182 protein-coding genes and 1 tRNA gene (2 of these 183 running past the window's edge) are annotated in these 230686 nt (G+C 70.0%); 77 read left to right on the top strand and 106 right to left on the bottom strand.

Features of this window, described 5'->3' with window-relative positions:
* Both IPJ17_14260 and IPJ17_14255 read right to left on the bottom strand, forming a co-directional pair.
* On the bottom strand, positions 1–412 hold the 5' portion of the coding sequence (locus IPJ17_14260; protein QQR72660.1) for a hypothetical protein. The gene continues 272 nt to the left of window position 1, outside the view; only the first 412 of its 684 coding nucleotides appear in the window; its start codon is at positions 410–412; its stop codon lies off the left edge, out of view.
* 1 nt (position 413) lies between these two features.
* On the bottom strand, positions 414–2387 hold the full coding sequence (locus IPJ17_14255; GenBank protein QQR72659.1) for a tetratricopeptide repeat protein: 1974 nt from the start codon (positions 2385–2387) through the stop codon (positions 414–416).
* A 58-nt stretch (positions 2388–2445) separates the two neighbouring features.
* Between IPJ17_14255 and IPJ17_14250 the strand changes: the two genes are divergently transcribed.
* The 3 genes from IPJ17_14250 to IPJ17_14240 are packed head-to-tail and all read left to right on the top strand — an operon-like array spanning position 2446 to position 5115.
* Positions 2446–3786, top strand: coding sequence for a hypothetical protein (locus IPJ17_14250; protein ID QQR72658.1), 1341 nt, complete (start codon positions 2446–2448; stop codon positions 3784–3786).
* A 59-nt stretch (positions 3787–3845) separates the two neighbouring features.
* Positions 3846–4112, top strand: a complete 267-nt coding sequence (locus tag IPJ17_14245) for an integration host factor subunit beta (GenBank protein QQR72657.1) — start codon at positions 3846–3848, stop codon at positions 4110–4112.
* 13 nt (positions 4113–4125) lie between these two features.
* Complete coding sequence (locus IPJ17_14240) at positions 4126–5115, top strand: site-2 protease family protein (GenBank protein QQR72656.1); 990 nt, start codon at positions 4126–4128, stop codon at positions 5113–5115.
* Between the two features lie 21 nt (positions 5116–5136).
* Here IPJ17_14240 and IPJ17_14235 read toward each other — a convergent pair whose 3' ends face one another.
* Positions 5137–5586: a D-tyrosyl-tRNA(Tyr) deacylase gene (locus IPJ17_14235; GenBank protein ID QQR72655.1), complete on the bottom strand. Its 450-nt coding sequence runs from the start codon at positions 5584–5586 to the stop codon at positions 5137–5139.
* Between the two features lie 96 nt (positions 5587–5682).
* On the opposite strand from IPJ17_14235, the gene IPJ17_14230 reads away from it, so the two are divergent.
* Complete coding sequence (locus IPJ17_14230; protein QQR76181.1) at positions 5683–6129, top strand: single-stranded DNA-binding protein; 447 nt, start codon at positions 5683–5685, stop codon at positions 6127–6129.
* On the opposite strand, the gene nagZ is transcribed toward IPJ17_14230, so the two are convergent.
* On the bottom strand, positions 6093–7157 hold the full coding sequence (nagZ, locus tag IPJ17_14225; GenBank protein QQR72654.1) for a beta-N-acetylhexosaminidase: 1065 nt from the start codon (positions 7155–7157) through the stop codon (positions 6093–6095). The genes IPJ17_14230 and nagZ overlap by 37 nt on opposite strands.
* On the bottom strand, positions 7154–9799 hold the full coding sequence (mutS, locus tag IPJ17_14220; protein ID QQR72653.1) for a DNA mismatch repair protein MutS: 2646 nt from the start codon (positions 9797–9799) through the stop codon (positions 7154–7156). The genes nagZ and mutS overlap by 4 nt, the downstream gene beginning before the upstream one ends.
* Before the next feature lie 15 nt (positions 9800–9814).
* On the opposite strand from mutS, the gene tsaB reads away from it, so the two are divergent.
* From tsaB to IPJ17_14190, 6 genes are all read left to right on the top strand, one after another.
* The gene (gene tsaB, locus IPJ17_14215) at positions 9815–10498 is read left to right on the top strand and encodes a tRNA (adenosine(37)-N6)-threonylcarbamoyltransferase complex dimerization subunit type 1 TsaB (protein QQR72652.1); all 684 of its coding nucleotides are present in this window, start codon (positions 9815–9817) and stop codon (positions 10496–10498) included.
* Entirely contained in the window at positions 10491–10955 is a 465-nt protein-coding gene (locus tag IPJ17_14210) for a GNAT family N-acetyltransferase (protein QQR72651.1), read from the top strand. Before tsaB ends, IPJ17_14210 begins: the two co-directional genes overlap by 8 nt.
* 124 nt (positions 10956–11079) lie before the next feature.
* Complete coding sequence (locus tag IPJ17_14205) at positions 11080–11313, top strand: DUF465 domain-containing protein (GenBank protein ID QQR72650.1); 234 nt, start codon at positions 11080–11082, stop codon at positions 11311–11313.
* 42 nt (positions 11314–11355) lie between these two features.
* Entirely contained in the window at positions 11356–11994 is a 639-nt protein-coding gene (locus tag IPJ17_14200) for a phosphatidylserine decarboxylase family protein (protein QQR72649.1), read from the top strand.
* The gene (gene pssA / locus IPJ17_14195) at positions 11991–12767 is read left to right on the top strand and encodes a CDP-diacylglycerol--serine O-phosphatidyltransferase (GenBank protein QQR72648.1); all 777 of its coding nucleotides are present in this window, start codon (positions 11991–11993) and stop codon (positions 12765–12767) included. The genes IPJ17_14200 and pssA overlap by 4 nt, the downstream gene beginning before the upstream one ends.
* The gene (locus tag IPJ17_14190) at positions 12764–13732 is read left to right on the top strand and encodes a hypothetical protein (protein QQR72647.1); all 969 of its coding nucleotides are present in this window, start codon (positions 12764–12766) and stop codon (positions 13730–13732) included. Before pssA ends, IPJ17_14190 begins: the two co-directional genes overlap by 4 nt.
* Before the next feature lie 73 nt (positions 13733–13805).
* On the opposite strand, the gene IPJ17_14185 is transcribed toward IPJ17_14190, so the two are convergent.
* Positions 13806–14390, bottom strand: a complete 585-nt coding sequence (locus tag IPJ17_14185; GenBank protein ID QQR76180.1) for a ferritin — start codon at positions 14388–14390, stop codon at positions 13806–13808.
* 151 nt (positions 14391–14541) lie between these two features.
* On the opposite strand from IPJ17_14185, the gene trxB reads away from it, so the two are divergent.
* Positions 14542–15498: a thioredoxin-disulfide reductase gene (trxB, locus tag IPJ17_14180; protein ID QQR76179.1), complete on the top strand. Its 957-nt coding sequence runs from the start codon at positions 14542–14544 to the stop codon at positions 15496–15498.
* Between the two features lie 176 nt (positions 15499–15674).
* On the top strand, positions 15675–16364 hold the full coding sequence (locus tag IPJ17_14175) for a hypothetical protein (GenBank protein QQR72646.1): 690 nt from the start codon (positions 15675–15677) through the stop codon (positions 16362–16364).
* A 30-nt stretch (positions 16365–16394) separates the two neighbouring features.
* On the opposite strand, the gene IPJ17_14170 is transcribed toward IPJ17_14175, so the two are convergent.
* The 8 genes from IPJ17_14170 to IPJ17_14135 form a co-directional block, all read right to left on the bottom strand.
* Positions 16395–17063: an ABC transporter ATP-binding protein gene (locus IPJ17_14170; protein QQR76178.1), complete on the bottom strand. Its 669-nt coding sequence runs from the start codon at positions 17061–17063 to the stop codon at positions 16395–16397.
* Between the two features lie 77 nt (positions 17064–17140).
* Positions 17141–18397: an ABC transporter permease gene (locus IPJ17_14165; protein QQR72645.1), complete on the bottom strand. Its 1257-nt coding sequence runs from the start codon at positions 18395–18397 to the stop codon at positions 17141–17143.
* 2 nt (positions 18398–18399) lie between these two features.
* Positions 18400–19632: an ABC transporter permease gene (locus tag IPJ17_14160; protein QQR72644.1), complete on the bottom strand. Its 1233-nt coding sequence runs from the start codon at positions 19630–19632 to the stop codon at positions 18400–18402.
* Positions 19633–19639: 7 nt separating this feature from the next.
* Entirely contained in the window at positions 19640–20743 is a 1104-nt protein-coding gene (locus IPJ17_14155; protein QQR72643.1) for an efflux RND transporter periplasmic adaptor subunit, read from the bottom strand.
* A 74-nt stretch (positions 20744–20817) separates the two neighbouring features.
* Positions 20818–21960: a tetratricopeptide repeat protein gene (locus IPJ17_14150; GenBank protein QQR72642.1), complete on the bottom strand. Its 1143-nt coding sequence runs from the start codon at positions 21958–21960 to the stop codon at positions 20818–20820.
* Positions 21957–22508 carry a DUF4126 domain-containing protein gene (locus tag IPJ17_14145; protein QQR72641.1) on the bottom strand — a complete coding sequence of 184 codons (552 nt, stop codon included), beginning with the start codon at positions 22506–22508 and terminating at the stop codon, positions 21957–21959. Before IPJ17_14145 ends, IPJ17_14150 begins: the two co-directional genes overlap by 4 nt.
* Positions 22509–22526: 18 nt before the next feature.
* Positions 22527–24206, bottom strand: coding sequence for a murein biosynthesis integral membrane protein MurJ (murJ, locus tag IPJ17_14140; GenBank protein ID QQR72640.1), 1680 nt, complete (start codon positions 24204–24206; stop codon positions 22527–22529).
* A gap of 17 nt (positions 24207–24223) precedes the next feature.
* A complete protein-coding gene (locus tag IPJ17_14135; GenBank protein QQR72639.1) occupies positions 24224–25543 on the bottom strand; it encodes a tetratricopeptide repeat protein in 1320 nt (439 codons plus the stop codon).
* 153 nt (positions 25544–25696) lie between these two features.
* Between IPJ17_14135 and IPJ17_14130 the strand changes: the two genes are divergently transcribed.
* On the top strand, positions 25697–28816 hold the full coding sequence (locus IPJ17_14130; GenBank protein QQR72638.1) for a hypothetical protein: 3120 nt from the start codon (positions 25697–25699) through the stop codon (positions 28814–28816).
* A gap of 40 nt (positions 28817–28856) precedes the next feature.
* Here IPJ17_14130 and IPJ17_14125 read toward each other — a convergent pair whose 3' ends face one another.
* From IPJ17_14125 to IPJ17_14100, 6 genes are all read right to left on the bottom strand, one after another.
* Positions 28857–29789: a cation transporter gene (locus tag IPJ17_14125; GenBank protein ID QQR72637.1), complete on the bottom strand. Its 933-nt coding sequence runs from the start codon at positions 29787–29789 to the stop codon at positions 28857–28859.
* Positions 29786–30289 carry a hypothetical protein gene (locus tag IPJ17_14120; GenBank protein ID QQR72636.1) on the bottom strand — a complete coding sequence of 168 codons (504 nt, stop codon included), beginning with the start codon at positions 30287–30289 and terminating at the stop codon, positions 29786–29788. The genes IPJ17_14125 and IPJ17_14120 overlap by 4 nt, the downstream gene beginning before the upstream one ends.
* A 121-nt stretch (positions 30290–30410) precedes the next feature.
* Positions 30411–30839 carry an OsmC family protein gene (locus IPJ17_14115; protein QQR72635.1) on the bottom strand — a complete coding sequence of 143 codons (429 nt, stop codon included), beginning with the start codon at positions 30837–30839 and terminating at the stop codon, positions 30411–30413.
* Positions 30840–30901: 62 nt separating this feature from the next.
* Positions 30902–32614: a hypothetical protein gene (locus tag IPJ17_14110; GenBank protein QQR72634.1), complete on the bottom strand. Its 1713-nt coding sequence runs from the start codon at positions 32612–32614 to the stop codon at positions 30902–30904.
* Between the two features lie 32 nt (positions 32615–32646).
* Positions 32647–33180, bottom strand: coding sequence for a hypothetical protein (locus IPJ17_14105; protein ID QQR72633.1), 534 nt, complete (start codon positions 33178–33180; stop codon positions 32647–32649).
* 68 nt (positions 33181–33248) lie between these two features.
* On the bottom strand, positions 33249–37670 hold the full coding sequence (locus IPJ17_14100; protein QQR72632.1) for a DEAD/DEAH box helicase: 4422 nt from the start codon (positions 37668–37670) through the stop codon (positions 33249–33251).
* A 139-nt stretch (positions 37671–37809) separates the two neighbouring features.
* Here IPJ17_14100 and IPJ17_14095 point away from each other — a divergent pair, with 139 nt between their 5' ends.
* A complete protein-coding gene (locus IPJ17_14095; GenBank protein ID QQR72631.1) occupies positions 37810–38631 on the top strand; it encodes an NAD(P)-dependent oxidoreductase in 822 nt (273 codons plus the stop codon).
* A gap of 13 nt (positions 38632–38644) precedes the next feature.
* Positions 38645–40660, top strand: a complete 2016-nt coding sequence (locus IPJ17_14090) for a molybdopterin-dependent oxidoreductase (GenBank protein QQR72630.1) — start codon at positions 38645–38647, stop codon at positions 40658–40660.
* A 3-nt stretch (positions 40661–40663) separates the two neighbouring features.
* Here the strand turns inward: IPJ17_14090 and IPJ17_14085 are convergent, their stop codons facing one another.
* The 4 genes from IPJ17_14085 to IPJ17_14070 all read right to left on the bottom strand — a co-directional run bounded on the left by IPJ17_14085 (position 40664) and on the right by IPJ17_14070 (position 45617).
* Positions 40664–41992 carry a carboxypeptidase regulatory-like domain-containing protein gene (locus IPJ17_14085; protein QQR72629.1) on the bottom strand — a complete coding sequence of 443 codons (1329 nt, stop codon included), beginning with the start codon at positions 41990–41992 and terminating at the stop codon, positions 40664–40666.
* 78 nt (positions 41993–42070) lie between these two features.
* A complete protein-coding gene (locus tag IPJ17_14080) occupies positions 42071–43921 on the bottom strand; it encodes an ABC transporter ATP-binding protein (GenBank protein QQR72628.1) in 1851 nt (616 codons plus the stop codon).
* 54 nt (positions 43922–43975) lie between these two features.
* Positions 43976–44836, bottom strand: coding sequence for a rhomboid family intramembrane serine protease (locus IPJ17_14075; GenBank protein ID QQR72627.1), 861 nt, complete (start codon positions 44834–44836; stop codon positions 43976–43978).
* Positions 44837–44840: 4 nt separating this feature from the next.
* The gene (locus IPJ17_14070) at positions 44841–45617 is read right to left on the bottom strand and encodes a hypothetical protein (GenBank protein QQR72626.1); all 777 of its coding nucleotides are present in this window, start codon (positions 45615–45617) and stop codon (positions 44841–44843) included.
* A 77-nt stretch (positions 45618–45694) separates the two neighbouring features.
* Here IPJ17_14070 and IPJ17_14065 point away from each other — a divergent pair, with 77 nt between their 5' ends.
* Positions 45695–46747 carry a saccharopine dehydrogenase NADP-binding domain-containing protein gene (locus IPJ17_14065; protein ID QQR72625.1) on the top strand — a complete coding sequence of 351 codons (1053 nt, stop codon included), beginning with the start codon at positions 45695–45697 and terminating at the stop codon, positions 46745–46747.
* 18 nt (positions 46748–46765) lie between these two features.
* Here the strand turns inward: IPJ17_14065 and IPJ17_14060 are convergent, their stop codons facing one another.
* Positions 46766–47422 (bottom strand): hypothetical protein, encoded by a 657-nt coding sequence (locus tag IPJ17_14060; protein ID QQR72624.1) that lies wholly within the window; start codon positions 47420–47422, stop codon positions 46766–46768.
* A gap of 90 nt (positions 47423–47512) precedes the next feature.
* Between IPJ17_14060 and IPJ17_14055 the strand changes: the two genes are divergently transcribed.
* Positions 47513–49879, top strand: coding sequence for a hypothetical protein (locus IPJ17_14055; GenBank protein ID QQR72623.1), 2367 nt, complete (start codon positions 47513–47515; stop codon positions 49877–49879).
* Positions 49880–49884: 5 nt separating this feature from the next.
* Here IPJ17_14055 and IPJ17_14050 read toward each other — a convergent pair whose 3' ends face one another.
* A complete protein-coding gene (locus tag IPJ17_14050) occupies positions 49885–50085 on the bottom strand; it encodes a hypothetical protein (protein QQR72622.1) in 201 nt (66 codons plus the stop codon).
* Positions 50086–50256: 171 nt separating this feature from the next.
* On the opposite strand from IPJ17_14050, the gene speA reads away from it, so the two are divergent.
* Both speA and malQ read left to right on the top strand, forming a co-directional pair.
* Positions 50257–52173 (top strand): biosynthetic arginine decarboxylase, encoded by a 1917-nt coding sequence (speA, locus tag IPJ17_14045; GenBank protein ID QQR72621.1) that lies wholly within the window; start codon positions 50257–50259, stop codon positions 52171–52173.
* 25 nt (positions 52174–52198) lie between these two features.
* Positions 52199–53758, top strand: coding sequence for a 4-alpha-glucanotransferase (gene malQ / locus IPJ17_14040; GenBank protein ID QQR76177.1), 1560 nt, complete (start codon positions 52199–52201; stop codon positions 53756–53758).
* Here malQ and IPJ17_14035 read toward each other — a convergent pair.
* Positions 53679–54557 (bottom strand): transcriptional regulator, encoded by an 879-nt coding sequence (locus IPJ17_14035; GenBank protein QQR72620.1) that lies wholly within the window; start codon positions 54555–54557, stop codon positions 53679–53681. The two genes, malQ and IPJ17_14035, sit on opposite strands and share 80 nt — an antisense overlap.
* An 87-nt stretch (positions 54558–54644) precedes the next feature.
* On the opposite strand from IPJ17_14035, the gene IPJ17_14030 reads away from it, so the two are divergent.
* Positions 54645–56360, top strand: coding sequence for an alpha-amylase (locus tag IPJ17_14030; GenBank protein QQR72619.1), 1716 nt, complete (start codon positions 54645–54647; stop codon positions 56358–56360).
* Here the strand turns inward: IPJ17_14030 and IPJ17_14025 are convergent.
* The 9 genes from IPJ17_14025 to IPJ17_13985 form a co-directional block, all read right to left on the bottom strand.
* Complete coding sequence (locus tag IPJ17_14025) at positions 56357–57340, bottom strand: hypothetical protein (protein ID QQR72618.1); 984 nt, start codon at positions 57338–57340, stop codon at positions 56357–56359. The genes IPJ17_14030 and IPJ17_14025 overlap by 4 nt on opposite strands.
* A 77-nt stretch (positions 57341–57417) precedes the next feature.
* Positions 57418–59625 (bottom strand): hypothetical protein, encoded by a 2208-nt coding sequence (locus IPJ17_14020; GenBank protein ID QQR72617.1) that lies wholly within the window; start codon positions 59623–59625, stop codon positions 57418–57420.
* 37 nt (positions 59626–59662) lie between these two features.
* Positions 59663–60448, bottom strand: coding sequence for a hypothetical protein (locus tag IPJ17_14015; protein ID QQR76176.1), 786 nt, complete (start codon positions 60446–60448; stop codon positions 59663–59665).
* A gap of 53 nt (positions 60449–60501) precedes the next feature.
* Positions 60502–61386, bottom strand: a complete 885-nt coding sequence (locus tag IPJ17_14010) for a sugar ABC transporter permease (protein ID QQR72616.1) — start codon at positions 61384–61386, stop codon at positions 60502–60504.
* On the bottom strand, positions 61383–62729 hold the full coding sequence (locus IPJ17_14005; protein QQR76175.1) for a sugar ABC transporter permease: 1347 nt from the start codon (positions 62727–62729) through the stop codon (positions 61383–61385). The genes IPJ17_14010 and IPJ17_14005 overlap by 4 nt, the downstream gene beginning before the upstream one ends.
* 613 nt (positions 62730–63342) lie before the next feature.
* Positions 63343–64563, bottom strand: a complete 1221-nt coding sequence (locus tag IPJ17_14000; protein QQR72615.1) for an extracellular solute-binding protein — start codon at positions 64561–64563, stop codon at positions 63343–63345.
* Between the two features lie 21 nt (positions 64564–64584).
* On the bottom strand, positions 64585–65679 hold the full coding sequence (gene ugpC / locus IPJ17_13995; protein QQR72614.1) for a sn-glycerol-3-phosphate ABC transporter ATP-binding protein UgpC: 1095 nt from the start codon (positions 65677–65679) through the stop codon (positions 64585–64587).
* A gap of 22 nt (positions 65680–65701) precedes the next feature.
* Positions 65702–67306 (bottom strand): DUF3459 domain-containing protein, encoded by a 1605-nt coding sequence (locus IPJ17_13990; protein QQR72613.1) that lies wholly within the window; start codon positions 67304–67306, stop codon positions 65702–65704.
* 214 nt (positions 67307–67520) lie between these two features.
* Positions 67521–67946, bottom strand: a complete 426-nt coding sequence (locus IPJ17_13985) for a hypothetical protein (protein ID QQR72612.1) — start codon at positions 67944–67946, stop codon at positions 67521–67523.
* Between the two features lie 130 nt (positions 67947–68076).
* Here IPJ17_13985 and IPJ17_13980 point away from each other — a divergent pair, with 130 nt between their 5' ends.
* Genes IPJ17_13980 through IPJ17_13965 form a run of 4 tightly spaced genes read left to right on the top strand, consistent with a single transcriptional unit; the run spans position 68077 to position 77389 of the window.
* Complete coding sequence (locus IPJ17_13980) at positions 68077–69861, top strand: hypothetical protein (GenBank protein ID QQR72611.1); 1785 nt, start codon at positions 68077–68079, stop codon at positions 69859–69861.
* Between the two features lie 9 nt (positions 69862–69870).
* Positions 69871–70497 carry a methyltransferase domain-containing protein gene (locus tag IPJ17_13975; GenBank protein ID QQR72610.1) on the top strand — a complete coding sequence of 209 codons (627 nt, stop codon included), beginning with the start codon at positions 69871–69873 and terminating at the stop codon, positions 70495–70497.
* On the top strand, positions 70494–73787 hold the full coding sequence (locus IPJ17_13970; GenBank protein ID QQR72609.1) for a PD-(D/E)XK nuclease family protein: 3294 nt from the start codon (positions 70494–70496) through the stop codon (positions 73785–73787). The genes IPJ17_13975 and IPJ17_13970 overlap by 4 nt, the downstream gene beginning before the upstream one ends.
* Positions 73784–77389: a UvrD-helicase domain-containing protein gene (locus IPJ17_13965; protein QQR72608.1), complete on the top strand. Its 3606-nt coding sequence runs from the start codon at positions 73784–73786 to the stop codon at positions 77387–77389. Before IPJ17_13970 ends, IPJ17_13965 begins: the two co-directional genes overlap by 4 nt.
* A 29-nt stretch (positions 77390–77418) precedes the next feature.
* Here IPJ17_13965 and IPJ17_13960 read toward each other — a convergent pair whose 3' ends face one another.
* The gene (locus tag IPJ17_13960; protein ID QQR72607.1) at positions 77419–78195 is read right to left on the bottom strand and encodes a TPM domain-containing protein; all 777 of its coding nucleotides are present in this window, start codon (positions 78193–78195) and stop codon (positions 77419–77421) included.
* 8 nt (positions 78196–78203) lie between these two features.
* Positions 78204–78815 (bottom strand): LemA family protein, encoded by a 612-nt coding sequence (locus IPJ17_13955; protein ID QQR72606.1) that lies wholly within the window; start codon positions 78813–78815, stop codon positions 78204–78206.
* 160 nt (positions 78816–78975) lie between these two features.
* On the opposite strand from IPJ17_13955, the gene IPJ17_13950 reads away from it, so the two are divergent.
* The 11 genes from IPJ17_13950 (at position 78976) to IPJ17_13900 (ending at position 91937) form a co-directional block, all read left to right on the top strand.
* A complete protein-coding gene (locus tag IPJ17_13950) occupies positions 78976–80571 on the top strand; it encodes an FAD-dependent thymidylate synthase (protein QQR72605.1) in 1596 nt (531 codons plus the stop codon).
* Positions 80572–80623: 52 nt separating this feature from the next.
* Positions 80624–82144, top strand: coding sequence for a YifB family Mg chelatase-like AAA ATPase (locus IPJ17_13945; protein ID QQR72604.1), 1521 nt, complete (start codon positions 80624–80626; stop codon positions 82142–82144).
* Positions 82145–82278: 134 nt separating this feature from the next.
* Positions 82279–83163, top strand: a complete 885-nt coding sequence (locus tag IPJ17_13940; protein ID QQR72603.1) for a M23 family metallopeptidase — start codon at positions 82279–82281, stop codon at positions 83161–83163.
* 107 nt (positions 83164–83270) lie between these two features.
* Positions 83271–85961 carry a preprotein translocase subunit SecA gene (gene secA / locus IPJ17_13935; GenBank protein QQR72602.1) on the top strand — a complete coding sequence of 897 codons (2691 nt, stop codon included), beginning with the start codon at positions 83271–83273 and terminating at the stop codon, positions 85959–85961.
* 103 nt (positions 85962–86064) lie between these two features.
* Entirely contained in the window at positions 86065–87837 is a 1773-nt protein-coding gene (locus IPJ17_13930; protein QQR72601.1) for a PAS domain-containing sensor histidine kinase, read from the top strand.
* A gap of 4 nt (positions 87838–87841) precedes the next feature.
* Positions 87842–88825 (top strand): response regulator, encoded by a 984-nt coding sequence (locus IPJ17_13925; protein ID QQR72600.1) that lies wholly within the window; start codon positions 87842–87844, stop codon positions 88823–88825.
* Positions 88826–88827: 2 nt separating this feature from the next.
* Positions 88828–89634, top strand: a complete 807-nt coding sequence (locus tag IPJ17_13920) for a ParA family protein (protein QQR72599.1) — start codon at positions 88828–88830, stop codon at positions 89632–89634.
* 256 nt (positions 89635–89890) lie between these two features.
* Positions 89891–90247: a hypothetical protein gene (locus IPJ17_13915; protein QQR72598.1), complete on the top strand. Its 357-nt coding sequence runs from the start codon at positions 89891–89893 to the stop codon at positions 90245–90247.
* Positions 90248–90283: 36 nt separating this feature from the next.
* Positions 90284–90646 (top strand): roadblock/LC7 domain-containing protein, encoded by a 363-nt coding sequence (locus IPJ17_13910; protein ID QQR72597.1) that lies wholly within the window; start codon positions 90284–90286, stop codon positions 90644–90646.
* A 31-nt stretch (positions 90647–90677) separates the two neighbouring features.
* Positions 90678–91184: a PAS domain-containing protein gene (locus IPJ17_13905; GenBank protein QQR72596.1), complete on the top strand. Its 507-nt coding sequence runs from the start codon at positions 90678–90680 to the stop codon at positions 91182–91184.
* 3 nt (positions 91185–91187) lie between these two features.
* The gene (locus IPJ17_13900) at positions 91188–91937 is read left to right on the top strand and encodes a PhnD/SsuA/transferrin family substrate-binding protein (GenBank protein ID QQR72595.1); all 750 of its coding nucleotides are present in this window, start codon (positions 91188–91190) and stop codon (positions 91935–91937) included.
* 13 nt (positions 91938–91950) lie between these two features.
* Here IPJ17_13900 and IPJ17_13895 read toward each other — a convergent pair whose 3' ends face one another.
* Positions 91951–92583, bottom strand: a complete 633-nt coding sequence (locus IPJ17_13895; GenBank protein ID QQR72594.1) for a DUF1579 domain-containing protein — start codon at positions 92581–92583, stop codon at positions 91951–91953.
* Between the two features lie 133 nt (positions 92584–92716).
* Between IPJ17_13895 and guaB the strand changes: the two genes are divergently transcribed.
* Entirely contained in the window at positions 92717–94192 is a 1476-nt protein-coding gene (gene guaB / locus IPJ17_13890) for an IMP dehydrogenase (GenBank protein QQR72593.1), read from the top strand.
* 69 nt (positions 94193–94261) lie between these two features.
* Here guaB and IPJ17_13885 read toward each other — a convergent pair whose 3' ends face one another.
* Both IPJ17_13885 and IPJ17_13880 read right to left on the bottom strand, forming a co-directional pair.
* Complete coding sequence (locus tag IPJ17_13885; GenBank protein QQR72592.1) at positions 94262–95896, bottom strand: NAD-binding protein; 1635 nt, start codon at positions 95894–95896, stop codon at positions 94262–94264.
* 19 nt (positions 95897–95915) lie between these two features.
* Entirely contained in the window at positions 95916–98360 is a 2445-nt protein-coding gene (locus tag IPJ17_13880; protein ID QQR72591.1) for an ATP-binding protein, read from the bottom strand.
* 140 nt (positions 98361–98500) lie between these two features.
* On the opposite strand from IPJ17_13880, the gene IPJ17_13875 reads away from it, so the two are divergent.
* Together IPJ17_13875 and IPJ17_13870 are read left to right on the top strand one after the other, a co-directional pair.
* Positions 98501–99385 (top strand): RnfABCDGE type electron transport complex subunit D, encoded by an 885-nt coding sequence (locus IPJ17_13875; protein QQR72590.1) that lies wholly within the window; start codon positions 98501–98503, stop codon positions 99383–99385.
* Between the two features lie 22 nt (positions 99386–99407).
* Positions 99408–100781 (top strand): DUF2330 domain-containing protein, encoded by a 1374-nt coding sequence (locus tag IPJ17_13870; GenBank protein ID QQR72589.1) that lies wholly within the window; start codon positions 99408–99410, stop codon positions 100779–100781.
* 70 nt (positions 100782–100851) lie between these two features.
* Here IPJ17_13870 and IPJ17_13865 read toward each other — a convergent pair whose 3' ends face one another.
* From IPJ17_13865 to mutL, 10 genes are all read right to left on the bottom strand, one after another.
* A complete protein-coding gene (locus IPJ17_13865; protein ID QQR72588.1) occupies positions 100852–101655 on the bottom strand; it encodes a tetratricopeptide repeat protein in 804 nt (267 codons plus the stop codon).
* Between the two features lie 32 nt (positions 101656–101687).
* Positions 101688–102938, bottom strand: a complete 1251-nt coding sequence (locus IPJ17_13860) for an aminopeptidase P family protein (protein ID QQR72587.1) — start codon at positions 102936–102938, stop codon at positions 101688–101690.
* A gap of 10 nt (positions 102939–102948) precedes the next feature.
* On the bottom strand, positions 102949–103281 hold the full coding sequence (gene trxA / locus IPJ17_13855; protein QQR72586.1) for a thioredoxin: 333 nt from the start codon (positions 103279–103281) through the stop codon (positions 102949–102951).
* A gap of 60 nt (positions 103282–103341) precedes the next feature.
* A complete protein-coding gene (locus IPJ17_13850; protein QQR72585.1) occupies positions 103342–104319 on the bottom strand; it encodes a bifunctional riboflavin kinase/FAD synthetase in 978 nt (325 codons plus the stop codon).
* On the bottom strand, positions 104310–105728 hold the full coding sequence (gene rimO / locus IPJ17_13845) for a 30S ribosomal protein S12 methylthiotransferase RimO (protein ID QQR72584.1): 1419 nt from the start codon (positions 105726–105728) through the stop codon (positions 104310–104312). Before rimO ends, IPJ17_13850 begins: the two co-directional genes overlap by 10 nt.
* Before the next feature lie 96 nt (positions 105729–105824).
* The gene (locus IPJ17_13840) at positions 105825–107111 is read right to left on the bottom strand and encodes a P-loop NTPase (protein QQR72583.1); all 1287 of its coding nucleotides are present in this window, start codon (positions 107109–107111) and stop codon (positions 105825–105827) included.
* Between the two features lie 52 nt (positions 107112–107163).
* Complete coding sequence (locus tag IPJ17_13835; GenBank protein QQR72582.1) at positions 107164–108147, bottom strand: NAD(P)H-quinone oxidoreductase; 984 nt, start codon at positions 108145–108147, stop codon at positions 107164–107166.
* 516 nt (positions 108148–108663) lie between these two features.
* Positions 108664–109971, bottom strand: coding sequence for an asparagine--tRNA ligase (gene asnS, locus IPJ17_13830; GenBank protein QQR72581.1), 1308 nt, complete (start codon positions 109969–109971; stop codon positions 108664–108666).
* Positions 109972–110089: 118 nt separating this feature from the next.
* Complete coding sequence (gene rnc, locus IPJ17_13825) at positions 110090–110845, bottom strand: ribonuclease III (GenBank protein QQR72580.1); 756 nt, start codon at positions 110843–110845, stop codon at positions 110090–110092.
* Positions 110842–112704, bottom strand: a complete 1863-nt coding sequence (gene mutL, locus IPJ17_13820) for a DNA mismatch repair endonuclease MutL (GenBank protein QQR72579.1) — start codon at positions 112702–112704, stop codon at positions 110842–110844. The genes rnc and mutL overlap by 4 nt, the downstream gene beginning before the upstream one ends.
* 438 nt (positions 112705–113142) lie before the next feature.
* Here mutL and IPJ17_13815 point away from each other — a divergent pair, with 438 nt between their 5' ends.
* Together IPJ17_13815 and IPJ17_13810 are read left to right on the top strand one after the other, a co-directional pair.
* On the top strand, positions 113143–113769 hold the full coding sequence (locus IPJ17_13815) for a sigma-70 family RNA polymerase sigma factor (protein ID QQR72578.1): 627 nt from the start codon (positions 113143–113145) through the stop codon (positions 113767–113769).
* A complete protein-coding gene (locus IPJ17_13810; protein ID QQR72577.1) occupies positions 113766–116720 on the top strand; it encodes a serine/threonine protein kinase in 2955 nt (984 codons plus the stop codon). Before IPJ17_13815 ends, IPJ17_13810 begins: the two co-directional genes overlap by 4 nt.
* A gap of 254 nt (positions 116721–116974) precedes the next feature.
* Here IPJ17_13810 and IPJ17_13805 read toward each other — a convergent pair whose 3' ends face one another.
* Entirely contained in the window at positions 116975–118021 is a 1047-nt protein-coding gene (locus tag IPJ17_13805; GenBank protein ID QQR72576.1) for a fatty acid desaturase, read from the bottom strand.
* 109 nt (positions 118022–118130) lie between these two features.
* Here IPJ17_13805 and IPJ17_13800 point away from each other — a divergent pair, with 109 nt between their 5' ends.
* Both IPJ17_13800 and IPJ17_13795 read left to right on the top strand, forming a co-directional pair.
* Positions 118131–119042 (top strand): hypothetical protein, encoded by a 912-nt coding sequence (locus tag IPJ17_13800; GenBank protein ID QQR72575.1) that lies wholly within the window; start codon positions 118131–118133, stop codon positions 119040–119042.
* Complete coding sequence (locus IPJ17_13795) at positions 119039–119767, top strand: response regulator transcription factor (protein ID QQR72574.1); 729 nt, start codon at positions 119039–119041, stop codon at positions 119765–119767. The genes IPJ17_13800 and IPJ17_13795 overlap by 4 nt, the downstream gene beginning before the upstream one ends.
* Here IPJ17_13795 and IPJ17_13790 read toward each other — a convergent pair.
* Complete coding sequence (locus tag IPJ17_13790) at positions 119749–120261, bottom strand: dCMP deaminase family protein (protein QQR76174.1); 513 nt, start codon at positions 120259–120261, stop codon at positions 119749–119751. The two genes, IPJ17_13795 and IPJ17_13790, sit on opposite strands and share 19 nt — an antisense overlap.
* A 503-nt stretch (positions 120262–120764) precedes the next feature.
* Here IPJ17_13790 and IPJ17_13785 point away from each other — a divergent pair.
* A complete protein-coding gene (locus IPJ17_13785; GenBank protein QQR72573.1) occupies positions 120765–121331 on the top strand; it encodes a zinc ribbon domain-containing protein in 567 nt (188 codons plus the stop codon).
* Between the two features lie 270 nt (positions 121332–121601).
* On the opposite strand, the gene IPJ17_13780 is transcribed toward IPJ17_13785, so the two are convergent.
* On the bottom strand, positions 121602–122615 hold the full coding sequence (locus IPJ17_13780) for a DUF3494 domain-containing protein (protein QQR72572.1): 1014 nt from the start codon (positions 122613–122615) through the stop codon (positions 121602–121604).
* Between the two features lie 756 nt (positions 122616–123371).
* Between IPJ17_13780 and IPJ17_13775 the strand changes: the two genes are divergently transcribed.
* Positions 123372–124967, top strand: coding sequence for a hypothetical protein (locus IPJ17_13775; GenBank protein QQR72571.1), 1596 nt, complete (start codon positions 123372–123374; stop codon positions 124965–124967).
* Between the two features lie 134 nt (positions 124968–125101).
* Here the strand turns inward: IPJ17_13775 and IPJ17_13770 are convergent, their stop codons facing one another.
* Positions 125102–127816, bottom strand: coding sequence for a pyruvate, phosphate dikinase (locus IPJ17_13770; GenBank protein ID QQR72570.1), 2715 nt, complete (start codon positions 127814–127816; stop codon positions 125102–125104).
* A gap of 358 nt (positions 127817–128174) precedes the next feature.
* Between IPJ17_13770 and IPJ17_13765 the strand changes: the two genes are divergently transcribed.
* Together IPJ17_13765 and IPJ17_13760 are read left to right on the top strand one after the other, a co-directional pair.
* Positions 128175–129074 carry a DUF2202 domain-containing protein gene (locus IPJ17_13765; protein ID QQR72569.1) on the top strand — a complete coding sequence of 300 codons (900 nt, stop codon included), beginning with the start codon at positions 128175–128177 and terminating at the stop codon, positions 129072–129074.
* A gap of 110 nt (positions 129075–129184) precedes the next feature.
* A complete protein-coding gene (locus IPJ17_13760; protein ID QQR72568.1) occupies positions 129185–129802 on the top strand; it encodes a hypothetical protein in 618 nt (205 codons plus the stop codon).
* A 96-nt stretch (positions 129803–129898) separates the two neighbouring features.
* Here IPJ17_13760 and IPJ17_13755 read toward each other — a convergent pair whose 3' ends face one another.
* Positions 129899–132139, bottom strand: coding sequence for an FdhF/YdeP family oxidoreductase (locus tag IPJ17_13755; protein QQR72567.1), 2241 nt, complete (start codon positions 132137–132139; stop codon positions 129899–129901).
* Positions 132140–132508: 369 nt separating this feature from the next.
* Between IPJ17_13755 and IPJ17_13750 the strand changes: the two genes are divergently transcribed.
* The 6 genes from IPJ17_13750 to IPJ17_13725 all read left to right on the top strand — a co-directional run bounded on the left by IPJ17_13750 (position 132509) and on the right by IPJ17_13725 (position 143345).
* Entirely contained in the window at positions 132509–135049 is a 2541-nt protein-coding gene (locus tag IPJ17_13750; GenBank protein ID QQR72566.1) for a VWA domain-containing protein, read from the top strand.
* Between the two features lie 143 nt (positions 135050–135192).
* On the top strand, positions 135193–137625 hold the full coding sequence (locus tag IPJ17_13745) for a VWA domain-containing protein (GenBank protein ID QQR72565.1): 2433 nt from the start codon (positions 135193–135195) through the stop codon (positions 137623–137625).
* Between the two features lie 157 nt (positions 137626–137782).
* Positions 137783–138337, top strand: a complete 555-nt coding sequence (locus tag IPJ17_13740; GenBank protein QQR72564.1) for a sigma-70 family RNA polymerase sigma factor — start codon at positions 137783–137785, stop codon at positions 138335–138337.
* On the top strand, positions 138321–139058 hold the full coding sequence (locus IPJ17_13735) for a hypothetical protein (GenBank protein ID QQR72563.1): 738 nt from the start codon (positions 138321–138323) through the stop codon (positions 139056–139058). Before IPJ17_13740 ends, IPJ17_13735 begins: the two co-directional genes overlap by 17 nt.
* A gap of 29 nt (positions 139059–139087) precedes the next feature.
* Positions 139088–141364, top strand: a complete 2277-nt coding sequence (locus tag IPJ17_13730; GenBank protein ID QQR72562.1) for a CHAT domain-containing protein — start codon at positions 139088–139090, stop codon at positions 141362–141364.
* Positions 141365–141518: 154 nt separating this feature from the next.
* Positions 141519–143345, top strand: coding sequence for a hypothetical protein (locus IPJ17_13725; protein QQR72561.1), 1827 nt, complete (start codon positions 141519–141521; stop codon positions 143343–143345).
* Positions 143346–143370: 25 nt separating this feature from the next.
* On the opposite strand, the gene IPJ17_13720 is transcribed toward IPJ17_13725, so the two are convergent.
* Genes IPJ17_13720 through IPJ17_13665 form a run of 12 tightly spaced genes read right to left on the bottom strand, consistent with a single transcriptional unit; the run spans position 143371 to position 155837 of the window.
* The gene (locus tag IPJ17_13720) at positions 143371–145464 is read right to left on the bottom strand and encodes a glycine--tRNA ligase subunit beta (protein QQR72560.1); all 2094 of its coding nucleotides are present in this window, start codon (positions 145462–145464) and stop codon (positions 143371–143373) included.
* Positions 145451–146389, bottom strand: coding sequence for a glycine--tRNA ligase subunit alpha (locus IPJ17_13715; GenBank protein ID QQR72559.1), 939 nt, complete (start codon positions 146387–146389; stop codon positions 145451–145453). Before IPJ17_13715 ends, IPJ17_13720 begins: the two co-directional genes overlap by 14 nt.
* Positions 146390–146402: 13 nt before the next feature.
* Positions 146403–147158: a DNA repair protein RecO gene (recO, locus tag IPJ17_13710; protein QQR72558.1), complete on the bottom strand. Its 756-nt coding sequence runs from the start codon at positions 147156–147158 to the stop codon at positions 146403–146405.
* 18 nt (positions 147159–147176) lie between these two features.
* Positions 147177–148565 carry a magnesium transporter gene (gene mgtE / locus IPJ17_13705; protein QQR72557.1) on the bottom strand — a complete coding sequence of 463 codons (1389 nt, stop codon included), beginning with the start codon at positions 148563–148565 and terminating at the stop codon, positions 147177–147179.
* A gap of 43 nt (positions 148566–148608) precedes the next feature.
* Positions 148609–149508 (bottom strand): GTPase Era, encoded by a 900-nt coding sequence (era, locus tag IPJ17_13700; protein QQR72556.1) that lies wholly within the window; start codon positions 149506–149508, stop codon positions 148609–148611.
* Positions 149501–150772, bottom strand: a complete 1272-nt coding sequence (locus tag IPJ17_13695; protein ID QQR72555.1) for an HlyC/CorC family transporter — start codon at positions 150770–150772, stop codon at positions 149501–149503. The genes era and IPJ17_13695 overlap by 8 nt, the downstream gene beginning before the upstream one ends.
* Entirely contained in the window at positions 150769–151218 is a 450-nt protein-coding gene (gene ybeY / locus IPJ17_13690) for an rRNA maturation RNase YbeY (GenBank protein ID QQR72554.1), read from the bottom strand. Before ybeY ends, IPJ17_13695 begins: the two co-directional genes overlap by 4 nt.
* Before the next feature lie 12 nt (positions 151219–151230).
* Positions 151231–152223 (bottom strand): PhoH family protein, encoded by a 993-nt coding sequence (locus IPJ17_13685; protein QQR76173.1) that lies wholly within the window; start codon positions 152221–152223, stop codon positions 151231–151233.
* 37 nt (positions 152224–152260) lie between these two features.
* The gene (locus IPJ17_13680; protein ID QQR72553.1) at positions 152261–153115 is read right to left on the bottom strand and encodes a 3-hydroxybutyryl-CoA dehydrogenase; all 855 of its coding nucleotides are present in this window, start codon (positions 153113–153115) and stop codon (positions 152261–152263) included.
* 12 nt (positions 153116–153127) lie between these two features.
* On the bottom strand, positions 153128–153586 hold the full coding sequence (gene tsaE, locus IPJ17_13675) for a tRNA (adenosine(37)-N6)-threonylcarbamoyltransferase complex ATPase subunit type 1 TsaE (GenBank protein ID QQR72552.1): 459 nt from the start codon (positions 153584–153586) through the stop codon (positions 153128–153130).
* The gene (locus tag IPJ17_13670) at positions 153583–155133 is read right to left on the bottom strand and encodes an NAD(P)H-hydrate dehydratase (protein ID QQR72551.1); all 1551 of its coding nucleotides are present in this window, start codon (positions 155131–155133) and stop codon (positions 153583–153585) included. The genes tsaE and IPJ17_13670 overlap by 4 nt, the downstream gene beginning before the upstream one ends.
* Before the next feature lie 2 nt (positions 155134–155135).
* Positions 155136–155837 (bottom strand): TIGR04282 family arsenosugar biosynthesis glycosyltransferase, encoded by a 702-nt coding sequence (locus IPJ17_13665; protein QQR72550.1) that lies wholly within the window; start codon positions 155835–155837, stop codon positions 155136–155138.
* 20 nt (positions 155838–155857) lie between these two features.
* Here IPJ17_13665 and IPJ17_13660 point away from each other — a divergent pair, with 20 nt between their 5' ends.
* Both IPJ17_13660 and IPJ17_13655 read left to right on the top strand, forming a co-directional pair.
* The gene (locus IPJ17_13660; GenBank protein ID QQR72549.1) at positions 155858–156634 is read left to right on the top strand and encodes an SAM-dependent chlorinase/fluorinase; all 777 of its coding nucleotides are present in this window, start codon (positions 155858–155860) and stop codon (positions 156632–156634) included.
* Between the two features lie 45 nt (positions 156635–156679).
* Positions 156680–156868, top strand: coding sequence for a DUF4177 domain-containing protein (locus IPJ17_13655; protein ID QQR72548.1), 189 nt, complete (start codon positions 156680–156682; stop codon positions 156866–156868).
* Here IPJ17_13655 and IPJ17_13650 read toward each other — a convergent pair.
* The 6 genes from IPJ17_13650 to IPJ17_13625 form a co-directional block, all read right to left on the bottom strand.
* The gene (locus IPJ17_13650; protein QQR72547.1) at positions 156846–157043 is read right to left on the bottom strand and encodes a hypothetical protein; all 198 of its coding nucleotides are present in this window, start codon (positions 157041–157043) and stop codon (positions 156846–156848) included. The two genes, IPJ17_13655 and IPJ17_13650, sit on opposite strands and share 23 nt — an antisense overlap.
* Positions 157040–157483 carry a phage holin family protein gene (locus IPJ17_13645; GenBank protein QQR72546.1) on the bottom strand — a complete coding sequence of 148 codons (444 nt, stop codon included), beginning with the start codon at positions 157481–157483 and terminating at the stop codon, positions 157040–157042. The genes IPJ17_13650 and IPJ17_13645 overlap by 4 nt, the downstream gene beginning before the upstream one ends.
* 13 nt (positions 157484–157496) lie before the next feature.
* On the bottom strand, positions 157497–159233 hold the full coding sequence (locus IPJ17_13640) for a VWA domain-containing protein (protein ID QQR72545.1): 1737 nt from the start codon (positions 159231–159233) through the stop codon (positions 157497–157499).
* A 99-nt stretch (positions 159234–159332) separates the two neighbouring features.
* Positions 159333–161006, bottom strand: coding sequence for a VWA domain-containing protein (locus IPJ17_13635; protein QQR72544.1), 1674 nt, complete (start codon positions 161004–161006; stop codon positions 159333–159335).
* Positions 161007–161065: 59 nt separating this feature from the next.
* Positions 161066–162076 (bottom strand): NAD(P)-binding domain-containing protein, encoded by a 1011-nt coding sequence (locus IPJ17_13630; protein QQR72543.1) that lies wholly within the window; start codon positions 162074–162076, stop codon positions 161066–161068.
* Positions 162076–162873, bottom strand: a complete 798-nt coding sequence (locus IPJ17_13625) for a prolipoprotein diacylglyceryl transferase (GenBank protein QQR72542.1) — start codon at positions 162871–162873, stop codon at positions 162076–162078. Before IPJ17_13625 ends, IPJ17_13630 begins: the two co-directional genes overlap by 1 nt.
* A 31-nt stretch (positions 162874–162904) precedes the next feature.
* On the opposite strand from IPJ17_13625, the gene mgtE (IPJ17_13620) reads away from it, so the two are divergent.
* A complete protein-coding gene (gene mgtE / locus IPJ17_13620) occupies positions 162905–164320 on the top strand; it encodes a magnesium transporter (protein ID QQR72541.1) in 1416 nt (471 codons plus the stop codon).
* Positions 164317–165747: an FAD-binding protein gene (locus IPJ17_13615; protein ID QQR72540.1), complete on the top strand. Its 1431-nt coding sequence runs from the start codon at positions 164317–164319 to the stop codon at positions 165745–165747. Before mgtE (IPJ17_13620) ends, IPJ17_13615 begins: the two co-directional genes overlap by 4 nt.
* 24 nt (positions 165748–165771) lie before the next feature.
* On the opposite strand, the gene IPJ17_13610 is transcribed toward IPJ17_13615, so the two are convergent.
* The 4 genes from IPJ17_13610 to IPJ17_13595 all read right to left on the bottom strand — a co-directional run bounded on the left by IPJ17_13610 (position 165772) and on the right by IPJ17_13595 (position 171184).
* Positions 165772–167367, bottom strand: coding sequence for an FAD-dependent oxidoreductase (locus tag IPJ17_13610; protein QQR72539.1), 1596 nt, complete (start codon positions 167365–167367; stop codon positions 165772–165774).
* Between the two features lie 117 nt (positions 167368–167484).
* Positions 167485–168663, bottom strand: a complete 1179-nt coding sequence (locus tag IPJ17_13605) for an ATP-grasp domain-containing protein (GenBank protein ID QQR76172.1) — start codon at positions 168661–168663, stop codon at positions 167485–167487.
* Between the two features lie 77 nt (positions 168664–168740).
* Entirely contained in the window at positions 168741–169961 is a 1221-nt protein-coding gene (locus IPJ17_13600; protein QQR72538.1) for an ATP-grasp domain-containing protein, read from the bottom strand.
* A gap of 5 nt (positions 169962–169966) precedes the next feature.
* Entirely contained in the window at positions 169967–171184 is a 1218-nt protein-coding gene (locus tag IPJ17_13595; protein QQR72537.1) for an ATP-grasp domain-containing protein, read from the bottom strand.
* Between the two features lie 104 nt (positions 171185–171288).
* Here IPJ17_13595 and IPJ17_13590 point away from each other — a divergent pair, with 104 nt between their 5' ends.
* The 3 genes from IPJ17_13590 to IPJ17_13580 all read left to right on the top strand — a co-directional run bounded on the left by IPJ17_13590 (position 171289) and on the right by IPJ17_13580 (position 175633).
* Positions 171289–172386: a DHH family phosphoesterase gene (locus IPJ17_13590; GenBank protein ID QQR72536.1), complete on the top strand. Its 1098-nt coding sequence runs from the start codon at positions 171289–171291 to the stop codon at positions 172384–172386.
* A gap of 92 nt (positions 172387–172478) precedes the next feature.
* A complete protein-coding gene (glgP, locus tag IPJ17_13585) occupies positions 172479–174635 on the top strand; it encodes an alpha-glucan family phosphorylase (GenBank protein QQR72535.1) in 2157 nt (718 codons plus the stop codon).
* Between the two features lie 20 nt (positions 174636–174655).
* Positions 174656–175633, top strand: coding sequence for a B-box zinc finger protein (locus IPJ17_13580; protein ID QQR72534.1), 978 nt, complete (start codon positions 174656–174658; stop codon positions 175631–175633).
* A 66-nt stretch (positions 175634–175699) separates the two neighbouring features.
* Here IPJ17_13580 and IPJ17_13575 read toward each other — a convergent pair whose 3' ends face one another.
* A complete protein-coding gene (locus IPJ17_13575; protein ID QQR72533.1) occupies positions 175700–177754 on the bottom strand; it encodes a S9 family peptidase in 2055 nt (684 codons plus the stop codon).
* A gap of 170 nt (positions 177755–177924) precedes the next feature.
* Here IPJ17_13575 and IPJ17_13570 point away from each other — a divergent pair, with 170 nt between their 5' ends.
* The 3 genes from IPJ17_13570 to cax are packed head-to-tail and all read left to right on the top strand — an operon-like array spanning position 177925 to position 180721.
* Positions 177925–178602, top strand: a complete 678-nt coding sequence (locus IPJ17_13570; GenBank protein QQR72532.1) for a PilZ domain-containing protein — start codon at positions 177925–177927, stop codon at positions 178600–178602.
* Between the two features lie 44 nt (positions 178603–178646).
* Positions 178647–179597: a pyridoxal-phosphate dependent enzyme gene (locus IPJ17_13565; GenBank protein QQR72531.1), complete on the top strand. Its 951-nt coding sequence runs from the start codon at positions 178647–178649 to the stop codon at positions 179595–179597.
* A complete protein-coding gene (gene cax, locus IPJ17_13560) occupies positions 179594–180721 on the top strand; it encodes a calcium/proton exchanger (GenBank protein ID QQR72530.1) in 1128 nt (375 codons plus the stop codon). The genes IPJ17_13565 and cax overlap by 4 nt, the downstream gene beginning before the upstream one ends.
* A gap of 42 nt (positions 180722–180763) precedes the next feature.
* Here the strand turns inward: cax and IPJ17_13555 are convergent, their stop codons facing one another.
* Positions 180764–181237 carry a hypothetical protein gene (locus tag IPJ17_13555; GenBank protein ID QQR72529.1) on the bottom strand — a complete coding sequence of 158 codons (474 nt, stop codon included), beginning with the start codon at positions 181235–181237 and terminating at the stop codon, positions 180764–180766.
* A 37-nt stretch (positions 181238–181274) separates the two neighbouring features.
* On the bottom strand, positions 181275–181622 hold the full coding sequence (locus IPJ17_13550) for a hypothetical protein (GenBank protein QQR72528.1): 348 nt from the start codon (positions 181620–181622) through the stop codon (positions 181275–181277).
* Positions 181623–181736: 114 nt separating this feature from the next.
* Here IPJ17_13550 and IPJ17_13545 point away from each other — a divergent pair, with 114 nt between their 5' ends.
* On the top strand, positions 181737–184064 hold the full coding sequence (locus IPJ17_13545; protein QQR72527.1) for a M28 family peptidase: 2328 nt from the start codon (positions 181737–181739) through the stop codon (positions 184062–184064).
* Complete coding sequence (locus IPJ17_13540; protein QQR72526.1) at positions 184061–184960, top strand: DMT family transporter; 900 nt, start codon at positions 184061–184063, stop codon at positions 184958–184960. Before IPJ17_13545 ends, IPJ17_13540 begins: the two co-directional genes overlap by 4 nt.
* A 26-nt stretch (positions 184961–184986) precedes the next feature.
* Here IPJ17_13540 and IPJ17_13535 read toward each other — a convergent pair whose 3' ends face one another.
* The 15 genes from IPJ17_13535 to pyrR form a co-directional block, all read right to left on the bottom strand.
* On the bottom strand, positions 184987–186018 hold the full coding sequence (locus IPJ17_13535) for a hypothetical protein (GenBank protein QQR72525.1): 1032 nt from the start codon (positions 186016–186018) through the stop codon (positions 184987–184989).
* Between the two features lie 14 nt (positions 186019–186032).
* Entirely contained in the window at positions 186033–188084 is a 2052-nt protein-coding gene (locus tag IPJ17_13530) for a M1 family metallopeptidase (GenBank protein QQR72524.1), read from the bottom strand.
* A gap of 83 nt (positions 188085–188167) precedes the next feature.
* Positions 188168–189898 (bottom strand): thiamine pyrophosphate-binding protein, encoded by a 1731-nt coding sequence (locus IPJ17_13525; protein QQR72523.1) that lies wholly within the window; start codon positions 189896–189898, stop codon positions 188168–188170.
* A 106-nt stretch (positions 189899–190004) separates the two neighbouring features.
* A complete protein-coding gene (locus IPJ17_13520; GenBank protein QQR72522.1) occupies positions 190005–192233 on the bottom strand; it encodes a TonB-dependent receptor in 2229 nt (742 codons plus the stop codon).
* Between the two features lie 112 nt (positions 192234–192345).
* On the bottom strand, positions 192346–193044 hold the full coding sequence (locus IPJ17_13515) for a hypothetical protein (protein ID QQR72521.1): 699 nt from the start codon (positions 193042–193044) through the stop codon (positions 192346–192348).
* A gap of 126 nt (positions 193045–193170) precedes the next feature.
* Positions 193171–194802 carry an L-glutamate gamma-semialdehyde dehydrogenase gene (pruA, locus tag IPJ17_13510; GenBank protein ID QQR72520.1) on the bottom strand — a complete coding sequence of 544 codons (1632 nt, stop codon included), beginning with the start codon at positions 194800–194802 and terminating at the stop codon, positions 193171–193173.
* A 58-nt stretch (positions 194803–194860) separates the two neighbouring features.
* Positions 194861–195226, bottom strand: coding sequence for a DUF423 domain-containing protein (locus IPJ17_13505; protein QQR72519.1), 366 nt, complete (start codon positions 195224–195226; stop codon positions 194861–194863).
* Between the two features lie 22 nt (positions 195227–195248).
* Complete coding sequence (locus IPJ17_13500; protein QQR72518.1) at positions 195249–195560, bottom strand: hypothetical protein; 312 nt, start codon at positions 195558–195560, stop codon at positions 195249–195251.
* Complete coding sequence (locus tag IPJ17_13495) at positions 195553–195984, bottom strand: BrxA/BrxB family bacilliredoxin (GenBank protein ID QQR72517.1); 432 nt, start codon at positions 195982–195984, stop codon at positions 195553–195555. Before IPJ17_13495 ends, IPJ17_13500 begins: the two co-directional genes overlap by 8 nt.
* Positions 195985–196094: 110 nt before the next feature.
* Positions 196095–196826, bottom strand: a complete 732-nt coding sequence (locus IPJ17_13490; GenBank protein ID QQR72516.1) for a PilZ domain-containing protein — start codon at positions 196824–196826, stop codon at positions 196095–196097.
* Positions 196827–196902: 76 nt separating this feature from the next.
* Positions 196903–197955, bottom strand: a complete 1053-nt coding sequence (locus IPJ17_13485) for a M23 family metallopeptidase (GenBank protein ID QQR72515.1) — start codon at positions 197953–197955, stop codon at positions 196903–196905.
* A gap of 60 nt (positions 197956–198015) precedes the next feature.
* Complete coding sequence (locus IPJ17_13480; GenBank protein QQR72514.1) at positions 198016–198843, bottom strand: inositol monophosphatase; 828 nt, start codon at positions 198841–198843, stop codon at positions 198016–198018.
* A 27-nt stretch (positions 198844–198870) separates the two neighbouring features.
* Positions 198871–200154: a dihydroorotase gene (locus IPJ17_13475; GenBank protein QQR72513.1), complete on the bottom strand. Its 1284-nt coding sequence runs from the start codon at positions 200152–200154 to the stop codon at positions 198871–198873.
* The gene (locus IPJ17_13470) at positions 200151–201092 is read right to left on the bottom strand and encodes an aspartate carbamoyltransferase catalytic subunit (protein QQR72512.1); all 942 of its coding nucleotides are present in this window, start codon (positions 201090–201092) and stop codon (positions 200151–200153) included. Before IPJ17_13470 ends, IPJ17_13475 begins: the two co-directional genes overlap by 4 nt.
* Positions 201089–201643, bottom strand: a complete 555-nt coding sequence (gene pyrR / locus IPJ17_13465) for a bifunctional pyr operon transcriptional regulator/uracil phosphoribosyltransferase PyrR (GenBank protein QQR72511.1) — start codon at positions 201641–201643, stop codon at positions 201089–201091. Before pyrR ends, IPJ17_13470 begins: the two co-directional genes overlap by 4 nt.
* A 128-nt stretch (positions 201644–201771) precedes the next feature.
* Here pyrR and xrtH point away from each other — a divergent pair, with 128 nt between their 5' ends.
* From xrtH to IPJ17_13440, 5 genes are all read left to right on the top strand, one after another.
* Positions 201772–202311 carry an exosortase H gene (gene xrtH / locus IPJ17_13460; protein QQR72510.1) on the top strand — a complete coding sequence of 180 codons (540 nt, stop codon included), beginning with the start codon at positions 201772–201774 and terminating at the stop codon, positions 202309–202311.
* Between the two features lie 8 nt (positions 202312–202319).
* Positions 202320–202931, top strand: a complete 612-nt coding sequence (locus tag IPJ17_13455; GenBank protein ID QQR72509.1) for a hypothetical protein — start codon at positions 202320–202322, stop codon at positions 202929–202931.
* 95 nt (positions 202932–203026) lie between these two features.
* Positions 203027–206572, top strand: coding sequence for a chromosome segregation protein SMC (gene smc, locus IPJ17_13450; GenBank protein ID QQR72508.1), 3546 nt, complete (start codon positions 203027–203029; stop codon positions 206570–206572).
* A gap of 71 nt (positions 206573–206643) precedes the next feature.
* Positions 206644–206718, top strand: a tRNA-Thr gene (locus IPJ17_13445).
* Positions 206719–206925: 207 nt separating this feature from the next.
* Complete coding sequence (locus tag IPJ17_13440; protein ID QQR72507.1) at positions 206926–208761, top strand: hypothetical protein; 1836 nt, start codon at positions 206926–206928, stop codon at positions 208759–208761.
* A gap of 250 nt (positions 208762–209011) precedes the next feature.
* On the opposite strand, the gene IPJ17_13435 is transcribed toward IPJ17_13440, so the two are convergent.
* The 4 genes from IPJ17_13435 to lhgO all read right to left on the bottom strand — a co-directional run bounded on the left by IPJ17_13435 (position 209012) and on the right by lhgO (position 213844).
* Positions 209012–209674: a hypothetical protein gene (locus tag IPJ17_13435; GenBank protein QQR72506.1), complete on the bottom strand. Its 663-nt coding sequence runs from the start codon at positions 209672–209674 to the stop codon at positions 209012–209014.
* Positions 209675–209817: 143 nt separating this feature from the next.
* Positions 209818–210717, bottom strand: a complete 900-nt coding sequence (locus tag IPJ17_13430; GenBank protein QQR72505.1) for a patatin-like phospholipase family protein — start codon at positions 210715–210717, stop codon at positions 209818–209820.
* Positions 210718–210851: 134 nt separating this feature from the next.
* Positions 210852–212579 carry an amidase gene (locus tag IPJ17_13425; protein ID QQR72504.1) on the bottom strand — a complete coding sequence of 576 codons (1728 nt, stop codon included), beginning with the start codon at positions 212577–212579 and terminating at the stop codon, positions 210852–210854.
* A 41-nt stretch (positions 212580–212620) separates the two neighbouring features.
* Positions 212621–213844 carry an L-2-hydroxyglutarate oxidase gene (gene lhgO / locus IPJ17_13420; protein QQR72503.1) on the bottom strand — a complete coding sequence of 408 codons (1224 nt, stop codon included), beginning with the start codon at positions 213842–213844 and terminating at the stop codon, positions 212621–212623.
* A 145-nt stretch (positions 213845–213989) separates the two neighbouring features.
* Between lhgO and IPJ17_13415 the strand changes: the two genes are divergently transcribed.
* From IPJ17_13415 to IPJ17_13400, 4 genes are all read left to right on the top strand, one after another.
* The gene (locus IPJ17_13415) at positions 213990–215294 is read left to right on the top strand and encodes a PAS domain-containing protein (protein ID QQR72502.1); all 1305 of its coding nucleotides are present in this window, start codon (positions 213990–213992) and stop codon (positions 215292–215294) included.
* A 150-nt stretch (positions 215295–215444) separates the two neighbouring features.
* Positions 215445–216341 carry a hypothetical protein gene (locus tag IPJ17_13410; GenBank protein QQR72501.1) on the top strand — a complete coding sequence of 299 codons (897 nt, stop codon included), beginning with the start codon at positions 215445–215447 and terminating at the stop codon, positions 216339–216341.
* Between the two features lie 11 nt (positions 216342–216352).
* Positions 216353–217888 (top strand): DNA polymerase Y family protein, encoded by a 1536-nt coding sequence (locus IPJ17_13405; GenBank protein QQR72500.1) that lies wholly within the window; start codon positions 216353–216355, stop codon positions 217886–217888.
* A gap of 83 nt (positions 217889–217971) precedes the next feature.
* Positions 217972–219597: a phospholipase D family protein gene (locus IPJ17_13400; GenBank protein ID QQR72499.1), complete on the top strand. Its 1626-nt coding sequence runs from the start codon at positions 217972–217974 to the stop codon at positions 219595–219597.
* 97 nt (positions 219598–219694) lie between these two features.
* On the opposite strand, the gene IPJ17_13395 is transcribed toward IPJ17_13400, so the two are convergent.
* Genes IPJ17_13395 through IPJ17_13385 form a run of 3 tightly spaced genes read right to left on the bottom strand, consistent with a single transcriptional unit; the run spans position 219695 to position 222980 of the window.
* A complete protein-coding gene (locus IPJ17_13395; GenBank protein ID QQR72498.1) occupies positions 219695–220642 on the bottom strand; it encodes a glycosyltransferase family 2 protein in 948 nt (315 codons plus the stop codon).
* A 12-nt stretch (positions 220643–220654) separates the two neighbouring features.
* Positions 220655–221821 (bottom strand): acyl-CoA dehydrogenase family protein, encoded by a 1167-nt coding sequence (locus tag IPJ17_13390; protein QQR72497.1) that lies wholly within the window; start codon positions 221819–221821, stop codon positions 220655–220657.
* A 13-nt stretch (positions 221822–221834) separates the two neighbouring features.
* Positions 221835–222980, bottom strand: coding sequence for an acyl-CoA dehydrogenase (locus IPJ17_13385; GenBank protein ID QQR72496.1), 1146 nt, complete (start codon positions 222978–222980; stop codon positions 221835–221837).
* 133 nt (positions 222981–223113) lie between these two features.
* On the opposite strand from IPJ17_13385, the gene IPJ17_13380 reads away from it, so the two are divergent.
* Positions 223114–223356 carry a hypothetical protein gene (locus IPJ17_13380; protein QQR72495.1) on the top strand — a complete coding sequence of 81 codons (243 nt, stop codon included), beginning with the start codon at positions 223114–223116 and terminating at the stop codon, positions 223354–223356.
* On the opposite strand, the gene IPJ17_13375 is transcribed toward IPJ17_13380, so the two are convergent.
* From IPJ17_13375 to IPJ17_13365, 3 genes are all read right to left on the bottom strand, one after another.
* Entirely contained in the window at positions 223335–223934 is a 600-nt protein-coding gene (locus IPJ17_13375) for an orotate phosphoribosyltransferase (protein QQR76171.1), read from the bottom strand. The two genes, IPJ17_13380 and IPJ17_13375, sit on opposite strands and share 22 nt — an antisense overlap.
* Positions 223918–225294: a sigma-54-dependent Fis family transcriptional regulator gene (locus IPJ17_13370; protein ID QQR72494.1), complete on the bottom strand. Its 1377-nt coding sequence runs from the start codon at positions 225292–225294 to the stop codon at positions 223918–223920. Before IPJ17_13370 ends, IPJ17_13375 begins: the two co-directional genes overlap by 17 nt.
* Before the next feature lie 75 nt (positions 225295–225369).
* Complete coding sequence (locus IPJ17_13365; GenBank protein ID QQR72493.1) at positions 225370–226896, bottom strand: Do family serine endopeptidase; 1527 nt, start codon at positions 226894–226896, stop codon at positions 225370–225372.
* A 269-nt stretch (positions 226897–227165) separates the two neighbouring features.
* Between IPJ17_13365 and IPJ17_13360 the strand changes: the two genes are divergently transcribed.
* The 3 genes in view from IPJ17_13360 to infB are tightly spaced (at most 54 nt apart) and all read left to right on the top strand, a layout consistent with a single transcriptional unit that may run on beyond the window.
* Positions 227166–227636, top strand: coding sequence for a ribosome maturation factor RimP (locus IPJ17_13360; GenBank protein ID QQR72492.1), 471 nt, complete (start codon positions 227166–227168; stop codon positions 227634–227636).
* Positions 227637–227659: 23 nt separating this feature from the next.
* Positions 227660–229189: a transcription termination factor NusA gene (gene nusA, locus IPJ17_13355; protein QQR72491.1), complete on the top strand. Its 1530-nt coding sequence runs from the start codon at positions 227660–227662 to the stop codon at positions 229187–229189.
* A 54-nt stretch (positions 229190–229243) separates the two neighbouring features.
* Positions 229244–230686, top strand: partial view of a translation initiation factor IF-2 gene (infB, locus tag IPJ17_13350; GenBank protein QQR72490.1) — the start only. It continues 1602 nt past the right edge of the window; only the first 1443 of its 3045 coding nucleotides appear in the window; it begins with the start codon at positions 229244–229246; its stop codon lies off the right edge, out of view.

Raw genomic sequence — 230686 nt, 5'->3', positions numbered from 1 at the left:
GCCCGTCGGTTCCCTTGGCCGCCTCGGCAGGAATCGCGATCGGGAGAGCGCCCAAGAGGATCTGGGGGACGGCCCCCGGCGAGAGCTCGAGTTGCAGGAGCGGGAGTGCCAGGGCTTCGCTGGCCTCCCCGCGACAGACCTTGCGCTGCCGATGGTCGGCCCAGAGGAAGTGGTCTCCGGCCACGGCGAAGGTCCAGACCGTTCTGCCCACCAGGTCCGCCGCGCCGATCTGGAAACGGCGTTCACCGGCGAAACGCAGCACGACCCGCAGGTGGGCTTCTCGCTCCTGGCTTCGCGCTTCGACACGGAAAAGATACTGCCCCGGGCCGACTCGCGGCGCCTTGGCCGGCAGACTGGAACAGGCCAGGGCCAGGAGGAGCCAGGGCGCCAGAAGCGCGGAGAAAGCTCGCACCTCAGGAACCGTTCCGGCTCGCGAGCGCCTTGCGCTTCAGCTCGACCGCCGCCCGGTTCTCCGGGCCGATCGCCAGAGACTTGTCGAACGACCGAAGTGCGCCTTCGCGGTCCCCGAGTGCCGCCAGCACGTCCCCGAGATGCTCGAACAGGGTTGCGTCGTCGCCGACCAGGCGGACCGCCCTCTCGATCAGCACCTTGGCCGTCGCGAGGTCGCCCTGGCGATAGCGGATCCAACCCAACGTATCGACGTAGGCGCCACTTTCCGGCGAAATGCCCAGGGCCTTCTCCGCCATCGCCGCGGCGTCCTCGAGCCGCACGCCCGCCTCCGCCAGCAGATAGGCGAGGTAGTTGAGGGCGGCAGCGAACTGCGGCGCCTTCTCCACCGCTCGCGAGAGCTCGGCGATCGCGTCCTGGATTCGACCGGTTCTTTCGAGCGAAACGCCGAGCTGGAAGGCGAGACGCGGCGATTCCGGTTCGAGCACGCGAGCCTTCTCCAGAATGGGCAGAGCCTCGGCATGCCGATTCACCCGCTGCAGCGCTTCGGCGGCGGCCGTAAGCGACGCGGCGTCCGCCGCCTGGACCAGGCGGGCCACGACCTCCCCGGCTTCGCGTTCCCGATGGGCTCGGAAGAGGAGCTCCGCGCGCAGACCGCTCTTCCCCGGCTCGGGCAGATCGGAGGCCGTCGCCAGCTCCAGCGCCTCGTCCCAGCGCTCGAGGCGGGCGAGGATCTCCGTGCGCGCCTGCCCCAGTGCTCGACGCGATTCGACGTCAGCCCCGGCCCCGACGGACGGAGGGGCAGTGAGGGCCAGAGCGTCGTCGAGGCGGCCGTGGCGGGAGAGCAGGTCGGCTCGTTCGAGTCGGATCTCCAGCGCTTCGGCCGTCTGTTTCTGCTCAGTCAGGTGCTCTTCGAGCGTCGCGAGGATCTCCGCCGCGCGGTCCGTCGCTCCCGACCGGTCGAAGGCGCGGGCGGTGACCGCGGCCAACTCCGGATTCTTCGGATCGGCCTGGCGAAGCGTGTCGAGCTCGACCGCGGCCTCCTCGGCCCGGCCCTCCGCCAGCAGCACCATTCCCTTGAGATAGTGGCCGCCGCCGAAGTCCGGACGCTCGGCGAGGAGGAGATCGAGGGCGCGCATGGCGCCCGGCAGGTCTCCAGCCTGATAGCTCGCGAGCGCCAGACGGCGGGTGACCTCGGCGGTCGCCACCTGGGACGGAGGAGCCGCCGACAACAGCACGACGGCATCGCGTGCCGCTCCCCGCTCGATCAGGAGGTCCGCGAGCTCCACCCGGGCTTCGAGCCTGTCCGGAGCAAGTCCGACGAGGCTGGTCAACGCCAGCTCCGCTCCTGCCGAGTCCTTCGCCGCACGACTGGCATCGGCGAGCATCGCCAAGACCATCGGATGCTGCGGGTAGAACGAGAGCGCCTCCTTCAGAACCTCGACGGCACGGGCCGGATCCCCCGAACCGAGGAAGATCTGACCGAGAGAGATCAACGCCTCGAGGTCGCCTGGACGCGACGCCCGCAGCGTTTCGAACGCGCTCCGGGCCTTGGCCAACGCGGTCGGCTCGCGTTCGACCTGGGTCATGAAAACCTGGCCCGCGATGCGCAGCACATCAGGGGAGGAAGGGGCGCACCGGAGGGCTTCGTCCGCCTGCTGTGCGGCGGCGCCGAGCTGGCCCATGCGCATCAGGAACCGCGCGGCTTCGGCGTGCACGTACGCGTCGTCGGGGGAGGCCGCCAACGCCCGATCCAGCTCACTTCTGGCGTCGACCAGGCGGCCCTCGTCGGCGAGCGCATGAAAGAGGACGAACGCCTCCGCTCCGGCGCTTGCCGGCAGCGGGGCCTGCGCCGAGGCGGCGGCCGCGATGGCCAGGATGCTCGCGAAAAACCCGATCGACGTGCGGCGGCGTAAGCCCATGTCCGCAAGATATCCAGCGACGGCTTCCTTTACAACCCGAGGGGTGCGCGCTATCATCCCCCGACGCGTCTAAGTCCAGCCATATGATGGGCTTACTCCAAGATTCTCCTTCTCGATGAAGCGCCTTGGCCAGATACTCCTCGAGCAGGGCTGGGTCAGCCCTGAGCACCTGCTGAGGGCACTCAATCACCAGAAGCTCGTCGGCGGGAGACTCGGGACCTGTCTGCTCGAGATGGAGGCGGTCGAGGAGAAACTGTTGATGCGCGCTCTCTCTCAGCAACTCGGCGTTCCCGCCGCCGAGGTCGAGGACCTGCGCGGGGTCCCGGACGAGGTCACGGCGCTTCTTCCCGCCAAGGTCGCCCGCCGCTGCCAGGCGATTCCGTTCCGTCTCCTGGGCGGCCAGCTCTCGGTCGCCCTGCTCGGCGTGCGGGACCTGGCGATTCAGGACGAGCTGGGGTTCGTCAGCGGCAAGCGGCTTCGGATCCACATCGCCAACGAGGCCCGGATCTTCGAGGCGCTCGAAAAGTACTACGGCGAGGAGTGTCCCCAGCGCTTCTCGCAGCTCCTCGACCGGGTCAACCGCGCCAAGTACCTCTGGGAACGGAAACCTCACGGCGAGGCGCAAAAGCCGGAGGCGCCTCTCGGGGGCAGCCCGTGGGAGCTCCCCCCCCCGCGGCCCTTGCCGCCGAGAATCGCGCCTCCGGTTGCCGCGACCCGGCCAAACGAACCAGCGATGCCAGCGCGACCCCAGGACGGTGGCGGTTCACCTGCGGCCGGCGCTCGAGCGTCGTTGGCCACAGCGCCAGCCTCCCCACGGAACAGCGCCGGGCCGGGTGGAGAGGCGTCGCCCTCCGCCTCGATCCCAGAGCAGCTGCCTGCGAGGAACCCGGCAGACGCCGTGGAGATCGAGGTGGCGATTCCGGACGGCGGTTCGAGCGCCGTCGGACCTCCTCTTCCCGAGACGATCTCGGTGAACGAGGTCGAAATGCGAATGGGTCGAGCCCTGGAGCGTGACGGCATCGGCGGGCTGGTTCTCGACTTCCTCGCGTCGCGATTCGAGCGGGCGATCCTTCTCTCATTGCGAAAGGACGAGGTCGCAGGGTGGATGGGCCGAGGATCGAGCGTCGACGAAGATCGCCTGCGGAAGCTGCGGATCTCGCTCGCCGCCCCGTCGATCTTCGCCACCCTGCGAGACGGCGCTCCGACCTTCCGGGGACCGCTGCCCCCGCTGCCGGCACACCGGCAACTTGCCGAGATCTGGGGCGGCGCGCTGCCGGCCGACTCGATCCTGGCGGCGATCGGCGTCCGGGGGCGGCCCGTCGCCATGGTCTACGCCGATCGCTCGCCGAAGCCCGTTCTTCCCGCCGATCTCGACGAGCTGCGGCGATTGACCTTCGCCGCTGGCAACGCCTTCGAGCTCTGCATCCGCCGGCAGAAGGCGGCGGCAGGCGCCTGACCCCCGACGTTGACGCTCCGCGCACCGTTCACTAGAGTCTCTCCCTCTCGAATCCAGCCATGATCAAGGCAGACATCGTCAATCAGGTCTCCGAGCGCTCGTCGGTTTCGCGGGTCAAGTCGGCCGTCGCGGTCGACACCATCATGGAAGCGATGAAGGACGCTCTCGTCGGCGGGCGTCGGATCGAGCTCCGCGGCTTCGGCGTCTTCCAGGTGCGCGACCGGAAAAAGGGCGTGGGCCGCAACCCAAAGACCGGGATCGAGGTGGCCATCACCCCCGGCAAGACGGTCCGCTTCAAGCCCGGCAAAGACCTCAAGGGGCTCTGAGCCCCGGCGCCACTTGGCCGAACCTCTTCTCCCGGGCGACCCTCCGCCGGCCGCTCCGCTCGGCCATTCGTGGCCTGCACTCCGGCCGAACTACCTGCTCGCCGGAGGTCTGCTCGTGCTCACCTTCTTCACCACCACGGTGCTGGGTACCAGCTACTACCTCGGGAGCCGCACCGACGTCATCTCGTACATTCCGCTCTGGCTCGCGCCCGAGACCGTCCGCACGGTCCTCGCCGAACCCGAGCTGCTGGCCATCGGTCTCCGCTTTTCGCTCGCTTCCCTCTTCATTCTTCTCTGCCACGAGCTCGGGCACTACCTGGCCTGTCGGTACTACCGTCTCCCGGCCACCCTCCCCTACTTCCTGCCCGCCCCGATCGGCATCGGCACCTTCGGCGCCTTCATCCGGATCCGCGGTCCACTGCGCACCAAGCGGGAGCTCTTCGATGTCGGGGTCGCCGGACCGCTCGCCGGGTTCATCGCTCTTCTCCCCTTTCTACTGATCGGCATCGCGCGGTCGACGCCGGTGGTCGTCCAGGTGGCGGCCGATCCGTCCCGCTCGTCGATGAGCCTCTTCCTGCCGGGGCATGGCCTGCTGCAGCTCGCGCTGATCCGACTCCTCCACGGTCCCCTGCCTCCCGGGACCATTCTCGATCCAGATCCTCTCGCTCTCGCCGCTTGGGTCGGGCTCTTCGCCACGATGCTGAATCTGTTGCCCCTCGGCCAACTGGACGGAGGACACATCCTCTATGCGGTCGCCGGGCGGTTGCAGCGCCGCCTCGCCTGGCCCCTCTGGGGAGCCCTGCTCGCCGTCGGGACCTTCTTCTGGAAGGGCTGGTTCTTCTGGTGTGCGGTGACGCTGATTCTGGGACTGCGCCACCCGCCGGTCGTCGACGAAGCCCAGCCGCTCGACCGGCGCCGTCGCCTGGTCGCGTGGATCGTCCTCGCAGTGTTCGCGATCTGCTTCATGCCGGTCCCTCTCGCGGAGCTCGCGCTCGCGAATTGACACCGGCTCCCTCCGGGCTCCTCAGCTCTCGGGCGGCAGGTCGAGCACGAAGGTCACGGGGCCGTCGTTGACCAGCGACACGCGCATGTGGGTGCGGAACCTCCCCGTGGCGACCGTGAAGCCGCGCGCTCGCAACCCCTCGACCACGGCGTCCACTAGCGGCTCCGCCTCCTCGGCGGGCGCAGCGCGATCGAAGGAGGGGCGCCTGCCGCGCTCGAGCGAGGCGAGCAGCGTGAACTGCGAGACGACGAGGAAGCTGCCGCCGATCTCGAGGGTGCTCCGGTTCATCCGGCCGGAATCGTCCTCGAAGAGACGGAGCCCGGCGAGCTTGTCGACCGCCCGCCGAACGACCTGGCTGTCGTCGCCCCGTTCGCACCCCACGAGGACCAGAACGCCGCGATCGATGCGGCCGACCGGCTCGCCGTCGACGTCGACCTGGGCCGAGGCGACCCGCTGCAAGATGAGACGCATCGAATTCCGTCCTTGCTGAGCACAGCGCCATCGAGCGCTGCCGTGGCCGAGCGGTATGATACCGTCCCGCGTTTCGAGAAGGAGGCTCTGCAGATCATGGTCAACAAGGTCATTCTCGTCGGCAACTTGGGCAAGGATCCGGAGGTCCGTTCGACGCCGAGCGGTCAGCCCGTCGCCACCTTCTCGCTCGCCACGAACCGGCAGTGGCGCGACAAGAACGGTGAGAAGCAGGAAAAGACCGAGTGGCACAACATCAAGGTCTGGGGCAAGCAAGCGGAGATTGCCGGTCGCTACCTGACGCGCGGCAAGACCATCTATCTCGAAGGCCGGATCGAGACCCGCTCCTACGACGACAAGAAGACCGGAGAGAAGCGCTACTTCACCGAGATCGTCTGCGAGAACTTCCAGATGATCGGCGGAGCCCGTAGCGCGGAGGGGGGACGAGCGCCCGCGCCTGCCACCGGCGAGAGCCACGGTCCCGCCGAGGGTGGGTACGACGATCCGGGTCACTTCCCGCCGGGCGACGACGACATTCCGTTCTGAGGGACGGAGGTCGCGAGCCGCGCCAAGCGGAGCCTTACCGTTTCGAGCGACAGGGGCTTCCGCCCTTCGACGCGCTTTCGGCGCGCCGAGAGGGCGGCGCGCAGGCGCTCCCAGCGTGCCGCAGCTTCGAGGCGCCGGGATTCGATTCGGGCCGCCTCGAGCCGTTCGGCGATGCCCGGCGTTTCCTCCAGGCGCCGACATACGAGAAGACCGTCGCAACCGGCGATCAGGGCGGCCTCGGCGCGTTCGGCAATCTCCTCCCAACCACCGAGCGCCTGCATTTCCAGATCGTCGGTGAAGGCGATCCCGTCGAAACCCAGGCGTCGCCGCAACAGGTCGGTGGCGATCGCCGGCGAGAGTGTGGCCGGTTGCCTCGATGGGTCCCAGCCCGGATAGCTGGCATGCGAGACCATGATCGCGTCGGCCACGGGCGCCAGCCGGGTGAACGGCGAGAGGTCCCGCTCGAGCTCCGTCGCCGGCAGGTCGATCGCCGAGCCCGCGTGGTGGGTGTCTTGAGCGGCCCCGCCCAATCCGGGAAAGTGCTTCAAGCAGGTGAGGATCCCTGCCTCGCTCAGCCCCTCGAGGAAGGCCCCGGCGCGCGCCACGACGCTTCGCGGGTCGCGGCCGAAGCAGCGCCGGTCGAGAGCGTTGTCGACCCGACCGTGGTCGAGGTCCAGAACGGGTGCGAAATCCAGGTCGAAGCCGAAATGACGGAGGGCCTCGCCGACGGTTCGGCCGGTCCGAAGAGATCGGCTCACTCGACACCCCGCGAGGTCGGCCGGCGCCGGAGCAGGACCGACGAGGCGCCGTAGCCGGTCGACCCGCCCCCCTTCCTGGTCGACGCAAAGGATCGCCTCGGGCAACAGCCGGCGCAACGCGCCCACGAGCGCCCTCGTCTCGTCGACCTCCTGGAGGTTCCGGGCGAACAGGACCAGTCCCCCAGGCCGGACACGCTCGAGCACACGCCGCTCCTCCGGGGTGAGAGCCGTCCCCTCGAAACCGACGACGAGAAGCGCCCCGCCGTTCATCCGAGTCGGGAACGCAGGCTTTGCAGCACGTTGAGTGCGGCGAGCGGCGTGAGCCGGTCGATGTCGAGGTCGCGGAGGAGTTGTGCCACGAGTTGCTCCGGTGGGGTGAAGAGCGGGAGCTGTTCCGGTCGCTGCGAGCTGGGAACGTGGCCCCGAGCCAGGCGGGGCCGACCGCTCGGATCATATTCGGCCGCTTCGAGGTTGTGCAGGACCTCCGCGGCACGGCTCAGCACGTCCGGAGGCAGCCCGGCGAGTCGAGCCACGTGCAGGCCGTACGACTTGTCGGCAGCCCCGGGAACGACCCGTCGCAGGAAAAGGATCTTCTCCTCCCACTCCTTGACCGCCATGGTGCGATTCACCACGCGCGGCAGGAGGTCGGCGAGCTCGGTCAGCTCGTGGTAGTGCGTGGCAAAGAGGGTCAAGGGCCGGCGCACTTCGTGGAGATGCTCGACGATCGCCCAGGCGAGCGACAACCCGTCGAAGGTCGCCGTCCCGCGCCCGACCTCGTCGAGGATGACCAGGCTGCGCGGTCCGGCGTGTCGGAGGATGTTCGCCGTCTCGATCATCTCGACCATGAACGTCGACTCGCCGCGCGCCAGGTCGTCGCTCGCCCCCACACGGGTGAAGATCCGATCGAGCAGTCCGATCTCGGCCTCGCGAGCCGGGACGAATGATCCCGCCTGGGCCATGAGGACGATCAGCGCCACCTGCCGGAGGTAGGTCGACTTTCCGCCCATGTTCGGGCCCGTCAGCAACACGACTTGCGACCGCTCGGGGTCGAGCTCGCAGTCGTTCGGGACGAACGGCTCACGCAACGCCCGTTCGACGACCGGGTGCCGGCCGTCGACGATGCGGATTCCGCTCCCGGCACCCCCGAGCCGCGGGCGGACATAGCCGTGGCGGGAGGCGGAATCGGCGAAGGCCGCCAGGGCGTCGATCCGGGAGAAGGCACGCCCGAGCGCGCTCATCCGCTCGACCTCGAGGGCGATCGCCTGCCGAAGCGCGTCGAAGTGAGCGGTTTCGAGGCTCACCCGTCGCTCGTCGGCGGTGAGGATCTGCTCCTCGAGCTCCTTGATCTCCGGGGTGACGTAGCGCTCGGCGTTCACCAGCGTCTGCCGCCGCTGGTAGTCGGCCGGGACCAGGTGCTGATTGGCCCGCGTGATCTCGATGTAGTAGCCGAAAACCCGGTTGTAGCGGATCTTCAGCGAAGGGATACCCGACCGCTCGCGCTCCCTGGCCTCGAGCGCCAGGATGTGCCGCTTGCTGTCGTGAGCGAGCGATCGCACCCGGTCCAGCTCGGCGTCGACCCCTTCGGCGATGACCGGTCCGTCCTCGGGAGACGTGGCTGGCGACTCGGCCAGGTCGCGGCGTAGACGTTCGAGAAGGCCCTCGATTGGATCGGCAGAAGTCAGTGACGACAACACCGGGGAGGCGACCTCGCCGACCCGGGCGAAGACCTCGGGCGCTTGACCCAGCGTGTCCCGCAGTGCCGCCGATTCTCGCGGCGTGATCGCTCCGAGCGCCGCGCGACTGGCGAGCCGTTCGAGGTCGGCGACTTTCGACAGGGCGGCGCGCAAGGCCTCGCGTGTCGCGGGCCTCCCCACCAGCCGCTCGACCGATTCGAGCCGAGCCTCGATGCTCTCGGCATCGCGCAGCGGTCGACGCAGCCAGTCGCGCAGGAGCCTCCCACCGCCGGCGCTCACTGTCGTGTCGAGGACGCCGAGCAGGGACGTGCTTCGTCCCACGTCGCGCTGGGGTCGGAGAACCTCGAGGTTGGCCAGGGTCGTCGCGTCGAGAATGAGCGCGTCCCCGGCCTCGCGCGACTCGAGACCACGCAGATGACCGAGGTCGGCGCGACGCATCCGGCGGGCGTAGGCCAAGGCCGCCGCGGCGGCACGCGTGGCCGGCTCGTCGGTCGAAAGCCCGAACCCGCGCAGGGTGCCGACGGCGAACTGCCGCAGCAGTAGATCCTCGGCATCTCGGGGGTCGGGCCACTCCTCGGCGGCGAGCTGGGTCAGGCAGACGCCCTCGCGTCGGCTCCAGTCGACCAGGGCCTCGGGGAGACCGCGCGGGGCGAGGAGCAGCTCTCGAGGTCGGACGGTCTCCAGTTCCGAGATCGCCTCATCGAGACCATGCCAGCGGCGGATCCAGAACTCCCCGGTCGAGACCTCGAGAAAGGCTCCGGCCCCGCTGCTCCCCTCCCAGGCGACGACCGCGAGCAGGCTCCTTTCCTTGCCTTCGAGCAGGCCGGGTTCGGTGACCGTGCCCGGAGTCAGGATGCGGGTGATCTCGCGCCGCACGAGCCCCTTCGCCTTGGCCGGGTCCTCCATCTGGTCGCAGATCGCCGCCTTCCGACCGAGCCGCAGGACCTTCGCCAGGTAGCCGTCGACCGCGTGGTGCGGCACGCCGCACATCGGCGTCTCGTTCTCCGTCCCGCGATGGCGCGCGGTCAACGTGAGGTCGAGAAGCCCCGCCGCATCGATGGCGTCTTCGTAGAAGAGCTCGAAGAAGTCTCCCATCCGGTAGAAGAGCAGGGCATCCGGATTCTGGGATTTCAGCTCCAGATAGTGCCGGAGCATCGGGGTGAGCTCGGCGGTCGCCGCCATGGGGTCGGCAGTATAGCCCTGGCTGCGCGGGTCCACCCATATACTCGCCGCGTGGCGACGAACCCAGGCCCCCTGCTGGCGATCGACGCCGCCTCGCCCCGGTCGAGCGTGGCGGTCGGCCTGGACGGCCGTCTCCTCGCGGCGGTCGACGCGCCGGGCGGGCCCGGTGCCCGCCCGCTCCTCGCCCTCGTCGACGAAGCGATGCGTCTTGCCGCGCTCTCGCCGCGCGACCTCGCCCACCTGGTCGCCGTGCGCGGTCCCGGCAGCTTCACCGGGGTCCGACTCGCCCTGGCAACCGCCTGGGCCTTGCACGAGGCTCTCGAATGCCCGGCGAGCTCGATCACCACGTTCGAAGCTCTCGCCTGGCAAGGAGTCGGCGGTCCGGAGCGGATTCTGGCCCTGGTCGACGCCCTTCGCGGCGAGTGGTACTGCCAGCTGCTCGCGGTGGACCGTCCGCCGATGGCGATCAGCGAAGCGCGGATCCTCTCCGGCGAAGAGCTCCGTCGTCTTCCTCCCGGATCGGCCATCGGATTCGGGGTTTCGGCCTTGGCGCGGGAGCTTCCCGACCAGCAGCTCCTGGAGGCACAGCCGCTCGCCGGCCCCTTGGCGATCGCACTTTCCCTCGCGCCGCCCACCCCCGATCCGGGCCGGCTGCTCACGCCGCTCTACCTGCGCGCTCCGACACCCGAGGTCCGCCTGGCGAAAGGTCCCTCCCCAGGTCCGCCCGGTGCCTGACCCGGGCGCCGTCCGCCGAGCCACCGAGGCCGACCTGCGAAGCCTGGTCGCCCTCGAGCAGGTCTGCTTCCCCCTTCCGTGGAGCGAGGTCCAGATCTCCTCCTCGCTCACCTCGGAGCTCGCCGAGATCCTGCTGCTCGGTGGGAGCGGCCTGGAGCCGTCGGCCTATGCCGTCTTCCAGTTCGTCGCCGACGAGGCCGAGCTGCTGCGGATCGGGGTGTGCCCGGATCGCCGCGGACGAGGAGAGGCTCGCCGGCTCCTCACCCAAGGCCTCGAACGGCTCCGCATGCGGGGACTCCGCACCTGCCACCTCGAGGTTGCCGTGCACAACGAGGCCGCGCGGGCTCTCTACCGAGCCCTGGGGTTCGAGCCGGTCGGTTTCCGCCGCGGCTACTACTCCGACGGGAGCGATGCCGTGCTGTACTCCCTCGATCTCTCGACACCCCGCCGTTCTTGAAGGGGCGACAGGCGGGTGCTATTCTGAAAACCGCCGATCGAGGAGCGCGCTCACGAGGCGCCCTGGTTTCGCGAAGGGCTCGCGAACGCCTCCTTCCGACGATGACCCAAGGAGATCCGAGATCATGCCGACCCTGGATGCCCTGAGACAGGAGCTCATGGAAAGCAGTGAGGCGTTTCAGCAGCTCGTCGCCGAGCACCAGCAGTGCGAGCAGCAGCTGACAGCGCTCTACCAGAAGACTCTCCTGTCGCAGGACGACGAGATCCAGGAGAAGCAGATCAAGGTCCACAAGCTCGCGCTCAAGGACCGCATGGAGCAGATGCTCCGCGAGCACCGCGACAGCCGCGTCTCGGCCTGAGCGCTCTCGCCCGACGCACGGCGTCGGGAACAGGCGACCTCCATGACCTTTGCTCGAGAATCCTGGCCGTTCGTGTGTCCGTTCCCGGTCGCCGCGGCGATCGCCGGCGCCCTCGGACATCCGGGCTGGGCGGCGGGGCTTGCGCTCTTCGGCCTGGCCGTCCTGCTCTTCTTTCGCGACCCCCGCCGGAGCTACGCGGGATCGCCCTCCACGGTCATCGCCGCTGCCGACGGTCTCGTCACGCGAATCGACGAGGTCGAGGACCTAGCCGTCGGCCCGGGTCGGCGCCAGCTCGTCGTCACGTTCCTGTCGGTCTTCGACGTCCACATCCAGCGGATGCCGGTCGACGGCGAGGTCGTCTCCTCCTCGCTCAAGCCCGGCAAGAAGGTCGCCGCCTTCCGACACGACGCCGGGGAGATCAACGAGGGCCAGCTCTCGGTGATCCGGCGGGAAGACGGGGATGTGATCGGCGTGCGCCAGATCGCCGGCCTGTTCGCTCGTCGCGTCGTCTGCTACCTGCGTCCCGGAGAGCGTCGCGCCCGGGGCGAGCGCATGGGGTTGATCAAGTTCGGTTCGCGGGTCGACCTGATTCTCCCGGCCGACTACCGGATCCTGGTCAAGGTGGGCGACCGGGTCCGCAATGGCGAGACGCCGATGGCCGAACCCGGCAGGTCCGCATGATGGGCGCGCGGCGGGTCCCGGCCCGGCTCCGGCGCGGCGCCTACCTGCTGCCTTCGCTGTTCACGGTCGGCAACATGTTCCTCGGGTTCCTCGCGCTGATGCGCGGGCTGACGGCCGAGTTCACCGACGCGGCGCTGCTGATCTACGCGGCGGCGGTGCTCGACAGCCTCGACGGCCGCATCGCCCGCCGGATGGGAACCGAGAGCGAGTTCGGCAAGGAGCTCGACTCGCTTGCCGACGTGCTGACCTTCGGGATGGTCCCGGCGCTCCTGGCCTACCACTGGGGCCTCGCCCACCTCGGCCGTGCCGGATGGCTGGTCCCCTTCTTCTACCTCGTCTGCGCCGCAACGCGCCTGGCGCGTTTCAACGTCCAGACGAAGCTCTCGGACGGACGCTCCTTCGTCGGACTGCCTTCGCCGGCCGCCGCCGGCGGCATCGCCGCGGTTCTCTTCTTCGCGCCGGATTCCGAGTGGCGGGGTTACCTGACGGGGCTGATGGTCGTGGCCCTGGCCGGCCTCGGCTCGCTCATGGTCTCGACTTTCCGCTATCCGAGCTTCAAGAAGCTCGATCCCGGGGCGCGTTTGAGCTTCCGGGTCCTCGTCCCGGTGGCTGCCGTCCTGCTGGTGGCCGCTCTCGAACCGCGGGCCTTCTTCCTCGTCGCGGCGTCGGTCTATACCTTCTCGGGTCCGCTGGCCTGGGTGTGGAGCAAGATCGGACCGAAACGTCCCGCTGCGGCCCCTCCGCGAGACAGCGTCGACGAGGGGCCACGGTGAGTCGGATCGCCGTCGTCCACCCGACGACACTCCTGGGCAAGGAGTTGTGCGAGGGGCTCGGCCGGATCGCCGGCAGCCGCTCCCTCGACGTCCGTCTCTACTCTGCCAGCGAGGACGAAATCGGCTCGGTCACCGAGGTCGGGGGCATGGCGACGATCGTCGGCCGCTACGCCGCCCTCGAGCTCGACGGAGCCGCCGTCGCCTTCTTCTGCGGGGAGATCGCCCAGGATCGTCCGCTCCTGGCCGACATTCCGGCCGGAACCCAGGCGATCGTCCTCGGAGCGGGTGCGGGCGTCGAGGACGGAGCGGTCGCCGTGGCCGGAACCGGAAGAAGCGCGGCACCGACCGGCGCCCGCGTCTGGATCAGCCCTCATCCGGCGGTGGTCGGCCTGGCGCGCCTTCTCACCGCCGTCGCGCCGCTCGGGCTTCGCGAAGCGAGCGCGACCGTCGTCCAGCCGGCCTCGATTCGGGGGCAGGCCGGGATCGACGAGCTCTTCGAGGAAACCCGAGCCATCCTCATGTTCACCGGGCAGCCGAAGCCGGCCGTCTTCGGTCGCCAGCTGGCCTTCAACCTCCTGCCTTCGCGCGACGATGCCGAGCGCATCGAGGCCTCCCTTCGCGCCGTCTTCGACGGTGAGGCTCCGGAGATCCGGGTCCAGGCAATCCAGGGAGGCATGTTCCACGGAACGGCTCTGGGTGTCGACCTGCGCTTCGACGGCCACGTGACAGCCCGGGAGATCGCGCGCGCATTGGCAGTCGATCCGGGGATCGAGTCGACGAAACACGCTGGCCACCTCGGGCCGATCGACGGCTCGGGCGCCGAGAAGATCCAGGTCGGGGAGATTCGAGTCGGTCGGGGTGGGGACGGCAGCGGCCAGGCGTGGATCTGGGCGGTTCTCGACAACCTGACGGTCGGCGGAGCGCTCAACGCGCTCGCGCTCGCTGCGCCCTGGCTCGGGCCCTGACCCGCCCCAACGGGCCGAGGATCGAAGCAGCGGGACCCGATCGCGGCCCCGCTGCCGGAATCCCTCAGCGCAGCTACTCCGCTTCCGCCGCGCCCTCGCCTGCCGGCTTGGCGGCGAGGACCCCGCCTTTCCGGGCCAGGTGTTCTTCGACGTAGAACAGATTGCCGCTGGCTCGGCGGACCAGCGCGAGCAGCGTCCCCATCGACGTCAGCTCCTCGAGTTGCTCGGTGACGAACCAATCGAGGAAGCGCAAGGCGATGTAGTTGCGGTCGCCGCGTGCGATCTCCACGAGGTCGTAGATCTGCTGCGTCACCGTCTGCTCCCAGTCGAGCGAGAGGCTCACAGCCTCCTCGGCCGAACCGATCGCCGACTGCGGCGCGGGCATCGCCGGGATCTCGACGCGTGCGCCGGCGTCCACCAGGAAGTGGACGAACTTCATCGCATGCGCGCGCTCCTCCTCCGCCTGCCGGTAGAAGAACGCCGCCAGCTCCGGAAGCGCCTCGGCGTCGAAGTACGTGGCGATCGCGACGTACTGAAGCGAAGCGAGCATCTCGTGGCCGATCTGAGCATTCATTGCGGCGGCGAGCTCGGCGCTGGCAAGACTCAGCCCAGCAACGCTCTCCCGGGACTTCTTCCGTTCGCTGTCCTTCTTTCCCATGTGTCCTCCTAGTGGAACCGCTTCGTCTTGGATCGGGCGGTTCGTCGCAGGGGCCAAGTCTACGAGGTTCGACTCCGAGATGGGCGCATCGGCGTTGGTATACTTCGCCTCCCGCGGACCCGTCGATCCCCGCCCGCGCAGGAGCCACGCCATGACCGACCCTCGTTCGCTCGATCCGCTCGAACTCCATCGCGTGGCGATCATCGGCTCGGGCCCCGCCGGGCTCACGGCCGCCCTCTACGCTGCCCGTGCCAGCCTGCGGCCCCTCGTGCTCGAGGGTTCGCAACCCGGCGGCCAGCTCACGATCACCACCGAAGTCGAGAACTTCCCCGGCTTTCCCGAAGGGATCCTGGGCCCGGAGTTGGTGGACCGGATGCGCGAGCAAGCACGCCGCTTCGGCGCCGAGGTGAAGTTCGAGACCGTCGCCGCGGTCGATCTCTCGCGCCGCCCGTTTCGCCTCGACACCGAGGCCGGCGTCTACCGCGCCGAAACGCTGATCGTCGCCACCGGAGCCAGCGCCAAGCTGATCGGCCTGCCGAGCGAACAGGAACTCATGGGCTACGGCGTGTCGGCCTGCGCCACCTGTGACGGCTTCTTCTTCCGCGGCAAGGAGGTGGCGATCGTCGGTGGAGGCGACACCGCGATCGAGGAGGCGCTGTACCTGACGCGGTTCGCCTCGAAGGTCACCGTGGTGCATCGTCGCGACGAGCTCCGGGCCTCGAAGATCATGCGCGAGCGGGCGCTCGCCAACCCGAAGATCGCCTTCGCCTGGAATCGCGAGGTCGTGGAGGTTCTCGGCTCGCGCGATGCCGGCGTTCACGCTCTGCGGTTGCGCGACCCGCGCGACGGTGAGCTCTCCGAGCTGGCGGTCCAGGGGCTGTTCGTCGCCATCGGTCACCAGCCGAATACCGCCCTCTTTCGAGGGCTCCTCGACATGGATGACGTGGGCTATCTGCGGGTCCTCGAGCCGACCAGCGCGACGAAGGTCCCCGGGGTCTTCGCCTGCGGCGATGTCGTCGACCCACGCTATCGCCAGGCGATCACCGCGGCCGGAAGCGGCTGCAAGGCGGCGATCGACGCCGAACGCTTCCTCGAAGCGCAGGAGTGACCGCCGGGGCGACGACTCTGGCGTCGCGATTCCCTCGGCGCCCGCGCTGCGGAGGGTGAAGCGGTTCACGAAACGATCCCCCGCCCTCCGTCGTAAGCTCGGACAGACCCGCTCGGTTCGCCAGCCGACGATGGGCTGCGGCGACCGCCGACGGCCAGATCCAGGAGGTCCTTGCCATGTCCTCGCACCACGGTGTCCGTTTCCGCCCCACCGCTCTCGCGACCGCCTTCGCCCTGATCGTTCTTGCCAGCGCGGGGTGCGTGGCTGCTCCCGCGTCGGCCGCGTCGACTCCCGAGCCGCGGCGGCTCAGCCAGGAGCTTCCCCTCGGCGATGCCCGCTGGGTGACCCTCGACTTCCCCGTCGGTGAGCTTCGCCTCGAGGCCACCGAAGAGCGCGTCGTCCGGGTCGAGCTGCAGATCGCGTGCGATTCCGAGCCGGCCGAATGCGACAAGCTCGCCAACAAGATGAAGATCGACTCGCGCCGGCGCGGCGAGAAGCTGGCCGTCGAGATCCGCGGCCCACGGGGCACTTCCAGCAAGGGCGTCAAGCTGAAGGGCGTCATCTCGGCGCCGCGGGACTTCCCTCTCTCGGTCGACATGGGCGTCGGCGATCTTGAGGTCCGGGGTTTCCGACACGACCTCTACGTCGATCTCGGCGTGGGGAACGTCCAGGTTCGCCTGCCGGAGACCTCGGTGCGCAGCGTCAGCTTGAAGTCCGGCGTCGGGGACACGTCGCTCGCCCTGCCGAGCGGGCGCATCGACGGTACCGGCTTCGTCGGCAAGGGGCTCCGTTGGACGAGCGGCAAGGGGAGCTCGCTCGTCGAGGTCGAGTGCGGCGTCGGCAACGTCGAGATCACTCTCGACTGAGCGTGTTACACGACCGGTCGCCGCGAGGAATCAGGCGACCGGTCGGTCTTCCGTGATGCGGCCGTCGGCGATCCGCACGAGTCGCCGGGTTCGCTGGGCGACGGCCATGTCGTGGGTGATGACCAGCATCGTTCGCCCCTGCTCCCCCAGCTCCTCGAAGAGATGCAGCACGTCCTTGCCCGAGGACGAATCGAGGTTGCCGGTCGGCTCGTCGGCCAGAATCAGGGTTGGATCACAGGCCAGCGCCCGTGCGATCGCGACCCGCTGCGTCTGCCCCCCCGAGAGCTCGGTCGGCCGGTGGTGCATCCGGTCGGCAAGACCGACCTGCTCGAAGAGGTGCTCGACTCGCTCTCGGCGCTCCCGCGCTCCGGTCCCCTTGAAGAGCAACGGCAGCTCGACGTTCTCGAAGGCGCTGATCTGCGGCAGCAGGTTGAAGCTCTGAAAGACGAAGCCGATGCGACGATTGCGGATGTCGGCCAGCTCGTCGGCGCCGAGCCGCTCGACCTCCTCTCCCTGAAGCCGGTAGGTCCCGCTGCTCGGCGTGTCGAGGCACCCGACCAGATTGAGCAGCGTCGACTTGCCAGAGCCGGACGGACCGACGATGGCGACGAACTCCCCGCCTGCGACCGAGAGGTCGATCGCCTGGAGCGCCTGGACCCGCACGGCGCCCGTGTCGTAGGTCTTGCCGATCCCTCGCATGTCGATCACCGGCGAGGCGGGACCGCTCGTCTTCGCCTGACCGTTGCGCCCGTGGAAGAGAGTCATGCTCGCTACCCCTACTCGTAACGCAGCGCGACCGCCGGCTGAATGGCGACCGCCCGTCGCGATGGAAAGTACCCGGCGAGGAATCCGATCGTCCCGAGCAGCACGACGACGGTCAGCGCCACGCCAGGGGAGAAGGTCGGCGCCCCCATGAACTTCAGCGCCTCGCTGTCGAGCCTCGACTGGACGAAAGCGAGCAGGTGGACGATGCCGGCTCCGAGCGTGACGCCGATGGCTCCGCCCATCGCGGTCAAGGCGAGCGACTCGACAACCAGTGGGCCCAGGACGTAGACACGGCGCGCCCCGAGCGCCATCTGCACGCCGATCTCACGCGTCCGGTTCTTCACCGTGGCGTACATGATGTTCGCCACGCCGACCCCGCCGATCAGCAGCGTCAACCCGCCGATCACCCCGAGGAAGAGCTCGATGCCCACCGAGATGTTCTGGGTCACCTTCTGCGTCTCGAGGGTGTCCCACATCTGGAGCGCCCGCTCGTCCTTCGGGTCGAAGCGGTACCGGGCTCCCAGGACCTGGAAGAGCCGCTGCTTCATCGCCGCCGTCTGGGCCGGAGCCTTCGCTCGCACGACGAAGTCCGACAAGTTGCGCCGCCCGTAGAGGGCGCGGAAGGTCGAGAGCGGCACGACGACGTTGTTCGCATCTGGCCCGCCGTAGGTCCCCATCTGGATCTTCTTCTGCATCACACCGATCACGGTGAACGGGATCTGGTTGACGAAGATCGTCTTGCCGACCGGAGGTGTGTCGCCGAAGAGCTCGCCGGCCAGGTCGTTGCCGAGGAACGCCACCCGCCGCTTGAGACTCTCGTCACGCTCGTTGAGGAATCGTCCGCCCGGCTGGGCGATCTGATTCCGCAACTCGCCGTACTCGGGCTCGACGCCGACGACCGGTTTGGTCAACGACTTGCGCCCGAAGACCACGTTGTTGCCCCACCGCCGCATCTCCGCCGAGGCCAGGCCGATCTCGTCGACGACGGTCCGCAGCAACTCGACGTCCTCCTCGAGGAAGCGCAGGTTCCGACCCTGCGGGAAGCCGGCGTAGGAGATCGAGGTCGATCCCGGCCAGACGACGACGATCCCCTCGCCGAGGCCGCGGCTACCGCGGGAGAAGCCTCGCTTGAGCCCTTCGCCGAACGAGAGGAGCAGGACGATCGACAGCGTTCCCCAGGCGATCGCCGCCACGGTCATTGCCATCTTCTTGCGCTGCACGTGGGCCGTGCGACGGAACAGCGTCCAGACGAGTCCGGGGCGCATCATGGCTACATCCGCAGCGCTTCGATGGGCTTAAGGTTGGCGGCAGTACGCGCCGGGAAGTAGCCGGCGAGCAGGCCGATCGAGCCGAGGATCGCCGTCGTGATCGCCGCCACCTGGAGCGAGATCACCGGCGTCCCGACGTAGGTCTCGAGGTCGCCGAGGCGCGGAAAGACCTCGCAGATCCCCCAGGAGACGAGGAAGCCGGCGATGCCGCCGGCCAGAGTGATCGCCAGCGTCTCGAAGATGAACTGCCCGAGGACGTAGCGTCGCTTCGCGCCGAGGGCCATCTTGATGCCGATCTCCTTCGTCCGCTCCTCGACGACGACGTTCATGATGTTGGACACCCCGATTCCGCCGACCACCAGCGTCAGCGCGCCGACGATTCCGAGGAAGGCACGGAAGGTGACGAAGAAGGTGTCGAGGAACTTCACCCCTTCCGTGGTGTCCCACATCTGGATCGCCTCCTCGTCCGCCGGATCGAAGCGATACTTGTGCGCGGCGACGGCAAGCACCTTCTTCTTCGCCTGCGGGACCCGCGACGCGTCCTTCACCTGGAAGACGAAGTTCTCGACCTCGCGTGTGCCGTAGATCGCGGCGAACGTCGTCGACGGGATGGTCGCCTTGTCCTTGTCGCGGCTGCTGTAGGACGAATCCTGGTCCTTCTCCCGCATCACGCCGACGACGAGGAACGGCACCCCGTCGATCCTCAAGCTTCGCCCGACCGCCTCTGCTGATCCGAAGAGATCTTTCTTCAATTGGTCGCCCAGGAACACGACTCGACGACGTTCGTCGAGGTCGCGATTGTTGAAGTAGCGACCCGTCTCGGGCACCAGGTTGCGCATGTCGCCGAAATCGACGTTGGCGGCCGCCACCTCGGCCGACACGGCCTTCGTCCCCTGAACCAGCCGGGCCTCGTCCCGACGGTACTCCTCGCTGATGCGGTCGATCTCCTCCACCTCACGCCGAAGCATCGCGATGTCCTCGGCGGTCAGGTTGATCCCTCGCCCGCGCGGCAATCCCTCCCAGGGACGGCTGGTCCGCGCCGGCCAGGCGATGACGATGGCGTCACCCAGCCCCTTCTGGCTCACCATGACCCGGCGATGGAGCCCTTCGCCGAAGGCGAGCAGGAGCGTCACTGCGGCGGTACCCCAGACGATGCCGAACACGGTGAGGAAGAGCCGCAGCTTCTGCGCCCGCATATCGCGGAGGAACTGCTTCAGATAGTTGCGCAGGACCATGGCGCCCTCACTTGATCTCCTTGGGCGGGCGCTGGATCACCTTCTCACCTTCGGTCAGGCCGGCCAGGATCTCCATGTTCAGACCGTCGGAGAGCCCGACCTGGATCTCCCGCTTCTCCGGCTCGCCCTTCGCCACCGCGGTCGGGACCTCGACCGTCGCCTTGCCGTCGGTGAGGGTAATCAGCCGTTCGGGGAGGAGGAGGACGCCGGCCTTCTCCTGGATCACCACGTCGGCGTTGGCCGAGTAGCCGGCCCGCAGAGTCACTTGCGAGGCTCCGCGGTCGATCGACGCCTCGACGTCGAACACCGTGGCACCCTCCTTGACGCGCGCCTTCGGGGCGATTCGTGTCAGGTGAGCGGGAACCGTCGAGCCGGGCAGCGCACCGACCTGGATCCGGACCGGCATCCCTTCGTGCAACTTGCCGACGTCGATCTCGTCCACCGTGCCGCGGAACTCGAGCGTCTTCATGTCGGCGAGGGTCATCATCACCGTCCCCTCCTGGAACGAGGTGAGGGGAACGACCGGATCGCCGGGATTGACCTTTCTCTCGAGCACGGTGCCGGAAGCCGAGGCGCGGATGATCGAATCCACGCCCCCCTTCTTCCTTTCGATTCGCCCTTCCTTCAGCAGGGCGAGCTTGTCCCGCTCCTGTTCGAGGGTGATTCGCGCGTGATCGAAGTCCTTCTGGCGGCTGTCGAACTGGTCTCGCGCCAGAATCCCTCCAGACCAGAGGCTTCGCGTACGAGCGAGATCGGTCTCGGCCTTCTCGTAGGAGACCTGTGCCAGCTCCACTCGCCGTTCCGCCTCGGCCAGTTCGAGCGGCGTCGGATCGGGGCTGATGACGAGCAACGGCTGCCCGATCTCGACGCGGTCACCCACTTCGACGAAGCACTCCTTGACGATGCCGGAGATCTGCGACTTGACCTGGATCTCCTGGTCCGGGACGATCTGGCCGACCGCCAACGCCTTGTCGACGATCGTTCCCCGGCTGACGCTGACCGTCGTCAGACCGTCGCTCTTCGCCGCGGCGCGCTGAGAAAGAAAGAAGGCGCCCGCCCCGACGATGCCGACGGCGAACGACCCGATGACGATCCTCATGGAACGGCTCATGGAAGCCTCCTCCCGCATCGATCCTCGCCATTTCCTACGAGGGCCGATGAGGGAGGTTTCAGCGGTGCGGCGAGTCAGCGGGTCGAGCTGCCGTTCGGGGTGGACGGCAGGGACTCACCCAGCCGTTCGGCCAGTCGACGTGTCCGCTCGTTGGCCGGATCGAGCTTCGCCGCCTGGCGGAAGAAGCGATGAGCGTCGCGCGAGCGCCCCTTCGTCGCCGCCCACTCGCCGAGAGCCGCGTACGACTCCGCCTGCTGGGGGTCGAGACGCAAAGCCCTTCGATAGAAGCGCTCGGCATCGTCGAGACGACCCTCTTGGAGATTCAGGTCCCCCAGCGCGATGTAGCTGAACGGATTCCGGCTCTTGACCTGCTCGAGCAGGGCCAGCAGCTCCTTGGCTTCTCGACTCCGTCCTCTCAGGTCGACCAGCGCGGCGAGGTTCTGGTAGGCGGCAGCCTGCTGCGGATCGGCCTCCAAGGCTCGCCGGTAGGCCTCTTCCGCCCCGTCGAGATCGCCGAGACGCCGTCTCACCACCCCGAGATTGACCCAACCGTCGGGCAGGTCGGGATCGAGTCGAACCGCCACCTCGAGCCACCGTCGCGACTCGGCGAGCTTGCCTTCGCGGAGAATCTCGGCACCGCGATTGGAATGGAAGAGGGCGACCGCCGTGAGGTCCGAGATCGGTCGGAGCGTGTGATACGGGCCGACCGGTTGTTCGGTGAAGTCCAGAACCTTGCGCTGTCCGGGACTGCCATAGCCGGCCGTAATGTGACCGGAGGCGACGATCAGGTCGCCCGCCTTGAAGTAGCTGTTCACCTCGTCGACGCGCATGTAATAGGCGTCGATTCCCACCTCGCGCGCGAAGCCGACGAAGGTATGAGTGAAGGCGAGGCAGTTCGCTCGCCCCGAGGCGAAGACTTCGGCCGCCGTCCCGGTGAACCCGCTCTCGTAGACCAGGCGCACTCCGCCGTCGGTCGACAAAAGCGCCCGCAGCAGCATGTCGAGCTTGAGGTCCGCACCGCCCACGGCGGGAACGTGTTCGTGCGCCCACTTGCGCATCTCGGGCGTCAACGAGAACGGCACCGTCACCTGGTCGAGCGGCAGGCCCCGCTCGTGCACCTGCGCGACGAGTCGCTGCTCCATCGACATCTCGAGGATGCTGCGGCTGACGCAGCCCACCCCGAGCAGAGCGAGCACCAGCACCATCGGCTTCTTCATGCCGTCGCCTCCACCCGTCGCCCGAGGCGCCATCCTGCCACGGCGAGCACCAGCACGATCACCGCGAGCGGGAGGAGGATCGCCAACGCGACGGCGCAAAGTGCCAGGATCATCTCGGCCGTCGCGATGAGAAAATTGCCCAAGCCGAGGGTCAGCAGCGAGGAGGCGTGGCGGGCCAGGACCGTCGTGCCCTGGAAGAGCCCGGCGACGCTCCCGCCGGCCACCACGGCAACCGTCCAGCGCAACGCCGGCGGCAGATCGACCAGCACGGCCGCACTCGCCAACACCCCTGCGACGACCGCGGTCGGCGTCGCCAGCAGGTCGAGGAGATGGTCAACCCACGGCAGGTAGTACGCCGCAATCTCGGCCACGCACGCGACCGAAAGGATGAGCAGCGCTTCGCGGCTGGCCAGCCATCCGAAGCCGGGAGACAGGCTGACGATCCCGAGTCGAGACGCCCCGCTGAGCAGGGCAAGCGGCAGGAAGACCCGGAAGCCGCAGGCCGCCGCCATCCCGATTCCCAGTCCCACCTGCGTGAAGGTCTCCATTCCTGAGCCTTGTACGGATCATCCGCGCCGAAGATGCAGTCGCCGGCGAATCGGTTCGACCTCCGGCAGACCGAGCGCCATCGCGCCGCCCAGATACGCTATCCCGAACGCCGCCAGAACGCTGCCGGCCACCACGGCTCTCGGCATCCCGGACGGTACCGCCCAGCCGAGAACCCAGGCTCCCCCCGCGGCCACGATCGCCAGCCCGAGGTTCCTCGCGACCTCCCGCCAAGGCAGACGCAGGGTCGGGTGCAACCCCCGCAGGCGCCGCCACAACGAGAAGAACTCGATCCAGGAGCCGATGGCCGAGCCCGCCGCCAGACCGACCGCCCCGAGGTGCAGCGGTGCGGTCGCCCCTCCCCCGACAGAATACCGATCCAACCAGACCATCGCCGGGATGGCAATCGCCGTGCTGGCGACCACTCTCGCCGCAGCGATGAGGGCCGGCCGGCGCGTGTCGCCGTGAGCGTAGAAACCGCTCTGCAACGGCCGGGCGGCGCCGGCCGCGGGGAGCCCGAGGGAATAGGCGCCGAGTATCGCGCCGACGAGCAGCACCTCCGGGTCGCCGAAGCTGCCGGTGCGGAAGAGCCCGGCGACGATCAGCCGTCCGAAGACCAGGTATCCGACCATCGACGGGATGACGAAGAAGCTGACTTGCCGGACATTGCGAAGCAACCGGTCGGCCCATTCGGTTCCGCCGGATGCGGTCCCTTCCGAGAGCTCCGGAAGGCTCGCGGCGGCGAGAGACATCGCAAAGAGGCTGATCGGCAGCAGGTAGAGCTGCTGACTGTAGCCCAGAGCGGCCAGCGCCCCGGGGGCGAACATCGAGGCAAGCTGCTGGTCGAGCCACGACGAGAGTTGCAGTACCCCTCGCCCCCCGACGGCAGGGCCGAATCCGGACAGGGCGGCGCGCACGCGGCTGTCGCGCCAGCCGAAGCTCAGGTGAAATCCCCGCACTTCGTGGACGACGCCGGGAACCTGGACGAGAAACTGCAGCGCGCCCCCGAGCAGCGCGCCGCAACAGGCCGAGATCAGGAGGCGGTCGAGCCCACTCCGCCCTTCTCCCGCCGCAATTCCCTGTCCCACCCAGACTACCGCCGCGATGATGCTGGCGTTCCAGACGACCGGAGCGAGGTAGGAGAGCAGGAACCGCCGGTGGCTGTTGAGAACGCCGAGAGCCCAGGCCGAGAGGACCAGCAGCCCGGTCATCGGGAACATCCACCGCACCGCAGCCACCGCCAGCGGAAAGCGGTCGACCGCCAGCTCTCCTCGAGCCACTTTCGCGGCGTCGAGCAGGAACCCGGTGGCGAAGAGCGCGACGATCGGCCGGGCGAAGAGGAACCCGACGAGCGAGATCGCCGCGACGACGGCGAGCAGGAGCCCGAAGATCGCGCCGGCAAATCGCCCAGCCTCTTCGCGCTTCCCTTCCTTCAACAGCCGCGAGTAGATCGGGATGAACGAGGCGGAGAGCGCCTGCTCCCCGAGCAGGTTCTGCACCAGGTTCGGTCCCTTGAGCGCCGATCGGAAAACGTCCTGATGCGGTCCCAGACCGAAATAGTGGGCCAGCGCTCGATCGCGGATCAGCCCGGCGACCCGGCTGGCGAGGATTCCAGTGGCGACGAGCGTTGCCCCTCCACTCGACCTCGTCGCGGCCGGGGCCGGGGTCGCGCGGGGGGTTGAATTCGTTTCGAGCGGCACGACGGCGAGGTCACCGGTCAGTTCTTCGCCGGGTTCTTCGCCAGCCAGGCTACCGCCAGCGGTCGGACGATCACAGTCTCCGGATCGAGTCCGGTGGCGGACGCCAGCGCCTTCTCGTACCAGAGTCTGGCCGCGTCCCGATCACGCTTGCGGGAGTACGCCTCGGCCATCAAGAACTGCAGATACGGGCGGTCCATCTCTTTCGCCGGTACGGCCTGCAGGTTGGCGATTGCGGCATCCGGATCGCGACGCGACAACTCGACGTACGCCTTGAGGTAGGGGTAGATCCAGGCGTAGTGCTCAGCGTTCCGGCTGTCCTGGTCCATCAGTCCCTTGGCCTGGGCGACGAGCGAGTCCGCACGATTGAAGTCGCGACGTGCCGCCGCGGCGCGTGCGGTGCCGTGCAGCATCCGCACCTGCCAGAGCGTCCGCTCCTCGGCGGCCGTCTTCGAGTCGAGCACGAGGTTCCACCCGGCCTGATACCAGCTCTCGCCTCCATCCGGGTCGCCGGTCTCGAGGAAGATCCTCCCCGCGGCGTTGCAGGCCGCCACGGCCATGTCGGTGCGCCCGAGCTCCTGCCACATCGCCACCGCCTGCTCGACCCGCGAGGTGCCGTCGGCAACCTTCCGCTCGTAGGCCCGGAGAAAGAACATCCCCATCAGCGAACGGTAGCGATCCATTCCGGGCGCCGAAATCTTGATCGCCAACTCGAGGTCGCTCGCTGCACCTTCCATGTCACCGATCAACATGCGGGACGCGGCCCGACCGAGGAGCGCCGAGACCGGCCGCCCGTCGGGTGTCGTCGCGTGGTTGTAGGCGTTGTAGGCGCCGCCGAAGTCGCCCGCCTGGCGCAAGGCATCTCCCAGCGCGACCAGTGCCACCCCGAACGCTCGATCGAGGTTGGTCGCTTCGCGCAGGGCCACGATCGCGCCGGGAAGATCGTCGGCGCGCTGGCGCGCGACGCCGAGAAAGTACTGCACTCGTTTGTCGCGCGGCTCTCGCGTCGCCAGCGCCCCGTACAGGGCGGCCGCTTCGGCGTTCTTCCCTTCCGCCAGCAGTTGCATCCCCTGGACCCGCTGCCGGAGTCCCTCGGCGTCTGCCGGCACCAGCTCGGCGGCCCGCGCCAGAGTGGACTTCTGCGCGTCGCCGCGCTGGCTCTCCGCGAGGGCGAGCAACGCTTCGACGGCAGCCCGGGAGAAGGTCCCCTGGGCGGCCTCCCCGTCACCGCGATCGAGAGCCTCGAAGGCCTTCGGCACTTCGCTCAGTTGTGCGTGCACGGAGCCGGACAACGTCACGGCCAGAACGACTCCGGCGAGCACCTTGGTCTTCGACGGCATCGCGTCCTCCTTCCGGTCTCGGTGCCATTCGCCCCGGTCCCGCTCCCTCCCAGACGGTGCGCCCTGCGCCGTCCGCGAACGCGCGAGATGCCCCGACGGGTCCTTGGGGAATTGCATGAGCGAGTCTATCATCCGGCTTCGCCTCACTCTGGCATGAACGCCCCCACTCGCCGTCGCCCCACGCTCTACGTCGTCGCGGTTTCGCACCTCGACAGCCAGTGGCGATGGACCCTTCGCCGGACCGTTGCTCAGTTCCTGCCGCGCACGATCGCCGAGAACCGGCGCGCCTTCGCGCGCTTTCCCTCCTACGTCCTCAGCTTCGAAGGTGCGCACCGCTACAGCCTGCTGCGCGAGCACGATCCGGCCGCTTTCGACGAGCTCCGCGGTTGGGTCGCGGCGGGACGGTGGGCACCCGCGGGAGCCGCCTGGGAAGCCATGGACTGCGTCCTGCCCTCCCCCGAGTCGTTGATCCGCCAGATCCACCTCGGCCAGCGGTTCTTCGAGCGCCATCTCGCCGCGCGTTGCCAGGATCTCTTCCTGCCCGACTGTTTCGGCTTCCCGGCCGCGCTGCCGACGATCGCCGCCCATGCCGGCGTCGTCGGCTTCTCCACCCAGAAACTGCGGCTCGGCGCACAACTGCGGGCCGCCGCACCGATCCCGTTCGCCTTCGGAGCCTGGGAGGGACCCGACGGCCAGGAGTTGCTCGCCGCCCTCGACCCCGGCGGCTACGGCGAACCGGTGGTGGCCAACTTGGCGCACGACGAGTCGTGGGCCAGGCAGTTCACGGAACTGGTCGAGGCAGGTCGTCCACCGATCGCCCTTCGCTACACCGGGATCGGGGACAAGGGCGGGGCGCTTCCCGACGCGACGCTCGCCAGGCTCGAGGAGGCCGTCGCGGCGCTCGGCCCGATCGAAGTGGTCCCCTGTGCCTCGGCCCAGCCGTTTCTCGAGATCGGCAGCGACGAGCGCGTGGCGCTTCCTCGATACCGCGGCGAGCTGCTCCTCGCGGTCCACGCGACCGGGGGATACAGCTCCCAGGCCGCCATCAAGCGCGGCAACCGCGAGGGCGAGCGCTCCGCGGCCCTGGCCGAGAGCGCGGCGGCGCTCGCCTCGACGCTCGGCGCTTTCGACTATCCGGCAGCGACCCTTCGCTGGGCGTGGAAACGCCTCCTGGCGCACCAGATGCACGACACGCTCTGCGGCACTTGCATCCCGGAGGCCAACGCTCTCGCCTGGAACGATCAGGCACTCGCGCGAGCCCGCTTCGACCAGGTCCTCGAGCACGCCCTCGCGGCGATGGCTCGTCAGCTCGATACGCGCACCGCGGGGGCGCCGATCGCCGTCTTCAATCCACTGGCTGTTGCGGTCGAGGAGGTTGTCGAGGTTGAGTTTTCTCCCGAGGCCGCCGTCCCGCCGTGTGCGGTCGTCCGGGATCCCCGCGGATTCGCTTCCCCGGTGCAGTGGATCGACTCTCCCGACGGTGGACGGCGCGCGCTCTTCCTGGCGAAGCTCGCCCCTCTCTCCCTCACGGTCTACTCGCTCGAGGCAGTTCAGGGCACCCACCCCGCCGGCGATCTGACCGCGACAGGTCGCGGACTCGCGAACCGCCATTGGAGCCTCCACTTCGACGACGCCGGAGACCTCGTCAGCTTGCGTCGTCCAGGCGATCCCCGGGAGCGGCTCGGCTCACCCTTCCGCTTCGAGCTTCTGCGAGACGTCTCCGAGCGCTTCCCCGCCTGGGAGGTGCAGCACCGCGATCTGGCGGAACCCGCCGCCGAGCGCTTCGCCGGGCCCTGCCGATTCGAGGTGCTCGAAGCCGGTCCGGTGCGTGTCGCCCTGGCGATCGAACGGCGCTCTGGCCGCTCGACACTGACGACCCGCGTGCGGCTTGCCGCGGGAGATGCCGGGCGGCGCATCGAGCTCGAGCTCGACCTCGACTGGCGCAGCCGCGGGCGCCTGCTCAAGGCGAGGCTCGAGACACCCGGCGGCACGGCTCGGGCGCTCTACGACGGAGGCGTCGGCGTGGTCGAGCGCGGCGTTTCGACGCCGCGGCTCTACGAGGTCCCCGCCCAGGCCTGGGCGGCACTCGAAATGGAGGAAGGCAACGGCATTGCCATCCTCACCCCGCACACCAGCGGCTTCGATCACCCGGCGCCTTCGGTTCTCCGGGCCACGCTGGTGAGGACCCCTCGGCTCGGCCACCGCTTCACCTACCAACGCGACCAGGACCTTGGACGGCATCGCACCGAGCTCGCCCTTCTGCCCTATTCCGGAAGCTGGGTGGACGGCGGGGTCGTCGAGCACGCGGAACGGCTCCGCCTGCGTCCGGTCGGTTTCGTGGTGAACGCTCACCCCGGCCGTCTCGGGCGGACCGCGACCCTCGGTGAGCTCGTCGGGGACGGCGTCTGGCTGAATGCCGTCAAGGGACTCGAAGACGCTTCCGGCATCCTCCTGCGCCTGCGAGAGACACGCGGCCGGCAGACCCGCGTCACCTTCCGTCCGACCGTTGCGCCGGAGCGAGCCTCGCTCGCCGACGGATGCGAACGGCCGCTCGTGCCGCTCGCCGGCTCCGGAGGCCGCGTCGAGGTCGAGATGACAGCCTGGAGCCTCGCCTCGCTGCGGCTCGAGCTCCCCGGCGTTCCTCCTGGTCGGGGAGCCGATGCGTTCGCCCAGCCGTGGCCGGCGGATCGACCGGTGTCAAGCCGGGACGGCGAACGCGGCGGCGGCGGTTTCGACGGTCGCGGTCGGCACGTTCCCACCGAGCTCCTGCCCGCCTCGTTCGTCGTCGACGGGGTGACGTTCGAGCCGAGCCGAGACACGGCGGGGCGCCTGCTCGCCGCCAGGGCGGGTGGCCAGAAGCTGCAGATCGATGGCGGCGAGGGCGACCTCTATGTTCTGGGGTCTTCGGCGCGTGGCGATCGTCGTGTCCGTTTCGTCGTCGACGGGGATCCGCTTGACCTCGTCGTCCACGACTGGCGTCGTCCCCTCGCGGCCTGGGATCGCACCTGGCGACTGGGCAGGTTGCCGCTGACCCTCCGTCGCCCTGGATTCGTGCGCCGGGCTCACGTCGGATGGGTCGCCACGCACCTCCACGATCGCCGGGGACGCAACCTCCCCGTCGTCCAGGGAACGCTCTTCCGCTACCGGATTCCGCTACCCGCGAGTTGCTGCCGCGTGGAGTTTCCCGACGACCCCCACCTCGTCGTCGTGGCCCTGAGCCTGGGACCGCGCTGGCTCGCCGACGCGCCGCATCGGGATCGTCGAACGATCTGACCCTGCCGCGGGGCGTCGCAAGGCCGGTCGACCGCGCGACTCAGCGCTCGTAGCCGAGATGTCGAGCTTCGCCTTCCGGCTCGACGTGAATCGAGATGTGCGCTCCGCCAAATCGCTCGCTGAGCGCCCGTTCGATCTCGTCGCAGACGCCGTGCGCCTCGGCCACCGGCAGCGCGCCGGGAACCACCAGGTGGAACTCGACAAAGGTCGTCGGCCCGGCTTGCCGAGTGCGCAGATCGTGGAATTCGAGCGCCTGCCCCATCGATCCCTGGATCGTCGCGGCGATCTCCGCAATCGTCGCGGCAGGCAGCGCCTCGTCCATCAGTCCGCCCATCGATCCCCAGACCGTCTTCGCCCCGATCCAGAGGATCTGCAGGGCGACGAGGATCGCCACGATCGGGTCGAGAATCCACCAGCCGGTCGCCCAGGCCAGTCCGATCCCAATGAGCACGCCGAAGGACGAGATCACGTCGCTCTGCACGTGTCGGCCATCTGCGACCAGCGCCGGCGATCGATGGCGCGTTCCGGTGCGAATCAGCAGCAGCGCCAGCGCGAGATTCGCCAAGCTGGCAACCACCGAGAAGGCCAGGCCGAGACCGAGCTGATTCGGCGGCTCGGGATGCGATAGCTTCGCCACGGCCTCGTAGAAGATCGTGCCGGCGGCCACGAGGATGAGCGCCCCCTCGAGACCGGCGGAGAAGTACTCGGCCTTGTGGTGGCCGAAAGGATGAGTCTCGTCGGCCGGCCGGAGCGCGACCCGGATCGCGATCATGGCGGCCACGGCGGCGACCACGTTGACGATCGACTCGAGAGCATCCGAGAGCAGCGCCACCGACCCGGTGAGCGTGAAGGCGACGAACTTCAGTCCCATCACGGCCAGTCCGACGACGAGGCTGGCGAAGGTGGCGCGGCGCAGGATCTCTCCCGGTGCCCGGTCGGAGCCTGCCGCTACCGCTGATTCGGTGGTGGTCATGGAACGAGCCTCCCTGGCGAGCCCACCTCGAGGAGCTCGACCTCCTGGATCCACCACTCCCCGTCGTTGCGCACCCAGGCGATGCGAAACCGGTACGACTCGTGGCTCGGCCCACCCTCGCCCCGGCTGATCGAGTCGAGGGTGAGGAGCATCTGGGCCGTGCCGCGCGTCGCGTCGAGCTCGAGCGTGCGATGACGGACGACGAAGTGCAGATCCGAGACGGTCGAACGATACGAGGCGACGACGCCAGCCAACTGCTGAGCGTCGCTGATCGAGCCTTCGTAAGCCCCGCCGAGCACGACGAATCCCGGCGCGAACAGCCCGACGAGTCGCCGCATCTTCCCGAAGGTCGTGAGCTGGTCTTCCGGCCCCTCCTTGCTCACCTGCTCGATCGCCTCGTTCAAACGCGACGCGAGGCGACGTCGATCGCTCCGCCACCAGACGAAGGTGGCGACGAGCACGACAGCGAGAAGCAGGAGGACGACGAGGCGACGGTTCATGACGAGGCGGGGATCAAGGGTCGGGTCGGGGGGCGCATGCTACGCCCCGCCGACCCGATCGACGCCCCCCCTCAGGGTAGGAGGGCCGACCTGACGAGCGGACCGCGTCCGCCTGCCGGCCTCAGGCCGTCAGCTTGGCGTGCAGCTCGATCTCGATCGCCGCGAGGGCCTTGGAGACCGGGCAGCCGACCTTGGCGGCGCCGGCGAGCTCCTGGAACTTCGCCTCGTCGATCCCCGGGACCTTCGCCTCGCAGTGGAGCTCGATCTTGGTGATGGCGAATCCGGCCTCCTGCTTGACCAGGTGAACCCGAGCCTCGGTCGCCACCCGCTCCGGCGCGAAGCCGTTGCGTCCGAGGGTCGCCGACAGCGCCATCGAGAAACAGCCGGCGTGCGCCGCGCCGATCAGCTCTTCCGGATTCGTTCCCGGCGCCTCTTCGAAGCGGGTCTTGAACGAGTACTCGCCCTGCCACGCGCCGCTGCCGAGCGCCACGCTGCCCTTGCCGTCCGTCAACCCGCCGTTCCAAACGGCGGAAGCCTTGCGTACAGCCATCGCCAAGTCTCCTTGTCGCAGGTTTCGTTTCGAGACGGGGCCGGCGGCCCCGTGACGGGATTCTAGCTCGGCGGGAGCGGGGCCAGCGCGACGATCGAGGTCGACCGGGGTGGAAGCGTCCAGGTCAACCGACCTTCGCTGTCGGTGTGCGCCGGGGCAGCGCCGACGATCGGTGGGAGCTCGCGGTTCCCCGGCAGCAGTGCGGTCGCCTCCAACACGACCTCGCGCCCGGCCTCGCCGAGATTCACCCCGACGAGCAGCGTCTCGGCGCCATCCTTTTTCGCCACCACCAGGACCCGATCCTCGACCAGGAGCGGCAGCCGGACCCCCGACGAGAGGGCGGGGTGAGCGATCCGCGCCTGGAGGATCGCCGAAGTCTGCCCCACGAGCTCGCGATCGAGTGTGCTCCACGGCATCGGCAGTCGTCCGCTGTCCGTGAAGCCCTCCTTCGCATCGCCCCCTCCGAGACCGGTCTCGGTTCCGTAGAACAGCACCACAGGGCCGTCGAGCGACACGAGATACCCGAGAGCGGCGAGCAGATGGGCCCGATCTCCGCCCCGGTCGGCGAATCTCGCCAGGTCGTGATTGTCCAGGAAGTAGGTCGGCAAGGCCCCCGGTCCGTAGGTCGCCGCCGTCCGTTGCAGCCAGGCTTCCGTGTCGGCGAGCGATCCCTGGCCGGCGAAGGTGTCGTTGAGCACCGACTGCAGCGGGAAATCGAGCAGCGAGTCGAACTGCGGGCCAAGGCCCTCCACTTCGGCGTAATACGAGGCGATCTCCTTGGCGTTCGCCTCCGGGCCGGCCGCATCGTCCCAGCACTCGCCGACGAGGAACGCCCCCTTCTTCGCCTCCTTGGCCACCCGGTACAGATCGGCCCAGAAGTCGTGTGGCACACCGCGGACGTAGTCGAGGCGCAGACCATCGACCTTCTCGTCGCGCAGCCAGTAGAGCGCCGCCTGCTTGAGAAACTCCCGCGTCGCCGCGTGGTCGAAGTTCCAGTACTGGTAGCTGGCGCCCCAGCTCTCCCAGGTCTTCTCGGCCGGCTGCTTGGCACCGGTCGCCTTCGGGTGCAAGACGAGCGGATCGCCGTGCTCGCGATCGTAGACGCGGCTGGCGTGGTTGAGCGGGATGTCGAGAATGATGCGGATGCCGCGCGCCGCGAGCTCGTCGCGCAACCGGCGGAAGAGCGCCAGGGAGGCGTCTGGATTTTCCGGCACTCCCACCGCGTCGCCGATGCGATAGTAGTTCTGGACGTCATAGCCGTGCGACGTCTGCGACTGGAAGACCGGGCTCAGCCAGACGGCGGTGACCCCCAGGTCGCGCAGGTAGTCGGCGCGATCGAGAACCCCCTGCAAGTCGCCGCCGGCGTATCTCGGATGCCGCCAGCCCCGGATCTGTCCGTCGTTGCCGGCGTCGCCGTTGGCGAACATCTCGAGCATGACCTGGTAGATCGTCCAGCTCGCCATGGCGGAATGCGTCTCGTCGAGGGGCTCGAGATCGAGCGCGGCGACCCGCTGGCCTCGCACTCGCAGCTCGAGCCGCCTCGCCCCTTCCGGCGGAGCAGGCATCCGCCGTCGCGACTCACTCGCGACCTTCTCGCTGCCGACCTCCACCCTCGTCCCATCGACCCAGAGCTCCGCTGTCGGCGCGGACCAGGAGTCGAGCCCCCCGAACGTGATCTGCCAGCTGCCGTCGGGAAGCGGGAGAACCGTGCGGAAATACGGCGTCTCGGCCCCAGCGGGCACGGCGAGGAGCGTCAGGAGGGCGGCGAGAAGCATCCCCCGCCGCCCGAGCGGGGAACGCCTTGGTTTCACAGAGCGATCCTCAGCACGGCACCGAAGGTCAGGGTTCCGGTGTCGACGTTCTCGAGCTCGCTCCACGCGTCGAAGCGGTAGTTCGCGTTGAGGTCGAGGTCCATCCGGGGCAGCAGCGGCCACTCGATCCCGGCCTTCGCGGCATAGTAGGGATCGGACCAGGAACTGTCGAAGGCCTTCGAGTAGGTGGCGCCGACGCCGACGCCGGCGTAGATCCCGCGACCGACCAGCAGGAAGACCTGGGGCGAATAGGCGGCCTCCGTCGCTCCGCCGAAGCCGTCCTTGAAATGCTCGACGTCCACCTCGATCTTGAGCATCCCGCGCGGAATGTACTGGTAGCTGAACAGTTCCGACAGCCCGCTTTCGTCGATGTCGCTCGCGTTCGAGACGCCCTGGTCCTTCAACTGATCGAGCGTCTTCCAGTAGTGGAACCCGAAGCCCAGCCGGTGCTCGCCGGCCTGGGCCGGTCCGGCGGTGACGGTCAGCGCCAGCGCGAAGGCGACGAGCAGGGCGATTCGCACGATTCTCATGGTCCGATCCTCCGTTCGGGGGCACGCCCCGGCCACGCCGGGCAGAATAGCAGCGGTCGACCCGCTCGCTAGTAACTCTTCCGCAGGCGAATGGCGTCGCCCTCCCGCGTCAGGCTGAAGACTCGCGCCAGGCGGTCGGCGAACGCCGACCGGGCCGCGGGCTCGTCGTTGATGCGTTCGATGTCGATCGCCCGCTCCGGCTCGGCATGGCGAGCGAGGCGCACCGAAAAGGGCGCCCAGAGCTCGTCGAGACGCGGATGATCCGGCGCCAGGCGTACCGTCAGCTCGCGTCCGCTGCGACGTGAGATCAGAACGAGGTCACGACCGAGAAAGACCAGGTGACTTCCCCGCTCGCGACGCGGCAGGGTCTCCTTGAGACCGGCGATTTCGAGGCCGCAGAGCGACGCCGGGTCGGTGGCCGCGAGCCAGTAGACCGTGTCGCTGACGAATTCCTCGCGAAGGCGGCGGAAGGCCTCGCGGGAGGCGAACTGCAGCCCAGGGACGCCGAGGAAAAACTGTCCGGCCAGGATCTCGCCGCCAAGCTCCATGAGACGCAACGCCCGCGAAATCCGCCGCCACTCGAACGCCGGAAGCTCCTGCGCCAGCAGCTCGCGGAAGACGACACCGTATCGATGCAGCAGCAGACGTGCCCGCTCACGGTCGAGGGCGTCTGCGGCGATCGGGTCCTCCCCGAGCTCGTCGGGCCACGGGACCCGGAGCCAGTGACCCGGGAACGGTCGCGCGGCCGAGCGGAAGCGCCCGGCCGCCGCACGCGACGCCGACAGGCGACCGCGATCGAGCTCGCGCGGCGGCTCGAAGTCGCTCGCCAGTCCGCGCCGCACCGCGAGGTAGGTGTCGTTGGCCACCGCGCCCTGCCACGCGAGCTCCCACAGCGCCGCGGCAGCCGACGCCACGTCGGTCCCCGCCCGCCGGGCGATCTCGGCGGTGTCTGCGCGAGCCCCCGGAGGCGGAAGAAGCGGCGACTCGACATCCTCTCGCCGGCGCTCGCCCCGGTGCAGAAGGCGGAGGTCCTCGGGAAAGGCGAAAGCGAGACGCGAACGCTCGCATCCCACCCAAAGGAGGTCGCTCTGTTGCATCGCGCTGTCGAGCCAGGAAGGGAAGTAGGGCGACAGCCTGGCCGGCAGGATCTCGGTCTCCCACGCCGCGGCGGGCGCCGGGAAGCCGAGCAACTGCTCGATCCGTCGTTCGAGCCCGTCCATCCCTTCCCCCCTGCCGACGAGGCCCTGATGAAGGGCGAGGAAGGGCGGCAGATCGGCCGCGGGCCGAGCCTCGAGACTCGAGCGCGATTCGGCTCGCTTCCATCGCAGGAGGATCTCGAGCCGATCAGGGTGACAGACCTCGTCGCAATCGGTGTTCTCGCGGAAGGCACCCTGGACGAGCCGGCTCGCTGCCAGCAGCTCGTCGATCGCCTCGTCCAAGCGTTCGGAGCGACCTCCGAAGAGCTCTGCCAGCCGCTCGCGAGAGACGGGTCCCACTGGCCGCAACCACTCTTCGAGCAGCTCAGCGAGTGCAACGCCCGATCCCTCGGGCGTCGGCGCGATTCGCCCGGCTCCGTTCAGGAGCTCGACTCGCAGCTCGTCGCGATCCTCCACCGCCATCGTGACGCGGCTCAGGCGTTCGAGCGCCACCACGCTGCGGATGGAGGCTCCCGGCAACCGAACGCACAGCAGTCGCCCGCCAAGGGCGACGAGCCACGGCGCCACCGGCTCGCCGGCATCTCGCTCGATTGCTGCGAGCAGCTCGTCCCACTCGTCGAGCGGCACCATCAGCCGCTCCTGGACCCAGAAGTGAAGCTCTTCCGCGCTCGTCGGGGCATAGCCCGGCGCGAGGCGGAGGCTCTTCGCTCGGACCTCGCCGAGCAACGCCTCGGACAGCCGGGGTCGGGCTGCCGGCGAGAACACCACCTCACGCAGCAGGTTGGCGGAGATCGAGCGTCCGCCGGAGCCCGGCAAGGGCACGTCGTCCTCGTACATCAACTCGTTCGTCTGTCGCCAGAGAAGGCCCGAAGCGAAGGGTGAGGGCTTGGCCGTCCGCGTCTCGACGACGGCGAGACGACCCGCCGCAAAGTCGCCGAGCAGAAGCTGCAACGACTCGAGGTCGAACTCCTCTTCGAGGCAGGTGCGCCAGGTTTCGAGGACGAGCGGAAAGTCGCCGAAGCGCGACACGGCGGCAAGGAGCTGCTTCGCACGCTGGCGCGACAGCCAGAGCGGCGTGCGCGATCCGTAGCCAGCGCGCGGCAGGAGGAGTGCCCGGCCGGCGCACTCGCGAAACCGCGCCCCGAAGAAACCGCTCCGGTCGAGCGCCTGCCGCAGGAGCTCTTCGATCCGCTCGGGCGCGAGCCGGGAGAGGAGCCGTACCACGTCCGCGCCCGCCGGCACCGTCAGCAGCACGCAATCGTCGTCGAGCGCGACCTCGAGCGGCCCCGATTCGACCTCGCCCCACAAGGCCTCCAGAGCCAGCGCGAACGGCCGATTGACCCGCCCTCCCCATCCAGTGTGCAGAAACACCCGCTCGCGCGCCTCGGCCGAGCGCCCGGCGACGTCGTCGCAGCGCTCGATCACCAGACGTCGACGGTGCGGCAGCTCGCCGGTGGCAGCCCGCTGCAGTCGCAGCGTGCGGATCAGCGCCGCGGCGGCGGACGGCGTCAGCGCGCGCTCGCGCTGCAATTGCTCCGGCCAGGACGGATCGTCGAGGCGCCCTGCCGCCTCGGCGAGCAGCTCGAGGCGCGCCTCGCTGAAGGTGAAGTCGCGGTCGCGCGCGTCGGCTCGCCAGAACGGCGCGATCGCCGCGGCCGAGCGTGGCGCCGGCGTGACCAGCACGTCGTTGTGGGTGATCTGGCGGATCCTCCAGGCCTGCGCCCCGAGGACGAAGCAGTCGCCGACCTTCCGTTCCCAGACGAACTCCTCGTCGAGCTCGCCGAGGCGGGCCAACGAGCCGTCGACCCGCAGCGTGAAGTAGCCCCGGTCCGGAATCGTCCCGCCGGCCTGCGCCACCAATCGCGCCGCTCCCGGACGAGCGGCCGCCCGACCGGTCAGGGCATCGACGACGATGCGCGGCGCCAGCTCGGCGATCCGGGCATCGGCGAAGCGGCCGGCAAGCATCTCGATCACCCGGTCGAAGGTGCGGCGGGCGAGATCCCGGTAGGGTGCCGCGGTGCGGATCTGGGCGTAGAGCTCGGCGAGCTCCCAGCTCTCGACGGCGAGCATCGAGAGCAGGACCTGGGCCAGGACGTCGAGGGGAGCGTTGACCGGCACCAGCGGCTCGACGCGCTGGTCGAGCACGGCGCGCGTCGCCACCGCCGCCTCGAGCAGGTCGCGGCCGTGCAGCGGGTAGAAGATCCCGCGGCTGGGAGCGCCGACCCCGTGGCCGGCCCGGCCGATCCGCTGGATCGCCGAAGCCAGGGAGCGCGGCGTCTGGACCAGGACCACCGCCTCGAGGTCGCCGACGTCGATCCCCAGCTCGAGCGAGCTCGTCGCCACGAGCGCCGGGAGCCTCCCCTCCTTCAAACGACGCTCGACCTCGCTGCGGATCTCGCGCGACAGCGAGCCGTGGTGGGACGTCGCCAGCTCGGCTCCTGCCGCTTCGTTGATCGCCCGTGTCAGGCGCTCCGCATGCCGCCGGCTGTTGGTGAAGAGGAGCGTCGACCGATGCCGACCGACCTCGAGCCGCAGGTCCTCGGCCAGTCGCGGCCAGAGGCTCTCGAGGTCGGGCTCTTCGTCCCCGAAAAGTGAACGCACCTCGAGCTCGTAGCGCTTCTCGCCCCCGACCTCGAGGATCCGCACCTCCCGACGGCGGTAGACCGACGATTCGCCCTCCCCGGCGCGTTCGAATCCGCCGACGAGCTCCGCCACTCGTCGGAGCGGGCGAACGGTCGCCGAGAGTGCCAGGCGCTGAAACTCGCCGGCGAGCGGCACCAGGCGCTCGATCGCCGTCGCGAGGTGGGTCCCGCGGCGGCTTCCGGCGACGGCGTGGATCTCGTCGAGGATGACCGTCGCCAGCGACGGGAAGATCGCCCGTCCCCCTCTCGACCCGAGGAGCAGGTTGAGGCTCTCCGGTGTGGTGATGAGGATCTCCGGGGGATGACGCACCAGCCTCTGGCGCTCCGCAGCGGGCGTGTCGCCGGTCCGGACGGCGACACGCAGGCCGGGCCACGGCCTACCAGCGGCGCGGAACCGCGCTTCGAGCTCGACGAGCGGGCGCGTCAGGTTCCGTTCGACGTCGTGGTTGAGCGCCTTGAGCGGCGAGACGTAGAGCACCCGCAACCGACCCGGCTCCCAGGCGCCGGTGGCCAGCCGGTCGATCGCCCAGAGCGTCGCCGCGAGCGTCTTGCCGGTGCCGGTCGGGGCGGTGATCAGCAGGTGACGACCGGCGGCGATCTCAGGCCAGGCTAGCCGCTGCACCTCGGTCGGATCGCCGAGTCGCTCGCGAAACCAGTCGCGGACGAGAGGATCGAAGAGCTGAAGACTCACGAAGGCACCGGTCGCTGGGAGGGAGCGCCGCGAATCAATCTATCGCTTTCGCTCCTCCCCCGCCTCGTCCCGGGGGCCGGCGACGACGCTAAGATGCGCCGAACGCGCCGGTTGCGACACGAGATGGAGGGCGGAGGCGATGACCACGCTGGCGGGCAAGGTGATGGTAGTGACCGGAGGCAGCCGCGGGATCGGGCTTGCGATCGCGCTCCGGGCAGCGCGCGATGGCGCCCGGGTGGCGCTGCTGGCCAAGACGGCCGAGCCCGATCCTCGACTTCCCGGCACCGTCTACAGTGCGGCCGCGGAGGTCGAAGCGGCCGGCGGGCGCGCCCTGCCGATCCCCACCGACGTCCGCGACGAGGGACAGGTCCGATCGGCTGTCGAACGCACGGTCGAGGCTTTCGGCGACATCGACATCGTCGTCAACAACGCCAGTGCGATCTTCCTTGCCGGGACGCTCGAGACGCCGATGAAGCGCTTCGATCTGATGTTCGGGGTCAACGTCCGTGCGACCTATCTGACGACCCAGAGCTGCCTGCCGCACCTGTTGAAGGCGGGCAACCCGCACGTTCTCAACCTGTCGCCACCGCTTTCGATGCGGCCGCGCTGGTTCAAGAATCACGTGGCCTACACGATGGCCAAGTACGGCATGTCGATGTGCGTGCTCGGGATGGCGGAGGAGCTGCGCGAGCAAGGCGTCGCGGTCAACGCCCTGTGGCCGCGCACCGCGATCGCCACCGCCGCCCTGGCCATGCTCGGCGGCGGGGTGCGACTCGAGCAGTGCCGCAAGCCGGAGATCGTCGCCGACGCCGCCCACGCGATCCTGGTCCGGCCAAGCCGGGAGTGCACCGGGAACTTCTTCCTCGACGAGGAGGTGCTGCGCGACGAAGGCGTGGTCGACCTTTCCGGCTATGCCGTCGCTCCGGGGCAACCGCTCTACCCGGACTTCTTCGTCGACTGACCCGCGGGGCCCGATGCCGATGCGCCAGATCGCCACCGCCTGTCCGCTCGACTGCCCCGATGCCTGCAGCCTGATCGCGACGGTCGACAACGACCGGCTCGTCGCCGTCGCGGGCTCCGAGCGCAACCCCTACACCGCCGGGTTCATCTGCTCGAAGGTCAAGCGCTACGCCGATCACGTCCACTCGGTCGAGCGCCTGCATCGCCCGCTGCGGCGTTGCGGCCCGAAGGGCCGTGCGGCATTCGAGCCGATCGGTTGGGACGAGGCGCTCGACCTCGTCGCCACGACCCTCGCTCGCACGCGCGACCGTTCGGGCGGCGAGGCGATCCTCCCCTACTCCTACGGAGGATCCAACGGCTACCTGACCCAGAACACGCTCGACGCGCGACTCTTCCGCCGCCTTGGAGCCTCCCGCCTTGCCCGGACGGTCTGCGCCGCAGGTACCGCCGCGGCGGCCGACGGGCTCTACGGCAAGATGCCCGGTGTCGCCCTGACCGACGTACCCCACGCGCGGCTGATCGTCGTCTGGGGCACGAACCCGCATGCCGCGGGCATCCACCTGGTGCCGCAGATCGCAGCGGCGCGTCGCAATGGAGCCCAACTGGTCGTCCTCGACCCCCGGCGAACGCCGCTCGCCGCCCAAGCCGATCTCCACCTCGCCCTCTGGCCAGGCACCGACCTGCCGGTGGCGCTCTCGATCCTCGACTGGCTCTTCGTGAACGGCCGAGCCGATCGCGACTTCCTCGAACGGCATACTTCCGGCTGGGAGCTCTTGCGGGAGCGGGCAAGCGCCTGGCCGCTCGAACGTGCTGCCGAGGTTGCCCGAGTGCCGGCTGAGACCCTCGCGCGCTTCGCACGCCTCTTCGCCGAGGTCCAGCCGACGCTGATCCGCTGCGGCTGGGGCCCGGAGCGCAATCGGAACGGGGCCTCGGCCATCGCGGCGATCCTCGCTCTGCCAGCCGTCGGCGGAAAGTTCGGCGTGCGCGGCGGCGGCTACACGATGAGCAACTCGGGTGCCTGGAGCCTCGACGTCGACGCGGCGATCGCCGAGCCCCCGTCCGCGACCCGTGTCGTCAACATGAATCTCCTCGGGCAGGCGCTCGAGGAGTGGACCGATCCACCCATCGAGCTTCTCTTCGTCTACAACTCGAACGCGCTCGCCACCAGCCCGAACCAGGAGCGGATGCGCCGCGGCCTCGGGCGCGAAGACCTCTTCACTGTCGTTTTCGACCAGGTGCTCACCGACACGGCCCGGTGGGCCGACGTGGTGCTCCCGGCGACCACCTTCGTGGAGCACGAAGAGCTCTCGCGCGGCTACGGCGCCTATGCGCTGCAACACAGTGCGCCGATCCTCCCGCCGGTCGGCGAGGCGCGGTCGAATGCCTCCGTGTTTCTCGCCCTGCTCGAACGCCTCGATCTCGTGCGACCGGGAGACCCGACGAGCGAGGCGGAGGTCGTGGCCTCGCTGCTCGGCGGCCAGGACGGTGACCGGATCGCCCGCGAGATCGCGGCGACCGGTCTCGCGCTGCCATCGAGCGGTGCCGCACTGGTCCAATTCGTCGACGTCTTCCCACGCACACCGGACCGACGCATTCACCTCGTTCCGGAGTCCATGGACCGGGAAGCGCCGTCGGGGCTCTACGGCTACCAGCCGGATCCCGCGACGCCCACCGCCCCGCTGGCCCTGATCTCGCCGGCCTCGGGGCGGCGGATCAGCTCGTCGCTCGGCTACCTGACCTCGGGGCTCGCGCCGCTCGAGCTCGCGCCCGACGACGCGAAAGCCCGAGCGATCGCCGACGGCGACCTGGTTCGCGCCTTCAATCGGCTCGGCGAGGTGGTCACGGTGGCGAAGGTGAACGTGGCGCTCCGTCCCGGCGTGGCGCTTCTCGAGAAGGGCCTCTGGTCACGCCACACGCGCAACGGCGCGACGGCGAATGCCCTCGCGCCGGACACCCTCGCCGATGTCGGCGGCGGCGCCTGCTTCAACGACGCGCGGATCGAGGTCGAGCGCTGGACGGGCGACGTCTGAGCCTCAGCGCTTCCCTTCCTTGAAGTAGGCGGTGAAACGCGCCCGCCGCGGCCGCTCGGCACGATTGCCGAAGAGGGCGGCGAGCCGAGTGCCCGCCGCTCCCCGCACCACCATCGGATCACCGGCCCACGAGCAGGAGAGGCCGGGACAGTCGCGGCCAGCCGGGCAGTCCTGGTAGCGGCCCTCGGCCGCCGCTTCGTAGCGGTAGCCGGTGAAGCGCGATCCCGACGGCAGGTCGAGCAGCAGCGCCGCACAGGGGCGAGGAAGCTCCTCGGCACCCGTCGCCCAATGGTCGGGAGCGACCGCCGCGAAGCGCGAGACGGCCTCCGGCGGACAACCCTCCGCGGTGCCCGCCCCGTCGACCACCACCTCGACCGAGAGCGAGGCCTCACCCGGTGGACACTCCGGACAGGTGCGGTCGGCGTTCCGCCGCAGGAGGGGTGGCTCGAGCGGACGAGAGGGCGAATGGGCCCCTGAAGGAGCTGCCTCGGCGCCCTTCGCTGCAGGTGCCGGGGCAGCCGGGACCGGCGTCGGTACGACCGCGGGTGCGGGCACGCCCCCCGGCGCCACCGGCGGTGCGCTCGCCGGAGGTGGTTCTGCCGGCAACGCACGCGACGGAGCGGGCGTCGCGACCGGGGGCAACTTCGATTCGAGAGCCGGAGCCGGAGGGACCGGGGGCGAGGGCGGTTCGGGCGGACGGGCGACCGTCGTTTTCGCCGGCGTGTCGGTCGCTCCCGGTGGTGCGGCGGCGGCGGTCCCCGCGACGTCGCGAGGGGTCGGGGACGGCGCCGGCGACGCGCTGGGCGACGTCGTCGGAACCGCCAGCGGCGCGGCCGTTGGCGGATTCGCGGGTCGGATCGGCGCCGGCGTCGGCCGTCGTTCGGGCTCCGCTTGCGCTCGCGTCGCCATCGCGGGCGACGACCCGAGTTGGACGGGTCCCTTGGTCAGGCGAAGTCGCATCGGCGCGATCGCTCCGCGCACGTTCTCGTGCCGAGCGGTGACGATCTGCGGCTTCTCGGCGGTGACCACGATCTCGGCGACGTAGGTCATCTGCCCGTCGCGCCGGGCAACCAGCTCCCATCGCCCGGGCGCTAGGCCGGCGAGGCGCGCCCGGCCGTCGGCGCCGGTGCGCACCGCCGGCGGGCCACCGTGCGAACCGTCGAGCCAGGCAAGCGTGATCTCGGCGCCATCGAGGTCGCGGCCGCGGTGATCCTCGACTCGGACCTCGATGCTGAACGGACCCATCCAGTCGGTGGCGCCTGGGCTCTGCGCCGCGACCTTCCCCAGGCCGACGGCGAGGCAAACGAAGACGACGAAGAATCGCATCCGCATGACGCTCCCTCCTGAGGACGACCTCGTGCTCGCGTCCCGACGAGCCCTGCGATCGGTGCCCGGGGCCGACACCCCGTTTCAGTCTCGCGGCACGCCGGCCGAGACGCGCCGCGCTGCTTCGACCTTCTCCGGCGAAGGAGTGAAATCCTCCCCCGGGTTGACGAACTGATCGCTCTCGAACTGGTACTGCCGGTCGTGGAGCTGACGATAGCGCCCCCCGAGCTCCATCAGCTCACGATGGGTTCCGCGCTCGACGATCTCCCCCTGCTCGAGCACCAGGATCTGGTCGGCGCTGCGGATCGTCGACAGGCGGTGGGCGATGACGAAGGTGGTCCGCCCCTTGCGCAGTCGCGCCAGCCCGTCCTGGATCAACGCCTCGCTTTCGCTGTCGAGGCTCGAGGTGGCTTCGTCGAGGATGAGGATCGCCGGGTCGGCGAGGATCGCCCGGGCGATGGCCACCCGCTGACGCTGGCCGCCGGAGAGCTTGACGCCGCGCTCGCCGACGACCGTGTCGTACCCCTTCTCGAACCCGGCGACGAACTCGTCGCAGTGGGCCACCGCGGCAGCCGCCTCGATCTCCGCGCGCGAGGCTCGCGGATCGCCGTAGGCGATGTTCTCGGCGATCGTCCCGTCGAAAAGGAAGTTGTCCTGGAAAACGACTCCGAGCCGGGAGCGAAAATCGGCGAGGCGAACCTCGGCGAGGTCCCGCCCGTCGACGAGGATCCGGCCGGCGGTCGGCCGATCGAACGCCATGGCCAGGCGGATGAGGGTGCTCTTTCCCGAGCCGCTCGGGCCGACGAGCGCCGTGGTGCTTCCCGCCGGGGCGCGGAACGAGACCTCGCGCAGCACCGGCTGCCCCTCCTTGTACGAGAACGAGACCCCGGCAAACTCCACGTCGCCGTGCAGCGTGGAGAGCGGCGCCAGCTTCTCGTCGTCGCGGTTCTCCGGCTCCTGCGAGAGCAGCTCGCGCATCCGGTCGAGCCCGGCGAACGCTTCCGAGAGCTGGGTCGAGATCGCCGCCACCTGAACCAGCGGAGCCGCCAGGAGTCCGGTGAAGAAGACGTACATCACCAGGTCCCCGAGCGTCATCTCGCCGCGCAGGATCGAGTGCCCACCGACGATGAGCAGCAGCACGCCGACCACTCCGATCAGGACGCCAGTCAGCGAGCTGACGCCGGAAACGGCGGTCATCGTGCTGGCCACATTGCGGAACACCGCGTGGACCCCTTCGGTGAACCGCCGCTCCTCCCGCTTCTCCGCGGTGTAGGCCTTGACGACCCGGATGCCGCCGACGCTCTCGGCCAGCCGACCCGAGAGGTCGGCGAGGAGCTTGCCGCGTTCGCGGAAGATCGGCCGCAGGCGCGTGAAGGCCCAGAACATCAGTCCGGCGAACGCGCCCAGGGCGCCGAGCACGTACAAGGTCAACCGCCAGTTCAACCAGAGCAGCACGCCGAACGCCAGGGCCGCCGTCAGCAGGCCGCCGACCAGTTGGACGATGCCCGTGCCCACGAGGTTGCGAATCCCTTCGGCGTCGTTCAGCACGCGCGACAGGAGCTCGCCGCTCTTCGACTCGTCGAAGGCGCGCACCGGAAGCCGCAGGAGATGGCGATCGAGGCGGCGCCGCGCCTCGGTGATCGAGCGCTGTGCCGCCACGCCGAGCAGCATCGCCAACGCAAAGGAGCTCGCGGCCTCGAGGAGCGTCGCTGCCCCGGCGGCCAGGGCGATGGGGACGAGCAGATCCGAGCGCCCCTTTCCAATCACCTCGTCGATCAGGAGCTTCGAGCTCCCGGGCAGCACGAGCCCGGCGAGACGCCCGACGAGCAACAGGAGGAGGCCGAGCCCGAGGCGCCCCCGCCGTTCCCAGACGAGCGCGCGAGCCTCGCCCCAGGCGGCCTTCAGATCGAGCTTGCGCTTGCCTTCCGGGGCCAAGGGGATCTCCGTGCCTCGACGCGTGACCGCCGCTGAGTGCGCTTCCGGCCGTCCTCAGCGGACGAACGAGAATCCGTGGACGATCGACACCGCCACCGCCGCCACGGTCGCCAGCAGGCATCCGATGGCCGCGAGGACATGGGCCGGACGCTCCGGCGTCAGGGGATCGAGAAGACGGGAGACGAGCCACCCGCCGACGAATCCGCCGGCGTGGGCGTAGTTGTCGACGCCCGGCGAGAGGAAGCCGAAGACGAACATCACCAGCGCCCACGACCAGACCTGCTGTCCCATCGCACTCGATCCGGTCCGCCGGCTGTACCAGACGAGCGAGCCAAGGAGGCCGAAGATCGCCGCCGAGGCGCCGACGGTGAAACCGGCGCCCTGGAGGAAACCTGGCATGAACGGCAGGAAGAACCCGCCGGCGGAGCTGGCGAGAAAACCCGTCACCGACGCCACGGTGTAGATGATGACCATCCGTCCGGCGCCGTAGAGCTCGGCCGCCGCCGGCGCGAGCTGTCTCACCCAAAGCATGTTGAACAGGATGTGGAGCAGGCCTCCGTGCAGCCATCCCGCCGAGAGGAGGGTCCACCAGCGTCCGTATTGGAAGACCGGGACGGCGCCGCTCGCCCCGAGCAGGAACTGGCTCGGAACGCTCGGCGCGAGGAACGTGAACGGGCTTCCGCCGAGCCGCACTCCGGCGGGATCGAGGAGCAGCGCGGCGAGGTACAAAGCCGCCGAGCCGCCGATCAGCAGCTTGACGAAGCCGAGATCGTTGCCCAACCGGCGCAACGCCGGCGCGAATCCCCAGAGCGCCGGGTTGCGCTGTCCGCAATTGAAGCAGGCCTCGTCGCGCACGCCGACGAGGCGTCCACACGAAGGGCAGACGACCGAGCCGCTGGACTGTCGGCGAAACACGGGACTACGGATTCTCCGAGTAGACGACTTGAACGGCGGTCCGTCCGTTCTCGCTGCCCACACTCACCGAGAGGGTCCGCTTCTCCGAGGTGCCGTTGAGCATCGTGCCTTGAGCATTGGACATGTCCATGCTCAGGCTCTGCACCTGGAGACCAAGTCCCGACATCTTGTCCTTGTAGAAGCTCACCAGATCGGCGGCGGCCGCGTCGCTGCGCAGCGTGAAGGTCCCGTGACGAGCACCGTTGAGCTCCATGCTCCCCTGCCCTTCGAACGTCGCTCCCGGATAGAGAGGGATCCAGTCCGGCACCTTCGCGGCGTCTTCCCCGGCGCCGAAGGTCGCGGTGCCCTTCCCCGTCTCGACCTTCATCGTCCCGCCATGCTCGCCTCCGGACACGTCGATCCCGACCTTCTCGCCGTCGCCGGTGGTGATCGAGAACTTGCCCTCGGAGATGTCCTTGAAACCGAGCGTCGTCTCCTTGCCGGTCTTCTTCTCGCGCACGGTCATCGTGCCTGCCGCCTCGTCGGTCGACACCAGCTCGACCTCGGGGTTCATCTTCACGGCCCACTCGGCGGCCTTGCGCACGGCGTAGTTCGGGTCCTTCTGGGCTTGCTCGGCGAAGTTCTTGATCTTGTTCGCCGCCCACCAGGTGGTGGCGACGAAGCCGATGCCGAGCAGGAGAAGGATCGAGATGCAGCCGATCGCCACCCAGGCGAGCGGATGGAGACCCTTCCTCGGCGGGGCAGCCGGGGGAGGGGGAGGCGGTTGCATGGGCATGCTCATGGAAGCGCTCCTTGCACGGTCGTTGAAGTGACGAGCCGTCAGCCTACCATGTGCCTCCGCGCTCTATGATCGGCGGCATGACCGGCTCCTGGATGATCTACGGTGCGAACGGCTACACGGGCGAGCTCATCGCCCAGGAGGCGCGACGGCGGGGGCTCACTCCCCTGCTCGCGGGGCGGAACCGCGGTCCGATCGAGAACTTGGCGCGCGAGCTCGGGCTCGAGGCACGAGTCTTCGCTCTCGACGACGAGAAGACGACGACCGCGGCCTTGCAGGGCGTGGGCACGGTGCTCCACTGCGCCGGCCCGTTTCGCTCGACCTACCGTCCGATGGTCGAGGCGTGCCTCGCCCGCGGCGTGCACTACCTCGACATCACCGGCGAGATCGCCGTCTTCGAGGCGATCGCCGCGCGAGATGCGGCCGCGCGCCGCGCCGGTGTCACGCTGCTGCCGGGAGCCGGGTTCGATGTCGTGCCGTCCGACTGTCTCGCCGGGCACCTTCGCCGGAGACTGCCCGAGGCTGACCACCTCGCTCTGGCCTTCGCCAGCAGCGGCGGCGTGTCGCGCGGCACCCTGCGCACCTCCCTCGGCCAGGCGGACCGGACCGGACTCGTGCGTCGGCAGGGGGTTCTCGAACCGATCCGGTTCGGATCGCTCCGGCGCGAGATCGACTTCGGCTCCGGTCCCAGGCCCGCCATCGCGATCCCCTGGGGGGATCTCTCCACCGCTTGGCGGTCGACTGGGATCCCCAACCTCGAGACCTACATGGCCCTGCCGCGCGGAGCCCAGACGATGCTCGCCCTGCTCGCGCTCCTGCGCCCACTCACCCGCACCGGGGTCGGGCGATCCGCCCTCGAGAGCTGGATCGCTCGCCGCCCGGCTGGACCCGACGCCGACGCGAGGGCCCGGGGACGCAGCCGGTTGTGGGGTGAAGCTCGGGGCAGAGCCGGTCAGCGGGTGGTCAGCCGCCTGGTCGGCCCGGAGGGCTACGCCCTCACCGTGCAGACCGCGCTGCGGCTCGTCGAGCGCGTGGCGAACGGCGAGGCGCCGGTCGGTTTCCAGACTCCGGCGACCGCCTTCGGACCCGATCTCATCCTGGAGATCCCGGGAGTCCAGCGCCTCGACGAATGAGCGCCTTGAAGGACGAGGTCAGGACTCGGTGACCCGAACGCCGTCGGCCAACTCGTTGACGTCGTCCCCTCGCGTCGCCGGGCGGCGCTCCCGCAGTAACTCCCCACACCGTTCGATGGCACGCAACAGGGCGGGGACGGCACGCCCGGCACCGATGCCCGATGCCAGCTCGTGGGCGATCCCGTCCCACTCCTCCTGGGTGACGACTTCGTGAATCCCGCGGTCGGCGAGGATCACGACACGGCGCTCGAACAGCGAGAGGAAGATCAAGATGCCGGTCCGGTCGCGGGTCCGAAAGACCTCTTCGGCAAGGAACGCCTCGACGGCTCGCTGACGGACCTCGCGCTCGAGGAGATCCTCGCCGGCGAGAGCTCGTCGCCAAGCGGGAATCACCCGAACGAGCCAGAGCCCGAGGAGCGCACCGAGCGCGGCCGGCAGGGCGATCCAGACGGCGGGTACCCCCCACGATCCGGAGCCGTACCAGAGCGCCGCAGCCAACAAGGAGGCACTCACGCCACCGATCGTCGCCCCCCGCCAACTTGCGGCCTCGTAGGCGTCGCTCGCCCCGGCGGCGAACGGCACGATCTCTCCGGCGTGGCCCGCCTCGGCAGCCTCGACAGCGGCGGTGAGTGCCGCCCGGTCCGCGTCGCTGAGCTCGAGATTCGTCTTTGCCATCTGCTCGCCTCCGTCGCCCGCCTCGCGCTGCCCTTTGACCCCGCCCCGGAGCCCCGCCTATCATAGCGGCCCGCCTTGACCCGCAATCCCATGTCCGCTTCCAGGCTCCGATCCACCGCCCCGCTGCTCGCCGTCGTTCTGGCGCAGATGCTCGCATCTGCCGCCCTGGCGACGGATACCCCCATCATCGCCTTCGGCGACAGCATCACCGAGGGATTCGGCGACGACCCGGAGAGCACCCATCCCGGGTACCCCCCCCGCCTCGAGCGGCTGCTGAGTGACGCGGGGTTCCCAGTCTCGATCGCCAACTGGGGTGTCGGCGGCGAAACCACCTCCGAGGGACTGTCGCGTATCGACGAGGCCCTGGACGATGGTGGCGAGATTCTCCTGTTGATGGAGGGGACGAACGACATCAACCGGCAGATCTCCGGCGAGACGATCCGGTACAACCTCAACGCCATGGCCGCCAAGGCCGAGGCGAGGGGAATGCGCGTCGTCCACGCGACGGTCATCCCGCATCGCCCGGACGGGACGGGCGACATCGAGAACTTCGCGACGAGGGATGTCCAGGCCGACATTCTCAACCTCGCCGAGAGTCAGGGCCGAGCGGTGGTCGATGCCTTCTCCGCCTTCTGGGACGAAGCGGACTTCTTCAGCCGCTTCTACCTCGACGACCTGCCGGAGGAGGATCCGGTCGGCCATCCGAACCCCGCCGGCTACGACCTCCTGGCCGACGCGTTCTTTCCCGTGGTCCGCAGCGTGCTTGCCAGCGGCAGCGGCAGCGGCCAGATTCAGGTGCTCACGCAGCCGATCCTCGCCGGCCAGATCGCGTCGTTCGGTGTGGACCTGCGCGGATCGTTCCATTCGGTCATCTGGAGGTTCGGCAGCGACGGCTGGGCGGATGGGCAGCCCGGTGACGGCTACTCGGCCGACTTCGTCTTCGACCGCCCCGGCACCTTCCGCGTCACTGTGGAGGCGACCGACGCCGCCGGACGGGTGATCTCGAATCACCTCGACGTCGTCGTCCAGGGTTCGATTCCGACGTGGCGTACCTCGCGCAGCCTGGTGGCGCTCGCCCGGAGGACTCACCCGGCCCCTGGAGGAAGCCGTCGCACGACCGAGCTTCGCCTGACGAATCTCGGCGCCACGTCGGTGCGCACCGAGGTCGAGATGCTGGCACCGACGTTCTCGCCGCGGGACCTCGAGGTGCGAGCGGCGAGCACGCCGATCGCCGTCGGCCTGCGACCCGGACAGACCGCCCTGCTCGGCGATGTGCTCGCAGCCCTCGGCGTGGGCGAGGGATCGGCGGCGCTCCGGGTCACGGCTCGCGCCGCCAGCGGCTCGGTGGCGCCGCAGGTCGAAGCCGCAGCGCGGCTCCTCACGATCGACGCTGCCGGGGAGCGCTCGGAGATCATTCTCGGGATTCCCGAATCGGCCTGGTCGACCGGTGCCCGTTTCGTCGGCGGGATCGATGGGGCGTTCGGCACCGCGGGTGCACTGGTCCTCGCCAATCCGGAAAGTCAGGCGGCGACCGTCGATCTTCAGCTCTTCGACCCTGCGGGTCTCCCGGTGGCCTCGGGAACACTGAGCGTTCCGGCGAGCTCGACGCTTCAGCGCTCCCTGTCGCTCCTCTTCCCGACGGCGCTCGGCGCTCCTGGGCCGTTCGGCCTCCGCGTCAACGCCGACAGGAAAGTCGTCGTAGGCCTCGAGGGCGCAGGGTCGACCGATGCCGAACGCTCCTTCGTTCCGGTACCGGTGCAGGGCACGCTCACCGACACCTTCTACCTCCCGACCATGGGCAACGGCGGCGACGGCTTCAACCGCCGCCTCGCCGTCTTCAACCCAGGCGTCGCCCCGCTGCAGCTCCGTTTCGCGCTGCTTCGCCTCGGCGCCGTCAACACCTCCCCCCCGGTAGCCGACCGAACCGTCCCGGCCGGAGGCTCCCTGGTGCTCGAGAATCTGCGCACGCAACTCTTCGGCCAGAGCGCCGATGGCGTAGGAATGATCCGGGTGACCTGGTCCGGTGCCGGGAACGTCGCGCCCGTGCTCTTCGGCAGCGCCGCCAGTTCGCCCGGCGCTGCCGGCGTGCTCGGCTACGCGGTCCGCGCGAGCCCTACGGACGGGGTCTTCTACGACGCGGCGCTCCTGGCCTTGCCGTCTCCGTCGTCCTCGTGGGCGCCGGTGATCGGTCTGATGGAGCTCGAGAGCTCGTCGGTGACGGTCCGGGTCGAGTTGCTCGACATGCTCGGCGAGACGCTCGCCATTCGGAACGTCCAGCTTCTGCGTAGGGAGCTCGACGAGCCGACCCTCGCCGGTCTCTTCCCGAACCTCCTCGGTACCGGATGGAGTGTGCGCCTCACCCTGCCGGACGGCGGCGCCGTCATCGCCTACCTTGCGTCGCGGAGCCCCGCCGGAGACCTCGAGGTCACCGCGGCGACGATTCTCGCCACGCCCTGACCCGCTCAGCCCCGACGGGGGCCCGCCAACAGCCGTCCCGGTAGCGTGATCACCCCGCGCAACAACGCGAAGGCGCCATCGACTGCCACTCCAAGCAGGCGGAACGGCAAGAGACACGACCAGACGAGCGGATAGAGGACGAGCGCGAGCAACGCCAACGGCCAGCAGACGACGAAGAGCAACAGCCAGAGCAGGAACGCGGCCATGGGACCTCTTCTCACGGCGACCGTCGGGTCGCGACGGAGAAGATACGAGCGACCGCGGTCGAGAGTTCTCCCCGGCCGAGGCGGCGAAAGGTGCTACAGTTTTCCGCCGCTGTCAGGCGGTCCCTTCGGGGATTCCGACCGGAGCGAGCGCGAGGAGGCGACGAGACGAGCATGGCGGGCAACGGAATTCCACGGCGCTGGACGGTCGAAGATTCGCTCGACCTTTACAACATCCGCCTCTGGGGCAACAACTACTTCTCGGCCAACGAGCGCGGCGACGTCCAGATGCACCCGTCCGGCCCCGGCACGCCGGCGATCAACCTCCGCGAGCTCGTCGAAGAGGTCAAGCAGCGCGGCATCGGCCTGCCTCTGCTCATCCGCTTCTCCGAGATCCTCGGCGCCCGCGTGCGGGAGCTCAACGAGGCGTTCCTCTCGGCCATCCAGGAGTACGGCTACCAGGGAACGTATCGGGGCGTCTACCCGATCAAGGTCAATCAAGAGCGCTACGTCGTCGACCGCCTCCTCGAGGCCGGCCGCCCGTACCACTTCGGGCTCGAAGCCGGCTCGAAACCCGAGCTCATCGCCGTGATGGCGATGCTCGAGGACGAGGAGGCGCTGCTCGTCTGCAACGGCTACAAGGACGAGGAGTACGTCGAGACCGCGCTCCTCGCCTCGAAGCTCGGCCGCAAGGTCATCATGGTGATCGAGAAGCCGTCCGAGCTGCCGCTGATCGCCAGCGTCGCCGAGCGGATGGGAATCCTGCCGGTCATCGGGCTGCGCGCACGACTGACCAGCAAGGGCTCGGGGCACTGGGAGGCCTCGGGCGGGGACCGCTCGAAGTTCGGCCTCGGTGCCCGCGATCTCTACGAAGCGATCGAGTTTCTGCGAGAGAAGGGACTGCTCGCCTCGCTGCAGCTGATGCACTTCCACCTCGGCAGCCAGATCTCGTCGATCCGTGCGGTCAAGGACGCCTTGCGCGAGGCCGGACGGATCTTCGTCGAGCTCTACAAGCTCGGCGCACCGCTCGCCTACCTCGATGTCGGCGGCGGCCTCGGCGTCGATTACGACGGATCGCAGACGAACTTCCCGTCGTCGATGAACTACACGATGCAGGAGTATGCCAACGACATCGTCTTCGGCATGCTCGAGCTCTGCGAGCCGGAAGGGATTCCGCACCCGACGCTGGTCTCCGAATCGGGGCGCGCCCTGGTGGCCCACCACGCCGTGCTGATCGTCGACGTCCTCGGGGTCGGCGAGTTCCGGGTCGGGGCCCTCCCCGAGCAGCTCCCGCCGGAGGCGCCGCTACCGCTGCGCCACCTTTTCGACACCCACCGCGAGGTCTCGCGCAAGAACGTCCTCGAGTCGTACCACGACGCCCTCGAGTACCGCGACGAGTGCCTCAGCCTCTTCCTGCTTAACCACCTCTCGCTCGCCCAGCGCGTGCTCGCCGAGGACATCTTCTGGGCGCTGGTGACCAAGATCCTCCGCATCACCCGGGAGCTTCCCGAAGTTCCGGAGGAGCTCGAGGGTCTCGAACGCGCGCTTGCCGACACCTATTTCTGCAACTTCTCGGTCTTCCAATCGCTCCCCGACGCCTGGGCGATCGACCAGCTCTTCCCGGTGATTCCGATTCATCGGCTGGCCGAGGAGCCGACCCGCCGGGCGGTGATCGCCGACATCACCTGCGACTCCGACGGCAAGATCGAGCACTTCATCGACCGGCGCGACGTCAAGCCGGTGCTCGAGCTCCACCCGCTGACCGGCGACGACTACCATCTCGGCATCTTCCTCGCCGGCGCCTACCAGGAGATCCTCGGCGACCTCCACAACCTGTTCGGCGACACCAACACGCTCCACGTCTCGCTCGGCGAGGACGGTGCCTACGTGATCGAGCACGTGCTCACCGGCGACACCGTGAGCGACGCGCTCAAGTACGTCAGCTACGACCCGCACGAGCTGCTCGCCCGAGTGCGGCGCGCCGTCGAGGTGGCGCTGCGCGCCAAGCGCATCGGGCTCGAGGATTCGCGGGTGCTGCTGCGCACCTACGAGCAGGGCCTCGCCGGCTACACCTACCTCGAGCGGGAATGAAGGCCTCGCCGTGAGCGACTCACGCGTGCGCGACGGCGGACCACGTCGGGCCGGGCTGCTTCTCCACCCGACCTCGCTTCCCGGACGATACGGAATCGGCGATCTCGGACCGACCGCTTCGGCGTTCCTCGCCTGGGCGGCCGACGCCGGGCAGGCGATCTGGCAGGTCCTGCCACTCGGGCCGACGGGCATGGGCGATTCGCCGTATGGCTGCCTCTCGGCCTTTGCCGGCAATCCGCTGCTCATCTCTCCGGAGCGACTGGCCGAGGAGGGCCTTCTCCCGCGCGAGGCGCTGACTCTCGGAGAAGAGCCACCCGGCGACCGGGTGGCGTTCGAAGCGGTCCGCGCCGGTCGTGAACAGATCCTGCGCGCCTCCTTCGCCCACTTCCGCGCCGCACCTCCCGCCGGAATCCGCGAAGCCTTCGAGGCCTTCGTCGATGCGTCGGAGCAACGCTCCTGGCTCGAGGATTGGACCCTCTTCTCCGCCCTCAAAGCCGCTCACGACGGACGCGAGTGGACCGCCTGGGACGAGGCGCTGCGAGATCGCGAGCCGGGCGCGCTCGAGTCCGCCGCCCGGCGCCTCGGCGACGAGACGTCCTACCACCGCTACTGCCAGTTCCTGTTCTTCCGCCAGTGGGCGGCGCTGCGGGCCGAAGCCCATCGCCGCGGCATCTCGATTCTCGGCGACGTGCCGATCTACCTGGCGTTCGACAGCGCCGAAGTCTGGGCGAGCCGGGGCCATTTCGAGCTCGACGACACCGGACGGCCGCTGCGTGTCGCCGGCGTTCCGCCGGACTACTTCAGCCGGACGGGGCAGCTCTGGGGCAACCCGCTCTATCGCTGGGAGCGCTTCGCGGCCGAGGGATTCGCCTGGTGGATCGAGCGCCTGCGGGCCAATCTGCGCCTGGCCGACGTCGTTCGACTCGATCACTTCCGGGGCTTCGCCGCCTATTGGGCCGTGCCGGCAGGCGACTCGACCGCAGTGGGCGGCGAGTGGGTCGAGGGGCCCGGCCACGCGCTCTTCGCTGCGCTGCGTCAAGCCCTCGGCGACCTGCCGCTGGTCGCCGAAGACCTCGGCGTCATCACGCCGGACGTCGAGTCGCTCCGCGACGCCTTCGGCCTACCCGGCATGAAGGTCCTGCAGTTCGGCTTCTCGCGCGGCAGCGGACATTCGCCGCACGACGTGCCACGACACGCGGTCGTCTACACGGGCACCCACGACAACGACACCGCCCGGGGCTGGTTCGAGAATCTGCGGCCGGCCGCACAGCAGCGCGTGCTCGCCTATGTCGGCGGCGCGCCCGAGTCGATCGGCTGGGGCCTGTTGCAGGCCGCCTACAACTCGCCCGCGGCGACGGCCATCGCTCCGCTCCAGGACGTTCTCGGCCTCGGCAGCGACGCCCGGATGAACCTCCCCGGCCGACCCGACGGGAACTGGTCGTGGCGCGTTCGTGCGGATCAGGTCTCGGCGGCGCACCGCCAGCAGCTCGCCCGGCTGGTAGACGTCAGCGAGCGGGTGGCTCCGGACCCGGCGGCCTACCCCGTCGTCCGGCAAGCCGACGCTGACGCCTCGCTCGCCGGCTGAGGTCGGCCACCGCGCGCTCCGCATTCGCTCCGGCGACCCCGAAGCGCTCGCGGAGCAGATGCAGGCGATCCATCACGAACAGATAGAGGTCAGCCTCCGTCCTGCCGGGAAAGTCCGCCAACAGGCCACTGCGCCGGATCGCTTCCACGCCGGGGACGAAGACCGTCGCATACCAGGAGCGCACCGCTTCGGGCCAGGAGACCGGCTGCCCCGTTTCGATGCCGCGGAAATAGCGGTGCACGCTGATGTGATCGAGCAGCCGCTGATAGCCCCCGCCTTCGCTCATCCGAAAGAGCTCGGCCCCCTCGCCTCCCAGTCCGGTCGTCTCCAGGAAGTCGGCGAGCCCGCTCTGCAGCAGCACCGACTCGAGCGAGCTGTCGGCGCTCAGCGGAACCGGCGACTCGAATTCGCGCACCCAGGCCTCGATCGTCGGCGCTCCGAAGGAACGGGCGACCGAGACCCGGTGGTGCCCGTCGACCACGAAGTAGGCGTCACCCACCTGGTAGACCTCCACCGGCGGAAACCCCGTCGGACTGAGGGCGAGCAGGCGCACCTCCTCCCAACGGTCCCGCAACGCCTCGTCCCGCGGCAGGAAGGCCCGGTTGAACTCGCGAATCCGTCCGATCGAACCGACGATCGCGGCCAGAGGAATCTCGCGAATGCCGCGGTCGACGAAGTGGCGAAGCCGCAACCCCTCCCGGACGACGTCGAACGGGAGAAGATCGGTCGGCCGCCCTTGCAGGCCCTGCCAGAGATCGTGCAGGAGAGCGCGCCAGCGCGCCTCGTCGAAGCGTGCCATCGCTCAGCCCCACCCCCCACGACGCGGGCGATCGGGACTAGGATGAGCGGAGTCGATCCCCGCGACCGAGCGGAAAAGGAGACGCCCATGAGTCATCGGACTGGACCGGCGATGGCCGTGCTGGCAGCATTCGCCCTGGCCGGCGCCGCCTGCGCGACGAGTCCCCGCAGCGTTTCGCCCGCGGCTGCGAACCCGAGCGATTCCCCCTCGCGCGTCGCGGCTCAGCCGCCGACCGCGATCGTCGATCCCCTGCCGAGCTGGCGTCTCGACTGGGCTCGCGGCGCCGTCTTCTACCAGGTCTTCGTCCGCAGCTTCGCCGATTCCGACGGCGACGGGATCGGCGACTTGCGGGGCCTGATCTCGCGGCTCGACTACCTCAACGATGGCGATCCGGCGACACGCAACGATCTCGGCGTCGACGCCCTCTGGCTCATGCCGGTCTTCGTTTCGCCGAGCTATCACGGGTACGACACCGTCGACTACGAGCATATCAACCCCCCCTACGGCACCGATGCCGACTTCGCCACGCTGCTGCGCGAAGCCCATCGGCGCGGCATGCGGGTCATCGTCGATCTGGTGCTCAACCACTCGAGCGCCCAGCATCCCTGGTTCGTCGAAGCCAGCTCGTCCCCGACGGCGGCGCGCCGCAACTGGTACGTCTGGCGTGCCGACGATCCCGGTTGGACACAGCCGTGGGGCGGCTCGTATCGCGTCTGGCACACGAGCGGCGACCAGTTCTTCTACGGCGTCTTCTGGAGCGGCATGCCGGACCTCAACTGGCGCAATCCCGACCTGCGCGCCGAGCTCTACCGCATCGCCGAACGCTGGCTCACCCTCGGCGTCGACGGCTTCCGTCTCGACGCGACACGCCACCTCGTCGAAAACGGACCCGATCAGCAGCAGGTCGACCAGCCCGAGACGCACGCCGCCCTGCGGGAGCTCGCCCGTGCCGTGCGGCAGCGACACCCGGAGGCCCTGCTGGTCGGCGAGAACTGGACGGAGACGCCACTCATCGCGGCCTACTTCGGATCCGACCGCGAGGTCCCCGGCGGCGACGAGTTGCCGGCGAGCTTCAACTTCCCGCTCGCTGCGGCGATCGTCGGCGCAGCGCGAGACGGAGATGGAGATGCCGTCCGCTCGGTTCTCGCGGAAATGGCGGCGGCCTACCCCAGGCGAGCGCTCGACGCTCCCTTCCTCGCCAACCACGACATGGCGCGACTCACCACCCAGCTGGGAGGTGATGTCGCGGCCCAGCGCCGGGCCGCGGCGCTGCTTCTCACCCTTCCGGGCGCGCCCTTCCTCTACTACGGCGAGGAGATCGGCCTGGAGAACGGGTCGGCACGCGGCGACGAAGCCAAACGGACACCGATGCCCTGGTCGGGCCAGGCACCCGGATACGGCTTCACTGCGGCAACCGCGCCGTGGCATCCGTTCTCCGGCGATCCACAGGCGCGCAACGTCGCCACCGAGCTCTCCGACGAGGGTTCGCTGCTCGCCCATTACCGGCGCTGGATCGCGGCGCGGCGAGCTTCACCGGCGCTGCGCGACGGCGACCTGTTCCTGCTCGATAGCGGCCGGGAAACGGGAGTCGTCGCCTTCCTGCGGCGCACCGACGGCGAGCGGGCGCTCGTCGTCCACAACCTCGCGAGGTCCGGGGCGACATTCGCCGCACCGATGTCGTGCGATCGGCTCGCCGTCCGGCTCAGCGACGGCGACGTCCGACTCGCAGATCTGCCGAAACACGGCTGCCTGCTCGATCTCCCCCCCCAGAGTGCCTGGCTGGGAACCGTGCGCTCGGACTAGGGCAGGTCGGCCGGGACGACGGCGGGAACGACCGCCGGCCGAGCCGCGGTCGCGTCGTAGTCGCCGAGCACACGCTCCTGGGTCAGCGGACCCGGAGGCACGAGGATGTCGACGAGCGGCGGCTGAAGGTCGTCGTCTTCGCGTCCACCGCCGAAGCTGTCGGTCGGCCGTCCGACGCCGAGCGGCAGGATCATCAGGCCGCTGCGGCGCACCGCGGCGACCGAGAGGGCGTTGGACAGGTCGAAGCGCTGATCGATGTCGGTCCCGGTGACCACGACGGTGTAGGCCCAGTCGGGTCGGGCGATGCCGCCCAGCGCCTCGGCCGGCACCCAGAACGTGATCTTCGGTCCGCGCACGCGGATCTTCGTCGGGAAGAAGACGTGGGACTCGACGTCGGCGGGGATCTGCAGCTTGATCGCTTCGGCGGTCTTCGCGTCGAGAGACTTCGGGTCCGCCTTCAACGTGTCGCGCAGATCACGCAGGAGGATCCGCTTCAGCGTCGACCGGGCGTCGAACGGCCGCGGCGTCAGCGCGATCGCCCGTTCCCAGGCAAAGCGCGGATCGAGCTGCGCCTTCCGCCCGGGGAGCATCTGGACGCCACCCGAGCCTTCCTGGCGATCCGTGTCGACGTAGATGTCGAGATTCGTCGTATAGAAACCGAAGCGGGCCATCGAGTCGAGCGAGGTCCCGCCGATGTCGATGGTGCGTCGACCCGTCGGCCGCACGCGGCTGGCGAACGTCGCTTCGAAGCGGGTTCCATCCGCCTCGGCATAGGCGGCGAGCGAGACGAGGTCGAGATCGCCAGGCTGCAGGTCGTAGTAGCTCAACGGGTACTTCATCGTCCCGTCGCCGTGATCGTCGCCGCGCGGATCGGTGAGCACGAAGATCGGCCGATCGGCGGCACGGGCCGACGCGGCAAGAGCCGGAGCGACGGCGAGGACGGAGAGCGCGACAGCGACGAGACGCGGGCAGCTGGGCATGGCGATCGAACCTCGAGAGGACAGGCCCGGGACCCGGCCGAAACCGGGTCCCGGGCAATGGGCGACAACGCCCCGGACTAGAACTGGACCTTCAGGAACGCCTTCAGACGCTGCTGGTTGAAGTCGCGCTTCTCCAGGCTGTTCCAGCCGCCGAAGCGGCCGGCGAACCCTCGCGACCCGACCTTGACGCCGACATTCGCAGCCGTCGCTGCGTCGGCGTACTGGACGACGAAACCACCGCCGAAGTCCGGATCGAAGGAGCCGGTGGCGTACTCGTAGTTCAGACCGATCTCCGCGCCGGCCAGGATGTACTTGGCCTGCAGGATCAGCTTGTCCTTCTTGTGGGTACCAGACGCCATCTCGTGCAGCTGATAGGCCTGGAACGCGGTGTTGCCGTCCTTCAGGTCGACGTCGTAGTGCTCGAGCGTCGCCGACGCGTACAGGTCGTCGGTCAGCTGGTAGCCGGCGCCGAGCTGGAACATCTTCGAGCTGAAGTCGCGATCGTCGTCCGACAGGCTGTCGAACGGCTTCCACTGATACCCGGTGATGCCGTTGACGGTGATCACCGGGGGATTGCCGTACAGGTCGGCCGTCGAGTTGCCGGCCCCGTTGTAGGCACGGGTGTGGTTGCTGCAGGCCGCGCCGCCACCCGGGCAATCGCCCGCGAGGTACGGCAGGTAGCGGGCATCCGTCATCCGCTTGTCGGTCTCGTCGATCATCTTGAACTTGCCGAAGAGATCGATCCCCTTGCCCGCGTCGATGAGGTACTTGAACTTGATCACGCCGATCGTCGTCTCCTTGTCCTGGAACGGCGCATAGGCGTTGCGGAAGGAGCCGAGACCGCTGTCCGACTCGTTGTTCGGGTAGATCGAGCTGAGGATCGGCCGGCTCGGGTCATCCCATGCCTGCCAGTTCGTGTTGTAGTCGACGAAGGTCAGCTCGCCCGAGAGATCCAGCGAGCCCGTCGAGAAGGACGGCACCACGGTGAAGCCCTTCCACCCGATGACGCTCTCGGCCAGCGGCTCGTCGAAGTCGGTGAACTCGTTGTCGACGTTGATCGTCGCGACCTGCTGCGCATTGCCCTGCCAGCCGCCGTAGCCGATCTTCGACTCGTTGCCGCCGAAGACGCCGAAGGAGGCGTTGTTCGGGCCCGGGTAGGCGAAGGTCGCATCCGAGCCTTCGGTGAGCAGCACGTCGGACTCGCGCCGCGCCGCCATCATCGCCACGTATTCCGCACCGATGTCGAAGGCCTCGAAGTTGAACGACAGGCCGACCCCGAACGGATCGTTCAGGTCGACGTTGAGCTTCCAGGCCGTGTCGTCGTGCTTGCCGGCCGGCACCGGGCCGAAGCCCGAGATGCCGAAGAAGTCGGCGGGAGCACCGTACGCCGGATTGGAGTCGGCCGACGACGAGTAGACCGCGCCGCGCACGTCGAGCTTCGATCCCGGGTGAATCCCGAAGCGCGCGCCGATGACCGTGTTCTTGAAGCGGTTCCGCGTGCTCCGGCCGTTGTCCGGCAGGAGATCCTTGGCATCCACCTCGATGTCGTTGACGTACTGGCCGATCAGCGCGAGATCGAACGCCGACGACAGGTTGAACTTCGTCTGCACGCCGTAGGCGGCGTCCTGCACCGGATAGCTGCCGGTGGCGTAGCCCGGGCCGGCCCAGAGCCGCGGCAGGGAGATGCGCGCCGCGTCCCAGGTGAACTTCCGGTTGGCCGCCGAGCCCTGGAAGAGCAGGCCGGCGCCGTTGTCACGGTCGATGTAGCGGATGCGGCCGATGACGAACGGGTCGAACATGCCCCAGTCGTTGGCACCGATCGTCGCCGAGTCGATCCAGTCGTAGCCCGGCGTCAGCGTGACGGCCACACCGCGGAGCTTGACGTACTGATTCGAGCGCGAGTCGAACTCGCCGCAGTCGCCACCGACGCACGGTCCGGGGTTGCCGTCACCGTCCGGATCGAAGCTGCCGCCGAAACCGCCGAAGTTGGTCCACTGGTTCTGGCTGAACCGGCTGTGCAGCCGGGCCGACACGGCGACCTCTTTCGAGAGGCGGGCGCTCAACAGCAGCTCGACCTCCGAGCCCTGTCCGTTGTCGCCCCAGCCTTCGCCAGGGACGCTCGTGAAGTTGTACAGCGAGCCGTCGAAGCGCTGGTTGCCCCAGAGCCACTTCGTGTAGGTCGTCCCACCGATCTTGAGCTTGGAGTCCTGAGCGGTGGCGGCGCCCGGCAAGAGCAGGGCGAGCGCCAACGCGCCGACCGCAAGCCACACGGTTGTACGCTTCATAGTTCCTCCTGAGCCTCCAGAGAACGGACCGATCCGCTTACTTGCGGACCATCTGAAGGACGGCCAGCTGCTTGGCCGAACCGTCCGGATTGCACTCGTACTTCAACATCGCCTTCTGCGCCTCGATCTCGGAAGCGTCGCCGGTCCCCTTGCCAGCCAGCAAGTCCATCACCGCCGGGTCGCAGTTGCCGTCGTTGCCGCCGCCGAAGCGGTGCTGACCCTCGTACTCGTTGACCCGGCGCGTGAGCACCTCGGCCCCGTCCGGGAAACCCTCGTTCGACTGCACGACCACCTGGTAGCCCCAGGTCGCCGGGTCGCCCTCACCGAGGTCCTTGAGGTCGATCGAGCCCGAGATCGTGCGGTTGTTGCCCTTGGTGCGTCCAGGGACGACCACGGCGTCCTTCATCGCGGCCGCCTTCGTCTCCACCTCGGTCCGCACACGCGAGGCACTCTGCGGCGACAGGATGACGACCTTGTCCCAGGCATCGGCCGGCGCGAACTTGACGTTGAGCCCGGGGATGCCGTCGGTGAACCCGCTCCCCTCCTTGTGGTCGGTGTCGATGAAGACGAAGATCATCTGCACCGCGAAACCGGTCTTCATGCCCCACGGGTCCTCGAGCGACGCGTTGACGCTCGCTTCGACGTTGACCTTCTTGCCGGAGACGGCGAGCTTGAACTCGGTGAGGTCGAACGAGCCGGGCTTGTAGACGACGTCGGTCGGATAGGTGTAGTTGCCCGGACCGAAATCGTCGCCCGTCGGGTCCTTGAAGACGACCTCCTGGGCCATGGCCACGGCGCCGAGCGCCGCCGTGGCGAGGAACATGGCCATTGCGATCTTCCAGGTCTTTCGCATCTTGATCCTCCTGTCGGGTGGAATCATCCCTTGACCGCTCCGGCGGTCAGGCCGGAGACCAGATAGCGCTGCAGGAACATGAAGAGCACGACGACCGGAATCGCCGTGATGATCGATCCTGCGGCGAAGTATCCCCACTGCTGCTGGAACCCGCCGACGAAGAAGCGCAGGCCGACCGGTCCCGTGTACATCGTTTCCTTGTCCATGAAGGTCGCCGCCTGGATGAACTCGTTCCATGCGGTCATGAAGGAGAAGAGCGCCGTCACCGCCACCGCCGGCTTGGCCAGCGGCAGGACGATGCGGAAGAAGATCGTCGCCGGCGACGCGCCGTCCATCATCGCCGACTCTTCCAGCTCCCGCGGAATGGTGTCGAAGTAGCCCTTGAGCATCCAGACGCAGAACGGGATCGAGGTGAGCGAATAGACCAGAATGAGCCCCATCCAGGTCGACCCGAGCCCCAGCCACTTGACGACGATCAGGTAGAGCGGCACGAGGGTCAGCGTGCCCGGGAACATCTGCGAGACGAGGAAGGCCATGAGTCCGGCGCGCCGGCCGGGGAAGCGGAAGCGCGAGAACGCATACCCGGCGGTGCAGGCGAGAAACACCCCGAGAACGGTCGTGGCGAGCGCGATGACGGTGCTGTTGAAGAGCCAGCGGCCGAACGGCTGCTCGGTCATCACCGAAACGAAGTTCTGCACCGACCAGGCCGCCGGCCAGGGTGCCACGGCCCGCAGCCGGTCGCTGATCGCCGGGTTGGCAGGCACGTCGGCGATCGACAACGCCTGCTGGCCGGAGAACGCCACGGCGATCACCCAGAGGATCGGATAGATCGCGAGGAGAGTGAATAGCACCAGGAAAAGATGCAGGGGCCAGTGTGCGACCTGATCGCTCGCCCGCTTGCGGCTCATATCCCCTCCGTGGCGCGGGTCACGCGATTCTGCCAGGTCCCGTAGGCGAACAGGATGAAGAAGATCACCGTCGAGTAAGCCGCCGCGTAACCGTAGCGGTACTGCTCGAACGCCAGCTTGTAGGCCTGCGTGATCAGGATTTCGGTCGAGCCTGCCGGTTCACCCTGGGACACCAGGTAGATGATGTTGAACATGTTGAACGTCCAGATCACCGAGAGAATAACGGCCGGGACGAGCGCGGGTTTCAGGGACGGCAGGGTGATCGAGCGGAACTGCTGCCAGCGCGACGCCCCGTCGACTCGGGCGGCCTCGTAGAGATCCGCCGGGATCGATTGCAGCGCCCCCAAGGCGATCACCATCATGAAGGGGAACGAGAGCCAGCCATTCGTCGCGAGGACGGTGACGAACGAGGTGACCGGCTTCTCGAACCACGAGACCGGCGCCCCGCCGAAGATCTGGATCACCTGGTTCACCACCCCGAACTGCTGATGGAACATCCCCTTCCAGATCAGCGCGGTGATGTAGTTCGGGACCGCCCACGGCAGAACCAGCAGCACGCGATAGAGCGGTTTGAGCCGCAGGCCCTTGGTGTTGAGGATGAGCGCGAGCAGCAAACCCAGCGAGACACCCAGGCCGACGTTGGCCACCGTCCAGATCACGGTGAACCCGAGGGTGTAGTAGAAGTTCTTGTAGTTGAGCCCGCCGGCGCCACCGTCCTCGGTCGTCCTCATGATCGCGAAGTCGGAGAGGATGTCGCGGAAGTTGTCGAGGCCGGTCCAGATCTCGCTGATCGGCTTGTCGCTGTTGTAGATGTTCGAATTGGTGAACGACAGCGTGATGCCATAGACGAAGGGGAAGAAGACGAGCAGCAGCATGCCGACCATGGCCGGCGTGACGTAGGCGTAGGCCACCCGATAGCGCACCAGGGTCTGCCAACCGCGGGCAGCCGTCCCCAGCGCGACGAACGCCAACAGCCCCAGGCCGACGAGCCCGAAGGCGGCGTGCACGAGCGCCCCTCGCCGGGCGACCCCACGCGCTGACTCGGCCAAGCGGTCCGCTGCGACCCCTCCCTCGGCAAGGACCACGCCGCGCGGCGTCCCGTTGCGATCGGCGTCCCAGCGCGCAGGATCGAGCGCCTCGCCGTCGAGTGAGAAGCCGCTCGCCTGCGCCACGGCGGCGAACCGCTCGGCCTGCCCCGCCAGATCCGCGGCGAGTCGCTGCTCGTGGGCCAGTCGGTCGGAGGAAAGCTCGCCGGCAAAGCGCCAAGCCTGCCAACCGACCACGCCGGCGAGCAGGACACCTCCGACGACGGTCAGGAGCGCGCGGCGCTGTCCGATCGCCATCCCCAGAAGGAGCAGGAGGGCCGCCGGCGCCAGGGCCACGGCCAAGGCCGTGCCGCCGCGGTGGTCGGGACGGCCGGTCTCCCGCGGCTGGATCTGGGCCTGGACCGCACCGGTCACCCTCCCCTCGAGCAGGATCGGCGCCCAGACGAGGCGGCGAGCCTGGTCGAGACGCTCGAGCTTGACCGACTCCTTGCGCGGCCCGTCGGCGGCCTGGTTGTTCTCGGCCCCGCGCCGCAGCTCGTCGGCCGCATCGAACAGCGGCTTCTCCTCCCGGCGGAGCTTGCGCGGCGTGACGCCTCCCGTCTGGTCTTCTCGAACCGTCGACGCCGCGAGCAGGCGATCCTCGAGCGACACCACGCGGACGAGCTCGAGCTCCGGGCTGCGTGCCGCCCACTGCCCGACGACGGTCGCCGGGCTCGCTCCGCTCGCCACTGCGCGCTCCAGGAGCTCGGCAAGCGCACGGACCTCGCAGAGCGCGCGCTGATCCGCCGCCCGGTCCGACTCGGCTCGGCGAGCGAGGAGCAGCCAGCCCCAGGCCGCACCCAGCGCGACCGCAGAGCCGAGCAGCAGGCCGGCAACGGCGCGCCGGCGATGATTGGCCGGGCGTTCCACCCTACTTCCTCAGGTTCTTGATGCGCTCCTCGACGTCCTTCTGTGCGACATCGAGCGCCGCCTTCACCCCGAGCGACTTCTTGACGATGGTGTTCATCGCCGTCGTGGCGGGAGACCACACCATGGTCATCTCGGCGAGGTTCGGCATCGGAACCGCAGCGTCGACCTGCGCACGGAACGCCTTGAGGACTGTGTCGGAGGCCACCTGGGGATCCTCGTAGACCTTGCGGTTCGACGGCGTCTGCCGACCTTCGAGGGCCAGGATTTTCGCCTGGGGTGCGTCGGTGAGATACGAAATGAAGTCGAACGCCGCTTCCTTGTTCTTCGACGGAGCGGCGATGTAGGCCCCTTCGACCGTCATCCACGGCCGCATCGGCTTGCCACCGGCCTCGTCGATCGACGGCAAGGGGGCAAGGCCGAAATCGACGCCCTTCGCGATCTCGCCGAGGAACCAGGGACCGGAGAAGACCATCGCCGCCTTCCCTTCGTTGAACAGCGAGGTGATCAACGCCGTCGAGGGCTCGGCCGGAAGGAACTTGTCCTGCTCCACCCACTTCATCAGCAGCTCGAGCGACTTCACGTTGGCCGCAGTATTGAGCGTCGGCTTCCGGCCTTCGGCGAAGACCCCGCCGCCGAACGCGTTCATCAGGGCGGCGTGGTAGTAGAAGTCGGAGTAGGCATAAGCGAGGCCGAAATGGCCCGTGGCGGCGTCGGTCAGCTTCTTGCCGAGAGCGACCAACTCACCCGAGGTCTTGGGAGGCGACGTCACCAGCTTCTTGTTGTAGATCAGCGTGATGACCTTGTAATTCAGCGGCAGGCCATACACCGTGTTCTGGTAGTTCATCGCCTGCATGGTCGAAGGAAGGAAACGATCGGTGATGCTCTTGTCGAGGAAGAAGTCGATCGGTTCGATCGTGTTGCCCGCTTCGATCCACCCGCCGAGCCGGTCCTGGGCGTAGATGAAGACGTCCGGGCCCTTACCGCGCGGCACGGCGGCGGTGATCTTGTCGGCGAAAGCGTCGTACGGCACGGCGAGCGTGGTGATCTTGATCCCCGCCGCCGCCTTCGCGGCGTTGTAGTTCGCCACGACCTTCTCGAAGGCGGCCTTCTCCTCGCCGCGATAGGCATGCCAGACCACCACCTCGGCAGCGAAAGCCGGACCGGCGATGGCCACGGCGACGAGCAGTGCCGCGATCTTCCCTGCGAATCGAAGTTGGCGCATGGATCCTCCTGCGCAGAACAGTCAGTTGGAAAGGCGTCGTTCGTTGTCGGCGTCGAAGATGTGGAGGTAGTCGAGCTCGAGAGCGAGGCGCAGGGGCGTGCCGGTCGGGGGAACCCGGTGGGAGTCCACCTTGGCGACGAGCAGGTCCTCCCCCGCGCGGGCGTGGACGATCGCCTCGTGACCGAGCGGCTCGACGATCTCGACGACGCCGAGAATGGGAGCCGTCGGCCCTCGGGTCGCCCGGCCCTCCTCGATCAGGTTCTCCGGACGCATCCCCAGCACCACCCGCTTGCCGTCCTTGCCCGCGCTGGCTGCACGCCAATGCTCCGGCACCGGAATCTCGAAGTGCGAAGCGGCGAGCACACTGCCGCCGCGGTCGATGCGGGCCGCCGCGAAGTTCATCGGCGGCGTACCGATGAAGTTGGCGACGAAGAGGTTGTCCGGCCGCTCGTACACCTCGAGCGGCGTGCCGACCTGCTGCAACGCTCCGTCCTTCATCACCGCGATCCGGTGCCCCATGGTCATCGCCTCGACCTGATCGTGGGTGACGTAGATCGTCGTCGTCTGCAGGCGCGACTGGAGCTTCGAGATCTCGGCCCGCATCTGGACGCGGAGCTTCGCGTCGAGGTTGGACAGCGGCTCGTCGAAGAGGAAGACGGACGGCTGGCGGACGATCGCCCGGCCGACGGCGACACGCTGCCGCTGCCCGCCGGAGAGCTGTTTCGGCTTGCGATCGAGCAGGTGGGCGATGTCGAGGATCTGCGACGCCTCGCCGATGAGCCGGTCGATCTCCTCCCGCGGCGTCTTGCGGATCCGCAGTCCGAACTCCATGTTCTCCCGCACCGTCATGTGCGGATAGAGCGCATAGCTCTGGAAGACCATGGCGATGTCGCGGTCTTTCGGCGCGAGGTCGTTGACGACGCGATCGCCGATCAGGATTTTGCCGTCGGAGATCTCCTCCAGGCCGGCGAGCATCCGCAAGGCGGTCGACTTCCCGCATCCGGACGGACCGACGAGCACCATGAACTCCCGGTCCCGGATCTCGAGGTCGAGCCCCTCGATGACCGAGACCTTGCCGTATCGCTTGGCAACCTGCCGGAAACTGACGCTAGCCATTCGTTCGACTACCTCTTCTTCGTCACGGATGGGAATTCGGATGAGCGGAAGAAGCGTCGTCGCGGACGAGAACGCCGCCTGAACGTCCGGCGAGCGACACCCTCGCGACCTCTCCCGTCGGGTCGAGCACCACCGGTCGCTCGCCCCAGACGTCGTGGAGCTGCGCGCCCCGCCAGTCGGCCGGCAGAGGGATCGTCACCTCGGCTTCGCCGGCCCCTCGATTGACCGCGACCACGACCCGCGAACCAGTCGCCGGATCGTGACGACCGAAGACCAGCAGGTCCCCGTCCGCCACCAGGCTCTCGTGCGCTCCCGTCGCCAATTCCGGATAGCGGGCCCGCAGCGCGATGAGCCGCCGGTAGTCGCTCCGCAGCTGCTCGTCGCGCGGCTGACCGGCTCCCGGCGCGATCCCCAGAGCGCCCCAGGGCATGTCGCTGCGGTTGTCCGGCCAATCCCCTCCTCGTCTCCCGACCTCCTCTCCGTAATAGACGACCGGAATGCCGGAAACGGTCATCTGGAGGAAGGCGGCGAGGCGGAAGAGCGCCAAGTCTCCGTCGAGCTGGTAGAGGGCCCCGGGCACGTCGTGGGACGACAGAAAGTGGGCAAGCAGATAGCCGGGGCGCACCCGCTCTCGCGATTTGAGGTAGCGATCGAACGCCACGGCACGGCCGCGACCGCGGACGAACGCCAGAGCGCTACCCTGGAAGCCGAAATCGAACCCGGCGTCGAGCTCGTCCCCGGCAAACCAGGGGTCGAGCACCCCGGCGTCGCCGCCCCACACCTCGCCGAGCAGAAAGAACCCCGCGCCAAGCTCCTGGCGTGTTCGTGTGCGGTGCAATTTCCAAAAGTCGTGCTCGACGTGCTTGACCGTGTCGAGGCGGAAACCGTCGAGGCCCACGCGCTTGGCGAGTCCGAGGTGCGCCGAGAGGAGGTACTCGCGGACCTCGGGCAGGTCGGTGCGAAAGTCCGGGAGGCCGGCGACGCACTGCGTCAGATCGTCCTCACCGCAACTGCCCTTCTCCGCGCTGCGCAACCAGGATGCCGTCCTCGGGTCGGTGAGGTAGTGCGAGCCGTAACCGGCGTGGTTGTACACCACGTCGAGCAGCACGCGGATGCCGCGTCGGTGCGCCTCCGCGACCAGGTGACGCAGCTCCGCTTCGGTGCCGAAGCGCGGGTCGACCTGTTCGAAGTCGTCAGCCCAATAGCCGTGGTAACCCCAGTCCGGGAAGCCGGCCCCGGTCACGAAGCCGTCGATGTTCCTGACGGTCGGAGTGAGCCAAAGGGTATTGATGCCGAGCTCGGCCAGGTCGTCGAGCCGCGAGGCAAGACCCGCGAGGTCGCCGCCGTGAAAGGTGCCCTTGCCGGCGCGGTCGACGCCACGGTTGTTCTTCGGATCGCCGTCGGCAAACCGGTCGACGATGGCGAAGTAAACCACCGCCCGGCTCCATTCCGCAGCGCTCCAGGCAGGAAGCCGGTTCGCTACCTCGACGCTCCCGCTGCCCGCACCGGGCGCCGGAGCGTGCGAGCGCTCGGCGCAACCCGTGGCGAGAAGCACGAAAAACAGGACGACGAGGGCTCGAGCCCCCCCCGGAATTCTCCCCTCCTGCAGCTTCGCCACGAGAGTCACCAGCCGTCGAATACTGCAGCGAGTCTACCAGAGGCAGCGGAACGTGGCGGGCGAGGCAGGCCGGTGCAGGTCGCCCGGGGCCGACCGGTCCGGCCCACACGGACTCCGGAGGCGACGCAACGGGGAACCCGTCTTGTCAGAAGCGTGCGCGATCGAGCGACCGGTCACGCCGCGCTCTCCGCGGCCCCGGTGCGGCGCCACCCCCTCAGCGATCTCAGATCTTGAACAGGGCGTCGAACGCCGCCCGCGGATCGTCCTTCGGCATCCGCCGCTCTTCCTGCGCGAACTCCTGGGCGATGCGCGGGGCGAATTCGGCGCAGTCGTTGCGTTCGCTCTTGCGGGCCACCCGCACGGCCATTTCGAGTCGGCACTGCTTCGGAGCCGAGCTGTCGAATTGAACGCAGTGCGTGCAGGTGTGCAGCGGAGCGGCGCAGTGCGGACAGCGTGCGTCGAAGGTCGTCACGCCTCCGTCGACCTTCCGCCCGCAGGCGGCGCATCGAAAGACGCTGGCGGTCGGGGCACCGAAGCCGCGGCCGCGGGGTGCGAGAGACGGATCGGGTCGCGGAGCGTCCTGGCGCGAAGCCGACTCGGGCCGCCCGTTATCCTGGTAGCCGCGCTGACGGTACTTGCGATCGGACATGGCGCGAGTATAGGCCAGGGAGCGATACGATCGTTTCGTGAGGCAAGACTCGGCTCGACTCGCACTCGTCGCCGCCCTCGGCATCCTTCTCGTCGGATGCGATCCGCCGCGATCTCCCGCTCCGCCACCGATGCCCCCGAGGGCCGTTCCCCTCGACGAGTTCCTGGGCGGCGGCGAGCTGCGCGGAGCGGCGATCCGTCCCGACGGCCGCGAGATCCTCATGGTGCTTCGCGGACCCGACGGCTGGTCGCTCGCCACCCTGCCGAGCGAGGGAGGCGAGTCTCGTCGGCTGCCGAGCGACCCGCCGCTCGCCGGCGAACGCCTGCTCGCGCTCTCGCCGCGGGGCGACACCGTGCTCTTCCGTCGTCCCCTCGCTCGCCAGGGCGAAGCCGCGATGCTGGCACTCCGGCAGGGATCGGGCCGGATCGTCGACCTCACGATCCCGGGCAGCGGTCGAGCCCGCCTGCTCGGCTGGAGTAGCGGCGGCTCGGGAGTCCTGCTCGAAAGCGACGAGGTCCAAGCGGGCCGACGAGATGTCGTCGAGGTGCGCCTCGATGACCTGTCCCACGCTCTGCGCTTCAGCAACGATCTCGACCTGCGGCTCGGACCGCTCTCTCCCGATGGCCGATCGCTCGCCGTCGCGGCCACCGACCCCGCCCTCGGGCCGGGGATCGGAATCTTCGATCTGGCGAGTGGATCCATCCGCGAGGCAGGAGTCGCCGACGAGAGCCGCGGATGGCTGATCCCCCAGGCGTTCACCGCCGACGGGAGAGCGCTCGTCGCCTTCGACGCGCGAGCTCGCCCGTATCGAACGGTCCGGGTACTCCTCGAGAATGGACGCCGCGGCCCGGTCGAGACGCCCTGCGACGATCCGCTCGAATTCCAGATCTCGCCGACAGGACGATTCGCGCTCTGGACCTGCCGCTCCGCCGAACAGACCGGCCTCGTCCTCACCGATCTCGCCACCGGCGCCCGGCACGCTCCACCCCTCCCTCAGGGGATCGCCCCGCGCGAGATCCGCTTCTCCTCTGACGACCGGACGCTGCTGATCGAGGCCGGAGGTCCGACCCACGGCGACGATCTCTTCCTTTGGCTGCCCGATCTTCCGACCGATCGTCAGCTGACCTACCTGGTCGATCCGCGCCTCGAAGCCGACGACCTCGTCGTCCCGGTGCCGTTCGCTCTGCCCGGCGGTGGGTCCGCCCGGGTCACCGCAACGGAGCTCCGCCCTCGCCGCGACGCGTCGGCAGCGAGGCCGGCGATCCTCCTGCTCGAAGATGCCGACGAGGAAGAGCGCGTCGGTCCCCCGGTCTTCCAGCCCCTGGCCCAGTACTTCGCCAACCACGGCCACCGCGTCCTTCACCTGGACTGGCGAGCGCCGGGACCCCAGCGGCCTCCCGCCTCGGACGCTCCCACGGGGTCGGCCGACGAGGCGGAGAAGGAGAGCGTGCTCGCCGTGCTGTCGTCGCTCGGCCGCACCTCGACCGGTGCGGTGCTCGTCGGCCACGGGCGCCGGTCGGCCGGCCTCGCGCTCGTCGCGGCGGCGCGCCCGAACGCCGACTGGGCCGCGGTCGGCGCCGTGCTTCCGGGTCGTGCGACCTTCGCCTCGCCGATCGGCGACGGTCGCGTCGCCTTGGCCGCGATGGGCGATCGACGACCGCCCCCCGACTGGATCGACGCGCTCCCCGAGCCGCGACCGGGGACGCGGCTCCTCGTCGTCTCCTGCGACGCCGACGCCCTTCTCCCGCAGCTCGACCGCGATCGGCTCCTTGCCAAGCTGACGCGAGCGGGCGTGCCGCCGATCCTCGAGCTCGAGCGAGGGGACGCAGCCTGCCTCGAACGACCGGAGGCGCGCGAATCCGCCTGGTCGGCCGTGGCTCGCTTCGCCCGCGCCGCCGGGGCACCCGCCCCCTGAGATTCCGTGATGGCGACTCGCGACCGAGGTCTCACGCTCAATCGAGCCCGCTACTCGTTCTGGTCGCCGTTCTATGACCATTTCGCCGGCTTCTCCGGACCCCGACGCGACGCCATCGAGCGGCTCGCCCTGCGCGCTGGAGAGCGCGTCCTGCTCGTCGGTGTGGGCACCGGCCTCGACCTGCCGCTCTTGCCCCCGGGGGTTGACGTCACCGGGATCGACCTGACCCCCGCCATGCTCGCCCGTGCCGCTCGCCGCGCCGCCCCGGGCACCAAGCTTGCGGTCATGGACGCCCAGGCGCTCGACTTCGCCGACCATTCTTTCGACGCCGTGATCCTCCACCTCATCCTGGCGGTGGTCCCGGACGGCGCGCGCTGCCTCGCCGAAGCCGCACGAGTCCTGGCACCCGAGGGCCGGATGTCGGTCTTCGACAAGTTTCTGAGCGACGGCGCGGCGCCCTCACTCGCGAGACGGATCGCCAACATCCCCGTCCGCCTCCTCGCCACCGATCTCAACCGGTCGTTCGGCGATCTGCTGCATCGCTCCGCCGCACCCCTGGAGATCGAGGAGAACCTCGCGGCGTCCTGGGGCGGCTTCTTCCGCCGCATCCTCCTGCGACGCCGAGGAGCCTCGTGAGCGCGCAGCTGCCCGCGGGACCGAGGCTCGTCGGCGGTCACGGCCCGCGAGCGGTGGAGGCCGCCCTGCTCGCCGACCTCGACCGACTCCTGCCGCACAGCCTCGAAGCGCTGCGCGACGATCCGCGACCCATCCTCCTGGTCGTTCCCTCGCGCAGCCTGCGTCTCGCCCTGCTCGCCCGCGTCGCTCAGACCTCCGGAGGTGCGGTGGGCCTCGAGATCGCGACGCTGCGGCGGACGGCCCGCGCGATCCTGGAGCAGGGCGGACTGCCCGAGCCGCGCGGCGAGGCCCTCTTCGATCTGCTCCTCCATCGCGCCGCAGCCGCGGAGGCGTCACTGCAGCGTACGCTCGGCGATCTCGTCGACGGGATCGACTCCGCGGTCGCCTCGATGCGCGATCTCGTCGACGCGGGATTCGAGCCCGAGCTCGCTCCGGCCCTCGACGAGGCTCTGGCGGTCGAAGCGCCCCGCGACGAGGCCAGCGCACGCGCGCGCGCGCTCGTCCGGGCGACCGCCGCGGCGATTCGCGCCGCTCGCCGCCTCGGCATCGGCGGCACGGCCGACCTCTATCGCTCGGCACGGGAGCTCCTCCTCGAGCACGGCCCGGCGGCCCTGCCCGCTCGAGCCGTTCTCGTGTACGGCTTCGCCGATGCCACGGGTGTGGCGACGGACTTCGTCACCGCCCTCGTTTCGGGCGCCGAAGCGCGGGTCTACCTCGATCTCGCCGGCACGACGGCACCGTCGCCGGGCTCGATGGGACGCGGTTTTGGTCGCAGCTTTCGCGAGCGGCTTCTCGGTGTCGCACCGCTCGATCCGAATCCGGTGACGGGAGATCCTTCATCATCCACCCTGCTGACGCTCGAGAATCCCCGGCGCGAAGTTCGCGAGGTCGGTCGGCGCGCGCTCGCCCTGATCGCTCGCGGGGTTGCGCCGGAGCGCATCGGGGTCGTCGCCCGCGATCTTTCCCCGTACGTCTCGCTGCTGCGAACCGAATGGGACCGTCTCGGGATCCCGTTCTCGGGGGAGGCCTCTTGGGAGATCGGGGGGCCGGAGGCGCGACGGCTCGATCCGCTTCTCGACCTCGTCGAGCGACGCGAGGGGGCGCCGATCGAGCGCTGGCTCGGCTGGCGCAGCGTCGACGGCGTGGTCCCGTTCGACCTGCGCACAGCCCTCCGCCTACTCGGCGTCGTCCGCCTCGAGCAGATCGCCGCGATCGATGCGGCCCGGGATCTGCCGCCGGGCGACTTCCCGCTGCCGATCCGGCAGGGTCTCGAGGCGGGCGACCTCGAGGGCGGGCCGTCGGCCCCGCGACGACGCCTATCGCGCACCGCGCTGGTGGGCGCCTTGACCGCGGGACGCTCTCTGCTCCGACGGCTTCGCGAATGGCCAGGTCGCACGAGCCTCTCGTCCCACCTGCGCGCGCTCGAGCGCCTTCGTTCGACCCTGGGGCCACTCGCCCGTGCTGCCCCAGGTGAGTCGTCGCTCAATGCGGCCCGTGCCGCGCTGCTGGCCGAGACCCCGGCCGAGCTGGAGCTCGACCAGAGCGAGTTCGCGCGGCTCCTGCGTCGCGCCCTGCTCGCCGCGCTGGGGACACCGCTCGGGGGTCGTGGGGGTGGCGTCCAGGTTCTCAGCGTGACCGAAGCCCGCGGGCGAACCTTCGCGCACCTCTTCCTTCTCGGACTGAATACCGGCAACTTCCCCCGCACGGTGAGCGAGGACCCGGTGCTGCCCGATCGCATCCGCACGTTTCTCGCCCCCCTGCTGCCGGACCTCCCGCGCAAGCTCGAGGGACGAGACGAGGAGCGGGTCCTTTTCGGCCAGCTCCTGCTCGCTTCGCCCGAAACCACGCTCTTGCATGCGCGCTTCGATGCTCACCGTCGGCCGCTCACACCGTCGCCGCTGCTCGGCGGATTCGCGTCGCCGGCGCTCTCGACGACAGGAGAGCACTCCGGCGCGGCGTCGCCGGAGGAGCCAACGTCCCACGCGCTCGACGAGCTGCCGCCGGAGGATGCCGTCCTCGTTGCGGCGCTGGCGGGACCGCGCCCGGCGCTCGAGCCGTTCCTCGCGGCCGCGCTGCCCGAGCACGGTGAGGCCGGACAGAGCCGACCGACGCGTCTGGCGCTCGCCTCGGCCCACCTGGCACTCCTCGACGAGATCGATCCGGATCTCTCGACCGAGAGCGGCCGGGAGCGACGACATCACCTCGGACCGTTCTTCGGCTTCGTCGGCGCGGTGACCCTCGACGCCGATCCGCGTCGCCGGCAGCTCGCGGTCACCTCCCTCGAAGCCCTCTGTGCTTGCCCTTGGCGCCACTTCGTCGAGCGTCTGCTGCGCCTCGACCTCCCTCCGGACGAAGCCGAGGAGCTTCCCCGCCTCGACGCGGCGCGGCTCGGCAGGATCGTCCACGCCGTCCTCGAACGTCTCTTTCCGGCGGAGGCGGGCTCTCCCGCCTTGGATCTCACGACGGCGCCCACGCGTCCGGCGACCCCTGTCGTCTGGCCGGACGACCTCACGCTGTCGGAGATCGCGCGACAGGAAGCCGAGCGGCTACTCGCCGAGGATGGGTTGGCACGGTGGCCGCTGAGTCGAGCAGAGGCCGCGCGCGCCCTCCCTTACCTGCGGGCGGCCCGCGATGTCGACCGGGGACGATTCGAGGCGCTCGCGACGGAGGCACAGGCGGAGATGACCCTGCCAATCGACGGCGTCCCGCGCCGGCTCGGCTTCCGCGTCGATCGCCTCGAGAGGCTCGACGGGCGACTGGTTCTCACCGACTTCAAGACCGGCAAGCCCGAGCTCACCCGCGGCAGCGACACCGCCCGGCGAAAGGCGATGCTCCAGTCGATCGCCAACGGCAGAAGGCTGCAGGCGGCCCTCTACGCGCGGGCGTCGGCCGACGATCGGCACGAAGCAGGCCCTTCGGCGAGCGCGCTCGGCCGCTACGTCTACCTCGGGCCGGGCCTCGAGGTCGCCGAGCGCCAGGTCGACGTCGCCGCCGACGACGCGGAGGCGGCAGCGGCGCTCGAACGCGCCGTGGCCGCCGGGATGGACGCCCGCGATCGTGGAGCTTTTTTCCCGCGCCTCCTCGATCCCCGTCTCGAGAAGTCCGCCGACGTCTGCTCCTTCTGTCGCGTCGCGGCGAGCTGCTTGCAACACGATTCCGGGGCGCGGTTGCGCCTGGCCGAGCGCCTCACCCGCCTGCGCGGTGGCGAGGTCCCGGTGGACGGACCGGCCGAGGCATCGCTCGCGATGTTGTACGACCTCGGCCAGGGAATCGACCGGGAGCGCCGATGAGCCGCGACGAGACCCGCCTGCGGCAGGAGGACGCCGAAGCGCGTCGTCGTGCCTGCTTGATCTTCGATCGGCCCTTCGTGCTCGAGGCGGGCGCGGGCACCGGCAAGACCGCGGTTCTGGTGGCGCGCTGCCTCGCCTGGCTGCTCGGCCCCGGCTGGGAGCAAGCGTCGGCAGGCGACGATGCCGCAGCTCCTCCCGAGTCGATCGCGGCACGGGCGCTCGACGGCCTGGTCGCCATCACCTTCACCGAGGCGGCTGCGGCGGAGATGGCCGAACGGGTCGGCACCGCATTGGCCGAGGTGGCGCACGGAGGCGCGCCGCTGGGCCTCGCTCGCTCGGACCTGCCGGAGACCTCTTCCGAGCGAGCGACCCGGTTGCTGGCCGCGTTCGATCACCTGCGGGTGCAGACGATTCACGGCTTCTGCCGTTCGCTGCTCGCCTCCCATCCTCTCGAGGCGAGGATCCATCCCCGCTTCGCCATTGACCCCGACGGCACGGCGGGAGCCGACGTCGTTCGCGACCTGCTCGACGAACGGCTGCGAGAGGGCTACGCCGCCGGAGCAGCCGACCTGATGGCGCTCGCGTCGGAGGGCTTCGGACCGGCCGAGATCGCCGAGGCGCTGCATTCCTTCTGCGACGTCGGCGGCCGCGCGGCCGATCTCGCCGCCGACCCGCTCGGCGGGTCACGGATCCAGGATCTGTTCACCCGCGTCGAACGAACCTTCGGCGGCCTCGGCGAGGCTGCGGCCTCTCGCCTCGCCACCGTCTCGCGCACCGACAAGGGGCGGGCGGTCGCCGCCGCCCTCAGCGCTTGCGCCCGGACCGTGGCGGACCTCCGCCCGGGAATCGACGGCCTCGAAACGCTCCGTCAGCTCGCCGAAGGGTTGCGCGACGTCTGCGACCTGCGACTCGGCGCCTGGCGAAAGGGTGACTTCACCCAGGCCGAGAGCGCCGCCTTTGCCGAAACCGTCGACCAGATCGCCAACGAGAGCGCGACGGCTCGGGACCTCCTCGCTCACCTCACCCGACTCGCACCCCGACGCCTCGAAGCCGGCCGAGCCGTGCTCGCGCCGCTGCTCGCCGAGGCCGAAGCGAGGCGACGCACTCAGGGCATCGTCTCGTTCGACGACCTGCTGCGCCTTGCCGTCGACCTGCTGAACAACGAGCCCGCGGTCTGCCGTCGTGTTCGCCGCAGCCTGCGCCAGGTCCTCGTCGACGAATTCCAGGATACCGATCCGCTGCAGTGCGATCTCCTCGGCCTGCTCGCCCTCCAGGGCCCCGTCGAGGAGCGACCCGGTCTCTTCCTCGTCGGGGACCCGAAGCAGTCGATCTACGGCTGGCGACGCGCCGACCTCTCCGCCTACGAGCAGTTCGTCGGACGCGCCCTGGCCTCGGCGCCCGGGGGAGAGCGTGCCACGCTCTCGGTCAACTTTCGCTCGTTGCCGAGCGTGCTCGCCGAGGTCGAGCGCACGGTCGGCCCCTGTTTCGCCGCCGAGTCCGGAGTTCAACCGCCGTTCGCGCCGCTGCTCGCCAGCGCATCGAACGCCGCTCGCGAAGCGCCATTCGGCGCGGGCCGAGCCTCGGTCGAGCACTGGATCTCCTGGGCCGCCGAGGGCATGCCGGCGAGCCCCAGGAAGACGCGCGTCCGGGAGGCCGACGAGATCGAGGCGAAGGCGATCGCTGCCGACCTCGCCGACCTTCAGTCCCAGGCCGCGGCCAGCCCCGAGGCTCCCTGGCGCTGGTCTGACGTGGCGCTGATCTTCCGCGTGTCGACCGCTCAGGAGCCGTATCTCGAAGCCCTGCGAGGTCGCGGCATCCCGTTCCAGGTCGAGAGCGACCGGGTCTTCTACCAGCGGCGTGAGGTGCTCGACGCGACCTCCTGGATTCGGACGGTGCTCGATCCCGGCGACACCCTGGCCCTCCTGTCCACGTTGCGATCTCCCTGGGTCGGGGTCCCGGATGCGGCTCTGCTGCCGCTCTGGGCGGAGGGCTTCCCGGCCAAGATCGCCGACCTCGAACGACCCGACCCCGCAGCGCTCGACGAGCTCCGCGCCCTCGTCGAACGCGCCGCCGGGAAGACGCCGACGGTCCCCGGAATCGAACGGGTCGCCGGCTGGCCGCAGCTTCTCGATGCCGCGTGCATGGCCATCGCCACCCTTCGCGATGCCTATCGCACTCAGCCGGCCGATCGCTTCGTCGCCGAGCTGCGACGCCAGCTCCCCTTCGAAGCGATCTCCGCGGCGCGCTGGCTCGGGCGTTTCCGCCTGGCCAATCTCACTCGCTGGCTCGATCGCCTGACCGAGGCGCTGATCGCCTCACGCGGCGATGTCGATGCCGTGCTGCGCCGCCTCCGCCGAGCGGTTGCCGAGGGTGAGGAGGATGCCTCCGGCGCCCCCTCCAGCGGGACCGACGCCGTCCGCGTCCTGACGATCCACAAGGCGAAAGGGCTCGACTTCGACCATGTCTACCTGCCGCAGCTGCATCACGGGAGCGCCGCGCGGCGGGGCTCCGAACGGCCCTTCTTCCAGGGGGGATCTCGTCCCGAGTACACCCTCTTCGGCGCCCCGACACTCGGCGCCGACGGGGTCGCAACCCGGCAGAGCCGGATCGCCGAAGCGGAACGCGTCCGCCTGCTCTACGTCGCCGCCACTCGGGCTCGACGGCGCGTCGTCCTGCTCGGAGCGGACGCGGAGAACGGCCCCGGGGATGGGCAGGGCTCGCTCCTCGCCCTGATCGACGAGGAGCGACAACGGCGTGCTTCGCCCCGCCCAGCCCACGACGCCGACTGGCACGACGCCGATGGCGTGCGCTGGCGAATCCTCGGTCTCGCTCCGGCCACCCCGGTGCCGCGCTCCGAGGCGTCCAGCCCGGCGACGCCGGCCACCGATCCCGAAACCATCCGTCGAGTCTTTGCCGCCCGGCGGCTCGCCGCCACCGAGCGCAGCCGGAGACCCCTCGTCAGCGGGGTCACCGCGATGCAGGAAGTGGAATCCGCAGCTTCCGAAGACGGTCCGGGAGCAGTCGCCTCGGCAGTCGCACGCGCTGCGGGCTCGGCCGTCCATCGCTTTCTCGAACGGCTCGACCCGGGTGCGGATCCCGCCGACGAGCGGCGGCGCCTCGCTCCGGAGATCGAACGCACGCTCGCCGGAGAGCTGGAGGGTCGGGCTGTGGACGATGCCCGATCCCGTGCTGACGAGCTCCTCGACCGCTTCCTGGCCGGCGGATCGCTCCTCTCCTGCCTGCGTGCGATCGCGCCGTCGATCGTCGCCCGCGAGCTCCCCTTGGTTGTCGGCGCGCCGCCCGACTCTTGCGCCGGGCCGGTCGCCGCGGCGGTGGGAACGCTCGACCTGCTCTACCGAGATCCAGAGGACGGTCGTGCCGTGGTCGTCGACTTCAAGACCGACCGCGTCGTCACGGATGGCGCCGCCGGCGAACGCATCGCCCATCACGCGCCGCAGCTCCGCGCCTACGGTCGAGCTGTCGCCCGGGCGCTCGCCCTGGATCGCCTGCCCCGTCTCGAGCTCTGGCTGCTGGAAATCGATGCGCGATTCGAGGTCCCCTGGGAGGAGGAAGAAGGGGCCTGGTCGGCGCCGTCCCGCTGAGCCGGACGGCACGAGAGGGTTCGCACGACCTACCAGCGACCCGAGGCGCCCCCGCCCCCGAACGAGCCGCCACCGCCCGAGAATCCGCCGCCGGAGAAGCCACCGCCACCGGACCAGCCGCCACCGATCGAGCCACCCCCGCCCCAACCGCCGCCGCCCCATCGCCCGCCGCTGCGCCCGCCTCCGGACGACCCCCGGCGCGAGATCTCGACCAGGAGCACCAGCACGATCAGCGCGAGCAGCAGAACGGGCAGCCGCGGTCGATGTCGCTCGTCGGCGGCCGGTTCCCCTCCGGTTCCGGGGGTGTACTCGCCCTCGACCGCCGCGACGATCCCTTGGGCCGCGTCGCGGATCGCTCCGTCCCGGTCCCCCGCCCGCAAGCGCGGCAACAGGGCCTTCTGCAGGATCCGTGACGCCTCGAGGTCGGTCAGGGCCCCTTCGAGCCCGCGCCCGACCTCGATGCGCAGCGCACGATCCTCGACGAAGACGAAGAGCACGACGCCGTCGTCCTGGCGCGCCCGACCGACTCGCCAGCTCTCGGCGACACGAACGGTCCAGTCCTCCAGGACCTCGCCGGGCGGAAGGCGCTGGAAGATCGCCACCACCACCTGCGTCCCCTGGCGCTTCTCGAACGCTTCGAGGGACGAGTCGATCTCGGTTGCCGCGCCGGGCGAAAGGAATCCGGCCTCGTCGACGACCCAGCGCACCGGCGCCGGCGGCAGCGCCGAAGCGGCAGCCGACGCCGCCTGGGGCAACAGGACGGCGACGAAGCCGAGTCCGACGAGGACCGAGGCGAGACGACGCAAGTCGCCCCCTAGAACTGGACCTTCGGGGCCGTCTCGGCGCCGGGCTGCGACTGGAAGTAGGCCTTCTCCTTGAAGTCCCAGCCGAGGAGGCGGACGACGAATCCGGTCGGGAAGCGCTTGACGCGCGTGTTGAACCCTTGGGCCGCTTCGTTGTACCGATTGCGCTCGACGTTGATGCGATTCTCGGTCCCTTCGAGCTGGACCATCAGGTCACCGAAGGCCTGGGTGCTCTTGAGCTCCGGATAGCGCTCGACGACGACCATCAGGCGCGACAGCGCCGACGAGAGGCCGTCCTGGGCTGCCTGGAACTGGGCGAGCTTCTGCGGGTCGTCGATCACCCCCTGCAGGGCTCCGGCCGTCACCTGGCCGACCCGGCTTCGCGCCTCGACGACTTTCTGCAGTGTCTCCTGCTCGAACTGCGCGGAGCCCTTCACCGTCGCGACAAGGTTCGGAATCAGGTCCGCGCGGCGCTGATAGGCGCCCTCGACCTGCGCCCAGGCGCGGCTGACGCTCTCGTTCTCGCCGACGAGTCCGTTATAGAGGCCGGAAAGCCAGACGCCGGCGGCGATGCCGACGAGCAACAACCCCACGAGACAACCGATGCCGATGGTCTTTCCCATTGCTCCTCCAGGGCGCGCCGACTGGCCCGCCGGTTCGGTCGCCAGCCGGGTCGCCTTCCCCGGACCGGCGGACTGATCTTAGCCGGTACCGCCTCCTCGCGGTGATCCGTGCCCCTCGCACGCGATTCCCCTCCCCAGGCTAGACTCGGCCGACCTTCCCATGAGCTCCCGCGTCTCTTCTTTCCTCTCCCCAGCTCCCGAGGTCCGCCTGGTCAATCGCTTCGACCGCGGCTTCGACAACGCCGTTGCCACCGCCAGGACCTGCTACTCGGCCCGCGGCATCGTCACGCCGGAGGAGGTCGCGGGAATCGGTGAGAGCCCGGAGGTGACCCAGCGGCGGCGCGACCGGCGCGACGCTCTCGCTCGCGACATCTATCTTGCCGGGCATCACACCACCTTCCAACACGCCCACTTTCAGTTTTCGCTCTCCAACGTCAGTCGGCAGTTCCTCTGGTCGTTCCTGCACAGTCATCCGTTCTACAACTCCGAGCAGGTCAGCCAGCGCTACGTCCCGGTCCGGGAGAACAGCTTCGCCGTGCCGCCACTCGCCGGAGAGGCGCTCGCCGTCTACCGGACCACGGCCGAACGGATGCAATCCGACTATCGCGCCCTCGGCGAACGCCTCCTGCCGCTCGCCCGAGCGGAGTTCTTCCGTCGCTTCCCCGCGCGGCGGCACGACCCGCCCCGCTGGGAGAAGGAGATCCAGAAGAAGTCGCAGGAGATCGCGCGCTACGTCCTGCCCGTGGCCACCTTCGCCTACCTCTACCACACGATTTCCGCCCTCACCCTATTCCGCTACTGGCGGCTGGCCGAGCAGTTCGACGCCCCGCTGGAGCAGCGGATGGTCGTCGGGAGGATGGTCGAAGAGGTGCTGCGGGCGGATCCGGATTACGCGACGATCCTCGAGGCTCCGCTCGCTCTAGAGGAGACACCGGAGTTCCAGGCGCTCGCTCGGCTGGATCGCGCGGACGGCCCGGCCGCCGGGTTCCGCGACGAGTTCGACCGGAGCCTCGAAGCGCGCACCAGCCGGCTCGTCGACTGGCCAGTGCACGGAGAATCGACGCTCGCCAATTCGGTTCGCGAGGTGCTGGGAGCCAGCTCGGGCGAGCTCGACGACGATCGGGCGATCGACCTCGTGCTCGACCCGGCGAGCAACCGAACCTTCGGCGAGGCCTTGCGGCTGTCGACCCACTCGAAGCTCACCCGCTGCCTCGCTCACGTTCACTACGGCTTCCGCAAGCGCCTCTCACATGCCGCCGACAGCCAGGATCAGCGCCATCGCATGACTCCGGCCTCCCGGCCGATCCTCTCCGCCCAGGTCGACTCGGACCCGGACGTGCTGATCCCCGCCCTGGTCCGCGAGGATCCGGCGGCGGAGCGCTTCTTCCTCGACTCCTGCGAACGGGCCTGGGATGGGATGCGGCAGCTCACCCGGCTCGGTGCGCCGCGTGAGCACGTTCTCTATCTACTGCCCAACGCCGTGGCGGTTCGCTTCACCGAGTCGGCGGATCTTCTCCACCTCCATCACAAGCTCACCCTCCGCCTCTGCTACAACGCCCAGGAGGAGATCTGGCGTGCCAGCGTCGACGAGGCCGCCCAGATCCGCCAGGTCCATCCTCGCGTGGGGCGTTGGCTTCAGCCCCCCTGCGGACTGCGCGATCGTTCCGGCGCGAGGCCGATCTGCCCGGAGGGGGCCCGCTACTGTGGCGTTCCGGTCTGGAGGCTGGATCTCGAGCAGTACCGCCGGGTGATCTGAACGCACGAGCGGCAAGTGTGAGATCCGGCGCCCCGTTGTCGTCTTAGGGGACATGCTGGCACGAGCCACCGCCGCCACCCCTTGGGGGATCGAGGCGAGACCGGTCCAGGTCGAGGTCGACCTGCAGAACGGACTGCCCCAGGTCCAGATCGTCGGGTTGCCCGACGCCGCCGTGCGCGAAAGCCGGGAGAGAGTCCGGGCCGCGCTGAAGAACTGCGGCTTCGATCTCCCGCCGCGTTCCGTCACCGTCAATCTGGCGCCCGCCGACCTGCGCAAGGAGGGCAATCACCTCGATCTCGCCATCGCCTTGGCGCTGCTTGCCGCGCACGGCCATCTCCCACAGGAGGCGCTCGAGGGGCGGCTCTTCTGCGGCGAGCTCGGGCTCGACGGGACGGTGCGCTCGGTGCGCGGCGGGCTGGCGATCGCCGATCTGGCGCGTCGCATCCAGGCGCGCGAGCTCCTTCTCCCGGCCGCCAACGCCGGCGAGGCGGCGGCGCTCGGCGCCCTGCCGGTCATCCCGGTCGACGGACTCGCCCGCGGTATCGACCACGTCCTCGGCCTGGCCCATCTTCCCCCGGCCTCACCCCGTCCGTCCGCCGCGCCGGGAGGTCCCGCCGAAGGCGATCTCGCCGAGGTTCGGGGCCAGGATTCTGCCAAGCGAGCCCTCGAGGTCGCCGCCGCCGGTGGGCACAATCTCCTCTTTCTCGGTCCTCCGGGCTCCGGCAAGACGATGCTCGCCCGCTGTGCCCCGGGCCTCCTGCCGCCGCTCGGCCTCGCCGAAGCGATCGAAGTCACCAAGATCCACTCCCTGGTCGCCGACGAGCCACCCGCCGGGCTCCTCGCCCATCGCCCGTTCCGCAGCCCACACCCGGGCATCAGCGCGGCCGGCCTCGTCGGCGGCGGCAGCGTGCCGCGCCCGGGCGAGGTGAGCCTCGCCCACGCCGGGGTGCTCTTTCTCGACGAGCTTGCCGAGTTCCACCGCGACGCGCTCGAGGCACTCCGGCAACCGCTCGAGGACGGCTTCGTGATCGTGGCCCGGGCCAGGGCCCGCCACGCCTTCCCGGCGCGTTTCACCCTGCTCGGGGCGATGAACCCGTGCCCCTGCGGCCACCTGGGCGACTCCCGCCACGACTGCCGCTGCCCCGCTCCGCTGGTCGAGCGGTATCGCTCCCGGGTCTCCGGCCCGCTGCTCGACCGGATCGATCTTCACGTCGAGGTCCCGGCCGTACGCCTGGTCGACCTCGCCGCTCCCCGAGGCGAGAGCAGCGCCGCGGTGGCCGAACGGGTGGCCCTGGCTCGCGACCGACAGCGGCGCCGCTTCGATTCCCGGCATCCCACACCGTTCAACGCGGCCCTGACCGCCGCCCAGCTGCGGGATGTCTGTCCGCTCGACGGGGCGGCCCGATCGCTCGTCGACACCGCCTTCGAGCGACTCGGCCTCTCGGCCCGTGCGCTCTCCCGCATCCTCAAGGTGGCACGCACCATCGCCGATCTCGCGGGGCGCGACGACCTCGCTCCGTCCCACGTTGCGGAGGCCATCCAGTATCGGACCCTCGACCGGCGGATGCGCTAGACGCCCGGCATCACAGACCGTACCGACCGGCGGTTCCCTTGACACCATGCGGCGTGAGCCTTTAACCTTCCCGACGGTTCGCGAAATTTCGCTCCTTTTCCATTGCCGTCTTATTCAAGGGTGAAAAGATCGGGATGAGCTCGAAGCACCACACTGTCATTTTCGTGCCGCACGAGCGGGCTCAGTTCCGCAAGTGGCGGGTGACGAATCGGCAGCTGGGCGTGGTCCTCGGGCTGGCGTTGTTTCTCGTCGTGGGCGGCCTCGCCTCCCTCGCGCTCTTTCTCTCCTCGTCCGTGAGCCGCGCCGAGATGTCGCGGCTGGCGTCGGAGAACGAGCGCCTGCGCCAGCTCAATCAGACCTTCGAGACCCGGCTGGACGATTTGCGCGGACGCCTCGGCGAGTTCGAGGAGAGGACTCGCAAGCTGGCCATTGTCGCCGGCCTGCAGTCGCTGGGATCGACGGGAGAGGGCGGAGTCGGCGGATCGGTGGCGGCGATGCCGGAAAGCGCACCGCCAGCCGACCTCGAATCGGTCGAGCAGCGGGCCGACAGCCTCGACAGCCAGCTCGCTCTCGTCTCCGGACAGCTCGAAAAGAACCTCGGCCTGATCTCCTCCACCCCAGCGATCTCGCCGGTCCGCGGCCTCATCACCAGCACCTTCGGCCATCGCCGAGACCCGATCACCGGCCAACCCGCCTACCATAGCGGCATCGACATCTCGGCCCCTCCGGGCAAGCCGGTCAAGGTCACGGCCGCCGGTGTCGTGACTCAGATCCAGCAGTTCGGACCGCTCGGTCGCGCCGTCTTCGTCGCCCACGGCTTCGGGATCACCACCGTCTACGGACACCTCTCCCGCACCAGCGTCACCCCCGGTCAACGCGTCGAACGCGGCAGCGTCGTCGGCCTGGTCGGCAACACCGGGCGTTCGACCGGTTACCACCTGCACTACGAAGTGCAGGTGAACGGCAAGTCGGTCGACCCCACGGCGTACATCCTCGATTCGGGCTCCTCTCCCTTCTGACCCCGAAGTCGAGCACCCCGGCGCTCGAGCGCCTGGAGACCGTCTGCTAGAATCATCCGATCGGGCCGCGCCATGGGCGCGGCCCTTCTAGCCTTGCGAGAACCCACATGCTGGCACCTTTCCTGACGAAACTCTTCGGCAGCAAGCACGAGCGCGACGTCAAGCGCCTGCTCCCTCTCGTCGCGGCGATCAACGACCTCGAGCCCTCCATCCGTCCGCTCTCTGACGAGGAGCTGCGCGGCAAGACCGTCGAGTTCCGCGAGAAGCTCGACCAGGGGATGCCGCTCGACGACCTGCTTCCGGCGGCTTTCGCCGTCGTCCGCGAGGCCGGACGCCGCACCCTGGCGATGCGCCACTTCGACGTCCAGTTGATCGGCGGCATGGTCCTCCACCAGGGCAAGATCGCCGAGATGCGGACCGGTGAAGGCAAGACGCTGGTCGCCACCCTGCCGATCTACCTCAATGCCCTTCCCGGCAAGGGTGTGCACGCGGTCACCGTCAACGACTACCTGGCACGGCGCGATGCCGAGTGGATGGGGCAGATCTACCGCTTCCTCGGCCTGACGGTCGGCGTCATCCAGCACGACATCCCCGATGCCGAGCGCAAGCGGGCCTACGCCGCCGACATCACCTACGGGACCAACAACGAGTTCGGCTTCGACTACCTGCGCGACAACATGAAGTTCGAGCTCGCGGCCATGGTGCAGCGCGGGCACCATTTCGCGGTGGTCGACGAGGTCGACTCGATCCTCATCGACGAGGCGCGGACCCCGCTCATCATCTCCGGTCCATCCGAGGAGTCGGTCGACAAGTACTACCGGATCGACCGGATCATCCCGAAGCTGCAGCAGGGCGAGGAGAAGCAGGAGAAGGACGGCACGAAGTACACCACCGGCGACTTCGTCGTCGACGAGAAGGCCCACAGCGTGGCGCTCACCGAAGAGGGTGTGGTCAAGGCCGAGAAGCTGCTCGGCATCGACAACCTCTACGACGTCGAGAACATGGACCTCCTGCACGGCATCAATCAGGCCCTGCGGGCGCATCACCTCTACCAGCGCGACGTCGACTACCTCATCAAGGACGCCCAGGTGGTGATCGTCGACGAGTTCACCGGGCGGATGATGCCGGGACGCCGCTGGTCGGACGGACTGCACCAGGCGGTCGAGGCGAAGGAAGGGGTGAAGATCGAGCGCGAGAACCAGACGCTCGCCACCATCACCTTCCAGAACTACTTCCGCATGTATTCCAAGCTCGCCGGCATGACCGGCACCGCCGCCACCGAGGCGGCGGAGTTCGAGCACATCTACAAGCTCGACGTCGTCAGCATTCCCACCAACAAGCCGATGATCCGCGACGACCGCCAGGACGTGGTCTTCCGCACCGCGGACGAGAAGTGGGACGCCGTGGTCGAGGAGATCGAGGACTGCCACCGTCGCGGACAGCCGACCCTCGTCGGCACGCTGTCGATCGAGAAGAGCGAAATGCTCGCCGGCAAGCTGAAGCGTCGCGGCATTCCGCACGTCGTGCTCAACGCCAAGTTCCACGATCGCGAGGCCTCGATCGTCGCCCAGGCCGGTCGCAAAGGCTCGGTGACCATCGCCACCAACATGGCCGGCCGCGGCACCGACATCCTCCTCGGCGGCAACCCCGAGGGCCTGGCCCGCGGCGAGGCCGACCCGATCACCGAGGCCGAGGCCTTCGGCGCGGCACTCGAACGCTGGCGCGAGACCTGCGCCCGCGAGCATGGCGAGGTGATCGGCATCGGCGGGCTGCACATGATCGGCACGGAACGTCACGAGTCGCGGCGTATCGACAACCAGTTGCGCGGCCGCGCCGGCCGCCAGGGCGATCCCGGCTCGTCGCGGTTCTTCCTGTCGCTCGAGGACGACCTGATGCGGATCTTCGGGTCGGACCGCATCCAGGGTCTGATGGGCCGGCTCGGCATGCAACCGGGCGAGGCGATCGAACACGGGATGGTGTCGCGGGCCATCGAGCGGGCGCAGAAGCAGGTCGAAGGACGCAACTTCGAGACCCGCAAACACCTGCTCGAGTACGACGACGTGATGAACAAGCAGCGCGAGGTCATCTACGCGCTGCGCCGCGACATTCTCGACGGCAAGGAGGGTCGCGACTACGTCCTCGGCGTGGCTCACGACATCCTCGACGACAAGATCTCCGCCCACTGCCCGGAGAAGACCGACCCGAGCGAGTGGACGCTCGCCGACCTCGCCAAGGACGTCCTCGCCTACTTCGACATCGAGGTTCACGAGCTGCCGTTCCAGCTCGAGGGGCTCGGCGAGAACGACCTGCGCGAGCGCTTGTGGGAGGTCGTCGAAGCCAAGTACGACGAGAAGGAGAGGAGCTTCACGCCCGAGCTCCTGCGGCTGCTCGAACGCGACGTGCTGCTGCGCTACGTCGACCTCACGTGGAAGGACCACCTGCTGGCCCTCGACCACCTCAAGGAGGGGATCGGGCTGCGCGGCTACGGACAGCGCGATCCTCTGAACGAGTACAAGCGCGAGAGCTACGAGCTCTTCTCCGAGCTCAAGGAACGGGTCGAAGACACGGTGATCAAGACCCTCTTCCGCCTCGAGCCGGTTTCCGAAGAGCGCATGGCCGAGCAGCGCGAGCGTCGCCAGACTCCCGCACCGCAGCTCGTCTTCTCGGCTCCGCAGATGCCGGCCGGCGGCAAGACGACCGTGAACAAGGAGGTCAAGGTCGGGCGCAACGATCCTTGCCCCTGCGGTTCCGGCAAGAAGTACAAGAAGTGCCACGGCGCGAACGCCGGCGGAGCCTGAGACCGAGGCAACCGGCCGCTCCGGGCCTCACCCGCGACCTACCCCATCGGACTGTTTCTCCGGGCGGGGACGCAGGCATAATCGCCGCGGGGGAGGGGGGGCGATGCGAGCGATCGGCTGGCGAGTTGTCCGGCGCGACTGGCCATTTCGGGGGATTCTCCGCTCGGCTGCGGAGCGGTGGCTCGCCTCTCGCGCCGACGCCGGCCCGCTCGCCCACCCGACGCCCGAAGAGCTCCCGCTTGCCGACCTGACCGCGACACAGTCTGACGAAGAGGCCGCGGCCCATCGGTGGACCGATGGTGCCGGCCGCGAATGGGACATCGTCCTGTTGCGCTCCGGCCCCAGTCTCTTCGTGATGACCAGTCCCGCGCAAGGGCCGAACCGGCGGCTGGCAGAGCTCGCCCTCGTCTACTCGACGCTGGCCCGCAGCCGGGACGCCGTGGTCTTCACCGACGTCTCGGGAACGCTGCTCGGTGCCAGCCCTCGCTGGCGGAGGATCTACGGCTACGAGCCCGGCGAGATCCTCGGCGGCAACCCTCGCCTGATCAACTCCCGACTGCACTCCCGGAACTTCTTCCAGGAGCTCTGGCAGGACCTGACGCGGCGCGATCTCGGCACCTGGAGCGGCGAGCTCGCCAACCGCAAGAAGAACGGCGAATTGGTGAGCGTCTGGCAGACGATCACCGCCTACCGGGGGCCTGACGAACCGATCATCGGCTACCTCGGCATCGCCCGCGACCTGACCTCCTACCGTGAAGTCCAGGACCGGCTGCTGCGCGGCACCCAGGAGCTCGAGCGCCAGAGCCGCATGAAGGACGAACAGCTCACCAGCGTCGTTCACGACCTCAAAGCGCCGCTACAAGGAATCATCGGCCATCTCGACCTCGCGATCGAGAGGGCGGAGGCGGGACATCGCGGACGACTCAGCGCCCACCTGACGAGCGCTCGCGGCGCCGCCATGCGGCTCGACACGCTCGTCCGGAGCCTGCTCGATCTGCGTCAGGCCGAAGGGGGCCGGCTGCGGTTGCAGATCGGACGCGTGTCGATCCACACCCTGCTGCGCACCTCCGTCGACCTCCAGGCCGCCTGGGCCTCCCGCAAGGGGATCACGCTCGAGCTTACCGAATCCGGTCCGAGTCGTCCGGCGTTCGTCGACGAGCTGCGCATCGAGGAGGTCGTGGCGAATCTCCTGTCGAACGCCGTCCGCCACTCCCCCGAAGGCGGGCGGATCCACATCGAGCTGGCGGTTGGAGACGACGGACGGTACCGCATCCGCTTCGACGACGAGGGCCCGGGCATCCCGGAGGCGGAGCGCGAGCGGGTCTTCGAGGCCTACCGCCAGCTGTCCGACGACGGCGCCCCGCGGCGCGATCCGTCGGCGATCGGCTGGGGTCTCGCGATCTCCCGGACGATTCTCGCGTTGCATGGCGGCACGATCCGGGCCGATCGCTCGCCGCAGGGCGGCTGTCGAATGGAGATCTCCTTCCCGTCGAACTGGGGCGCCTTGCGCGACCGCCTCTGGGCAGCCGCCGTCTTCGATCCGGCCGAGCGCATCTGGCCCGAGATCTCGCGGCGTCTGCGCAACCACGGCATCCCCTGCTTCGTCGCCGCAAGCGAGAACGATCTCCTGCGTCTCGTCGACCACGAGCTGCCCAATCTGTTTCTCGCCGATGCTCGTGCACCCCGCTGCGGGATCGATCTCCGCATTCAGAAACTCGGCGATCTGATCGAGCCACCGCTCGAGATCGCCGTCGACGCGGCGCCGGAGGACCCGGCGACCCTCCGAGCGTGCGGAGTCTCAGGATTCCAGCCGCTGTTGCCGGCGGTCCTGGAGATCTTCCCCGACCTCGCATCCCCCTCAGGGGTTGGGCGGTGACCTGATGGCGCGCTATCGCGTCGCCGTCATCGACGACGACCCCGACGCCCTGAGCCTCCTCGGCGAGTACCTGGAGCTCTCGGGCTTCGAGGTCGTGACCTGCGGCTCGTCGATGACGGCCCTCGCCCGCCTCGAGCCGCGCCCGCCGGACCTGATCCTGCTCGACATCCAGATGCCGGGGAAGGACGGATTTCAACTCCTCGCCGAGCTGCGTGCCCACCTGCGTTTCGAGGAGATCCCGGTCATCTTCGTCTCCAGCCTCGATCGGCCGAACCTCAAAGTGAAGGGCCTCGAGCTCGGCGCCGACGACTTCGTCGTCAAGCCGTTCAACCGAGCCGAGCTGATCGCCCGCGTGCGGGCCGCGCTGCGACGGAGCGCGCGGTTCCGGCGACTCGCTGGCTGCCTCGGGGGCGATCTGGCCGACGTGCCGCTACCGACGCTCCTGCAAACCCTCGGGCTGGCTGGCAAGACGGCAACGGTCCGGCTCCCTCTCGAGACCGGTGACGCGGCCCGGACCGCGATCGGCGACGACCCCACCGAGGACCGCCCGTTCACCGCGACGATCGCCCTGCGTCGCGGCATGTTCCTCGGTGCCCGTTTCGGCGGGACCACGGGTCGGGACGCCCTCACTCGCCTCTGCCTGCTCGAGGCCGGGCGATTCGAGACCGACTTCGACCGGGTCGACAGCGAGCTCGAGGGCCCACCACAGCCGATCGAATCGATCTTGCTCGACGCCGTCGTGGAGATCGACGAGGTCGCCGCGGTTCTTGCGGCAATCGGCGGCCTGGACGTACTGTTGACTCGCTCGACGCCGGCGGCCGGGGCCGTGAACCGGCATGCCGACGCGCGCTTCACGCTTCGAGGCCCGACGACGCCGCGGAGGCTCTTGCTCGCGAGTGACGGAACCCTGACCGAGTCGGCCGCCCGGATTCTGGCGGCAGTGCAGGACGATGAGCTCACGGCGGCCAGCGAGCCGCGAGGAGGATGACCTTGCGCCGCATCCTGACCGTGGCCAGTCAGAAGGGGGGCGTCGGCAAGACGACGACGGCGCTCAACCTCGCCTACTCCTTGGGTCGTCTCGGCGCGAGCGTCCTGCTCTTCGACCTCGACCCGCAGAGCGGTCTCGCCCTCGCCACCAACCTGCGTCGACGGACCGAGCTCGGCCTCGTCGACTTCCTCAAGCGGCAGGCAGGCGCCGACGAGATTCGCGTCAGTACCCGTGACGGCGTCTTCTCGATGATCGGCCTCGGACAGCTCACCGCGGCCGACATGCAGCCGTTCGAACGCGCGGCCTGGGATGGCACGCTCGGACGCGCGATCGAAGCGCTCTCGCGCGGCTTCCAGGTCGTTCTCGTCGATGCGCCGGCCGGAGTCGGTGGCGTCGTCCGGGCGCTGCTCGCCGCGAGCGACGGCGTCCTGTTGGTGGTCAATCCTCGGACCCTGGCGGTCAAATCGCTGCCACCGTTCCTGGCATTGGTCGAGGACGTCGCCCAGGCGAGCAACCCTCGCCTGCAAATCGAAGGGGTCCTCGTCTCGATGATCAACGAGGGCAGCCTGGCCGAGGCTCAGGTTCTCGAGCAACTCGGCGGCGTGCTGCCGGAGGGCGTCGCCTTCCGCACCCAGATCCCGGCCGACGACATGTTCGAGCAGGCGAGCCTGCGGAGCCTGCCCCTGGCCCTCCTGCCGGGCGGCGAGACCTTCGCGCGCCTTTACATGGACCTCGCCGCCGAGCTGCGCGAACGAGAGCTCGCGGCCACTCGGGAGGCCTCCGCCGATGACGAACCCGGCCTCTTCTGAGCTCTCCCGTTCCGCGGCCCTCTTCGCCTCGCTGGCGCGCGCGGGCAAGCTGCGGGTCGGCCGTACCGCCGCCCAGGCTCCCCTCCCTCCAGCGACCAGGCCGGCCCCCGTTCCCACCGCCCCTCCGCTCGAGCCCGCGGACCGAGGGTCGATCCGACAGCCTCCCCCCCTCCGCGAGACGGCCGCACTCCGCAATCCGACACCTCCTCGCGAGCGACCGAGCCGCCCCGCCAACGGTGTCTATCGCAGCGACCAGATGGGCGACATCCTCCGCAACATGTGCAAACGCGGCGGCTTCTCCGGAGCCGTGGTCGCCGACCGCGGCGGGCTGCCGGTCGCCGACTTCAACAGCCCGGTGGAGCTCGACGTGATGGCGGCCCTCGGCTCGGTGCTCGGCGGCTCGCTCGAACAGGCGGCCGACCTCTTGCAGCGCCCCGAAGCCAACAACCTGTCGGTCGACATCAACTACGTCGACAAGATCGTTCTCCGGACCTTCCGGTTCGAAAACCTCCCGTACCACCTCCTCGTGATCTGCCCCCAGGCGATCGACGAGCGCAGCGAGGTGGAGCTATCCATCGAACAGATCCAGGGCGTGCTGTCGCACGAGATGTGAACCGAGCCGCGCCCGGCGCGGTGCCAGGAGGGGAAAATGAGATCGGAACGGCTGAGCGAGATCCTGCGCAACCTCAACAGCTCCTCCGCCGAGGTCGAGGCCTCGGCCATCATCTCGGTCGATGGCCTGGCCATCGCGTCGGCCCTCTCCGAAGGGATCGACGAAGACCGCGTCGGAGCGATGACCGCGGCGATGCTGTCGCTCGGGAATCGCACGGCGACGGAGCTGCGCCGCGGCAAGCTCGACCAGGTCATGGTCAAGGGCGAGCGCGGTTACGTGCTGCTCTGCCAGGCCGGAACCGACGCCGTCCTGGTGGTCGTCGCCCAGGAAAACGCCAAGCTCGGCCTCATCTTCCTCGACGCCAAGCGAGCGGCGGCGCGGATCGCCGACGCACTCTGATCGACCTCCGGTGCCCGGCAAGGAGAGGCGGATGCTGCGCGACATGACCCCCGAGGATGCTGGCGGACCCGCCTGCGAGCATCTCCTGACCTACTACGACGGCACCAGGCGTCGCGTCTTCGTCACCGAGGTCGAGACGCCCTTCCCCGCCGGCGAGCTGATCGTCTCGCAGACCGATCCGGCGGGGATCATCACCATGTGCAACGAGGCGTTCATTCTCATGTCGGGCTACTCGCGCGAAGAGCTGATGGGGGCGCCCCACTACATCCTGCGACACCCGGACATGCCCGCCATCGCTTTCAAGGGGCTCTGGGACACGCTCGCCGAAGGGAAGAAATGGCACGGCTACGTGAAGAACCTGCGAAAGAACGGCGGGTTCTACTGGGTCTATGCCACGGTGGTGGCCAACATCCGCGAGGGCCGGCTCACCGGCTACACCTCGGTGCGACGCGAACCGCCGCGCAACAAGGTCGAGGAATGCGGAACGCTCTATCGGCAGTTGCTCGAGGAGGAGCGCCGCAGCGCCGGCGCGAGGTGATCCATGGCCTTCCAGTTCGCCGTCAGCCCTGACTTCGCCGCCGACCGGATCGGCCAGTGGTTTCTCTTCAACACCTGGCTGCAGCGCCAGATCGGCGCGAACGTCCACCTCGGCATCCCCGCGGACTTCGCCGAGCTGCGCTCCAGCCTGCGCGGCGACCGCCTCGATCTGCTCTACGCCAACCCGTTCGACCTCGCCGTCGCGGTCCGCGAGCTCGGTTTCACGCCGATCGCCGCCCCGGTCGCCCGGGCCGACGAGGCCGCCGTCGTCGTCCGCGCCGACAGCGAGATCCACTCGGTCAAGGATCTGCGCACCCCGCCGCGCGTCGTCTGCACCGACGCCCCGGACGTCGAATTCATCGGCCGCATCCTCCTCGAGCCGTCAGGGCTCGAGCGCAACACGATCACGGTGCGCCAACGGCCGAGCTACGTCGTGGTCGCCAAGGAGCTCCTCGGCGGGACCGCCGATGTCGGGTTCTTCCTGCGTCGCAGCTTCGACGAGCTCTCCGAGCTCACGCGCGCGAACCTGCGGGTCATCGGCACCAGCCACATCTACGTCGTCCGGCACGCCCTCCTCGCCGGGCCGCGACTCGCGGAGCGGCGCGGCGACATCCTCGCGGCCCTGCTCGGCATGGCGGAGAGCGACAAGGGTCGGGGCGTCCTCGACGAGCTCGGCCTCGTCGAGGGATGGAAGGAGATGACCCCCGACGAGGCCGAGTTCCTGATCGACCTGATGGAAACGCTGATCGACTGAGATCGATCCGACCTCAGCGCTTGCGACTGTAGGTGAGCTCCATCGTCAGGTGCTCCTTGCCGTCCGGACCGATCTCGTAGCTGCGTGCGACCTCCTCGTCCGGCGAGATCTGCTGCAGCTCCATCCGGTTCGACTTGACCTTGCCGCTCATCGGATCCGAGTAGCTCCCTTCGAAGCGGCAGAGCTTCGCCGCCCGGTCGCAGCTCCCGGTCGACGTCATCACCCCGGTCGACATGTTGTCGTTCCAGGTCGACCAGTATCGTCCGGTGACGTTGTCGTAGCCGGTCAGGCCCATCCCTTCGAAGGGCATTCCCATCACCTCGCTCACCACCTTTTCCATCGCCACGCGGCCACCGAGCAGCATCGACCGCTCCGCCGTCCCCGTCGACTCGGTCGGCGGCGCTCCGGAGCCGTCCCAGAACTTGCCCTTGAACGTCCAGTGCCCGGCACCGGAGGCCAGCCACTCGTGCTCCGGCCCTGGGGTCATCGCCTTGACGTAGGCCTGCATCGCCGCCTGTTGCTCGGCGCTCATCGGCGGTGGGGTCGCGGCAGTGCCCGCCGGAGGTTGCTCCGCCCGCGCGGCGGGCACGAGGCTCGCCAGGACGAGGCCGGCGAAGACGACGAGAGCTCGGATCGAGATCCTCATGACGATTCCTCCTCGGTTGCGTGTGCCGGCTCATCCTAGCAAGTGAAAGCTCTCCCCTTCACTCGCTTTGATATCGTTCCGGGGAACCGGCGAACGCCCCACCCCTTCCCGCCGGCCGGAAGTGAGCCCCCGAATGTCCGAGTCGCGCCTCGAGCCCCGTCTCGCCCTCACCTTCGACGACGTGCTGATCGTTCCCGGGCTGTCCGAGGTCCACCCGGCGTCGGTCGATCTCGCCACCCGCCTGGGGCGCGACATCGTGCTGAACATCCCGGTGATCTCGGCGGCGATGGACACCGTCACCGAGTCGCGGTTGGCGATCGCTCTCGCCCAGGAGGGCGGGCTCGGCGTGGTGCACAAGAACCTGCCGATCGACCTGCAGGCGCAGGAGGTCGACAAGGTCAAGCGCAGCGAGGCCGGGATGATCGTCGATCCCATCACCATGCGACCGGAGCAGAAGATCCGCGAAGCGCTGTCGATGATGGCGCAGTACAAGATCTCCGGGGTACCGGTGACCGACTCGAACGGCCATCTCGTGGGCATCCTCACCAATCGCGACCTGCGGTTCGAAGCCGACCCCGACAAGACGATCGGCGAGTTGATGACCCGCGAGGAGCTCGTCACCGTGCCGGAAGGGACGACGCTCGAGGAGGCCAAGGAGCTTCTCCACCGCCACAAGATCGAGAAGCTCCTGGTGGTCGACCGGGACGGGAACCTGAAGGGCCTGATCACGGTCAAGGACATCCAGAAAATGATCGAGTACCCCAACGCCTGCAAGGACCGGCTCGGCCGCCTGCGGGTCGGGGGCGCGGTCGGAGCCGCGGGCGACTTCCTCGATCGCGCCGCCGCGCTCGTTGCCGCGAAGGTCGACCTCCTTGTGCTCGATTCCTCGCACGCCCACAGCCGCGGTGTTCTCGACGCGACCGAGAAGCTGCGCCAGCGCTTCCCCGAAGTCGCCCTGATGGTCGGCAACGTCGCGACGGCCGAAGGTGCCAGGGACCTGGCCGAACGCGGGGTGGACGTAATCAAGGTGGGCATCGGACCCGGCTCGATCTGCACCACCCGGATCGTCACGGGCGCCGGGGTGCCGCAGATCACCGCCATTCGCGACTGTGTCGCGGCGGCGGCGGAGCGCGGCGTCGCCGTGGTCGCCGACGGCGGCATCAAGTTCTCGGGCGACATCAGCAAGGCGATCGCGGCCGGCGCTCACGCCGTGATGATCGGCTCGCTCTTCGCCGGCACCGAGGAGAGCCCGGGCGAGACGATCCTCTACCAGGGTCGCACCTACAAGGCCTATCGCGGCATGGGCTCCCTCTCCGCGATGACTCGCGGCAGCGCCGACCGCTACTTCCAGGACGGCGGCGCGGCGCTCTCGAAGCTCGTCCCCGAGGGGATCGAGGGGATGGTGCCGCACAAGGGGAGCGTCCACCAGATGCTGCCGCAGCTCACCGGCGGATTGCGTTCCGGAATGGGGCTCGCCGGTGCGGCGACGATCGACGAGCTGCGCACCAAGGCGCGCTTCGTCCAGGTCACCGCGGCCGGCTTGAAGGAAAGCCACGCCCACGACGTGATCATCACCAAGGAATCGCCGAACTACTGGATCGAACGGTAGGGCGGCCCCGCCACCGGCAAGAGGAGGCAGTCGTCCCGGCGACGGCCCGTCGGCGGGACGCGCCGTGCCTCAGGAGCCTTGAGGCAGCATGGTCTGCAACCGGCGGATCGCCTCGCGATTGCCACAGAAGTAGACGCGGTCGCCGGGTGCGAAGCGAAACTCCCGTCCGACCTCGACCGTCAACTCGCCGCTCCGTTCCACGCCGACGATCGAACAGCCGGTCCGCGCCCGGGTACCCGCCTCGCGCGGCGTCCGGCCGTCGAGCAGCGACGAGACCACGCCGGCCACCTGCAGACGAGGTTCGATCTCCACGGCGTCGCTACCGAGCAGTCGGTGCGCCAGGATGCGCCCCGAGACCTGCGAGACCGAGAGGGCAAAATCGGCTCCGGCAAGGTGGATGCGCTCGATGTTGTCGACCTGATTGACCCGCGCGATGATCGTCGCATCCGGGGTCTTGTCGCGCACCAGGACGGTGACGAAGAGCGTCGAGGCGTCGCTGTCGAGCGCCAGGACGACCGATCGCGCCTGATCGAGCCGACAGGCCTCGAGCACCGCGCCGTCGAGAAAGTCGCCCACCCGGTCGACGCCCGGTCGCGCCACCCGATCGACCACCAGGACCTCCTCACCGACGCTTCGCAGGAGGTCGACCACGGTCCTTCCCACTTCGCCGCACCCGGCGACGACGATCGGTCCACTGTGCGAGCGCGAGGAACCCGGACAAAGCAGCAGGGCCAGCCGATCCAGCCCCCCCTCCGACCCGGCGGCCACCACCACCTCGCCGGCGGCAAGGCGGCTCTCCGCGCCGAGCGGGGACTCGAGCCGTCCACCGCACCAGCGGCCGACCAGCACGGCTCCCGTCTGGGAGCCGACACGCGCCTCGCCGAGCGTGCGACCGTCGAGCGCGCTGCCGCGTTCGACGCGCAATTCGCGCACGCGAAGCTGCGGGCCGATCGACTCGAGGCCTGCCACGGTCGGGCTGATCTTGTCGCTCGCCCGCGCGGCCAGGGCGGCGCCGAGCACATGGCGGGGGGTGAAGACGTGCGTCGCCCCCGAGAGCGCCATGGGACGGCGATGGGCCGGCTCCTCCACCAGGGCGAGGATGTCGCCGGTGAACCCCGACTGGCGTGCGGCGAGGATCGCGACGACGTTGTCGTGATCGCTGCCGTTGACGATCAACGCCCGGGCCCGGTCGAGGTGGGCACGCTGCAGGACGTTCTCCGCCATCTTTCCCCAGACCACGCGTTGCCCCGACTCGGCGAGACGGCGCGCCGCGTCCTCGTCCTCTTCCGCGATGACCAGCGGCAAGCCGACGCGGTTGACCTGCTCGACCAGCGTTTCGACCGCCGAGCCATGGCGATAGAGAACGAGGTGCCCGCCAAGCTCGGGCGTCTCACGCGGAGCGCGCCTCTGGAAGCGCTCCTCGAGAAAGGGAATGAGGTAGATCGGCACGACGAGGAAGACGAGGAACACGCCGACGAACTGAACGGCGACGACGAGCAGAACCATCGCCGGGTGGTTCCAGGTCGCGTCGGCGCCGAATCCCGTGGTCGAAAGGGTCTCGGCCGCCCACTCGAGGCTTTGCCAGAAGCCGCGCGGCTTCCCCTCCAGCCGCTCCATTCCGGCGCTGTAGAGCCAGGCCAGGAGGACGAGAAGGACCGGCAACCCGACCAGCAGGCCGAGCAGCCGGTTCCGCGAGCGGCTCATCGCGCGACCGCCCTCCGACTCAGCGCCAAGCCGGCGCCGGAGCCCCGGCCGGTCCCGGGGAGCTCGGCGCCCAAGCCAGCGCGACCCGCAGGATCTCGACGTCCGCCTTCTTCGCGCGAACCGCCACCGTCTCCAGGGTGACGGCCGAGAGGTCGTTCGCCTGTCCGATGGCAGCGACCTCCGCGCTCACCTCCGCCTCGAGCTCCGCCCGCTGCTGCTCGAGCCGAGCCAGGTTCTCGCGAGCGTTCTCGACGTCCTGCGACTCCTTCTGCGAGCGACTGAATCCGCGCGCCGCGCTCGAGGCCTTGCTGAGCGTCGAGGAGGAGAGCGCCTTGCGACCGAAGAGGCCCGACAAGAGGGTCGCCCCGACCGAGATCGCCGCTTGCATCTTCTGGCTCGAGGCCTGCGCCGCCTCTCGCTCGACCGCCTGCTGCGCCCGGGCGATCCGCTCGGCGAGCGCGCTCGCCTTCGGCGCCATCTTCCGTCGCAGGGCATCGACCTGACGGTCGCGCTCGGAACGCAAGGCGTCGAGGAGGCGGATGCGGAAGTCGCGCTCGCTCTCGCCCGGGCTCGACAAGGTCCCGCTCGGCTTGTGCAACCAGAGGTCGAGGCGCTCCTCGCGGGCCAAGGTGTCCTGGAGGGTCGTCGCCCAGCGTTTGAGCGACGCCGCCTTGAGGGCACCCACCGGGACGTCGCCGAAGGTCGCACCGTCCCGCGGCGCGGGCAGCAGATCGGGCATGCCATCCCCCAGCCGTTCGGCGTTCAGCCAGTCGACCGCGGCGGCACCGTCGGGGAGCTCGGCGAGGAGGGTCGACTCGCGGCGCACCGCGTCGGCGAGCTTGACGTGGCGGAAGCTCACCCGGACCTGACCGAGCAGGTAGGGGAGGTAGGTGATCTCGTCGACCGCCGACCGCGCGGCCAGGAAGACCTCCGGCACATCTGCCGGGACGACGGGCCGTGCGGAAGCACGCCGCGTCGTCGCCTGCCCGGCCGCCGGCGTGCGGTCGCCCACCACCGCGCCGGTCTGGGTCGGCGAGGCCGTCGCTGCCTGCTGAGCCCGGGCTCCTTCGATCCGCTTGATCTGCTCGCGCGACATCGGTCCGGCGAGGTACGACATCACCCAGCGGCTCTCGAACAGGGTCGGCGCCTCGTCGTGCACGTTGTGCATGAGGAAGACGCGGCTGCCGACTTGCGAGAGACCCTGCTCGACGACCGACCGCGGCGAGCCGGGCTCGGCCGCCTGCCCGCCGAAGAGCCCTTCGAGCACTCGTGAGCGATCCTGGTCGGTCTGCAGCCTGCCGAGGAACCAGGTGCCGATGTTGGCCAGCGCCTTGTAGTCGAGATCGACCGGGTTCTGCGTCGCCAGCACGACGCCGAGTCCGAAGGCACGCGCCTGCTTGAGCAGGGTGAGCATCGGCTTCTTCGACGGCGGTGCGGCGACCGGCGGCAGGAAACCGAAGATCTCGTCCATGTAGAAGAGCGCGCGCAGGCTCGTCGAGCCCGGGCGGGTGCGCATCCACCCGAGGGTCTGGTTGAGCAGCAGCGAGACGAAGAACATCCGCTCGGCATCGGAGAGATGCGCGATCGAGAAGATGGCATGCCGCGGCTTGCCCGCGTCGGTATAGAGCAATCGGTCGATCGCCAGCGGGTCGCCCTGAAGCCAGGAGGAGAAGCTCGGCGCGGCGATGACGTTGTTGAGCGCCAGGGCGAGCTGGAAGCGCTCGCCGGCCGGGTAGAACGTCTCCAGATCGAGCACGCCGACCTGCGCGATCGGCGGCTTCTGCACGTCGCGGATGAGCCCTGCGATGTCGATGTCGCGTCCGGCCCGCCATGCCGTGTCGAAAAGCGTCGAGAGCAGGATGTGCTCGCGCGAGCGCAGCGGATCGGCGGAGATCCCCACGAGGCCGAGCAGGCTCGTGGCGGCCGTGGCGATCCGGTCCCGGTAGAGGTCTCCGTCGGCCAGGACCTCGGCCGGCGGTGCCGCGAAGGAGGCCAGCACCGAGACCGGGCGACCCGCGTCGCTGCCCGGGGTGTAGATGGCGAACTCCGCCGCCTCCCTTAGCCGCCGGATCCGATCCCCATCCTGATCCCAACTCGCCAGCCCCTGCCGCCACTTCGCCGCCGTCTCGGCGGCCAGGGCCTCGGGGGTGAGACCCTTGCGGGCCGCATCGTCGGGGTCGACCCAGGGCTGGAAGTCCTCCGCCCGCAAGTCCGGGAAAGTCAGGAGGAGGTTCCCGAGATCACCCTTCGGGTCGACGATGATCGCCGGAATGCCGTCGATCGCGGCCTCTTCGAGCAATCCGAGACAGAGGCCGGTCTTGCCGCTGCCGGTCATTCCGACGCAGACCGCGTGGGTCGTCAGGTCGCGCGCATCGTAGAGCAACGGCGTGGCCGTCGTCTGGCGGGTCGCCGCGTCGCGCGTCCGTCCCAGGTAGAAGACCCCGAGTTTCTCGTAGGATTCCATCCGCTCTCCCCTTGTCCTGGCCCCGCGGGCGGTGACGGAGCGCTGCGAGGAAGGTAGCGCAACCTCCACGCCAAGGCAACGCGTGGCGAGTTGCGCCGACGCGGCCGCGAACGTCGAATCGGGGAGACGAGACCTCGACCATGCCTCCTGCACGCCAGCCGGCCGTTCGCTTCCCCGCCCTCTTCCGTTGGATGCCCGCCGACGCGCGGACCTACCAGACCCTCGTCCTCGGCTCCCTGCTGGCCTTCGGGCTCGCGGTGCTGAAGTTCCCGGTCGGCGGCGCGCAGATCGTCGCCACGCTCGCTGGCGGCCTGGGGTCTCAGTACCTCGGCGACCGCCTCGTGGCACACCGCGCGTTCGAGCCGCGCAGCGCTCTGATCGCCTCTCTCTCGCTCTGCCTGCTGCTGCGGACGGGCTCGCCGTGGATCGCCGCGGGGACCGCGGCCTTCGCCATGGCGACGAAGTTCCTGATTCGCGTCCGCGGCAAGCACGTCTTCAATCCATCGAACATCGCGCTCGTCGCCGCCATGGGCCTTGCCGGAGCGTGGGTCTCCCCCGGCCAGTGGGGACACCTGACGGTCTTCGCCTTCGCCCTGGCGTCCGCCGGTGCCTTCGTCATCTACCGCGCTGCCCGCGCCGAGATCACTGCGGCTTTTCTCGTCTCCTGGAGCGCGCTGCTCGCCGGCCGCTCGCTCTGGCTCGGCGAACCGCTCGCCATTCCGCTTCATCGGCTTCAGGATGGCGCTCTGGTGCTCTTCGCCTTCTTCATGATCTCCGACCCGCGTACCACGCCGGATTCGCGCGCTGGCCGGGTGCTCTTCGCGGCGCTGGTCGCCGCCGGGGCCTACGTGGTGCAGTTCAAGCTCTTCCGCACCAACCCGCTGCTCTGGTCGCTCGCCGCGCTCTCGCCCCTGGTGCCGGTCATCGACCGGCTGCTGCCCGGAGGTCGATTCGAGTGGGCCGAATCGGCGAACCGACCCGAGTCGAAGACCGTCACGCTGCCCTGTCCGCCGACCCTCGCCTGAGCGTCCATCCAGGAGACTTGCCATGCCACGAGCCTTCCCGCCCCCCCGCCTGGCCACGGCCGCCGTGGCACTCGCCCTCCTCGCCGCCACGCCGGTGCCGGTCGCTGCTTTCTGCGGCTTCTACGTCGCCCGGGCCGACACCCAGCTGTTCAACCATGCCTCCCAGGTCGTGCTGGTGAGAGACGGCGACCGCACCGTGCTCACGATGGCCAACGACTTCCGCGGGGAGCCGAAGGAGTTCGCCCTCGTCGTGCCGGTGCCGACCTTCCTCGAACGCGGCCAGATCCACGTCGGCGACAAGGCGGTGATCGACCACCTCGACGCCTACACCGCACCACGGCTGGTCGAGTACTTCGACGACGATCCCTGCCGCCGGATGGTCTACGACATGGCCGTGCCCGCGCCGGCCGCCGCCGGAGCCACTGGGGGGCAGGCTCGGGCCCGCGCGCTCGGGGTGACCGTCGAGGCCACCTACACGGTCGGCGAATACGACATCCTGATTCTCTCCGCCCGCGAGAGCTCGGGGCTCGAGACCTGGCTCACCGAGAACGGCTACCGCGTGCCGGCCGGGGCCTCGCGGGTGCTCGGGAGTTACATCAAACAGAACCTGCGTTTCTTCGTCGCCAAGGTGAATCTCGCCGAACAGGCCAAGCTCGGATTCACCTACCTGCGTCCGCTGCAGATCGCCTACGAGTCGCCGCGCTTCATGCTGCCGATCCGTCTCGGCATGGCCAACGCCGATGGCCCGCAGGAGCTCTTCGTCTACGCCCTGTCGCGCAAGGGCCGCGTCGAGACCACCAACTACCGGACCGTCCGCCTGCCGAGCGACGCCGAGGTGCCGCTCTTCGTCAAGGACGAGTTCGCCGCCTTTTACAAGGCGATGTTCGACCGCGCGGTGGACCGAGAGGAGCGCCGCGCCGTGTTCCTCGAATACGCCTGGGACATGGGTTGGTGCGATCCCTGCGCCGCCGACCCCCTCAGCCCGAAGGAGCTTCGCGACCTCGGGGTCTTCTGGCTCGACGCACCGGCCGAACCCGGGCCTCGCTTCCTGGCTCCGGCGCAGCGGCCGACACGCGCTGTCGACGTCTTCGTCTCGCGGCTCCACGTGCGCTACGACAACGAGCACTTCCCCGAGGATCTGGTCTTCCAGGAGACCGGAGACCGGACCAACTTCCAGGGCCGCTTCATCCTTCGCCACCCGTGGACCGGGAAGCCCGACTGCGACGAGGGTCGCCGCTACCTCGCCGACCTCTCCCTCCGTCTCGACCAGGAGGCGCAGACGCTGGCGAACCTGACCGGATGGGAGATCGCTACCATCCGCCGCAAGATGAAGCTCGACAGCCCGCCGGGCCGAGAGTCGCGCTGGTGGGAGAAGCTCTGGGGGGACGGGCGGTAGAGGCCGTCGACGCCATCCTCTGGCGCGAATCGAAGGGCGGAACGACCGCTCGGTCGCTCCGCCACCGGCGTCAGGGCTTGACGGCCTCGAGAACCGCCTTCTTGAGCTCCGGGTTGACCTTGACGCCCTGCGCTTCGGCCTGCTCGATCACCTCGAGCGCCAGCTTCGGCACCTTGGCGGCGAAGTAGAGGGCGGCGAGGTTGTTCGCCGCGTCCGGGTAGTTCGGCTTGACCTTGAGCGCCTCGCGATACTGCGCCACGGCGTCGTCGACCCGCTGCAGCCGCAGCAGGACGTTGCCGTGGAAGAAGTGGTACTCGGCAGGGACGCCGCCCGGGATCGTCGGCGGCTGGAAGATCTGCCGGTCGAGCTCGTCGCGGGCCTGCTCGGCCTGGGACAGCGACGCCATGAGCAGGCGGCGCTCCTCGTCCGAGACCGGCCGCGACAGCGACATGTTGATCTCCCGGATCTGCTCGTCCTGCGCTCGGCGACGACGCTGCAGCTCGGTGCGCCGACTCTCCTCCCGCACCTGGGCCTGAGCCTGCCCGGCATCGAAGGTCGACTTGGCAAGCTCGACTTCGGTGAGCGCCGCGGCGTAGTCCTTGACGGCGTAGAGCGTCTTGGCGAGGAGCAGGTGCGCATCGCTGTTGTTCGGCTGGTGACTCAGGCAGATCCCCAGCTCTTTGCGTGCCTTCTCGTAGTCCTTGCCGTTGAACGCCTTGACGGCCTTGTCGAAGCTCGCGAGAGCGGCACGTGCCGCCTGGGGCGACTCGACATTGCCCGCATGCGTCTCTTCCGCCTGCGCACGCAGGGGCGGGGTGACGACGAGGGCGACGGCAAGAGCCGCCGAGGCGACGACGAGCATCGCTGGACGCATGGATGGAATCCTCCGTGGAGCTGCTGCCCCGCCTAGCCGACCCACGCCCGCGGGTCGAGGTCGTAGGGAAGGGGCGTGAGATTTTCGTTGGCCTCCGCACCGATCCGTACGTGATCTTCCAGACGGATCGCCCAGCCGTACTCCGAATCCGGTTCTCCCGGCTCGTACAGGCCCGGTTCGAGAGTGAGCAGGTCGCCCTCGGCCAGCACGCCTTCCGGCCCGGCCTGCTTGCTCATCGCCGGGTACTCGTGGAGCTCGAAGCCGACACCGTGTCCGAGGCCGTGCACGTAGCCTCGCAGCGTCCCCGGCGTCGAGATCGGCGTGGGATAGCCCCGCGCGGAGAAGTGATCGCAAACCGCCTGCTGCAGGTCCCACCCGCGCTGCCCGGGCCTCGCCTGGCGATGGGCCAGAGCCAGCGCTTCGCGCACCGCGACGAAGCCCTCCGCCACCGCCGGCGGAGCACCGCCGACGCAGAAGGTGCGTGTGCAGTCGGCAAACAACAGGCTCTTCGGGAAGAGGTCGACGATCAGCGTCTCGCCCGGGCGGAGCACCCGGCTCGGCGTCCCGGTGTTGTGGGGCACGGCGCCCTCTTCCCCGGGAGCGACGAGATTCCCTTCCGGCTGCTCGAGGCCGTGACGCGCGAGCTCGACAGCGATCGCCTGCTTCAATCGCGCGATCGTCAGTCGCTCACCTTGGAACCAGAGCTCTCCGACCCGCGGCACCGAGCCGACGAGCATCGCCGCCACATGACGCATCGCCGCGCAGGTGCCCGCCGTGGCGCGGCGAGCCTCCGCGACCTCCCAGTCGAGCTTGCGCTGGCGAATCCGGCGCAACAGCGGATTGCCAGCCGCGAAGCTCCATCCCTTCGCTGCGAGCAACTGGAGCGCCTCCACCGCCTCGCCGACGGCCGGATGGCCGGCGAGCGCGATCCGTCCCGGCTCCAGGCCGGTTTCGGCGAAGGCCCGCTCGACGACAGCAGCAAGGAGCTGCCCCGGATCGGGCCGCTCGACCGCGAACCTCGCGATCTCGAGTCGCTCGGGAGTGAGCTGGGCGAGGCCGGTTCGCGCGGCCTCTTCGCGCTCCATCGGCGTGAACGTCCCCAGCCATGGCTCGCCGCCGGCGGGGACGAGGACGAAGCTCTTTCCGAGGTGGGATCCACGGGCGAAACGCGCCAAGTCCGGATCGGCCGCCGAACGCGCCAGCACCAGGAGAGCGACACAACCCTGCTCGGCGAGCAGCTCGTCGAGTCCCGGGAGGATCGCCGTCCGCTCGAGCTCGCTCATCTCGTCGGGCTCAGGAGATGTTGCGCTCGAGGAACGCTTCGAACTGCGCCTTCGGCATCGCTCCCAGCATCCGGTCGGCGACCTGCCCGTTCTTGAACAGGATGAACGACGGAATGCTCGAGATGCGGAACTGCACCGCCAGCCCCTGGCTGTCGTCGACGTTCACCTTGGCGATACGCACTTTCCCGGCGAGCTCCTCGGCGAGCTCGTCGAGAACCGGCGCTACCGTCCGACACGGCCCGCACCAGGGCGCCCAGAAGTCCACCAGGACCGGGACATCGGACGCCAGGACGTCCTGGCTGAAGTTGGTCTCGTTGACGCTGACGATTTTGTCGCTGGCCATCGCTCTCGACTCCTCGTTCTCGATTCCTCGCTCGCCGGCACCACCGCGCCGACGCCCGAGCTAGCCCAGCTCCGCCGGGGCCGCTTTCTCTTCTTCCGCACGCCGTCGCGCCGCGAAGTACTGACGGGTGGCGTCGACGTCTCGCCGGATCTGCTGCGACAGGTCCATGACCGACGGGAAGATGCGCTCCTCACGCAGGCGACGGTGGAAGGCGAGCTCCACCCGCTCGCCATAGACGTCGCTCGAGAAGTCGAGAATATGCCCCTCGACGACGCGCTGGAAGTTCTCGTATACCGTCGGCCGACTGCCGATGTTCGTCGCGCAGTCGAAGGTTGCCGGGAAGCTCGGGAAGTGGACGCGCGTGCAGTAGACCCCGTCGGCCGGCAGCAGCTCGTGGTCGGCCGCGACATTGACCGTCGGCCAGCCCAGCCGCTTGCCCATCCGGTCGCCGCGCACGATCACGCCGGTGATCGCATAGGGTCGACCGAGCATTGCGGCCGCATCCTCGACACGCCCTTCGCCGATCGCGCGGCGGATTCGCGTCGCCGAGACGGCCTCGCCGCGCTGGGTCAGCTCTTCGACCCCTACGGCCGTGAACCCGAGCTCGGCTCCCATCCGGGTGAGCAGGGCGAGATCTCCCTCCCGGCCGCGGCCGAATCCGAATCGCGAGCCGACGTAGACCTCCCGGGCGGCGAGCCGCCCGACGAGGAACCCGCGCACGAACTCCTCGGCCGAAAGGGCCGCGAAATCCCGGGTGAAACGGATCGTCAGCACCACATCGACGCCGATTTCGTCGAGCAACCGCTCGCGCTGCGCGGCCGTGGTCAGCGCCGGCGGCGCCTCGTCCGGCCGCAGGATCGCCACCGGATGCGGTTGGAAGCTCACCACCACCGCCGGCACCCCGAGGGTCCGCGCCCGCGCGACGACGCGCTCGAGAACCTGCCGCTGCCCGAGGTGGATGCCGTCGTAGTTCCCGATGGTGACCACGCCGCCGTGCGGGAGGTCGGTAGCGCGGAACGCGTCGAGGACTACCTGCATGGCAGGGTCTCCACGATCGGCGTCGCCGCCTCGCTCACGCTGCGACGCCCCTCGGCCGGCGCCATCGAGACGACCCGCGCCACCAGATCGGACGGGTAGGCGTCGGTGACCTCGACCTCGACGAACCTCCCGGCTCCCGTGCCGTCGAGGCCGTCGAAACCGTCGTTGATCAAGATCCGTCCGTCGATCTCGGGAGCCATGCCATGGTGACGCGCCTGGAGCAGGTGCTCGCTCTCCTCGCAAACGCCCTCCAGCAGGACGCGCAGCCGCTGCCCGACGAGCGCCTGCCGCCGGCCAAGGGAGATCGGCCGCTGCGCTTCGAGAAGCTGCCGGTGCCGGCGCCGCGCGACATGCCGCGGCACCCGCGCCGCGAGCTCGGCAGAGGGAGTCCCCTCTTCCGGACTGTAGGCGAACGCTCCCACGTGGTCGAGCTGAGCTCGCCGCACGAAGTCGAGCAGGTGCGAGAAATGCTCTTCGCGTTCGCCCGGGAACCCGACGATGAACGTCGAGCGCAGGAAGACGTCCGGCACCAGCTCGCGAGCGCGATCGAGCAGCCGCTGATAGCGCTCCGCGCTGCCGCCCCGGCGCATCGCCGAGAGCATCTCGGGATGACTGTGTTGCAACGGCATGTCGACGTAGGAGCAGAAGCGCTCCTCCTGCCCCATCAGCCGCAGCAAGTCCTCGTCCAGCGTCGTCGGGTAGGCATAGAGGAAGCGGATCCAGGGGATCGACGTCCCGGCGAGCAGGGCCTCGACGAGGCGCAGCAGGCCGTGCCGTCCCATCCCCAGATCTTCACCGTAGCGCGTCGTGTCCTGCGCGATGAGGCAGAGCTCGGCGATCCCCTGCTCTTCGAGCTGACGCGCTTCGGCGACCAGGCTCTCGACCGTGCGCGAGCGGAAGCGTCCACGCCAGAGCGGAATCGCACAGAACGTGCACGGGTTGTCGCAGCCTTCGGCCACCTTGAGGTAGGCATGACCACGAGTCGTCAGAACGCGAGGAGCCGTGTGGTCGAAGACCAGATGCGACGGTGACGGCGGTGGCGGCCCGCCGCCGAGCTGGACGACCGAGCCCACCTCGCGGAGCTGGTCGAGGCCGACGAAGCCGTCGATCTCGGGGATCTCCCGCGCGAGGTCCTGCCCGTAACGGTTGACCATGCATCCGGCGACGAGCAGGCGTCCCACCCCCTGCCCCTTGCGGCCTGCGACCTCGAGGATCGTGTCGATGGACTCCCGCTTGGCGTCCTCGACGAAGGCGCAAGTATTGACGATCACCGTCTCGGCGTCGGCGAGGTCCGCGACGATCTCGTGACCCTGGCGGCGCAGCTCGCCGAGCATGATCTCGCTGTCGACGAGGTTCTTGGCGCAACCCAGGCTGATCAAGCCGACGCGCGGCTTGGGAAGGTTCGACATACCTGTAAAGCCTATCAGAACAAGAGGTTCGGCAGCATCGCCAGGACGCGATCGGGGCCCGCAGGCGCGCCTTCCGGCCAACGCGTCACGACGTCCTCAAACGGCCTGACGGCGCATGAACCAGCGCTGGATCTGCTCCGGCTGGGCCACCGCGGTCTGACCGAACTCGCTGGGCGCACGCGGCGGCGCGATCAGGTTGAGCGCTCGGAAGACGAGATAGGAGAAGTTCTCGCGTACCGTGTCGTTCGAACGGTCCGAGTACATCGCCTTGAGCGAGGCGAGCTGCGCGTCGAGCAGCTCGGTCGGGTCCAGCCGCTCGGGGGCCACCGGTGTCGGCACCGAGGCCGGGAGAGCCGGCGCCCGTCGCGGGCGGCGCGAGATCCCCAGCATCGACGAGGCCAGCGCCTCGAGCTCGGCCATCACCGGGTCGGCCTCGGCTGCCGGTCGCTTCCTGATCTGGCGACGGTCGAGCAGGATCGGCCGGCCGCTGCAGTTGGCCTGATGGATCCGCTCGTCCTCGACGACCCAGCCGAGTTGCGTCAGCGTCGGACGGGCCGAGACGTTGCGGGCGACGTTCTCGACGAACGGCTTGAGCGTTCGCTCGTAGCCCTCCTGGACGCCGTTGAACATGTTCAGCACGTAGTGCACGCGGAAGTCCTCGAGCACGTCGGTGATCACGTCGAGCAGCGGCTGCGGGCCGAAGACGTCGCGCATGTCCTTGATCAGCGCGTCGAGATTGGGGATCGATTCGTCGTAGACGTCTTCCGTGACCTCGAGGAGCTCCTTGATGAGGTCGTGAGAATCCGCCATCCCCGGAAGCGAGAAGACCGCCGACCCGGGGGCGAAGATCAGTCGCAGCGTCCGGAAGAGGATCGCCTTGACGATGTCGGAGGCGGCGAGCGTCGCCGTCGGGTGGTGCGGCGTGAAGACCAGCACCCCCGAGTTCGTGTAGGGCAGGAAATCGAGCACGTTCTCGTCGAGCCCGGCCCGCAGGTCGACCACCACGTAATCAGCCGGCAGGGTGTTGATCTCGGCGGCGACACGCCGGCGGAAGGTGGCGTCGGGCTGGGCCAGGTCGGCGATGAAATGCAGCGGGCCGGCAACGAAACCGAAGTTGCGGAACTCGCCGTCGCCGTCGAGTCCGCCGTCGAGCGGCGTGATGCAGTCGGAGAGCGGCGTCCCCTTGCGGTGGAAGTGATACAGGTCGCGGCGGACCGGCGTGCTCAGCGTGGTGCGCACCGACGAGGTGCCGGTGTCGAGATCCACCAGCACGGTCGGCGCACGGCGCGAGAGAGCCAGGGCGAAATTGATCGCGAAGGTCGTCTTGCCGACGCCGCCCTTGCCCGAGGCGACCGGGATGATCCGCTTAGGCACAGCGAACAAGCTTACTCCCCGCGACGCCGCGCGGCAACGCGGCGAGGAGCGCCGAACCGACTCAGGCCAGGTCGAGGACGACCTTTCCCAGGACCGGTCCCCGTTCGAGACGTCCGTAAGCTTCCGCCACGTTCGCCCAGGGGTAGACCGAGTCGACCACCGCTCGCAGGCGACCGTCGTCGAGGCGCCCGGAGGCGAATCGCACGAAGGTCTCGACGAGCTCGGCCTTCTCCGCCCGGCTCCGCGGCCGCAGGACGGAACCGATGAGCTTCACTCGCTGCTGCAGAAGGAGTCCGAGGTCGAGCGTCGCCGATCGTCCGGCCATCAACCCGACCAACACCCATCGGCCGCCGGGCGCGATCCCGGCGAGCGCCGACGCGACGTGTCCGCCGCCGACGAGGTCCAAGACGAGATGAACGCCTCTCCCGCCCGTCACCCGCCGCAGCTGCTCTCCGAGGTCGGGCCTCAACTCGAGTAGCTCGTCGGCCCCGAGCTCGCGCAGGGCTGCAAGCCGCTCGAGCGAACGACCGGCGACGAGGACCCTGGCCCCGACCTCCCGGGCGAGCTGGACCGCGAACGTGCCGACACCCGAGGCCGCGCCGACGATCAGGACGGTCTCTCCGGCTTCGAGGTGCCCCTCACTGACCAGGTTGGTCCACGCGGTGATCGCCGCCTCGGGAAGCGCCGCCGCCTCGATCAGCGAGAGGCCGCGCGGAAGCCGCATCAGCTGCCCGTGGGGGATCGCCACGAGCTCCGCCTGCCCTCCCCCGGCAAGCAGCGCGAGAACGCGATCTCCGGCCTGCCAGCGGCTGCCGACCGCCGAACCGGCTGCGACGACCTCTCCCGCGCACTCGAGCCCTGGGATCTCGCTCTCTCCCGGAGGCGGGGGGTAGAGCCCACGCATCTGCAGGAGATCGGCGCGATTGAGCCCGGCCGCGGCGACCCGCACCAGGACCTCGTCGACGCCAGGGACCGGGTCCGGCCACTCTCCGAGCGCCGGTTTCCCGGCCGCGCTTCCTCGACCGGGAGGCAAGACGGCTCGCATCGCGTGATTCTGACCCTCTCGGCAGGAAGCTGCCAGCGGACGGCCGACAAAAAGGAACGAGGCGGACGAAAAAAGGGCGAGGGCGGAGAGCCGCCCTCGCCCCGCACAGCGTGGCGATCGCCGGTCAGCGAATCGCGAAGGAACGTCGCTCCCGGCCCCGGGACGCGGGGGAGGTCGCCCGGGGACGCGAGGTGTCGACGATCCGGAACGCTGTGCTCGAACCGATCCGCATTCCGAGACGATCTGCTTTTGACATCCTTGACGGCACATCTCCGGCCGCGACGGCGCACCGCCCCGGAGGCGGCTCGACGGTCGGCTGGACGTGGGCTCTCATCGGATGGCTTGGCAGCGTCGCGGTCCGCGGCATCGGGATCGGATTACCGCAATGCGGCAAGATGATACCGCATCGCGGCATTCGCGTCCAATGGCCGCGAGCCGTTCGTCTGCCCCCGGGAGGGCGCGCCCATTTTCCTCCATCGACCGAGGCGTCGCAGCGCTTCGCGTCGCTCGACGGCCTCAGGGGTAGATCTTGTAGAGCAGACGCGGATACGGGATGGTCTCGCGCACGTGCTCGAGCTTCCCCATCCAGGCGACGAACCGCTCGAGCCCCATCCCGAAGCCGGAGTGCGGGAAGCTTCCGTACTTGCGCACGTCGAGGTACCACTGGAACGCCTCGATCGGGAGGTTGTGCGCCTGGATCCGGCCGAGCAGCAGGTCGTGGTCGTGGATGCGCTGGCTGCCGCCGATGATCTCGCCGTAGCCTTCCGGCGCCAGAATGTCGAGGCCGAGCACCACCCGCTCGTCCTGCGGATCCGGCTGCATGTAGAACGCCTTGAACGCCGCCGGGAAGCGGGTCACCATCACCGGTCGATCGAAATCCTCGGCCACCAGCGTCTCTTCGTCGGCGCCGAAGTCGTCACCCCAGACGATCGGGTTCCCCTTCGCGTTGAGCCGGGTGATCGCCTCGGTGTAGGTGATCCGGGGGAACGGCCCGCGGACCCGTTCGAGCGCCGAGGTGTCGCGCTCGAGCACCTTGAGGTCCTCGGCGCAACGATCGAGCACCCGCGCCACGAGCTCGCTGACGAACGACTCGGCGAGCCCGCAGAGCCCCTCGAACTCGAGGAACGCCACCTCGGGCTCGACCATCCAGAACTCCATCAGGTGGCGCCGGGTCTTCGACTTCTCCGCCCGGAAGGTCGGGCCGAAGCAATAGACCTTGCCGAACGCCGCCGCCGCCGGCTCGAGGTAGAGCTGACCGGACTGCGAGAGATAGGCCTTCTCGCCGAAGTAGTCGGTCTCGAAGAGGTTCGAGGTCCCCTCGCAGGCGGCCGGCGTCAGGATCGGCGAGTCGATCTTGACGAAATCGCGGCAATGGAAGAAATCGTGGATCCCCTGCTCCACCTCGCTGCGGATCCGCAGCGCCGCACGCTGGCGGCTCGACCGCAGCCAGAGGTGGCGGTTCTCCATCAAGAACGCGACCCCGTGCTCCTTCGGGGTGATCGGGAAATCCTCGGTCAGACTGTCGACGCGGAAGTCGCTGAGCAGCAGCTCGTGCCCCCCGGGGGCGCGCGCGTCGGCGCGCACGACGCCGACCGCCGTGACCGTCGACTCCTGCGTCACCCGCTCGGCGTCGGCCCAGGCCGCTTCCGGAATCTCCTTGCGGCTGGCCACCGCCTGCACGATCGCGCTGCCGTCGCGAATCTGCAGGAAAGCGATCTTGCCGCTCGATCGCTTCTGGGTGAGCCAGCCACGCACCGTGACGGTCTCACCAACATGCTGGTTGAAGCGCGACACGGCGACGACGGGAAACGGCGAAGTGGTCATGGCCGTCGGATCATAGAGGCGGCCTTTCGCGAGGGTCAAGGCGCCGCAACGCGGCGCGCCCCCCCCGGAAGACCGCGGGCGGCAGCGCCGAGCCGAGCACCGCGACGACCCCGGCCGTTCACGGAGTCGCCAGGACCTCGAGGGCGGCAGCAGCAGCGGCCTGCTCGGCCGCCTTCTTCGTGCGCCCGACGCCGCGACCCAACACGCGTCCGTCCACCACACAAGCAATGGTGAAGGTCTTCTCGTGGTCAGGGCCCTGCTCCTCGACGATCTCGTAGGCCGGCAGCGCCCACCCCCGCGCCTGGCTGACTTCCTGGAGAGCGGTCTTCGGGTCGCGTTCGACGGCCGGTCGCGTCCAGGCCGCGGAGGCTTCGAGCAGGCGCCACGCAAGCAGTCGCGCCGGACCGAGACCGCCGTCGAGGTAGATCGCTCCGAGCAGCGCCTCGACGACATCGGCGAGGATCGACTCCTTGCCGCGACCGCCCGACCGTTCTTCGCCGACCCCCAGCCGCAGCCAACGTCCGAGTCGCATCCCGTCGGCATGCCGCGCCAACGCCAGCTCGCTGATGAAGTAGGCCTTCTCCTTCGAGAGCTCTCCTTCCGGGCGCTCGGGATAGCGCAGGAAGAGCCACTCGGCCGCCACCAAGCCGAGCACCGAATCACCCAGGAACTCCAGCCGCTCGTAGTGCTCGCCGCTCTCGCGCTCATTGGCGTAGGAACGGTGCGTCAGCGCCGTCTCGAGCAGTCGCCGATCGCGGAACGGCCAACCGAGGAGCGTCTCGAGCTCTTCCAGCTCGTGCGAGTGCGCGTCCACCCCGAGCCAGCCAAACAGCCGCTCCGGCAGCGATCCTCCGGGACCGAGTTTCTCGCTCATCGCCGTCCGAACCTCCTCTCGAGATCGGCGTCCGACAGCACCATGACGATCGGCCGACCGTGGGGACACGCGAAGGGCTGCTCGCAAGTGAAGAGCTCGCCGATCAGCCGCTCGAGCTCGACCGGCCCGAGCGGCTCGTGCATCTTGACCGCCGCTTTGCAGGCCAGACTGGCCGCGAACGCCTCGAGCAGGCGATCGCGCACACCGGTCTGCCCTTCGCCACGCGCCGCCGCCAGCTCGTGCAGGAGCGCCGCAGCCTGCTCGGCCCGCAGCGACGTCGGAACGGCCACCACCCCGAGGCGCCCACCCGCGATCTCGCGGAGCTCGACCCCGGCCGAGGCGAGCTCGTCGGCCAGCTCGAGCAGCCGCAAGGACTCGCTGCGCGAGACCTCCAGAATCAGCGGCTCGAGAAGCGTCTGGGTGGACGGGATGCCCTTCGCCGCGAAATCACGCCGCAAACGCTCGAAGAGAATCCTCTCGTGCGCCACGTGCTGGTCGACGACATACAGGCCATCCGGCCCTTCCAGAAGCACCAGCGAGCCTTTGTACTGCCCCACGAGTCGGAATGGTCTTGGCTGGCCATCGCGCCCCGACAACGGTACCGGCGCCCGCTCCAGCGGCGCGTACACCGCTTCCGCGATCCGCGCCCCTTCACCCAGGGGAAACGACTCGCCGACTCCAGGAAGGGACGGAACGCCTGTCTTCCCTACCCAGCCGTCTTGTCTCTCGAAGCCCCCCCAGGAGGTCCCTTCCGCGACGACCGATCCACCGGCCAGCGGCCGGCTCCATCCGCCGAGTCCTTCACCGACAAACGGCGCCGGCCCGACTCCGTGCGGCGTGCGCAGCGGTGCGTCGACCTCGCCGCGCGCCGCGCCGAGCGCCGGCCGCAGCCGCTCGATGACCCGGTCGAGCAACCCGGGATCGCGAAAGAGCACCTCAGCCTTCTGCGGATGAACGTTGACGTCCACCTCCTCCGGCGGCAGGGTCAGGAAGAGGATCAGCGCCGGCGCTTCGTCGCTTCGCCACTCCTCGCGCACCGCGCGGTAGAAGGCGGCGTTGAGCAGGCGGTCGCGCACCAGCCGCCGGTTCACCCAGGTGAAGAGTCGCCGCGCCGAGGAGGCGCCCGGCTGTCCGACGAAGCCGCGGCACCAGTCGAGGTCCGGGGCGAGCGGCGCGCCAGGGATCTCGACCAGCCGCTCGGCGAGCTCGCGCCCGAGGACCTCGGCGACTCTCTCGCGCAAGGCCGTCGCCGGATCGACCCGCCCGGCTTCGAGCAGCGTCCGGCCTTCGTGGATCACCGTGAAACGCACCTCGGGCCAGGCCAGTGCGTAGCCTTCGACGACCTCGAGGCAGCGTCGCAGCTCGGTTCCCGTCGACTTGAGGAACTTGCGGCGTGCCGGGACGTTGAAGAAGAGCGAGCGAACCTCGATCGTCGTGCCTTGCGCCAGCGCCACCGGCTCGACCGAGAGGATCCGCCCACCCTCGATCCGCACGCGAGTTCCGGCCCCCGGGGCCTCGGCGGTCCGCAACTCGACGCGCGCCACCGCGGCGACGGTGGCAAGCGCCTCGCCGCGGAAGCCAAGCGTGGCGACCTGCTCGAGGTCGTGGAAGCTCTCGATCTTGCTCGTCGCGTGCCGGTCGAAGGCCAGCAGGGCGTCGTCCGAGCTCATCCCGGAGCCGTCGTCCGCGACAAGGATGCGCGCCTTGCCCCCGGTGTCGAGCTCGATGCGCACCGCACCGGCACCCGCGTCCAGGGCGTTCTCCAGCAGCTCCTTCACCACCGAAGCCGGACGCTCCACCACCTCGCCGGCGGCAATCTGGCTGACCAGATGGTCGGGGAGGAGGTGGATCCGGCTCACCAGCGGATCCTAGCCGCAAACCGCACCCCCTCCCGCGGGAAGGACCGGCGGAGGGGGAGGAAGAAGTCGGGATCCTGGCACCGAGCTCGTCGGCTCGGGGAGCGACTCCCGGCAGCGCGAAGGCCACCACCGCAGGAGCGGCCCGGCGGGAGAAGCTCCAGGCGCCGCCGAACGACGCTCGCGGAGCGCGGGGAAGACCCCTGGCACCTTCCCAGCACCGTCCCAGAACAAGCCCCGGAAAGACCCCTGGCACCTTTCCAGACCCCTGGCACCTTTCCAGACCCCTGGCACCTTTCCAGACCCCTGGCACCTTTCCAGCACCTTCTCCGGAACCTTCCCGGGAGCGGCGGTGGGTTCCCAACCGGTCCGGGCCGATCCACGCGGCGAGGGCGAGCTCTTGTAAACTCCCGCCACCCTTCGTCGCCGGGAAGATCCACGATGTCGAGCTCACCGAGTTTCGTCGAGCTGTTGCAGGATGCGCGCTCTGGGGCCCCCGAGGCCGACCAGCGCCTCTACGAGGACATCTACGCCGAGCTGCGCCGAGTCGCCCGCCGGCAGCGACTTCGCTGGGGAGCCTCGCCGACGCTCAATACGACGGCCGTGGTGCACGAGAGCTACCTCCGGCTCTGTCGCGGTACCGATCTCCAGGCCGAGGATCGCCAGCATTTCCTGAACCTGGCAGCGAGGGCGATGCGCAGCGTCCTGATCGACGCGGCACGCCGCCGAGCTACGGCAAAGCGAGGTGGCGATCCCGAGCTCACGCCACTCGACGAGGCCGACGAGCTACCCGAGATCGCGCTCGAGCGCGCTCCCGAAGACCTGCTCGCGCTCGACGCTGCCCTCGTTCGGCTCGAACGAGCCGAAGCGCGGCTCGCGCGTGTCGTCGAGCTGCGGTTCTTCTGCGGCCTCTCCGAGCCCGAGGCCGCGGCCGCGCTCGGAGTCGCCGACCGGACCGTCCGCCGGGACTGGAGGAAGGCGCGCGCCTTCCTCCTCGCCGAGCTCGGTGGCGTCGTCGACCTGCAACCTGCCGCCCCGGAGGCGGCCCGGCCCTCCACGCTCTCGTGAGCCGCCCGAGCGACGATCCGGCGGTCGATCGCCGAGCGCTGGAGCTCTTCGACGAGCTCGTCGAGATGCCGCCGGCGGAGCGCCAGGCGACACTCGCCCTCGTGCGCGCTGGCGATCCAGAGCTCGCCGAGCGCGTGTCGGCTCTCCTCTCCGCCGATGCCACGGGCTCCCCGCTGCTTGGCGCGCGAGAGGTCCCTCGCTCCGGCACCGTTCCCCGCGGCGAGCAGGGAATGCCTGGCACGCTGCTGGGCCCGTGGCGTCTCCTGCGGCGGATCGGACAGGGGGGGATGGGCGAGGTCTGGGAGGCCGAGCGCACGGAAGGCGACTTTGCGCAGCGTGTCGCCGTCAAGATCGTGTCGCGGGAGCTCACAAGCCCGAGCTTGCGAGCACGATTCGCTCGCGAGCGCCGGATCCTCGCTCGGCTCGACCATCCCTCGATCGCGCGACTCGTCGACGGCGGGGTCGCGAACGACGGCACGCCCTGGCTCGCCATGGAGCTCGTCGAGGGTCTCCCGCTCACCGAGCACTGCCGCTCCCTGGCCCTTCCTCTCGAGGCGGCCTGCCGCCTGCTGCTTGCCGTCGCCGAGGCCGTCGACCATGCCCACCGGGCGCTCGTCATCCATCGCGACCTCAAGCCCTCGAACGTGCTCGTCGATCGCGCGGGCCGCGTTCGCCTCCTCGACTTCGGCATCGCCAAGCTGATCGAGGACGGAGAGACCGGGACGGAGAGCAGCGACTTCGCTGCCGCCCCGGCAACCGCCTTGACCCGGCTCGAAGAGCGGCTCCTGACGCCGTCCTACGCCTCTCCCGAACAGGTTCGCGGCGAACCGGTCTCGATGGCAACCGATGTGTGGGCGCTCGGCGTCCTGCTCTTCGAGCTGCTCGCGGGGCGTCGACCCTTCGACCGTCCGGGAGCCAGCCGCGTCGAAATCGAGCATGCCGTGCTCGAACGCGAACCCGGGAGTCCGTGGGCGGGGAACGCGGGGCGATTCCGGCCAGGCCGCCGGCTGCGCCGAGACCTCGAAGCGATCACCGCCCGCGCCCTGGCGAAGGTGCCCGCCCAGCGCTATCCATCGGTCGACCGGTTCGCCGCCGACCTCGCGTCCGCGCTCGCCGCGCACCCGATCGCCGCGCGCCGGATGGGATTCGGGACGCGCAGCCTGCGCTTCCTGCGCCGCCACCGGATCCCCGCCGCGCTCGTCGCGCTCACGCTGTGCTCCATGGCAGTCGGCGCCGGAGTCAGCCTTCGCCAGGCGCGCGCGCGAGCCCTCGAGGCCCGCCATGCCAGTGAGCTCGGTGCATTTCTCTCGCGCCTCTTCGAGGTCGCGAGCCCCGAGGTCTCCGGCGGAGCGACGGTCACCGCACGCGATCTGCTCGACGAGGGCGCCCGTCGTCTCGACGGCGAACTGGCCAGCGACCCGAAGACGCGCGCCGCCTTCGCGCGCACGCTCGCCCGGCTCTACCAGGAGCTCGGTGAAGGCCAGCGCGCGATCGCCCTGGCGCGAACGGCGCGCGACCTCACGGTGGCCGCCGAGGGAGTCGGCTCGAGCCCGGCCGCCGAGGCCCGCGCGCTAGTGACGCACGTGCTCTCGGACGGCGACGATCTCGATGCCGCCGAGCGTGAGCTCCTCGCGGCCGAATCCGCCGGCACCGAGCACGGGACGCCAGGCGCCCGTGCCCTCCTCGAAGCCCGCGCCGCCCTGCTCCAGCGCCGTGGCAAGCCACTCGAGGCGGTAGAGATCCAGAAGCAGCTGGTGGCCGCTCTCGTGGCCGACCCCGACCCTTCCGCCGCGCTCGCGGCGCGGGCGAAGCTCGCCGAATACCTGACCGCGGCCGAACGCTCGGGCGAGGCGATCGAGATCCTGCGTGACGTCGTCGTCGCGGCCACCGAGCGCTTCGGGCCCGAGCATCCCGCGACGGCCCGCGCCCGCGCCAACCTGGGCATCGCGCTGAGTCAGGCTGACCACACCAGCGAAGGAGTTGCCGAGCTGCGCGCCGCCCTCGCGATCCACCGTCGCGCCCAAGGCGCGGCTCACCGCGAGACCGTTTCCTCCGCCAAAGAGCTGGCCGCCGCCCTGCGGCTCGACCATCAGATCGACGAAGCCTCCGAGGTGCTGGAGACTGCGGCTCGCGCCCTGGCCGAGACCGGTGCCGAACGCTCCTACCTGTACGGCAACGTGCTGAACGAACGCGCCATCCTGCTGCACCGGGTCGGCAAGTATCGCCAAGCAGCCGACGTGCTCGAACGCGTCGTCGCGATCTGGAGCGCGCTGCTGGGCCCCGATCATCCGAGCACTCTGCAGGCACGTTCCAATCGTGTGGCCTGCTTCGTCGACGAAGGGCGATTTGCGGAGGCGGAACCTTTGGCCCGCGACGTGCTCACCCGCCAGCGCAAGGTGGCGACTCCCGTCGCCCTCACCGCGCCGCTGAACACTCTCGGCATTCTGCTCGTCGACCTCGATCGGCCGGCCGAAGCCGAGCCGCTCTTCCGCGAATCGCTCGCTATCAACCTGGCCGCCAACGGCGAGTCTCACGACTTCACGATCTACAGCCGCACGCTGGTGGCCACGGCAGCACTCGCTCGCGGCGCGTTGGCGGCGGCGAGCGAACAGCTCGACCATGCGCTCGCCACGATCGACGGCAACGAATCGCTGCGCGCGCGGCCCTGGGCGGCCCTCTGGACCACGCACGCCGTGCTCCTCTGCCGCACCGGTCAGTTCCGGAATGCCGTCGAGACCGCACGCCGCGCCCTTCGTACCCGCCTGGAGAGCCTGCCGGTCGACAACTGGCGGGTTGCCGAGTCGCGCCTGGCTCTCGCCGAGGCACTCGCCGGCAGCGGAGAGAGGAGCGCGGCCCGCAGTGAAGCGCAACAGGCCCTGGCCGTGCTGGAACGCAGCCGCGGCGAACTCCACCCGCTGACGCGCCGGGCACGCGCCCTGCTCGCCTCCTAGAGCGAGCTACGGGCGCCCACCCGGCACACGGGAGGTCGAGTCGAAGCCGCATCCGAAGGCGAGGGCCTCTGCGGCCGGGATCACCATCGATCGCCTTCCATGGTCGGGATCTCGGGCACTGCCAAGGCGACCGGCACTCCGCCTGCGGCGAGGGGGGAGGCGCTGGCGACCCGGGCGGTCCATCCACCCCACCGCCGGGTCACATCCAACCCGCGACCTCGACCGCACGGCCGAGGTCGCCTCGGCGGGGCGGATCAGCTCTGCATCGGCTGGGCGGCGGGCACAGCCGCTGGCGCGGTCCGGCGGGCCAACCCGGCAAAGCTCACCATCGTGCGCTTCTCTTCGTCCCACAGCTTGAGGCGCGCACACTTCAGGCTCTGCCGGATCGTCAGGCGCGTGACGCGCTGCATCGAGGGGTTTTCGCGAAACGCCTCGGCCAGCCGGTAGTTGGGAATCTGACTCGCCAGGTGGTGGATGTGGTGGTAGCCGATGTTGCCGGTCAGCCAGTGGAGAACCGGCGGCAGGTCGTAGAAGGAACTGCCGTGCGCGCCGGCACGGTAGTAGTCCCAGGCGTCGGCGTGCTCCCAGTAGGTCTCTTCGAACTGGTGCTGGACGTAGAAGAGCCAGACGCCGAGCGCGCCGGCCACCAGGACGATCGGCACATGGACGAGGAGCGCCGCCTTCCAGCCGACCGCCAGGCCGAGCGATCCGAACACCGCCACCAGGGCGACGTTCGTCCCGAGAACACTCCGCCACTCGCGCTTCCAGGCGAACGGAATGTCCCACGGGAAACGATGCTTGACCAGGAACTGGTAGGCCGGTCCGATGCCGAAGAGCACCACCGGGTGACGGTAGAGGCGGTAGAGAAAACGGCGGACCGGCGACAGCGCGAGGTACTCGGCCACGGTCAGCGTGCTGATGTCGCCGAACTCGCGCTCGTCGAGATTCCCGTTGCTCGCGTGATGGATGGCGTGCGTCCGCTTCCAGTAGCCGTAGGGAAAAAGCGTCACCACGCCGAGCACCGCGCCGAGGGCGTTGTTGGCGGTGTGGGAGGGGAAGAACGCCCCATGTCCGCAGTCGTGCTGAATGATGAACAGGCGGACGAAGAAGAACGCCGTCGGCACGGCGAGCAGCAGAGTCCATCCGTAGGAGCCGCCGAGGCTCCACAGCATGAGCACCCAGAGCGCCAGGAAAGGCAGCGCCGTGTCGGCGAGCTGCAACAGCGCGCGGCTCCAGCTCGCCTTCTTGTACGGCGCGAGCAGCTCACGCCAGGCCTTCTCGTTCTGCGGGTCGATGGTCATGGTCGAGAGTATGGCCGTCCACAGGGTCAGGCGCGGTCAGCGCTCTGTCACGAAACTGTCCGCCGCCCCCGCCCTCCCGCCCGGCGGCCGGTTCGATAGCATGGGGCCGATGCATTCCCGTCGTTCGGCCCGGCTGATCACCATGTACGTCCTGTCGCTCGCCGCGACGCTGTCCCTGCTGGTCGTCTGGGTGGTCTACGTGGTGCGCTCCGGCGCCGCCGAGCGGCTCGACTGGTCGCTGCTCTCGATCGGCTCGACGCTCCTCTTCTTCCTCATCGTCGGCCTGACCTACCAGCTCGCCCAGGCGCTCGCCGCGCGCCGCTACGCTCTCAAGCAGGAGGAGTTCATCTCGAACATCACCCACGAGATGAAGTCGCCGCTGGCGGCGATCAAGCTGCACGCGCAGACGCTCCAGCAGTCCGACGAGCTCGACGCCGTCGTCCGCCGTCGCTTTCTCTTCACCATCGAGCAGCAGGCCGACCGCATGGCGGCGCTCGTCGACGCGGTGCTCGAGAGCAGCCGGCTGCTGGCCCGCAAGCGCCTCCTCGACCTCCACCCGGTCGACCTCGGTTCGTTCGTCCGCGGCTACCTCGAGGCCGCCCGAGCGCAGGCCGAGAGTCGCGGCGTGGCGCTGCGCGCCGAAGTCGAGACCTCCTCGCGGGTTCTCGGCTCCGAGGAGGCGCTCCGCCAGGTCCTCGACAACCTGATCGACAACGCCGTGCGCTTCTCCGAACGCGGCGGCGAGGTACGACTGCGGGTGTTCAGCGAGGACAGCGTCGCCCACCTCGAGGTCGAGGACGACGGCGTCGGCATTCCGAAGAAGGAGCTGGCGAGCATCTTCGACCGCTTCTACCAGGCCGGGCGACAGGGTGTGCCGCACCGCAAGGGTGCCGGGCTCGGCCTCTCGATCGTCAGTGGTCTCGTTCGCGAAATGCGCGGTACAGTCCGTGCGTACTCTCAGGAGGACCGCCCGGGCGCCCGACTGGTCGTCCGCCTGCCCGTGCTCGAGGAGATCCCATGACCGCGCCGCCAGCCGCACCGCGCGTGCTCGTCGTCGAAGACGACGATGCGATCGCCCAAGGGCTCGTCTTCAACCTCGAGCGCAAGGGCTATTGCGTCGAAGCTTCGAGCGACGGCCTCGACGCGCTCGCCCGCATCCAGGCGACGACCTTCGACCTCGTCCTGCTCGACGTGCGCCTGCCCGGAATCGACGGTTTCGAGGTCTGCCAGCGCCTTCGCCAGGCGGGGGTGCTCACGCCGATCCTCATGCTGACCGCCCGCGGCCAACCCGACGACGTGATCTTCGGGCTGAAGATGGGCGCCGACGACTACGTCGTCAAGCCGTTCGATCTCGCCGAGCTCCTGGCGCGGGTCGAAGGCATGCTGCGGCGTCTCGCCTGGTCACGGCAGTCGAGCGTCGCCGGAAGCGGCCCGACCGAAGGCAGCCAGCGGCGAGAGTTCGGCGACTTCTGGGTCGACTTCGACAGCTACGAAGCGAAGACGCGTCGCGGGGTCGTCCAGCTCTCGCAGAAGGAGATCGCGGTCATGCGCGTCTTCCTCTCGCGGCCGCAGCAGGTGGTGACGCGTCGCGAGCTCCTCACCGAGGTCTGGCAGCTCCCCCACCATCCGAACGAGCGCGTGGTCGACAACGTGATCGTCGCGCTGCGCCAGCACTTCGAAGAGAACTCGGCACGCCCGCGCCACATCCTCAGCGTGCGCGGCGTCGGCTACCGCTTCGTGCCCTGAAGCGGCGACGCCGGACCGGGCGGCTCCGGGACCGTCCGTAGCACGATGCCGGACTCGGCCACGAGGCGCTGATAGAGCGCCTCGAGCTCGCCCTCGTAGGCGAACGGCTCGGCGAAGACGATCGAACGGATCCCCGCCTGGATCGACTCCTTGAGGCAACCGAAGCAGGGCCGCAGCGTCGTGTAGAGCGTCCCGCCCTGGGTCGCGTTGCCGTGTCGCGCCGCGAACACGATGGCGTTCTGCTCGGCGTGCACGCAGATGCAGGAGTCGTAGCCAGCCCCGACCGGTGCGTCGGAGGCGCAACGGGGGCAACCGCCGTCGATGCAGTTGCGGACGCCGACCGGCGTGCCGTTGTAACCCGTCGCGATGATCGCGTTGTCGACGACCACGAGCGCCCCGACCTGCCGCCGCACGCAGTTCGACCGCGCCGCGACCGCTCGCGCGATCGCCAGGTAGTACTCGTCCCAGCCCGGGCGCACCCGCACCGTTTGCATCTGCTCCGCTCGGTCCGTCATGTCGCACTCCCGATCGCCAAGATCGCGCCGCCGGCCGAGGAAAGATCGCCGGAGCCGCCTGGGCCCAGAACCCGCCGGTGACGGACGCCGAGCGCCGTCAACCACGGCGCGCGGCCGCGGTCCTTCTCCCCGGGCGACCTCGCACCGCTCTTCCGCCGGGGTCGCGGCAGGCTCCGGTGCAACCTCCGGCATCGCGCCGAATGATCCCCCCGCCTCGACGGCTGCACGGCCACCCTGCTGGTTGCGGCGAAATGTACCACTCCCGGAATTCTCGTCCGCGCTGAAACCCACCGCAAGCGAACGGGGAGTACACTTGCACGAGAAACTCCTTCCCCGGTTCCTTGCCACGCCGAGCGCACCGCTTGGTTTGCCCCGGGTCGGCTCGTTCGAGGATGACGTCTCGCGCGCCAGGCGTCGCGCCGTGGGACGCGAGCCGTGCGTGAGGTCCGGTTGACGATTCGCTTCGACGGGGGAACGCCGCCATGCCGACCTGCCCGAAGTGCTCCTTCGAGCTGCTACCCGACGCCGTGGATTGCCCGGCCTGCGGCATCGTGCTCGCCAAGTACCGCCCTCCAGGGTCGACCGAGCCGCCGCGAGAGGCAGTTCCGCCGGCGCCGCCGCCGCTGCCGCTCGACACCCTGGTGGCCCATCCGCCCCTCTCCCCATCGACCTTCGACGCACTCCGCCGGGTTCGCTCCTGGATCCGCTTCCTGGCGATCTACGGCATCGTCGTTCTCGCCATCATGGTCCTCGCCGGCGTGGCCGTGCTGCTCCGCGGGCTGACCGAGCCGAGGCTCCTCCCGATCGGGGCGGTCTACCTCTTCTACGGCGCCATCGGCTTCGCGATCGTCCTGCCGCTCCTGCGTTCGGCGCAGGCGCTGCGCGACATGCCGCAACTCGGGGCGATCTTCGCCGTCGAGCACTTCATCACGCATCAGGTCGTCTTCTGGCGGCGAGCGGGCATCCTCACCGCGACGATGCTGCTGATCGCCGCCGGCCTTCTCGCGCTCGCCGCCGTGTTCGGCGGCTTGGCCGCGCTGCTGCGCTAGGCGGCAGAAGGCCAGCGAGGCGATCGCCGAGCCCTTCAGTTGCCGCTCGGAACCGGTCGCCGTCGGCCTTCACGACCCGAGCCCGGCATCGGGCCAGTCGGCCTCGGCAACGTCCCTGGCACCCGGCAAGGTTGGGGCATCAGTCCGGCGGCGATCCACCTCCTGCCATGCCGTGGCGGATCGCCGAGCGAAAGACGAAACGCCCGTGCCGACGGCGGTAGGGGCGTGTGGATCTGCACGCGGCGGAGAACAGACGGCGGCAGACGGTGCCTAGGTCGTCCGCTTTCGCATCAGGGCAAGTCCGACCAGAGCCAAGAGGGCCGCGACCAGGACCATGACGGAGCTGGAGAGCACCGGAATCGCCACCGCCGAGACCTGGGTATTCGTGATCGTGCAACTCCCACCCAGGGGCACACTCAGGCAGTTGGTCGCGTCCGCCAGATACCCCGGCACCAAGGTCTCCGAGGCCGTGCAGATCGCTGCAGCGGTGGCTCCGTTGACGACGAACACGCCCGGCACCGACTCCGAGACGCTCAGGGGTGTGTTCGTGACCGTGCCCGATGAGCAGACCAGGTCCACTTCGACCGTCGCAAGGTTGTTCGGAATGAAGTCCTTGCTGACGGTAATGGTCGCCGGCGGCGCTTCGCAACCGGCGAAGGTCATCGGCGCCGCGTCGGTTACCACGATGTCGGTGGCCGCCAGAGCTCGCCCGAGGTAGTCGCCACGCGTCAGCGAGATGGCGGTGCCCGCGAGGATCGTGCCGACGAAGTTCGAATCGGTCATCGTCGCCGCCTCGGCAGTCCACCAGTAGACATTGCAGGGCAGTGCTGAACCGGCCATGACCACCTGGAAGCTGTTCCCGGTAAGCGCTCCCACTCCGGACGTTCCGACCCTGAAGATCCAGACGTCCGACGCGCCCCCATCGAGGGTGAAGATGACCCCAGCACCCAGACTCACGCCCGCTGCTGAACAGTAGACTCCCGGGGGAATCGTCGTGCTCGTGGTGGGGATCGTGCCGTCGCAGCTCGGATTGAGGCTGGGGAGCGCGGCGTAAGCATTGCCGAAGTCCGTGACGACCGCACCCGCGACCGGGGCGTCGATCGTCCCGTTGATCGTGCAACCCGTGTTGGTGATCGAGGTGAAGGTCGTGCCGATGTTGCCATCGAGTGAGACGCCTGGACCGGTGTCGGTGCAGGTGACCGTGCCCGGGGTGGGGTTCGGGTTGGTGGCGAGAACCATGTAGTTTCCCGCCGTGCCGAGGGGCGGCGAGACTCCCTCGGCCACGACCGGCTCGGCTTGCGCCAATGCAACGAGAGCGATCCACGCGACACCTGCGAACCCTAGCTTCTGCCTGTGGTCCATGCACATCTCCTGGAGTCTGGGCTGGCGACTCGGGGGAGCGTGGAACACCGGCTGCCCTCGGGAGGCTCGGCCGCGTTGCCATCGACATCTGCCGGTAGCCCATCGTAGTTGTCGGAAGCGTCACGAGGAACCGTACTTTCCACCCAGACCCACGACGGTTCCCTGCGTGTGAACTACCTAGCGGTCCCGCCGGTGAAGGCCACAGCGGCGGCTCCGCTCGGGCTCGGGTCAGCGCCGGTCTGCGTTCGTTGGCGTTGGCTGAAGGCGCGTCCGCAAGGGACTCTCGAAGTGCGGGCACAGACCGGCGCCCGGGCCCGAGAGTCTGCTGGAGGCGGCGATGAGACACCCCTGGCGACGCCCGCTTCACCTCAGGACGAGCCCGGTTCGAGTCTTCAACCTCGCGTGAAACGAAACGGCCGGAAGGGTCCGGAAAGACCCCTGGCACCTGTTCGCACCTGTTCGGCGCACCTGTTCGGCGGAGCCCTTCTCTGTCGGCGTGGTTCTTCGGCCTCTCGGCCGACGGCCGGGTCGCCTGGCTTTCGCGGAGCCGACGCCTGCTTCGGACGCCAGGTGGCGGCGATGACGCGCGCGCGGTTCGCCCATGCGGTGGACGGGACGATCAGGAGGCTCGTAAGAAGGTCGTGCCGCGAAAGCGCGCCGTCCACCCAGAGGGCCTTCATGGGCATTAGGAACGCCGTCGATCAGCACCAGACCCTTCTCTCCGCTCTGCTCGTCTTGGGTCTCGCCCTTGCCACCTCGCCCGCACCGGCAGCGACCCTGGTCGCCTCAGGCGGCAGTGCCAGCAACCCGGTGGTCGCCGCTCTTCCCGATGGCGGCTGGGCGATCGCCTGGGAAGCGATGATTCCGAGCGGCTTCACGCAAATCCGGGTGCGGTTCCTCGAGTCGTCCGGAACACCGCGCGGTTGGGAGTGGAGCTACCCGTGGGGGGGTTTCTTCGCCGGGAGGCCTCGCCTGGCGGTCGGCGAGAACGGCCAGGTGCTGGTCGTCTTCTGGGGCGGGCGCTACGGCGTCTCCAGCCTGTTCGGTCAGCTCTTCACGCCTTCCGGAGCGCCGCTCGGCGACTCAAGAAACCTGCTCGGGCAGGTCCCGGCGTGGACTCTCGGGAGCTACGACGCGGTGTCACGTCCCGGGGCCGGTTGGTTCGTCGCCTGGACCGAGGTGCAGGGCGACCCGTCCTCGCCCGCGGCGATTCGCGCGCTCGCCCTCGACGTCGAAGGCGCCCCTGCAGGCAGTCCCCGGACGCTCTCTCCGCCGGATGGCGCGAGCCACGCGGACCCCACGCTCGCACGCCGACCCGACGGCATCGTGGCTGCCTGGTTGCGGACTCTCGCCGAGCCGACGGAGGAGGGCTCTTCGCTCACCTCTTCCGTGGTCGCTCGGCGCCTCGAGGCCGAAGGGGAACCGCTGGACGCGGTCGTCCCGATTCGGATCCAAGATGGGAGCTCGCAGCGCGACCAGGCCCCTGCGCTCTCCTCTGCCGGAGGTTCTGAAGGTCGCGCGGCCTGGTTCGCCGTCGCGGACGCGACCCACGTGCCGACTCTGCGCACCCGTCGCCTGCTGGAGGGCACACCGGCTGGCAACATGCTCGAGCTGGCGGCGCTCGCATCCGGGGCGGAGGTTGCTCGGCCGGTGCTCGCCGCCGACCTGCGCGGCCGCTTCCTCGCCTCCTGGACCGAACCGGACCCAGACCACCCCAACCCATCCTCTGCTCATCGACTGGTCGTCCAGCAGTTCGGACCCGACGCCGCACCTCTCGGCGCCAAGCGGATCGTCGCGTCCTCTCGGAGCTCCTCACCCGGAGTGGCCATCCAGGGCGACAGCAAGTGGGCCCTGGCCTGGGCCGAGACGGCAGGGGGAGAGTCCCAGATCTGGGCCGAGGTCGGCGCCTTCGCCAACGGCTGCGAGCCTACCGGGACCAGCCTCTGCCTGAGCGGTGGCCGCTTCCGCGTCGAGGCGGAATGGCAGGACCATGGCGGTGGACAGGGCGCCGGTCACACCCGGCCGCTCGCCGCCGATTCCGGCGCCTTCTGGTTCTTCGGTCCGGAGAATGTAGAGTTGGTTGTCAAGGTGCTCGACGCCTGCACGTTGCCGGCCTTCCACAGCTATTGGGTGTTCGCTGCGGGGCTCACGGACGTGGGTGTCGAGCTCACCGTCACCGACACCGCGACCGGTGAGGCCTGGACGTATCACAACCCGCGCGGCCGGGCGTTCCCTCCGGTGCAGGACACCGCGGCGCTCCGCGTCTGCCCCTGACGCCTCCGTGAGAACGGGCGCGACGCCCGCCTCGCCGCCCGTGACTCCCGGCGAGGGTCATCACCCCCAGAATGAACGAAACGGCCGGAAGGGTCGCCCCTTCCGGCCGTGGGTGGTGCAGGTGGGACGAGGAGCTACTTCGCCGTCACGCCCTTCTCGCGCAGCGCCGCCTGGGCGGCGGCGAGGCGGGCGATGGGGACGCGGAACGGCGAGCAGGAGACGTAGTTGAGGCCGATGCGGTGGCAGAGGTCGATCGACTTGGGGTCGCCGCCGTGCTCGCCGCAGATGCCGATCTCCATGCCCGGGCGGGTCTTGCGGCCGAGCTCGACGCCCATCGCCATCAGCTTGCCGACGCCGTCCTCGTCGATCGAGGCGAACGGGTTCTCCTTGAGGATCCCCTTCTCGAGGTACTCCATGAGGAACCCCTTCTCGGCGTCGTCGCGCGAGATGGCGTAGGTCGTCTGCGTCAGGTCGTTCGTGCCGTAGGAGAAGAACTGCGCGAAGCGCGCGAGCTGATCGGCGGTCAGCGCGGCACGCGGGATCTCGATCATCGTGCCGAACTTGTAGTTGACGCGACGGCCGCGCTCGGTCATCACCTTCTCCGCTTCGGCCTCGAGCGCCTGCTGCTGCACCTCGAGCTCGCGCCAGTGGCCGGCGAGCGGGATCATCACTTCGGGGTGGACGTCGATGCCGTCGGCCGCGCACTGGCAGGCGGCTTCGAACACCGCCCGCACCTGCATGCGCGTCAGCGCCGCCATGTGGATGCCGAGCCGCACGCCGCGCAGCCCCAGCATTGGATTCGCCTCGTGCAGCTTCTCCACGGAGGCGAGAATCTTCTTCTTCTCGGCGAGCTTGGCGGCGTCGCCGCCCGTCCGCTCGAGGGCGTCGACCTCCATCGCCAGCTCGAGATGCCCGGGGAGGAACTCGTGCAGCGGCGGGTCGATCAGCCGGATGATCACCGGCAGGCCGTCCATGGCGCGGAAGAGTCCGTCGAAGTCGGCGCGCTGATGCGGCAGGAGCGCCTCGAGACACTCGGCGACGATCTGCGGGTTCTCCTTGTTGAGGATCATCCGCTGCACGTGCGGCAACCGGTGGGTCTCGAAGAACATGTGCTCGGTGCGGCAGAGGCCGATCCCCTGAGCGCCGTAGCCGCGGGCGCGCTGGGCGTCGACCGGGTAGTCGGAGTTCGCCCAGACCTGCAGACGGCGGACGCCGTCGGCCCAGCCGAGCAGCTTCATCAGGTACGGGTCGTTGAAGTCCGGCACCACCGTCTCGAGCTTGGTGGCGTAGACCTCGCCCGTCGTGCCGTCGACGGAGACCCAGTCCCCCTCCTTCAGCGTGCGGCTGCCGACACGGATCTCGCGCGCTTCGAGGTCGACGTCGAGCGTCGCCACGCCGACCACCGCCGGCTTGCCGAACTGCCGCGCGACGAGAGCCGCGTGGCTGGTTCGGCCGCCGCGGCTGGTCAGAATGCCGCGCGCGGCGAGCATGCCGTGCACGTCGTCCGGCTTGGTCTCGGGACGGACCATGATGACCTGCTTGCCGTCCTGCTTGGCCCAGCGCTCGGCGGTGTCGGCGTCGAGAGCGATCTGCCCGACCGCCGCGCCCGGCGAGACGTTCAGGCCGGTCGCCAGACGGTCGCCCGCCTCGATCGCCTTCTTCACCATCGCCTTGTCGAACTGCGGGTGGAGGAAGAAGTCGACGTGGTCGGGGGTGACGCGCATCACCGCCTGCTCCTTGGTGATCAGCCCCTCCTCCACCATGTCGACGGCGATGCGCACGGCGGCCTGCGCGGTGCGCTTGGCGTCGCGCGTCTGCAGCATCCAGAGCTTGCCGCGCTCGATGGTGAACTCGACGTCCTGCATCTCCTTGTAGTGCAGCTCGAGCTTGCGGCAGATCTCGGCGAAGTCGGCATAGGAGGCCGGCATCTCGACCTTGAGCTGTTCGATCGGCTTGGTGTGGCGGATGCCGGCGACGACGTCCTCGCCCTGCGCGTTGGTCAGGTAGTCGCCTTCGATCTGGTTCTCGCCGGTGGCGCCGGAGCGGGTCATCGCCACGCCGGTGGCCGAGTCGTTGCCGAGGTTGCCGAACACCATCGTGCAGATGTTGACCGCCGTGCCGAGGTCGTGGGCGATCTTCGCGGCGTTGCGGTAGTCGATGGCGCGCTTGCCGTTCCAGCTCTTGAACACCGCCTCGGTGGCGAGACGGATCTGCTCGATCGGATCCTGCGGGAAGTCGCGGCCGGTCTTCGCCGCGAAGATCTTCTTGAACTCGCCGGTCACGCGCTTCCAGTCCTCGGCGCCCAGATCGGAGTCGTTCTCGACGCCGGCGTGCTTGCGCGCCTCGGTGAGGACTTCCTCGAAGGGCTCGTCGTCGATCCCCATCACCACCGAGCCGAACATCTGCACCAGGCGGCGGAAGCTGTCGTAGGCGAAGCGCGGGTCACCGGTGAGCTTGGCCATCCCCTCGGCGACGGCGTCGTTCATGCCGATGTTGAGAACGGTGTCCATCATCCCGGGCATCGAGAACTTCGCGCCGGAGCGGCAAGAGACGAGCAACGGATTGCCGGCGTCGCCGAACTTCTTGCCGGTCTGCTGCTCGAGACGGGTGAGCGCGGCCGCCTCTTCCTCCCACAGGCCCGGCGGGAACGTCTCGCCTGCCGCGAGGTAGGCGTTGCACGCCTCGGTGGTGACGGTGAACCCGGGAGGCACCGGCACGCCGATGCGCGTCATGTCGGCAAGGTTCGCGCCCTTGCCGCCGAGTAGCCCGCGCGCCGCATCCCAACTGCCACCCACCGCCGCCTCGGCGGCCGCTAGCTCGTCGAACCCGTACACCCACTTCTTGCTCATGGACCGACCTCCTCAGACCGGCGCTTGGCACCGGGAGTGAAATCTGCTGTTCCGCCGGGTGCGCACCCGTCGAGTCGAGGCGCGACCGCGCAGGCGAAACCCGGCCGCCACGCGGCGATCGCCGGCGTTTCGCTCCGGATTCTACGCTGCGAGCGAAACTCGCTCCCTACCCCGAGGGAGAGGAGGAACCGGCAAGAACTGCAGTCCTCCCGCAACCCGTGCCGACAACGGCCCGCCTCCGCCGCGCCGAAGGCATGCAAACACGGGCTTTCGGCGTGTGGCACCCCGCTTGCCCCGGATGACGAGGCGACGGCGGCCGAGCGATCAAGCTCCGAATCGCCGAACCAGGAGACACCTGATGGCCCAGCGCCGCACTCTCGCTCTCGCCCTCCCTCTGAGCCTCGCCATCGCGACCGCGACGTTCGCCGGCCAGGGACCCGGCAACGGACCGGGACCAGCCCCCGGCAACGGATCGTGCTCGGACCCCGCCACCTGTGTTCCCGTGGGAGACGGACCCTTCGGCCCACCGACGGGCGCCGCCGACCCGGGAAACGGTACCCCTTCCGGCCCCGGCTCCTCCAACCCGGGCGCCGGGGGCCCAGGTCCAGGGCTCGGATCCGGTGGTGATGGACAGGTCCCGGGACAGCCCCTCCTCGCCGACCTCACCTCCCTGCCGGCCGGCGACCTCACCGAGGCCCAGGCGGCGCGGATCGCCTTCGTCCGCGAGGAAGAGAAGCTCTCTCGTGACCTCTACCGGCAATTCGCCGCGACCTGGCGCATCCAGGCCTTCTCCAAGGTCGCCGATGCCGAGCAGCGTCACTTCGACCTGATGGGTTGGCTGATCTCCCGTTGCTCGCTCGACGATCCCGCGTTCGGGCAGGTGCCGGGCCGCTTCACCAATTCCTCGCTGCAGGCGCTCTACGACGAATTGCTCGCCATCGGGCAGGAGTCCGCGACCTCCGCATTGACGGTGGGCGGAATCGTCGAGGAGACCGATCTCGTCGACGTTGAAGGGCTCGAGGAGCTCGCGCCGGCCGACGACCTCGCCACGGTGGCCGAGAACCTGGCCCGCGGTTCGCGCAACCACCTCCGGGGCTTCGTCCAGGCCCTCGCGGCGCAGGGTGCCACCGACGAGCCGCCCCTCTTCGACGCCGAGACCTACGCCGCGATCGTCGATTCCGCGATCGAGCGCGGTGCGGTCGAAGCCGACGGCGAGCCGATCCCCGGAGCCGGAAGCTGCTCTCCGGCGGCGAATTGAGACACGCCAGGCGGGACCGGGTCTGCGCCACCTTCGGCCCTCGCTGCCCGGTCCCGTGAGAACCTTCGGGGGAGACGTTGCGTAGTAGCCTCCATCCCCGGAGGCTCTCGATGCGCTCGACTCGTGCTGCCCTGCTTCTCGCCGCCCTTCTCTCGTCGGCCGGTCTCGCCGCCGACTCCGCGCCGACGGTGGTGATCGACCGCACGGCGCTCCCGCAGGCGGTCACCGACCTCCCCGGCTTCGAGCGCCGGATCTTCCAGGACGGGCGCGTCTACATCGCCGGCCAGCCGAACGAGGAGGCGCTCAAGAAGCTCAAAGAGCGCGGCGTGACCCTGATCGTGAACTTCCGCACCCTCGCCGAGGTCAACGACCGCACCGAGGTCCTGTACGACGAGCCGGCGGCCGTCGCTGCGCTGGGCATGGAGTACCTGAGCCTGCCGATCGGCGGCGAAACGCCGTTCCGGCCCGAGGTGCTTCAGAAGGTGCACGAGGCCCTGCTGCGTCACCGAGGGCCGGTGCTTCTCCACTGCACCGTCGCCTGGCGCGCTTCGTACGTCTGGGCCGCCTACGGCGCGCAGTATCTCGGGCTCGACCTCGACGCCGCGCTGGCCCGCGGTCGTGCCATCGGGATCAGCGAGGACCCACTCTCGTTGCTGCTCGGCCGCAAGCTCAAGCTCGTCGACGCGGAACCGAGGCCTCCTCAGCCCACACCGGCGCCGCTTCGGTAGGTCGCGGTTCGCCACCGGCGACAGCGAAGGGCGAGCCCGCTCGCCCTCCAGGTCGAGGACCGGACGTCCCCACCGGCGCCAGGGGAGCTCCGTCTCCTACGCGGACCTCTGCCCGTCCGCGCCCCGAATCGACGCCTCCAGCGTCGACCCGATCGACCCGACGGGACGCAAGCGGACGGCCACCGACTTGAAGGCCGGAGTCATCGATCGCGGATCGAGGCGCCGGGGAACGAGGACGTTCGCCTCCGGGTAGTACATCGCGACGTTCCCGGCGGGGAGCTCGGCGAATGCGACGCTCGCCTCCAGCGCCCCGCAGGAGCTCTCGACGACCACCCGCTCGCCTTCGGCGAGACCACGCGCTGCAGCGTCGTCCGCGGAGATCATCACGACGTCGCGGCGCGCATTGCCGCGATACAGGTCCTCGATCTCGTAGACCACCGTGTTGAACTGCCCTTCGGAGCGGATCGTCGCCAGACGGAGCTCGCCCGGACCGAGATGGAAGTCCGGCAGCGGGGTGACGTGAAAGTGGGCCCGACCGTCGGCGGTGGCGAAGCGCGGCTCGTGGAGCCGGCGCCCGCCGACGACGAACTCGGAGCGCGTCGACTCGACCTCGGCGATCGGCTCGTAGCCCGGCACCGCCTGCGCAATCGCCTCGCGCAGAGCGGCGTGCGAGCGAAGCGCTGCCCAGTCGAAGCGCCCCGCGGGCAGAATCCGCCCGGCGAGCGCGGCGAGGATCTCGACCTCGGAGCGCATCTCCCCGTCGATCGCCGGTTCGCCGCCCGCCGAGCACCGCACGAAACTGAACATCGACTCCTGCGTCGTCATCTGCGCCTCTTCGTCGCGCGCCAACGCCGGCACGATGAGCGTCTCGCGCCCACGCGCATGGACGTGCCCCTCGTTGAGGTGCGTGGTGATGGCGAAGGTGGTGTCGATGCGCCGCAGCGCCGCGGCGGCCCAGGTACGATCGGGGTTCGAGGCGAACAGATTGCCGCCGAGCAGCACCGCCGCCCGCACCCGCCCCTCGCTCGCCGCGACCATCGAGCCGTAGGTGTCCTGTCCGGTCTCCCGCGGCACCTGGATGCCGTAGAGCGATTCGAGTCGGGTCGCGAACGCCTCGCGGATCCGCGGCGCGACACCCATCGAGCCGACCCCCTGCACGTTCGAATGGCCGCGGATCGGAAGCAGTCCGGCGCCGGGGCGCCCGAGCCAGCCGCGAGCGAGGGCGAGGTTGGCGACGGCCAGCACGTTCTCGGTGCCGTGAACATGGTGGGTCAGCCCCATCGCCCAGGCCAGGATGCCGCGCCGGGCGCCGCAGAGCATGCCGACGGCCCGGTCGATCTCCTGTCGCGCAACCCCGCTCGCCGCCACGAGGGTCTCCCACGCGGTCGTTGCCAGGTCCGCCTCGACGGCCGCCCACCCGCTCGTGTGCTCACCGACGAAGGCCGCGTCGACGCCGCCTCGCTCGAGGACGCCCTTGAGCAGCGCCTTGAAGAGCGCCACGTCCCCACCGACGTTCGGTTGCAGGTAGAGGTCGGAGACTGTCGAGCCGAAGAGCAGGCTCGCCGGATCGGAAGGGATGCGGAACCGGGTCAGGCCGAGCTCACGCAGCGGGTTGACGACGATGACCCGGCCGCCGCGGCGTCGCAGCGCCACGAGCTGGGTGATCAGCCGCGGATGATTGCTCGCCGGGTTCGCACCGGCGACGAGCACCAGGTCGGCCTGGCCGAGATCCTCGAGAGCGACCGACCCGGTGCCCGAGCCGTAGACCTCCGTGAGCCCGACCCCCGAGGCGCTATGGCAGTAGTAGGAGCAGTTGTGCAGGTTCGAGGTGCCGTAGGCACGCGCCACGAGTTGCAGGAGGAAGGCGGCTTCGTTGCTCGAGCGGCCCGAGGCGTAAAAGAAGGTCTCGTCGGGCGACGCGGCGGCGAGCGCCCGCCCGGCGCGGTCGAGCGCTTCGTCCCACGAGAGGCGGCGGAAGCGCTCGTCGTGCGGTCCGGCGACGAGCGGAAAGGCGAGCCGCCCGAGATGCTGCAGCTCGAACGAGCTCATCCGTTCGAGCTCGGAGAGGCTCGTCTCGCGGAAGAACGACTCGGGGATCGCTCCGGCCATGTCGCCCGCCTGGGCCTGCATCGACTTCTTGCAGACTTCGGGGAAGTGGCCGACCTCGTTGACCATCCCGCCCTGCTGCCCCCCCATGCCGAGCGCGCAGGTCTTGCAGGCGTTGCGCGAGCGCAGACGCCGGTAGAGCCCGGCGAGCCCTCCCGCTTCGCGCCCCTTCTCGAACACGTAGGCCAGGGCGGCCAGGCCGCCCGCCGCGTCCACTCTCGGCTTGGGCATCGCGCCGGAGGCTAAGCGACTCGGAGCGCCACCGCAAGTCGCGTCCGAAGGGGAAAGCGGCTCCGGAACCCGTCTCCCGCGACGAGCCACTCCCGGAAGCCGTCACTCGGGAATGACGATCGCGCCCTCACTTTGCGACGCCCGTCCCGCCTGCCGTCGGTTCTCTCGCCCCGGCGGAAGATCGGCCTTCGCATCGAGCAGGTAGGCTCTGCGGGCGAGGGCACCCGCTTCCAGCTCGCTGGGCTCGAGAAGGCCGTTCGACTCCGAGCTGGCGTCACTCTTGCACCGCTTCACGAATGAGGGCGATTCTCGGTTCATTCCGTTGCAGGTGATGGCTTCCGCCGCTTCGGCGGTGCGTGAGGAAGATCGATGCGAATCGCGACGAAGGCCCGGCTCGGCTCGACGCTCGCTCTCGTCCTGGCGATGGTTCCTCCGGCTCACGGGCAGGAGCCGCCGACCGCCGGCTTCGCGGCCGGCATCGAGGTGGTCGCTCGCAGCCTCTACTTCGATCTGCTCGACACGGACGGCAAGGCGGTCGACGACGTGCCGGCCGACTCGCTCGAGCTCACCGAGAACGGCGTGGCGCGGACGATCCTCGAGGTTCGACGGCGCCCTCCGGCGTCGACCGAAAAGGTCGCTCGCCTTGCCAAGACGGCGGGTGAGGACGCAAGCACCGCCCTCGCCGCCCCACCGCAGCGCTTCGTGCTCCTGGCCCTCGACCCGTCGACGCTCGGGCGCTCGGCCTGGGAGCACGCCATTCGCCAGATGAGCTCTTCCGCCGATGCCTTCACGCGGATCGGCCCGGTCGACGTCACGGTGCTGACCGCGCCGCCCCTCCGCCTGGCGAGCGGCGCGACCGACCCCGAAACGGTGCGCCGAGCGCTCGCCCGCGCGCTCCGCGAAGTGAAGCCGCTCGACGAGTTCTACCGGGGACGCAGCCGCTTCATTCGGGAGCTCCAGCGGATCTTCGATCTCGTGCTGCTTCCGATACCGAGCACGAGCCCGGACGGCGTCGCCGCACGACGGCGCGACGTGGACGCTGAACGCATCCTGCAAGCCGAGTTCGCCTCGCGCGAGCTGGTCGTCGAGGAGCAGAGACTCCTCGACCTGTCCGTCGGCCGTCTGCGAACGGAGACGAACCGGCTCGGCCGCCCGCTGATCGCCGTTTGGGCGGCCCAGGGCGATCCCGATACGGCCGGCTTCGTCGTCTCCCTCCTTCCCGAGTGGGTCGGCCCCGACGATCGCATCCGCTTCCAGGGGAGGCCGCTCGGCACGTCCTCGTCCTTCGAGGCACGATGGAGAGAGCTCGCCGACGACGGCGTCATCCTCCTCTGCTGGTCGCGCGTCCCCGACGCGCTCCTCGAGGTCTCGAGCAGCTCGCTTCGCCACTCGACTCGCTCGCGACCGAACCTGACGCTCGGCGCCGAGTCGCTGACACTTTTCGAGATCGCTGCCGAACGCACCGGCGGCGCCCTCGTGCAGTCCGAGGAGGAGATCCGCCAGGCGGTCGAGGTCGTCGGGGGCCGACACCAACTCGTCTACCAGAGCGACAACGCATCGGAGGGTTGGCGCGAAATCCAGTTGCGCACGACGCGACCGGGATGGACCGTTCGTGTGTCGCCGCGCGTCTATGTTCAGACCCGGCGACAGCGACCGGTGGCGAAAGCCGAGACCGAGGCTCCAGCGTTGCGGACCGAGCTGGCCGCCACGGTGGGAGCGGGAGCGAACCCCGGAAGACAGATCGTCACGCTCTCGCTTCTCGTCGATCTGGCGCCCTTGCGGAAACAACCCGGCGTCGGGGTTCCCCTGCGCTTTCGTCTCCTCGTCCGCGCGACGACGCCGGACGGCAAGGCGATGGGGCGCGAGTCCGAGCTGGCAGTCCCGGCGCTGCCGCCCGAGGGCGATCTTCGCTACCAGATCAGCCTCGACGTTCCGCTCGGCACGCAGGGCTTCACGATCGAGGTGCGCGAAGAAGCGAGCCGCGCCGCAGGGAGCGCGGGACCGACCGACGCCTTCTCGGGAACGCCGGAAGTCGAACCGGCCGAGGCCGCCTCCACCCTGCCGAGCTTCTCCGACGCGACGGACGTCCGCCTCGGCGAAGCGCGCTTCCTCTTCCCCGGGAGCGAAGCGCCGCGGCCCGACGGCCTCCGCGTGAATTGGAAACGCCGCGAACAGAAGCTGCTCCGCCTCGCCGGTGGCCCCGGGAGCCCCCTCGAAATCGGCGTCGTGCTCGACGCCTCGGACAGCGTCCGTCCCGAGCGAGAGGCCTTCGCCCGTGCGGCCGCGGAGGCCTCCCAGCGCCTGCTCGGGCCCACCGACCGGGTCTTCCGCGTCGACTTCGCGAGCACGCCGCGGTTCCTCGGCGCCGCCCGGGGCGGACCCGCCGCGCTCTTCGCCCGAATCCCGCCAAGGTTGCCAGAGAAGACCGCCATCTTCGACGGCCTGCGCTTCGCTCTCGACCGCTTCGAAGGGCGCTCGGATCGCGCCGCGCTGATCGTCTTCACCGACGGTTGCGAGACCACCGGTCACACCTCCGCCGAGTCCGTGCTCCAAATCGCCCGCCAGCGCGCGATCCCCCTGCTCGTCGTGCTCGCCGACGCGAAGCCCTGCCGGGCTCGTGTGACGACCATCGTTCGCCGTCCCCTGCAACCTGACATCCTGACCCGCGCCGACTTCAATGAGGGTCCGGCGAATACCTCCCGAGTCGCCCTCCGCCGACTCGCCCAGCAGTCGGGCGGTCGAGTCCTGACTCTGGACAAGGCCGAAGAGGCTGGTGCGATCTGGAAGGAGTTCGAGGATGCCCTCGCGCACCTCTGGGTCGCCTTGTACGAGCCCTCCGGCCCCGAGGTCGACTCGCACGAGGCGGAAGTGCGCAGCGCGACGGGGGAGGTCCTACGTCCCGCCGACTGATCGCGCACCACGCGACCGCTCACTCCTTGCCTCGGCTAGCGATCGCCAGCCGAACCGGCTTGGCGCTTTTGCTCTGGCTCGGCTGGCCGGTGCGAGCAGCCGATCCGACCCCGCCGGCGACCTACGGTCTATCGATCGATGTCGTGACGCGTTCCCTCGAGCTCGACCTGATCGACCCATGCGGTGACCGGGCCGAGAGGCTTCCGGCTGGCCGGGTCAGGGTGATCGAGAACGGCGTCGAGCGCCCCGTGCTCGAGCTCCGTCAACGTACCCATCAGGACCGACGCGAGGAGGCGCGGGGACACATCCTCTCCCGGCGAGCCGGCACCACGATGCCGACACCGGCTCGCCGTTTCGTCCTGATTGCCCTCGATGCCGAGTCCCTCGACCACGTGGCGTGGGAGGAGGTCATCGAGCAGCTCAGCGGCTCCGCGGAGGAGCTGGCGCATCTCGGACCGGTGGAACTGACGATCCTCGACACGACTCCCCACGACCTCGGAACCGCTCTCGACGAACCGGAGGCCATCCGCCGGGCTCTCGCTCGAGCACGTGACGAAGGGCGACCCCTCGGCCGCTTCTATGCGCGCCGCGCCCAGGTCGCACGCGAGGTCCTCGAAGGATCCGAAGCCGGGGCCCCTTTTCAACCGAGCGAGCTTCGGCCGCCCGCCTCCCAGCTCGCCGAGCGCATCCTGCCGATCGCTCGCCAGCTGGCGACCGACGAGGCGCACCAGATGGACGTCGCCGTCGATCGCCTCGTGCATCGATTGGCGGCGGCTCCTCGGCCACTGGTGGTGATCTGGGCGGCCCAGGCCGACACGGACCTCGCAGGTTTCGTCGCCTCACTGGTGCCGGGCGAGGCCTCCGCGGACGAGCTCGCTGGCCTGGCCTCCCTTCGACCTGGCAAGGCCTTCCAGTATTCATCCGCCTGGCGCGAGCTGGCCGGTAGCGGGGTTTCCCTCATCTCGTGGACGCGGCCGCCCGACACCGTTCTCTTGACTCGTCGCCCCGGAGCCGGGCCCGCAGACGAGGCTCCGTGGCGGTTGCGGCTCGGGTTGCAGCCGACCCCACTGTTTCGCTTGGCCGCTCAAACCACCGGCGGAGCTCTCGTCCGCTCGGCCTCTCAACTCGCCGACGCGCTCTCCTCCGTCGGCGGCCACTTCGAGGTCGTCTACCAGAGCGACGATGCCTCCGCGGGCTGGCGGCAAGTCCGAGTCGACTTCGACCGTCCAGGATGGAGCGTCCGCACAGCCCCCCGAGTCTTTGTTCCAGCATTCGATGCCACGGGAACCCGCGCTCCCGCGCCACCGGTCCTCCGGGTCGGAATCGACGCTCGCGCCGGCCCCGACCCCCAGGGGGGACGAATGCTCGTTACGCTGCGGGTCGGAGTCGACCTCTTGCCTTTCAGATCGCCGCATTTGGCCGGGCCCGCCCCGAGATTCCGCCTCACGCTCCAGGCCTCGCTGCCGGACGGACGCCCGCTCGCTCGGCAGATCGAGCTCGCCCTGCCCACGCTGCCCGAGCAAGGGGAGCTCACCTATCAGGCCGATCTGGCGGTCCCCATCGGCACACAGGCCTTTGCCGTCGACGTCCTCGAGATGCGAACCGGCGCCCGCGGCGGCGCGGGCCCGACCGACCTTCCCGCAGGGACCCTGGAGTTCCCGCTGACAGCTTCCACGCCGGCTCCGTCCACGAATAGCGACACGACCTATTCGGAAACACTGGACGTGCGCCTCGCCGAGGCCCGGTTCGTTCAGCCGGACGAGCGGATGCCAATGACGGACGAGATCCGCGTACGCTGGAAGGGCATCGACCAACAGCTCGTCCGCATCGCTGGCGGCCCACGCAGCTCGCTCGAGCTCGGCCTCGTCCTCGACGCTTCCGAGAGTGTCTGCCGTGAACGAGTGGCCTTCGCCCGATCGGCCACTGCGGCAGCTCGGCGCCTCCTCGGAGACGGAGATCGTCTCTTCCGCGTGGATTTCGGCGAGACCGCACGGTTTCTTGGCGCCTCGCGCAGCGGCCCCAGCACACTGCTCGCCAGCGTCCCGGCACTTCCACGGGAACGGTCGGCCATCTTCGATGCCATCGGTTTCGCGCTGGATCGCTTCGAGGAGCGCTCGGATCGTGCGGCGCTCATCGTCTTCACCGACGGTTGCGAGACCGCTGGGAGCGGCGACTGGCGCTCCGTCCTCGCGCGAGCCCGCAACCGTGCCGTCCCAGTCCTTGTCGCGTTGGCCGACGGACGACCCTGCAGGCGACTCCTGGTGACCTCGCGGAGCGGCAGCTCGGTCGGCGTCCCTTCGCGCTCCGCGAGTCGGCTCGACAGCGACTCCGCAGCGAATCTGGTCGACGAGGTTCACAGCGTGTCGCGAGCCGCCCTGACCGAGCTGGCAGAGCGTTCGGGTGGGCGAGTGCTTCATCTCGGCGAGGATCGAGAGGCGGACGAGCTCTGGGCCGAGGCCGAGCGCGATCTCGATCGACTGTGGGTCGCCGTCTTCGCACCCTCGGACCCCACACTGCAACCGCGCGAAGTCGACGTGCAGCAGGTCGACGGGCGGCTTCTCCGCCGTCGGGAATGACTTCATCTCGGAGGCCTTCCCGCGTGCGTTGACGCCCCCGGCAACGGCGGACGAGCCGTGGTCCTCCACTCCCGCCTCCGAACACCAGCCGGCCGGCGCTATAGTTCGGCGCCCGAGAGCCTGCTGCGTGTCGCCGAGCCGAATGGACGACCAGCCGATGTCACCGACCGCCGAGCGCGAGCTCGAGGAGCTGCTCACTCGCTTCTCCGGGCTGCTGCGCGCCACGGTGGCGAGCCGGTGTCCGCCCGCCCTGGGGATCGCGGTCGAGGACGTCGAGCAGGAGGCGCGGATCCGGGTCTGGCGGGCGCTGCGCTCCGCAACGGGAATTGCGCACCCTGCGTCTTACGTCTATCGGGCTGCGGCGAGCGCCGCGCTCGACGCGATCCGGCGGGCGACGGCCCGGCGACAAGATCGGCGGGTCGAGGTCTCCGACGAGAACCTCGCCCCGGCGGCTCTCGCGGTCGCCGCCGCAGCCGAGCCGGAGGCCCAGCTCGACCAGCGGCGCCTCGTCGCGCGGGCGCGCCAGGAGCTCGGCGGGCTCGAGCCGGAGCGGCGGCGAGCCGTCGGGCTTCACCTGCGCGGCTTCAGCCCGGCCGAGATCGGCGAGCTCGCGGGCTGGAGCGAGGCGAAGTCGCGCAGCCTCGTCTACCGCGGCCTGGCCGAGCTGCGGCAACGGATGCACCCGGGAGGTGGCGATGAGCGACGAGAGTAGGGATCCCATCCCGGAGCTCGAGCAGGTGTGGGCGAAGACGGAGCTCGCGGGAGACGGCGACCGTTCGGGCTGCCCCGCGCCGGAGCGGCTGACCGCGCTCGCCGCCGGTGACCTTCCGGCCGCCGAGAGGCTCGCCCTCGTTGACCACCTCGTCGGTTGCGCCGACTGCGCCGCCGAGCTTCGCCTGCTGCGCGAGCTCGAACCCTGGGCCGCAGACGCCGGCGAGACGATCGCCGCTCCCTCGCCGAGCACCGAGAGCGCGCGCGGCGGGCGTCGCTCGACCGCCCCTTGGATCGCCGCGGCCGCCGCGGCTTCGATCGCCGTCGTCTGTGCGATCGGATGGGAACGCGCCGCCCACCGCGGTGCGGAGCGGGCGCAGAGCAACGTGCCGGTCGTCGACCTGCTCGCCGAGGGGACGCTGCGCGCCGCGCAGCCACCCGCCCGCGTCGCCATTCCGGTGCCGCCAGACGGCGCGCCGCTGGTCCTCGTGCTGGCTGCCGACCAACTCGGCGCCGGCCCCTTCCGTGTCGACGTCCTGCGCGACGGCCGGGCGCTCACCCACCTCGACCGCCTCACGCCGACCTCCTACGGCAACCTCACCCTGATGCTGCCCGCGGCGACACTCGCTCCCGGCGAATACGAGCTCCGCCTGCGGACCGCCGGATCGCCGGCCGGGTCGGTGATCGGGACCTTCGCCTTCTCGCTGCAAGGCGACCACTGACCCTTCCGTCTCCACCGACCTGCGACGGCATGCCGCGTCTCGCTGCGATCGCGCTCGTTGCTGCGCTCGTGACGGCCGGGGCCGCTGCCGGCGACGAACGCGCCGGGCGCGTCGCACAGGTGCGGCGCGAAACGGACGCGGCGATCGCGGCACTCTCCGTTTCGAGCCATGCCGAGCATCGGCGCACCGTCGGGCGCCTCGAAGCGGTTGTGGCGGCTTGGCGCCGACTCGACGAGCCCGGCGAGCTGGCTCGCGCGCTGGTGGCGTTGATCCACGCCGCGGAGGCGACCGGCAACCCCGATCGCGCCCTCGCCGCCGGGCGCGAAGCCCGCGACATCGCCGTGACTCGCGGAGACCGCCGCACCGAAGGGGAGGCCGAGTCCGGGGTCGGCCACGTCCTCTGGCTCCTCGGGCGTCCCGCCGAGGCGCTCGAGCATCAGCAGCGCGCCCTGGCGCTCTTCACCGCGCTGGACGACCGGCAGGAGCAGCGCGACGCGCGCCTCAAGATCGGGCTCGCGCTCCAATCGCTCGGGCGACGCCAGGAGGCCGCCACCGCATTCGAGCGACTCGCCGCCGAGCTGCGTGCCGACCCGGAGGCGCCGGCGCGACAAGCGGCGCTGGTCCTCTACTCCCTCGGCACCGCGCGACGGGACGAGGGCGACATCGCCGCCGCTCACGCCGCATTCGCCGAGTCGGCCCGGCGGGCGGAGGCAGCCGGGCATCTCGCTCATCAAGCCCGCTCGCTCGCCGCTCGAGGCGAGATGGAGGCCCTGCTCGACCGGAGGACCGAGGCTCGAGCGACCCTCGAGGGGGCGGTCGGTCTCTGGCGCCGCCATGGCGACCCGGAAGGAACCGCCCTCGCCCTGGCCCAACTCTCCCTTCTCGAGCAGCAGGATGGTGCCCTCGCCGCCGCCGAGCGAAACCTCGACGAGTCGCTGGCGATCCTCGAGACGGCACGGCGCGGCGTCGCCGACACCGACCTGCGCACCTCCTACTTCGGCCTGCGCCAGATCTTCTTTGCCCGCCACGTCGACCTGCTGGTCGAACGCCACCGCGTCGAGCCCGGAGCCGGACACGACCGGCGTGCCTTCCGCGCCAGCGAACAGGCACGAGCCCGGGCGCTCCTCGATCTGCTCACGACCGCACGCGGGGACGTCCGAGCCGCCGGCGTCGACCGGCTGACGTCCGTCGACGAGTTGCAGGCGCGAGCGCTCGACGATCGGACGCTCCTGCTGAGCTTCTTCCTCGGCGTCGAGCGCGCCTACCTCTTTCTCGTCTGGCGCGACGGGTTCCGGCTGGTCCCCCTGCCGGCGCCACGAGAGGAGCTGGAGCGACGCGTTCGCGCCATCGCCGAGCTCCTGGCCCACAGCGACAACCGCCTGGCGCGCGTTCCGGCCGCGACGGCGACGAGCGAATTGAGCACCGCGCTGCTCGGGGAGGCGCCCGAGATCGCCCGCTTCCCTCGCCTCGTGTTCGTTCCGGACGGCGAGCTCACCCGCCTCCCCTTCGCCGCGCTCGACGAGCCGGCAGCGCCCGACGCCGAACCGCTCGTCGCCCGACACGAGATCGCCCTGCTCCCCTCGGCTTCGACGCTCGTCGCTCTCCTGGCGCGACCTCGCGTCGAGGGGAGCGCACGACACGGCGTCGCGGTCTTCGCCGACCCGGTCTTCGGCCCCGGCGATCCACGACTCGACGCGAGCGGCCCCGCGCCTGCCGGCGAGCCTCCCCTCGCCCGACTTCCCGGGACCCGCAGCGAAGCCGATGCCATCCTCCGCCTCGCGGCGGATCGGCGACCGCTCGCCGCGATCGGCTTCGACGCCGAGCGGGAGCTTGCCCTCGCCCCGGCGGTCGCCGAGTCGGCGATCCTGCACTTCGCCACGCACGCGGTCGTCGACGAGGAGCGACCCGAGCGCACCGCGTTGGTGCTCAGCCGCCGCGACCGCAACGGCCGGCCGATCGACGGCCTGTTGCGACTTCCCGATCTGGCGCACGCCCGCCTGCGCGCCGATCTCGTCGTGTTGTCGGGTTGCAGCACCCGGCGCGGCTTCCTGATGCCGGGGGAGGGGCTCCTCGGCCTGGTCCGGGGCTTCCTCGACGCCGGCGCATCCCGCGTCGTGGCAAGCCTCTGGCCGGTACGCGACGAGGCCACGGCGCGGTTCTTCGAGACGTTCTACGCCGACCTGTTGCGCGACGGCACGAGCCCGGCGGCAGCGCTTCGCGCAGCGCAGCAGGCGATGCGGAGCGACCCGCGCTACGGCGCCCCGCACTTCTGGGCCGGCTTCGTGCTCGAGGGCGATCCGCGCTGACCGCCGCCCGGCGTCGCCGTCCGGCCGTCCGACGGCCGCTCCCGCTCCCACCCGCGATCGCGCAACCGAGGCTCGCCGGCGACTCCGGGGCGACCCTCCGACGGCCGCAACGGATCGCCGCGCTCCTGCGTCTCACCGCCGGAGGGACGACCCCATGCGCCCGAGCCCGACTCGCACCTTCGCGCCGCTCGCACTCCTCGCGACTCTGCTGGCGCCCTCACCGACCGCCGCGCAGGCGACGCCGCCGTCGCCCTCGCCACTCGGAACGAACCTCTCGATGCTCCGCGAGTGGAGCGGCGAGTGGCCGTTCGTCGACGCCTTCAAGCTCTCGCGCCCCTGGCTCGCCGGCGAGCGCTTTGGCTGCTGGGACTGCGCCGGGACGCTCGACCTCGACGCGCACGGCTGGGTCCGCTCGCTCGACACGACGCGGCCGAACGGGGGCCAGGTGGCCAACACCCTCGTCTTCAACGACGCGATCGGCCGTTACGCTTCCGGCCCCTATCTCGTGCTCTACGACGGCCACGGCACGCTCGAGTACGGCGGTTCGGCGAGCAAGAACGTCGGGGCGTCGGCGCCGGGTCGAGACGTCGTCGACGTCGACTCGCGGCTCGGCAACTTCGTCCTCCGTCTGGTTGCCACCGATCCGAACGATCCGCTGCGCAACATCCGTGTCCTGCCACCGGGTGGAGCCTGCGCCAACGAGCGGACGCTCGCCTGCCGGAGCGACGCCGACTGCTCGGCCAGCACCTGCGTTCCGTTCGAGCAGACCTACACGAGCGAGATCTTCCATCCCACCTTTCTCGCCAACCTGCGGCCGTATCGGCTGATCCGCTTCATGGACTGGATGGGAGTCAACGCCTCGACGATCGTCGACTTCGCCGATCACGCCCAGCTCGACGACGCACGCTGGTGGACGGTGCCACCCGAGGTCATCGCCGAGCTCGCCAACCGGCTCCACGTCGATGCCTGGATCTCCTTCCCGATTCGCGCCAGCGACGCCTTCGTCGACGAGGTGGCGACGCGAATCCAGGGCCGGCTCGAGGCCGGTCGGCGCGTCTACGTCGAGTACGGCAACGAGGTGTGGAACGGCACCTATCCCTATTCGATGGGAGTGCAGTGGACCGCCCAACGCGGTTGCGAGCGCTACCCCGAGCTCGCCGCCGGTTGCGACCAGGACGCCACACCGGGCAACGGCGTCTACTGCGAGGACTATCCCTGGCCCACCCCGAGCTCGACCTGCCTGCTCGCCACCCGTCGCTATTTCAGCGCCCGCACGGTCGAGATCTGGCGGCTCGTCGAGCGCGCTCTCGGCAGTCGCGCCCGGGTCGTGCGGGTCATGGCATCGCAGTCCGGCAACCTCGGCCATCACCAGGAGATCCTCTCCTGGCAGAACGCCGCGGCGGAGACGGACGTGCTCGCCGTGGCCCCCTACTTCGGCTTCCGCTACGGCCTCGACGCTACCGTCGGAAGCTGGACTCTCGACCAGCTCTTCGCCGACCTGGTGACGAGCACGACCCGTGGCCTGCCAGCCGCCTACACCGCAATGTCCACCGACCTCACCTGGCTCGCCTCCCACTACCCGGCCATCGGCCTCGTCACGTACGAAGGCGGCCAGCACCTCGAGGGTGTCGGCACCAACGCCAGCGACCCGGCGATGAACGCGCTCTTCGACGCCGCCAATCGCGATCCGCGCATGGGCGAGCTGCTGCTCGACTACCTGCAGGAGTGGAAGGCCCGCGGCGGCGGGCTCTTCGTGCACTTCAAGAACGTCTCGCAGTGGCGACCCGGCCGCGCGGGCGCCCTCGAGTACCAGGACCAGCCGCACGGCGAGTCGTTCAAGTACCAGGCGCTCGAGCAGTTCGTCGCGAGCCAGCCCTGCTGGTGGAACGGTTGCGCCACCCTGCCCGCGGAGATCTTCAACGAGCCCTTCGAGACCGGCGGCCTCGCCCGCTGGAGCCATCGCCGCGGCGCGGGAGAGTGACTCTCGCGCGCCGCGGCTCGGCGTCTCAGCGCTCCTTGAGCTCGCTCTTGTCCACCACCATCTCGGTGAGAGCGGCGACGCGGCCGAGTTGGGCGCCGACGTCGCGCAGCAGGGCGAGACGGTTGGCGCGCACCGCCGGGTCCGGGTCCATCACCAGGATGTCGACGAAGAAGCGGTCGAGGACGCCGGCAAGGTCGGCGATGCGCGAGAGCGACGGCTCGTAGTCGCCCCGCCCGAGGTCGGCGTCGAGCCCGGCGGCGAGCTCCGCCGAGGCGACGTACAGATCGCGCTCGGCGCCTTCGGCCAGCCGCTCGGGCGAGAGCGCCGTGCTCTCCGTTCCCTTGACGATGTTGGCGATCCGCTTGGCCGCCAGCACCACCTGGACGAACCCCGGCCGCTCGCGCGACGCATGGAGCGCCGCGACGCGCCGCCGCAGGTCCGGCAGGCTGCGCCACCCCGCCTTGAGCCCCGCCTCGATCTCGTCGTAGGCGAAGCCCTCGAGGCCGAGCAGATAGCGCACGCGCTCCTCGAGGAAGGCGATGAGCGTCGGAATCCGCTCGGCGGCCTGCGCGGGGAGCGTCTCGCCGTACTGGCGCAGGGCGAGCTCGCAGGCGGCGCGCAGGTCGAGGTCGATCCCACCCTCGAGCAGCGTGCGAACCACCCCCTGCGCCGCCCGTCGCAGGCCGAACGGATCGCGGCTGCCCGAAGGGATCAGCCCGAGGCCGAACATGCCGAGGAGGGTATCGAGACGGTCGGCGAGGCCGGCGAGCTGGCCGGCGCGACCGCGGGGGATCGCATCGTCCGCCGCGGCCGGCAGGTACTGGTCGTAGATCGCCTGCCAGACCGCCTCGCGCCGCCCCTCGAGGCGGGCGTAGATGCCGCCCATCACTCCCTGCAGCGAGGTGAACTCCTTGACCATCTCGCTCGCCAGGTCGGCTTTGACCAACCCCGCCGCCTCGACGGCGTCGGCCCGCTCCGCGCTCCAGCCGAGCGCCTCAGCCAGCGCGCCGGCGAGGCGCTCGAGACGCTCGCTCTTGGCAAGATAGCTGCCGAGCTTCTCCTGGAAGGTGAGGTGCGCCAGCGCCTCTCGCCGGGCGGCGAGCGGTGTCGCCCGATCCTTCTGGAAGAAGAACTCGGCGTCGGCGAGGCGTGCGGCGACGACCCACTCGTTGCCGCCGCGCACGCGACCGATCGGGTCGTCGGCGCGGTCCATCACGGTGAGGAAGAGCGGCAGCAGCTCGCCCTCGCGCTCGACGGTGAAGGCGCTCTGGTGGTCGCGCAGGCTGGTGATCAGCACTTCGCGCGGCAGCGCCAGCAGGCGCGGGTCGAAGCTCCCCTCGAGCACCCCGGGCGCCTCGCAGATCGCCGAGAGCTTGTCGAGCAGGCCCGGATCCTCGACCAGCACGCCGCCGGCCGCCGCCGCGCGGGCGCGCATCCCGGCGAGGAGCCGTTCGGCGCGCTCGGCGTGCCGCACGACGACGCCGCGGCGTTCGAGCTTGCCGAGGTAGTCGCGCACGCTGCGCACGCGGAACGGCCGTGGCGAGAGGATCGCATGGCCGATCGTGGTGTCTCCGGCGGCCACGCCGAAGAGCTCGAACGGCACGACCTCTCCGTGCAGGACCGAGACGATGCCGTGCACCGGCCGCACCCACGGGCCGGTGCCCGTGCCCCACTTCATCGTCTTGGCCCACGAGATCGCGGCGAGCGCCTTCGGCACCAGCTCGGCCAGCAGCTCACGCACCGAAACCCCGGCGATCTCGCGCACCGCGACGACGTACTCACCCTTCTCGGTGGCTCGCCGCTCGAGCGCCTCGGGCGCGACGCCACAGCGCTTGGCGAAGCCGAGCCCGGCCGGCGTCGGGGCGCCGTCGGCGCCGAAGGCGACGCTCGCCGGCGGCCCCTGGACCTCGTCGCGGCGATCCGGCTCGCGTTCCGGCAATCCGTGAAGAAAGAGCACCAGCCGGCGCGGCGTGAAGGTCGCCTCGACCTCCTTCGGCGGCACGCGCCGCGCCATCAGGTCCTCGAACAGCCGCGTCGTCAGCTCCTTGATCGCCGGCGGCAGCATGCGCGCCGGGATCTCCTCGGCGCGGACTTCCAGCAGATACTCACCGCGCGCCATCGCGCACCTCCTCTCCGGCCGCCACGGCCGGAGTCGCCGCCATCGGCCGAGCCGGGGCGAGCAGCGGGAAGCCGAGGCGCTCCCGGCTCGCCAGGTACTCCTGGGCGCAGGTCACCGCGAGGTCGCGGACCCGCTTCATCAAGCCGACCCGCTGCGTGACCGAAACGGCGCCGCGCGCGTCGAGCACGTTGAAGAGATGCGAGCACTTGAGCGCGCACTCGTAGGCCGGCAGGACCAGACCGGCCTCGAGGCAGCGCCTCGCCTCACGCTCCTGGCCGTCGAACTGCTGTTGCAGGAAGGCCACGTCGGCGATCTCGAAGTAGTAGGTCGACATCTCGAGCTCGTCCTGGTGGCGAACCTGCCGGTAGGTCGGTCCGTCCGGCACCCAGGCGATGTCGTAGATGCTCTTCTCGAGCGAGAGGAACATCGTGATCCGTTCGAGCCCGTAGGTGATCTCGCAGGAGATCGGCGCGAGATCGAGCCCGCCCGCTTGCTGGAAGTAGGTGAACTGGGTGATCTCCATGCCGTCGAGCATGACCTGCCAGCCGACGCCCCAGGCGCCGAGCGTCGGCGCCTCCCAGTTGTCCTCCTCGAATCGCAGGTCGTGCACCGCGAGATCGATCCCCATCGCCTCGAGGCTGCGCACGTAGAGCGCTTGCACGTCGGCGGGGGACGGCTTGAGGATGACCTGGAACTGGTTGTGCTTGTAGAGGCGGAACGGGTTGTCGCCGTAGCGGCCGTCCGCCGGACGCCGCGACGGCTGGACGTAGGCCACGCGCCAGGGCTCGGGGCCGAGCACGCGCAGGAAGGTATCGGGTGCCATGGTGCCGGCACCGACCTCGAGGTCGTATGGCTGCTGCAGCACGCAGCCGGCATCCGCCCAGAACTTCGACAGGGCGAGGATCAGCTCCTGGAATGTCTTCATCCCTCTCTCTCCTTCAGTCCTCGCCCAAGGTCCGCTCGAGGACGAGAACGCTCTTCAACTCGTGCTGCAGGAACCCGCGTCGCACCGCTCCGGCCACCCGGCCGACCTCGGCGAGAGCCTCTGCCGTCGGCGGTTCGGCACCCATCCGCCGCAACGGCTCGTGGCCGATCCGGCGGAGGAACTCGAGGGCCGCCGCCCCGACCCGCCTGCTGCCCGCCTCGGCGCGACCGCAGTCGCCGCAGAGCAACGACTCGCCGCCGCCCGAGAGCATGGCGAGCTCGACGATCTCGCGGCCGCAGGACGGACAGCGCTCCGGCGCCGGGAAGATCCCCGAGAGCCGCAGCACCCAGCTCTCGAAATAGCGCAGGGCGAGCCAGCGGTCGACCCCACCGAGCAGCGCCTCGATCGTCGAGTCGAGCAGCCGGTAGACGAGCTCGCTCGACTCGTCCTCGGGCGAGAAGACGCCGGCGCTCTCTGCCAGCACGCTCGCCACCAGGATCCCTTCGAGATCGCCGAAGAGCCGGTCGGCGGGACGGATCAGCTCGACTCGCGTCAGCCGGGCGAGCTCGCGCCCCTCCTTCTCGAGCCACTGGACATCCGCCTTGGAGAGGAGCTGCAACTGGCCGGCATGGCGACTGTACCGGCGGCGCGCCCCCCGTGCAACCCCTCGCTTGCGCCCGCGGTCGCGGGTCAGGAAGGTCACCACCCGATCGGCGTCGCCGAGCGACGCGACGTCGAGCAACAGCGCCTCGGCCTGGTGGAAGCGCATCGCCGGCGGCCCGAGAGCCTACCCTCCGAGCCGCAGCAGCAGCCAGGCGGCGAGACCGTAGTAGATCAGGATCCCGGTGATGTCGGTGACGGTCGACAGCAGCGGGCCGGAGGCCACCGCCGGGTCGATCCCCAGCTTCTGGAAGGACAACGGCACGACCGCGCCGGCGATCGCCGCCACGACAAGGGCGACGAAGACCGCCCCGCCCACCGTCAGGCCGGCGGCGACGTTCGCCGTCATCGCTCCGGCCGCGACGCCGACGAGCGCGGCGCAGGCGGCACCGAGGATCGCCCCCACCCGCAGCTGCTGGCCGAGGAAGGTGCGGATCGGGCGGTCGTCGCGGCCGATCCGCCCGGAGGCGAGCCCGCGTACGGTCACCGTCGAGGCCTGGCCACCGATCGAGCCGCCGAGCCCCATGACCACCGGGACGAAGGCGAGGAGGAAGAGCGCCTTCCCCATCTCCGCCTGGAAGTTCTGCAGCAGCAGCCCGGTGACGAGCAGCCCGACCATCGAGACGAGCACCGAGGGCAGGCGCAGGCGCGCGATGCGCAGCGATCGCCGCTCGTAGAGCAGCTCTTCTTCCGAGGTCCCCGCCATCTTCAGCAGATCCTCGGTGGCCTCCTCCTTGACCACGTCGACGATGTCGTCGACGGTGACGATGCCCACCAGGTGGTTGCCGTCATCGGTGACCGGGATGGCGAGCAGGTCGTAGCGCGCCGCGAGCTGGGCGACCTCCTCCTGGTCGGTGTCGGTGTGCACCTTGATCGTCGCCCGCGTCATGAACGACGAGAGGGTGCGATCGGGCGAGGAGAGCAGGAGCTGCCGCAGCGAGGTCACGCCGACGAGGTGACCCTCGCCGTCGACGACGTAGAGATAGAAGATCATCTCGGCGTCGCTCTGCTCCTGGATCGCGGCGATCGCCTCGCGCGCCGTCGCCGTCTCGGGCAGCGCGAAGTACTCGAGCGACATGATGCGCCCGGCGGTGTCGTCGCGATAGGCGAGGTGGGTCTGGACGTCCGTCAGGTTGCGCAGGTCGACGAGCGACAGGACCTTGACGTGGAGCTCCTCGGGCAGCGACTCGACGAGGAAGACGGCGTCGTCGACCGCCAGCCGCTCGAGCACCGCGGCGATCTCTTCGGCCTCCAACCGTTCGAGCAGCGCCAGCCGCTGCGGCGGCTCCATCTCGGTGAGCGCTTCGCCGGCCCCTTCCGGGAAGTCGTGCGTGAGGATGCGGAAGACCTCGAGCTGCTCGTCGCGCCCGAGCGAGCGCAGCAGCCCGGCGACGTCGGCGGGTCGGATCCGCCCGAGGAGCTTCGAGATGTTCGCCCGCGCGTCGCGCTGCAGGAACTTGCGCAGCGTCTCGACGAGGACCTCGGAGCGGCGTTCGTTGAGACGGGGCCCGTCCATGGCGCCGGGGATGGTAGCACGCAGGCGCGAGCGCGCCGGCGCTTCAGCGCAGCTCGCCGTCGCGCGAGAGCTCGGCGAGCAGGCTCTCGTCCTCCCGCCAGTCCGGCTCGTGCCGGACGTTCAGCGCCAGGTAGACCCGCCGCTCGAGGAACTCCTCGAGGTCGAGACGCGCCGCCGTGCCGATCGCCTTGACCGTCGCGCCGCCCTTGCCGACGAGGATGCCCTTCTGACTGTCGCGCTCGACCAGCACGGAGACGTGCAGGCGCAGCAGTCCCGGCGCCGGCTCGACCTCCTCCCACTTCTCGAGCAACACGGCGGTGGTGAACGGCAGCTCGTCGCGCGTCGCCTCGAGCACCTTCTCGCGAATCCGCTCGATGACCAGGAATCGCTCGGGGTGAAGGGTCAGCAGCTCGGGGTCGTGGAGCGGCTCGCCCTCCGGGAGGTGGCGGAACAGCGCGGCGAGCAGCGGCTCGCAGCCGTCACCCGTCTTGCCGGAGACCGGCACGATCTCGGTGAAGCGCCCACCGATCCCGTAGCGGCCCATCATCGGCAGCAGCTTCGGTTTGGCCACGAGATCGATCTTGTTGAGCAGGAGCAGCCGCGGGGCCGTCGCCCGGCCGACGAGGTCGAGCATGAAGGCGTCGCCCTTGCCGAACGGCAGGCTGGCGTCGACGAGCAGGCAGAGCACGTCGCATTCGGCGAGCGCCGCCTCGGCCTCGCGCACCATGAGCCGGTTCATGCGGTGCAGCGGCCGGTGCACGCCCGGGGTATCGAGGAAGACGATCTGCCCGCGCTCCTCCGACAGCAACCCGACGATGCGCTGGCGGGTCGTCTGCGGCTTGTCCGAGACGATCGCCAGCTTCTCGCCGAGGAGCCGGTTCATCAGGGTCGACTTGCCGGCATTCGGCCGGCCGACGAGCGCCACCCGGCCGCACCTAGGCATCGTCCACCTCGCTCGCATCCGGAGCACGCTGGACGCGCACGGCGAGGACCCGTCGGTCGTCGGCGCGTTCGACCGTCAGCAGCAACCCGTGCGTCGTCACCGACTCCCCCGCCTGCGGCAGGTAGCCGAGCGCGCTCGACACCAGCCCGCCGACCGTCTCGAAGGCCGGATCCTCGAAGCGCACGTCGAACTCCTCCTCGAGGCGCTCGATGTGCGCTCGCCCGTCGAGCAGGAGGCTCCCGTCGGGCAACGCCCGGTTCTCCGGCTCCTCGACGTCGTGCTCGTCGGCGATCTCCCCGACGATCTCCTCGATCAGGTCCTCGACGGTGACCAGCCCCGCGGTACCGCCGAACTCGTCGACGACGATGGCCATCTGCTGCCGGCGTGCCTGTAGCTCGCGCAGCAGCTCGTCGAGCCGCTTCGTCTCGGGCACGAAGAGGGGCGCCTGCGCCAGCGCCAGCGGGTCGCCGGGGGGCTTCGTCGACAGCCCGGCGAGCACGTCGCGGATGTGCAGGATGCCGACGATCGTGTCGATCGAGTCGCGGTAGATCGGAATGCGCGAGTGGGAGGACTCGACGAAGCGGGTGGCCAGCGTCTCGAGCGTCTCGCCAGCCGGGGCGCAGACCATGTCGATGCGCGGCGTCATCACGCTGCGCACCTGCGTCTCGCCGAAATCGACGACCCCCCAGACGAGCTCGCGCTCCTCCGGGTCGAGAATCCCCTCGCGGGTGCCGACGTCGATGAACGCCTCGATCTCTTCCTCCGAGGCGGCGTCCTCCGCCTCGTCCGTTTCGACCTCCAGCTGTCGCCGCGCCATCACCGGCGCCAGGACGGGCACCAGCGGCGAGAACAGCAGCCGGAAGAAACGATAGAGCCAGGTCAGGCGACGCAGCGCCTCCTCCGGCCCGCGCAGCAACAGCGAGCGGCTGCCGAGCTCGGTGGCGGCCAGCATGGCGGCGACGACACCGAGCGCCCAGAGCCAGCCGCGACTCGCCCCCAGACCGCGCGCCAGGGTCTCGACCGCCACGAAGAGACCGATCGGCAGGACCTTGGCGACGAGGTTCAAGAGGTAGCGGAACGCCTCGAATCGCGGGCCGCTCTCGTAGAGTCGGCGCAGCTCGCCGCCGGCGCCTTCGACCCAATGACGCAGGCGGATCGGCCCCGACCGCTCGACGAGCGCCGAGAGCACGAAGAGCAACGGCAGGAGCGGCAGGAGCAGCGCTGCCGCCCAGGCAGCCGGTCCGAGCACGCCGAGGTCGCTCATCGGTCGAGCCACCGTCGGCGCAACCGCCGCTCGAGACGGTCCATCGTGCCGTCGTCGGTTTCGTGGTCGTATCCGAGACAGTGCAGCAGTCCGTGGAGGCAGAGGATCCGCAACTCCTGCTCCACCGGATGCCCGAGCTCGGCGGCCTGGCGCCGGGCCGTCTCGACCGAGATCACCACGTCGCCGAGATGGCGCCCGTCCGGCCCGGCCTCGCCGGGAAACGAGAGGACGTCCGTCGGCCGGTCCTTGCCGCGGAAGTCGCGGTTCATCCGTCGCAGCGTGCGATCCCCGGAGAAGCGTACGGCGAACGACCCGCCGTCCGGAGCGAGCTCGGCGAGCAGCGCGCCGAGCCACGGTCGCAAGGCGGCGCCCTTCACCTCGGGGAATCGCGACGGGGCGAGGACGGACAGCTCGTGGGGCGCCGCAGCGGTCGGCGGAGCGGACATCGGCAATCGCCCTCAGCCGGCCTCGCCGTTGGCCTTCGCCTCGATCGACCGGTCGCGGCGGTCGTAGGCGAGGATGATCTTCTGCACCAGCGGGTGACGCACCACGTCGCGGTCGTCGAAGTGGATGAACTTGATCCCGTCGACGCCGGAGAGCACCTCCTGCGCCTCGCGCAGACCGGAGGTCGTGGCGCGCGGCAGGTCGACCTGCGTGACGTCGCCGTTGATCACCGCCTTCGAGTTGAAACCGATGCGGGTCAGGAACATCTTCATCTGCTCGGTCGTGGTGTTCTGCGCCTCGTCGAGGATGATGAAGCTGTCGTTGAGCGTCCGGCCGCGCATGAAGGCGAGCGGCGCGACCTCGATCGCCCCGCGCTCGAGCATGCGCCCGACCTTCTCGAAGCCGACGATGTCGTAGAGCGCGTCGTAGAGCGGACGCAGGTAGGGGTTCACCTTCTCGGCGAGGTCGCCGGGCAGGAAACCGAGCCGCTCGCCCGCCTCGACGGCCGGACGAGTGAGGATGAGGCGCCGGATCTTCTTCTCGGCGAGCGCCGCCGCCGCGACGGCGACGGCGAGGTAGGTCTTGCCGGTTCCCGCCGGACCGATCGAGATGACCATGTCGTGGTCGAGCATGGCCTTGACGTAGAGCTGCTGCTTGAGCGTCCGCGGCTGCACCAGCCGGCGCACCGAGGCCATCAGCCCCTCGGCGACGAAGAAGTCGACGAGCGAGGCTTCCGGATCGCTGGCGAGCACCCGCACGGCCGTGGCGACGTCCTCGGCGCGCAACCGGTAGCCCCGGCCGACCAGCAGCCCGAGCTGCTCGACCAGACTGGTGACCGTCTGTCTCCCGCGTTCGTCGCCTTCGACGAGCAGCTGCTCGCCGCGGGCGGCGACACGCACGCCGAAGGCCGTCTCGAGCCGGCGCAGGTTCTCGTCGCGGACACCGAAGAGCGCCTCCAGCCCCTCGACGGCGAGGCTCAGCGTCGTCCGGTCGCCTTCCGCCGCCAGGAGCGACGGGATCTCGGTCGGTTCGCTCAAGGTCGCGTCACTTCGCGTAGTTGTAGAAACCGCGACCGCTCTTGCGGCCCAGCCGCCCGGCCTGCACCATCTGCTTGAGCAGCGGCGGCGGCGCGAAGCGTCGCTCGCGATACTCCTCGAACATGATGTTGGCGATGAAGTAGGTCGTGTCCAGTCCGACGAAGTCGAGCAGGGTGAACGGCCCCATCGGATAGCCGCAGCCGAGCTTCATCCCCTCGTCGATGTCTTCGATCGTCCCCACGCCCTCCTCGAGGGCGCGGATCGCGTCGAGCAGGTAGGGCACCAGCAGCCGGTTGACGATGAAGCCCGAGTTGTCCTTGCACTGCACCGGCGTCTTGCCGAGGCCGCGGGCGAAGGCGTTGACATCGGCGAGGACGCCCTCGTCGGAGAGCAGCGTGCGGACCACTTCGACCAGCTTCATCACCGGCACCGGGTTGAAGAAGTGCAGGCCGACGAAGCGCTCCGGACGGCGCGTCGACATGGCGATCTGGGTGATGGTCAGCGACGAGGTGTTGCTGGCGAAGATCGCCTCCCCCTTCACGGCGGCGTCGAGCGCAGCGAAGGTCCGCTTCTTCTCGTCGAGGCTCTCGACGATCGCTTCGATGACCAGATCGCAGTCGGCAAGGGCCGCGACCTCGGTCGTGCCGGCGATCCTCCCGAGGACGGCGTCACGTTCCGCCGCGTCGAGCTTGCCCTTCTCCACCGCCTTGGCGAGCGAGCCGCGGATCCGGCCGAGCCCCTTCTCCAGCAGGCCCGTCTCCACCTCTCGCACCACCGTCGACAGCCCCGCCTTGGCGCACACCTCGGCGATCCCCGAACCCATCAGGCCACAGCCGAGGACTCCGACCTTCTTGATCTCCATCGCGCTCCTCCGTCAACTCGTCGTGCCCTGGGGCACCGATGTCCGTGCCGGCTCGGCCGTCCGCTCGCGGATCGTCCGCCCGGCCTCCCCCGCTTCCGCCGCAAGCTCGAGCCGCAGCGCACGCGGCACGGGAAACGGCAGACGTTCGGCCCACTCGACCGCCTTCACTCCGGGACCGGCCAGCAGCTCCTCGAAACCCTCGGCGACGACCTCGTCCGGGCTCAGCCGATAGAGGTCGAAGTGCAGCAGGCGTCCGCCCGGTCCCTCGTGCACTCGTACCAGCGTGTAGGTGGGCGACTGCACCTCGGCCGGGTCGAATCCCAATCCCGCGGCGAGCCCCTGCACCAACACGGTCTTTCCCGCCCCGAGCGGCCCCTTGAGGAGCAGGCAGCCGTCGGGAGCGAGCTCGGAGGAAAGCCGCCGTCCGATCTCGCGCGTCTCCGCCGCCGAGCGGCTTTGCCAGATCCTCATTCGAGAGTGGTCAGGCGGGTCATGGCGGCCGGCAACCGCTCGGCGAGCTCGGCGGCCGGAACCGCGACGCCGCCAAGCTCCGCTGCAGCCAGATCCCCAGCGAGCCCGTGCAAGTGTACCGCGAGATCGGCCGCCGTCGCGGCCTCCAGCCCCTGGGCGAGCAGCGCCCCGGTCAGGCCGGTCAGGACGTCGCCACTGCCGCCGCTCGCCATCGCGGGATTGCCGGTGGTGTTCAGATGCTGCTCCCCGTCCGGCGTCGCGACCACCGTCTGGTGCCCCTTGAGCACCACCACCGCCTGGGTGAGCTCGGCGGCTCGCCGCGCAGCGGCGAGGCGATCGGCGGCGACCTCGGCGGTCGGACAGCCGAGCAGCCGAGCAAGCTCTCCCGGATGCGGCGTCAGCACGGTGGGCGCACGCCGGCCGACCAGATCTCGCGGCCGGCCAGCCCAGGCGTTCAAGCCGTCGGCATCGAGGACCAGCGGGCGATCGATGGCGAGCACCGCACGGCGCACCGCCTCGAAGGTCTCGGCGTCGTCACCCAGGCCGGGGCCGAGCGCCACGGCCGTGCGGCGATGGGCCGCGTCGACGAGTTCGTCGACGGCAGCCAGCGAGAGGCCACCCGCCGAGGTGACGGGCAGCGCGAGAGTCATCGACTCGAGCGATCCGAGGTCGACCAGCGGCGCGATCGGCGCCGGACAGGCGACCGTCACCAGGCCCGCGCCCCCACGAACGGCGGCGCGCGCCGCGAGGATCGCCGCGCCGGCCTTGCCCGGCGAGCCGGCAACGATCAGCAGGTGCCCGTAGCTTCCCTTGTGACTGTCGGCCTCGCGCACCGGCAGCCAGCCGGCCAGCTCCTCGCCGAGCAGCAGCCCGAGCCCGCCGGGCGCCTCGTCGATCAGCCAAGCGGGGATTCCCAGCTCGGCGACCGCCAACTCGCCGACGAGGCGGGAGGCCGGCGCGAGGACGTGCGCCACCTTCGGCGCCGCCAGCGCCACCGTCACGTCGGCCCGGAGCGTCGGCCCGACCCGATCTCCGCGATCCCCGTCGAGGCCGCTCGGCAGATCGACCGCCAGACGGGGAACGCGCAAGGCGTCGAGCGCCTCGACGAGCGCCGCCGCCTCGCCGGCAAGCGGTCGCGACAGGCCGGTGCCGAACAGGGCGTCGACCAGCAGGTCGCATCCGGCGACGATCGTCACCGTCTCGCGGATCCCCACGTCGCCAGCGGCTCGCTCGAGCGCGATGCCCATCTTCTCCACCACGGCGAGCTGGACTGCGGCGTCGGCCGTGAGCGGGCGGCCGAAGTCGTGCAGCCGCACGATCGGCTCGTAGCCGCGACAGGCGAGATGACGCGCGATCGCCAGACCGTCGCCGCCGTTGTTGCCCGGCCCGCAGACGATCGCCACGCGCTCGGCGCGCGGGAAACGCTCGGCGAGCGCCTCGACGACCCCGAGCGCGGCGTTCTCCATCAGCACGAGCGACGGAACCCCGAGCTCTTCGATCGCCCGTCGATCGACCTCGCGCATCGCCGCCGCGGTGAGCACTCGCATCGTCAACTCTCCTCTCCTGTCGGAACCGGAAGCGCGAGCCGGGCGAGCGCTCGCCTCGTCCGGGGGCAGAACGTCGGGTCGTGCCGCGAGCTCGCGGCGAGGCGAGCGGCAAGCGGCGGGAGATCCTCCGGCCGGTCGACGTCGGCAGCCTCGGCGAGACAGACGAGCCGCAAGTCGAGCGAGCGTGCGTTGGCCACGGTGCGAGAAAGCACCTCGTCGCCGCCCCACGCCACGCCCGCGAAGAGCTCGGGGCGTCGGGCCGCGGCGCCCAAGCCGACGAGGTAGAAGCCGCCGTCGCTCGCCGGACCGAGGACGAGGTCGGCTCCGCTCTCGAGCTCGACGAAGGCCTGGGAGACGAGCTCGGACGAGAGGTCGGGCAGGTCGGCCCCGACGATGACCGGGAGCGCCCCCTCCCCCGCCATTCGGATTGCGGCCGCGAGCAGGCGGAGGCCGAGATCCTCGCCCTCCTGCAGGAAGGCTTCGCAGGGCGCCGAAGGCACGCCCTGCCCGGGAGCGAGAGCCCAGGCGAGCCGCAGGTCGACCCCGGCGGGCGGAAGCTCTCGTCCCAACCGTTCGAGCAGGTCGTCGAGGAACGCCGCGGCGAGCTCGGCGGCGGCCGCGGGGCTAAGATCGCCGATCAGCCGTGTCTTCACCTGGCCGGCCAAGGGCGGCTTGGCGAAAACGGCGAGAGCACGGCCGGACACGCTGGAGGATTGTAGCGCCGATGCCCGTGGTGACTCTGCTGACCGACTTCGGTCTCGACGACTACTACGTCGGCGCGGTGAAGGGCACGCTGCTCGACCTCGCGCCGTCACTGATCCTCGTCGACCTCTCGCACACCGTCCCGCCCGGCGACGTCGAGCGTGCGAGCTTCCTGCTCGCCGCGGCGGCGCCGTCCTTCCCGCCCGGGACGATCCACCTCGCCGTCGTCGATCCCGGCGTGGGGTCGACGCGTCGCCGCCTGGCGCTCGCGGCTGCCGGTCACTTCTTCGTCGCACCGGACAACGGCCTGCTGACCCCCTGGCTGGCGAGCGCCAGGCCACGAAACGTCGTCTCCCTGCCGCTCGACCGGCCCGCCCCCGGCGCGACCTTTCATGGCCGTGATCGCTTCGCCCCCCTCGCGGCGGCGATCGCCAACGGAGTCGCGTTCGACACCCTCGGCGACGAGGTCGACGACGCCGTGCGCATCGACCGGGTGCGACCCTGGCGCGGCGACGGCGAGCTCCATGGCCAGGTCGTCCACGTCGATCGCTTCGGCAATCTGGTGAGCGATCTGCCGAGTGCGTGGCTCCCCTTCGCCTCGACCTTCGTCGCCGAGATCGCGAGCGATCCGCCCCTCCGGATCGAGCACCTGGCGGCCTGCTACGCCGATCTCGCGCCCGACACGGCAGGTGCCATCCCGGGCTCGCTCGGCACGCTGGAGTTCTCGCTGCGCGACGCGCCGCTTTCGGGGCGGACCACTCGGGTGCGCGGCGCCGCCGTCGTCGTGCGCATTCGCTAGAATCGCGCCAAAACCGGCAGTCGCGTCGAACCCGGAGGTGGGGCGATGGGCAAGTGGGAGTACAGGATCATCAACATCCGGAGCGAGAACTACCGGTTGGATCCCAATGCCGCCAAGGAGCTCAACGTCCTCGGAGACGAGGGCTGGGAGCTCGTGTCGATCACCTCGGTCAACTTCAAGACCGGCGCGACCGACAACATCGCGATGGTGTTCAAGCGCCCGAAGGCCGAGTGAGCCGGCGCCGGCGTCGCCGACGCAAGGCGAGCGCGAACCCGGCAGCTGCGGCGGCGAGCGGGACGAACCAGAGCGCGAGGCGCGGCGCGCCGCCGAATTCCGCCGACACCGACTGCCGGGCCTCGACGAGCTGGCGCTCGAACTCCGCGCGCGCCCGGCCGACCGCTTCGCTCATCGTCGCTCCCCCTCGAGTCGCGCTGCCGGCGTCGCCGGCTCCTCGTCGGTGAGGTCGGCTCCGGAACGATCGAACACCCGCTCCTGCCACCAGCGCAGGTGCTCGTCGAGGTGGCGGCTGGCCGTGGCAAGCGGCGGCTCGATCGAGCGCACGCGGCGCACCCCCCAGAAGCCGAGAGCCGCGGCGAGCAGCGCGAAGACGCCGCACAGCGTCGCCGCCGCTCCCCAGCGCGGCAACTCGCGAGCGAGCAGCTCGAAGGCGAGCAGAGCGAGGGCCCCGACGGCCCAGAAGGCGAAGCCGGCGGCGAAGCCGAAGATCACCATCGCCCCGGTGAATCGCGCCGCTGCCCGGCGGTACTCCTCACGCAGCGCCTCGACCTCGGCGCGCATCACCCCGAGCAGAGCTTCGCCGAGCGCTCTCGCCTTCTCCACGGCTCGCATCACGACTCTCCCTTCAGCGTCCGCCGACGGTCAGGTAGCTCAGGACGAACGAGCCGTTCGAGGCCAGCTCGTCGCGCACGCCGATCGCCAGCTTCTGCGGACCCGGTCGCATGATCACCGGCACGGAGTAGGCGAAGTGCTTCTCCAGCGCCGACGGCAGGTCCTTGGCCTCGACGGCGATCGGCACCGGCAGCTGCTGGACGTCGGACATCCGCCCCTCCTCGTCCATCGCCGAGACGAAGACCCGCACTCGTGCGACCTGGCGCCCGGTCTCCCCTTCCGGCATCAGCACCAGCTTGCCGATCGGGATCCGCACCACCGCCACGACGGTGTAGTTGCCGTCGTCACGCCGGTTCTGCTCGTCGGTCGACACGGTGACCTGCAACGGATTGAGCGCCGTGTCGAAGTAGAGCGCCGACCGCACGCCGTCGCTCATCCGCGCCTCGGCGGTCTTGTCGCGGTAGCCCTCGCGATGGCGGACGGAGAGGCCCTTGCGCTTCACCTTCACGGTGATGTCGTGGTACCGCCCCGTGCCGCTGGTCGCCGGCGTGTAGCCGAGCGAGTAGTAGGTGCGGAAGTCGTCGGCCACCTGAACGAGCTGCAAGGTCGGGTCGTTCGAATTCAGGATGGCGCGACCGCCGGTCTCGGTGGCGAGCATCTGCAACGGCGCCTGCAGATTGGCGAAGTAGACGCCGTCGACCACGCCGCTGGTGCTCGGATCGCGCTCCTCGGCCGAGATCGCCGTCGGCGCGCGGAGGCCCGCGGCGTCGAGCGTGTAGAAGGTCACCCGGTTCGTGTTGGCCTGGTTGACGATCTCCTTGAAACGGCGCGAGGCATCGTAGTTGCGCGCCTCGAGCAGCGAGCTGCCGGCCTGCTGGAACTTCTGGTCGATGGCGTGGAACATCTCCTCGCCGGCGACCATCGGAATGCCGTCGGAGATGTAGAGGACCGCCTTGCGCCCGGCAAGCCCGGCAAGGGCGGCCACCACTTCCTTGAGCGCCTCGATCGAGAAGCTCACGTCGTTCGACAGTGCCTCGGCGTACTGCCGGGCTCGTCCGACGGCGTAGTTGGCGTCCTCGGAGTCCTTGATCTCCTGGAGCGCGTCGCGGCGGTCGTTGTCGGCCTGCCCGCCCCAGGCGTTGAGGTTCTCGAGCTCGAAGAGCGCCGAGGCGATCAGCAGCGGATCGCTGGTGAAAGAGCGGCGGACGTGCAACGAGCGATCGTAGGACACGAGCATCACGCGGTCGCCGGGCCGCAGTTGGCGGGTGAGGAACTCGCGGATGGCGCGGAAGACGCGATTGCGGTTCTGCGGCCGGATGTTGAAGTTGTCGACGTAGACGACGAGATGGAGCCGCTGGTCCTCGGGCGTCGAGTCCTCGAACCCTTCCACCGGCGTCGGCGCCACCTGGGCGGCAGCGGCCGGCGCACCGGGGGTCGCGGCCGGAAGCGGCGCGATCAGGTCGGGCGACTCCTCCACCGTCTTGCCTCCCTCGACGGCGAAGAAGTTGGTGATCTTGACCGGCCGACGGTCTTCGTAGATCTCGAAGTCGTCCTTCTTCAGCCCGGTGATGCGGTTGCCCTTCTTGTCGGTCACGAAGACTTCGACGTTGACGACGTTGACTTCGATCGACTCGCCGAACCCGGGAGTCGGCGGCGGCGGTTCCGGGGCCTTCGGTGCGGCAGCGAAGGCGGGAGAGCAGATTCCGGCGAGCAGGAGCGTCGGGAGCCAGACAAACGGACGTCGAAGCATCGTGTGGGGTCCTCGAAGGCAGAGTCTACAGGAGCACGGGCAGGGCGAGCGCCCGGAACGGCAGGCGCGGCGGCCGAGGCCGCCGCGCCCAGAGGAGGCTCAGGGCTTGAGCTCGCGAACGGCGGTGAACATCCGGCCGGAGAGCGGGTCGAAGAGCGAGAAGAGGACGCGCTGCTTGCCCCGTCGGAGCTCGACGCTGTTCTGGAAGGTGACCTTCTCCCCCGGCTGAGCGGCACGCCGGGCGCGGATCGAAATCGGAATCACCGGGATCTCGGACCGGTCGCCGCGGTCGTCGATCGCCGCCACCCGCAGCTCGAGCTGCGCGACCAGGCTCCCCGCCTCCGGAACGAAGGTGAGCTGATCGCCCGGCACCGACACGGTGAACGGCAGGGTCATCCGCCCGCGCTTGCCCGACTGGGTCTCGCCGAGCTCCAGGCCGAGAAGATCGGTACTCGGCGGCGCGCCGAAGAGCAGCCCGCTCTCGACCGCCATCGAGACCTCGCGCTGACGCGAGATGTCCACGTAGTCGTCGCGCGTGCGCAGCCGCAGGCCAGGCCGCAGCACCGACAACTTGACCCGGTGACGGCTGTCATCCCCCTTCCAGGTCGGCGAGAACCCGAGCCAGTAGTAGGAGCGCGTGTCGCTCTGCGCCACGACGAACGCGTCGAGCCGCTGGGAGTTGAGCAGAGCGCGGCCGCCGGTCTGGCGCGCGATCTGGGTAAGCGTCTGCTGGATGTTCGCCTTGCGCTCGAAGTGCACACCGCCGTTGATCTGCGCCTCGCCCTGGGTCCGCACCTCGGCGTCGACGGCCGGCGAAGCGAGACCGGGAACGTCGACCGAATAGACGGTGTAGCCAAGCTGGTTGGCGGTGTCGGCGAGCGGCGCATAGAGCTCGGTGCCCCGAGACAGGGTCGACTCGGGCGTGTAGCGCGGGAAGTCGTCGCCGGCGGCGTACTCGCCGACCTCGTACGGCCAGCCGCCGGAGAGCAGCAGCATCACCTTCCGTCCGGGCGGCGCGGCGAAGCCGCGCAGGGTGGCCGCGGCCGCCGCGATGGCACCCTGCAGCTGGCGTTCGAGACGATGCGCGAAGTCGAGCTCGAACGGTTCGAGACGCCCCTCGACCGAGCTCTCGAAGTCCATCCCGAGACGCACGAAGTCGCGTCGCTCGTTTTCCAGCGTGCGCAGCTCGGTGACCCGCTGGATCCCGAGGGCCGGCCGGCCGAGCGCGGTGCGGAAGGCGCGCTCGAGCGCCGAGGGCGAGCCCGACCAGCTCGACAGCAGCGTCAGACCCTTGCCGTCGAAGGCGACCAGCGCCATCCGGTCCTCCGGCCCCAGGCGAGGCAGGTCGTCGACCATGCGACGCAAGACCTGGTCGCGGTCACGGGCGACCGAGAAGTACTCGTCGATGAAGACGAGATAGCTCGTGCCGACCGGCGTGCCGGGGGCCAGGCTCGGCATTCCGGGGAGCGAGGCGGCACCGGCCGCCGGCGCCTGCGGGACCACGGCATCGCCCCCGCGCACCTCGGTGAAGTAGCCGATCGGCACCTCGCGGCCGTCGATCTCGAGCTTGAAGTCGCCCGGCTCGAGCCCGGTGATCGGCAGTCCGTCCTTGTCGGTGACCACCGCCTCGAGGTTCACCACGCGGACGTCGACGGTCTCGCCGAACGACCGGACGGGCGGCGCGCTCTGGGCACCGGCGACGCTGGCCCAGACGAGGAGCGCCAGGGCAGCGAGCGGAAGAAGGGGGCGGCGCGGTCTCTGGAGGTCGCTCATCTCGTGACTCCTAGGATGGCGGAGGTCGCCCTCCGGTTCACCTGTGGGCTTAGCAAGTCTCAGGCCAGATCCCGACGGGACCGGGGGCCGAGTCGGGAGGCGAGGTGCTGGACGAGCCGCGGGCCGTGCTCCCGCGAGCTCTCGATGAAGATCGAGTGGGTCGCGAAGCCCGCCTGGAGCGTGCCGACGATGAAGATCCCCGGAACATCGCTCTCGCAGGTCGTCGGATCGAAGCGCGGCACGCCGGTCGTCGGGTCGATCGTCACCCCGGCGGCGCGGACGAGCGCGAAGTCCGGCTCGTAGCCCGCCAGGACGTACGCCGCGTCGACCTCGATGCGCTCCTCCCCGGCCGGGCCTTCCAGCCGGACGGCGCCGTCCTCGAAGGCGGTCACCCGCGTGCTGAACCGAGCCTCGATCGACCCTTCGGCGATCCGATTCTCGACATCCGGGCGGAGCCAGTACTTGACCGTCGCCTTGAGTGCCGGACCGCGATGCACCAGCAGCACGCGGGCACCGGAGCGCCAGAGGTCGAGCGCCGCCTCGGCTGCCGAGTTGCCGCCCCCGACCATCAACACCCGCTCGCCGAAGTGCGCGTAGGGCTCGACGTAGCGATGGCGGACCCAGGAGGCCGCTTCCCCGGGCACGCCGAGTCGACGCGGCGTGTCGAAATAGCCGACCGCGAGAGCGACGGCGCGCGCCCGCCGCTGCGTCTCACCCCCGCGGCGCCGCCCGCGAACGACGAGCTCGGCGCCGTCCCGTTCGATCCCCACCACCTCCTCGTGCAAGGCCAGGGGGATGCCGAGCGACGAGGCGACCGCCCGGTAGTAGGCAAGAACCTGGCGTCGTGTCGGCTTCTCTTCCGGAATGGCGAACGGCACCCCGGCGATCGCCAGCCGCTCGCGCGTGCTGAAAAAGACGACGTCGGTCGGGAAGCGCTGGATCGAGTCGGTGATCGCCCCGCGATCGACCACCCGCACCGAGAGCCCGGCGGCGAGCGCCGCAGCGGCTGTCGAGAGGCCGGTCGGGCCGGCGCCCACCACCAGCAGATCGAGCGGCTCGTCGGCGCCCATCACGCTCCGACCGCGCGTCGCCGGCTGCGGATCAGCAGCAGGCTCGCCACGAAGATCGTCGCGGCAATCGCCTGGGCGAGCGTGAACGGACCGAGGAAGCGATCGTCCTTGGCACGCACCAGCTCGACGCCGAAACGCTCTACGGCCAGCAGCGAGAGCACGACGAGCGCGGTGACGCCTGAAGGGAGCCCACGGGCGAGGAGGCGACGGCCGATCCACCAGATGAGCAGTCCGGCCGCGGTCTCGTAGAGCTGCGTCGGGTGCACCGCGAGCAACTGCGAGTCCGGGATCGAGGCCGGCAACGGGACGCCGAACTCCGAGCGGAGGTATCCGGCCTCGGTCGGCGGCAGGCCGTTGGCGAACTTGATCCCCCACGGCAGATCGGTCGGTCGGCCGTAGTCGTCGCCGACGAGGAAGCAGCCGATGCGGCCGACGCCGTAACCGAGCGCCAATCCCGGCGCGGCGGCGTCCGCGAGACGCCAGCCGGGGAGACGGCGACGAAACGCCACCCAGAGGACCGCCGCCGTTCCCAGCGCGAAGCCGCCGTACCAGACGAGGCCGGAGCGCGAGAAGAGCAGGTGCCAGTCGGCGTAGAGCGCCGCGTAGTAGACCTTGGCGCCGACGATGCCGCCGATCCCGGCAGCGAAGAGGATCGCGCTGGCGTCCTCTTCGTCGCCGAGGCGCGCCTGGCGGAGATTGCGCAGCAACTCCCAGTAGGCGACGAGAAACGCCGCCACCATGAGAACGCCGAAGGGGCTGATGACGAGAGGGCCGAGGCGAAAGAGCTCTTGAATCATCGTGTAATCAATTCATCCTATCATCTTGCCGATGCCGCCCTCCGCCTCGCCGCTCGCCACCATGCGGACGCTGCGCACCTTGCGCTCCGAGCCGCTAGCTCGCGGACAGCGGCAGCGTCTGCTCCTGCGTCTGCTGCGAGAACCGGCGTACGCCAAGCAGGCCAAACGACTGCTGCTGCGCCTGCATCCGGCCGACATCGCGCAGCTCTTCGCGCAGCTCCCGCCGGGCGAGCAGGAGCGGCTTCTCGAGGCCCTCCTCGAGCTCAACCTGGCCGCACGGACACTGCGCGAGCTCGATGAGGAGACGCAGCGGCTCGTCCTCTCCTCCGCCTCCGACGAGCTCGTCGACGGTCTGCTGTCGCGCCTCCCACCCTCGGACGTGGTCGACCTCCTGCAGATCCTCCCCGACGAACGCCGCGAGACGTTGCTCGAGCGCTTCGAGCCGGCCTTCGCCACCCGGGTGGGGAACCTCCTTCGCTACGGGCCGCAGACCGCCGGCGGGCTGATGAGCCCCGACCTGCCGCCCTTCCCCGCCGACCTGTCGGTCGCCGAGGCGGTCGAGCGCCTGCGCCGCCTCGCCGAGGAGCGCCGGCTGTTCTATCTCTACGTCACCGACGAACGCCGCCACCTGCTCGGGATCGTCAACCTCTGGCATCTGGTCACCGCCGAGCCGCACCGACCGCTCCGCGAGATCATGAACCGCGAGGTGGTGACGGTCCGCGTCGACACGCCGGAAGACGAGGTCGCCCGGGTCTTCTCGCGTTACGACCTGCTGCTGGTGCCGGTCATCGACGAGGACGGACGACTCGTCGGCTCGATCTCCGTCGACGACGTGCTCGACGTGGTGGAAGAGGCCGCGACCAAAGACCTCTACCACCTGGCCAACCTCGACACCCAGGAGAGCCTGGCCACCGCGCCGGCGCGCTCGGTGCGCCTGCGCCTGCCCTGGCTGCTGGTCAACCTCGCGACGGCCTTCATGGCGGCGAGCGTCGTCGGCCTCTTCCTCGGCACGATCGAGAAGTACGCGGTGCTCGCGATGTTCATGCCGATCGTCGCCGGCATGGGCGGCAACGCCGGGACGCAGACCCTCACCGTGATGGTCCGCGGGCTCGCCCTCGGCGAGATGGACCTGCGACGCACCATGCGCGTCGTCGGCCGACAGACCGCCGTCGGCCTGATGAACGGGCTCGCCACCGGCCTCGTGCTTGGCTCCGTGGCCTGGCTCTGGGAAGGGAACGTCGTACTCGGCGCCATCCTGCTGCTCGCCGAGACGGTAAACCTCACCGTTGCCGGCCTCTTCGGCGCCTCGGTGCCGCTGCTGCTCCGCCGACTCCAGCTCGACCCCGCCCTCGGCAGCTCGATCTTCGTCACCACCGCCACCGACGTCGGAGGCTTCATGTCCTTCCTCGGCACCGCCACCCTGCTGCTCCGCTATCTCCAGCCATGAGCGGCCGCCCCCCCCTCGACCCGACCGCCCTCGGGCTGGTCGTGCCGCAAGCCACGCACCTCGAGCGTCTGACCGAGATCCTCGGACCGGATGGCCTGCGCTGCGACGAGGTCAGCCGCGACCGCTACGGGCGCGACGAAACCGAGAGCCTCTGTTTCCTTCCGGCCGCAGCGGCGCTGCCAGTCGACGTCGCCCAGGTGCAGGCCGTGCTCGCGCTGGCGCACGCCGAGCGGCTGCCGATCGTCCCGCGCGGCGCCGGCACCGGCCTGTCCGGTGGCGCCCTGCCGGCGGCCGGGGGGATCGTGCTGTCGCTCGAACGCCTCACCCGCGTGCGCGCCATCGACCGCGAGAACCTCACCGTCGACGCCGAGACCGGGGTCGTGGTCGCCGACCTCCAGACGCGCGTCGAGGAGCTCGGCCTCTTCTACCCGCCGGACCCGGCGAGCCGCGAGAGTTGCCTGCTCGGCGGCAATCTCGCCGAGGACTCGGCCGGACCGCGTTCGTGCAAGTACGGCACGACCCGCAAGTGGGTCCTCGGGCTCGAGGCGGTGCTCGCCGACGGCACGCTCCTGGCGACCGGCGGGAGGAATCGCAAGGACGTCGCCGGCTACGACCTGACGCAACTGCTGATCGGCTCGGAAGGTACGCTCGCGGTGCTCACCGCGGCCACGCTGCGGCTGATCGGCAAGCCGCGCGCCTCGCTGACCATGATCCTGCCCTTCGCCGAGCTCGAGGGCGCGGCCGGAGCGGTCGCCGCGATCTTCCGCGCAGGCTTCTCTCCGGCCGCCTGCGAGCTGGTCGAGGAGGGAGCGTTGCAGGCGGTCTCGGAGCTCACGCCCTTGCCGGGGAGCCTCGTCGGCCAGGCGGCGATGTTGCTCGTCGAGCTCGACGGCGATGACGACGAGGCGCTGCTCGTCGAAGCGGCGGGCATCGAGGAGCTGGCGATCTCGCTCGGCGGACGCGACGCCCTGGTGGCCCAGGACAGCGCCGACCAGCATCGGCTCTGGGCGATCCGCCGGCGCGTCGGCGAGGCGGTCAAGCATCGATCGGTGTACAAGGAGTGCGACACCGTCGTGCCGCGCGCGGCGTTGGCTCTGCTGGTCCGCGCGGCTCGTCGGGCGGCGGCTCGCCAGGGGATCCGCGCCATCTGCTACGGACACGCGGGCGACGGCAACCTGCACGTCAACCTCCTGCAAGGCGACCTGCCGGAATCCCTCTGGGAGGCGCGGCGCGACGCCGCGGAGGCCGAGCTCTTCGCCGCCGTGCTCGAGCTGGGGGGCTCGATCACCGGCGAGCACGGCGTCGGCTGGACCCAGCGTCGCTATCTGCCGCAGCGCCACGCACCCGTGGCGATCGACCTGATGCGCGCGATCAAGCGCAGCTTCGATCCTCGCGGGATCCTCAATCCGGGCAAGATCTTCCTCTGAAGCCTCCGGCGCCGGCCCGCGGCCTCACCCTCCGGCCGGCAGCTTGGAGCGCCCGAGGTCGGTGAGGATCTCACCGGCGACGCGTTCGCCCGACTCGCAGCCCCCCTCCATGTAGCCCTGGAAGTCGAGCGAGGTGTGCTCGCCGGCGAAGTGCAGCGCACCGACGCGGGCACCTTCGGCGCCGCGGATCCCCGTCCACTGCCCGGGCAGGTAACAGGCGTAGGAGCCGAGCGTCCACGGATGGGTCGGCCAGTGGAAGCGCGCTTCGGTGTTGCGCTTCGCGGCCACGCCGGGGAAGAGGCGGTCGTACTCGCGCGCGAAGGCGCGGGCCTGTTCGGCCGGCGTCCCCTGCCCTACCTCGAGGCCGCGCAGACCGCCGCTGTAGGCGACGACGATCCCCCCGCGCCCCGGCTGCAGCCGGGTCGACTCCCAGGAGAGCTGGAACGGCAGGTCGGTCAGCACGCTGCCGTTGGAGCGCCCGCGCGTTCGCCAGAGGCGATCGTCGAAGCCCACCATCACCTTGGCGTTCATGCCCATGCCGAGCTCGGTAATCGCCCGACGCTTGACCTCCGGCAGGTCGATTCGCAGGTCGACCTGTCGCAGCAGCGTGAAGGGCAGGGCGAGCACCACCCGCTCGGCCGCCACGACCTTGCTGCTCTCGCCGGTTCGGAAGGTGAGCTCGAAACGACCGTCGCTGCGCTGGGTGAGCGCCTCGAGGCGGTGGCCACGCTCGATCCGCTCGCCGAGACCTTCGGCGAGGCGCAGCGGCACCTGGTCGTTGCCGCCGCGGATGTGAAAGCGCTCGTCGCTCTCGCCGAAGATCTCGAACGCTCCCGGCTCGGTCGAGATCATCGAGAGCAGATTCCAGGCCGATTGCCGGTCGATCTCCAGCCCGAACTCGGTCACGTAACCGACTTCCAGCAGGCGATAGAGCCAACCCGAGCAGCCCGCCTTCTCGAGCCACTCGGCGATCGACTGGCGGTCGACCGTCTCGCCGCCGTTCGGCGACGCCTGCGTGACGTCCTCTCCCGACAGCGCCGCCCAGGCGGCTTCGATCTGGCGCGCGATCGGCCGGAACGCGGCGACGATCTCCGCGTCGCGAATCCTCCGCCCGTCGAAGTACCAGACATCCCGCGAGACCGCCGGATCGTCGCGGGTGAAGTCGTCGAGCTCGAGCCCCAGCTCGCCGCAGAGACCACGCAGCGCCGTGTGATTGGTGTCGACCAGCTCGCCGCCGAGCTCGCACACCTGACCTTCGGGAAAGGCGCGGCGCAGCGAGAGCATCCGGCCGCCGACGCGCTCCTGGGCCTCGTAGATCCGCGCCGACACCCCCGCCTGGACGAGGCGGTGGGCCGCCGTGAGCCCGGCGACACCCGCCCCGACGATCGCCACCTCTCCCATCGCCGGTGCCGCGGGCGCCGCTCCGATCCACCGTCCACCGAGGGCGATGCCCGCCGCCGCGAAGCCGCCTACCGCCAAGACCTCGCGCCGGGAGAATGCCGTCGTGCGCGCTTCGGCAAGGCGCTCGACGAGCTCGGTCTCGGGTTCGCCGCGCTGCTCGGCGAGGCGAGCCAAGGCGAATGCACGCTGCAGACGACGGAACAGAGGCGTTCTGGCCATGGAGCTCTCCGCTGCACGCGCCGCATCGGTGCCGCGCCGCGTGCCCTGGGTTCGTGTTCAGACGGCGGAGCTTACCGCGATGAACCGAACTGCGTCGTGGAGGAAAACCGGGCTGCGCTACTCGGAGAAGAGATGGAGCTCGCTGCCGACGCGATCGGCGATGGCGCAGAGCGTCGCGAGATCGGGGTGGCGCACGAAGACCCATCCGTCCGAGAGCAAGGTCTGCTTCCAGTCGCGCCGGTACGCGCCGACCGGCAACAGATCGTGGCCGACGATGGCCGCTCCGAGCTCGGAGCGGAGGCGCTCCCACCCGTCGACCCGACGAATCCTGCCGTGGCCGCGCGCCCGCTTGAAGATGACCGCCGAGTTGAACCGCCGCTCGAAGGTGCGGTGGAGCCTGCCGTGGACCACGGCTTCGGCCCATCCGGCGTAGACGTCGTTGTCGCAGCAGTAGTTCATCGTGTCGACCGAGCGCGCCCCGGGCGGCCGGGCGCCGATCTCGCCGAAGACCGCCTCGCCGCGCGGCGTGAGGAACCATTCCATGTGAGTGAAGCCGGTGCGGAAGCCGAGGGCAGCGAGCACCCGGAGTCCGAGCTCGCGCCCCGCGACCAGTCCCGGCGAGCTCAGGTCGCGCAGGGTCACGGTCTGCGGGCTGATCCACTCCTCGCTGCGTCCCACGAGCGGCTTCGGGCGATACCAGCTCGAGCTGGCGAAGAGGATCTCGCCACCGGCGCAGATCGTGTCGAAGGTGTACTCCTCGCCGTCGACGTACTCCTCGACACTCACTTCGGCGACGTGGCGGATCTTCGGCAGCACCTCGTCGAGCTCCTCGGCCGACGCGACCCGGTAGGTGTCGGCCGAGCCGGCCCCGGCGATCGGCTTGACGATCAACGGGAAGCCCAGGCGTTCGGCCGCCGCACGCACCTCCGCCGCGCTCGCGGCGCGCGCGTGGCGCGGCGTTCGCACGCCGGCCGCCTCGAGCGCCTGCTTCATCAGCTCCTTGTCGCGGAAGGGCAGGGTCTCCGCCACGGTCATTCCGGGCAGGCCGAGGGCCTCGCGCAGGCGCGCGGCGAGCAGCATGCCGGGCTCCCAGAGGCACTCGACGCGATCGAGCCGGTGCCGGGCGGCCAGTGCCCGCACCGCGGCCTCCACCGCCGGCTCGTCCCAAAGATCCGGCACCTGAAGGTGAAAGGCGACGTGTTCGCGCACCGCCTCCGGCAGGGCGCCGTGCGGCTGATCGCCGAGGCCGAACACCGTCGCTCCGGTCCGTGCCAGGGCACGGGCGAAGTAGTTCATCTCGGTCGGATAGCCGGGCGAGAGGAAGAGCACGTTCACGGCAACAGCACCTCGTTCGAAGGCGCCCGGCCCGGCGGTCAGCCGAGCTCGACGCGCACCAGTTGCACCACCCGGGCGAGCGCCCGGCGGACCACGGCGGTCTCCGGGTGGCGGAAGATGGCGTATCCCTGACCTTCGTAGCTCGGCGAGGCGACTTGTCCGACCTGCGGCAGCTTCGCTTCGACGACCAGGCTGCCGAGCTCGCGCTGCGCCACGTCGAGGCCGTGCACGGCGCGCACGCGACCGCTCCCCTGCCCGCGGAAGTACGCGGCACCCGCGGCGAAACGGCGCTCGGGAGGGGCGAAGCTCTCGTCGACCATCAGCCGCGCCCAGGCCCGGTAGAAGTCGAGGTCGTGCGCATAGGAGATCAACGAGACGATCTGCGCCCCGGGCGGACGTGCCCCGACCTCAGAGACGACGACCGAGCCGTCGCGGCGGCGGAACCACTCCATGTGCGACAGTCCGGTCCCCATGCCCAGGGCGGTGAGCGCCGAGCTGCCGATCCGGCGGATCGCGTCGAAGTGCGGATCGTCGATCTCGCGCGGCAGGAGCACGGTCCACTGGATCCAGGGATTCTCCACCACGGTGAGCGGCGCCGGCGTGTACTCCGAGATCGAGTGCCAGACCGCCGTGCCGGCGAGCGAGACGGTGTCCAGCGAGTGCTCGTCGCCGACCACGAACTCCTCCGCCACCACCTCCCGCCCCGCACCCGGCGGATTCGCGGCGAGCGCCGCGCGAAGCTCGTCGCCCGACGCCACACGGAACGTCGACGCGGCCCCCGCGCCGGCAACCGGCTTCAACACCACCGGATAGCCCACGTCGCCGACGAAGCGCCAAGCCTCTGCTTCGTCGCGAAGCCGAGCATGGCGCGCGCACGGCACCCCGGCGGCCTGCAGGACCTCCTTCATCCGGGCCTTGTCGCGGAAGTTGCGCGCCGTCTCGGCGCCCATGCCGGAGATCCCCAGCGCGTCGCGGACCTCGCCGAGCGGCACCTGGAGCTGCTCGAGCGCACCGAGGAGTCGCTCGACCGGGCCGTGCCGGCGCGCCAGCGCCTCGACCGCGCCGGCAATCTGCCCCGCCGCCAGGCCGTCGTCGATCCGCCAGTGCGCGGCGAGCTTGCTCCGCAACCCGTCTGGAAGCTTCTCGAGCGGATCCTGACTGACCAGGGAGAGGCGCACGTCGGCGAGATCCGCGACGGCATCGACGAAGCGCAGGGTGGTGTCGAGGAAGAACGGGGCGACGAAGACGACGTGGCGCATGGCGGTCAGCTCGCGAACAGGGTGAGATCGGTGCCGACGGCGTCGGCCATCGCCAGGGTGGTCGAAAGATCGGGATGACGCAGGACGACGAAACCGTCGGAAACCAGCGTCTGCCGCCAGTCGCGGCGTGGCGCGCCGAGCGGGAGGAGGTTCTCCCAGACGATCGACGCGCCGCAGCGCTGGCGCAGTGCCTCGAGCCCTTCGATGCGGCGGATCCGCCCCACACCCTGCGCGCGCTTGAAGATCGTCGCCACGTGGTAGCGCCGCTCGACCGCCTGGGTGAAGCGGCCGAGGCAGACCGCCTCGGCCCAACCGCGGAAGATGTCGAGATCGCAGGCGTAGTTCATCTGGTCGACCTGATGCGCCCCCGGAGGACGCCCGCCGATCTCGCCGAAGACCACTTCGCCGTCGCGCTTGCGATACCACTCCATGTGGGTGAAGCCGCTGCCGAAGCCGAGGGCCCGCAGCACCGCGCGCCCCATCGCGACGCCACCGGCGAGCTGCGGCAGGTCGGGGTCGCGCAGGCAGACGACCTGCGGGCTGATCCACTCTTCGCTCCGCGCCACCAAGGGTCGTGGCCGATACCAGGCGATGCTGTGGAAGGCCGGCTCGCCGTCGATCGACACCGTGTCGAACGTGTACTCCTCGCCGTCGACGAACTCCTCGACGCTCACTTCGGCGACGTGGCGCAGGCGCGGCAGCACCTCGCGCAGAGCGTCGGCGTCGTCGACGCGGTAGGTGTCGGCCGAGCCGGCGCCGGCGATCGGCTTGACGATCACCGGGAAGCCGAGCCGCTCCGCCGCGGACCAGACCTCGGCCACCGTCGTCGCCGCCGCATGGCGCGGGGTGCGAATTCCGGCGGCGTCGAGCGTCTGCTTCATCAGCTCCTTGTTCCGGAAGCGCAGCGCCCCGGCGACATCGAGGCCCGTCACGCCGAGGGCTTCCCGCAGGCGAGCGGCGAGGACCACTCCGGGCTCCCACAGGCATTCCACCCGCTCGACGTCCGCCGCTTCGGGCCAGTCCCGGATCGCCGCGACGACGGCGGCCTCGTCCCACAGCGAAGCCACCTGCAGGTAGCCGGCGAGCTGTCGTCGGGTGAGCTCCGGCAGCGCGGAGGTCGGCTGATCGCCGACGCCCAGAACGGCGGCGCCGACCTCGCTCAGGCCGCGCACGAAGTGCGGCATCTCGCTCGGATAGCCAGGGGAGAGGAAGAGCACCTTCATCGGCGTTCGCCACCCAGGGAAGAGAAGCACGAGCAGTATAGCCCGAGCCGAACGACGCTCCCGCCGAGGGGACGGACGGCTCCCTGCTAGAATCCGCGCGGCCCATGAGTGACGACCTCACTCGGCTGAGGTTCGAGGCCTTCAGCCAGTACGTTCATCAGACCTCGGCCGGGGCACGGTGGCTGGTTCTCACCCACGACAACCCGGACCCTGACGCCCTCACCTCGATGGCGCTGCTCGCCCGCCTGCTGCGGCAGGTGTTCCGGCGGCACGTCACCATCGCGTACGGCGGCATGATCGGTCGCGCCGAGAATCGCGAGGTCGTCCGCACCCTCGGCCTCGAGCTCGTTCACCTGCGCACCATCGACTGGCGGTCGTTCGACCACTTCGGCCTGGTCGACAGTCAGCCGCGGACCGGCAACAACCAGCTCCCGTCGCAGCTCGCTCCGCACGTGGTGATCGACCACCATCCGCTGCGCAAGGCGACCTTGGGCTGCCCTTTCGTCGACGTGCGCCGCGACTACGGCGCCACGGCGACGATCCTCACCGAATATCTGCTCGCCAGCGGACACCAGCCGACGCGCCGCCAGGCGACCGCTCTCGTCTACGCCCTGCAGGCCGAGACGCAGGACTTCGGTCGCGAGTCCGCCGGACCCGACCACGCCGTCCACGACCTGCTGCTGCCGCGCATCGACAAGCGCATGCTCGCCCGCATCCAGCATGCCCGGCTGCCGCTCGCCTACTTTCGCAACCTGCACCGCGCCCTGGAGAGCCTCGAATCGGTCGGCACGCTCGTCGTCTCGCACCTCGGCCCGGTCGACCAGCCGGACATCGTTCCCGAGATCGCCGATCTCCTGCTGCGCCTCGAAGGCAAGACCTGGTCGCTCTGTACCGGCGCGCACGGCGACCGGATCTACCTGTCGATCCGCACGTCCAACCCGCGCGCCGACGCCGGCAACCTGATGCGGCGCCTGCTGCGCCGTCGCGGCAAGGGCGGCGGACACGGCATGATGGCCGGCGGCTGGGTGATGCAGCCGCGCCAGGGCAACGGCGAGAACGACACCCTCGCCCGCGCGCTCGCTCGCGAGCTCGCCACCGCACTGAAGAAGAATCCCGAACGACTCCTGCCGCTCTCGCTCTACCCGGGCGAAGAGCGCGGCGAGGCGCCCGTCACGTCGATCGTCGAGAGGAATCCGGCGTGAGGCGGCCCCAGCGCTCACCCGGGGTCGGCGAGCCGCACCTCTTTTCTCACCTGGGTCGCCTTGCCGCGGCCTGATTTCACCGAGGACCTTTCATGCAGATCCCCACGCTCCACATCGCCGCCATCGAGCTGCCGCGCGAGTTCCGCCGGCTCTACGACATGGCGTACAACTACTGGTGGACCTGGACGCCGCGCGCCCGCCGGCTCTTCGCGGCGATCGACTCGCGGGCCTGGGCGATGTACCGCACGCCGGTCCAGATGCTCCTCAGCTTCGATCGCAGCCGCTGGCCCGAGCTCCACGAGGACACCACCTTCGTCAACCTCTACGAGAGCGTGGCCCAGGAGTTCGAGCGCTATATCGCCCCCGATGCCGACACCTGGTTCCGGCGCCAGCACCCCGGGCATGACGGCGGACCGTTCGCCTACTTCGCGATGGAGTTCGGCCTGCACCAGAGCCTGGCGCTCTATTCCGGCGGGCTCGGCGTCCTGTGCGGCGATCACCTGAAGAGCGCCAGCGACATCGGCGTGCCCCTGGTCGGCGTCGGCCTGCTCTACCACCACGGCTACTTCATGCAGAACATCGACCCGGACGGTCGCCAGCAGCACATCTACCCGGAGTACGACTTCGGGCGGCTGTCGCTGCGCCCGGCCGCCAGCCACACCGGCCGGGAGGTGATCGTCAGCGTTCCGTTCCCCGGCCGCGAGGTGTACGCCAAGGTCTGGGTGGCGCAGGTCGGCCGCGTGCCGCTGCTCCTGCTCGACACCGACGTGCCCCAGAACGACCCGGCCGACCGTCCGATCGGCAGCATCCTCTACACGCCCGGGCGCGACATGCGGCTCGCCCAGGAGATGGTTCTCGGGGTCGGCGGAGTGCGAGCGCTGCGCGCCCTCGGGATCGAACCGACCGTCTGGCATCTCAACGAGGGGCACAGCGCCTTCCTCGTCTTCGAACGCCTGCGCGAGCTCGTCGAGGAGCGGAAGGCGGACCCGCTCGAGGCGATGGCCGAGCTGCGACGCCGTACGATCTTCACGACGCACACCCCCGTGCCGGCCGGCAACGAACAGTTCGAGCCGCAGGTGGCGCGCAAGTACCTCGCCCCCTGGGTCGACCTCACCGGGCTGCCGCTCGAGCAGCTCACCGCGCTCGGCAATGCCGACCACGGAGCGCCGCACCAGAACTTCAACCTCACGGCGCTGTCGATCCGCTCCTCCTGCTTCGTCAACGGCGTCTCGAAGATCAACGCCGACGTGGCGCAGCGGATGTGGCGCCACCTCCTCGCCGGCGACGGGGCGCCGCAGGGCGTGACGGCGGTGACCAACGGCGTGCACCCGTTCACCTGGCTCGGCACCGAGATGCAGGGGCTGCTGGCACGCTGGCTGGGCCACGACTGGCGCCAGGCGGTCGACGAGACCTCCCTGCCCGAGCGGCTGAGCGCCGTTCCCGATGTCGATCTCTGGGAGGCGCACCAGGCGCAGAAGGCGCGGCTGGCGCGGTTTGCCCGCTCGCGCCTGCGCACCCAGTTCGCCCGCCACGGCGTGGCGCCGGAGGAGCTGCGCGCTCTCGAGGGTGCGTTCGACGTCGATGCGCTGACCCTCGGCTTCGCGCGCCGTTTCGCCACCTACAAGCGGGCGAGCCTCCTCTTCACCGACCTCCACCGCCTCCGCCTGATGCTGCGCGACAGCGCGCGGCCGGTGCAAGTGGTTTTCGCCGGCAAGGCGCACTCGGCCGACCGCGCCGGCCAGGAGCTGATCCAGCACATCTTCCAGCTCTCGCGCTCCGAAGAGCTGCGCGGGCGGGTCTTCTTCATCGAGGACTACGACATGCGGGTCGGGCGGATGCTCGTCCAGGGCGTCGACGTCTGGCTCAACACGCCGCGCCCGCCGCTCGAGGCGAGCGGCACGAGCGGCATGAAGGCGGCGATGAACGGCGCGCTCAATTGCAGCATCGCCGACGGCTGGTGGCCCGAGGGGGCCGACGGCACGAACGGGTGGACCATCCGCAGCCTCTCGCAGGCCGACGACGAGTGGCAGCGCGACCGCGACGACGCGCTGGCGCTCTATCGGCTGCTCGAAGAGGAGATCGTCCCGCTCTACTACGAGCGGGACGGGCACGGCGTGCCGGTCGGCTGGGTCGAGCGGATGCGGCGGGCCATCGGCACGATCACGCCGACCTTCTCCTCGCATCGCATGGTGCGCGACTACTGCGAGAACGCCTACTGGCCGGCGGCGAATCCGCCGCGACTGGACTGAAACGGCCGAGAGCGAGGCGAATGGTGAACGCGTCGGCACCGCGCGGCCCCGCTCGACCGTCGGGCGATGCCCGGCCCGCGACCCCGACGGCCTGTCGCACGCACCCGGAGCGCGCCGCGGAGTTCCGCTGCGACGGCTGCGGCGCGCCGCTCTGCCCCGCCTGCATCGACGAAGGGCACCGACTGCTCTTCTGCCGGCTCTGCGGCGAACGGGCCCTGCCGCTCGTCGCCGAGGCGCCGGCGACCGCACCGGCACGGGCCCGCGAGCGCGGACTCGAAGCCCCCTACCCGCTCTCCGCCGCCCTCGGCTATCCCTTCCGCGGCCTCGGCCTGTACCTCACCGTCACCTACGCTGCACTGATGACGGTGCTCGACCTCGTCACCAGGAGCTCGCGCCTGCTCGCCCTCGGCACACTGATGCCACGCCTCGTCGTCGCGCTCCTGATGCCGGCGCTGCTCTTCGCCATCGTCCGCACCACGGCCGAGGGCGAGACCGAGTTACCGGACTGGCCCGACTTCGTCCATCCGATCGAACGGCTGCGCGAGTGGTTCTGGGCCTTCGGCGTCAGCCTCACCTCGCTGCTTCCGCTCGCCGCGCTCCTCTCGCTCTCGCATTGCACGCTCCTGGCCATGGTGACCGGCCAGGCCGGCTGGAGCTGCGCGGCTCTCCTCCTGCTCGGTCTGGCGATCGCCACCCCGATCTCCCTCTTCGGCCTCGGTGCGACCGGGGTCTACGAGAGCGGCTGGCTGTCGTTCCGCCTCGACCTCCATCTGCGCGCGATGATCGAGACCGGCATCGAAGGGCTGCGCACGACCCTGCTCGTGACCGGCCTGGTCCTGGCGAGCAAGCTCGCCTCCCTCCTGCTCGGCTTCATCCCGCTGCTCGGCGCCTCGGCCGCCCAGATGCTTGCCGCCTACACCCTCTTTACCGCCCCGCACCTCGTCGGCCTGCTCTTCCGCCGCCGCCGCACGGCGCTCGCCGCGATCTATCTCGGGTAGAGACGGAAAGGGCCGCCGGCGCGGTGCGCCGACGGCCCCGGGGACCTCGCGAACGAGGTGCGGCGATCAGTTCGCCGGACCGCCCTTGGTCCACTGGTCGAGCCAGTCGAGCACGGTGTCGTGCCACTGGATCGAGTTCTGCGGCTTGAGCACCCAGTGGTTCTCGTCCGGGAAGTAGAGGAGCTTCGAGGGGATCCCCTTGCGCTGCGCGGCGGTGAAGGTGGCGATGCCGCCGGTGTCGACGACGCGGTAGTCCTTCCCACCGTGGACGACCAGCACGGGGGTCTTCCAGTTCTTCACCAGGTCGACCGGATTGTGCTTGGCGTAGCCAGCCGGATTGCCCCACGGCGTGCCGCCGTGCTCCCACTCCGGGAACCAGAGCTCCTCGGTGGCGTAGTAGGCGAAACGCTCGTCGAGGTTGCCGTCGTGGGTGACCAGGCAGCGGAAGCGATCCGGCCACGCCCCGGCGATCCAGTTGATCATGTAGCCGCCATACGAGGCGCCGAGCGCGGCGACGCGCTCGCCGTCCATCCAGGGGTAGGCCTTGAGCGCCGCCGCCAGGCCCTTCTGCAGGTCGACGAGCGGCTTGCCGCCCCAGTCGCCGCGGATCGCGTCGGTGAACGCCTGGCCGTACCCGGTCGACCCGTGGAAGTCGACCATCACCGCCGCGTAGCCGCGCCCGGCGTAGGTCTGCGGATTCCACCGGTAGTGGAAGTCGTTGCCGAACGAACCCTGCGGCCCGCCGTGGATGAGGAACGCCACCGGGTACTTCTTCGCCGGATCGAAGTCGACCGGCTTGACGATGTAGGCGTAGACGGTCTCGTCGCCCGCCCCCTTGAAGCTCATCTGCTCCGGCTCGCCGAGCCGCACCTGGGCGAGGCGCTCGCGATTGATCGCCGTGATCTGCCGCAGCCCGGAGCCATCGACGCCGATCGTGTAGAGCTCGGCCGGCGACTTGAGGTGGTCGAGCGAGAAGAGCAGCTTGCCGGAACCGGCAAGCTGCACGCCGCCCGCATTGCCGTTGGCGTAAATCGAACGGACCGCGCCGCTCGTCGCGTCGAGGGCGAAGATCGTGTTCTGCCCGACGTCGTTGGCCACCGCGTAGAGCGTCTTGCCGTCGGCCGACCAGAAGATCGCACCCGGCGAGCGGTCCCACGCGGGCGCGAGCTCACGCTCCGCGCCGTCGATCCCCTCGCGCACCATCACCCGGTAGCGATCGGCCTCGAACCCGGGGCGTGACATGGCGAGGTAGGCCAGCCGCTTGCCGTCCGGCGAGAAGACCGGCTGGGTGTCCCAGGCGGCGTTCTTCTCGGTCAGGCAACGCGGCGCCTTCGCGCCGTCGATCGGGGCCAGGTAGAGATCGAAGTCGGTCGACCAGGCCTCCTCGCGCCCCACGTCCTTCGCGGAGAAGACCAGCGAAGCACCATCCGGCGTGAAGGTGAACTCCTCGCTGCCGCCGAACGGCTTCGACGGCGCGTCGGCGTCCATCCCCTTCATCACGTCGACCGGGTCGCCGCCGGCGGTCGGCAGGACGAAGAGGTGCGAGCGGCGGCCGTCCCCCCAACTGTCCCAGTGCCGGACGAAGAGCCGGTCGTAGGTCTTGCCGGTGCTCACCCGCTTCTCCTCGGCGGCGACGCGATCGGCGCTGCAGGCGACCGTCGGGCAGTCCGGATAGACGTCGAGCGAGAAGGCGAGGCGCGCTCCGTCGGCCGAGACGGTCAGGTTGCCGACGTCGAGCGGCAGGCGCGTGACCTGCGTCGGCTCACCGCCGTCGAGCGGCAGGCGCCAGACCTGCGACGAGCCGGAGCGCGTGGAGAGGAAGTAGAGCGACCGGCCGTCGGGAGCCCAGCGCGGGTTGAAGTCTCCCGCCTCGTGGCTGGTCAGCTGGCGCAGGCCGGAGCCGTCGATGCCGACCATCCAGAGGTCGGTACGACCGCGATTGGCCTCAAGATCGGTCCGGCGGACCACGAAGGCCACCCGATCGCCTGCAGGTGAGACCTGCGGCTCGGAGATGCGGTCCATGGCGAGTAGGTCGTGAACGGTGAACGAGTGCGTCTCCACCGCCGCGAGCGGCAGGGCGACGAGCAGCGCGACGGCGACGAGGCAGAGGCGACGGAGCATGCGATTCCTCCCGGAACGGGCGTAGGTGCGAGAGCCGCGAGGCGCGGCGGCCGCTCGGATTCTAGCAAGCGGGGCCCTGCGGGAGCCGCACGCCGACCTCGCCCCCGGGTCCGGTCCCTCCCGGAGCGGAGGATCGCGCTACACTGGACGCGACCAATCGAGGGTCGACAATGAACGAAAAGCGGCGCCATCCGCGCTTCGTGGTCGAGGGTGTCACCGGCCACATGGTGCTCGCCACCCGTGTCGAGGTCGTCAACATCAGTCTCGGCGGGGTGGCGCTCGTCGCCGATCGCCGCCTCAACCTTGGCGCGACTTACGGGCTCCGCCTCGAACGCGCCGAGCGGGCGATCGAGATCCAGGGCACGGTCGCCTGGTCGACGCTCTCCGGCGTCCGCCGCCTCGACGGGGGCGACTCGGTGCCCGAGTACTCGGCCGGGTTGCGGTTCGACGGCCTGATCACGCCGGAGATGGAGGCGTTGCTGGGCTTCATCGACGCCAACCGGGTGTTGAGCGAGCAGCGCTTGACCGGACTGCGCTTCGTCATCGAGGCGCCGGACCTCGCGCTGCTCGAGAGCCCGGAGAGCTTCCGCGTCCGCCTGGTGAGCCGGAGCGGCATGCTCATCGAGACCGATCAGCCGTTGGTCCCCGAACAGGTCTACCCGCTGCGCATCGCCCTTCCCGATGGTGGCCTGGTGCGCGGGTCGGGTCGGGTCGCCTCCCTCGCCGCACCACGGGAGGGGGCCGGCACCGGCTACGAGATCGGCATCGAGTTCGTCGACCTCCCGGCGGAGAGTGAGCGCCTGCTCGAGGCCTTCATCGACTCGCTCGCCACCACGACGCGAGGCTGAGGGCGAACGCCGAGAGCGTCCCGGCCGCGATATCCTTGCGCGCCGTGATCGCTCCTCCGGCTCCAGCCCTCCTCGCCGCCCTTCGCCCCACTACGATCGTCGCCGCGCCGCGCCTCGCCAGGCGGCTCGGCATCGACGTGCGCCTCGCCAGCGAGACCTTCCAGCACACCGGCAGCTTCAAGTTCCGCGCCGCCTATTCCGTCGCGCTCGGGGTCCCGCACCCGACGATCGTCACCGCGTCCTCGGGCAACTTCGGTCAGGCGCTTGCCGCCGGCTGTGCCCGCGCCGGCAAGCAGGCGATCGTCGTCATGCCGGAGAGCTCGGCGCGGGTCAAGGTCGACGCGGTCCGCGCGTACGGCGGCGAGGTCGTCCTCGTCGACACCCGCGTGACGTCGCGCGCCGCGCGCGTGGCCGAGGTCGCCGCCGCCCACCCCGAGGCCTACGTCGCCAGCGCCTACGACGACGACCTGGTGATCTCCGGCAACTCCAGCCTGGGCGAAGAGCTGTCTCGGCTGAGCGAGCCGTTCGACACCGTTCTGGCCCCGGTCGGCGGGGGCGGCCTCGCCTCCGGCCTCCTCCTGGGCCTCCGCCGGGGTGGTCACACGGCGTCCCTCTGGGGCGCCGAGCCTGCCCTGGCCAACGACGCGGCGCGGTCGCTCGCGGCCGGCGAACGGGTGTCGAACGCCGGCGAGCCGCAGACGTTGGCCGACGGCGCGCGCACGCCGTCGCTCGGCGGTCGCAATTGGGAGATCCTCCGCGAGGGTCTCGCCGGCATCGTCGAGGTACCCGAGGCGGCGATCGCCGAGGGAGTGCGTCTGCTCTTCGCCGATGCCAACCTCAAGGCCGAGCCCACCGGCGCCCTGGGGATCGGCGCGCTGCTCACCTCACCCCAGAACTTCCGCGGCCGTCGCGTCGTCTGCGTCGTCTCCGGAGGCAACGTCGACGCGGATCTCTACGGCCGCCTTCTCCTCCACTCCGATTCGGGAGCCTCATGAGCAAACGAGCGAGCCTGTTGAAGCCCTCCCTCGACTGGCTGCTGGTCTTCGTGCCCGTGGCCCTCGCCCTCGAGCATCTGCAACCAGCCGCCCACGTGCCGATCTTCGTCGCCGCCTGCCTGGCCATCGTGCCGCTCGCCGGCTGGCTCGGCAAGGCCACCGAGCACCTCGCCGAGAAGACCGGCGAAGGCGTCGGCGGCCTGCTCAATGCCACCTTCGGCAACGCCGCCGAGCTCATCATCGCCCTCGTGGCCCTGCGTCAGGGGATGACCGAGGTCGTCAAGGCATCGCTCACCGGCTCGATCCTCGGCAACATCCTCCTGGTGATGGGCGCCGCCTGTCTCGCCGGCGGGCTGCGCTATAAGGACCTGCGATTCAACGCCGCCGGCGCGCGGATGATGTCGACGATGCTGACGCTCGCCGCCATCTCGCTCGTCCTGCCGGCGGTCTTTCACCATCTCGTCCACCCCTCGATCCAGCTCGAACGCAGCCTGAGCGTCGAGATCGCCGTCGTCCTCCTCGTCTGCTACGCCCTCTCGCTGCTCTTTTCGCTCCACACCCACAAGCAGCTCTTCACCGGCGACGCGGCCGCGGCGGCGGAGGTGGCGTCGCCCGATCACGTCTCCTGGCCCCTCAGCCGTTCGCTCGGCGTCCTCGGCGTCGCCACCGCGCTGATCGCCTGGATCTCGGAGGTGCTCGTCGGGTCGATCGAACAGGCGGCGCACGCCTTCGGCATGAGCAGCCTCTTCGTCGGCATCATCGTCGTGGCGGTCATCGGGAATGCCGCCGAGCATTCGACGGCGATTCTCGTCGCGCGCAAGAACCGGATGGACCTCGCCCTCGGCATCGCCATCGGCTCGAGCATCCAGATCGCCCTCTTCGTCGCGCCGGTCCTCGTCCTGGCGAGCTATTTCGTGGCGCCGGCGCCGATGGATCTGGTCTTCAGCCCGGCGGAGGTCCTGGCGATCGTCCTCGCCGTGGCGATCAGCGGGCAGATTTCGAGCGACGGGGAATCGCACTGGCTCGAGGGGGTGCAGCTCCTCGCCGTCTACCTGATCCTCGGCCTGGTCTTCTACTTCCTGCCCGACAGCGCGACGGCGGCGGCGGCCGCCGCCGCACCCTGACGGCAGCGGCGGCCGCCGCGGCGCCCTGACGGCGGCAGTCGGTCAGTCGGCCAGGGAGGCTGCGGCTTCGAGGTCGTGCGAGGTCACGCCATGCGCCTGGGCGAAGCCGGCGACCAGGCGGGCGCTCTCGAGCCGCAGGCGACGGAAGACGAAGTCGCCGAGACCCACGGTCATCGCCGCACTCGGGAAGGCGGCGGTCCACGCGGTGGCGATCGCCGGACGCTGCTCGGCGCTCACCTCCTCCACCCGTGCGTCGGCGAGCAGACGCGGCGCCCGGAGCGCATCGTCGCCGGCGCCGAGCGGGTGGTGGATGGCCACCGACACGCGCGCTCCCGGAGAGAGACCGCGGCTGTGGCGAGCCATTCCCGAGACGTGAACCAGCAGGCTGTCGAGACCGCGGTCGGCGAGGAACGGCAGGATGCCGGCGACCGGCTCGCCCCCGACCACGACCGCCAGGGCGAGGAGCCGCTCGCCGGTCAACAGCGAGCGCAGCAGCTCGAGCGCTTGTCGATCCATGGAACCCTCCGCTTCGCCCGGCGGACCTCCGCCAGGGTCATTCCTCGAGATCGACCACCGTCGCCGAGAGCGTGTCGGCCACGCCCCGCAGCTTCTCGTCGTCCATCCCGTCGAAGATCCGGCGCACCAGGACGCCGACGCCCTGACCGGAGGTCTTGAGCCCGAGCCGGACCGTCGAGAGGGCCACGAACCCCAGGCCCAATCTCTCGACCGGCCGCAGGAAGTGCGACTCCAGACCGGCGATGGTGAGACGGACCACGAGCTCGGCGGCCTCGCTCTTCAGCTCCCGGGGACGCGGCGACTCCCGGAGGCGACGGGCGAGATCGCGGGCCGCCGTGGCCAGCTCGGGGTCCAACTCGGCAATCAGGTGGGGTCGGTCGGCCATCGACGTCTCCTTCGGATCGGCTTCGCCACGCCGCGCGCCATCCTAACGCGCCGTTTCGATGCGTTGCGCGTGCTAACGTGATCGCGATTCCTGTCGTCGCGGAGAGCCGATCCGATGAATCCGAATCCAGCCCGTCGCCGCCTCAGAGTCGCCGCTGCGGTCCTCGCCGCGCTCGCCCTCCTCACGTCGCCCGCCACCGCCGCGGCACCGGCTGCATCCACAGCGTCAACGGACGCGGCGCTGCCGCGGATCCTCGGCTTCACGGCCGAGTCGTCGGCCGCCCAGCGCGCGCTCGAAGCGCGACTCGACGCGTCGCTCGTCGCCGCGGATCAACGCACCTGGATGGAAGAGCTCGCCGGGCAACCCCATCACGTCGGGTCGCCAGGGGACGCACGCAACGCCGAACGGCTCGCCGCGCTCTTCCGCGGTTGGGGCTACGAGACGGCGATCGAGGAGTTCCAGGTCCTGTTCCCGACACCGAAGCGGCTCGAGCTCGAGATGGTCGCACCGCACCCGCACCGTGCGACGCTCGTCGAGCCGGCGATCCCCGGCGACTCGTCGGCGACGCGGAGCGCCGGCGCTCTGCCGCTCTTCAACGCCTACTCGATCGACGGCGACGTGACCGGCGAGCTCGTCTACGTCAACCAGGGACTGCCCGAGGACTACGAAGAGCTGGCGCGGCGTGGTATCGACGTGCGCGGCCGGATCGTCCTGGCACGCTACGGCGGCTCCTGGCGTGGCGTCAAACCGAAGGTGGCCGCCGAGCACGGGGCGCTCGCCTGCATTCTCTACACCGACCCCCGGGGAGATGGGTACTACCAAGGCGATCCGTACCCGCAAGGGGGCTTCCGCCCACCAGGCGGGGCCCAGCGCGGCTCGGTCGCCGACATGCCGATCTACAGCGGCGATCCCCTGACGCCAGGGGTCGGTGCCACGCGTGACGCCGTGCGCCTGCCGCTCGCCGAGGCGCGCGTGCTCACCCACATCCCGGTGCTGCCGATCTCCGCTGCCGACGCCCAACCGCTGCTCGCCGCGCTCGGCGGCGCCGTCGTTCCGGAGGGCTGGCGCGGCGCTCTGCCCCTGACCTACCACTTCGGTCCAGGGCCGGCGCGCGTGCACCTTGCCCTGGCCTTCGACTGGCGACTGACGACGATCCGCGACGTGATCGCCCGCCTCCCGGGGCGTGAGCTTCCCGATCAGTGGATCGTGCGGGGCAACCATCACGATGCCTGGGTCTTCGGTGCCACCGACCCGGTGAGCGGCCTCGTCGCCATGCTCGACGAGGCACGCGCCGTCGCGGCACTGGCCCGCGCCGGCTCACCGCCACGCCGCACGGTGATCTACGCCGCCTGGGACGGCGAGGAGGTCGGTCTCCTCGGCTCGACCGAGTGGGCCGAAGCGCACGCCGACGAGCTCGCCCGGCATGCCGTCGCCTATCTCAACACCGACAGCTCCACGAGCGGCATGCTCGGCGCCGGCGGATCGGCGACGCTCACCGCACTGGTCGAAGGCGTGGCGCGCGAGGTCCGCGATCCGCGCCGGGCGATTCCGGTCGCCGACCGTCTGCGCGCGGCGGCACTGCTCGGCAGCGACGAGGAGGCCAAGCGCGCCGCGCGCGCCGGTCACCCGGTCCAGCTCGAGCCCCTCGGCTCCGGCTCGGATTTCACACCGTTCCTCCAGCATCTGGGGATCGCCTCGCTCAATCTCGGCTTCGGCGGCGAGGACGAGTATGGGCAGTACCACTCGGCCTACGACTCAGTCGAACACTTCCATCGCTTCATGGACAGCGACCATGCCTACGGCGTCGCGATGGCGCAGGTCGGCGGCCGACTGACGCTGCGCCTGGCCAACGCCGATCTCCTGCCGTTCGCGCCCACCGCGTTCGCCAAGTCGGTGGCGGGGTTCGTCGACGAGGTCGAGGCGCTCACCGTCCGGATGCGACGCGAAGCCGAGGAACGCCAGGAGGCGCTGGCCGCCGGACTCTACGAGGCGGCGCAGTCGGCGCGCGTCCGGCGTACGCCGCCGCCGCCGCTCGATGCCGTGCCGTTCCTCAACTTCGCGCCTCTCGACAATGCCGTCACGCGGCTCGTCGCGAGCGCGGAGGCCTGCGAGCACGCGCTGACGACGGCCGAGGCGGTCGCTCTGCCGGCGGCGAGCCGCCGCGAGATCGACCGCATCCTCGGCGGGCTCGAAGCGACGCTGACGTCGATCGACGGACTGCCGGATCGCCCCTGGTACCGCAATCTCCTCTACGCCCCGGGTCAGTACACCGGTTACGGAACCAAGACCCTCCCCGCGGTGCGCGAGGCGATCGAGCTGCGCCGCTGGAAGGAGGCCGAAGCCGAAGTGCCGCGGCTCGCCGCAGCGCTCGAACGCTTCGCTGCAGCGCTCGATCAGGCCGCCGCGCGAGCCCGCGATCAGGCGGCGGCGACGACGCCGTGACCGAGCGGCACGGCCAGGCGACGGCTCGCGCCCAGATCGCCGCCGCCGCCCTGCTCTTCTCTACCGGCGGCGCGGCGATCAAGGCCACCGCGCTCGGCGCCTGGCAGGTCGCCGGGATCCGCTCGGCGATCGCCTTCGTCTTTCTCGTCGCCGTCCTGCCGGCGGCGCGACGCGGCTGGACGTGGGCGACGCTGCTCGTCGGCATGGCCTACGGCGGCACGATGGTGCTCTTCGTCACCGCGAACAAGCTCACCACGGCGGCGAGCTCGATCTTCCTCCAGTCGGCCGCGCCGCTCTACCTGCTGCCGCTCTCGCCCTGGCTGCTGCGGGAGCCGATCCGACGGCGAGACTTCGCCTTCCTCGCCGCGCTCGCCGGCGGGATGGCGATGTTCTTTCTCGGCACCGAGGCGCCGCGTCAGAGCGCCCCGAACCCGCTGCTCGGCAACTGGGTCGCCGTCGCCTCGGGTGCAACCTGGGCCCTGACCATCGCCGGGATGCGCTGGATGGCGAAACACGGAGCGAGCGGCGGAGGGGCGGCTAGCGCCCTCGCGGCCGGCAACCTGATCGCCGCGAGCGTCTGCCTGCCGATGGCGCTACCGATCGGTCGCTTCACCGCCGCCGATGCCGCGACGCTCGGCTACCTCGGCGTCGTCCAGATCGGCCTCGCCTATCTCTTCTTCTCCAACGGGCTGAAGCGACTTCCGGCGCTCGAGGTTTCGTTGCTCGTGCTCCTCGAGCCGGTGCTCAACCCGGTCTGGGCCTGGATCTTCCAAGGGGAGCGACCCTCCGCCTGGGCGATCGGCGGTGGATTGACCATCTTGACCGCCACCGCCGTGCGCACGCTGCTGCACGAGGACGCCGCCGCCGATCCGGAGCGACCCGAGCCGGCGATCTGACGCAGCGCCGCGCTCGGCGCCGCCCCTCAGCGATCGCTCGGCTCGGGAAACGCCCCGTCGGCGAGTGGCCCCTCGGCGGCCGGTGGCGGCGGGACCTCCCCCTCGACCGCTCCCGCATCCGTCGCGTCGGGCTCGTCCGTCGCCGACTCGACGACGGCCTCCTTCTCCACCGGCAACCCGGAGGTCGGCGGAACCGCCGGCCATCGCGACTCGACCAACTCGCCTTCCGCCGACCAGAGGGCGATCCGCAAGACTGCACGGGAGGCGATCACCGCCTGCTGCGCCACCACCATCGCCGCGAACCCGACCCACCCGGCCACCGGAACAGCTCGCCGCACCAGCAGGTAGAGCGCCAGGACACCGACGAGCAGCACCGTGTTGGCGAGCCAGAGTCCGAGCGGCGCGGCGGGCCGTCGCAGCAGCGCGCCGCAGCGCCGGAAGAAGAGTCGCAGGGGGGCCCGCGGGCTCGAGCGGACGATCTCGATCCGCGTGAGGTCCAACGCCATCAGCGCGAGGGTCAGGAGCAGGGTGCCGAGCAGGGCTCCGGCCGCTCTCACGGTGAGCTCGGCCGGTTCCCACGCGGCGCGGTCGAGACGGCCACCGACCGCCCCCACCGCGACCGCCAGTGCTCCGCCGCCGAGCAGCGCCAGCGGGCCGGCGACCATCCCAAGGCGCAGAAAGGGCCAGAAGGTCCGACCGGCACCGCGACCGAAGCGATGGCCGAACGACCGCTCGTCGTGCGTCTGGAGGCACTCGAGCGTCCCGCCGGCGAGTAGAGCATTGAGCACCAGGGCGAGCAACGCGAACGCCGCGAGCCCCGTGACCCAGCCACTCCACAGACCAATCTGACCGAGCAGCATGTCGTGCGCCAGGGAGATCGAGAACCGCCCCAAGGAGGCGTCGGCCTCGGGCGACGCGGGCAGCACTGTCACAAGACGCGACACCAACGGCAACGCCGCGAGGACCGACACGAGCAGGTTGACCAACCAGAGGAGCGCCACCAGCCGAGGCTCGCCGAGCGCTCGCCGCAGTCCGCGACCTGTCCAGGAAAGGACCATGTGCCGTACCCCCCTCAGAGCGCCAGACCGACGAGGACCTGCTGGATCCAGAACACCAGGCGTGCGCTCCAATGCAGCGCCGCCCCGTACGACAGCTCGACCCGACGCGCGTTGTTGGTCCAGTCGGCGTCGAGCGGCAGGAGATGATCGGGATCCAGCTGCGCCGAAACGAGGGGCTCCGCGCGCTCGAACTCCCACCTCGCCCAACGCTCGCCCGGTGGCCAGACCCGGCGTTCCGGAGCGACCCCGCGGAAGGTCAGCTCGACGACGACCGGCAGCTGGACTTCGCCCAGCCGCCGCAGCTCGACGCGGCTGCGCCAGCGCTGCTGCCCTGCGCGCTCGGCCGCGTCGTCGAGGTCGCGCGCCTGCTTCCCGGTGACCATCTCGAGTCGGCCATCGCGCTCGACGCGACCGCGCGGCGAATCGATCGGTTCGCTCGTCACCTGCGTGACCGCGTCGTCCAGGATTCCGGGACCGTCGACGACCTGGCCGAAATAGCTCTTCAGCTCGCGGCCCGCGACCTCCTCAGCCACAGCGAAGAAATCGTCGCTCGACGGATGCCGGAAGCGCCAGCGCTCGTGATAGGTCCGCATCACCCGCGCCATGGTGACCTCGCCGAGAATCCCCGCGAGCGTCCGCAGGACCAGGGCCGGTCGACCGTACGAGTTGAAACTGTAGTTGCGCGAGGTCGAGAAGCCCCAGGACGGCGTGCGGATCCGGTCGAAGCGCCGCTCCGGGCCGTTCTGCACCCGCTGCAGGTCGAGACCGCTGACGCGCAGGCCGAAGAGCTCGCCGGAGGAGGCCTCCGCGCCGTAGCCCGCCTCCATCGCCCGCACCTCGGAGTAGGAGGCGAACCCCTCGTCGAGCCACGACTCCTCGAACTCGTTGCTCGCCACCATCCCCTGCCAGTACTGGTGAGCGAACTCGTGGACGACGACGATCTCGGGCATCCGCACCTTTTCGAGCGGGCCGCGATTGAGCAGGAAAGAGGTCCCGGCCGTGATGAAGGTCGGGTACTCCATGCCGCCGGCGCCGTCACCCCCCTTCGGCGGGTCGACGATCGTCAGGGTGCGATAGGGGTAGCGTCCGTACCAGAGACCGAACCGCGCGAGCCCCAGCTTCGCCGCGCGCAGATGGCGATCCGCCTGCGGCAGGTGCGACGGCTGAAGCAGGAGCCGGATCGCGACGTCGCCGAGCCGAACCTCGTCGATCGGACGCCCCAGCCGCTCGGCGGTCGCCGCGAGCTCGGCGACAGGGACCTCGCGCTCGGCGACGAACCGGTCTTCGATCTCGACGAAGCGCGGGTCGGCGGTCCAGGCGAAATCGTGGACATCGTCCTGCGCGTATCGGTAGGTGGTCGTCCCGTCGGCGTGGTCCTCGCGCGCCTGCCGCTCGCCGGTCGCCCCGACGACGAAGCGACTCGGCACGGTGAGCTCGACGCGATAGCTGCCGAAGTCGGCGTAGAACTCGGAATGGGCGTGGAACTGATGACAGTTCCATCCCCCTTGCGTCCGACCGCGCATCCCGGCCGGCTCGTAGACCCCCAGCTTGGGGAACCACTGGCCGACGAGGAAGAAGTCCCCGTGACGGCCGGTACGAGCGTAGACCTCGGGGAGCTTGGCGGCGAACTCCACCTCGAGCTCGACCTGTCCCTGCGCCGCGACCGCTCGCGGCAGAGTCACCCGCGCCACGGTCCGGTCCGCCGAGTTGCCGTCGTCCGGCCGTTCGAAGGTCAGGTGCGGCAGCAGGTCGGTCCCGTCCGCGAGCCGGATCGCGGTGACGTCGATCCACCCCCAACCCTCCTCGCTGGCGCTCGACCGCCGGAGCTTGCCTCCCGACTCGCGAAAGAAGGTGCTCTCGGAGCTCGCGAAGGCGTTGAGATAGAGGTGGAACCAGAGATCCGGCACGGCGTCGGCGGACGGGTTTCTCCAGACGATGCGCTCCCGTCCGTCGAGCGTGCCCTTCTCGGCGTCGAGCCGGACCGCGATCTGGTAGTCGACGACGCGCGCCGAGCGCTCGGGAAGCGGATCGCCGAGAACGGGGAGAGCCAGCGCGAGAGCCGACATCACGAGTAGAGCCCCGCACCTTGCGGGCCCGGACCAGCTTGCGACGAGCGGACGACGGGAGCTCCGCATCGGTTCCCTCCGAATCAGATGGAGATCGAGCCCTGGCGGAAGTCGCTCCGCGCCAGGTGGACATTGACCAGGACCGGATGACCGCGCCGCGCCAGGGCCTTGGCGGTGGTCAGGGTCCCGGCGACACCGACGCTCTTGTCGAGCAGCAGACCCTTGCCGCCGAGACCCTCGGCGACCCGCTCGTAGGTCGAACGCGCCAGCTCGGTGCCGACCGCATCGCCGAGGAGCGTCACCTGATCGCGGGCGATCTGTGACCAGGAGGCGTCGTTACCCACCAGGGCGATGACCGGCACCGCGTGGCGGACGAAGGTGTCGAGCTCGGCGAGGCCGTAGCCCGCCGAACCGTCGCCCCAGAGCAGCCAGACCTCCGACTCGGGGCGCGCCAGCTTGGCGGCAAGGGCGAACCCGGCGCCGACCCCGAGCGTGCCGAAGACCCCGGGATCGAGCCAGGAGAGCGGTCCGCGCGGCCGGACGACATACGAGGCCGTGGCGACGAAGTCGCCGCCGTCAGCCACCAGGACGCTCTCCGGTTCGAGAAGCCGGTCGAGCTCACGGAAGAGACGCAGCGGGTGGACGCCGTCGGGAGCCCCCGTCTCCGCCTGGCGGTCGATCTCGCCCTCGCGTTCGCGATCGCGCGCGCGCAGCGTCTCGAGCCAGGTCGACCAGGTCGCTTCGCTGCCCGCCGGCAGGCGCGCGGCCAGCTCGTGCAGGACGAGCGCCGGATCGGCATGCAGGGCGAGGCGCGGGCGGTGGTTCCGACGCAGCTCGCCGGCATGGCGGTTGACGGCGATCACCTGCGTCGCGCGTCCGAGCTGACGGCCGTAGTCGAGTCGGAAGTCCGCCGGCACGCCGCAGAGCAGGACGACGTCCGCTTCGCGCAACGCCTCCTTGCGACGGTGGCGCACTTGCACCGGCGACTCGGCGCCGAGCAGACCGCGCGCGGTGCCCGAAAGGTAGGTCGGAGCTCCCAGGGTGGTGAGGTCGACCGCCACCCTCCCCGCTTCCCGCGCCGCCAGGACCGCCTGGCTGCCGACCACGACCACCGGGCGCTGCGCACGCGTCAGCAGGCGCAGGGCGGCTTCGACATCCGCCGGACTGGGCGCCGTCGGAGCGGGCTCGCCGAACTCCGTCGAAGCCCCCGCCGGCGCGAAGACCCGACCGAGGTGCCAACCGAGGTAGGCCTGTTCGACCCGGCGAACGAGCCCTCCTCGCCCTCCGCTCTTCAAGCCATACCATTCGCGGACGGTGGCCTCGGGATACAACAGGTCCACCGGCGCTTCGACGAAGACCGGCCCCGGGACTCCCTCGCGAGAACGGTAGAACGCCTCGTCGACGGCGTCGGCGAGGTCCCGCACCCGTCGTACCGCGCGATACCACTTGACGTGGGGCTCGACGAGCGCACGCTGGTCGATGTCCTGCAGCGCCCCGCGCCCCTTGAGCACAGTGGCGGTGGCACCGCCGAGCAGGACGAGGGGCGACTGAGCGAGCTGGGCGTTCTTCAGCGCGGTAATCGAGTTCGTGACCCCGGGGCCGGCGGTGACGGCGGCGACTCCTGGCACGCCGGTGAGCCGCGCCATCGCGTCGGCGGCGAAGACCGCGGTGGCCTCGTGGCGCGTGTCGACGACGCGGATGCCCCGCGCCTTGGCGGCGACCAGGATCGGCGAGATGTGACCGCCGCAGAGGGTGAAGAGAAAGCGCACGCCGTGCCGTTCGAGAACCTCGACGATGCGCTCTCCGCCGTGCATGCTCTCCTCTCCGCCCGACTCGCGCCGCGGCGTCCGCGGCAACACTATCGCGGTTGCTCGAGCGGGGCCGCACGCGTCCGGCGCGAGGCCCCGCTCTCGCCTCCCGTCAGTGCCGCCAGGTCAGCCCGACAGTCACCGAGCGACCGGGAACCGGCGTCGCCGTTTCGTCGGCCGCCGCGACGTAGAGCCGATCTCCGGCGTTGCGCACCAGCGCCTGCAGCTCGAGACCGTGGCCGAAGCGCCAACCTCCACCCAGGTCGAACGCCGCCCAGCCGGCACGCTCGACCTCGGCCGGGCCAGGTCGGTCGAAGCGCTCGGCCCCGGAGGCGCGCGCGTAACCGAAGGCACGCTCGCCCGCCCAACGCAGCGTGACCGAGCCCCCGCTCGGCGCCACGTCGGCGATCCGCTCGCCGGTGTCGGCATCCTCGCCACGCGACCAGGCGATCCCGCTCTGCAACTCGAAGCCGCCACCGAGCTGGATCTGTCCCTCGAGCTCCACGCCGCTGAGCTCGGCCTCGCCGCAGTTGCGGAAGTTGAAGTCGTTGCCCACCCGGAAGCGCTCGACGAGGTCGGCGATCCGATAGCGATAGGCAGCCAGCGTCAACGAGCGACCGCGCCCCGCCCAGCGCAGCGTGGCGTCGAGTTGCCGGCTGCGCTCGGGATCGAGGTCCGGATTGCCGACGACGAAGCCGCGGCCGGAGGGGCCACGGAAGTAGCGATCCGACAGCGTCGGCGAACGAAATCCGCGTGCGACCTGGACCGTTCCGGTCCAACCGCCGAACGGCCCGGCGGTGAGGGCCAGGTGTCCCGACAGCGCGTCTTCGTCGCGGGATCGATCGCCGTAGTAGCCGCCGCGGTTCTCGGTGCGGACTCGGTCGCCCCGCAACCCGGCGGACGCGAGGAAGCGCTCGCCGAAGGCATGGTCGTAGAGCAGGAAGAGACCGCCGTCGCTCTGCGAGGCCTGGTCGATCGCCACGCTCGTCTGTCGACCGGTCTCGACGCCGGATGCCGAGAAATCGATCCGGCCGGCGAGCGCTTCGAGGTCGTGGCGGGACTGCAGGTCGAGGCCGAAGCGGAGTCTCCCTCCGGCGAACGGACGACCGACGGTGAAGCGCAGCCCGGCGTCTCGGGCGGCGACATCCGAGGTTTCGATCCGTCGATTGGAGCTCGAGGTCGGCAGTCGATCGCGATCGAGCAGGACGCGATAGCGCCCGACGAAGAGGAGCGCATCGAGGCTGTCCCATCCACCGATCTCGCCAGCGCTCCAGCCGAGGGTCAGCCGGTCGGAGCGCTCCTCGGGATAGGTAGAACGCGTGACGTTCGAGTCCGAGGCCGCCTTGCCCAGATCCTCGACGCGATCGACGGCCAGGCTCGCTCGCAGACGGCCCGGGCCGAGCGGCCCGGCGTATCGCACCGCCCCACCGTGGCTCGAGCCGGACGAGTTGTCGATCGGCTCCCCTCCCCCGGCCTCGTTGTCCTCGGCGTCGCGCCCTTGCAGGGCGACGAGCAGCGCACCGTCGCCGAGGGGGATGGAAAGCTCGGCCGATGCCGAGCGTTCGTCCATGCCGCCGCCACTCCAGCCGAGCGTCGCCCGACCCGCGAGCCGACTCGCTTGCGGCTCACGGGTCCTGGCGTTGACGACCCCGCCGAACGCATCGGAACCATAAGCAACCGAGCCGGGACCGCGGACGATCTCGATCGAAGCGAGCGTCTCCGGGTCGAGGAAGGTGGCCGAGGGGCCGACGCGGCGTTCGGCGCTCACCCGTGCTCCGTCGATCATCACCAGCGTCCGACCGCGGGCGAGCCCGCGGATCGCGGGGACGCTGTCGGCCCCCTCGCCGAGCCGGCCGGCACCGGGAACGCCGGCCATCGCATCGAAGAGCCGCACCGGTCGCCGCTGTTCGAGCTCCTCGCCGGTGAGCACCGTCGCCGCCGCGGCCGGCGACGCGTCGATCCCCGGCGCCACGCCGGCGACGACCGTCACCGCATCGCGGGCCACGGCGAGAAGCCGCAAGGCCCCGCCTTCCGCCACACCCGGAGGATTCACCTCGAGCGGAGCGAAAACCTGGCCTTCGGGGCTGGTGGCCACGAGCAGGTACGGCGGCACCGGTTCGGGTTCGAGTCGGAAGCCGCCGGCGGCATCGGTGCGAACGGCCCCCGAGCGGCCGACCACCGCGACCTCGAAACCGGCTGCTGCGCTCCCGTCCGGGAGCTCGAGCCGAGCCGACCAGGCATCCAGGCGGGAGGATGCGGCCAAGCCGACGATCAGGAAAAGGGCAATGGCAGACAGCGAGAGCCGGCGAGACCAGGCACGCCGGCGGGAAGCACTGGACATGACGAGACACTCCTCGAGTCGAGGCCGCGGGCTAGGCCCGTGGCCAGAGAACACGAGCCGGGCCCGCACACCGGGCCGACTCCGATCGCCAGCGGATTGCGATCGGGGCGTCTCATTCGTTCCAGCGAGAGATCAGGCAACGGACGTCCGGTCCGGCGGTGACGGGCGGTGGTCGGCGTCCCGAGCCGCTGTCCCCGCGAGACCGGTCGTTCTTGGAGTCCGTCTCGACGGCGCTTTCCAGCGGCGGGGCAGCTCGCGGTCGCGTGCGGGAGCGGATCGCCGGGCTCGTCGAGCGACGGGAGGCCAGGGCAGGGAACGCACGACCGACCTGCGTGCTACGAGTGGCGCTCTCGACCTCGATCCAGCCCGAGCCGTCGCGCCTCCCTTCGACCCACGCCCAGACCGGTGCGGCGCCGACGCGGGCGGGCTCGCCCGCGGCGAAGCGCGACCCGGGACGGATCTCGGTCCGTCTCGTCCCTCCCCGCACTTGGAGCGTCCCGCCCCAGAGATGCTCGACCTCCTGCTCTTCGTCGCCGAAGCGCCAGAGGAGGCGCGCCTGCCCGGGCCCGAAGTCGGGGAGCTTGACCTCGACCCGACGCCGTGCCGCGTCGAGGTGAGGCGTCAGGCGGATCGAGAAGTGACGTCCGCCGTCGAGCGAGAGGAAGACCTCCCACTCCTCGACGGTGCCGAGCCTGGCGAACGCGGGGCCCGGTGCCCACTCGACGAGCACCCGTTCGCCGGCCTCGACGACGTCCCCGTCCCGTGGATGCAGGATCTCGATCGCACCGGCAGGGGCCGGGGGATGCGGCAACGCCTGTGCGCCCGCCGGGACGAGGGCAGCACCGAGCAGCAGCGGGCCGAGCGAACGGAGCGGAGACAGACCTCGATGCTCGCGTCTGCCTCCGCCCCTTGTCAACCTCGACGAGGGCTACGCGCCTCAGACCTCGCCCTGATGCGGGTAGCGGAAGCTCGTCGGCGGGACGAAGTTCTCCTTGATCGAGCGCTGCGAGGTCCAGCGCAGGAGATTGACCGCCGAGCCCGCCTTGTCGTTCGTCCCCGAAGCGCGGGCGCCGCCGAACGGCTGCTGCCCCACCACCGCGCCCGTCGGCTTGTCGTTGATGTAGAAGTTCCCCGCGGCGTGGCGCAGCCGTTTGGCGATGTTGAGAATCGCCGCACGGTCCTGCGCGAAGACCGCACCGGTGAGGGCGTAGGGGCTGGTGGTGTCGCAGAGCTCGAGCGTCGCGTCGAGCTCCCGATCCTCGTAGACGTAGACGGTGAGGACCGGCGCGAAGATCTCCTCTTCCATCAACTTGAAGTGCGGGTTGGTGGTGCGCACCACGGTCGGCTGGACGAAGTAGCCGACCGAGTCGTCGCCGCTGCCGCCCCAGACGATCTCCGCCTCGTTCGAGGCCTTGGCATGGGCGATGTAGGAGAGCGTCTGGTCGAACGACGACTTGTCGATCACCGCCGCCATGAAGTTGCGGAAGTCGAGCGGCGAACCCATCTTTACTTCGGCCAGCATCTCCCGGAGCGACTTCTCCACGGTCGGCCAGAGCGACTTCGGCACGTAGGCACGAGAGGCGGCCGAGCACTTCTGTCCCTGGTATTCGAAGGCGCCGCGCAGCATCGCCACCGCCAGCGCCTGTGCATCGGCCGAGGGGTGGGCGAAGATGAAGTCCTTGCCGCCGGTCTCGCCGACGATGCGCGGATAGGAGCGATAGCCCGGCAGGTTCCTGGCGATCGTGTTCCACATCGCCTGGAAGGTGTCGGTCGAGCCGGTGAAATGGATGCCCGCGAAGTCGCGGCTGGCGAAGACCGGATTGCCGACCTTGCTGCCGGGTCCCGGCAGGAAGTTCAACACGCCCGGCGGCACACCTGCCGCCTCGAGGATCTTCATCATGTAGTAGCCGGAGAGGATCGCCGTGGAGGCCGGCTTCCACAGCACGACGTTGCCCATCACCGCGGGCGCCGTCGGCAGGTTGCCGCCGATCGAGGTGAAGTTGAACGGCGTCACCGCGAAGACGAACCCTTCGAGCGCGCGGTAGTCGACGTAGTCCCAGATCCCCGGTGCCGAGCCCGGCTGGTCGTTGAAGATGCGCTGCATGTACCAGGGGTTGTAGCGCCAGAAGTCGACGAGCTCGCAGGCCGAGTCGATCTCCGCCTGGAACACCGTCTTCGACTGGTTGAGCATCGTCGCGGCGTTGAGCGTGTCGCGCCACGGACCGGCCAGAAGATCGGCCGCCTTGAGCAACACGGCAGCGCGGGCCTCCCACGGCCACTCCGACCATTCCTTCCAGGCCTCGGCCGCCGCGGCCACCGCCTGCTCGACTTCCGCTTCGCCGGCCTGGTGGTAGGTGCCGAGGAGGTGCTGATGGTCGTGCGGGCAGACGATCTTGCCGGTGCGGCCGGTGCGCACCTCCCGTCCGCCGATCACCAACGGCACGTCGACGGTCTCGGCCATCATCTGGTCGAGACGCTTCTTGAGAGCGAGCTTCTCCGGCGAGCCCGGAGCGTAGGAGCGCACCGGTTCGTTCACCGGAGCGGGGATGGGGACGATGCCATTCAACATGGCGAGGCTCCTTGCGAAACACGCCGCGCGCGGCCACGGCCGCGGCGCGACGGCGAGGTCAATGCCGCCAGGCGGTGAAAGCGAACAGCAGGAAGCCGGCGATCAGAAGGATGCCGCCCAGCGGCGTCACGGCACCCAGCCAGCGCGGACCGCCGAGCGCGAGCGCGCCGACGGTCCCGGCGAAGACGGCGCCGCCCCAGGCGAGCAGCCGTCGGGTCCAGATCCAGCCCGGAAGCTCGGCCCGTGCGGACGCGAGGCCCGTCAGGCCCAGCCCGAGCCCGGTGTAGAAGAGATAGCGAGCCGCCGTCTCCCAGTGCGCGAGCTCGCGCGCGCCGAGGTGGTCTGCCAGCGCGTGGGCTCCGAAGGCGCCGGCGGCCACTGCCGCCGCGCACCAGAGACCGGAGAGCAGGAGGGCCGAGCGCATCGATCGGGGTGAACCCTTGACGTCAGAGGTCGGCGAGCCGCCGGATCGAAACGACGCGTGAGGCCGGGACGACGACCCGGTCGTGCTGCTTCCAGAAGCCGACTCGCGCTGCCCGGGCGAGGTAGTCGACCTTGCTCAGCCCCGCATCGCCGTCGCGATGCTCGGCAGCGTCGTGAAGCACCACACCCGCATCGACGACCTGATCGCAACGGCCGACGAACAGCTGCGGGCCGTCGGTGTCGACCACCACGGTGATGCCGTGCAGCTCGCCCCGGTCGGGATGGAAGGTCCGAGGTCGCATCGCGTCGAGCACGATCGGTCGATGCTCAGGCAACGGCAGGCGCGGCCGCCTGCTCGAACGCCTGCCGCAGATCCTGAGCGACGTCGAGGGCATCGCGCCCTTCGATGCGATGGCGCGGCAGGAAGAACACCAGGCGGCCGTCCTTGAAGAGCGCCATGGAAGGGCTCGAAGGCGGGAGCTCGGCGAAGTAGGAGCGGGCCCGTGCCGTCGCTTCGAGATCCTGTCCGGCGAAGACCGTCGCCAGGCGATCGGGGCGGATGGCACCTTGCAGGGCGAGTCGGACGCCGGGGCGCGCCATGCCGGCGGCGCAACCGCAAACCGAGTTGACGACGAGCAGCGCGGTGCCGTTCCGCTCGCCCAGGAAGCGATCGACCTCGTCCGCCGTCGTCAGTTCGACAAAGCCGGCCGAGGTGAGCTCCTCGCGCATCGGCCGCACCAGCAATGGGCTGTAAGGCATGAAGGCATTCCTCCAGGGGAGCGGCCCGATGGCCACCGGGATCGCTGGCGAATTATCTCACACGCACGTGCGGTGAACTGGAAGAATGGGGGGACGCTTCCAGGACTGTCTCAGTCTCGATAGCGGCGCAGGAGCTCACGCAGCGCATCGAGAATCGGCGCCGTGTCGGCGAAGACCACACCCATCCCGGACATCAGGTTCGGCCCCTGGGTCCCGCTCTCCGCGCTTCGAAAGCGATGGACGACCCGAGCCAAGCAACTGGGCGCACGAAAACCGGAGATCGGCACTTCGACTTCGACCTCGATCTCGCTGCCCTCCGGCAACGGGTTCTCGGTCTGGATGAAGAGTCCGCCGTGAACCAGATCGTGCTCGACCACGCGCTCGACCTCGCGCAGCGTCGCCAGCCGCACACGCACCGGTCCGGCGGGGGCGGCCGCTTTCGCGCTCGACGAGAGCGCGGCCTTCTCGTCCTCGGCGCGGGTCCCCGTGGTGGCCGCGGGGCCCGCCAGCATCGCGCTCGGGAAGAGGTCGCGGAACAACTCGCCCACCGACAGGAAGCGAACGCCGATCCCGGGCTGCCGTACCTGGCGAAGCGCGAGCGGAACGCGCTCGACCCGCGCCACGACCCCTTCGACGACGAATCCGTGCTGCCGGTCGAGCACCTCGATGCGCAAGCGCTCGCCGAGCGAGAACGCCGACGCCGTGCCGACGAACATTCCACTGCTCGAGATGTTGGTGGTGAACCCGTTGCTCGCCTGGGTCTCGCCACGGCGCGTGAAGCGCACCGGAAGGCGCTTGGGGAAGCGTCGATTCTCTCGCCGATCCACGGGTCGGCGAAGCATAGCGCGTTCGCCTTACAACTTCATGCGAAGGAGCCACGTGCCCGAGGCCGGCTCGGCCCTCCCGACTCGGGAGCGCTCACCGCTGCAAGCTGCGTGGCAGCGGCGCCCCGACCTCGGGTTGCGCCCCCCAGCCTGCGGCGAGCAGTCGGTCCTCGTCCTCCCAGCTCTGATCGAGGATGAAGAGGCGCGGATCGACGGCGATCCAGCTTCCACCCGGACTGCGGCGACGGATCTCGTAGTGAAGGTGCACGGTCGTCGACCAGCCGGTCTTGCCCACCGTGGCGATCGGCTGTCCGCGAGCCACGCGATCGCCGACGCGCACCGAGAGGGCGTCGCAGTGACCGAACAGGGTGACGAATCGGTCGCCGTGCCGCAGTGCCACGACCTGCCCCAACCGCCACCAATCGCCCTCCTTGCGATCGAAGACGCTGGAAAAGATCACCACCCCGTCGGCCGGCGCGAGCACCGGAGTCCCGATCGGCGCCGCGACGTCGATGCCGGGGTGCGAATCGAGCTCCTGGGTGAACGGATTGCGCCGCGGACCGAACCCGGCGACGAGCACCGACTCCGCCCCTCCGAGCGGGAAGATGCTCGGCGTCGAGCGCAGGTCCGTAGGACGGCCCTGAGCCTGGCCCTCGATCGTGTCGAGCGTCGCCGCGATGGCGGCAAATCGTGATTCCATCGCCGCGACGACGGTGCTGCCCCGGCGGCCGACCACGGACAACGCACCCTCGACTCCTGACGCATCGGACGCTTCGAGCGGCGCGAGGTGCGCCACCGGCGGACCGAGCTCGAAGAGCATCCGCATCTTCATCGTCCGCCGCTCGAGCGCGCTCGCCCGGTCGCCGAGATCGGCGAGCTGCTCGACGAGGCGTTGCAGCCGCTCGCCCTGCTGCGCGCGTCTCGCCACCTGGATGCGAACGTCGCGGTGGGAGAGCCGACTGTAGAGCAGCCAGGGCATCAAGACGAGCCCAGCGACCACCGGGGCGAGCAGCACGCACAGGGCCGCCGCGAAGAGGCGTGCCCCACGCCGCGAGAGCTGGAACTGGCGAGTCGGCCGCCGTGGATCCCCCGGAACGATCTGGAGCTGGAACGACGGTCGTTTCTTCGGCCGTTCGGGGCTGGTCATCGGGGACAATCTAGCAGGCCGTCCACCCGCCAGGACCACCTTCGGCGAGAGGGTGCGGCATCAGACGGCGCGGGGCACGAGCCGATCGAGCAGCGCGTCATCGGCGTGCCTCCGGACGAGAGAGAGGAGCGCCGCTTGCACCGCCGGCGCCCCGGCGACGACGTTGCCGCGGAAGAGAAAGTCGTTCCCTCCCTCGAGGTCGGTGACCACGCCCCCCGCCTCCTCGATCAACAGGGCGCCGGCCGCCAGGTCCCACGGAGCCAGTCGGAACTCGAAGAACCCGTCGTAGACCCCGGATGCGGTGTAGGCCAGGTCGAGGGCCGCCGCGCCGCAGCGACGCACGGCGCGAGCGACGAGCAGCGCGTCGCGCAGCGCCCCGAGGTAGTGGTCGAGCGCTCCGTAGGCCTTGAACGGATAACCGGTGGCGAGGAACGACCCCGCAAGCTCGGTGCGGGCGGAGACCCGCAAGGGACCTCCGTCGCACCAGGCACCGCCGCCGCGCGTCGCATGGAAGACCTTGCCGGCCATCGGCTCGCCCACCACCCCGACCAGCGACCGCTCCCCGGCGACGCAGGCCACCGAGATGGCGAAGACCGGCAACCCCTGGAGGAAGTTCGTCGTGCCGTCGAGCGGGTCGAGGATCCAGCACAGCTCCCCGGCTCCGCCGGGCCGCTCGCCCCCCTCCTCACCGACGATGCGATGGTCCGGAAAACGGCGACGGATCTCCGCCACGGTCGCCTCTTCGCTCTCGCGGTCGGCGCGGGTCACGAAGTCGTGCGGTGCCTTCGTGCGCACGTCGAGGTCGGCGCCGCCGAAGTACCGGCGCAGCACTGCCGACCCGGCCGCGGCCGCGGCAAGAGCGCCGGCGAGGAGCTCGTCGTGAGGCATGGTCGAGGCGAGCGCGACGGCCGGCGCTCAGGCGAGCCGGATCGGCCGTCCGCCGATCACCGTTCCGGCGGGAGCGCCGCGCAGCGTCCAGCCGCCGAAAGGGGTATTGCGTCCCTTGCTGCGGAACCGGGACGGATCGACGGTGATCGCCTGCTCGAGGTCGAGCAGCGTCACATCCCCTGGTGCCCCGACCTTCAGCGTGCCGGTCGGCAGCCCCAGGACCCGCGCCGGAGCGCAGGAGAGCAGCTCGACGGCGCGCGAGAGCGAGATCAGCCCGGGGCCGACGAGGCGATCGAGCACCAGGCTCACCGTCGTCTCGAGACCGACGATTCCGAACGGTGCCGCGCTGAACTGCTGGTCCTTCTCGTCGACATGGTGCGGCGCATGGTCGCTGGCGATCACGTCGACCGAACCGTCGGCCAGACCCGCGAGGAGCGCTTGGCGATCGCTCTCGGCGCGGAGCGGCGGGTTCATCTTCAGGTGGGTGGAGAATTCCCCCTCGGCGACCGCGCGATCGGTGAGCAGGAGGTGGTGTGGCGAGACCTCGCAGGTCGCCGCCAGGCCGCGGTGCTTGGCCTGCCGCACCAGCTCGAGACAGCGCGCCGTCGAAAGATGCGCCACGTGGTACCGCCCGCCCGACTCCTCGAGCAGCAGCAGGTCACGCGCCACGTTGAGGTCCTCGGCAAGTCCGGGGATGCCGGGCAGACCGAGCCGCGTCGACCAGACCCCCTCGTGCATCACGCCGTCGCCCGAGAGCTCCATGTCCTGCGCGTGCTGGATGATCGGCACGCCGAAGTGCTGCGAGTACTGCAGGGCTCGCAGCATCAGCCCGGGGTGGCGAACCGGCTTGCCGTCGTCGGAGAACCCCACCGCACCGGCGCCCACCATCTCGCCGATCTCGGCCAGTTCGTCGCCGGCCAGGCCCTTGCTCACCGCACCGATGGGATGGACGCGGGCGAACCCGTGACGGGCCGCCTCGGCGACGATGAACTCGGTGACCGAGCGCTCGTCGTTGACCGGCTTGGTGTTGGCCATGCACGCCACCGCGGTGAACCCGCCGGCGGCCGCCGCCATCGTGCCGGTGCGGATCGTCTCTTTGTACTCCTGCCCCGGCTCGCGCAGGTGGACGTGCATGTCGATCAGGCCGGGCGTCACCACCCGCCCGGCGGCCTCGACCACTTCGGCCCCGGCCGGCGGCTCCAGTCGCTCGCCGATCGCCGCGACGACGCCGTCGGCGATGAGCACGTCGAACGCCGCGTCGATCTCCTGCGAGGGGTCGATGAGGCGACCGCCGCGGATGAGCAAGGTCAAAGGGCTTCCTCCCGGACTCCGGAGAGCAGATAGAGAACGGCCATGCGCACCGCCACCCCGGCCGCCACCTGCTCGAGGATCACCGAACGAGGGCCGTCGGCGACCTCGCTCGCGATCTCCATGCCGCGGTTCATCGGCCCGGGGTGCAGGACGATGACGTCCTCCTTGGCCCGGGCGAGCCGCGCCGGGGTCAAGGCGAATCGGCGGAAGTACTCGCGTCCGCTCGGAAACAGCATCCGGTTCATCCGCTCGAGCTGGACCCGGAGCATCATCACGACATCGGCTCCGGCAACCGCCTCGTCGAGCTCGTGGAAAACCTCGACACCCAGATCGGAGATCCCCACCGGCATCATCGTGCGCGGCCCGGCGACCCGCACCGTCGCACCCATCTTCTTCAGCAGATGAATGTTGGAGCGCACCACCCGGCTGTGCTCGATGTCGCCGAAGATGGTGACGACGAGCCCGGCCAAACGCCCCTTGTGGCGGCGGATGGTGAAGGCGTCGAGCAGCGCCTGCGTCGGGTGTTCGTGGGCGCCGTCGCCGGCGTTGACCACTCCGGAGCGCAGGCGCCGCGCCAGAAGGTGCGGCACCCCCGGGTGCCCGTGGCGGATCACCACCAGGTCGGGCGACATCGCCTCGAGGTTGAGCGCCGTGTCGACGAGCGTCTCCCCCTTCTCGAGCGACGAGCCGGAGGTCGAGAAGTTCAGATTGTCGGCGGAGAGACGTTTCTCGGCGATCTCGAAGCTCGACCGCGTGCGGGTCGACGCCTCGAAGAAGAGGTTGATGACCGTCTTGCCGCGCAGCGTCGGCACCTTCTTGACCGGTCGCTCGGCGACCTCACGAAACGACTCGGCCGTATCCAGGATCCGCTCGATCTCCCAAGGCTCGAGCTCGGCGATCCCGAGCAGGTCCTTGCGCGTCCAGAGCTTCCCGGTCAAGGCTCCTCCGGCCGATCGAGGATCTCGACCTTGTCGACTCCGTCGGTCGATTCGAAGCTGACCTTGATCACCTCGGTGGCCGAGGTGGGGACCTTCTTGCCGACGACGTCGGCCTGGATCGGCAGCTCGCGGTGGCCGCGATCGACGAGCACCGCGAGCTGAACGCGACGCGGGCGACCGTAGTCGAGCAAGGCGTCCAGCGCGGCGCGGACGGTGCGGCCGGTGTAGAGCACGTCGTCACAGAGCACCAGGACCTTGCCTTCGAGCGGAAGCGGCAGGATGCTCTCGCGCACCACCGGCTGCGGACCGATGGTCGAGAGATCGTCGCGGTAGAGGGTGATGTCGAGGCTGCCGATCGGCACCGGCGCCCCCTCCATCCGTTCGAGCTCGCGTGCCAGCCCTTCGGCCAGAGGCACGCCGCGTGTGCGGATGCCGACCAGCACGAGATCGTGGACGCCGGAGTTGTTTTCCAGCAGTTCGCCCGCCATGCGACGGACGATGCGGCGCATCTGGGCACCGTCGAGGATCTTCGCCTTCGAGACGAGGGACAAGGGGAGGGCTCCGTCGAAACCGGGGCGGACAATAGCGACGCTCCGGAGCCTTGTCAAACCCGCTGGACGGGCGGTCCCCCGCTGATAGACTTCAGTTTTCTCGACCCGTCCGGAGCGAAGCCACCGCGATGACCGCCCCCGTCCCTCCTTCCCCTTCGGGCCTGCGCGCCTACCGCCAGGAGATCCGCTTCCTCGGCCTCTTTCTCGCGATCCTTCTCGGCTCGTTTACCCTGATCGCCTGGACTCCGGTCAACGACGCCGTGATCGAGCCGTTCACCGCCGGGGTCGCGACCACCAGCGGCTGGGCCCTCGACCTGCTGGGTCAGAGCCCGCGCATGGACGGCACGGTGATCCGCAACAACCGCTTCGCGGTCAACATCCGCAACGGCTGCAACGGGATCGAGACCATGCTGATCTTCGGCGCCGCGGTGCTGGCCTTCCCTGCGCCGTGGAAGTCGCGACTGGTCGGTCTCACCCTGGGGATGGTGGCGATCCAGGCGGTCAATCTGATTCGCGTCGTGGCGCTCTTCCTCACCGGGGTCTACTTCCCCGCCTTCTTCGACAGCTCCCACACCGTGGTCTGGCAGACGATCGTCATCCTGGCCGGCGTCGCCCTGTGGATTCTCTGGGCCCAGCGCGTCGTGCCGCGTCCCCGCACCACCGCATGAGCCGCTCGTTGTCGACCCGCAAGACCCCGGCCGCGGAGGCGCCGTCCTCGGAAGGCCGCCCCTGGGCTCGCCGCTTCCTGCTCGGTCTCCTCGTCTGGATCGTCCCGGTGGCCCTCGTCTGGTCGCTCCTCACGCCCTACTACAACCGGTTCCTGATCACCGGCGCCGAGCGGATGCTGCGGCTGACCGAGTCGCCGGCCGTGACTCGCCTGGTGCCGCGAGACCACCACATGGCCCTGGTGACGCGCAGCGATTCGGCTTCAGCCAAGGGCTTTCTCTACTCGATCCGCGTTACCGACGTGCATTTCAATCTGCTCATGCTCGGCGCCTTCTTCCTCGCCGTTCCGGCCGTGGCCTGGCGACGCCGGATGGAGAACCTCGGCTGGGCGACCCTGGCGTCCGTCTTCTTCCACCTGATCTCGCTCTTCCTGTATGTCAAATTCGCCTACGCCACCCAACTGGGCGACTGGAGTCTCGCCCACTACGGGCCGGCCAGCCGCGAGGCCTGGGGCATGGCCAAGCACGTCTTCGACCTGCCGCTGAAGTTCGCCTGGCCACTGCTGCTCTGGGCCGGCTTCTACTTCCGCGAGCTCGCCCCGCCGGCCGCCGACGCCGACTGACTCCACCACTATTCGTAGGGCTTCAGCGCAAGCCCGACCACTACCCCTTGTGGGAGACGGTCCGGCTCTGCTAGCTTCGCTCGTCCGAGGTCACCATGCTCAAGCTGCTTCGCCTGGAGGTATCCGGGTTCAAGTCGTTCGTCGATCCCGTCACCGTCGATTTCGCCGGTGGCGTCACCTCCGTCGTCGGCCCGAACGGGTGCGGGAAGAGCAACCTCTCCGAGGCGATCACCTGGGTGCTCGGCGAGCAGAGCGCCAAGACGCTGCGCGGCGACACGATGGAAGACGTGATCTTCAACGGCACCGAGCAGCGCCGGCCGCTCGGGATGGCCGAGGTGACGGTCTCCTTCGCCTGCGATCCGTCGTTCGACCGCGGCGATCAGGGGCGGCTGGTGATCGCTCGCCGCGTCTTCCGCTCCGGCGAGAGCCAGTACCGGCTCAACGGACGCGTGGTGCGCCTCAAGGAGATCAAGGACCTGCTCATGGACACGGGCCTGGGAATCCGGGCCTATTCGGTCATCGAGCAGGGGAAGATCGGCATGATCCTCTCCGGCAAGCCTCAAGAGCGTCGCAAGCTCATCGAAGAGGCCGCCGGAGTCACCCGCTACAAGGCGCGCAAGAAGGTGGCCGAGGTCAAGCTCGAGGAGGCCTCCGGCAATCTCCTGCGGCTCGACGACATCCTCGCCGAGGTCGAGCGGAACCTCCGCGCCCTCAAGCGCCAGGCCTCGGCGGCACGCCGCTTCCAGGAACGTCAGGTCGAATATCGGGAGCGGCTGCGGCTGCTCCTGCTCGGTCGCCATGCCCGCAGCTCGGCGCAGCTCGCGGCACGTCGCGCCGAGCTCGGCGCCGCCCAGGAGGCCGAGGCGAGCCTGATCGCCGCCATTCACCGCGAAGAGTCCGAGCTCGCCGCCCACCGCGAACGGGTCGAGAAGATGGCCGAGAGCCTCGCCGAAAGCTCGCGTCGACAGGCCGAGCTTGCCGGCACGATCGAGGGTCGCCAGGAGTTCCTGCGCGGCGCCAAGCGCACGATCGAAGAGCTGCGCGCTCGCCGGGCAGGGGGCGAGGCGCTCGCCGTGCGTCGTCGGCAGGACGGCGAATCCCACCGCCAGCGGCTCGGCGAGCTTGCAGCCGAGCGCGGCGAGCTCGAGCTCCGTCACCTCGAGGCGGCGGCAGCGGTGGCCGACGACGATCGTGCCCTGGCCGCCGCTCGCGAGGCCGCGACCCTCGCCGAACGACGAATGGAAGCGATCCGGCAGGAGCTGCTGACCTCCCTCGGCTCGCTCAACGCCATCCGCTCCCAACTGCACCGCGAACAGATCGAGAACGAGAAGGTCGAGCTGCGCGGCAAGCATCTCGAGGACGAGCGAGCCTTGCGCTCCCGCGATCTCGCCGAGGCCCAGGGGCAGGTCCAGGAGGCCGAGTCGCGCATCGCGGGCCTCGAGCGCCGGCTCGCCGAGCTCGACCTGGCCGTCGAGCGCGGCGAGTCCGAGCTCGAGGAGACGCTGGCGCGTGAAGGCGAGGCGGCCCAGCGCCTGCGCGTTCTCGAGACGGAGCAGGCGACGCGCGGCGAACGCCAGCGCTTCCTCTCCGAGCTCGGCGAGGCTCAGGAGGCGGGGCGGCACGGGCTTGCCGAGCGCCTGCGCGCCGCCGGTCTGGCCGATCCGGTCTTCCTCGGCGAACGGCTGCACGCCCACCGCCGCGGCTGGGAGGGAACGCTCGACCTCTACCTCGGCGACCTGGTCGATGCGGCGATCCTCCCCCCGGGCACCGACGGGCTCGACACCGCCGCCCGCCTGGCGGGCACCGGCCGCGCCGCGACGCTCCTTCAGCCATCCGGGGAGACTCACGACGACCCGGCGAGCCTCGCCGACGCGGGGATCGTCGCCCCGCTGCATGCGGCGCTCGGCCTGCCAGAGGCGCTCGCCCGCGCGCTTCCTCCGGCCTTCCTGGTCGACACACCCGAGACCGCCGTGCGGCTGGCGGCGGCTCATCCGGGCACGACCTTCCTGACCCGCGACCACCTCTGCGCCGAGGGGGGCCTCATCCGGCTGCTCGGCGAGGCCGCTCAGCCCGGCATCCTGGCGCGCGAGGCCGAGCTCGTCGACCTCGACCAGGAGCTGGCGCGTCTCGAGGCAGAGCTCGGCGCCACGCGCTCGGGGCTCGACGACCTCCTCGCCACCCGTTCGCGGGCAGCGCAGGCGCTCGGCCAGAAGCGCGACGAGATCGCCCACCTCCGGCAGGAGCTCGCCGTCACGCGAGCGCGCCGCGAGGAGGCCGCGACGCGCGTCCGGCGTGCCGAAGCGTCGCTCGCTGCGGTCGCGGAGGAGAGCCAGACCCTGGCCGGCGAACGCGAGAAGCTCGCCGAGCGGCAGCGCCTGCTGGCGATCGACCTGGCAGGCGCGGAGGACTCCCACGGCGCACGCGAACAGGCCTTCGACCGCGTCCAGGCCGAGCTCGCGCATGCTCGCGCGTCCCGCGAGAGCCAGAGCTCCGCGGGCGCCGGACGGCGCGGCGAGCTCGACGTCCTGGCCGAACGCCTGCGCTCACTCGACCGCGAAGGCGAACGCTTGCAGCGCGAGCTCGCCGGTGCCGAACAGCACCTCGCCGCGTGGGCCCACGAAGCGGCCGAGCTCGCCGAGCGGCAGGAGGAGCTGGAGTCGGCGATGGCACGAGCCGAGTCCGAGCTCGCCGACGCCTTCGAGCGCGCGACGACGGTCGGCGACGAGCTGCGCGCCGAACAGGAGGCCCTCGAGTCGGAGCGCGATGCCGTGCGCTCGCGCGATCAGGCCCTCACCACCCGCCGTGCCTTGCACGAGGGGCAGCGCAGCGCCGTAGAAGAGCGGCGGGTGGCCCTCGTCGGTCTGGAACACGACCTGGTCCACCTGGCGAGCGATTTCGAACAGGAGTTCCGCGAGCCGCTCCCCGAGGTCCCGGCAGAGATTCCCGAGAACCTCGACGAGATCGAGGACGACGTCGCCCGCCTGCGTGGCGCCCTCGAAGCGATCGGCCCGGTCAACGTTCTCGCTGCCACCGAGTACACCGAGCAGGAAGAACGGCATGGTTTTCTCAGCGCGCAGCGAGCCGACGTCGTCAAGTCGGTCGAGAGCCTGCGCCAGACGATCCGCGAGATCAACGAGACGTCGAGCGCCCGCTTCAAGGAGGCGTTCGACGAGGTGAACCGTCACTTCTCCGAGACCTTCGTCGACCTCTTCCGCGGCGGCGAGGCGGAGATGCGCCTGATGGACGAAGACGACCTGCTCGAGTGCGGCATCGAGATCGTCGCTCGCCCGCCGGGAAAGCGGCTGCAGAACATGATGCTCCTCTCGGGCGGCGAGAAGGCGCTCACCGCCATCGCCCTGCTCTTCGCTCTCTTCCGCACCAAGCCCTCGCCCTTCTGCATCCTCGACGAGGTCGACGCACCGCTCGACGACGTCAACACCCTGCGCTACGTGCACATGCTGCGCAACCTCGCCAAGACGACGCAGTGCATCGTCATCACCCACAACAAGCTCACCATGGAGGTCGCCTCGACCCTCTACGGCGTCACCATGGAGGAGCGCGGCGTCTCCAAGCTCGTCGCCGTGCGGCTCGAGGAAGTCCAACCCGGCGAACCCCAGGAGGAAGAGGCGGTTTCCGCCTGAGCCCTCTTGGCGTGGCGGCGCCGACTGGCTTAGAATTCCCCGGCTCGCCCCGGCGAGCCCGGATCCACCCCGCCGACGTAGCTCAGCGGTAGAGCAGCCGATTCGTAATCGGCAGGTCGCCAGTTCAATCCTGGCCGTCGGCTCCATCCCCAAACATCCCCGATCTACACCGCAGGTGGTCGTCGCTGGAAGCGCACGGCGGAGCCTTGCCCCCGCGCCCCACGCCCGGCCGCCGACCGATCTCGGCGATCCATCGGCCGCGCCAGCGGCCGGATCCGGTTCGCTGCCGGAACCGCGGCGCCGACAGGAACGACCAGGCGTACACTGATTCCGACTCCAGACGGAGGTCTGCCATGAGACCGTGTGCGCTCGTCCTGTCCGTTTTCCTCGGGACGACCACCGCGGGGTCGCTCCCTGCGTTGCCACCTCCGACCACCGTCTCGCCAGGGGAGATCGAACGCTGGGCCCCTTCGGCCTCGATCTGCCCGACGTTCAGCTGGGCGGCCATCGCCGGAGCCATCGGCTACGAGCTCCGCATCGTCGAGCTGCAACCGGGCCGTTCCGAGGACGAGGCCTCCGAGGTGATCGCCCGACGGATCGATGGCGCAGCGACCTCCTGGACACCGGCTGGCGACGAGTGCCTGACCGCGGGACGCTTCTTCGCCTGGTTCGTTCGCGCTTTCGAGGAGGAAGCGGACCTCGCGAACCCGACCGGGTGGTCGGTGGGCCGGCGCTTCACCGTGCCGGCCGAGCCCACGGCGGACGAGGTCTCCCGCGCCTTCGACACGCTTCGTCGCTACCTCGAGACGACCGAGCATCGCGCAACGGATTCCCGCACTCTCGGAACGCCGCGAGTTGCCGCACCCCGCCCGGTGGATCGACGCTCCCCCACGGCGGCGCCGGCGGGTACGGCGGCCATCCGCGGTGAGATGCCGGACCTGACGGGCGAGACCTATGGCGTCCTCGGCGTCGCTCAGTCGGACAGCGGCAGGGGGGTCTTCGGCTGGGCTTCCGCGACGAGCGGCTCGACGCGAGGCATCGAAGGCCGGGCCGAGTCCTCTGGCGGCCGTGGGGTCTTCGGCGAAGCCACCGCTTCGTCCGGAGTGGCCAAGGGCGTCGAAGGCGTCTCGTGGTCGAGCACCGGCATCGGTGTGTACGGAACGGCCATTTCCGACTGGGGAAACAACTTCGGGGTCTTTGGGCAGGCGGCCTCGCCCTCCGGGATCGCGCTCTATGGGCGCAACGTCTCCGGCAGCGGAGCGGCCTACGGCGCCTACGGCTCGACGGCGTCCACGGCGGGTACGGGGGTCTACGGAACCGCGCTATCGACCCTCGGCGCCGTCGTCGGGGTCACCGGCGAGGTGAGGTCGAGCAGCGGCAAGGGCGTGTTCGGGACGAACAACGCCTCGAGCGGAAGTGCCTACGGCGTCCACGGCGACTCGGCATCCACCGAGGGCATCGGCGTCTACGGGTCGGTCTCGTCGGCGACCGGCCAGAACTTCGGTGTCTATGCGCAGAACGTGTCGACCGAAGGGGTCGGCGTCTACGGCTTGGCGTTTGCCTCGACCGGCAGCACCTCCGGCGTGAAGGGTCACGCGAATTCGACGCAGGGGCGCGGAGTGTTCGGTCAGGCGCTGGCGACGACCGGACTGACCTATGGCGTCTTCGGCGAATCGCTGTCCGCCGATGGCTACGGCGTGCGTGGCGACGGCGGCGAAATCGGCGTGTACGCCCACAACCGTACCGCCGGCGGACACGATGTCTACCTTGCCACCAAGGCCGTCGCCGGAGACTTCTACGGCAACGTCATCGTTCACGGCACGATCGTCCCGATCGCCGCGGAGATGCGCATCGACCACCCGCTGGCGCCGGAGGCCCAAGACCTGCGGCACGCCTTCGTCGCCTCTCCGGAGCGCAAGACGATCTACGACGGGATCGTGACCCTCGGCGACACGGGCGAGGCCTGGGTGGAGTTGCCCGCCTGGTTCGAATCCCTCAATGGCGAATTCCGTTACCAGCTCACGCCGCTCGGCTCGTGGTCGGCTTGCTGGGTTGCGGCGGAGATCGCGGACCACCGCTTTCTCGTCCACGGCGGCCCAGGCGCAAGGATCTCCTGGCAGGTCACGGGCGTCCGGCGCGACACCTGGGCCGAGGCGCACCCGCTGCTCGTGGAGGCGACGAAGCCCTGATCCGACGAAGGTTCGCGACGGGCGACTCCTCCGCCGCCTCGGCTCGCTGCCCGACGATCGCTCGACGAAACGGCGCCCAGAAACGAGGCGGATCCGGGACGGAGCGAGGCCATCTCTCGCTCCACGCCGGACCCGGTGTTGACGTCTCCTGGGCCGAAGCCGCGCACCGGACACCGCGAGGGCTGCTCGGCGCCGGCTCCCTTCTTAAGCCACGGGACCCTGGCCTTCGTTCGGGGACGGACAGTGCCCGCTACTTGACCTCGGCGAGCATCTGAACGATCTGGCCGTGGACCGCGGTGATCGCCTCGATCTCCTTCTTGTTGAGACGCAGGCGGCTCTCGCACTCGCGACAGAGCATCTTGTCCTGGTCCCACTTCTGGACGAGAGCGATGACCTGCTGCACCTGCGAGCCGGCCTGCTCACGCTGGGCGCGGAGGGCGGCGACCTCCTTGATCAGGTCCTCGCGAGCACCCGAGACGTCACCGGAGAGCGTGGTGATGGCCTGGTTCTGCTTCTCCATCGCCTCGGTGAGCCGCGCGTTCTCGTTGGCGAGGGCGCCGAAGCCGGTCTCGAGCTGGCGCACCAGCTTGTTGAGCTGCGCTTCGACCTCCGCCTTGACCTGCACCGGCAGCTTCTGCTCCACCTGGACCTTCCACTCGCGCACGCCGGCGATCACGTCCTGGGTCTTCGCAGCCTCGCCACCGAAGGTCTTCATCGCCTCCTGCCACTGGTCCTGGCAGGTCTTGAGGTCGGCGTCCTTGATGGCGAGCGTCGCCTTCGTCTGCTCGGCCTGCGACTGGCAGGCGGCGAGTTGTGCGGCCACGGCGTCGTAGTCGCTCTTGAGCTTGAGGAAGCAGCCGCTCGAGGTGAGCAGAACGGCGAGCGTGGCAACGAGAAGGGACTTGCGGTTCATGAGTGCCTCCATGGAACGGGGACCTCCCGGCGGGCCGCCATGGCCCGACGGAGCGATCTCCCTCGGTTTCGAATTCGCCGGAGTATACGCGCCGGCGAGGGCGCTGCTGGCGGAATACCTCGCAACCGCCGACCGGGTGAGCGTCAGCGCCCGCTCGGCCGGCTCTTCGCGGCGATGGCTGCGCGGATCGCCGGAAGCGCCTGTCGCGCGGCGTTTTCACCGGCCTCGATCAGTTGCTTGCGCCGGCTGAAGTCGTCGTAGGCCACGTCCCCGACGATCGGCTCGATCACCACGTCCGCCTCCGCCGCCCGCAGCCGACCGATCTCGGCCGACATCAGGGTCACGGCATGGTAGGCGACGGCGATCGGATTGCGCGGTGGCTCCCGCGGAACCGCCGGTGGGATCGCCACGGCGATCACCAGGTCGGCGCCCCGCAGGCGCGCCACATCCGCCGGCACGGGATCGGTGACCCCGCCGTCGACGTAGGTCACCCCGGCGATCTCGACCGGCACGAAGACGCCGGGAATGGCCGACGAGGCCCGCACCGCGGGCGCCACGGCGCCGCGGTCGAAAACCACCGTCTTGCCGGTTCGCAACTCCGTGGCCACCGCGCCGTACGACACGGCGAACTCTTCGATCGCCTGATGCTTGAGGTGACGCCGCAGGAAGGTCTCGATCCCTTCGCCCTTGGCGAGGCCGCCGGAGAAGAACGCCAGCGCGCCGTAGTCGAAGAGATCCTCCTGCGTCACCAGGAGGGCCAGCACCTCGGCGTCGAGCACGCGGCCGCTGTCGGCGTACAGCGCTCCGATGAGGCTGCCGACCGAGGTGCCGACGACCAGGTCGACGGGGATCTTCTCCTGTTCGAGGACGCGCAGCACCCCGAGATGGGCGAACCCACGCGCTCCGCCGCCGCCGAGCGCCAGCCCGATGCGTGGCGGGACGAGTTGCAGCGCGGGCGGTGCGGTGGTCTTCGGAGGCGGCGCCTCGGCGCAGGAAAACGAGAATAGGAGCGCGACGGCGAGCAGAAGGCGAAGAGATCGCATGACGGGTCGATTGTACGCAGGATCCCTCCCGGCGGCTCGGCGGAACACGTCGATCCCTGTCGCGCCGGCGGCCCGGGCCGGGGCGACGACCGTCGGTCGACGCACGGTCGCCGCCCGTCTTCGTTCTCCAGAGCTCAGAGCTTCGGGTGCGCGAGGTGGAAACCGGTCTCGCGCTGATAGAAGTCGGCCGCGGCGAGCAACTCGAGCTCGCCGTGCAGGCGACCGACGAACGTCAGGCTGGACGGCGTGCCGTCGGAGCGCAAGCCGTTCGGCAGGACCACCGCCGGATGCCCGGTCAGGTTCGTCGCCAGGAGCTGAGAGCCGCCGAACGACGGGACGACGAGCGCGTCGAGACCGCGCAGCGCCGCCTCCCACTCGCGCACCAGCAGGGTCCGGATCCGGTTCGCCCGCAGATACTCCACCGCCGGAATGAACCGGGCGGCGCGGAAGAGGTTCGGCCAGGCGTCTGCCCCCTGGCGCACCATCTCGCGGACTCGGCCGGAACGGGTGAAGTCGTCGAACGCGGCACCGGCTTCGGCGGTGAGGATGATCGCCAGCGCCTCGACCGGCAGCTTCGGCAGCGTCACCGCCGAAAGCGCGACGCCGCTCTTGCGGAGCGCGTCCAGGGCCGCCCGCTCGAGCGCCCGGGTCTCCTCGCCCCCCTTCTCCGGCGCCTCGTCGAAGAGCGCCGGCACGTAGCCGAGACGGAGCTTGCGCGGATCCGGGCGCGATCCCCAGTCGAACGGACGGTCCACCAGGGTAGCGTCACGGCCGTCGGGACCGGCAATGACCCCGAACACCAGGGCGCAATCCTCCACCGACCGGGCGATCGGGCCGACCTTGTCCATCGTCCAAGAGAGCGCCATCACCCCATCGCGACTGACTCGACCGAAGGTCGGCCGCAGGCCGGTCGCGCCGCATCGGGTGCACGGCGAGACGATCGAACCCCATGTCTCGGTGCCGAGGGCGAAGCCGACGAGGCCCGCCGCTGTCGCCGCGGCCGAGCCGGCGGACGAGCCGCTCGAGCCCTGCTCCGGCTTCCAGGGATTGCGCGTCATCCCGCCGGACCAGACGTCGCCCCAGGCGAGCTCGCCCACGGCGAGCTTGGCGACGATCACCGCACCGGCCCGGTCGAGCTGTTCGACCACCGAGGCGTCGGCACCGAAGCTCTGCTCGCGGAACGGCGGGCTCCCCCAGGTCGTCGGCGCCCCGAGCGCGGCCATCAGGTCCTTGGCCCCCCACGGAATGCCCTGGAGCGGGGTTCGCTGGCGCCGCCCGGCGAGACTGGCGAGCTCGTGGTCGGCGCGGCGAGCGGCGGCGAGGGCGCGCTCTTCGAGGAGGTTGACCACGCAGAGCAGGCGCGGGTCGTAACGCTTCAGGCGATCGAGGTAGAGGCGAGTCAGCTCGAGCGACGAGATCTCCCGCTGGTCGAGCAGCGCACCGAGCTCGGCGACCGACAGGAAGGCGAGCTCGTCGTCCTCCGGCCGAATGCGCCGGTGCGGCTTGGCCGGCGCCGAGGTCGAGGACATCTCGCGCAGGACGGCGCGTGGCTCCTCGGTGAAAGCGTCCGGTCGGAACTGCAGCGCCAGCGGCACGTCGTTGGCCAGCGCCTGCTCGCGCAAGCCGGCAAACGCCTTCGACTGGTCGAGCAACTCCGGCAGCATCAGGTCGCGCTCGGCGTCGCTGAAGGCCAGGCCGGCGAGCCGCTCGGCCTGTGCGATCGCCTCACGGCCGACCTCGCCGCTCTGCGCCGCTGCCTCGAAAAGCTCGGCGAACGCCAACGAGCCTCCGGTCGCCGCCAGCGCCGTGAGAAACCCGCGGCGGGATCCGCCGGAGAATTCGTTCTCTTTCCCTTGCGTCATCGCTTCTCTCCCAGACTCGATAGCGGATCCCGCGGCGGCGATCACGCGGCTCCGGCGGATACTCGGCCGAAGCTCGCCATGGCGCGCTCGGCAACCGTCTCGCCGATCGCCAGGGCCGCAGTCGCGGCCGGCGACGGCGCGTTGAGCACATGGACCATCCGCTCGGCGTCGACCAGATGGAAATCGTCGAGCAACCGGCCGGAGCGATCGAGCGCCTGGGCGCGCACCCCGGCCCCGCCCGGGCGCACGTCTGCGGGCTCGATCTCCGGAATCAGGCGGCGCAACGACTCGACGAACAGCGTCCGACTCCAGGCCCGCCGGTACTCCTGCCAGCCGATGCCAGCATACCCGGGAGCCATCCGCCAGAGCCCCGGGAAGCTCAGGGTCGACCAGGCATCGCGCCAGGAAAACGAGGCGCGCGAGTAACCCTCGCGCCGCCAGGCGAGCACGGCGTTGGGCCCGGCCTCGACACTGCCGTCGACCCTCCGGGTGAAATGCACGCCGAGAAACGGCAGCTCGGGGTCGGGCACCGGGTAGATCAGGTGGCGGACGAGCGATCGCCGCTCCTCGGCCAGGACGTAGTAGTCGCCGCGGAACGGCACGATGCGGACCCCGGGGTCGACGCCGCAGAGCCGGGCCACCCGATCGCTCTGCAGCCCGGCACAGTTGACCAGTCCGTCGGCCGCGACCGCACCGCGCGAGGTCTCGACCACGACTTCGCCGGGATAGCGACGGACCGCGAGGCAACGCGAGCCCAATCGCACCTCGCCGCCTCGCGCTTCGACTTCCGTGGCCATCGCTGCCGCGACGCCGACGTAGTCGACGATCCCGGTCTCGGGCACGAGCAGACCGGCGACACCGGCCACGTGCGGCTCGCGCTCGCGGATCTCGGCCGCGTCGAGCCGGCGGATTCCGGCGAGGCCGTTGGCCTTGCCACGACGTTCGAGCTCTTCGAGCCGGGCGATCTCCTGCGGGGAGATCGCCACGACCAGCTTGCCGCAGCGCTCGTGGCGGATCCCGGCTTCGCCGCAGTAACGGTAGAGCGCCTCGCGACCGCGGGCGCAGTGCGTCGCCTTCACCGACCCGGGCCGGTAGTAGAGGCCCGAGTGGATGACTCCGCTGTTGTGTCCGGTCTGGTGGAACGCCACCTGGGGCTCCATCTCGACCACCACGACGCGCCGGCGATGACCGATGGCGAGCGCGCGAGCGGTCGCCAAGCCGACGATTCCGGCACCGACCACCACGGCATCGAACCGTTCCGCCATGGACAGATCCTGCCACAGCCCGGGCCGATCGACCTTGATTTGCCTCGACCCATCTCCTACGATGCCGGCCATCGACCGTCGGCCCGCCGGCTCAAGCTCGTCGTCGATCCCACCTCACGGGATCCCCGGCGAGAAGGTGTCCCCCATGCCTCGCACCCCAACCGACCAGGAGTCCGCCAGCCGACGCGACGAGATCCGGCGCGCCGCGTTGCTCGACGAGGAGGGCGACGGCGTGTGGGCGGACCTCACCCGCGCCGCGGCCTGGTCCTGCCGTGTCCCGATCGCCCTGCTCGCCGTCGGCAACCGGTCGTCGCTCCATGCGCTCGCCGGAGTCGGGTTCCCTGCCGGGCCGGTCGCCTCGCCTTCTCCACTCCTTGCCTGGGCACTCGCCGCGGATCGCGAAATGGAGATCCCCGATACCGCGACGGAAGGGCCCTGGCGAAACCGCCGTTCGCTCGGCGAAGCCGGGCCCGTGCGCTTCTTCGCGACGATTCCACTCGCTTCCGCCGTCGAACGCCGGATCGGCGCCCTGATCGTCGCCGACCGCGAACCCCGCCGGCTCGACGAAGAGCAGCGCGAGGCGCTGCGGCTCGTCGCCCGGCAGGCGGTCTCGCAGTGGGAGCTGCGGCACCGGATCGCCGGCCTTTCGGCCGAACAGCGCGAGCTCTACCGCCAGATCGCGGCGCTGCGCCGGGCCAAGCAGGGGTTGCAGGTCCTGCAGCCGGCCATCGAGCAGAGCGCCGACGCCGTTCTCATCACATTGCCGGACCTCGAAGCACCGGGCCCGACGATCCTCTACGCCAATCCGACGGCCACGCGGCTGCTGGGCTATTCGGCCGAGGAACTGGTCGGCCGCTCGGTGCGCCTGCTCTACGGTCCGCTGACCGATTCGTCCACCCTCGAGCGGATGGTGCGCGAGCTCGCCGCCGGCCGGCCGTTCCGCGGCACGCTGATGACCTACCGCAAGGACGGCCGCCCCATCCTGCTCGAGCGGCACGCCGCTCCGGTCCGCCACGCCGGCCGGCAGGTGAGCCACTTCGTTTCCATCCTCCGAGAGGTCCACGAGGAACCGGGACGCCCTGGAAACGTGGCGCCGGCGCCGCCGGGCATCGAACCGCTCTCGCCGCTGCTCGGCGAGCTCCCGGACCTCTGCTTCCGGCTCGCCGCCGACGGCACCATCCTCGATTACCGGAGCGCTCGCGAAGAGCTGCTCTACGTTTCATCGGAGCGCTTCCTGCGCCAACGGATACAGGACGTGCTGCCGCCCGACGTGGCCGAGATGGTCCGGACGGCCAGCCTCGAGGCCACCCGTGACCAACGGGTCGTCACCCGCACTTACGACCTGCCGATCGAGGGGGCGTCGAGCCGTTTTGAAGCCCGCTTCCTGCCGCTGCTCGGCGACGAGATCCTCGTGCTGATCCGGCAGGCCCCGACCGACCGCACCGACTGACCGGAGCGAAGCGACCACCTGACCGCCTCGGCCCTTCGGTGGCCGAGACGAGCCGGAGTCGGCCTTGCATTTACGCCTTTTTTGCGCCTATTCTTTCCTCCCGGCGGCCCGTGTGATCCGCACAGCCACCGGGAGGTCCCGAAGGTCACCATGGCCACCGCCTCCGCCCCCGCCGAGCGAAGCACCGCGCCGCCGCTCTCCCGAGCGGCGCTCGCGTCCCAGCTCGTCGAACCAGCCGGCCGATTCCTGCGCACGCTCGACCACCCTCTGGCCGGCCATCTGCGTACCGCCGGGGAGCTCGCCCGCGCCCACCGCCTCGCCCCTGGACGCGAAGGGTTGCCGTTCGGCTCACCCGAGCTCGCCCGGCTGCTCCCCGGAGGGCTGCCGCGCGGAGAGCTGGTCGAGGTCGTCGGCGAACGGTCGAGCGGTCGCCTCTCGGCGGTGCTCGCGCTGCTCGCCGCGGTCACCGGCCGCGGCGACGGCGCCGCGCTGATCGACCTCGGCGACGGGCTCGACCCGCGTCTGGCGGCCGGCGCCGGCATCGATCTTCCGCGTCTTCTCTGGGCCCGCTGTCCGACGCTGCGCGAGGGGCTCGCCGCCGTCGAGATCGCGCTCGGCGGCGGCTGGCCGCTGGTGGTCTTCGAGCTCGGCGAACGCCCGATTCCCGGAGGCCGTGGTGCCGAATCCTGCTGGCAACGGCTCGCTCACACGCTGCGCGAACGCGACAGCGCCCTGCTCGTCGCCTCGCCCTGCCGGGTGAGCGGTCCGGCCGCGAGTCTCGTGCTGCACGGGGAGCGTGGCACCGCTCGTTGGCTCGGCCGCCAAGGCGGACCCGGGACACTGGCGGGAGCCTGCGGCAGCTGGCGGCTCGAGAAGGGGCGAGGCACCTGGACGAACGCCAGCGAGCCCCTCCCGCGACGAGCCGCCGAGGGGTACGCCGAGCCGCACGAGCCGGCCCCTCCGGCCGTGGCGAAGGGTCGAATCCCGGGAACCGACCCAGCCTGCCCGCCGGTACGGCAAGGGCTCTCGATCGCCCGCGCCTCGTGAGGAAGACGCCCATGCCGCGCCTCGCCTGCATCGCCGTCCCCCTCTTCCCGCTCGCCGCCCGGCTGCGAGCGGAGCCCGAGCTCGCCACCGAAGCGGTCGCGCTGCTCGAGGGGAACGGCTCCCGTGCACGGGTGGTCGCCGCCACGCGGCGTGCTCGCCAAGGGGGTGTGCGACCTGGCATGACCCTGCCGCAGGCCCGGGCGTTGATGCCCGGGCTGCTCGCCCGCGGGCGCGACCGCGAGTGCGAGAGAGCCGCCCGCGAGGCGCTGCTCGAGGTCGCCGGCCAGCTCTCGCCGCGGGTCGAGGAGGGCGACGAGGGGCTGATCTGGATCGATCTCACCGGTCTGCCCGCTCTGCATCGCGCCGCGGACGGCGAACGCCAGCTCGCCCAGGCGATCGCCGCCGAGGCCGAGCGAGCCGGGCTGCCGGTACGCATCGGCATCGCCGGCAGCAAGCTCGCTTCACGCGTCGCCGCCGGTCTGCCGCGCTCCCCCGTCGTCGTCCGGCCGGGCGAGGAGGCGGCGTTCCTCGCTCCGCTGCCGCTCTCCCGTCTCGCCCCGGAGATCGAGCTGGCCCAGCGCCTCGAGCGCTGGGGCCTGCGGTCGGTCGGCGACCTCGCCGGATTGCCACCGGCCGACGTCGCGAGCCGGCTCGGCGAGGAGGGAGAACGTCTCCAGCGGATCGCCCGCGGCCTCGACCCGACCCCGCTCGTCCCGCGCGAGCCACCCGCCGAGCTGCGCGAAGGGATGGAGCTCGAATGGCCGCTCACCACGCTCGAGCCGTTCCTGTTCCTTGCGCGAGCGGCGCTCGACCGGCTGGGCCAGCGGCTCGCGGGAAGCGGGCTCGGCTGCCTCCGGCTCGGACTCTCGCTGCGACTCGAGCCGTCCGGACACGACGAACGGGTCGTCGCCCTGCCGGCACCGACCCGCGATGCCAAGACCCTGCTCACGCTCGTGCGACTCGATCTCGAGAAGCGGCCGCCAGGAGCGGCCGTCTCGGCGTTCGCCTTCACCGCGTGGCCGGACGCTCCTCGCCCCGGGCAGCTCTCGCTCTTCGGCCCACCCGAGCTTTCGCCGGAACGATTGGCGACGACCCTGGCACGTCTCTTCGCCCTGCTCGGCCCGGATCGTGTCGGCTCGCCTCGCCCGCTCGATGCCCACCGCCCCGAAGGGTTCGTCCTCGTGCCCTACGCCCCCCCTCCCGCCCCCCTGGTGCCACCCCCTCCACCCAAGGCTCGCGGTCTGCTCGCCGTCCGGGTCTTGCGCCCGCCTCTACCGCTCGAGGTGCTGACCCGCGAGGATGCCGGAATCGCCGGCCCTCGCCCCATCGAGCTGCGCGCCGTCGTCGGCGAGGAGACGGCGCGGCGCCCACGGCTCACCGGGCCGGTGCGCGTGGCCGCCGGCCCCTGGCGCCTCGACGAGGGCTGGTGGACCGAGGAGCGCACCGAGCGCGAGTACTGGGATCTCGAGCTGGCCGGAGGCATCCTCTGCCGCGTCTATCGTGAGCCGCGCTCCGGCGACTGGTACGCCGACGGCATCTACGACTGACCGACACGGAACCGCAAGCCTTCGCGGCACCCACGACGCACTCACCGAGCGCCGGACGCGCCGATCGACTACGCTCGACCCGGATGTCCGCCCACCGCCCACCGCCACCCCCCCTCCGCCGTCGCCGCGCGGGGCTCGCTCTCCTGCCGCTCGTCGCGCTTGCCTGTGCGAGCCTGCCGGCCCCCCGCCCCGGCCCGGCGCCTCCGCCGCTCGTCGCCGTGCCGCCGGGCCCGCCGACGCACCTGGAACGGCTCGCCGCGGAGCTCGGCCAGGGCCAACCCCCGGGACACTCCGGATTCGGGCTGCTCGAGGACGGCGAGAGCGCATTGCAGGCGCGGCTCCAACTGATCGACCTCGCCGACCGGACGCTCGACCTTCAAACCTACATCTGGGAGCTCGATCGCACCGGCAAGCTCGTCCTCGCCCACGTGCTCGCCGCCGCCGATCGCGGTGTCGCGGTGCGCATCCTGCTCGACGACACGGCACTGCAGACCCACGAGGCGGAATGGGGGGCGCTCGATCTCCACCCACACGTCGAGGTCCGGGCGTTCAACCCGTTCCTCTGGGGACGCGGGCCGTCGATCGGCCAGGCCCTGGAGTTTCTGCTCGACTTCGAACGGCTCAACCGGCGGATGCACAACAAGGCGCTCATCGCCGACGAGTCCTTCGCCGTCGTCGGCGGCAGGAACTTCGCCGACGGCTATTTCGCTCGTGCCGAGAGCGCCAACTTCCGCGACCTCGACCTGGTCGCCGCCGGTCCGGCAGCAGGCGACGCCTCCCGCGCCTTCGCCATCTTCTGGGAGAGCCGCTGGGCCTCCCCCTTGCCCCCGCTGCGCTTCCGGCCGGCTCGCCCGACCGACCTCGATCGACTCCGCGAACGGCTCGGGCCGGCAGCCTTGCACGCCGACGGCAGGCCACCAGCGGCGACGTCACCCCCAGGGGAACCGGCGCGCGAGCTCGCCCGCACCGCCCACGAGCTGCTCTGGGCACACGGCCGGGTGTTGGTCGACGATCCCCGGAAGATCGGTTCCGGCCCGCGAGAAGGGAACCCGGCCTCCGAGTTGCTCGAGCTGTTGCGGCACGCGCGCGGTGAAATCCTGGCGGAGGTCGCCTACCTGGTGCCTCCGACCGGCGGGATCGAGGTGCTCGACGAGCTCTCCCGCCGCGGCATCCGCTTGCGCATTCTCACCAACTCGCTCGCCACGAACGACGTGGTCGCCGCCCACGCCGGTTACGCCAACTCTCGCCCCGCACTGGTCGACGCCGGGGTCGAGCTCTACGAGCTACGGCCCGACGCGGACCGTGGAACGCGGCACACGATGGTGACCTGGCCGGGGTCGCATGCCAGCCTGCACTCGAAGACCCTGGTCCTCGACGGCGAGACGATCTTCGTCGGCTCGCTCAATCTCGACGGCCGCTCGATCTTCTACAACACCGAGATCGGCATCCTCGTCGAGAGCCCGGAGCTGGCACGGCGGGTCATCGCCTTCCTCGACCGCGGCTGCCTGCCGGAGAGCGCCTGGAGGGTCGCGCGGCGCGAGAGCGTCGACCCGGCGCTGCGCGGGACGACGGCCGGCAAGCGCCTCGTCTGGATCGAGCGGCGGAGCGACGGCAGCCGCAAGCTCCGCCACCACGAGCCGAGAGCCGGCCTCTGGCGCCGGCTTCAGGCGTTCCTCTACTCGCACCTGCCGATCGAGCGCCATCTGTGAGCAGAGCGCCCGTCCGGCGCGATCGAGGAAACACCGTCCGACCCGTCACGGGAAGCCATCGATCGCTGTCGAGGTGGACGGACGAGGCCGCGCCGGTTCAGGAGGTCGAGAGTCGGCCGCGCAACTCCTCGGCGGCAAACTGCGGCAGCGCCGGCAGCGGCTCGGCGAGCCCGGCACGCATCCCACGAAGCTTCGCCACGACGGCTTGCTGATTGCCGCGGGGCAGCTCGCGGAGGAACGCGGCGGGCAAGGCCACCGCGGTCCAGGCCAGATAACTCGCCCACTGCCACCAGCGGGCGTACTTGCGGACGAAGATCGCCGTCGAACGGGCGGTGCGAAAGGTCCGTCCGGCAGTGTAGCCCCCCGTGGTCGGCGAGACCATGTGCCAGAGCCGAGCCCGATGCGCGTACCAGCAGGAAAAGCCCGCGCGCTTCATCCGCTGACACCAGTCGGCATCCTCGACCGAGACGTGGTACACGGGGTCCCACAGGCCGGTAGCCGCCAGCGCCGCGCGCTTGATCAGCATGCAGCAGCCGTTCACGTAGCCGACCTCGTCGTCGCGATCGAACTGCCCGGCATCGATCTGCCCCATCCCGCGCTCGCGCGTCACGGCCTCGTGGAAGCGCAGCGAGCCTCCGGCCGCCCACAGGCGTCGCCGATCTCCGTAGAAGTAGTACGTCTTGGGACCGACACAGCCGACGGTGGGCGAACGCTCGCCCACGGCCACCATCTCGGTGACCAGCGACCGGTCGGCCTCGATGTCGTTGTTGCACAGCATCAGGTAGTCGAATCCTTCGCGCATCGCCCAGCGGATGCCGAGATTGAGCCCTCCCGAGATGCCGAGGTTCTCTTCGGTGCGGATCTGTCGCACCGTCGGCAGCTCGGTCGCCACGGCTGCCGACGAACCGTCGCTCGATCCGTTGTCGACATGCACCAGGGCGAAGTCCGGATAGTCGACCTGCGCGAGGCTGCGCAGGGTCGCGAGGGTAAGCTCGCGGCCGTTGTAGTTGAGGACGATCGCAGCGACGCGCGGCGGGCCGCTCATCAGCGTAGGAGCCTAGCGCGGCAGCAGGTGGCGAGCGATGACGAGCCGCTGCATCTCGCTCGTCCCCTCGTAGATCGCCGTGACCCGCACGTCGCGGTAGAGCCGGGCGATCTCGTACTCCTCGGAGAAGCCATTGCCCCCGTGCAGCTGCAGCGCGTCCCAGCAGGCACGATTGGCCGCCTCGGAGGCGTAGAGCTTGGCTTCCGAGGCGAAACGCCCGGCGTCGGCCCGACGTTCGGCAACCGAGGCCGCCGCATAGGTCAGATGACGCGCCGCCGCCAGCTCGGTGGCCATCTTCGCCAGAGTGAAGCGCACCGCCTGATGCTCGACGATCGGCACGCCGAACTGCACCCGCTCCTGCGTGTAGGCGATCGCCAGGTCGAGCGCCCGCTGGTGGATGCCCACCGCCTGGGCGGCGATGCCGAGGCGCGAGTGATCGAGGGTCGCGAGGGCGATCTTCATCCCCTCGCCCGGCGCACCCAGCATCCGCGACGCGGGAACGCGACAACCGGCGAAGCGCACGGCCGCGGTGCGCGAGGCGCGCAGCCCGAGCTTCTCCTCCGGAGCGCCGACCTCGAATCCGGGGCTCTCGGCGCAGACGACGAAGGCGCTGATGCCGCGCTTGCCCGCCTGCGGGTCGGTGCGGGCGAGCGTGACGAACCACTTGCCGACGCCGGCGTTGGTGATCCACGCCTTCTCACCCTCGAGCACCCAGTCGTCGCCATCGCGCCGCGCGAGGGTCTGCATCGAGCCGGGGTCGCTGCCGGCTCCCGGCTCGGTGAGGCACAGACCGCCGAGCACCTCGCCGCTCGCCAATTCCGGCAGCACCTCGGCCTGCAGCGCCTCGCTGCCGAAATGAGCGATCGGCCAGCAGCAGACCGAGTTGGTGACGCTCATCGTGACGGCGGTCGACGGACAGGCCCGGGCGATCTCCTCCACGGCGAGGCAGTAGGTCAACGGATCGCATCCGCCACCGCCGTGGCGCTCGTCGACCAGCATGCCGAGCAGTCCCATCTCGCCCGCTTCGCGGACGATCTGGCGCGGGAACTCGTGCAGACGATCGCGCTCGCGCGCCCCTGGCCGCACCCGCTCCTCGGCGAAACGGCGGACCTCCTGGCGCAGGAGCTCCTGCTCCTCGCTCAGCGAGAAATCGATACCCGCGTCGGACGCAGGGCTCATCCCGGCGCCCACGCTAGCTCCGCCGCAGGATCTGGTCGGCGATGACGAGCTTCTGGATCTCGCTCGTCCCTTCGTAGATCTCGGTAATCCGCGCGTCGCGGAAGTAGCGTTCGACGTTGTACTCGCGGGTATAGCCGTAGCCACCGTGAATCTGCAACGCCTTGTTGGTCACCCGCTGGGCGACCTCGGAGGCATAGAGCTTGGCCTGGGCCGCCTCGAGGCTGAAGCGCTTCTTCTGCTGCTTGGTCCACGCCGCCTTCCAGGTGAGCAGCCGCGCGGCGTCGAGCTCCACCGCCATGTCGGCGAGGTAGAACTGGATCGCCTGGAAGCCGGCGATCGCCTTGCCGAACTGCTGCCGCTCCTGCGAGTACTTGAGCGCCTCTTCGAACGCCGCCTGGGCGATGCCCACCGCCTGAGCGGCGATCCCGATCCGCCCGCCGTCGAGCGTCGCCATGGCGATCTTGAAGCCGTCGCCCTCGGCGCCGAGCCGGTAGCGCTCGGGGATCCGGGCGTTCTCGAAGTAGAGCTCGGTGGTGCCCGAGGCCTGGACTCCCAGCTTGTACTGGTGACCCCCGCGGCTCACGCCGGGCGTCTCCATCGGCACGATGAAGGCGCTGATCCCCTTGTGCTTCTTCGCCAGGTCGCTCGAGGCGAAGACGATCGCCACGTCCGCCGCGAGCCCGTTGGTGATGAAGACCTTGCCGCCGTTGAGCAGGTAGTCGCCGCCGTCGCGCGTCGCCGTCGAACGCATGCCCGCCGGGTCGCTCCCGGCTTCCGGCTCGGTGAGCGCGAAGCAGCCGAGCTTCTTGCCCGAAGCCAGCGGCACGAGGAACTCGCGCTTCTGCTCTTCGCTGCCGAAATTGAGCAGCGGATCGCAGACCAGCGAGTTGTTCACCGAGAGGATCACGCCGCTCGAGGCGCAGGCGCGCGACACCTCCTCCATCATCAGGCAGTAGGAGACGACGTCCATCCCGGCACCGCCGTACTCCTCCGGGACCGCGACGCCGGCCAGCCCGAGCTCTCCGGCCTGGTCGTAGAACTCCCGCGGGAACTCGCCGCTCTCGTCGATCTCCTTGGCCCGCGGCCGGACGACCTCGTCGGCGAACCGCCGCACGGTGTCCCGCAGCAGGGTCTGCTCCTCGTTGAGCTCGATGCGCATCTTGTCGGCCTTTCGTCGCGGGCGCCAGGAAGAGGTCGGAGCGCCGCCCGGCGGGATGCTAGCAATCGCCCTTTCGGCGGGTCAACGCGACCCCGGCTTCTCTCGCGGCGCGCGCTCTGCGAGAATCCCCGCCATGAGCGATCCCCTGACCTTCCTGCCGATCGAGTTGAAGAGCTACCTGCCCTCCGGTTGGGGGCTGATCGACGAGAGCGGCGGACGCTGGGACGACCGCCGCCATGCCTGGTCGACCGAGGTCTACGATCCGGCCGACAACAGCTGGACACTGCGCGTCTCGAGCGCCGAAGCGGAGAAGCTCGGCCGCCTCGCGGCGCTCAAGCAGGCGGTCGACGTGCTCTACCGCGAAGCGCTCGGCTGAGGACGGCTCCCCGGCTTCTCCGCCCGGCCACCCGCCGCGCAGAGCGGACACGCGTCGGGGGCGTGAGCCGGAAGGTCGAGCCTGCCGAGGGCGGCGAAGGGGAGCGCGAACGGCGCCTCGTCGCGGCTGCGGTCGAGGATCGCTCCGACGCCCACCGGCTCGGCCCCCAGCGCCACCGCGAGCTCCATCGTCTCGCGCGTCGACTTGCCCGTGGTCACTACGTCCTCCACCACCACGACGCGCTCCCCCGGCCGCAGCGTGAAGCCCCGCCGCAGGGCCAGCCGTTCGCCGTCGCGTTCGACGAAGCGGAACGGCACACCGAGAGCCGCTGCCACCTCGTGGCCGACGATCACCCCGCCGAGCGCTGGCGACAGGACCGAATCGGGGGTGAGGCCCGCCAGTCGCCTTCCCAGCCGCTCGCCCACCCAGCGGGCCCGGCGAGGCTCCTCGAGCAGCAGCGCACACTGGACGTAGGCGCTCGAGTGAAGGCCGGAGGAGAGGAGGAAGTGACCTCGCCGCAGGGCTCCACACTCTTCCAGCAGGGCGATCAGCTCGGCCGCATCAGCCGGGCTCGGCATCTCCGGGGCGTCGGATCTCATACTGCTCCATCTTCTTGTAGAGGTTCGAGCGCGGCGTGTCGATCGCCTGCGCCGTCTGGGTGACGTTCCACGCGTTCTCCTCGAGCTTGCGCAGCAGGAAGAGCCGCTCGGCCTCGTCGCGGAACTCGCGCAGCGTGCGGATCGCCAGCAGCGCCTGGCCGATGTCGGGCTGGGCCGCACCCACCGCCGCGAGCACCGCCGCGCGGTCGATGGAATCGCCGGGGGTCAGGATGAGGAGCCGCTCGACCAGGTTCTTGAGCTCGCGCACGTTGCCCTTCCAGGGCAGCGAGCGCAACAGCTCGAGCGCCTCCGGCGAGAACGTCTTCGAGCGGTAGTTGTTCCCTTCCGAGAAGAGGCGAACGAAGTGCACGACGAGGGCCGGCAGGTCCTCGATGTGCTCACGCAGTGCCGGCGTCCTCAGCGGCACGACATTCAGGCGATAGAAGAGGTCTTCGCGGAAGCGCCCGGACTCGATGTCGGCAGCGAGGTCGCGGTTGGTCGCCGCCACCACCCGCACGTTGACGCGCACCACCCGCTCGGCGCCAACCGGCTCCACTTCGCCGTTCTGCAGCACCCGCAGGACCTTGGCCTGCGTCCGGGGCGACATGTCGCCGATCTCGTCGAGGAAGATGGTCCCCCCGTCGGCGGCGACGAATTTGCCGGTCTGCTTGCGCATCGCCCCGGTGAAGCTCCCCTTCTCGTGGCCGAAGAGCTCCGACTCGATCAACTCCTCCGGGATGGCCGCGCAGTTGACCTGCACGAACGGACGCTCGCGACGCGGCGAGAGCTGGTGGATCTCGCGCGCCACCAGCTCCTTGCCGGTCCCGCTCTCGCCGGTGATCAGTACGGTCGCCACCGTCGGGGCCGCGAGCTCGATCGTCTCGCGCACTTTGCGCATCGCCGCGGAGACGCCGACCAGCTCGTCGAGCTCGCCGCGTTGACGGCGGGCGTCGCGCTGCAAGCGGTACGCCTCGACGGCGTTGCGCAGCGAGAGCAGGACGCGATCGCGGGCCAGAGGCTTCTCGAGGAAGTCGAAGGCGCCGCGGCGCGTGGCTTCCAACGCCGTCTGCACGTCGCCGTGCCCGGTGATCATCACCACCGGCAGATCGTGGCCACGCTCGCGAAGGTCGCGCAGCACGGCGAGCCCGTCGAGCTCCGGCATCTTGATGTCGAGCAGCACCGCGTCGGGCCGCCGCTCGGCCAGGAAGCGCAGCGCCGCATGGCCATCCGCCGCCTCGTCGACACGGTAGCCCTCGAACTCGAGAATCATCCGCAAGCTCTCGCGGATCGCCTGCTCGTCGTCGACGACGAGCACGGAGGCGCGATAGGAAGTCGTCATCGTCCGCATCCTAGCAAGAGAGAAAGGGCCGGCCCTGGCGGACCGGCCCCCGAGAACCAGTTCCCGCTTTGCCGCTCAGGGCACGCGGGTCACGGCGAAGAAGGAGAAGGGGTTGCCGTCTCCCCGCGGGTCGAACCGCTTGACGTAGAGACGAAGGAACTTGCCCGACGGCGTGGCCTTGACGGCGCGCTCGAACGCCTCGCTCGACGCCACCGGCTGTCCGTTGACCTCGGCGATCAGGTCGCCGGGCCGCAGCCCTTCGCCGACGAACGGGCTCGTGGCCCCGACGTCGCTCACCCAGACGCCCTCGGCGCCGGCCGGAATGCCGTGACTCTGGCGCAGGGCCGGATTGACGTCACGGTACTCGAGACCCAGCCACTCGATCCCGCTCTCCTTGTTGCGCTCGGACTCGCGCGACACCGCGTCGTCCTCGCCCGGGCGCTCTTCGAGCTTCACCGTCTTCTCGACGCGCTTGCCGTCGCGCAGGATCGCGAGCTTGACGCTCTCGCCCGGCGGCTTGCTCGACACGTAATCGATGATGTCGCGGGTCGTCTTCACCTGCCGCCCGTCGACCTCGAGGACCACGTCGCCGTGCACCAGACCCGCCTTGGCGGCCGGGGTTCCGGCGACGACCTCTACGACCAGCGCCCCGTCGGCGCTTTCCAGTCCGAACGCCTGGGCGCGGTCGAAGTCGAGGTTCTGGATGTTGACGCCGAGGTAGCCGCGGCTGACCTTGCCGCGGTCCCGCAGCTGCGGGAGCACGGCTCGCAAGGTGTTGACCGGCACGGCGAAGCCGATGTTCTCCGCTCCCCAGTTCATCGCCGTGGCGATGCCGACCACTTCGCCGGCGAGGTTGACCAGCGGACCGCCGGAGTTGCCGCGGTTGATCGCCGCGTCCGTCTGGATGAAGTTCTCGAACGAGGTGTCGCGCTCGAGGCCGATCTGACGCCCCTTGGCACTGACCACGCCAGTGGTGACCGTCTGACGAAGCAGCAGGGGGTTGCCGATCGCCATCACCCAGTCGCCGACACGAAGTCGCTCGCTGTCGCCGAGCGGCAGGAAGGGAACCGGGTGGCCGACGTCGATCTTCAGCAGCGCGAGATCGGTGGCGCTGTCGGTGCCCTTGATCTCCGCCTTGAAGTCCCGATCACCGAGGTGCACCTTCACTTCGGTCGCACCGTCGATGACGTGATTGTTCGTCACCACCAGGCCGTCGGCGCTGACCACGAATCCGCTGCCGCCCGACTCGCTGCGGAAGTCGCGCGGCTTGGCGTCGCCCGGATCGCCCTCGCCCGGACGTCCCGGGTTGCGGAAGAAGTACTCGAAGGGGTTGACCCCAGGTCCGCGCTGACTCCCGCCCTTCTCGATGGCGACCGCCTCGATCGACACGACCGCCGGCAGGACCTGCTCGGCGAGATCGGCGAAGCTCGGCAGCGCGCTGGCGGCGGCGCGGGAAGCCCCGGCCGCTGCCGGGCTCGGCGCGGATGCCGCCGCGGGGAGCGGCGCCGGCGACGCCGACAGACCCGGCGCACCCATCAAGACGAACCCGAGGGCGACGGCCCCGAACAGGATCGCAAACGTTCCGAACTCACGGCTTTTCATTTCGTCGTCTCTCCCATCAGCTGGGCGGCAGTGGCCGCCGCAAGGGTCTTTAGCAAACCGTGTGCCGTGTCGATCGCCGTTCGCGAGCCTTCAGTCGCACGCCAACGGAACTCGAATGCGCCAATTTGGCGTCGCACCACGCGACGGCACCCCCCGCTCCGTTGCGAAAGCCCTTTGCCCGTGCTACATTTCCCGCGCAGCTTGCCTCGCCGAAAGGAAGGTGGGTCTTGTGCCCACCTTTTTTTTCGGCTTGGAAACGCGGTCAGGAGATGGCAACGATCAAGGTGACCCCGGAGCTCGAAGCCGAGCTCTCCGCCCTCGCGGCGGCCAGCGGCTGCGAGCTCGTCCACTGCGAGTTCAAAGGGGGACTCCTTCGCCTTTTCATCGACCGGCCCGAAGGCGTCACGCTCGATGATTGCGAGTTGGTGGCGCGGCAGGCGTCCGCGTTGCTCGACGTGCTCGACTTCGGCGGCTCGCGTTACACGCTCGAGGTCAGCTCGCCGGGCCTCGACCGCCAGCTCTACGGGCTGCGGGATTACGAGAAGTTCGTCGGTCGCCTGGTGCGGCTGACTTATCGCCCCGAGGACGGAAGCAGCCGCCGCACCATCGTCGGCCGCCTCGAGGGCTTGAATGCCGGCGATCCCGATCCGTTGGTCGTCGTGCGGGAGGATCCGCGCCAGGAGGCGTTGGTCGTCCCGTTCGGACGCGTCGTCGTCGCCAGGCTCGAGATCGAACTCTAGAGAGATTGCCGAGAGACGCCACCATGCCCCAGCAGGTACAGAGCCAGGACATCAACTTGATCGAGGTGCTGCGCCAGGTCGCGCGCGAGAAGGACATCGACCTCGAGCGCTGGATCCTCGCCCTCGAGGACGCGATGGCCTCGGCCGCCAAGAAGCAGCACCGGATCAAAGAGCCGGTGCGGGCCCACTTCGACCGCGAGACCGGACACTTCGAGGCCTTCATCTACAAGAAGGTCGTCGACGAGGTGGTCGATCCGGCAGCGGAGTGGTCGGTGGATGAGGCTCAGGAGCACAAGCCGGGGGCGGTAGCCGGCGACGAGGTGCTCCTCCCCGTGTCGACCGACGGTCTCGGTCGCATCGCCGCCCAGTCGGCCAAGCAGGTGCTCTACCAGAGAGTGCGCGAGGCCGAGCGCGAGAAGATCTACAACGAATACATCGACCGCGTCGGCGAGATCGTCAACGGCACGGTCAAGCGCTTCGAGCGCGGCGACATCATCGTCGATCTCGGCCGCACCGAGGCGATCGTGCCGCGCGACCATCAGTCGCGCAGCGAGCGCTACAGCCAGGGCGAACGGATCCGCGCCGTCATTGCCGACGTCCACAAGCAGCCCAAGGGCCCGCAGGTCGTCCTCTCGCGTACCAGCAAGCAGCTGCTGATCAAGCTCTTCGAAATGGAAGTGCCGGAGATCTACGACGGCACCGTGGTGATCAAGAACGCCGTCCGCGCCGCCGGCGAGCGCGCCAAGGTGGCGGTCTACAGCCGCGAGCGCGACGTCGACCCGGTGGGCGCCTGCGTCGGCATGAAGGGCTCTCGCGTGCAGGCGATCATCCGCGAGCTGCGCGGCGAGAAGATCGACATCATCGAGTACAGCGACGACCTGGTCACCTTCGCGCAGAGCGCCCTCGCTCCGGCCAAGATCACCCGCGTCTCCGTGCACCACACCGGCCCGGCCCCTCACCTCGACGTCATCGTCGAGGACGAGCAGCTCTCGCTGGCGATCGGCAAGCGGGGACAGAACGTCCGCCTCGCCTCCGAGCTGATCGGCTGCCGCATCGACATCAAGAGCGAGAGCGACGTCAAGGGCGAAGTGGCCGACGCGCTGGCGCGCCTGCTGCAGACCGAGTTCGCGGCGAGCGCCAAGCCGGTCGACGAGGACGTCGACTTCGCTGCCGTCGCCGGCCTCCCGGCGGAGACCGCCGACCTCTTGCGCGCCTCCGGCCTCGGCACGCTGCGCGCCCTGCTCGAATCCTCGGCGAGCGAGCTCGTCGAGCTCGAAGGCGTCGACCAGGAGGCGGCCGACAAGCTGCTCGCCTGGGCCGCCGAGCGCCAGATCGCCCTCGACGGTGAACCGGAAGCCGCGCACGAGGTGGTCGCCGACCTGATGGCGGCCTCCGAACAGGCGGCTGCTCCCACGATCTCGGACCAGGACTTCCTCGCGGCCCTGTCGAAGGCCTTCCAGGAGAGCGAGCGTCAGAGCCAGAAGGCCGCCGCCCAGGCTGGCGAGGCCGAAGCGGCCAGCGCTCCGTCCGACGAAGACTCCTCCGGCGCCTGAAGTCGGAGCCCACGCACTATTCGAGCCCAGGGTCGCAAGAGGTAGAGACGGAATATGGCAAAGATTCGGGTCCACGACCTCGCCAAGAGCATGCGGATCCCCGCGCAGGATCTGATCTTCAAGCTGCGCTCCATCGGTGTCCGGGTCGAGGGCGACGACGCCGCGATCGACACCGAGGTGATCCAGGCGATCCTGCTCGGCAAGAAGCTCCCCTCGCCGCGCGAGGTCATCATGGACGACAGTCCGGGGGCCCCCGCCGCTCCCGGAGCTCCGGCACCGGCACCCGCGCCGGCACCCGCGGCACCGGCACGCCGTCCGCCGGTCAACCCGCTGCGTCCAGCGCGCCCGCGAACGATCATCCAGAGAGCAGACGGTGCGATCAAGACGCTGCCACCGTCGGAACGGGCACCGGGAGCCGGATACCCTGGGGAGCTCGTCGCCGGGCTCGACGGAGAGACCGAGCTCGCGCCGAGCGAAATCCTCGTCGCGCCACCCGAGATGCCTGTCGAGCCGGAGGCGCCGGTCGAAGCCCCGGTCGAGGCTCCGCCGGAGGTCACGGCCGCACCCATCCCGGCCCCCACGCCGGTTACGCCGCGACCGATCGCGCCGCCGACGCCGATGCCGACCGCACCGCCGCCGATCGTGCCGCGGACCCCCGATCGCCCCCCGATCACCCATCCCGCGGCCATCCGCCCGGGGATGCGTCCGGTCGGCCCCGGAGACCGCGGGACCGGCGCCTACCGTCCGGCCGGTGCCGGCGACCGACGCCCGCCCCTTCCCGGTGCACCTCGCCCGGGGGGGCCGCCGCGTCCCGGCGCTCCAGCACGCCCGTACACCGGCCCGGGCGCACGCCCGGGAGCCCCGAGTCGACCCGGCTACGGCGCCGGTCCGGCACGTCCCGGTAGTGGACCGGGTGGACCGGGTCGCGGTCCCGGCGGGCCAGGTGGCTATGGCCGCCCCCGTCCGATCGTCACGCCGGGCAGTCGCCCGCCGTCGCTCCCCTCGCTTCGTCCGGGTAGCCCGGGACGGGGCGCCGGTCCCGGGAGCGCTCCGCCGACGGGTCGCGAAGAGACGCGTCGTCCCGCTCCCGCCAGCCCGGGAAGCGACGCCGCCGATCGTCTGAAGAAGCTCAAGCGCGGCATCAAGAGGCCGACCGGGCCGCAGGTCAAGGACGAGGATCTCCGGACGTTCAAGGGGACGCTGCAGAACATCGAGGACGTGATCGACGAGTCCGTCGTTCCGACCGGTGGGGTCAGCGCCCGACGGCGGCGGCGCGCCGAAGGCCGCGAGGACGGCGGCGTCGAAAGCGCGCGCACCGCGATCTCGGCGAACACCCAGCCCGACGACGGCCCGCTGGTCATCTCCGAAGGCATGACCCTGCGCGACTTCTCCGAGCGCATCGGCGCCAAGGCCAAGGACCTGATCCGGCTGCTCTTCGATCGCGGCATCCTCGCCAACATCAACTTCGTCATCGAGCCCGAGCTCGGCGTCAAGCTC

This window comes from Holophagales bacterium, from assembly GCA_016699405.1.
Classification (GTDB): Bacteria; Acidobacteriota; Thermoanaerobaculia; order Multivoradales; family JAGPDF01; genus JAAYLR01.
This window is presented reverse-complemented; position numbering and strand designations above follow the sequence as displayed.

Coding starts and splice junctions, on each gene's coding strand:
- IPJ17_13790 (QQR76174.1), bottom strand. CDS start 120,261: ATGCAAACGGTGCGGGTGCGCCCGGGCTGGGACGAGTACTACCTGGCG.
- IPJ17_13720 (QQR72560.1), bottom strand. CDS start 145,464: ATGGCGCGCGGTGAGTATCTGCTGGAAGTCCGCGCCGAGGAGATCCCG.
- IPJ17_13525 (QQR72523.1), bottom strand. CDS start 189,898: ATGCACGGCGGAGAGCGCATCGTCGAGGTTCTCGAACGGCACGGCGTG.
- IPJ17_14120 (QQR72636.1), bottom strand. CDS start 30,289: ATGAACCGTCGCCTCGTCGTCCTCCTGCTTCTCGCTGTCGTGCTCGTC.
- IPJ17_13875 (QQR72590.1), top strand. CDS start 98,501: ATGCCTCCTGCACGCCAGCCGGCCGTTCGCTTCCCCGCCCTCTTCCGT.
- IPJ17_13480 (QQR72514.1), bottom strand. CDS start 198,843: ATGCCTCACGACGAGCTCCTCGCCGGCGCTCTTGCCGCGGCCGCGGCC.
- IPJ17_13670 (QQR72551.1), bottom strand. CDS start 155,133: ATGCGAGTGCTCACCGCGGCGGCGATGCGCGAGGTCGATCGACGGGCG.
- guaB (QQR72593.1), top strand. CDS start 92,717: ATGTCCGAGTCGCGCCTCGAGCCCCGTCTCGCCCTCACCTTCGACGAC.
- IPJ17_13595 (QQR72537.1), bottom strand. CDS start 171,184: ATGAAGGTGCTCTTCCTCTCCCCTGGCTATCCGAGCGAGATGCCGCAC.
- IPJ17_13730 (QQR72562.1), top strand. CDS start 139,088: ATGCCGCGTCTCGCTGCGATCGCGCTCGTTGCTGCGCTCGTGACGGCC.
- ybeY (QQR72554.1), bottom strand. CDS start 151,218: ATGTCCGCTCCGCCGACCGCTGCGGCGCCCCACGAGCTGTCCGTCCTC.
- IPJ17_13370 (QQR72494.1), bottom strand. CDS start 225,294: ATGACGACTTCCTATCGCGCCTCCGTGCTCGTCGTCGACGACGAGCAG.
- IPJ17_14255 (QQR72659.1), bottom strand. CDS start 2,387: ATGATAGCGCGCACCCCTCGGGTTGTAAAGGAAGCCGTCGCTGGATAT.
- mgtE (QQR72557.1), bottom strand. CDS start 148,565: ATGGACGGGCCCCGTCTCAACGAACGCCGCTCCGAGGTCCTCGTCGAG.
- IPJ17_14030 (QQR72619.1), top strand. CDS start 54,645: ATGAGTCATCGGACTGGACCGGCGATGGCCGTGCTGGCAGCATTCGCC.
- IPJ17_14170 (QQR76178.1), bottom strand. CDS start 17,063: ATGCGAGGGATCGGCAAGACCTACGACACGGGCGCCGTGCGGGTCCAG.
- trxB (QQR76179.1), top strand. CDS start 14,542: ATGACCGACCCTCGTTCGCTCGATCCGCTCGAACTCCATCGCGTGGCG.
- IPJ17_14085 (QQR72629.1), bottom strand. CDS start 41,992: ATGCGGATGCGATTCTTCGTCGTCTTCGTTTGCCTCGCCGTCGGCCTG.
- IPJ17_13980 (QQR72611.1), top strand. CDS start 68,077: ATGCCCCCGAGGGCCGTTCCCCTCGACGAGTTCCTGGGCGGCGGCGAG.
- IPJ17_13850 (QQR72585.1), bottom strand. CDS start 104,319: ATGCAGGTAGTCCTCGACGCGTTCCGCGCTACCGACCTCCCGCACGGC.
- rimO (QQR72584.1), bottom strand. CDS start 105,728: ATGTCGAACCTTCCCAAGCCGCGCGTCGGCTTGATCAGCCTGGGTTGC.
- IPJ17_13495 (QQR72517.1), bottom strand. CDS start 195,984: ATGCCTTACAGCCCATTGCTGGTGCGGCCGATGCGCGAGGAGCTCACC.
- IPJ17_13660 (QQR72549.1), top strand. CDS start 155,858: ATGCCCGTGGTGACTCTGCTGACCGACTTCGGTCTCGACGACTACTAC.
- nagZ (QQR72654.1), bottom strand. CDS start 7,157: ATGAACGGCGGGGCGCTTCTCGTCGTCGGTTTCGAGGGGACGGCTCTC.
- IPJ17_14105 (QQR72633.1), bottom strand. CDS start 33,180: ATGAGAATCGTGCGAATCGCCCTGCTCGTCGCCTTCGCGCTGGCGCTG.
- IPJ17_13400 (QQR72499.1), top strand. CDS start 217,972: ATGTCCGCCCACCGCCCACCGCCACCCCCCCTCCGCCGTCGCCGCGCG.
- IPJ17_13590 (QQR72536.1), top strand. CDS start 171,289: ATGAGTGACGACCTCACTCGGCTGAGGTTCGAGGCCTTCAGCCAGTAC.
- IPJ17_13865 (QQR72588.1), bottom strand. CDS start 101,655: ATGCGTCCAGCGATGCTCGTCGTCGCCTCGGCGGCTCTTGCCGTCGCC.
- IPJ17_14000 (QQR72615.1), bottom strand. CDS start 64,563: ATGCGCCAACTTCGATTCGCAGGGAAGATCGCGGCACTGCTCGTCGCC.
- IPJ17_14060 (QQR72624.1), bottom strand. CDS start 47,422: ATGGCAAAGACGAATCTCGAGCTCAGCGACGCGGACCGGGCGGCACTC.
- IPJ17_13555 (QQR72529.1), bottom strand. CDS start 181,237: ATGGATCGACAAGCGCTCGAGCTGCTGCGCTCGCTGTTGACCGGCGAG.
- IPJ17_13870 (QQR72589.1), top strand. CDS start 99,408: ATGCCACGAGCCTTCCCGCCCCCCCGCCTGGCCACGGCCGCCGTGGCA.
- IPJ17_13860 (QQR72587.1), bottom strand. CDS start 102,938: ATGAGCGAGCTCGAGCGGACGGCGATCCTCCCGGGACTCGACGAGCTG.
- IPJ17_13965 (QQR72608.1), top strand. CDS start 73,784: ATGAGCCGCGACGAGACCCGCCTGCGGCAGGAGGACGCCGAAGCGCGT.
- secA (QQR72602.1), top strand. CDS start 83,271: ATGCTGGCACCTTTCCTGACGAAACTCTTCGGCAGCAAGCACGAGCGC.
- IPJ17_13775 (QQR72571.1), top strand. CDS start 123,372: ATGGGCATTAGGAACGCCGTCGATCAGCACCAGACCCTTCTCTCCGCT.
- IPJ17_13945 (QQR72604.1), top strand. CDS start 80,624: ATGCTGGCACGAGCCACCGCCGCCACCCCTTGGGGGATCGAGGCGAGA.
- IPJ17_13645 (QQR72546.1), bottom strand. CDS start 157,483: ATGCGAGCCGTGGAGAAGGCGAGAGCGCTCGGCGAAGCTCTGCTCGGG.
- IPJ17_14020 (QQR72617.1), bottom strand. CDS start 59,625: ATGAAGCGTACAACCGTGTGGCTTGCGGTCGGCGCGTTGGCGCTCGCC.
- IPJ17_13740 (QQR72564.1), top strand. CDS start 137,783: ATGTCACCGACCGCCGAGCGCGAGCTCGAGGAGCTGCTCACTCGCTTC.
- IPJ17_13940 (QQR72603.1), top strand. CDS start 82,279: ATGAGCTCGAAGCACCACACTGTCATTTTCGTGCCGCACGAGCGGGCT.
- IPJ17_13415 (QQR72502.1), top strand. CDS start 213,990: ATGCCTCGCACCCCAACCGACCAGGAGTCCGCCAGCCGACGCGACGAG.
- IPJ17_13895 (QQR72594.1), bottom strand. CDS start 92,583: ATGAGGATCTCGATCCGAGCTCTCGTCGTCTTCGCCGGCCTCGTCCTG.
- IPJ17_13485 (QQR72515.1), bottom strand. CDS start 197,955: ATGACCAGCCCCGAACGGCCGAAGAAACGACCGTCGTTCCAGCTCCAG.
- IPJ17_13610 (QQR72539.1), bottom strand. CDS start 167,367: ATGGCCAGAACGCCTCTGTTCCGTCGTCTGCAGCGTGCATTCGCCTTG.
- rnc (QQR72580.1), bottom strand. CDS start 110,845: ATGAGCGAGAAACTCGGTCCCGGAGGATCGCTGCCGGAGCGGCTGTTT.
- IPJ17_13615 (QQR72540.1), top strand. CDS start 164,317: ATGAGCGGCCGCCCCCCCCTCGACCCGACCGCCCTCGGGCTGGTCGTG.
- IPJ17_13755 (QQR72567.1), bottom strand. CDS start 132,139: ATGCCCAAGCCGAGAGTGGACGCGGCGGGCGGCCTGGCCGCCCTGGCC.
- IPJ17_13605 (QQR76172.1), bottom strand. CDS start 168,663: ATGAACTACTTCGCCCGTGCCCTGGCACGGACCGGAGCGACGGTGTTC.
- IPJ17_13735 (QQR72563.1), top strand. CDS start 138,321: ATGAGCGACGAGAGTAGGGATCCCATCCCGGAGCTCGAGCAGGTGTGG.
- IPJ17_13785 (QQR72573.1), top strand. CDS start 120,765: ATGCCGACCTGCCCGAAGTGCTCCTTCGAGCTGCTACCCGACGCCGTG.
- smc (QQR72508.1), top strand. CDS start 203,027: ATGCTCAAGCTGCTTCGCCTGGAGGTATCCGGGTTCAAGTCGTTCGTC.
- IPJ17_13905 (QQR72596.1), top strand. CDS start 90,678: ATGCTGCGCGACATGACCCCCGAGGATGCTGGCGGACCCGCCTGCGAG.
- IPJ17_14070 (QQR72626.1), bottom strand. CDS start 45,617: ATGAGCATGCCCATGCAACCGCCTCCCCCTCCCCCGGCTGCCCCGCCG.
- IPJ17_13625 (QQR72542.1), bottom strand. CDS start 162,873: ATGATTCAAGAGCTCTTTCGCCTCGGCCCTCTCGTCATCAGCCCCTTC.
- IPJ17_13410 (QQR72501.1), top strand. CDS start 215,445: ATGGCCACCGCCTCCGCCCCCGCCGAGCGAAGCACCGCGCCGCCGCTC.
- IPJ17_13985 (QQR72612.1), bottom strand. CDS start 67,946: ATGTCCGATCGCAAGTACCGTCAGCGCGGCTACCAGGATAACGGGCGG.
- IPJ17_13550 (QQR72528.1), bottom strand. CDS start 181,622: ATGGCCGACCGACCCCACCTGATTGCCGAGTTGGACCCCGAGCTGGCC.
- IPJ17_13405 (QQR72500.1), top strand. CDS start 216,353: ATGCCGCGCCTCGCCTGCATCGCCGTCCCCCTCTTCCCGCTCGCCGCC.
- IPJ17_13880 (QQR72591.1), bottom strand. CDS start 98,360: ATGGAATCCTACGAGAAACTCGGGGTCTTCTACCTGGGACGGACGCGC.
- IPJ17_13520 (QQR72522.1), bottom strand. CDS start 192,233: ATGTCCAGTGCTTCCCGCCGGCGTGCCTGGTCTCGCCGGCTCTCGCTG.
- IPJ17_13535 (QQR72525.1), bottom strand. CDS start 186,018: ATGGTCCTTTCCTGGACAGGTCGCGGACTGCGGCGAGCGCTCGGCGAG.
- IPJ17_14050 (QQR72622.1), bottom strand. CDS start 50,085: ATGGCCGCGTTCCTGCTCTGGCTGTTGCTCTTCGTCGTCTGCTGGCCG.
- IPJ17_13695 (QQR72555.1), bottom strand. CDS start 150,772: ATGAGCGACCTCGGCGTGCTCGGACCGGCTGCCTGGGCGGCAGCGCTG.
- IPJ17_14015 (QQR76176.1), bottom strand. CDS start 60,448: ATGTTCCTCGCCACGGCGGCGCTCGGCGCCGTGGCCATGGCCCAGGAG.
- IPJ17_13380 (QQR72495.1), top strand. CDS start 223,114: ATGAGCGATCCCCTGACCTTCCTGCCGATCGAGTTGAAGAGCTACCTG.
- IPJ17_13800 (QQR72575.1), top strand. CDS start 118,131: ATGCATTCCCGTCGTTCGGCCCGGCTGATCACCATGTACGTCCTGTCG.
- xrtH (QQR72510.1), top strand. CDS start 201,772: ATGACCGCCCCCGTCCCTCCTTCCCCTTCGGGCCTGCGCGCCTACCGC.
- lhgO (QQR72503.1), bottom strand. CDS start 213,844: ATGGCGGAACGGTTCGATGCCGTGGTGGTCGGTGCCGGAATCGTCGGC.
- IPJ17_13925 (QQR72600.1), top strand. CDS start 87,842: ATGGCGCGCTATCGCGTCGCCGTCATCGACGACGACCCCGACGCCCTG.
- IPJ17_14245 (QQR72657.1), top strand. CDS start 3,846: ATGATCAAGGCAGACATCGTCAATCAGGTCTCCGAGCGCTCGTCGGTT.
- IPJ17_13915 (QQR72598.1), top strand. CDS start 89,891: ATGGGCGACATCCTCCGCAACATGTGCAAACGCGGCGGCTTCTCCGGA.
- IPJ17_13530 (QQR72524.1), bottom strand. CDS start 188,084: ATGTCGGCTCTCGCGCTGGCTCTCCCCGTTCTCGGCGATCCGCTTCCC.
- IPJ17_13505 (QQR72519.1), bottom strand. CDS start 195,226: ATGCGCTCGGCCCTCCTGCTCTCCGGTCTCTGGTGCGCGGCGGCAGTG.
- IPJ17_14250 (QQR72658.1), top strand. CDS start 2,446: ATGAAGCGCCTTGGCCAGATACTCCTCGAGCAGGGCTGGGTCAGCCCT.
- mgtE (QQR72541.1), top strand. CDS start 162,905: ATGCCGCCCTCCGCCTCGCCGCTCGCCACCATGCGGACGCTGCGCACC.
- IPJ17_14175 (QQR72646.1), top strand. CDS start 15,675: ATGTCCTCGCACCACGGTGTCCGTTTCCGCCCCACCGCTCTCGCGACC.
- IPJ17_14150 (QQR72642.1), bottom strand. CDS start 21,960: ATGAAGAAGCCGATGGTGCTGGTGCTCGCTCTGCTCGGGGTGGGCTGC.
- IPJ17_14165 (QQR72645.1), bottom strand. CDS start 18,397: ATGATGCGCCCCGGACTCGTCTGGACGCTGTTCCGTCGCACGGCCCAC.
- IPJ17_14160 (QQR72644.1), bottom strand. CDS start 19,632: ATGGTCCTGCGCAACTATCTGAAGCAGTTCCTCCGCGATATGCGGGCG.
- IPJ17_13910 (QQR72597.1), top strand. CDS start 90,284: ATGAGATCGGAACGGCTGAGCGAGATCCTGCGCAACCTCAACAGCTCC.
- IPJ17_13715 (QQR72559.1), bottom strand. CDS start 146,389: ATGAAGACATTCCAGGAGCTGATCCTCGCCCTGTCGAAGTTCTGGGCG.
- IPJ17_14125 (QQR72637.1), bottom strand. CDS start 29,789: ATGACCACCACCGAATCAGCGGTAGCGGCAGGCTCCGACCGGGCACCG.
- asnS (QQR72581.1), bottom strand. CDS start 109,971: ATGACCACTTCGCCGTTTCCCGTCGTCGCCGTGTCGCGCTTCAACCAG.
- IPJ17_13545 (QQR72527.1), top strand. CDS start 181,737: ATGAATCCGAATCCAGCCCGTCGCCGCCTCAGAGTCGCCGCTGCGGTC.
- IPJ17_13385 (QQR72496.1), bottom strand. CDS start 222,980: ATGCGCATCGAGCTCAACGAGGAGCAGACCCTGCTGCGGGACACCGTG.
- IPJ17_13725 (QQR72561.1), top strand. CDS start 141,519: ATGCGCCCGAGCCCGACTCGCACCTTCGCGCCGCTCGCACTCCTCGCG.
- IPJ17_13955 (QQR72606.1), bottom strand. CDS start 78,815: ATGGGAAAGACCATCGGCATCGGTTGTCTCGTGGGGTTGTTGCTCGTC.
- IPJ17_14035 (QQR72620.1), bottom strand. CDS start 54,557: ATGGCACGCTTCGACGAGGCGCGCTGGCGCGCTCTCCTGCACGATCTC.
- IPJ17_13490 (QQR72516.1), bottom strand. CDS start 196,826: ATGCTTCGCCGACCCGTGGATCGGCGAGAGAATCGACGCTTCCCCAAG.
- IPJ17_13805 (QQR72576.1), bottom strand. CDS start 118,021: ATGACCATCGACCCGCAGAACGAGAAGGCCTGGCGTGAGCTGCTCGCG.
- IPJ17_13750 (QQR72566.1), top strand. CDS start 132,509: ATGCGAATCGCGACGAAGGCCCGGCTCGGCTCGACGCTCGCTCTCGTC.
- cax (QQR72530.1), top strand. CDS start 179,594: ATGAGCAAACGAGCGAGCCTGTTGAAGCCCTCCCTCGACTGGCTGCTG.
- IPJ17_13655 (QQR72548.1), top strand. CDS start 156,680: ATGGGCAAGTGGGAGTACAGGATCATCAACATCCGGAGCGAGAACTAC.
- IPJ17_13630 (QQR72543.1), bottom strand. CDS start 162,076: ATGGGCGCCGACGAGCCGCTCGATCTGCTGGTGGTGGGCGCCGGCCCG.
- IPJ17_14115 (QQR72635.1), bottom strand. CDS start 30,839: ATGGCTGTACGCAAGGCTTCCGCCGTTTGGAACGGCGGGTTGACGGAC.
- tsaE (QQR72552.1), bottom strand. CDS start 153,586: ATGAGGATCTGGCAAAGCCGCTCGGCGGCGGAGACGCGCGAGATCGGA.
- IPJ17_13425 (QQR72504.1), bottom strand. CDS start 212,579: ATGACGCAAGGGAAAGAGAACGAATTCTCCGGCGGATCCCGCCGCGGG.
- IPJ17_13570 (QQR72532.1), top strand. CDS start 177,925: ATGAACGAAAAGCGGCGCCATCCGCGCTTCGTGGTCGAGGGTGTCACC.
- IPJ17_13765 (QQR72569.1), top strand. CDS start 128,175: ATGGCCCAGCGCCGCACTCTCGCTCTCGCCCTCCCTCTGAGCCTCGCC.
- glgP (QQR72535.1), top strand. CDS start 172,479: ATGCAGATCCCCACGCTCCACATCGCCGCCATCGAGCTGCCGCGCGAG.
- IPJ17_13635 (QQR72544.1), bottom strand. CDS start 161,006: ATGAGCGACCTCCAGAGACCGCGCCGCCCCCTTCTTCCGCTCGCTGCC.
- pssA (QQR72648.1), top strand. CDS start 11,991: ATGATGGGCGCGCGGCGGGTCCCGGCCCGGCTCCGGCGCGGCGCCTAC.
- IPJ17_14205 (QQR72650.1), top strand. CDS start 11,080: ATGCCGACCCTGGATGCCCTGAGACAGGAGCTCATGGAAAGCAGTGAG.
- nusA (QQR72491.1), top strand. CDS start 227,660: ATGCCCCAGCAGGTACAGAGCCAGGACATCAACTTGATCGAGGTGCTG.
- IPJ17_13950 (QQR72605.1), top strand. CDS start 78,976: ATGAGCTCCCGCGTCTCTTCTTTCCTCTCCCCAGCTCCCGAGGTCCGC.
- IPJ17_14090 (QQR72630.1), top strand. CDS start 38,645: ATGCCGATGCGCCAGATCGCCACCGCCTGTCCGCTCGACTGCCCCGAT.
- IPJ17_14130 (QQR72638.1), top strand. CDS start 25,697: ATGAACGCCCCCACTCGCCGTCGCCCCACGCTCTACGTCGTCGCGGTT.
- IPJ17_13770 (QQR72570.1), bottom strand. CDS start 127,816: ATGAGCAAGAAGTGGGTGTACGGGTTCGACGAGCTAGCGGCCGCCGAG.
- IPJ17_14010 (QQR72616.1), bottom strand. CDS start 61,386: ATGAGCCGCAAGCGGGCGAGCGATCAGGTCGCACACTGGCCCCTGCAT.
- trxA (QQR72586.1), bottom strand. CDS start 103,281: ATGGCCAGCGACAAAATCGTCAGCGTCAACGAGACCAACTTCAGCCAG.
- IPJ17_13435 (QQR72506.1), bottom strand. CDS start 209,674: ATGAACCGCAAGTCCCTTCTCGTTGCCACGCTCGCCGTTCTGCTCACC.
- IPJ17_14185 (QQR76180.1), bottom strand. CDS start 14,390: ATGGGAAAGAAGGACAGCGAACGGAAGAAGTCCCGGGAGAGCGTTGCT.
- IPJ17_14025 (QQR72618.1), bottom strand. CDS start 57,340: ATGCCCAGCTGCCCGCGTCTCGTCGCTGTCGCGCTCTCCGTCCTCGCC.
- IPJ17_13440 (QQR72507.1), top strand. CDS start 206,926: ATGAGACCGTGTGCGCTCGTCCTGTCCGTTTTCCTCGGGACGACCACC.
- era (QQR72556.1), bottom strand. CDS start 149,508: ATGCCTAGGTGCGGCCGGGTGGCGCTCGTCGGCCGGCCGAATGCCGGC.
- IPJ17_14110 (QQR72634.1), bottom strand. CDS start 32,614: ATGCTTCTCGCCGCCCTCCTGACGCTCCTCGCCGTGCCCGCTGGGGCC.
- IPJ17_13900 (QQR72595.1), top strand. CDS start 91,188: ATGGCCTTCCAGTTCGCCGTCAGCCCTGACTTCGCCGCCGACCGGATC.
- IPJ17_13795 (QQR72574.1), top strand. CDS start 119,039: ATGACCGCGCCGCCAGCCGCACCGCGCGTGCTCGTCGTCGAAGACGAC.
- IPJ17_13680 (QQR72553.1), bottom strand. CDS start 153,115: ATGGAGATCAAGAAGGTCGGAGTCCTCGGCTGTGGCCTGATGGGTTCG.
- IPJ17_13580 (QQR72534.1), top strand. CDS start 174,656: ATGGTGAACGCGTCGGCACCGCGCGGCCCCGCTCGACCGTCGGGCGAT.
- IPJ17_14005 (QQR76175.1), bottom strand. CDS start 62,729: ATGGCGATCGGACAGCGCCGCGCGCTCCTGACCGTCGTCGGAGGTGTC.
- IPJ17_13430 (QQR72505.1), bottom strand. CDS start 210,717: ATGCGATCTCTTCGCCTTCTGCTCGCCGTCGCGCTCCTATTCTCGTTT.
- IPJ17_13390 (QQR72497.1), bottom strand. CDS start 221,821: ATGAGCCCTGCGTCCGACGCGGGTATCGATTTCTCGCTGAGCGAGGAG.
- IPJ17_14055 (QQR72623.1), top strand. CDS start 47,513: ATGTCCGCTTCCAGGCTCCGATCCACCGCCCCGCTGCTCGCCGTCGTT.
- IPJ17_13760 (QQR72568.1), top strand. CDS start 129,185: ATGCGCTCGACTCGTGCTGCCCTGCTTCTCGCCGCCCTTCTCTCGTCG.
- recO (QQR72558.1), bottom strand. CDS start 147,158: ATGCGCTTCCACCAGGCCGAGGCGCTGTTGCTCGACGTCGCGTCGCTC.
- IPJ17_13975 (QQR72610.1), top strand. CDS start 69,871: ATGGCGACTCGCGACCGAGGTCTCACGCTCAATCGAGCCCGCTACTCG.
- pruA (QQR72520.1), bottom strand. CDS start 194,802: ATGTTGAATGGCATCGTCCCCATCCCCGCTCCGGTGAACGAACCGGTG.
- IPJ17_14200 (QQR72649.1), top strand. CDS start 11,356: ATGACCTTTGCTCGAGAATCCTGGCCGTTCGTGTGTCCGTTCCCGGTC.
- IPJ17_13575 (QQR72533.1), bottom strand. CDS start 177,754: ATGCTCCGTCGCCTCTGCCTCGTCGCCGTCGCGCTGCTCGTCGCCCTG.
- IPJ17_14230 (QQR76181.1), top strand. CDS start 5,683: ATGGTCAACAAGGTCATTCTCGTCGGCAACTTGGGCAAGGATCCGGAG.
- IPJ17_13640 (QQR72545.1), bottom strand. CDS start 159,233: ATGCTTCGACGTCCGTTTGTCTGGCTCCCGACGCTCCTGCTCGCCGGA.
- IPJ17_13360 (QQR72492.1), top strand. CDS start 227,166: ATGGCAACGATCAAGGTGACCCCGGAGCTCGAAGCCGAGCTCTCCGCC.
- speA (QQR72621.1), top strand. CDS start 50,257: ATGGCGGGCAACGGAATTCCACGGCGCTGGACGGTCGAAGATTCGCTC.
- IPJ17_13365 (QQR72493.1), bottom strand. CDS start 226,896: ATGAAAAGCCGTGAGTTCGGAACGTTTGCGATCCTGTTCGGGGCCGTC.
- IPJ17_13835 (QQR72582.1), bottom strand. CDS start 108,147: ATGCGAGCCGTCTTGCCTCCCGGTCGAGGAAGCGCGGCCGGGAAACCG.
- IPJ17_13885 (QQR72592.1), bottom strand. CDS start 95,896: ATGAGCCGCTCGCGGAACCGGCTGCTCGGCCTGCTGGTCGGGTTGCCG.
- IPJ17_13395 (QQR72498.1), bottom strand. CDS start 220,642: ATGAGCGGCCCGCCGCGCGTCGCTGCGATCGTCCTCAACTACAACGGC.
- IPJ17_14135 (QQR72639.1), bottom strand. CDS start 25,543: ATGCCGTCGAAGACCAAGGTGCTCGCCGGAGTCGTTCTGGCCGTGACG.
- IPJ17_14065 (QQR72625.1), top strand. CDS start 45,695: ATGACCGGCTCCTGGATGATCTACGGTGCGAACGGCTACACGGGCGAG.
- IPJ17_14145 (QQR72641.1), bottom strand. CDS start 22,508: ATGGAGACCTTCACGCAGGTGGGACTGGGAATCGGGATGGCGGCGGCC.
- IPJ17_14155 (QQR72643.1), bottom strand. CDS start 20,743: ATGAGCCGTTCCATGAGGATCGTCATCGGGTCGTTCGCCGTCGGCATC.
- ugpC (QQR72614.1), bottom strand. CDS start 65,679: ATGGCTAGCGTCAGTTTCCGGCAGGTTGCCAAGCGATACGGCAAGGTC.
- IPJ17_13375 (QQR76171.1), bottom strand. CDS start 223,934: ATGCCGAGCCCGGCTGATGCGGCCGAGCTGATCGCCCTGCTGGAAGAG.
- IPJ17_13815 (QQR72578.1), top strand. CDS start 113,143: ATGTCGAGCTCACCGAGTTTCGTCGAGCTGTTGCAGGATGCGCGCTCT.
- IPJ17_13930 (QQR72601.1), top strand. CDS start 86,065: ATGCGAGCGATCGGCTGGCGAGTTGTCCGGCGCGACTGGCCATTTCGG.
- IPJ17_14235 (QQR72655.1), bottom strand. CDS start 5,586: ATGCGTCTCATCTTGCAGCGGGTCGCCTCGGCCCAGGTCGACGTCGAC.
- IPJ17_13600 (QQR72538.1), bottom strand. CDS start 169,961: ATGCGCCACGTCGTCTTCGTCGCCCCGTTCTTCCTCGACACCACCCTG.
- IPJ17_14095 (QQR72631.1), top strand. CDS start 37,810: ATGACCACGCTGGCGGGCAAGGTGATGGTAGTGACCGGAGGCAGCCGC.
- IPJ17_13650 (QQR72547.1), bottom strand. CDS start 157,043: ATGAGCGAAGCGGTCGGCCGGGCGCGCGCGGAGTTCGAGCGCCAGCTC.